This window comes from Lonsdalea quercina, from assembly GCF_900107885.1.
Lineage (GTDB): Bacteria > Pseudomonadota > Gammaproteobacteria > Enterobacterales > Enterobacteriaceae > Lonsdalea > Lonsdalea quercina.
Genome location: NZ_FNQS01000002.1, coordinates 57,672 through 284,797, shown reverse-complemented (window position 1 = coordinate 284,797; position 227,126 = coordinate 57,672). Strand labels below are relative to the sequence as shown.

Here is a 227,126-nt window from a genome sequence, read left to right as displayed (position 1 = left end):
TTCATCTCCTCGGCTGCGACCGGTGAGGCGTCAGGCGAAGACGCCTGCTGCTGCGCGGCCTTGCGGGCTTTAACCCGAGCGATAGCGGCGGCCACGGCGGCTTTGCGGGGATCGTTTTCCGACGGGCGGGTCGGCATAGCATCGGCAGTCGGCGCGGGCTGATGAGTCGTGGCTGCTGCTGGCGGTTGCGTCACCTTAACTTCAGCCTGAAGCGCTTTAGCGCGTTCAATGGCGGCCATGACGGCGGCACCGGGTTTGCCAGAGGTGATGCTGGTCGTCCCCAAAGCAGGCTTGACGTCCACCGATGGCGCAGTTTGCGTCTTCGGTGCAGGCGCGACAGGCGTTGCGGCTCGTTGATGTCGCTGTTCCCGTGCCTGTTTTTCACGCTCCAACCGGGCTTTTTTCGCGACAAAACGCGCTTTGGCGGCGGCGGCGCGCAGGGCTTCCTGTTCCCACGACTGAATCTCAGCTTTCGACTGACGAAAGTATTGCACCAGTGGTATATGGCTGGGGCAAACATAGGCGCACGCGCCGCATTCGATACAGGCGGACAAGCGATGCTGGCGCGCCTGTTCATGGTCTTCGTCGCGGATCAATTTGAACAGCTGTTGCGGCTGGAGGCCCGTAGGACAGGCGTCGGCACATTCGCCGCAGCGGATACAGGACTGCTCCTCCGTCTCGGGCTGAATTTCATCTTGTGACGGCGCCAGTATCGCGCTGCTGCTCGGGAGGATCGGGACATCCAGCTCCGGCAGCGTGAATCCCGTCATCGGACCGCCCACGATCACCGTGGGTTGTCCGCGGGTCACCCGATAGCCGGCTTGACGCAGAAGAAAGCGAACCGGCGTACCGAGTCGCGCCCAGACATTGCCTGGCTGTTGAAGCGCCTGACCCGCTACCGTCACCACTCGCTCTGTCAACGGCTCGCCGTTAATCACCGCGCGTTTCACGGCGTAAAGGGTGCTGATGTTCTGCACCGAGACGCCCACATGGGTGGAAGGCTGGCCGTCGTGGAGGATTTTGCCGGTGAGTATTCGCGTCAGCACGGCGGCATCGCTGGAGGGGTAGCGGGTAGGGATGACCCGGATTTGTACGCGCGACGACGCGTTCAACGCCTGTTTTAACGCAGCAATAGCCTGTGGCTTATTATCTTCGATCCCCAATAAAATACGTTGAGGCGCAAAGAGGCGATCGAGAATGTCGATACCGACGGCCAGATCGGCCGCGCACTCTTGCATCAAGCGGTCATCGGCAGTGAGGTAAGGTTCCGACTCGGCGGCATTGATGATGAGTGTGTCAATGTCGCACGGTGTCTCTGGCCAAGGGGACTCTGTGGCATATCCGATGCTGCCAAGGCCCGTGATCCCCGCTTGATGCAGATGATCCCGCAGCGTCTGCGGCGCGATCTGGCGATAGTTCGGCAAGGGGCGTCGTTCCACCCAACGATCGGCGCCGTCGGGTGTCAGGATCAGGCTCAGCACCGGCAGCCCGGACGGATGCGTGGCGGTATGATAGCGGACAGCCTGTATCGTGCCGGATGTGGGGGCATGTATCGGCACCGTTGTGCCGAGACTTCGCGTCAGCGGCTGGCCGCGCAATACCTGCTCTCCGACCTGTACGCACAGATCGCTGTCCGGTCCCAGATGGGCCTGAAGTGGAATAATTAGTCGGTCAGGCAGCGGCAGTCGACGCAGTGGTATCTGATTCGACGGCGATTTCATTTGCGGCGGGCGAACGCCGCCCTTCATGGGCCAAATGCGATTTTTCCCGAAGGCAGTCAGTAAATTAAACATGATGCCCCCCCTGTAAAACGCGCACCGGGATCGTGTTCAGGTCCCAGTTCCAGCTGTCGGGGGTCGGTTTGACCGGGTCCAGCGCAATGCAGTCGGTCGGGCAGGGGGAAACACACAGATTGCAGCCGGTACAGAGTTCGCTGACGACGGTATGCATAGCACGTGCGGCGCCGACAATGGCATCCACCGGGCAGGCCTGAATACATTTGGTGCAGCCGATGCAACGGCTTTCGTCAATGCGTGCGACCTGGCGTTCTGGCTTGCCCGGCATCGCATCATCCGGCAAGGGCTGCGGTTCTACGTTCATCTGCTCAGCCAGCTTATGCATCAGAGGTTCGCCCCCCGGCACGCATTTATTGATCTGTTCGCCGTCGTGAATCATGGCTTCCGCATAGGGACGGCAGCCCGCGTAACCGCATTGGCGGCACTGGGTCTGCGGGAGCAGATCTTCCAGCTGTTCAACGGAGGGGGGGGGGTGCCGCAGAGTACGTCGGCGTGAGGCGTAGCCGAGCATCAAACTCGCCGTCAGCGTCAGTGCGCCGAGTGCGGCTATCGTCATCCAAAAATTCATCATCACCATTTCACCAGTCGGGTAAAGCCCGTAAGAGCCGACACGTTCGCCAAAAGGCGCCAACCGGTAGTCGCGGGTATTCGCTCATACAGTACTTACAAAATAAAATCGCCATATTATCCGGTATTGTCCCAGGTTCGACAACCTGAACGCCCGTCATCGACGGCTGCCGGAGACTGAACGTCTAACTTGTGCTCGCAGGCCAGTCTGGGGAGACGATCGAACGATGAAGAGTAGAAGAGGCGATGATGTGTGTGACGGGGAGTGCATGCCCCTTCGTGACAGGATAGGCGCGGGTCAGGCGCCCCGTTATGAGACGAAACGCCTGAGGTTGATACGTCTTTACTGACGCATTAGCGAGACTCGCCGTTGCGGCGAATGAGCTGTTGATACCAGAAAAAGCTCTTCTTACGTTTACGGGCCAGTTGATGCTGATGGTCGACATACACGAATCCGTACTGCTTCTGGAAGCCGTTCAACCAGCTCAGCAGGTCGATGAATGACCAAGGGTAGTAGCCCCGAACGTCGGCGCCTTGCGCAATCGCCTCCCCGACGGCATCGATGTGCTGACGCAGATAGTCGATACGGTCGTCGTCCACGATGTCGCCATTCACGATGGGGTCTTTGGCGCCCAAACCGTTCTCGGTGATGTATATCGGGATATCACCGTAGCGCTCCTTGATATTCATGATGCCCTCGGTCAGTCCCTGGGGATAAATTTCCCAGTCCCAGTCGGTGTAGACCCCGTTAGGATTACGCACGAATTTGAACAGATCTTTAAACCCAAACTCGTTTCCGGCCTGATGCGCACTGCCTTTTTGGCCCGTGGTATTGATTTGCAGGCGCGATTCCCCATGATTCGCCGCCACCGTTTCCCGCTTGTAATAATTCAGGCCGATGAAGTCGCAGACGTTGTCGCGCAGCAGCGCTTCGTCGCCCGGTTCGAACACCGGCGCGCCGAGGCTTGACTGCGCCAGATGCAGCAACTCTATCGGATATTCGCCTCGTAATACCGGATCATATAACCAGTGGGTAAAAATCCCGTCCGCCAGCTGACACGCGGCGACGTTCTCCGGGGTGTCGTCGAGGGGGGTATTCGTTTGCAGTACGTTGACGAAACCGATTTTTCCGGTAATGCCGGACTGGCGGAAAGCGGCGACGGCGCGCGCATGGGCGATAAACACATGGTGGCAGGCTTGCAGAGCGCGGGCCGGGTTGCGAACACCGGGGGGATGAGCGCCGGTTATGTACCCGAAGCCGATAAAGCAGATGGTTTCATTGAACGTCGACCACAGCTTGACGCGGTCGCCGTAGCGCTGGTAGCAGAGGCGGGCATACTCCTCGAAAGCATCGATCGTCTGACGGGATTCCCAGCCGCCTTGATCTTGCAGCGCCTGCGGCAAATCCCAGTGATAAAGCGTGATCATGGGCTGGATGCCGTGCTCCAGCAGCGCATCGATCAACGCACTATAAAACGCGACGCCCGCTTCATTGATCCTGCCGCGTCCTTCGGGAAGCAGTCGTGGCCAGGAGAGGGAGAAGCGATAGCTCTTCAAGCCCAGCTCCGCCATCAGAGCGACATCTTCACGGAATCGGTGATAGTGATCGACGGCGATGTCGCCGTTGGTCCCTTCAAAGGTGGTGCCGGGCAGATGAGAGAACGTATCCCAAATCGATGGGCCTTTGCCCTCGGCGTCGTGTGCGCCTTCGACCTGATAGGCTGCGGTGGCGGCGCCCCATAAGAAATCTTTCGGAAATGTGGCCATAAAAACCTCGCTCTTGGATGGCTTTAACTCACTGATGAGGAGTGTAGGCGGGTTGAATTCTATGTTGCAACCGGTTTCTGAAACCGGTTTCTTTTTTCGGGATGAAATTGTGATCGTACTCACATCACTTGATCACGCGACCGCCCAGATGGTCGTGTATAAAGCCTGAACAGAAGGAACAGGCAAGAGAGGGGCGGCGTATTGATGGCGTTATCCGATAATTCTGTAAAGCTCGCGGTGGTATACTGGCCGTTCCATTACAACGGGAAAAGCCTGTCGCTCAGGCTGGGGGAATGATTTATGGCAGATACCATTCGTGTCGGATTGTTGGGATATGGCTATGCGAGCAAGACGTTTCATGCACCGCTCATTGCCGCAACGCCTGGGATGACATTGGTGGCGGTATCAAGTCGGCATCCGGAAAAGGTGCATGAAGATTGGCCGTCTGTGCGGGTAGCCGAGAAACCGGAAGGGTTATTCGACGACCCGGAAATCGATCTCATCGTGATACCCACGCCGAACGATACGCACTTTCCCCTGGCAAAACGCGCACTGGAGGCAGGCAAGCATGTGGTGGTGGATAAACCGTTTACCGTCACGCTGTCTCAGGCTTATGAGCTGCATCAGGTTGCCGTCCACATGGGAAAAGTGTTGTCCGTCTTCCACAACCGCCGCTGGGACAGCGATTTTCTGACCCTCAAACATCTGGTGCAAAGCGGTGTGTTGGGCGACGTGGTGTATATGGAATCCCACATCGATCGCTACCGTCCGGAAATTCGACAGCGCTGGCGTGAAGACGGCAGTGAGGGCAGCGGCATCTGGTACGACCTGGGACCCCATCTTATCGATCAGGCCTTGCAGCTGTTTGGCGCGCCGGTCGCCATTCATGCGGATCTCGCCCAACTGCGTCCTGGGGGGAAATCCGCCGACTACTTCCATGCGACATTGATTTATCCGCAGCGCCGCGTTGTATTGCACAGTACGTTGCTGGCTGTCGCGGAAACCGCACGCTACATCGTCCACGGCTGCCACGGCAGTTACGTGAAATATGGCCTCGACCCTCAAGAGGCGAAATTGAAGGCAGGACACATGCCGGATGACGATACGCTATGGGGACACGATGAACGCGATGGCGTGCTGATGCTGAACCGGGAAGGCTCGGCGGTGGAGGAAGCGGTGACGACAATCCCCGGTAATTACACGGCCTATTATGCCGCTGTTCGCGACGCGTTGAATGGTCAGGGTGAAAACCCGGTTCCGGTGACGCAGGCGATCAAAGTAATGGAATTGATCGAACTTGGGCTGATTTCCAATCAGAAAAAATGCGCGGTGACGCTAAAAAATAGCTAGCGTTGTGGGTATTTATTCCACATATTATCTCTCTATCTCACAGGCGATCTCAGGATCGCCTGTACTGTTTATTGAGAGGATTTCGTTTCGTTATGGGATGGTTGCAACGTTTAAAGATCGATAAATTCCTGTTAGTTCTGGTCCTGGTGGTCATCACCGCTTCGTTCTTTCCCTGTGAGGGAGAAGTGAAGGTGTTCTTTGAATACCTGACGACCGCTGCCATCGCCCTGCTGTTCTTCATGCATGGTGCGAAGTTATCTCGGGAAGCGATTGGCGCCGGCATTAGCCATTGGCGTCTTCATTTGGTGGTCTTCGCCAGCACGTTTGTTCTGTTCCCGTTGCTCGGTCTGGCCATGTCGTTTCTGGTTCCAGAAATACTCACGCCGACCGTCTATCTTGGATTTCTCTATCTCTGCGCGTTGCCAGCAACGGTTCAGTCCGCTATTGCGTTCACTTCTATGGCGCGCGGCAATGTGGCCGCGGCGATTTGCAGCGCGTCGGCATCCAGTATTCTCGGGGTCTTTCTGTCGCCGGTCCTGGTCGGACTGCTCATGCATACGCAAGGCGGACAGACGGATACGCTGCATGCGATTGGGTCGATCATCCTGCAATTGATGGTGCCGTTTGTTCTGGGTCATCTGTCGCGTCCGCTGATCGCCAACTGGGTACAGCGCCATCGCAAGCTGGTCAATATCACTGACCGTTCATCGATACTGCTGGTGGTTTACGTCGCGTTTAGCGAGGCGGTCGTTCAGGGTATTTGGCATCAAATCAACGGCTGGTCTTTGCTGTCTATCGTGGTGTGCTCGTTCGTCTTGCTGGGAATTGTGCTGGTGTGCACCACTATGGCCGCGCGCAAACTGGGCTTCTCGAAGGCGGATGAGGTCACGATCGTGTTCTGCGGTTCGAAGAAAAGTCTTGCTAACGGCATCCCCATGGCCAACGTGTTGTTTCCTGCTGCGGCCGTCGGCGCCATGGTGCTTCCGCTGATGATCTTCCACCAGATACAGTTGATGGTGTGCGCCACGCTGGCCCAGCGTTATGCTCAGCGGCCGGCAGAGGCAGACAGCGCCGAAGAGTGATCCCATTCCGAATCGCGAAGATACCACGCCATGAGCAAGAACTCATGGCGTGGCTGTTTTAGCGCCTCTTCCTTCCCTACAGACTTGTGCTAATGCGGCCGATGTTCATTCCAGATTGTCCCTGGTGTCCTTGTGTCCTATCCACGCGCCTTATCCTCGGAATGCCTCTTGCTTCTCTAACGTCGTCTTCAACTGGCTGGCATGGCGCCAACATGGACATTGAATTCAGCGGCAGGGGTTATCTCGGGGCGCGGATAACGTCAATGAAGCTCGCTGTAGTTGCCATTCATCCATGAAACGACCCAAACCGGGACCCTTGGTAACGAATGTTGCCGGATGAGCGATTAGGCATGCGCGAATTCAAAACGGATGTAGGCGTTCAGCGAGCGAGAGAGGAGACGAAGATTCACGGACAGAAGGGGGCAGAATAAGGCGGGAAGGTGTTGATGTAGCCCCCCATCGCATCAATTCAGCGGTGGGGGGCTGTCAGAGAACAGTATCAGGCCGCGCGCTGTTTCGCTTTCTGACGCAGTTGCTCCTTTTCCTGTTCGCCAATGAAGGCGACAGTCAGGCCGTTTAGCTGAGCCTGATGAATATCTTCCTCCGTCAATCCGGCCTGCGGCGCAGCGACGTTGTATTCATGCTGGATTTCGATCCCCTGTACGGCCGGGTCGTCGGTATTAATCGTGGCGAGCAAGCCGTAACGCAGGAAGTGCACCAGCGGATGGGCGAGCAGAGAGTGAACGGTGCTGGTCTGGATATTGGACGTCAGGCAGGACTCTACGCCAATTTGGTGCTCAGCCATGTACTCCATCAGCTTACGATCGACAATCGCTGCAACGCCGTGGCCGATACGCTCCGCGCCCAGCTGGTTAATTGCCTGCCAGATGCTTTCCGCACCTGCGGCTTCACCTGCGTGCACGCTGATATGCCAGCCGGCATCTCGCGCCTGACGGAAGTGGTCGGTAAACAGCTCTCCGGGATACCCCAACTCATCGCCCGCCAAATCCAACGCGGTGATATTGTCTTTGTGCGCGAGCAGTGAACTCAGCTCCTGCTGACAGGCCTGAGTCCCGAAGGTGCGGCTCATAATCCCCATGAGGCGGATCATGATCTTATCATCATTGTCACGGCAGCCGGCGTGAATGCCGTCGATGACCGCTTCAACAACCCCTTCCAACGGAAGCTGATAGGCCTGCGCCATGTAGTAAGGGGAAAAACGCAGCTCGGCGTAGTCTAGTCCGGCGCGGATCGCATCCTCAACGTTTTCGTAGGCAACGCGACGACACGCGTCCAAAGAACCCAGCACGTTTACCCCCCAGTCAAGTTTCTTCAGGAAGCTAAGCAGGTCTGGTTCATTATCGACGATTTGCACATGAGGACGCAGCGACTCCAGATCCTGTCCCGGCAACGCGATATTGAATTGGCGGCCCAACTCAAGAATGGTCTGAGGACGGATATTACCATCCAGGTGGCGGTGGATATCTGTTAGTGGGATGTGCGGATCAATCATGTTTTACTCTTTATTAAAGAAATCAATGAGTCAGTAAATAGCCGTTAGTATAAGAATAAACTCGGTCAAATTACCATTTATTCGCAGAAAAGTTCATGCTCAACGGTTACGACATGGCGGTAGCGGAAGGCCGTTTTGCGGGGTGTCTGGGCGATAATGGGCGGATTGGGGGGCGACGGTGTAAGGGCAGGCGCCCGGGAAGGCGCCTGCTACGTGCTGGTTTACTGTGCCTGCGGGGCAGGCGCAGGGACGGCTTGCGGCGCGTCCTGAGCGGGGACGGAAATGTACGGCGCGATGAATTCCGCCAGCGTCAATTTGCGGCCGTTGAAGGTCACGGTGCCGTCGGCGTATTGCAGCGAGCTGGTGATCGCATGGTCCTTAGTGACCGTCAGCTGGCTCATCTGGCCGACGCCGGCAATCAGCTGCGCCTGCTGGCGGGCCATCGCTTCAATTTGCTTTTTATCGTTGTCGTTGGCCACTTTCGGACCGGTCTGGACGAACAGCTCCGTCAGCATATTCAGCGGCAAATTGAGTTTCAGGTCCACATTTTTGATCGACTGGCGGATCAGCGCTTCTTCATCAGACACGCCAGTGATGGCGTTGTGGTCTTTCTGTAGCGGATCGGTCAAATCCAGCGCCAGATTGAAGTCGCTCTGTCCTTTGGCATTCTTCCAGGTCAGCGGCGCGATGTGGATCTGCGGATTGCCTTTCAACAGCTGCGGTAGGTTATGCAGCACGACCATTGCCATCTGCTGTTGGTATTCATCGGTGGTGATCGGTTCCGGACTGGACATCAGCGTCTGGAACTTGGCGCGATAGGCGTCGGAGAACTGCTTCAATCCGTGGCCATCGACACCGGCGAAGCTGGCTTTCAGGTTCACTGCGCCCAGATTCTGGTCGCGCACGACGACGGAGGCGACGTCGATACCCAGTTTCCCTGACAGATTCACGTCGTCCGCATTGTTTTCGCTGGAGATGTTCACATCGTTGACGGTCAGCCCATTTTCGTTTTCGACGTTCAGCGTTAGTTTTTTCAGGGTGATGTTGGCATCACCGACATTGATGTCGAACTTGCTTTTACGCGAGGTGGAGTCCAGTGCCAGATCTTGCAGCGTCAGCATTTCATTCTGGCCCAACTGGTTTTTCTTCTCGGTCGCCAGATTAGCGATATTACCCACGATGTGAGCCTGGCTGAGGTCACGCGCCACGAACAGTTTCAGATCGGAGCCGCTGAAGTTCAGTTTCTGGTCCGGGTTCTGGAAATCGATCGCCGCCAGATGAATATCGGAGTGGGTATCGCCGCTATAGGTTACGCGCGTTTCCGCGTTGATGAACGGAGCGTCTTTCGTTAGTTCGAACAGCGGCGCGACGGCGTCGGTTTTCACCAGCTCGCTGTGCACGGACGCCATAGACGGGATCAGATTCAGGTGTTTAACCTGAGACAGCGGGAACGGTCCGTGATAGAGCGTTTCGTTGAAGACGACTTCCTGATTGTTGTCCAGCACCTGATGGTCGCTGGCAGTGCCGTCGGACTGGAGTACATACGTCAGGTGACTGCTGAATAGGCCGCGCTGATAATCACGGTAGCTGACCTTCAGCCCGGCGTTGGGATAGTTGGTTTTCAACTGGCTGTTGATGTTGTCTGTGAATTCACCAATGTGCTTTTCGACCTGTTTGCCAGTAAACCAGGAAGCTCCTGTCCAAACTGCGCCTAGAGCAATAATGACCCCTACGGCCACGACTGTTTTTTTCGTCACGCTATGTATCCTTTTTTATCTTGTGTAGTACCGCCCCTCATCGGGGCGTCAGCATCATGCTGTTTAAAGTCTAGTTATAAACGCGGGCAATGCGACCCGTACCGTGAATCTGCACGGGAGATTCATCAGCGCCGATAAAGCAGGACTCTCCCGGTTGCAGAGTGATCCGCTGTTGCGCTTTTTCCACGGTGGCTTCTCCGCTGACGCAGAAAAGAATAGCAGCACTCTCCTGAGCCAGCACGTGCGGCTGTGCCGTGAGATCGTGAAGGGAGAAAGCAAAATCGTCAACCGGCACGGAGAAGGTCAATGACTGCTCGCTGACAACAGGGGGCGTCAGCAGCGTTTCGGCCGGTTTAGGTTCGAACTGCACGTTGGCCAGCAGTTCGGGAATATCGATGTATTTCGGCGTCAGCCCGGCGCGCAGCACGTTGTCTGAGTTGGCCATGACTTCAAGCGCGACGCCATTCAGGTAGGCGTGGGGCGTTTCCGCCGTCAAAAACATGGCTTCGCCCGGCTGTAACGTGACGACGTTCATTAGAAGCGGAGAGAACAGCCCGTTATCGTCCGGATAGAAGCGCGTGATGTTGCGAATGGTTGCCCAGGGCTCGCCGCTACGGCTGTTAAGCGCGGCTTTGAGGGTCGCGATAGCGGTCTCTTTCTGCTCTCCGCTCATTTCGAGCAGGTTGGCGAACAGCATCGACAGGCTCTTACGGTCAGGCTGCTGTAAAAAGGCGGCGATGGACGGATGCGCGCCCGCCAGCGGCTGCAACAGCTCGGCGATTTCTTCAAGTTTGCGAAACCCGTTGATGGCGCTGAACGGCGTGAGCGCGAAGACCAATTCCGGCTTGTGATTGGCGTCTTTGTAGTTACGTTCCGCAGCGGTGACGGGAATGCCCGCCGCGTTTTCACGGGCGAAACCTTCCTCGGCGGCGCTTTTGCTGGGATGAACCTGAATGGACAACGGCTGATCGGCGCACAACACTTTGAACAGAAACGGCAGCTCACCGAAACGCTGTGCGATGCGCTGGCCCAAATAACGCTCCGGGTCGGCGGTGATGATATCCCGCAGGCTGACCTGCTGCCCCTGATTGTCCACCAACAGAGAGCTGCTGCTGGGGTGAGCCCCCATCCACAGTTCCGCCATTGGACGATTGTCGGGATTTTCCATGCTGTACAGCTCGGTCAACGCGCTTGGGCTGCCCCAGGCATAATGCTGAATACGGTTAAGCATTTTCTGCATAACGGGATCCTAGTGTTATTGATGATTTCACGTAGTGAACTAAGGGTTAAAGACTCAGGGGGACGGGTGATGATCCAGAACCTCGATACCCATCATGGTAATGCTTTATCCGCGACGATACCATAACGACAAGTACCTCAATTATCCGAAAATAAACGCATCTTCAAAGGAGATAGGTCATGCCCGATATCCGTGTTGAGAAAGACTCTATGGGACCGGTTGATGTGCCCGCCGACAGGCTGTGGGGAGCGCAAACCCAGCGTTCTCTGGAACATTTTCGTATCTCAGAAGAGAAAATGCCCCGGGCGCTGATCCATGCGCTGGCGCAGACCAAGCGTGCGGCGGCGAAAGTGAATCTCGATCTGGGATTATTGCCAAAGGATCGCGGCGAGGCGATCATCAAGGCGGCGGATGAGGTACTCGCGGGGCAACATCCGAACGAGTTTCCGCTGGCGATCTGGCAGACCGGTTCCGGAACCCAGAGCAATATGAATATGAATGAAGTGCTCGCGAACCGCGCCAGCGAACTGCTGGGGGGAGGGCGCGGCAATGAACGCCTGGTTCATCCCAATGACGATGTGAATAAGAGCCAAAGTTCCAACGATGTTTTCCCGACGGCGATGCATGTCGCCGCCGTGACCGCAGTGCTCGAGCATCTTCTCCCCGAACTGAAAACGCTTCAGCAAACGCTCTCAACCAAAGCGGTGCAATATCATGACGTCGTCAAGATCGGCCGTACCCATCTGCAGGACGCGACGCCGTTGACGCTGGGGCAGGAGATCTCCGGTTGGTCAGTCATGCTGGAGCATAGTCAGCGACACATCGAACATACTATTCCTCACTTATCCGAGCTGGCATTGGGGGGCACCGCCGTCGGGACCGGGCTGAACACGCATCCGGAATATGCGGTGCGGGTTGCGGCGGAACTGGCGTCTCTGACCGGTCTGCCGTTCGTCACGGCGCCGAGCAAGTTTGAAGCGTTGGGCACCTGCGACGCGCTAGTGCAGGGACACGGCGCGCTGAAGGGATTGGCGGCGTCATTGATGAAAATCGCCAACGACGTTCGCTGGCTCGCGTCGGGACCGCGCTGCGGCATCGGCGAGTTAAGCATTCCTGAGAACGAGCCGGGAAGTTCCATCATGCCGGGCAAGGTGAATCCGACGCAGTGCGAAGCGATGACGATGCTGTGCTGTCAGGTACTGGGCAACGATGTCGCGGTAAACATCGGCGGCGCTTCCGGCAACTTCGAACTGAACGTCTATCGGCCCATGATTATCCATAACTTCTTGCAGTCGGTGCGGTTGCTGGCGGACGGAATCAAGAGCTTCAATGAGCATTGCGCCGTCGGCATCGAACCCAATCGGCCGCGTATCGAACAGTTGCTTAATGACTCGCTGATGCTGGTGACCGCCTTGAATCCGCACATTGGCTACGATAAATCTGCGGAAATCGCGAAGAAAGCGCACAAGGAAGGGCTGACGCTGAAAGCCTCGGCTCTGAAACTGGGCTATCTGACTTCCGAGCAGTTCGATGAGTGGGTTCGCCCGGAAGACATGGTGGGTAGCCTGAAGCGCTAAGCGCTTTCGTCGGTATACAGATGAAGTCGCGGGATCAGCAGCCGTAACGGATGGGCTTTGGGTTTATGCTTGTGCTTGATGCTGTCGGCATCGTAATCATTCAGATCGCCCAGGATGGGCGCTGATGCGCCGTCGCTCTGACGACACAGGACGATGAGCGGCGTAGGACAAGGATACTGCACCTGCTTCTGCTGTTCCTGATACCAGACCCGCGCAATCGGCTGTACTTTCACCGGTCGTTTGATCTTCAGTAATGCCTGCTCCGGCAGGCGTTTGACATCAGATATCTCCTGTTCCAGCAGCGATGCCCATTGCTCTTGGCTATAAGGCGCAACCGTGCGGCCCGACTGTTGGCTTTTCTCCAGCTGTTTCAACACGTCGTCGCGCGTCACCTTCTTGATAATGTTTTTGTTGGCCCAGCCAAAACGGACGGATGCCGGATTAACGATCATCGGAATAGTGCGGTAAGCGCTCAGCGTGATCAGCCCGCGCAGGTGCGTATGTACGAAGTCAAATCGCTGCTCGGGCGCAAGCCCTGACTCGACGGTGATGATGTATTCCAGCGCCTTCTTTAACGTATTGATGTGCTCAATACGCTGCTCAGCCTCAATAAACTCCGTTTCATCAACGGTGAAGCAAAGGGCGCCGGGCAGGCGAATAGCGGCTTTGCTGCTGATGTTTTCCGCATAATGATGGATAAATAGCCGCTGAAAATGTTTCAACGCCAGCTCGCGCGCGGCTTCGCCTTCCGCCGGCGTCACCGCTATCTGTGTGATCGGGTCATGCTCACGGCCTTTCTCTATCTGAGGGAGCGTGAACACGCGGGCGGCGGCGAGCTTAAGCTGTGAAAACTGCTCCTGCATTTCCCGGAGTTCTTTCTCCAGCGCAATAAAGTGCTGATGCATTCGTTCGATTAAATCGTAAGCGGCCATAAAACCCCTCATTAGTTACAACATACTATAAGTTATAAACCAACTTCCCCAATGAGACAACCGTGTTTATACCGTTGGCTTATCAGGGAAGAAGGGCGATGGGATTAACGTTGCAGCGCTTTTAAGCGGAAGCTGATGTAGAACGCCAGCAGCAGTAGTGCAGCCAGGAATCCTACGACGCCTGGCCAACCGAACTGATACCAGAAGAACCCGCCGGTGGTGCCAGCCAAACTGGAGCCGAGATAGTAGAAGAAGAGGTACATTGATGACGCCTGGCCTTTCGCGCGGTGCGCGCGCTGGCCGATCCAACTGCTTGCGACTGAGTGCGAGGCGAAAAAGCCTGCGGCAAACAGCATCATGCCTGCAAATACGAGGACCAGCGGCGAGAACAGCGTCAATATCAATCCGGTCAACATCAGTAAGACGGCGCCAGCCAAGACCCGGCCACGTCCGTATTTTGCCGTCATGGCACCCGCGCGCGGCGAGCTATAGCTGCCCGTCAAATAAACGACGGACAACAGGGCGACGACCGCCTGATTCATATAATAAGGCGCATCCAGCAGACGGTAGCCGATGTAGTTGAACAGGGTGACGAAGGAACCCATGAGTAGAAATCCTTCGAGGAACAAGAGCGGCAAGCCCGCATCACGCCAGTGCAGGCGCGCATTGATCCAGAGCGTTTTCGGCTTCAGAGAACCTGCGCGAAAATGGCGTGATTCAGGCAGCATACGCCAGAATGCCAACGCAGCGAACAAGGCCACGATCCCCAGAACGAAAATCGCGACGCGCCAGGGAAAGAAATCCGTCAGTACCCCGGTAATCAAACGTCCGCTCATGCCGCCTATCGAGTTCCCGCTGATATACAGACCCATTGAAAAAGCGATGACGCTGGGATGAATTTCTTCGCTGAGGTAGCTCATGGCGACGGCGGCGACCCCGCTCAGCGACAGTCCCAGTAGCGCCCGCATAATCAGCACACTTTGCCAGGTGGTCATAAAGCTACAGACCAGCGTACAGAAGGCCGCTAGCAGCAGGGAGACCACCATGACGTTCTTGCGACCGACGCTATCAGAGATGGGGCCGGTAAAAAGCAGCCCGACTGCCAAGGTCACGGTCGAGACGGACAGCGAGAGGCTACTGGTCGCTGGCGAAATGCCGAAATCTTGAGAAAGAATAGGGAGGATGGGCTGAACGCAGTATAACAGGGCAAAGGTGGCGAGGCCGGCGGAGAACAGCGCCAAAGTGACTCGCATAAAGGCTGGGGTACCGCGTTTGATATAAGGTGTTTTGTAAATAGAAGAGGTGCTTTTAGGGAGAGGGTCTGCGTCATCAGTGATGGTCGACGCTATTCCTTGTGAAGACAGCGGGGTACTCACAATCGATCCTTATCTGGATTAGAGGACATTATTGTAAACGGAACCAGGATCATAGAACTGCCAGATTCTTTTGTATAATATATTAATCATCATGAATGATAGTTTTGAAATATGAATATAGAGCTGCGTCACCTGCGTTATTTCATTGCCGTTGCCGAAGAACTGCATTTCGGGCGCGCCGCCGAAAAACTCCGTATCTCTCAACCGCCACTAAGCCAGCAAATTCAGATTCTGGAAGAGCAGATCGGCGCCCGGCTGCTGGATCGCAATAATCGTACGGTTCGGCTGACGCCCGCCGGGGCGCAGTTTCTGAAAGAGGCCTGGGCCATTATCAATCAGTTGAATCAGGCAGCCGATCGCGCCGCTCGCATTCAGCGCGGAGAGGTGGGCGAGTTGAATATTGGTTTCACCTCGTCAGCGCCGTTTGTCAAATCCGTGTCCCGCAGCCTGCTTCAGTTTCGCCAGTCGTTCCCCGAAGTCCATATCCAGATGGTGGAGATCAACACCAAACAGCAGATCGAACCGTTGCTAAGCGGCAAGCTGGATATCGGCGTCATGCGTAACAACCCGCTGCCCGACACACTGCGTCATCAGGTATTGCTGCATGAACCCCTGGTGGCCGTCGTTCATCAGGAACACCCCCTGGCGATGGCCCCGGAGGGTTGCATCAGCGTTCGCCAGCTCGCGCAAGAACCCTTTGTCTTCTTTGCCCGCGAAGTAGGAACGGCGATGTATGACGAAGTGATGACCTTGCTCAAAAACTATGGCGTGAAACCCTATATTACGCAGGAAGTGGGAGAGGCGATGACCATCGTCGGGCTAGTGTCGTCCGGCCTTGGGGTTTCTCTGTTGCCAGCCTCATTCAGGCGTATCAAGGTGGATGGGGTGAAATATCTGTCGTTACAGGAGAAAGACGCCATTAGCGAAATGTGGCTGGTCACGCATCAGCGACGGCCGATCAGCACCGCCGCACAGACGCTGATTTCGCTGATGTTGAATCACTCCGGCTCAAATATGTGCGGTAAATCACAAAACGAATCAAATAGTTGACGGTTTTTATGAAAAGCGACACCATGGCCGCAGTTTTTTATTTTGCAGTGTAAAAAATAACAACATCGCATGATAAATCAGGAGTCGCTTCAGCGTGATTGCCACCGGTCAGCCCGGACACATCGACCAAATTAAGCAGATAAATGCAGGGGCCGTTTATCGCCTGATTGACAAACTCGGTCCCATTTCCCGCATCGAATTATCAAAAAAAGCCCAACTGGCGCCAGCCAGCATCACTAAAATCGTCCGCGAACTGATGGAAGCGCATCTGGTCCATGAAACGGAGTTTCCCGATGTCGGAAGCCGGGGGCGTCCCGCTGTGGGTCTGGTGCTCGAAACGAAGGGGTGGCACTATCTGGCGATGCGTATCAGTCGCAATACCATGACGCTGGCCCTGCGGGACCTCAGCAGCGCGCTGGTCACGGAAGAGACGCTGCCGATGCCCGCCGAGCATCCCACACCGTTGCTGTCTCGCATCCTGCAAGAGGTGGACGCCTTCTTTAGCCGTCATCAACGACAGCTTGAAAGGCTGACGGCGATCGCCATTACCTCGCCGGGGATCGTCGATGCGATCACCGGCATTATTCACCGCATGCCGTTCTTCGATGTTCATGAAATGGCGATCGGCCCCGCATTGTCTGAGCATATCGGCGTCCCTGTTTACCTGCAGCATGATATTTGCGCCTGGACGATGGCGGAAGCGCTGTTTGGCGCATCGCGCGGTTATCAGAATGTGATTCAAATTGTTATCGATCACAATGTGGGCGCAGGCGTCATTACCGGGGGAAAGATCCTGCACGCGGGTAGCCGTAACCTGATTGAAATTGGTCATACGCAGGTCGACCCCTATGGTAAACGCTGCTATTGCGGGAATCACGGTTGCCTGGAGACGGTCGCCAGCACTGAGAGCATTCTGGAGTTGGTGCAGCAGCGGTTGTCTCAATCCATGAGTTCGGCGCTGCATGGTGTACCGCTGACGGCGGAGACCCTGTGTGAAGCTGCGCTGCGAGGCGATCCGCTCGCCAACGATATTATCGTGGACGTTGGCCATAATGTCGGGCGGATCGTGGCGATTATGGTCAACCTGTTCAACCCAGATAAAATTCTGGTGGGCTCGCCGCTGAATCGCGCCGCGGACATTCTTCATCCGGCGATAATGGCATGCATTCGGCAGCAATCGCTCCCCGTGTACAGTCATAATGTGCAGGTGACCGCCACCGAATTTTATAATCAGGGCACCATGCCCGGCGCTGCGTTGATAAAGGATGCGTTGTACAACGGCAGTCTGTTGGTTAAATTGTTGCAAGGCTGATCGTAAATACCCGATTATTCGCTAATTAGTGGCCCCTGCAAAACAAAATATTGAGCTAACGCAAGCTGGCAGCTCCGGCTATCGCCTAGACTTTTGACTTCGACATTGAATTTTACATTTTATCTATTTCCTTGGTGGTTCCTTCCGGAGTGGTATCTTCATGTTAAAACGTATTTTCATTACAGGCACGGATACGGCCATTGGTAAAACGGTGGTATCAAAAGCGTTATTGCAGGCGCTGGCGAAGTCTGGCAAAACGGTTGTGGGCTATAAGCCCATCGGCAAAGGGTGTATCGAAACGCCGGAAGGGCTGCGTAACAAAGATGCGATGATCTTACAGGAGGCTTCCAGCCTTTCTCTTCCTTATCACCAGATCAATCCGATAGCGCTGCCTGAAGATGAGATTAGCGCCAGCGAGCTGACCATCGATTATTGCGCCATGACGGAAGGTCTCCAGCAAATCTCTGCGATGGCGGATGCCGTAGTGGTCGAAGGCAGCGGTGGATGGCGTACGCTGATGAATGACATGCGCACATACTCAGACTGGGTGATACAGGAGCAGTTGCCGGTCGTCATGGTGGTCGGCATTCAACTGGGGTGCATCAACCATGCGCTGCTGACGTCGCAGGCCATTCTCAACGACGGGCTGCCGTTGGTGGGTTGGGTCGCTAACCGTATCAATCCCGGTCTGGCGAATTACGCCGAAGTCATCAACGCGCTGCGCAAAAAAATCCCGGCTCCGCAGCTGGGCGAGCTGCCTTATCTGCCGCGTCCGGAACAGCGTGAACTGTCTTCCTATATCGACTTGTCCGCGTTGGAGCAATAACCTATCGAGCGGCGCTTTCACGCCGGTCAGTCCCCCCGCGTTCATAAACCCGGCGATTCTTGCCGGGTTTTGGGTTCCATCGCTCGAAAGTTGAGCGTTTACATCAGACTTTGCTACTTTTAACACGTAGCCCGCAGTGACTTCGTGAAGTCACGGTTTTTCACCATTCACTGATTCCCATTATCAAGCACGAACACTTTCCTGCAGTGTGATTGGCTGCCTTTTGGCGTCCGTGCTCAGGAGTATCTGCGTGAATAAAAATTTCCTTGCTTGGTTTAAGTCTGAACCACGTCCCACATTTCCCGTAAAAGGGCCGATGCTGAAGCCTGGCGAACACCCCGACACGACCATTAAAGCCGAATTGTTTTCGGCCGACCAAATGGAGCGTTATGGCCGAAAATTGGCTCGTTCCCACAAACTGACACAGGAAAATGCGCCGTATTATTTGCTGAAAAACCTGGCGGAGCATGAGACGGTACTCACCCGCAGTTGTGATGTAATCAACGCCAGTGATAAAACGGCGATTACACCGGCAGGGGAATGGCTGCTTGATAACTTCTATCTGATTGAAGAACACATTCGCGCGGTTTTTCAGCATTTGCCGAAAAACTTCGGCAAGGGGCTGCCGCAGTTGGGTGCACCGTTTAATGGACCGCGCATTTACGACATCGCGACTGAAGCCATCGCCCATGGCGACGGCCGCTTCGATGCCAAGACGTTAATGCGGTATATATCCGCTTATCAGGAAATTACGCCGCTGACGCTCAGCGAACTATGGGCGTTGCCCGCGATGCTGCGGCTCGCCATTATCGACAACCTCAGACGCGTCAGCGTGAAGGTGGCTACCGCGCAGCAGGAGCGCAATCTTGCCGATGCCTGGGTCGATAAGTTTCTGGAAGGCGCTGAAATCGATCCGTCCAACCTGATTATCATCATTGCCGATATGGCGCGGTCCAACCCACCGCGTTCCAACTCGTTTGTGGCGGAAATGGTTCGTCGCCTGCGCGGTCATGGCAACATGTTGGCGCTGCCGCTGACCTGGGTGGAGCAACGGCTGGCCGAGGAGGGGTTGACCACCGACGCCATGATCCACCGCTTCAACCAGCAGCAGGCAATCAATCAGCTCTCGGTCAGCAACAGCATCGCCAGCCTGCGCCAGCTCAGCGAGACCAACTGGCCGGATTTTGCGGAGTCGATGAGTCTGGTTGAACAGAGATTATTGCAGGATCCCGCTGGCATTTACGCCGCCATGCATTTTGATACCCGAGATTACTATCGTCATACCATCGAAATTCTGTCCCGGCAGTGTCCCTACAGCGAAATTGAGGTGGCGGATGCCGTTCTGGCGATGGCGAAAGCGGCGCCGGAAGGCGGGCGCAAGCGCCACGTCGGTTACTACCTGGTGGACAAAGGCCGGGCTGCGCTGGAACAGCAACTTCAGGTGCATTATCCACCGTTTACGCGGCTGCGACATTGGTTCAATCAGGAGCCGCTTCTGTCGTGGCTAGGCAGCCTGAGTCTGTTGACCACCGCGCTGAGCGCCGATCTGCTATTGAGAACCCACGAAGCCGGCATAGGATGGACGCTATGGCTGATGGCGATCCCCGCGGTCATCGTCTTTAGCCAACTGGTGCTGGATCTGCTGGGCGATGCCACCCTGCAAACGCGGACGCCAAGCCCGCTGCCGAGACTCGACTTTTCCACGGGCATACCCTCGGACTCTCGGACGCTGGTCGTTATCCCATGCCTGCTCAGCAGCCGGGCCAGCGTCGATAAGCTGATCAATAGCCTGGAAGTCTGCTATCTCAGCAACGTCTCTCCAAATCTCTATTTTGCGCTGCTGACGGATTTTCCGGACTCCACCACCCAGACGCAGCCGTGGCACGACGAGCTGCTGGCCTATGCCAGCCAGCACATTCACCGCTTGAACCAGCGGTATGCGAACCCGGTCGACGCTTTGTTCTTTCTGTTGCACCGCGATCCTCAGTGGAATGAGAAGCAGGGCGTCTGGATGGGTTATGAGCGTAAACGCGGCAAGCTTCAGGCGGTAAACCGCTGGCTGCGCCAGCAGAGTCATGAATTCGACACCGTCGTCGGCAACCAGCGCCAAGCGCTGGACGACATCAAATATGTCATCACGCTGGATAGCGATACCGTCTTGCCGCGCGACGCCGCGCACAAGATGGTGGGCGCAATGGCGCATCCGCTTAACCAGCCTGTTTTCGATGTGGACAAAGGGCGCGTGGTTGCCGGATACGGTATTTTGCAGCCGCGTCTGGCGGAGGAAATCCCCCGTTATGGCCAGAGCCGGTACGCGGCGTTGTCCAGCGCCATTCCCGGCAACGATCCCTATTCGTTCATGGCGTCGGATATTTATCAGGATTTGTTTAGCGAAGGATCTTTCGTCGGCAAGGGGATCTACGACGTCGATACGTTTAGCCGTGCTAACGAAGGCTCCTGTCCGGAAAACCTGGTACTGAGCCACGACTTACTCGAAGGGTGCTATGCCCGTTCCGGGCTGTTAAGCGATGTATTGCTGTATGAACAGTATCCCACCTGTTATCTGGCCGATATGGCGCGGCGCACCCGTTGGGTCCGCGGGGACTGGCAACTGTTGAACTGGCTGGGTTTTTACGTTAGGCGGGAAGACCGTCGGCGCGTCGCCAATCCGTTGAGCGGGTTGTCCCGCTGGAAGCTGCTGGATAACCTCCGGCGGAGTTTGTATTCCCCGAGTCTGTTGATCGTGCTGTTTTACGCATTAACCTGGGCGCCCAATCCGGCGAATTGGCTGACGGCCGTCGCTATGGTTCTGCTATTGCCTACCGTGCTAACGCTGATTTATCAACTGATCAGAAAAAATCGGCGGCGCACGTTCTCGCAGCACTTACGAACCGTGTTCAATACTGCGTTGCAGCGACTGATGCGTGTTGGAATGAACCTGTCGACGCTGCCGTATGAAAGCGTCAATACCCTGCGAGCGATCGGCGTGACGCTGTGGCGTCTGGCGATCAGCAAGCGACACCTGCAAGACTGGGTGAGTCTGGATGCGGGACTCGGTCATCATCTGCTGCGCCGCGTCAACGCCCCCCAACAATACTATCTGGTGATGTGGGCTAATCCGGTCGCGGCGGTGCTGCTGATGGCGCTGACGGCCTACTTAAATCCGCTGTTACAGGTGGTTTCCGTTCCGCTGGGCGTGCTATGGCTACTGTCGCCGCGCTTGCTGTGTTGGTTAAGCCGGGAGCCGCAGCGGAAGAAAGCGGGGCTGACGGACGATCAACGTCGGCGGCTGCGCGAGCATAGCCGTGAGATTTGGTTGTTTTTTGAAACGTTCGTCACCGCAGAAGAAAACTGGCTGCCGCCGGATAACTTTCAGGAAGAGCCAGGACCGATTATTGCGCGCCGAACCTCGCCGACCAACATCGGCCTGGCGCTGTTGGCGAATCTGACGGCATGGGACTTCGGCTATGTCAGTCAGGCCAGCGTGATCAACCGGACATCGCTGACGCTGGATACGCTCGACAAAATGGCGCATTTTCGCGGTCACCTTTACAACTGGTACAGCACTGACACCCTGACGCCTCTGGCACCACGCTATATCTCCAGCGTCGACAGCGGCAACCTGGCGGGACATTTGTTGACGCTCCGTTCAGGGTTGGTCGCTATGCGTACGCAGCCGGTCATGGATGTGAACCGGATTCTGGCGGGGCTGGATGACACGCTGTCGCTGCTCGAACGCGTTTGGACGCGCGCGCCCGGCGTGCTGAATCAGCTCCGTAAAAAATGGGCCTCGGCGCATGAGGCGCCGCTGTTTCGCTTCGACGCCGAGCTACAGGCGATGCTGGGGTTAAGCCATGCGTTGGCTGAGCTGGCCGCGGCTGAAAGTCATGTTATTCGCCAGTGGGCCGAGAGTCTGGACGCCCAGATCAGCGGGATCAGTCAGGAATGGTCTCAGCTGTTGGGCTGGATGACGGAAGAGGACCGCGCCGTCACCACGCTACCCTCGCTGGTCTGGTTGGCGCAGTACACGCCGTCGGTCACGACGGCGCACGCTATCGCCATGTCCTCCGCCATCGAACTGGCGCGTCAGCGGTTGTCAATTCTGTCCGAGCTGGAACAACGCCTGAGCGACCACGCCAATATGGATTTCCGGTTCCTCTATAACCCGGTGACGCATCTGCTCAGCGTGGGTTACAACTGCGATGCCAACGTCATGGACAGCAGCAGTTATGACCTGCTGCCGTCAGAAGTGAGACTGACGAACTTCGTCGCCGTCTCGGCTAATCAATTGCCGACCAAAAGCTGGTACGCGTTGGGGCGGCTGTTTACGGTGATTGATAACGAACCGGCGCTGATGTCGTGGAGCGGATCGATGTTTGAATATCTGATGCCGCAGTTGGTCATGCCGGACTACCCCGGGACGTTGCTGGAGCTGATGAGCCAGTCCGCGGTGAACCGCCAGATGGCGTGGGGTAAGATTCGCGGCGTGCCGTGGGGCATTTCCGAGTCGAGCTACTATACCTTTGACGCCAACCGCAATTATCAGTATCACGCGTTCGGCGTGCCCGGCCTGGGGCTGCGGCGCGGACTGGGCGACGATACGGTGGTCGCGCCTTATGCCACCTTACTGGCGTTGATGATTAATCCCGCCAAAGCGTGCGAGAACCTGACGACGCTGGAGAATAATGGCGCCCGAGGGAATTACGGTTTCTATGAGGCGCTGGACTATACGACGTCGCGTCTGGCGCAAGGTCAGTTTTACGCCATCATTCGCTCATACATGGCGCATCATCAGGGGATGGGGCTGCTTGCGCTATCCCACGTACTGCTCGATGCGCCCATGGTGGAACGTTTCGCTAGTAACCCGATGTTTCAGTCTGCGCGACTTTTGCTGCAAGAGCGAATGTCCGAGGTGGTTGAGATGTATCGACCGCGCCGACACTTCGAGTCGCATGAAGGGGTACTCAAACCCGCGAAGTATGATATTCGAGAATTTAGCGATGTCGACAGCCCGATCCCGGAAGTCCAGCTGCTGTCCAACGCCGATTACCACCTGATGTTGACGCAGGGCGGTGGCGGTTACAGCCGCTGGCGCGATTTGGCGCTAACGCGTTGGCGTCAGGATAGCACCTGCGATAACCGGGGATCATTTTGCTACCTGAAAGATACGGCGACCGGGGAAGTGTGGAGCAATACCTGGCAGCCCGTGGCCGGTCAGGAAGGACAGCATCGCATCGTGTTCACAGACGCGGGCGCGGAGTTCATCCGCGTCAATGGTTCGCTGACCGTACATACTCATGTGGTGGTGTCGCCGGAAGATGATATTGAGCTACGTCGTCTGACGTTGGTTCATCGCGGCCGTCAGCCCCGTAGCATTGAGATAACCTCCTATGCCGAAGTGGTGCTGGCATCGGCGGCTAACGATCTCGCGCATCCGGCCTTTAGCAATCTGTTCGTACAGACGGAGCTGTTGCCGGAGCAGGACGCGATTCTCTGTCATCGCCGTCCGCGAGAGCCGGAAGAAGCGTGCCCGTGGTTATTCCATACGATGGTCGTTCATGGTCATAACAGCGGGGCGACCTCCTTTGAAACCGACCGCGCCGCCTTTATCGGCCGGGGCCGCAACAGCGCAACGCCGTTGGCGTTGGAACGAGACGGCGCACTTGCCAATAGCGCGGGCGGGGTGCTTGACCCAATCATGGCGGTCCGCCAGCGGATCCAACTAGAGCCGGGCATTCCCGTCGTGGTCGATTTGGTCTACGGCATCACCGAGGCGCGAGACCCAACCATTGCTCTGCTGGAAAAATACCGTGACCGCAATATCGCGGATCGCGTGTTCGAGCTGGCTCGCTCCCACAGTCAAATCGTCCTGCGCCAGCTGAATGCCAATGAAGATGATGCGAGCCTGTTTAACCGGTTGGCGGGCGGCGTGCTATTCCCGACGCAGGAGTTGCGGGCCGATGCGCAGACGATCATGGCGAACCGACGCGGGCAGTCGGGGCTGTGGGGGAACGCAATTTCCGGCGATTTACCGATTGTGCTGTTGTCCGTTAGCAGCAGCGTCAATATCGGGTTGGTCGCGACGTTGGTTCAGGCTCACAGCTACTGGCGTATGAAAGGGCTGCCGGTAGATCTGGTGATTATCAATGCCGACCTCGGCGGCTATCAGCAAGATCTGCAAAACCAGATTTTGGGCCTGATTTCCGCAGGCGATGCGTCCAGCCAACTGGATAAACCCGGCGGCATCTTCGTGCGAGGCGATATACACATGTCCCACGAAGATCGCATACTGCTGATGAGCGCGGCCACTATCGTTCTGGACGACCGCGGCGAGAGCGTGATCGAGCAACTGAATCAGCGGATGCAGAACACGCTATTGCTGCAAAAACCGCTCATTCCTATCAGCCCCGCGCTGCCGGACCGTCATACGCCGTTCACCCCGGACGTCAGTCAGTTGCAGTTCTTTAACGGCATGGGCGGATTTTCTGAGGAGGGGCGCGAGTATCACATCGTCCTGAACGAAGGGGAAAACACGCCGGCGCCGTGGTCCAATGTGATCGCCAACCGGGAGTTCGGCACGGTGGTCTCCGAGAGCGGTCAGGCCTATACCTGGTACGAAAACGCTCATGAATATCGCCTGACCCCGTGGGAAAACGATCCGGTCAGCGACGCCTCCGGCGAAGCTTTCTATCTGCGCGATGAAGAGAGCGGTCACGTATGGTCGCCGATGGCGCTGCCGGTCAGAGGACGGGGAGCCTACCTGACGCGCCATGGGTTCGGGTATAGCGTGTTTGAACATCGCGAGTCAGGGATCGACAGCGAGCTGACGGTGTTTGTCGCTGAAGACGCGCCGGTAAAACTGTTTATCCTGACGTTGACCAATAAATCTGGGCGGCCGCGTAAACTTTCCGCCACCGGATATGCTGAGTGGGTGCTTGGCGATCTGCGATCCAAGTCCGCGATGCACATCGTGACGCAGGGAACGCCGGTCGAGCGCGGATGCTCGATATTGGCCAAGAACTACTATACCGGCAATGGTTCAGAGCGAACCGCATTCTTTGCCGTGACCGGCGCGCATTGTTCCATCTGTGGCGACCGGCGCGAATTTTTGGGTCGCAACGGTTCGCGAATGGTGCCTGCAGCGCTGAAGCTGCGTCGTCTCTCCGACAGAAGCGGTGCGGGATTCGACCCGTGCGGCGCGGTACAGTCGGCGCTTGCGCTGATCGACGGCGACCAGCATACGCTGATTTTCACGCTGGGCGTAGGACAGGATACTGCGCAGGCGGAAGCACTGATGCAGCAATATCTTGGCGAAACTCGCGCGCGCAGCGAGCTGGAACGCGTGCAGCAATATTGGCGCGCCATTGTGGGAAAAATGCAGATCACGACGCCGGACCCGGCCACCAATCTGCTGGCGAACGGCTGGCTGCTTTATCAGACGCTGGCCTGCCGTATCAACGCCCGCAGCGGATACTATCAATCCGGGGGGGCATTTGGTTTCCGCGACCAGTTGCAGGATTCGCTGGCGCTGACACATATCGCGCCGGAGCGGATGCGCGAGCAAATCCTCCTTTGCGCCTCACGTCAGTTTATCGAAGGGGATGTTCAGCACTGGTGGCATCCGCCGCTGGGTAACGGCGTGCGCACGCGCTGCTCGGACGACTATCTCTGGCTCCCTTTGGCTATTTGCCATTACGTGGAGGTCACCGGCGATATCGCCGTGCTGGATCAGCCGGTGCCCTATCTTGAAGGACGTTTGCTCAACCCCGGCGAAGAGTCGAGCTATGAACAGCCGGGTATCAGCTCTACGATAGAAACGCTGTGGCAGCATGGCGAACGCGCGATAGCAAATGGTCTGAGGATGGGGCAGCACGGGCTACCGTTGATGGGCTGTGGCGACTGGAATGACGGTATGAATCTGGTGGGATTGCAAGGCCGGGGGGAGAGTGTCTGGCTTGGCTTCTTCCTATATACCGTATTGCAGCGCTATGCAAGGCTGGCTGAGACGCGTGGCCTGGCGGAGAAGGCTGATTTTTATCGGGATAACGCGGCGACGCTGAAAGAGAACTTGAATACCCACGCCTGGGATGGTGACTGGTATCGTCGTGGCTATTTCGATAATGGCGAGATGCTGGGTTCACACACGTCGGAAGAGTGCAAAATTGACGCTATCGCGCAGAGTTGGTCGGTCTTGTCCGGCGCGGGCGATGAAGCGTATCGGCAGAAAGCCATGAAGGCGCTGGACGAACAGTTAATCGACGATGCGTCCGGTATCATCAAACTTCTGATGCCGCCGTTCGATGGTGATGGTCCTAACCCCGGCTACATTCGCGGTTATCTGCCGGGCGTTCGCGAAAACGGCGGTCAGTATACGCACGGGGCGATTTGGGCGGTGATGGCCTTTGCGGAAATGGGCAATACCGAACGCGCCTGGGAGCTGATGTCGATGATTAACCCGATCAATCACAGTCTGGAACCGGCATCGGCGCAGCGCTATAAGGTCGAGCCTTACGTTATCTGTGCCGACATCTACGCGGTCAATCCTCATAACGGACGCGGCGGCTGGAGCTGGTATACCGGTTCTGCGGGCTGGTCCTATCGGCTCATCACCGAGTCGCTGTTGGGGATCACTCGTCACGGCGATAGCCTGTCCGTCGCGCCGCATCTCCCGGCCCACTGGCCTCAATTGGAGATCCGCTATCAGGAAGGCGGCAGCCAATACGTCATTACCGTAAAACGCGGCGAGCATGAGGATCGCATGACGCTGGATGGTCAGGGCGTCAGTCACGGTTTGATTCCGCTACGGGATGATGGTGGTCTGCATCAGGTTGAGGTCTGGGTCAGCGGAGAGGCGTCTGTGGGGCGATAACCGCAGAGCGAAGAACGCGTCCCGCGAGGTTGATTTCGCGGGACGCGGTAAACTAGGGTCTGATTTATTGCGGGGCGTGCGCTGTAGGCGTGCTTTCCGTAGGGGCGTCACCCTCCGCAAAGCGGGTATAAACAATCTTTTGCGAGTCGTTTTCGCAATGACCGACAACTTGTCCGCCAGCTTGACCTACCTGATCGTTAGGAACGATATCCAGCTTGAAGCCAGATTCCGGTACGCCGTTCTGGATGATTTTGTGTGAGATAGCGTCACGAACGCTTTCACACGATGCCTGTGCTGCCAGGGGGGCAATCACGAAAAGCGCGGCACTCAACATTATCGTTTTTTTCATTTCATCACCTTTGTTCAAAGAAACCTAACGACTGCCCGGTTGGATGCCGGGACAAGGGTCGGAACTCCCTACAAGCGTAGACGAAAAGTTACGGCATGACAGTGCGGCCGGTACGGCGGTCAAGACAGCGGGACGTGTTGGGTTCCCAATAGGCGTTGACGTTGGCGCTAGTCGTGCATCGTTCCCTACCGTCAATCGCGTTTGCCGTCTTATCAAACTCTTTCTCGACCCGCTGATTCACTTTCTTACGAAGTCGCTGGGTTTCGTCCCACTGCTCCTTGCTCTGGCGAGCCGTTTCCTTGGATAACGCGCTGTTGCCGTTATCCACAATAATATGCTCCGTCTGCGCGTGAGCGGGGAGCGAACTCACCGTGGCCAACAACAGTGACAGCGGAATAATAAAACGCAGTGCTGATGGGTATGATTTTGTGTTCATGTTTCACCCTGAATTCGGTATGTGCCAACGCGATTCTCGCCGTGATGCCAAAACAATAACGTTGTCTGTGACAACGAAACTATAACCGACCGGGCATCCACGTCAATCGCGTGTGGTCGGACTGGACTAGTAGCCGCTCAAACTATACTGATACTTGTCGACAGCGACTTGCGCTGCCATTTCTTGGTTTCAGGAGGTCTGATGAGTACTAAAGAAATATTTCCCTACGCAGGTTCGTCTTTCGTGAACACGTTCAGTCCGCAGCTCGTGATGAAAAATACCTATTCTGAGGCGAGCGACAAGGTGACCGCCGAGTTGAGTGCCGGCGATAGGGCGGGAACGGTTATGAATATCCCCTTTCAATGGGAGTCATTGCCGGTTGATGACTCTCTGATTGACGGGCAGGAGGACGATAAGTCGACGGGGATTCATCGCGATAATGTTGTGAAAAAAAAACTCACGTGCGTTTTACACGATGGTGGATGGCAGCTTCTACATAATGAAGGGGGAAATATGTTAAGACACTGGATATATAATCGACGTCTTCTTTTTCCCTTGCTACTGGTCGCGGGCCTGAGTCAGGCGCAGGCGTCGGATATCCGCAATACGATCCCTTATTGGAGCGTCTGGGTCGATAAAGCGGGCATTTCTCATCAGGCGAAGTGTCAGTTGGATACGTTGAAACTTGAACAATTCAGCGCAAAAGGCGATCCCGAATGGGTGTCTCAAGAGGATCTGCTCACGTCGCGTTATGTCTTTAACATTATGCCGGTAGGCTGGGTTGGTCCCTGGCATAAGAACCCATCCCCGCAGTGGATTATCCCGCTATCGGGGCGTTGGTTTGTTCAGACGATGGATGGCAAACGGGTAGAAATGGGGCCGGGAGAAATATCCTTTGGCTATGACAAAAATGCCGGAACGTTCGGCAATAAAGTCGGCCATATGTCGGGGGCGGTGGGTAAAGAACCTGCCAAGGTGATGGTGGTTCAGGTGACTTCGGCCTTGGAAAATCCTAAGGATGAGCGATGTCCTGCGGGCGGCGTCGGCCAGCAAGTCAGCGAGCGGCGCTCAACGCCCTGACGGCGACGACGCATCGCGTCGGTGATGTCAAACTCCGTGAAGTATAAAAGGGAAGCGCTCGTGAGATCGCCTTCCCGTTTTTATTTCACTAGCGGTGCTCATTACAACGTCGGTTACTCGTCGCGATAAACCTTCAGCCCTGCGTAGGTCTGGCTGACCGGCATCATTTCCATCGTATTAATATTGACGTGCTCCGGCAGCGTCGCCACCCAGAATACCGCCTCGGCGACGTCTTCCGGCTGCAGCGGGTTGGTTTTGTCGTAGGTCTGCTGAACCTTGTCTTCGTTGCCTTTGAAGCGGATGCCGGAGAATTCCGTGCCGCCCACCAGCCCCGGTTCCAGATTGGTGACGCGAACCCGGCTACCGTAAAGGTCCGCGCGCAGCCCTAAACTGAACTGGCGTACGAATGCTTTCGTCGCGCCGTAGACGTTGCCGCCGGCATAAGGCCAGTTACCGGCGGTAGAGCCGATGTTGATGATGTGACCGGCGTTTTTGTTCACCATTTCCGGCAACAGGGCGCGAGTCACGAACACCAGGCCTTTGTTGTTGGTATCGATCATGGTTTCCCAGTCGTTGACGTAGGCCTGCTGCGCAGGCTCCAGCCCCAGCGCCAGCCCGGCATTATTCACCAACACGTCGATCTTGCGCCACGCGGCAGGCAAGGATGTGATGGCCTGATCAATGGACCGCTGATGGCGTACGTCCAGACGGAGCGTATGCAGCGAGTCGCCAAACTCCTCTTTCAACACATCCAGACGCTCTTGGCGGCGACCGCAGGCGATAACCCGGTGGCCTTCCTTGATGAAACGTCGGGTGATTGCCTCACCGAATCCAGCGGTGGCTCCAGTAATAAAAATAATCATGTCAGTTCCTCTTTACTGCGCGATGGTCATGGTCATTCCAATCATGGTCGATAGGGGGGATATTGCAACTCAGGGCGACAAACCGAGGGCAAAGACGGGCGATTTAAGGTGTTCTGACAACCCGTTTCTTCTTCAGTCAATATGCATTATCAACAACAAGTTATATTTACTGGCGCTTGCCTGAACCGAGTGTGTGGTTCTCCCGACGTCGCGCCGCCTGAACGGTGCGCGGACGTCCCTCGTGACCAGGTCGCGTTTATTGCATGGCTGCGAGCCGCGACGCAGAAGGCGGCGGCCAAGCGGTAGGACCCACCGCCAACTCCCTTAACCTAACGTGTCATTCGGAGGCTATATCCTGACGGTCGGCTTCCACCGCTTCGTATAGGCGTTCCAATACATCCGGAAACGCGGACTGCACACGGTTCCAGCTGGGGACGAACGGCTTGTCTCCGGGGCTTTCGCTAAAGACCTGACCCGACTGCGTGATGACATCGGCAAACAGCTCCACCGCGGACTCTTCCGTATGACGGTCGAAATGCAAACCGTTCATGCGGGCGTCATGCTCGAACGAATCGATCATGTCCAAAGCCGTACGATAGTAGGTTGCGCGCAGCACACGGAAGGAGTCGGTGGTGATATTCACCCCCTGAATCGCCAATTTACGGTAGAGCGCTTTGGTGATGTCCATTGCCATACGCTGTAGTCCGGCGTTCGGATCGTTTTCCGACATCGGCTGATGTTTGTGGTCGTAGTTGTCCGCGATATCCACCTGACAAATACGGCTGGTCGCCGTGCCGCGATGAATCTCCGACAGAACGCCAATTTCCAGTCCCCAGTCGCTTGGGATCCTCAGGTTGCGCAAGACGTGGCTGCGCATCGCAAACTCGCCGGAGAGCGGATAACGGAAGCTGCGCATATATTCCAGAAAATCCGAGTTGCCATACACATTTTGCAGCGATTTGAGCAGAGGAAACACCAGCAGGCGGCCAACGCGTCCATTCAGTTTGCCTTCGGCGACGCGGGCGTAGTAGCCCTTGCAGAAGTCGTAGTGGAAGTGAGGGTTGGCGATGGGATAGAGCAGGCGGGCCAACATATGGCGGTCATAGGTGACAATGTCACAATCATGCAGCGCGATACAGGACGAGCGGCGAGACGCCAGAATGTAGCCCACGCAGAACCAGACGTTACGGCCTTTGCCCGGTTCCATCGGCGCCAGCCCCTTTTCAGCGAGTTCCTGACTCAATTTAGTCAAGCGCGGACCGTCATTCCATAAAATCCGGTGGCGCTGAGGCAGTCGCGAGAAGAATGAATGAGCAAACTGATACTGATCGCGATCGGCTCGGTCTAGCCCGATAACGATTTCTCCCAGATACGGCACTTGCGCCAACATGTCCACAATGTTGCCGAGGGCCGGGCCCTCAAGCTCTGAAAAAAGCGAAGGCAAAATCAGACCCATGCTGTTTTGGCCTGAAAACACCTGAAGATCGTATTCCAACTCTTCTACGCTACGCTGAGTCAGGTTATGAAAGTTGGTGATGATGCCATCCTGATAAAAATCGCTCATGCCTTCACGCTCCCTTAACGATAAACCGTTTAATTAATCAGCTATGATTTGACCGAGGTAGTGGCTGAGGCCTTCACTCCAGCCCCGTGGCCCTGGGCATTCCGTGTGGTAGACTTCACCTCGATATTTAGGTGACAATGTCACTTTGTCGCTCACGGCACCTTTAATGATGACGGCGTGCTGAGTGGCCTCCAACAGGGAGCCGTCATTCGGTCCGTCTCCCAGTCCCACAGTGGTTATGGTAGTTCCGGTCCGTAATTGATATTGCTTCGTCAGCCATCCCACCGCATGGCCTTTACTGACGGATTTGCCCATTACATGGTAGAAGCGGCCACCCTGAGTTATCGCGAGCTGGTAGGGCTTGAGACAAGCGGCAAAGCGCTCCAGTTCAACGTCATTGCCTAACCATATCAATGGTTCTGAACCTTCCCGGCGCCGTGCAAGTGCCGCATCGCTCATATGCAGCCCTGTTATATCGGCTACCTCGGCGTCCGTCATATCTGAAAACCCTCTAAAATCAAACGCATATTCGGTTCGCAAACGGTTTAATATTCGACAGAGACTCAGGTAGTCAGCGCTAAAGATTTTGCGAGGGAAATCAGGATGATTCTCCCAGGACGCGGGAAGCGTCACCAAAGCGCCGTTTTCGGCGATGAACGGGATGTCGCCAAGCCCCAAAGAATGTTGCAGCGGCGCCACTTCGGCGGCCGTTTTACTGGTGGTAATAATTACCGGCACCTGTGCGACCCGCAGGCGTGCCAGCCACGGCAACGCAGGGTCCCAGCGATAAGTGTCATGGTCCAGCAGCGAACCATCCAGATCGGTAAATATCACCCATTCAGCAGCACATTCAGGCATTTGACCTCCGTTAATGATGATAGGGGGACATAACAGGGTTACTCTGGCAGGTGTAGGGACGCAGCGTTGACAGTAGAAAATAGTCTTAAAATCAGAACGATGAGTTCGGCCGCTGCATTTCACGCTTCACTAAGCGTATGCACGTATTTCCATTTGTGCAACTTGATGAGCCGCAGCCGAGTCTCCCTGCCGGTAGCAGGGAGAGGGGGAGGCAGATTTAAATTCCCAGCGCGGCGCGGGCGACGCGACCCGCCGCCAGATCCCACGCCCCCGTACCCACCGTTTTGTACACGATCGGCCGTCTTGTCGCCGGTTCATCACGTAAGGCGCTAATCAGCGATCGGACGGAGGCCCAATCCACGCCAGCCTGAAGCAAATCGCCGGCTTCTTGTTTTGCGCCCTCGGGGTCGTCAACGTAGATATCGCTCCCTGCCAGCGTGCGGGAACCGATTTCCGCCATGTTCGGTTTGAAGGCGCCGACGCCGATGACCAACACATCCGGACGCGCATCCGCATGGTAAAACGCGGAAGTACTGGTCGTGAGGGTGATGACGACGTTGGCGCTCTCCGGGAGTGCATCGAATTCGCAGGGGGCAAGCGAGGGATGAAGAGACGCGTGCTGTTCGCAGAAGGCTTCAGCGCGTCCGGGACGGGATCCCCGGACCCACACCTTGCAGTTTGGATACAGGTCGGCAATGGCTTGCAGATGATAAACCGCCTGCGTGCCGGTGCCGATGAGCAGAATTTCCTCAGGAGCCGCCTGCATAAAGGTACGAATCCCAAGCATGGATACGGCGGCGGTGCGACGCCCGGTGACTTCCGGCCCGTCGAGCACGAAGAGTGGAGCGCCGGTCTGTGCGTCGAATACCGTGACTAACCCGTGGATGGTAGGGATGTGACGGCTTTTGTTATCCGGGACGACGTTCACCAGTTTGTGGATAGCCACATCATGGCTGACGGCCGGCATGCTCAGCATGACCGCGCTTTCCGACAGGGGAACCACCAGTCGCTCAGGGCTGAGGATCCCGCCTGTCGCATACTCTTCCGCGGCGTGGGCAATCGCATCAACCAGCGCAGAAAAGCTAAGTAATCGGGCGGTATCTTCGCGGTTATAGGTGACATAAGACTGGTTTTTCATTAAGACTCCCTGAATTTAAGTTGAACATTGTGGCCCAGGGCGTCAGGAGAAGACGTCGTCGGCCTGCATAGTTGATGCTAGAAAATCGACCACTCGAGGCGTTCTGACAGCCGTTCAAGCGCGGCGATACCCGCGAGCGAGTTCCCGGATGCATCCAGCTCCGGCGACCATACAGCAATACTCATTTCTCCCGGCACGATGGCGACGATGCCCCCGCCGACGCCTGACTTCGCGGGCATTCCCACCCGCCAGGCAAACTCACCGGCGCCGTCGTACATGCCGCTGGTAATGAGTAATGCATTCACCTGACGCGTCTGACGCGAAGACAGTAATGCGGGCGTATTGCCCTGTGAACGTCCATGACTGGCGAGAAAAAGGAAGCAGCGCGCGAGTTCGGCACAGCTCATCGAGAGTGAACAGTAGTGAAAGTAGGTTTGCAGTACCTTGGGAACGTCGTTATCGAAGTTGCCGAAAGATTTCATTAGCCAGGCGATCGCGGCATTGCGAGCGGAATGTTCGAATTCAGACTGCGCCACCGTGCGGTCGTAGTCGATGTCGGGCTGTTCGGTTAGCGAACGCACCAGTTCCAGCATCCGATGACGCGGAGCGGCGAGTCGGGTTTCCAGCATGTCGCAGACGACCAGTGCGCCGGGATTGATAAAAGGGTTGCGGGGTTTGCCGTGTTCGAGTTCCAGCTGCACTAGCGAGTTGAAAGGCTGTCCCGACGGATCTTTGCCGACGCGGCGCCAGATCTCGTTGTCCTGATAACGCGTGAGCGCCAAGGACAAGGAAAGGACCTTGGATATCGACTGGATAGAGAAACGCGTGTCGGCATCGCCCGCCTGATAGCATGAACCATCAACGCCGCAAACCGCGATCCCCAGATGGTCCGGCGCGACGCTGGCCAGGGCAGGGATGTAATCCGCAACATGGCCTTGCCCAATCAACGGACGGACGTCTTCCAGTATTTCTTCCAGTAAACCCTTGCTGAGTGCGGCCAATGTGAATCTCCGGCGTATAACACGCTTCAAAATGAGTTTGAGAACAAGATGATGCCTATTTTTTCACAGACTTCAGGTCTGACGCAAAACTGGAGATCTTTGAGGCTGAGCGAGCGACCACACGGTGCGAGAGGGGCAATACAAATGGCCGGGCAGGGAGTCTGCCTGGCCATCATCAAAGAATGAGTGTCGTGTACGGTCAAACAACGCTTAAGTTTGCCGACACTTGGCGCGCATTACGGCAATTGAACGTTGCCGATCACCATATAGGCCTGAGACGTGCTTTCCGGCATTTGCGGCAACACATCTTCTAACTGACGCCCTTTGATATCGGTGAATTTGATTTTTGTGACCTTGTTTCCCAAATTCTCAAGAATGAAGTGGTTATAGTTCATTTTTGGCGCCGTGACCCAACTGTTATCCTTCATATACTGCATGGCGATAATAGGGTATTTGGCATTGCGCACCTGCACGGCGGCCCAATAAGGGTTTGAACCATCCTTAATACGGTAGATGACATTACCTGATACCGGAGCTTCAACCAGTTGCCATTCGATATTAATTATGCCGTCCTGCACATCGCCTATTTTCTGAAAGGCGTTATAAGATAAATCTAGCGCACAATCGCCACCTTCGGGATAAATATCGGTCACATACACGGTCGTGCTGCCTTTAGGACCGGTCACTTTCAGATAAGCCCCCGCCATAGCGGCGTTGATGCCGTTATAGTTGAGCTGGTTGCCATTCAATGCCGTAATTTCCATGTCACTGGATATAGGATCTAATAGCAGAGCGCCGCCAGAATATCCGGAGCCGGTAGCTGTCGCATAGCCCTGACAAACATCGTTGATACCCCAGGATGCGTGCGCATTATTGAATGCCGTTGACGAAAGAGATATTAATAAAGGAATTAATAGAGGTGTTTTAATTTTCATGTTCACGTCCAATATGAAGTTATTAAGAAAATAATGGAAACCCGATGTTGAATATCGATAAAGATGAAATGGCGTTATTATTTATATTAACACTAACAAGTCCTACTTATATGTTCTTTAGAACGCTACGTTTATAAAACAGCACAGTGGCTTAATCAAGATTATTTGTCCGAGTATGAGACGGCCTAAGATAATGCGCCCCCTTGAAAAGGAAGAGCATTATTTTTGTGTTATTAAAAACAGTATTATTGAGCGTTGAATAACTCAATAATCATTCAACGGTGACCACGAAGATGGGTGTTTGCAGACCACTGATAAGTTGCGGAGGTATCAGGTTTAAACTTGTTTTTCTTTTTTTCTGCGCGGGCTTGTTTGGCGACAATTTCCTTTTCTCGCATCAGCTTATCGATGAACTCGTCCTTCAGATGGTTGTTTTCTGAGTTAGTCAGCGGTCTGCCGTGCTTCTTCCTTTCCTGGTCGAGTAGGGTTTTGAGCTGACGTTGCTCGCTTTCTGTCATGTCTTTCTGGGTTAATCTGGGCATAACTCTCATTCCGCGTTGGGATTGGATCGTCATTATAGTGGAAAAAAACGCGGTATTCAGAAAAATCGACCCCTCATTCTGCATCTATTTCTAAGGATTATTTTTCATGATATAAAAATATCATATTGTAATTATTGAAATGGCTAACTACCCATCGCTGATAAATTTTTTTCATTGTATTGGAAGAAAAAATCAATTTCTTCATTTAAATGCCGATATTGACTCAGGAAATACTCAACGTCCAGAACCAAACCGAAATATACAATATTATGGGAAAATAATATGAGCCATGATCTTAATGAATGGGTACCCGTCGAGGGAGATGCGGCCGGTAGGGAAAAAGTCGCGTTACGCGGGGGGCAAAATTTACGATTGACTCCACTCTTCATCCTCGTTTTCTCCATCGTTTTAGTTTTGTTCGCGGTGGCCATTGGTACAGCGTCTTACTTTTTGTGGCAGGGACAATTGTCCCTGGACGATTCCAACCGGGAACTGAATGTGCGTATGGAGCTGGTTGACAGTGCTAACCATATGCGTGCGGCGAGAATGAACCTGATGCATGCCGCAAACAGCAGAAATAATGGACAGATGGGGCGTTACAATTCCAGTATGAGTGCGGCTGAGATGCGCCTTTCGCTGTCTCAGCAGATGTTCAATGGCTATATCAAGCGTGGCAATCGTGCTGAATCCGAACTCTCCCGCGATCGCGAACTTGAAAGCAGATACAATGATTATATTAACATCGGCATCACCCCGATGTTCAATCTGGCTAAAACAGGAACGGCTCAGGAGATTAATAATTTTGAGTCTGATGTCGTAGATGAATTAGACGTTAAATATGATGTGCCGTTGAAAGCCTCTTATTTGTACCGCGTCGAGAGAGAAAAGGCGATCAACGAAAACGCTCAAAGCAATTCTAGGCTGAGTTATATTCTGATGGCCGCCTCGTTCATACTGACGCTTGTGCTCGTCTTTATGACCTTTGTCATTATACGCCGCGTCATTATCAATCCTACTCGATATTGGGTGTCCCGTGTTCAGGCCATCGCTCATGGGGACTTAACACAGCCTCATATCCCGACGGGTGAAAATGAAATTGGTGTTCTTGGCAAGAATATACAGCAGATGCAGCAATCGCTTTATGACACCGTTTTTTCCGTGCGTGACAGCGCTGCATCCATTTACAGCAGCTCTAGCAAAATCGCCGTCGGGAATACCGATTTGTCCGCACGCACCGAGCAGCAGGCAGCAGCGCTGGCCGAAACGGCCGCAAGCATGGAACAGCTGACGGCGACAGTGAAGCAAAACACCGACAATGCGCACCATGCCCGAACGGTCGTCGGCAACACCTCGAAAAAGGCGACGGAAGGGGGGGACATTGTGGATCGGGTTGTTGAGTCGATGGCGAATATCACTCGTAGTTCGGACAAGATTTCCGAGATTATCGCACTGATCAACAGCATCGCGTTCCAAACCAACATCCTGGCGCTTAACGCCGCGGTTGAGGCCGCCCGTGCGGGAGAGCAGGGTAAGGGGTTTGCCGTTGTGGCCGCCGAGGTGCGTAATTTGGCTCAGCGCAGCGCCAACGCGGCGACGGATATTACCCGATTAATCAAAGATTCTGAGAACGGCGTGAAAGAAGGAGCGGAGCTGGCGAACAGCGCCGGCAATGCGATGAAGGAAATTGTCGTCGAGATCAATAATGTGACCAGTATTATGAACGAAATCGCGCTGGCTTCCGATGAGCAAAGCAGCGGTATCAATCAGGTCTCTCTGGCGGTTTCCGAGATGGATCATGTCACTCAGCAAAACGCCGCGTTGGTGCAGGATGCGTCCGCGTCGGCCACGTCGCTGGAAGAGCAGGCGGAGCGCTTGAATCAAGGCGTGGCGAAATTCACGTTGAACTAAAGTATCACTGAGCATGGGTGTTTGTTTCAAGCTAGCAATTACGCGTATTGCTAGCTTGATTTTTCATGTTGAAAAGGCCGCTGCGAAGATCTCTCCCGCAGCGGCCTCCTTAGCATAACGTCATTGTGAAAACCAATTTATATAGAAATGAAAAACTCCTCTTCATTCCTTTTTTTATAATTGTCATCCCATATGAGTTTTATTCGGTATTTAGTTTTACTTTCAGAGCTTATCCCCGCTAAAATTTCAATTCCATGTTGCGGGTGTAATACCTCATATGGAAATTTATCATCTACATCATGCATTGAAAGATATTCATTACCATCGTTATTAGGGAAATGAATATCTATATTTTTAGCTTCAACTCTCCCTCTATTAAATATCTTTAGTCTATAATTGTTTCTGGCTATTTTTACGAGACGAGCACCAAGCTCTGCCTTCATCTCATTGATTGCTGACTTTGTTTCTTTTTCCAGAAGCAACTTACGTAACTTGTCTTGCTCATCCTTTATATCCTTTTGTTTTATATCGCTTTTTCTCGATTTTACTTCTGATGATATGATAGTGTAAATCGATACTACAAGCGCAGCTAAAGCGATGGCATCACTTGTTGTCATTATTTAATCCTTATATTTTTACTTCCCTTAAATGCTTTTTTGGGCATATCGTTAAATTGTTTTTTAATATCTTTTGTCAACTCTTTTTTTATTTCATTTACATGGGCGTCAATACTTCCCCCGTTTTCTTGGATTAACTCATCATTAGTGAATTCTTTCCCGCAGCCTACACATCTGACGACTTCACGCTCTTCCTCGTGTTCCATCTCGGTATTTCCGCACACAGGGCATAGCAGGGAGATATTTCTATTCATAGGATGTCTTCATCATCCAGAGTTCGAAGATTGTAGATGATAAAGTGAGCCGCTTGAGCCGCTTGAGCCGCTTGAGCCGCTTGAGCGCTTACTGGAGTTGTAGACATCCGCTACTACTTGAGCCGAAAAGCAACTCGAAAATGTCCGTTTGCGTATGGCGTCATTTTGGCTAGATGTGATAAGTCCATATTCATGATCATGCCTTCTGTAATTCATTGCTTAATAACGAGGATGAACGGGCCTGAGTGGTGAGGTCAGGCCGTTCACTTACTGCGGATAGACACTTGATTCTGATTCGTTCGGAGTAAACGGATGATTTTGAATCATCATCGATACTAGCCAGTTGACGGCCTGTGTCAACGATTCCCACCAGATTCTGCCATCCCCACCCTTGGTTCGTATAATGTATATTATGTTAAATTGAGTTTGTGGCGAGATGTAACCTTTACTGTAAATCATTGAGTTGAGCATCCCTCACCTTTTCGCTGCTGTGCCGTTTTATGTCATCGTTCTTAACGATTCCGCTGGCGACACGGTTTCTCATATTACACTTGATAGATTTTCGGGTGCGGACCGACTAAAAAGGTGTGTCGATTCTCAGTGTTGAATGGGATGGAGGCGTGCCTGAAGATGACAAGGACGTTATTTGTCGTGTTCCCTTGGTTCTTTCTCGTCGTCTGAAGCCCAACCGGACGTCAGTCAACTGTCTCCGGGAAGCGTCCCGGAGGCAACGGTGATGCGAGATTAGTTAAGTTTGTACTGAAGTGTGATCTCGGCGTTCAGAACCTGAGAAACTGGGCAGCCGGATTTGGCTTTTTTGATGATGTTGTCAAAGGTCGCGTCTTCAATGTTAGGCACCTTGACCGCACTTTCCAGCGCGATTTTTGTGATGGCGAAACCGCCGTTAGCTTTGTCCAGCGATACCGTAGCCGTGGTATCAATACTGTCCGGTGTAAAACCTTCTTCGCCCAGCATCAGCGACAGCGCCATTGAAAAACAGGCAGCATGCGCGGCACCGATCAACTCTTCCGGGTTAGTACCTGGTTTACCTTCAAAACGGGTGTTGAAACCATACGGCTGTTGATTCAACGCACCGCTTTCCGTCGATACCGTACCTTTGCCCTGCTTGATATCGCCTTCCCAGTGGGCTTGCCCTTTCTTGTGAATGGTCATGCTTTCTCTCCTGTTCATGAGACTGAACAGTAAGTATAGGAAGTCATACCGATCTTGCCTGATTTCGCGGAACGTCAATGGCCTATTGTTGTGATGGGCTCGCCCGAATCGCCCCTGACGCCTTGATGATTCTGGCTTACACTGATTACTCAACGAACGATTTCGGTTCCATCATTTTATTCTCACCGCTAAGGCAAACGTATGAGCCAACTTTTCACCCCATCAAAATTGGGAGCGCTGACACTCGATAATCGCATCATCATCGCCCCAATGTGCCAATACTCCGCCGAACAAGGGTTCCCCAGCGAGTGGCACACTATGCACTTGGGTAATCTGGCACAATCCGGCGCCGGTTTGTTGATTCTGGAAGCGACCGCGGTTCAGCCCGAAGGCCGCATCAGCCCTAAAGATTTGGGGCTCTGGAACGATGAACAGGCCGCCGAACTGGCGAAACAGGTAGAAAATATTCGACGCTATTCACCTATCAAGCTCGGTATTCAGCTTGCCCATGCGGGGCGCAAGGCCTCTACCGCGGAACCCTGGAAAGGGGGCGCGGATGTCGCCATCTCCGATGGCGGCTGGCAGACGGTGGCCCCTTCCGCGCTGGCCTATGCGGATAGCCGCCAGCCGGAGGCGCTGACGATGGAGCAAATCCACCAGCTGCGGGCAGATTTTGTTGCTGCCGCCGAACGGGCTGAAAAGGCGGGATTCGATCTGATTGAACTGCATGCCGCCCACGGTTACCTGTTGCATCAGTTTCTCTCCCCCCTATCCAACCACCGCAGCGACGCCTATGGCGGTTCGTTGGAAAATCGTATGCGGTTGGTGTTGGAGGTCTTCGCGGACGTCCGGGAAGCGGTCTCTATCGCTGTGGGCGTGAGGATTTCCGCCACCGATTGGGTTGACGGCGGCTGGAACGTTGAAGACTCGGTCAGCTTGTCAAAACAGCTGGAAGCGTTAGGCTGCGATTATATCCATGTCTCCAGCGGGGGCCTGGCTCCCGAACAGGACATCCCCGTAGGCCCTAACTACCAGGTGCCGTTGGCATCCAGGATCCACGAATCGGTCAGCATCGCGACAATTGCCGTGGGCTTGATCACCGAAGCGGAACAGGCCGAAGCCATTATTGCAACCGGGCAGGCGGATTTCATCGCCCTCGCCCGCGCCGTACTGTTCGATCCCCGCTGGCCGTGGCATGCCGCCGCTAAGCTGGGCGATACGATACCGGTTTCGCCGCAATATTTGCGCTGTGAGCCGCATTATCTGCGGGGTTTATTTGGATGATCGGCGGTTGTGACCGGGGCAACGTCTTCGGTCACTGCCTGTACGCCTGTGAGAAAGCGGTTATCACTCAGACTCAACAAATATCACATCATGCATGTTTGCCCCTGGATATCGTCCCGTCCACCCACTGCAATGCGTCAGGCGCCAACTGATTTACGGGACTGGTAACCCATAAGGATGCGGGTGGTCTCAAACATGAAATCAACCGTGGTCAGATCACCAATATGATTAAAAGATAAATATTTTTAATAAAGCCCCACATATATATGTGGGGCTATCTTCAGCAGGAAATTTCAACTATTTCTCAATGCTGGATCTCAATCTGTGTCCAGCCTTTGCGATACATGCAGTCTTTCACCAGGATGTCTCGCTTACTCTCATTTTCATCACTCGTTGAGTAGCTTGTACTAATAGTTTTATGTTTTTCATCTTTAGATGTGTACTTGCCCGAGATTTGATTGTCAGGTGGCAAATCCCTGAGCGCCTGCGCTTTACATTGCGTTTCAGCAATAACCTCCTGCTGCTTGTCGGTGCCGGGCTTAACCCACTGATACTGAACACAACCCGTCAAGCTTATTAGGATTAACGTCATAACAACGGTCTTTTTCATGATACCCAATCAAAAGTAAAATAAAGTTAACTCTAACTATACTGCGATCGAGTTCCTATAAACAGAATATCAACACGCTTAGCGTTGGGGGATAGCACCGCGTATGGCACAAAAGCCACTATTTTGAGAGCATACGGGCAGGCAGCCGTAGGCCCCGCAGGCCTCATTAGCTATGACTGCGGATAAACCTGGAACGCCAAGGTTTTAGTACCCCTATCGCCAGCGCCGCGGTGACAAAATCCAGCGTAATCGCGCAGCCGAAGACGACGTGCCATCCCTGCGTGTATTGATACAGCAAGGCCGCCAGCGGCCCTCCCAGAATGGAGCCGATGCCCTGCGACATATACAACCAGCCATAGTTAGCGGTGGCGTTTTGCGTGCCGAATGTATCGGTCAGCGTTGAAGGAAATAGCGAGAAGATCTCCCCCCAGCCAAAGAACACGACGCCCGACAGCAGCACGAACAGCAATGCGTTGTCCCGTGACATCAGCCAGAGCGTCATGGCGCACCCTTCCAAAGCAAAGGCGATGAACATCGTCTTTTCACGCCCGAAGCGGTCAGAGATAAAGCCGAATAAAGGACGAGTCAATCCGTTGGTGAATCGGTCAATCGTCAGCGCCAGCGGCAGCGCCGCCATCCCAAACACGACCGCGCTGGTAATGCCGAAGTCATGCGCAAAGACCGCCATTTGCGAAGTGACCATCAGGCCGGACGTCGACATCATCGTCATCATCAGAAACATCAGCCAGAACAACGGCTGCCTCAGCATCTCTTTGGACGTAAACTGCCGACGGCTTTGCTCCAGTTTACTGGGCGGCTGTGACGCGGTGTCTTCCTCCTCCGGCACTTTCAATCCCTGGCTGGCGAGCAGGCCCACTACGGCGAAAATGCTTCCGAAGACCAGCAGCGTCCACTCCAGCCCCTGTTGGTCCAGACTCATTGAAATCGGGAACGTGGTAAAAATTGCCCCCATGCCATAGCCTGCGGCCACCATGCCCGCGGCGAATCCGCGATGACGCGGGAACCAGCGCACCATCAAACCTACGACGCCGACGTACACAATCCCTGTTCCCAGCCCCCCCAGACAACCGTAGACCAGATACAGCATCGCCAGATTTTGAACCTGTGCGGAGAGCACCCAACTCAGTCCTGACAACAGCGTTCCCAGTGAGATCAGCAGACGTGGCCCGAAACGGTCAATCAGCTTGCCCTGAAACGGCGAGAAGAAGGTTTGCAGGATAATCAGCAGAGAAAACGTCACTTGCAGTTCAGGCAGGCTGACGCCGATTTTCTCTGTTAACGGTTTGGTCATTAAGGTCCAAACGTATTGCGGACTGGATATCGAGGCCATGCAGATCAATCCCAACACCATTTGAATCCACTTGGTGCGGGCAGAGCCCCGAATCGGCATGCTAAGCGCTGTCATTATTCATTTCCCCTGATTATCAATGTCATCGTACATCCTGAGGATGCGTTAAAAAACGGCGATACTGCGATGGGAAGCCGGCCTTTTTGGTACGACGACGCGTGCTGACCCAGTGGGGAATAAGCACTATCTATGCCATCTGTCGAGAGCGCGGGAAGCGGAGACAGATAGATTAACGGGTAACGTGTTGACTGAATGCGCGATGAAACCTCTGGGGACGTCGGAGATATCGGCTCACCGGGGGAAATGCTTAGAGAACCGTTTGTTTTCCAAACTGGGAATACCGCAGTAAAAAGGTTTCATCGTGCAAATCCGGTGCGGCCGCGCACTCTTTTCGTCCATTCGCTTCCCCTTACGTCGGCGGGGCCGGCCTTTGCCGAGGTTCAGGGGATCGCTGCTCGACATTTCATTACCTTGCGTTACGGACTACCCTTGGTATGGGCAAAATTAACGCTGATAAGGCAAGCATTTACTCCTTTTGCCGTTTCTTTTGGCGTTTGAATTGCTTGCAAAAAGGTAGAATTTACGCTGGCGCAGACATATACCGAGCTTTTTCTGCCGTGAAACATCTACTACACAAGGTCTCTTTGGCGTGGCAAAACTATTTTTACGCAGTGGCAATCTGGACGACTTTCTGGCGTTAGGAGAGAACGGACAGCCCGTTTACGCTTCGGCGCTGCAACTCAGGGAAACACTGCGTCTTCGTAAACAGCAGCCGATCGCTGACTGTCTGGCAATACCCCAGCCCAATGAAAAAGGCGATCGCATCGACTGGTATGCGCCCATCTCAGGAAAAATGACGTCCTGGATGGCGGCGAGCGATGAACAGCGCGAGCATGCGCTTGAATTGTTGGAGCAGTACCAGCGAACCATCGCCGAGATTAGCGAGAAGGCACAGACTTCCGAAAAACCCGCGCTAAAACTGTTTGGCGTCCTTCTGGCGAAAGCCATTCAGTTTCCCGGCCCTAACCATGTCTATTTGGTGGATGACAGGCCGGTTATTACCTTCTGGGGCTTCGTCAATCTCGGTAAGAAATTCCGCGCCGATGCGCTTGAATGCTTGCGCCCCGTGGCGCCGCCCGAACCGCCTGTAATCGAGAAAATCCCTGAACCCGAGCCTGAACCGGTTGAAGCCCCTGAACCCGAGTCTCAAGAGCCTGAACAGGCGACTGAGCCAGAGCCCCTCCCCGTTGAACCTGCTCCGGTGTTCGTCATGCCGGACGAACCGAAATCCGTCGCGCGTTCTGTCTGGATGCGTGCGTGGTGGCTGATCCCCTGCGCCGGTTTGCTGGTCACGTTAGGCATGCAGATCCGTGGTTGTGTTTCGTTGCCGCCTTCAGAGAAAACGCCTGCAACGGTGGTTGTCAAACCCGAGAAACGCGTGCTGGATGCAACGACTTCGCCGGTTGAATCTCCGCTTCTGAGCTTTGCGGGGCTGCCGTTGGGCGATGCTACCTTAATGCCGCCCGTCGCCCCGCCCGCGGTGGCGATTGAAGAAAAAGCGCCGGAAAACGCACCTGCCAGCGACGCTGCGCACGTAACGCCAGCGCCTAAAGGCGTGCTGGTCATGCCGCCGGAGTCCATCCGCGTTGGTTCCGTTCGCTTCCTGAACGGTAACTGGCAGGCGACCGCCATCGTGAAAAACCCGCTGACCGGCAAACCGCCGGTGCTGAAGTATCAGATCCATAACGGTAAAGGCCGCGTGAGATTCACCTATGGCGATAAAGTCACCTGTCGCGCGGACGTCGAAGCCGGGCTGCATCAGTCGGGCAATCTGGTGATCAACAGCCGTTATCGTGCGCGTTGCAGCGACGGCTCGCGTTACAGCATGCCTGAAGTCATCTGTAACCGGGTTGACAGCGCTGAGGCGGCGGACTGTAAAGGTCGTTTTGACGCCGATACGATATTACCGATGACGATTAAGCGTGAGAGTAAATAATAATGCTGGCAACCATTACTGATTATAAACAACGCATTACGCTGATTCAGAATAGCGGTATCCAGTTTCTTGATTTCGCGATTAAACTTGATTCTGAGGCAGACATTGCCAACCGGTTTATCCGCAAGAGCGCCAATGGCCCTCTCCTGCGGTTGATTTACAACGAAAACAACGGCAAGTTCGTGCTGCCGGGCGAAACGAATGTTTTACCGGAGGCGATAAACCCAGAGTCGAACTTCACGGTAAAACAATCATTGAACCTGCTGAGCCAGGCCTGGTTGCCGCTGCCGTTCTTCCGTTTCAACCCGCCCCGTACGTTCCTCGGCGGTCCTTATAACTGGGCGCGCGTTCAGGTTCTGGAGCTTGAGGAGCCGGATGACGACGGCAACACGCATCGCATCTGTCTCGCCTTCGATACCAAGGTCTATCCTGAAAGCCACGAATATGAGTCGCTGGCGCCGACCGAGAACGATATCAATACCGGCAGAAACTATACGCTGGCCTACCACAGTGACGAGCTGTACGAGTTTCTGGATATGACCTGGGTCGACGGCTGGCTGCGCGAGACTTTTTCCCAGCAGGCCGCAAAACAGGAACGCCGCAAGCCGCATGAAATTCGTCAGGGTTTACGCGACTTCGAATATCAGGCGCATTTCCTTAATCTGTTGGACGTTCTTGGCAACCGGCTGGAAATCCCTGAGGTGCAAATCACGGCCAGTACGTTGCAGGAACCGGCCGTCAACGTCGACCTGATCCTGGATGTCGGCAACTCGCACACCGCCGGTATTCTGGTGGAAGATCATGCGGACGAAAGCAATGGTCTGAAGCAGACTTATGAAATGCAGGTCCGCGATCTGAGCGAACCCCACTATCAGTACAATGAGCTGTTCGACAGCCGCGTGGAGTTTGCACAGGCCAAATTCGGCAAACAGAATTTCTCGTATGAAAGCGGTCGCGAAGACGCTTTTGTATGGCCGTCCATCACCCGTGTCGGACGCGAGGCCAGTCGTATGGCGCTACAGCGTCAGGGGACGGAAGGCTCCAGCGGTATCTCTAGCCCGCGTCGCTATCTGTGGGATGAGGAACCTTACATGCCCGGCTGGCGTTTTGGTCAGCCAGTGGGCGCAGCCCAGCAGGAACCGTTGGCGACGGCGATGCCATTGACCATGCTGATCAACGACGAAGGTCAGCCGCTGTTTAATCTCCCTTTGGACGAGAGACTGCCGGTATTCGCGCCCCACTACAGCCGCAGCGCGGTCATGACATTCATGCTGTCCGAACTGCTGGCGCAGGCGCTGATGCAGATGAATAGCGCGGCTCAGCGCCAGAAAATGATCCACGCCAACGCGCCGCGTCAGCTGCGCAACATCATTCTGACCCTGCCCTCGGCAATGCCGAAGCCGGAGCGGGAGATCTTCCGTCGCCGCATGTATGAAGCCATCGGACTGGTATGGAAAGCCATGGGCTGGCACCCGGCGGATGAAGACTTCCACACGTCGCAGGATAAAGCGCTAAGCCGCGTTCCTGTGCCGGAAGTCCAGATGGAGTGGGACGAAGCAACCTGCGGCCAGATGGTGTACCTGTATAACGAAGCGCAGGTGAATTTCGGCGGCCGAGCGGAAGCGTTCTTCGCCAGCATGGCGCGTCCCGACAAAGAGCTTGCGGACGATGAGCAGCCCGGCAAAACGCTGCGCATCGCCTCCATTGATATAGGCGGCGGCACGACCGACCTTGCTATCACGCAGTATTGGCTGGACGACGGCGTCGGCAGCAATGTGAAGATCATTCCGCGTCTGCTCTTCCGTGAAGGATTCAAAGTCGCGGGCGACGATATCCTGCTTGACGTCATTCAGATGTACGTCCTTCCTGCGCTGCAAGCCGCGCTGAAAAAAGCCGGCATGACCAGCCCGGAAGGCGTGATGACCCGCCTGTTTGGTAGCGAAGGCCGGATGGACGGTCAGTTGACGCTGCGTCAGCAGGTGACCTTGCAGCTGTTCATCCCGATCGGCCAGGCGGTGCTGGAGGCGTATGAAAACTTCGATCCGCTGGATCTAAATGCCGAGATTGACGCAACCTTCGGCGAGCTGCTGAGCCAACTGCCGACGCAGAAAGTCCTGGATTACGTCAACAGCGGCGTGCAGCGCGAGCTGCCGGAAGAAGAAGTCGGCTTCGATATTTTGCAGGTGCCGCTGGTTCTGCGCTTAAGCAAGCTGCACGCCGAGTTCCTGTCCAACCGCATGAGCATCACCCAGCACCTGCGTCTGATGTCCGAAGTCGTCTCGCTTTACGCCTGCGACGTGCTGCTGTTAACAGGACGCCCTTCGCGCTTCCCCGGTATTCAAGCCCTGTTCCGCCATCTTCAACCGCTGCCGATCAACCGCATGCTGTCTTTGGATGGTTACCACACCAGCGACTGGTATCCGTTTAACAAGCGCGGCCGGATCGACAATCCGAAATCGACTGCGGCAGTGGGTGCCATGTTGTGCCTGCTGGCGCTCGACCTGCGTCTGCCGGGCTTCTATTTCAAGGCTGGCGATTTCCAGCCTTATTCGACCGTGCGTTATCTGGGAATGCTGGACAGCAGCCAGGCGTTGACCACGGATAATGTTTACTACCACGATATCGATCTGGATGTCCCCGACTTCAGCCTGCGCGAGCAGCCCGGTTTCGACGTACGCGGATCGCTGTGCCTCGGTTTCCGTCAGTTGGATAACGACCGCTGGCCCGCTTCTCCTCTGTACTCCCTCTCGATTGTGGATCCCGAGCTGGCAAGAAAAGTCGCGGGCGACAGCGTGCTGCATGTGCGTCTGGACGTCGTCAAAGGCGAAGGCCACGATACGCCGGAGTGTTTCGAGATTGCCGAGGCGATTCTGGGCGATGGCGAACCGGTGTCGCCACAACATCTGAAACTCCGTCTGAATACCCTGGCCAGCACCGGCTCGGGCATGACTCATTACTGGATCGATAGCGGGAGCGTCTTTAAGAAATGAAACCACTAACGCCCAAACAACTATCGAGCCGACTCAGTCGCCAGCTGCAATCCGTTTCTCAGGGCATCGACGAAGCGATAGCCTGGCTGGACGATACGCGGCGCAACGTACCGCGTCTGGATATGGAAGCCGATCGCCTGAGCATCAAGCTGCGCAGCAGCCGTAATCAGGCGCGCGACCTGATGGACTCCGCGACTAAAGAAATCGCGATGGGTTTCTTCGGCCTGTCACAGGTGGGCAAGTCCTACCTGATTTCCTCTCTGGCCGCGGGTGAAAACGGTCGGCTGGAAACCAGCGTCGGCGGATTGACGCTGGACTATCAAAAGCATCTCAATCCAACCGGCCAGTCTTCGGCGTTTGTGACCCGCTTTACCCGTCAGGCTGAAGGTAAAAACACGCCGAATCCGGTTCAGCTGAAATTGCTGAATGAAGCGGATATCGCGCGGATTATGGCGAATGCTTTTTTGTATCACCGGCGTACTCCGGCGAATGAAGAGCTGGATGAGCAGCACATCGCCGAGCACCTGAAAATGCTGGCGATGCACCGGCAAACTACGCCGGTGCCTGGTATGGACAGTGACGACGTGGTCGCGCTGTGGGACTATCTGGTGCGTCACGACGCCAAGCGTCAGACGATCCTGGCTGGCCAGTTCTGGCCGACGGCGGTGGAGTTAGCGCCTTTCCTAAGCGCAGACGATCGCGCCAGCCTATTCTCTCTGTTGTGGGCCGAACAGGCTGATATCACGGCCGCCTACCGCTACTTTGCCTATACGTTGCAACACCTCTCCAGTGCGCGGAAAGTGTTGGCGCCGCTGTCCGTATTGGTTGATGAAAGCCTCCACGCCGATGGCGGTATCCTGAATGCCGGACTGTTCGATCGACTGAATAGCCCGGCCGACATGAGCGTACAGGTGCGTCCTATCGTGGGCGGCCGTGCAGCGAAAACCGTCGAGCTGTCTTTGGCGGAGCTGATGATGCTGACGGCTGAGCTGCAAATTCCGCTGCTCAACGCACCGCGTGAAACGCTGTTCGAACAGGTCGATTTGCTGGACTTCCCCGGTTTCAGTCTGGTGAACGATGAGCCGGATGAGGTAGAAGAAGACTTCAGCCGTCCGTTACGGAGCGCCCCTCACCCGCTGGCGCAGACCCTGCTCTATGCTAAACGCGCCTACCTGTTGGAACGCTATACCGACAGTCAGGAGATGAATGTGCTGCTGGTCTGTACGGCCGCAGCGGGTAAGCAGGACGTGAAGACTGTCGGTAAAGCGCTGGACTATTGGGTGCGTCATACCCAGGGTGAAAACCCACAGGTCCGCAGCCGACGTAAACCCGGATTAATATGGGCGGTCACCAAATTCGACCGTCGTTTCACCCATGGGCATAACAACGATGAAGCGGTTCAACGCTACGTCGGCAATCCCGGCGATGCTTGGGGAACAATGCTGGCGCTGGACAAACGCGGTGTAAATCGCATGGCGGCCTGGTTGGATGCGGAAGTTCGCCGCGAGGTGAAACTTAACCGCGTCAACGAACAGTTGAGCGAGTTGCAGCGTGAGCTGACAGAGAATCTGTTGGGTAGCTGGTATCAGCCTACCGGTGCGGACGCGCCAGCGAAAAAACAGCAAATCGCCGAGTCGATGCTGAAAGCGTTGCAGACGCGTACCGGCGTTCACGGCGAGATGTTGGAGCGTCTGTTACCGTCGCGTGATGAGCTGCGCAGGCTATATATGCAACAGCAGGAGTCATCTCCGCGCAATTTCAACGCGCATCAGGACGATTCGGACGCCGTTGCGCCGTTGGCGAGCTATGAACCCTTTGGTGTGGGGCTGGAAATCGACCTGTTCAGCGATGAACCGGTTGGTGAAGACCCCAAAGACGCCTTAGAGCCTGAGGCCCCGGAGACAGATATTGCGGACAGTCAGGGATACGAAGCCGAGTTCGCTCGCAGCGTCTATCGTTATTGGATCATGCATCTGCGTAATTTGCCGGAAAACGACGCCATTATCGAATTGCTCGGTGTGGCTCGGCCTACCATTGAAATGTTGGTGGAAGAACTGATCACCGCCGGAATTCGCCTGAAAATTGAAGAAGAGTTGCTGACGGTCTTGGTGAACGCAGAGCAGTTGGATTTGAATCGGGAAAATAAAACCGACCGTCAGGTCTCTCGTGCGTTGACCGTGCTGGGCGACTTTGTCGCCTGGCTGGGCTTCCAGCGAGTCAAAGAAGCGGAACGTCCAGAGAGCCGGGTGAATAAAGGGCAGAAAATCTTTGCTCGTCCCGAAAAGCAGGCTGGCAGTTTTGGCGCGACACAGCGTCTGACGCGTCTGTCCGTGACGCCGACCAACAGCACGGCCTACTACATTTACGACTGGCTAATTGGTTTGAATGAAACCATTATTCGCAATGCGGGCTACGCCGCAGGACGAGATATCAAGCCGAAACAGCGTGAACGTCTGGGGCATGTCCTGAAGCTGATCAAGTCCGACGCGTAAACGTGTCGGCACCGCATCTGATGACATCAGGTGCGGTAGTTTCTTCGTCTATTTGCCTCACGGGACGAATGACAATGGTAATCCACAGAATGGCATTGGCTTTTTAATCGAGAAAGGCCCAAAACAGCACGTGTTACGCGCTGCATAACTCTACTTTCGCGCTCCATCAGAAAGGGTTGAGATCACCGTAGTTAGACAATGTTTAATCAATCTACGTTAAAAAAGGATGCCTTTGGGGGGAACAATCCGGGAGATGTGGACAGATGAGAATTAACGCTTAGCGGTACAACAGCAGCCTCACCGCTGCTGTTGTATGATTGACCCATGCGATTAAGCAACCGCGATGGCTTCTATTTCTATTTTTGCATCCTTAGGTAGTCGGGCGACTTCAACACAGGAACGTGCTGGGAAAGAAGCGTCGTACTGAGTAAAGAAAGCCTCATAGACACTATTTACTGCTGAAAAATCATTCAGGTCTTTAACAAATATTGTCGTCTTGATGATGTTACTTACGTCCAGGCCCGCAGCTTCTATTACGGCTCTCACGTTTTCCAGTGATTGATGTGTTTGCGCCTCAATCCCATCCGGCATAACTCCGGATAGCGGTTCTACAGGTAATTGACCTGATGTAATGACCACGTTGCCGGTATTGATCCCTTGAACATAAGGACCAATAGCCGCAGGGGCGTTTTTCGTATTAATAATTTTCATGAATGTTTACCTCTTTCCGTTACATAAAATGGCTTAACAAAAGCAGTGATCCCACGCCACTGATAACAACCCAGATTAGGCCAAACCTGAAACTTATCAGTGTGCAAATAATCGCTGCGATAACTTTGGGATTTTGAAGATCAAACTGCATGTGTGAATTTATCTCTAAAATCTGAACAGTAATGATTGCCGGTAACACCGTGGCGGGAACAAAGCGAAGTGTTTTTTTTACTCGCTCACTCATATTCAGTTTCCCTGCTATTCCTATAAAGGAGAATCTAATGAGGAATGTCACTGCGGCCATTCCTAACGTCAGGGCAATAAAATAACTATTATTCATTTTCGGCTACCTTATTATTCTGAAGCGGTTCGTGAAGGGTGTTTTCTGAATTAATCTTTCTTTCTTCCATAAGGTCAATACTTAAGCCTGCTGATATACCTAATAAGGAAGCCACTACGATGCCCAGAGAACAAGGAATAATGACGAGCAGTACACCAGATACTGAAGCAACCAATGCGGCTACCGTACAGGCCTGACATTTAATCTGAGGCACCACAATGGCAATAAAAGCGGCAACCATCGCAAAGTCCAGACCGTATTTCTCAATATCTGGGAAAGATGAACCAATGACGGCGCCCAGAAAATCGGCCAATACCCAGAAAATCCAGAAAGTCGACATAACCGTGAAATAGAAAAGATATTTATCGCTTTTGTTTTCATCCATGTTTTTTATTGTTGTGGCGTAGACTTCATCGGTCAGGGCGTAAGAAATAAAGCATTTTTTAAATAAAGATGCTTCCCTGACCTTTTCTGCCATGGATGCGCTATAAAGCACATGACGAAGGTTTATAACAAAAGTAGTGAATATAATGACGCCCAGGCTGGCACCGGCTTTTAGCATATTCAATGCCAGCATTTGTGCTGAACCTGCGATCACAATGCATGACCACGCGGTACTCTGCCAGACACTCATCCCCATGCTGACGCTAAGGGCTCCAACGATAAATGAAAACGGGAAATCTCCAATACAGAGAGGCATTACAGCGCTAATACCCCTTAAAACTGTCGCCTTTTTATTCATCACGTTTCTCCTGGGCCAACTTGCGCACATGCGCTCAATTGGCCGGGTGATATATTCATCCGCGCTCAGCTATCCGCCAGAGCATCTTTTTCAGTCATGATGTGGATAATTTTTTTATCTGTTGCAGGCATAGCTTCATTCACCAGACGGCTAAGGTTGTTGATCGTCTGTTCTGCATCCTGGCTAACGATACCGTCGTGACTGCTCACTTGTGTGCCTTGCTTGGCCATGAGCACGGACTTGAATGCACTCATCGTGACGGAGGAGACCTTCATGGCACAGCTGTTAGATGCACCATCGCAGATGATCCCGCTGATATCGCTAACCATATTGATGATGGTCGCCTGAATGACATTCAGGTCGCGGGTAAACAGCCATGCCATCCCCGCCGCGGCCCCCATCGCGGCGGTGGACGCGGCGCACAGTGCGGACAAACGGGTGTAACGGGCGTGGACAGAAATTGCCACTAAGTGGGATAAGGCGAGTGCCCTGATGAGTTCTTCCTGACTGCTTTTAAGTTCCGCAGCAAGGACCACGACAGGCATGGTTGCAGTAATGCCCTGATTACCTGAGCCGAAGTTGGACATGGCTGTCACCGGCGCTCCGCCCATTCTGGCGTCTGAAGCGGCCACCGTTTGGATAAGCATTTTCGATAATAGATCATTGCTCATCAGGCCTTGTCTGACGGTGGCTGTCAGTGTCCCTGAAATATTAAGGCCATAAGGTTTTCTCTGCCCTTCCTGCGATAAGGCGCTGTTAAGCTTGGCGGCCTCCATAATGAATTCAATTTTTTCCAGCGGTACCGTTGTGATGAAATGAAAGGCATTCTCAATGGAAAATTCTTGTGGGGAGGTTTCTGATATTTCTTCATTAACTTGTTGTTTCAGAGACACTGGCAGGTCATTGATATAAAGCTCTTCAATACGTGTATGGCTTTTTTTAATCACGATGCGGCAGCAGTTAACTGCTCCTGTAGCGGTTAGGTCTATATGGATAAAGTCGGGAGTGTCCTGAGCTGTGATATTGACCCTGCCCTGGCTGACCATTTCTTTCGCCTGCTCCGTTTGTGCATCTGTCAGTCCCTTAAGTGTTTCCAGTCCCTGGTCAGGATTACCGCCAAAAACACCCACCGCAGCGGCCATAGCAATGCCAGCATAATGGGTGCCGGGAATGGTGACGCCCATTGCATTCTTGTAAAGATTTTCAGATATGAAACCACGAATACTGACACAGGGTTCGTTTAAATATCTACAGGCCATAGCGGCCGCGAAGGCTATGGCAACGGGTTCTGTACATCCCAGCGCGGGTTTGACTTCCTGTTTGAGCCACCGCAGAAAAACATCTTCATTTAGTTTCGGCATGACATAATCTCCAGAAATGAAATTCACCTTCCGGAAATATTATGATGAAAAGCTAAGAGAATTATTTTTTATAATAACATTACTAATCAAGGTGTTTTAGAAGAAAATTCTCTTTTGCTCTATGTGTTTTTAAGTAAAAAAATGCTTCTGTAGAATAAGTTTTCGTTGGAATACAATTGATTATCTGTTTTCGATATGGCTTTTTCAGAAAAAGATTGATTCTGCTCTCACTTCTCATTAGAGAAATATTTTCTCTTCATGGCGAGGGTTATTATTAACGAGCTATTATTTTGCGGTTCTAAACAATTATATGAGCAGGAGAGCGCGGATAGCGGATAGTCATAATGGAAGGTTTCGCAGTATGAAAATCATGTTAACAGCCGTGATGGTTTCCCCCCTCTACATCTACGCACTTACGCCACATCGGCTAAAAGCGAGGGCTAGGTTATCCCAATGGGCCGTCGTAACGCCTGGATTAAACAAAACGTTGAATGGGAAACGCGCTATCAGGCAAAAAAAGCCATAGCCTGTGCATCAGACTACGGCCGGTCGCGATTATTTTGCCGGTAGCGCATGCATTTTATCGCTGATTTCGAGGACGAGTTTATCCTGAGCTGCTACGGCGTCAGGCAACACTGCGGTATCAGTGAACGTCACCGGCTGCACTTCCATAATTCGCCCCTGGATGTAAGTTGCACACAGAGAGTGCAGTACCTGTTTGTTCAGCATCGTTTGCAGACAGCGTATGGTTGAACCATTGCTGCTGGTCAATGTTCGTTTCTCCGGCTGGATTCGCTGGCGCAGCATCTCTTTTTCCGCGCTGGCGATAACGGCATCCACATCGTCTTCTTTATCGGCAAGCGGTGTTTCACCGCTAACATTGACCGGTAGCGTATAAAGAGAAATCAGCGCCTTGCGGTTCGTCGTCGCCTCGATGTACTCCGCATCGATAATATGGTTAGTCGCGTCCGTATTCAGGCTGCGTCGTATCAAGTCGTTGACCTTATCCGGCAGCGCAGACGCCAGTTCCTGTGACGTATAGCCCTCAATCATATCTGCGTTGGCGTCTTGCGTCTGACCCATAACCGGCATCGTCAGCAACATTGCGGCGGCAATATAACGGGCCAGGAATTTCATCGGCATAGCTTCATTCCTATTTCTTCATTAAAAGTGAATTTTTTGACTCAATAGGTTCTTATCGGCTGTGTTTCCGAATTCTTTTCTGTCGCGCTTTCGTTCGTGCTAAAAACCAGCAATTCGAGGGAGGCCAAGAAACGGTGATGTAACGGCCCCCTTTATCGATGATCTAACCATAGTCAAAAAGTGACGCCGCGAGTATGCTCGTTCAGCCATTCATCTTTCTGAGGAGTCGTGATGCAAACATTTTTACTCGATAAAATTGCCACGCCGATTGGGGAGCTGATGGTGGTTGCCGATGAAGACCATCACCTGCGTGCGCTCGAATGGCGTGAATTCGAGGGAAAGTTGCACCGCATGTTTGAACGCCGCTATCGCGACTCGCCCGTGCGGCTGGTCCCCAGCGTGAATCCCGGCGGCCTCAGCGATATGCTGCAGCGCTATTTCGCCGGCGAATTGACGGCGATTGATTCGTTGCCTGTCGCCGCGGCGGGAACCGAATTTCAGCAGCAGGTGTGGAAGGCATTGAGAGATATTCCCTGCGGTGACGTGATGAGTTATGGTCAGCTCGCTGCCCGTCTCGGACGCCCTACGGCATCGCGCGCCGTCGGTATGGCAAACGGTGCGAACCCCATTTGCATCGTCGTACCGTGCCATCGGGTCATCGGCGCAGGCGGGGCGTTGACTGGCTATGCCGGTGGCATTCAGCGTAAGCAATGGCTGCTAATACATGAAGGTTACTTATCATAGCCATGTGTGATTGGCCGGGTAACATTTTCACATTGGCTTATACCTTCGCCTTGAGGGTTTAACACGTGGTTACCAGCCATTCACATTTCTGAACTCTCAGAGCGTGTTATTCGTTCATCTTGAGTGTCTGTGGTCTTATCAGTGACCTGAAAAGCTGTTAAAATTGACCAATGTCAATTATCGCCAGAGCAAAACTTATGATTCCTGAAAAGCGCATAATCCGACGCATCCAGTCTGGTGGTTGCGCAATCCATTGTCAGGATTGCAGCATCAGCCAACTCTGCATCCCCTTCACCTTAAATGAGCACGAGCTGGACCAGCTCGACAACATCATTGAAAGGAAGAAACCGATCCAGAAAGGACAAGCGTTATTCAAGGCCGGTGATGAGCTGAAATCCCTCTACGCCATTCGCTCTGGAACGATTAAAAGTTACACGATTACCGAACAGGGCGACGAGCAGATTACCGGTTTTCATTTGGCCGGCGACCTGGTCGGATTCGATGCCATTGGTAACTCGTTGCACCCGAGCTTCGCGCAGGCGTTGGAAACATCGATGGTCTGCGAAATTCCCTTCGAAACGCTGGACGACCTGTCTGGAAAAATGCCCAATCTGCGTCAGCAAATGATGCGTCTGATGAGCGGCGAAATCCGTAGCGATCAGGATATGATCTTGCTGCTGTCGAAAAAGAATGCGGAAGAACGTCTGGCGGCGTTTATCTACAATCTATCACGCCGTTTTGCGCAACGTGGGTTCTCCCCCCGCGAGTTCCGTCTGACGATGACACGCGGCGACATCGGCAACTATCTTGGACTGACGGTCGAAACCATCAGCCGTTTGCTGGGCCGCTTCCAAAAAAGCGGGACGCTGGCGGTGAAAGGCAAATACATTACAATCGAAAAAACCGAAGCCTTAGCCGAACTGGCCGGAACCGCCCGCCAGAAAATCTAATCGCCCCTGCCGAATCAACGGTTGTCATCAATTATTGATTCGGCTCCCATCATCAGTTGTTCAAAATAATTTTCTTGGGGTACTCTTATTTATACAGGCTGCGAATCGTCAGCCGAAAGGAGGACCTATGGCGAAGTATCAGAATTTACTGGTCGCTATTGACCCTAATCAGGATGACCAACCGGCATTGCGTCGCGCCGTGTATTTGGTGCAGCGGCTTGGCGGCCGTATCAAGGCGTTTCTGCCGATCTACGATTTTTCTTATGAAATGACGACGCTGCTGTCTCCCGATGAGCGGACGGAGATGCGGCAAGGCGTTATCGCTCAGCGAACAGAATGGATTGCTCAGCAAAGTCAGTACTACCGCGATATGGGCATTCCCATCGAAATTAAGGTGGTCTGGCACAGTAAGCCCTTTGAAGCCATCATTCAGGAAGTTATCACGTGCAAGCACGACCTGTTGCTAAAAATGGCGCACCAGCACGATCGATTGGAAGCGGTCATTTTTACACCGACCGATTGGCAGCTGTTGCGCAAATGCCCTTGTCCGGTCTGGATGGTGAAAGACCAGCCCTGGCCTGACGGCGGACAGGCTTTGGTGGCGGTTAATCTGGCGAGTGAAGATCCTTTGCACGATCCCCTGAATATCAAATTGGTGTCCGAAACGTTGGATCTCGCCAGACAGGTCAATCAGACCGATGTGCATCTTGTGGGGGCCTATCCGGCGACACCCATTAATGTAGCCATCGAGTTGCCCGACTTTGACCCCAGCGTGTATAACGACGCCATTCGCGGCCAGCACCTGTTAGCAATGAAGGCGCTGCGGCAAAAATTCAGCCTCGATGAGCGTCTGACGCACGTCGAAAAAGGGTTGCCCGAAGAAGTGATCCCCGATTTGGCGGAACATCTGCAAGCGGGCGTCGTTGTTCTTGGGTCTCTGGGGCGAACCGGTTTGTCCGCGGCCTTTATCGGTAATACTGTCGAGCATGTGATCGATCGTCTGAAATGCGATTTGCTGGCTATCAAGCCGGATGATTTTGTTTCTCCCCTGGCTTCAGGCGAGAGTGACGACGATGTCGATTCATAATTGAATCGTGTGCAGTAGATAAACTATCGCTTCAGGCGGGGCGCAGAACGTTAAGGTGCTCCGCTCCTCTCTCGAACTCTCCCTTGCCTGACAGATTGACCTATTTACCGTCGCGCATAATGCCACACGTAAATGCCCTGATGGGGGCCTGACTATTGGAAATTCGTATCGTGGCTATCGAGGGGGTTACAAGGGAACTTTGTGAGAAAAAAACAACGCCGCGCGAGGCGGCGTTGGGAGAGCCAAAAAGAAAAGCTTAGAGCGCTTTCAGAATGGCTTCGACGCTGGCTTTGGCATCGCCAAACAGCATCTGTGTATTTTCTTTGAAGAACAGCGGGTTTTGCACGCCGGCATAACCGGTGTTCATCGAGCGTTTGAACACAATGACGTTGTGCGCTTTCCACACTTCCAGAACCGGCATTCCCGCGATGGGGCTGTTCGGATCTTCCTGCGCGGCCGGGTTGACCGTATCGTTGGCGCCGATAACCAGCACGGTGTCGGTGTCGGCGAAATCATCATTGATCTCATCCATTTCCAATACGATGTCGTAAGGTACCTTGGCTTCGGCGAGCAGCACGTTCATGTGTCCCGGCAGACGTCCGGCGACCGGATGGATACCGAAACGAACGTTGATGCCGCGTTCACGCAGCTTGGCGGTAATATCGTGAACCGGATACTGAGCCTGTGCGACGGCCATACCATATCCCGGGGTGATGATGACCGAACTGGAGCCTTTCAGCAGATCAGCAACCTCCTCCGCCGTGGTTTCGCGGTATTCGCCGACTTCCTCACTCTCTGAAGAGACAGCCCCGTCCGTACCAAACCCGCCTGCGATGACGCTGATGAAGGAGCGGTTCATCGCTTTACACATTATGTATGACAGGATTGCACCAGAAGAACCGACCAGCGCACCGGTGACGATCAAGAGGTCGTTGCTCAGCATAAAGCCAGCGGCGGCGGCGGCCCAACCAGAATAGGAGTTCAGCATGGAGACTACGACCGGCATGTCCGCGCCGCCAATGGACGCGACCAAATGCCAGCCAAACACCAGCGCGATAGCCGTCATCAACAGCAGAGACAGCACCTGCAGAAAACCACTGCCTGTATTCACGAAGACCAACAGCAGCAGGAAAGACACGACCAGGGCCGCCAGATTCAGCTTGTGGCGGTTAGGCAGCATCAGGGGTTTGGAAGAGATGGTTCCACGCAGCTTTCCGAAAGCAATGACAGACCCTGTGAAGGTGACTGCACCAATGAAGATGCCCAGGAAAACCTCGGTCATATGAATGTTGATCAGGACAGGATCGGTGATTTCACCATGATCGATATAGCTGTTGAAGCCGACCAATACCGCGGCGAAACCGACGAAGCTGTGCAGAATCGCGACTAGCTCCGGCATTTCCGTCATTTCAACTTTGCGCGCCAGATGCACACCGATAGCGCCACCGATGGCCATCGCTACGATGATCCATCCAACGTTATCGGCATTCGGGCCTAAAATGGTCGCCAGCAACGCAATTGCCATACCGGTGATACCAAAGATGTTCCCCTGTTGAGAGGTTTCATGTTTGGATAACCCAGCAAGACTGAAAATAAACAATATGGCAGCGACGATGTAGGCTGCCGTGACTAATCCACCAGACATCCTTGACTCCTTAATTCTTGCGGAACATTTTCAGCATGCGCTGAGTGACGGTGAAACCACCGAAGATATTGATGCTGGCAACCAGTACAGCGATAAAGGAAAAGAACGACACCCAGCCGCCATGCCCTATCTGCAACAGCGCCCCGACGACGATGATGCCGGAGATGGCATTCGTCACGGACATCAACGGCGTATGCAGCGCGTGACTGACGTTCCATACCACGTAGTATCCGACCACGCAGGCCAGCGCGAACACGGTGAAATGCGACAGGAACTCCGGCGGCGCCACATTGGCTAGCCAGCCAAACAGAACGATAGCCACCGCGAGGATGATGTACTTATTCCACGGAGAGGCTGGCTTTGCTTCCGGTTTCTTCGATGCGGCGGCAGCAGGTTGAGCCTGCTGAGGCTGAGCGGAAACCTGAATGGGGGGAGCTGGCCAGGTGATTTCACCGCTTTTCACGACGGTAACGCCGCGAATCACGTTATCTTCAAAGTTGACGTCAATGTCGCCATTCTTCTCTTTGCACAGCAGCTTCAGTAAGTTCACCAGGTTGGTGCCGTAAAGCTGGGAAGACTGGGTCGGTAAACGGCTTGGCAGATCGGTGTAACCGATGATTTTGACGCCGTTGTCGGTGACCGTGACCTGATCGGCCACCGTCAGTTCGCAGTTCCCGCCGGTTTGAGCGGCCAGATCGACGATGACGCTGCCGGGTTTCATGCTCTCCACTATCTCTTTGGTGATGAGTCGTGGTGCGGGTTTGCCGGGGATCAGTGCGGTGGTGACAATGATATCCACCTCTTTCGCCTGGGCGGCGAACAGCGCCATTTCTGCTTTGATAAAGGCCTCGGACATCACTTTGGCGTAACCATCGCCGCTGCCTGCTTCTTCTTCGAAGTCTAATTCCAGAAATTCTGCGCCCATGCTGCGCACTTGTTCTTTCACTTCCGGACGCGTGTCGAAGGCTCGTACGATAGCGCCCAGGCTTCCTGCTGCGCCGATAGCGGCCAGCCCGGCAACGCCCGCGCCGATAACCATCACTTTTGCCGGGGGAACTTTACCCGCTGCGGTGATTTGTCCGGTAAAGAAACGGCCGAATTCATGGGCGGCTTCAACAATTGCACGATAACCGGCAATGTTGGCCATAGAACTCAGGGCATCCAGCGATTGTGCGCGTGAAATACGTGGCACGGAGTCCATCGCCATGACGGTCACCTGACGGTCGGCCAGTTTATTGAGTAATTCAGGGTTTTGCGCGGGCCAGATAAAGCTGACTAGGGTGCTGCCCGCGCGAGTCAGTGCGACCTCGTCATCTTCAGGCGCATTCACTTTAAGGATGATGTCACTCTGCCAGATATCTGCGGTATCCAGGAGTGTCGCGCCTGCTTGTTCGTAAGCGGAATCTTCGAAGCTGGCAAGTTTTCCTGCCCCACGTTCTATTGCTACCTCAAAGCCCAATTTCAGCAGCTGCTCCACCGTTTTCGGCGTTGCGGCCACACGGGCTTCATTGGCTAGCCGTTCTTTTGGTACACCAATACGCATACGGAATCCCTTTTCGCTCATATTTAACGAAGGTTGTTATAATGATTTACCTGAAGAATTATTTACCGCATAAGTTCATACCCTCGAACTTTTCGATAAATGCCGTTATAACCTACTGAAAATGGAAGTAATGATCCACTCGTAAAATAATTTTGGTCTAAAACCCCAGGAAGGGCGAGTCAAACCACGATTTTTCGCGGCCGATACTCCCAAAGCCCTATGTTCCTTAACATAATTGTCAGATAAGTATTTTCGATTGGTTCACAAAATCAGCCAATAGTCGCGGTTTTGGCGGGAATTGCTGATAAAAACCTGTGATGATTGACTTGGGTTTATGAGTTGTCTTTATTTTCTCGTTTGCCCTCCTCTTTCCGGCCGATGATTCGGTGACGACCTCGGCTTTAAAATGCTGAAGCACTGGGGATTATTACGTGACATAATCGGCGGCTAACACACAGTGTGCCTATTTGAATCAACCGTACTGCGTCAGGCGAAAGGATTTTTTATGAAGCTGAGAACTCGCGTTATTGCATCTACCCTGCTCTCTATATTAGCGTTTTCCGCGCAGTCTGCGCAGGAACTGACTCCGGAAAAAGCCGCAGCCGTCAAACCCTTCGACCGTATAACCTTTATGGGACGTTACAACGCCATCTATGAAGCGGCTGCTGATGCGTCTAAACGCGCCGACGAAAAAGGCGCGGATGCGTTTTACGTCCAGAGCACGGCTGAAGTTAATGGCGGTCGCTGGGCGGTGACGGTTGACCTATACCATAATGATGCGCCTAAAGTTTCCGACGTCACAACCTATCGTGAATTCAGCGGTGTGAAAGAGCTGCCAAAAAATGAGGCATCGCAGTTGGAGCCTTTTGACACGGTTACCGTCAGCGGCTATTTCCCGACGCAGCTAGACGTTGCGGCGGCGATTGGCGAAGCGGCACATCGTAAAGGCGCTTATTCATTCTTCATCGTTCGTCAGGTTGATATCAACTCCCGCGGCAATAGCCAAAACATCACCGCATACGTCTATAAAGAAGATGCGGCTAAACGCCGTGTTCAGAGTCCGGATGTTATCCCTGCCGACTCTCAGGCCGGTAAAGCGGCGCTGGCCGCCGGCGGCGAAGCGGCTAAACGCGTGGAAATCCCTGGCGTGGCGACCTCTTCCAGCCTGAGCAGCAATGTTGGGAACTTCTTCCAGACGCAGTCCTCCACCGTGGGTCCGCGATATACAGTCACGACAAAAGACGGTAGTCGTATCCAGGAACTGAACAACGCGACGGCGGCACAGATGGTGCCATTCGACTCCGTGAGCATTCGCGGCCGGTTCAGCACGCCGACGGAGATTACCGAAGCCATCGCCAAACGTGCCGCGGATAAAGGCGCGAAGTACTATCACATCACCAAAGAGTGGCAGGACAACGCCGATCGCTACACGATTAGCGCCGACATATATAAATAACGCGCTCCTGACGGGATATCGGCTTATAGTCGGTATCCCGTTGCTTTGTCCCTCTCAATACCCATCGGGTTATCGGCATCGCTTTCAGATAAAAAAAACCGTGACGCTACGCCAAACCTGGCGACATTGATTAGCTGTTGTGCTCTATAAAGTGCGAGTACGTAGCTTATAGTGACTTTCCTCATGCATTCCTCGCCCGAATGGTGAATGAGGAACATCGCCCCTTCTCACTCTGCCCGAATAAGCCAATACACCGATGTCTAAGTGAGTTCTTTTAATCTCAACTTATAGTATGTTGTAACTAAAGTATGGTTGTTTTTAGACAGTAAAAAGCCCGCGGCTAATCGGCGGGCTTCATTGAAGGAGTATGATGATAACTTAATGATTCGTATCAAGTTCCGGGAAACTTTTCACCAAATCGTCGATAGCTTTGATTTGTTTCAAGAATGGCTCCAGCTTGCTCAGCGGTAGCGCTGAAGGACCGTCACAACGAGCGTTATCCGGATCCGGATGAGCCTCAATGAACAGGCCTGCCAAACCGACGGCCATCCCTGCCCTTGCCAGTTCGGTTACCTGTCCGCGGCGACCGCCGGACGCGGCGCCAAACGGGTCGCGACACTGCAAGGCATGAGTGACATCGAAAATGACCGGCGAACCGTCAGAGACCTGTTTCATCACGTTGAAGCCCAACATGTCGACCACCAGATTGTCGTAGCCGAAGTTACTGCCACGATCGCACAGAATAACCTGCTCGTTACCGCCCTCGCGGAATTTATCAACGATATTCCCAACCTGACTGGGGCTAATAAACTGAGGCTTTTTCACGTTGATAACGGCGCCGGTCTTGGCCATCGCTTCAACCAGGTCCGTCTGACGCGCCAGAAACGCTGGCAACTGAATAACGTCAACGACTTCTGATACCGGCTGAGCCTGCTGTGCATCGTGAACGTCAGTGATCACTTTCACGCCGAAAGTCTGCTTCAGCTCCTGAAAAATCTTCATCCCCTCTTCCAGGCCGGGACCACGGTAAGAGTTGATGGAAGAGCGGTTAGCCTTATCAAACGACGCTTTGAAAATGTAGGGAATGCCCAGCTTCTGCGTGACGGTGACGTAATGCTCGCAAACCCGCATAGCCAGATCGCGTGATTCGAGTACGTTCATACCACCAAACAGTACAAAGGGAAGATTGTTGGCAACCGGGATATCCCCGACGTTTACCACTTTGTTGTTCATACAGTTACCTTCATGTCGGATAAATCAAAAAACCAAACTCGCAGTTAATGCAACACAATATCTTTCTGTTCGATGGCGTGTATCTGCACTTTGATCATCTCACTGACGGGGTCTTCCGGACAGTGTTCTACAAAGTAGCTGAGATCAGAGAGCGCAATATGGTCACAATCGAGCTGAGCGTAGATCAAACCCCGGTCGCGTATTTCGTAAGGGTCTTCCGGGTCGAATATCAGCACGGCTTCGCAGGTGCGCAGCGCCAGCTCCATTTGCTTTTCTTCCATCAGCGCGATTTTCATCGTATCCAGCAGTTTGCGGATAATCATAACGTTCTCCGCTTCGTCCAGATCTTCATCCAACAGGCGTGTTGAAGGGCCAATATTCCCTTTCAGCCAGACATCAAGCACGTGCTCACTTAATGTGTCTCCGTTAAGCGGATTGATGAGCCACATTTCGTCATCCAGCCAGTCGGCACGAATAATGAACTGGGTGGGGAAAATGACAGGCATTAACGGCAGATCAATTTGCTGAGCGATATGCATGAAAATGATGCCCAGTGAAACCGGCATCCCCTGACGTGTAGAGAGGACTTTATCGAGCCATAGCACGTCTGACAGCCGGTACACTCCGCTGGCGCCGCCGAAACCCCACTCACCGAAAAATAGCGCAATCAGTTTTTCCAGCTTTTGTTCCGGGGAAAGGTGAGTCGGGATGGCCAAACGAGCCTCATCGACAAGGTGTTGCAGATTTCGTCGAACTTCCGTCGCAGAGAAGTCACAGCGTATTTCCTGGGAAACTAAGATCACCCCTTCACTCAACGGTGAGCGGTTGAATTCGAAATCGGCAATAGCACTCATAGGTATTCCATCAGCATAGGTAACTTGGTGAAAATCCAGCATTTTCATCGATAGCAGGCCCACCAAGGTCAAACAGTAACGCTATCCAGCTAATTTACTGTCGTCGTCACGGGGGTCACAACCCCCGGACACGAGGCAGAATGTAAGTAATTATGCCAAACGGGGTCTCTCTCAGCCAGCATTCCACGGCCAGGGACAGGCAAAATGAGCGATGAGTATCACTTTGTCGGCGTTTGGCAATAAAGAAGAGGCATTACGGCCGAAAACCCAGCGACACACGCTCATTGCCGCCGTAGTCTTTACAGGTTTCAACCCGAATAAAACCTTGCTGTAGCAGCAGATCACGGACGGCGCAGCCCTGCTGCCAGCCATGTTCTAACAGCAACCAACCTCCCGGCAGCAGATAATGGGCAGATTCAGTGATAATCATGCGCAGATCGGCCAAGCCCTCATCGCCAGAGGTCAGCGCGCGACGCGGTTCGAAACGCACGTCGCCTTGCGACAAGTGAATATCTTCAGCATCTATATAGGGAGGGTTACTGACGATGGCGGAGAAGCGCTGACCTGTCACTCCGGAAAACCAGCTTCCCTGTGTGAAAGAAACGTTGTTGATACCAAGGCGTTGCGCATTTGCCTTCGCCAACGTCACCGCATCAGGCTGAACATCAACCCCCTGCACGCGGCAATCAGGGCGCTCGCTGGCGATAGCCAACGCGATGGCTCCCGTGCCTGTCCCCAAATCCAGTATGTCGGCAGGTTCAGAGGGAAGACACTTCAACGCCTGTTCGACCAGGCACTCCGTATCCGGACGCGGTATGAGCGTGGCGGGAGAAACCGTGAGCGGCAATGACCAGAACTCTTTTTGGCCGATAAGGTAGGCGATCGGCTCACCGGCAATACGCCGTTCCAGCAGTTGAGACAGTTGTAGCCGCTCTGTCTCTGACAATAGGGTTTCACCGAACGCCAGGATAAAAGTACGTGCTTTTCCCGTTACAAACTCAAGCAGTATTTCCGCATCGCGCCGGGGGCTGTCACTGTCCTGCAACCGTTGAATAGCCTGCTGCAACCAGCGTTGATAATCCATTACTCTTGCTCGGACAATGCGGCCAGCTGGTCAGCCTGATATTCCTGCACAATCGGCTGGATCAGCATATCCAGTTTACCTTCCATCGCTTCATCCAGACGGTACAAGGTCAGGTTGATGCGATGGTCGGTCACGCGCCCCTGCGGGAAATTATAGGTACGGTTACGGTCAGAACGGTCGCCGCTGCCCAACAGGTTACGGCGCGTCGAAGCCTCTTCCTGCTGACGTTTTTGCACTTCTGCGGCGCGGATGCGCGCACCTAACACGGAAAGCGCTTTGGCTTTGTTTTTATGCTGCGAGCGCTCATCCTGACACTCAACGACGATGCCGGTTGGAATATGCGTGATGCGGATAGCGGAATCTGTAGTGTTGACGTGCTGACCGCCCGCGCCGGACGAGCGGAAGGTGTCGATGCGCAAGTCTGACGGATTGATTTCCGGCAATTCGGCTTCGGGCACTTCCGGCATGACGGCCACAGTGCAGGCGGAGGTATGGATACGCCCCTGAGATTCAGTCGCGGGAACACGCTGCACGCGATGGCCGCCGGACTCAAACTTCAGCTGCCCGTATGCGCCGTCACCGACCACTTTAGCGATAACTTCTTTATAACCGCCATGCTCGCCGTCGCTCGCGCTGACCACTTCCACCTTCCAACGTCGAGACTCGGCATAGCGGCTATACATACGGAACAGATCGCCGGCGAAAATCGCGGCTTCATCACCGCCAGTGCCGGCGCGGATTTCCAGATAACAGCTGCGATCATCGTCAGGATCTTTCGGCAACAGCAAAACTTGCAATTGCTGTTCCAGCTCTTCGCCTGCGGTTTTTGCGTCACTCAGCTCCTCCTGCGCCATTTCTTTCATTTCCGGATCGTCCAGCATCGCTTCCGCAGTGGCGATATCTTCCTGCGTTTGCTGCCAGCGCTGGAAACAACCGGTAATGTCGGTCAGTTGAGCATACTCCCGGGACAACGCACGAAAACGGTCCATATCGGCGATAACGCCGGGATCGCCCAACAAAGCCTGGACCTCTTCATGGCGTTCTTGCAGTGCTTCCAGTTTGGCAACAATAGAAGGCTTCATGCGTGGTGTTATATCCTGTCGTTAATCGAAAAGGGTGAGAAGAATGCTAGTTCAAGCCGAGGCTGTCACGCAAAATTTGCAAACGGTCTTGATCGCCGTCGCGGGCAGCCTGCTGAAGAGAGATGGTTGGGGCATGAATCAGGCGATTGGTCAGACGATGCGTCAGCTCTTGCACTATCGCTTCCACGTCCCCGCCCTGCTGAATCGCCGCCAGCGCTTTGGTCGTCATTTCCTCGCGCAACGCATCCGCTTGGGAACGGTAGTCGCGAATGGTTTCCACCGCCGTCTGAGCACGCATCCAGCCCATAAACTCCGAGCTTTCCTGCTGCACGATAGATTCGGCCTGCACGGCGGCGGCTTTGCGCTGAGCCAGATTCTGCTGCACGATCGCGTGGAGATCGTCCACGCTGTAAAGGTAAACGTTGGGCAACTTGCCAACTTCCGGCTCTATATCGCGGGGTACCGCAATATCCACCATCAGCATCGGGCGATTACGCCTCACTTTGAGCGTACGCTCCATCATCCCTTTCCCCACAATGGGCAACGTGCTAGCCGTGGAACTGATAATTATATCGGCCTGCGCGAGTTGGCCGTCCAGTTCACTCAACGCAATCACTTCCGCCCCTACCTCATGGGCCAATACCTGAGCACGCTCACGCGTTCGGTTGGCGATCCACATGCGCTTGACCTGATGTTCGCGTAAATGACGCGCCACCAGCTCGATTGTTTCACCAGCGCCAATGAGCAGAACATTGACGTCCGCCAGCGATTCGAAAATCTGACGCGCCAGCGTACAAGCGGCAAAGGCGACGGAGACGGCACTGGCGCCGATATCCGTTTCGGTACGGACACGTTTCGCAACGGTGAAGGATTTCTGGAACAACCGTTCCAAATCGCCTGACAGCGATTGTTCACGTTGTGATTCGGCAAACGCCTTTTTGACCTGTCCAAGGATTTGAGGCTCGCCAAGGACGAGTGAGTCCAACCCGCTGGCGACGCGCATGAGGTGGCTGACGGCCGCATTGCCCTCATGCCAATAAAGACTTTTACGCACGTCGTCCGCGCTAAGGTGATGATACTCACACAGCCAGTGGATGAGCTGTTCACGCTGATTCTCTTCGGCGTCCACGCTCAGGTAGAGTTCAGTACGATTACAGGTGGATAGCAGCACCCCACCCTGTATCAGCGGTTGCTGTAGCAGGCTGTGCAGCGCTGCCCCAAGAGAGTCCTGCGTGAACACAATGCGTTCACGCAAAGAAACCGGAGCCGTTTTATGATTGATGCCAAGCGCGAGCAGGGTCATGAGTCTTCGAGTAATACCGATATTAGTATGGACTTCATCTGTGGGGGCATTCTACTTGAAGCCACCATTCAAGAAAAGTGAAGGAATACGCCCCAAATACGGCGGTTGGTCATTTTTCGACGACAATAACAATGATTGACGATGAACATGAAGACCGCTAGCGTGACACCTTATCCCGCATTACCCCTGTTTCTGAGGACGCAAAATCCATGTCGAAAAAACTTGTCCGTGGCCTGCAATTACTGCCTCTCGCGGGTCTTTTACTCACAGCCTGTAGTACGCGACAGCCTGATTTGCCTGGGCAAAGCCCGACCTCTCCGCAGTGGCGACAACACGAGCAAAAAGTACAACATTTAAGCCAATACGAAACCCGGGGATCCTTTGCCTATATTTCGGATAGGCAAAAACTTTATGCCCGCTTTTTCTGGCAACAAACCTCTGCGCAGAACTATCGCCTGCTCCTGACTAACCCTCTCGGCAGCACCGAACTGGAATTGAAAGCACAACCCGATAGCGTTCAGATTACCGACGGTCAGGGCAAACGTTATGCAGGTAAAGATGCCGAAGACATGGTCCGCCAGTTGACCGGTATGGATATCCCGATGAATAACCTGCGCCAATGGATTGTCGGCCTGCCCGGCGACGCCCAGCATTTTACGCTCGACCAACACTATTTGTTACACACCGTGACCTATCAACAAAGCGGCCAGAGCTGGAACGTCAAATATCAGCAGTACACCGATAGCATCATGCCGATGCCGAAAAGCCTGGAGCTGAGTCAGGGCGAACAGCGCATCAAGCTGAGAATGGATAACTGGAAGGTTCAGTAAGCCATGTCCACGAACAAAATGAGCTGGCCGTCTCCAGCCAAACTGAATTTGTTTCTCTATATCACCGGGCGCCGGGCTGACGGTTATCACGATCTACAGACGTTGTTTCAGTTCCTGGATTACGGCGACACATTGACTATCACGCCGCGTGCGGGTGAAGCGATCACGCTATTGACGAAGATGGAGGGCGTTCCCGTTGAGCAGAATCTCATCGTTCGAGCGGCCAAATTGCTGCAAGCGCATTGCCGCCAGCAGGACCTTCCCTTTTCCGGCGCGGAAATTGCCATTGATAAACAGTTGCCGATGGGCGGCGGTCTGGGTGGCGGTTCGTCAAACGCCGCCACCGTGCTGGTCGCGCTGAATTATTTGTGGCAATGCGGGTTGTCATCCGAAGCGCTGGCTGAGCTGGGGTTAGGTCTGGGTGCCGATGTGCCGGTGTTTATTCGTGGCCATGCCGCGTTCGCGGAAGGCGTCGGCGAAGCGTTGACGTTCGTCGAACCGGAAGAAAAATGGTATCTGGTCGCCCACCCCGGCATCAGCATTTCGACGCCCGAGATCTTCAACGATCCCGATCTGAAACGTGATTCCCCGGTGCGCACATTGCAATCGTTATTGGCTTATCCCTTCGCCAATGATTGTGAACCTGTAGCAAGAAAACGTTTTCGTGAGGTTGAACAGCTACTTTCATGGCTGTTAGAATACGCCCCGGCGCGTTTGACCGGCACAGGCGCTTGTGTGTTTGCAGAGTTCGACACCGAGTCTGCTGCTCGTCAGGTGCTCGACCAAGCCCCGGAAAATTTAAACGGTTTTATTGCTCGAGGTGCTAATGTATCCCCCTTGCAACAAACGCTTTCCGGACTACCCGAGGGTCGCTAAAAAACCACCGGCATCAGTGGTGTTTTAACGCTCTTTACCCATACCCGTATGCATATTCTTCCTACCCCTGTGGGTCGAGTATTTCTCTGGACGCAAGCTTGAGGTTCTTCTCGTGCCTGATATGAAGCTTTTTGCTGGTAACGCCATCCCGGAACTAGCACAACGTATTGCCAACCGTTTGTACACCAGCCTTGGTGACGCCGCCGTCGGTCGCTTTAGCGATGGCGAAGTCAGCGTGCAAATCAACGAAAATGTCCGTGGTGGTGATATTTTCATCATCCAGTCCACCTGCGCACCGACCAACGATAACCTGATGGAGCTGGTTGTCATGGTTGATGCTCTGCGCCGTGCTTCTGCTGGACGAATCACCGCGGTAATCCCCTATTTCGGCTATGCTCGCCAGGACCGTCGCGTCCGTTCCGCTCGTGTGCCGATTACGGCAAAAGTTGTCGCTGACTTCCTTTCCAGCGTTGGCGTTGACCGCGTTCTGACGGTTGACCTGCATGCTGAGCAGATCCAGGGATTCTTTGATGTGCCGGTAGACAACGTGTTTGGTAGCCCGATCCTGCTGGAAGACATGCTTCAGCAAGATCTGGATAACCCGATCGTTGTTTCTCCGGATATTGGCGGTGTCGTTCGCGCACGTGCCATTGCGAAACTGCTGAACGATACGGATATGGCCATCATCGATAAACGTCGTCCTCGCGCCAACGTTTCTCAGGTGATGCATATCATTGGTGATGTCGCGGGTCGTGACTGCATCCTGGTGGATGACATGATTGATACCGGCGGTACGCTGTGTAAAGCGGCGGAAGCGTTGAAAGAGCGCGGAGCGAAACGTGTGTTCGCCTACGCCACTCACCCGATTTTCTCCGGCAATGCCCACGACAACATCAAAAACTCTCAGATCGATGAAGTGATTGTCTGCGATACCATCCCGCTGGCTGAGAATATCAAGGCGCTGCCGAATGTGCGGTCGCTGACATTGTCAGGCATGCTGGCTGAAGCCATTCGCCGCATCAGCAACGAAGAATCCATCTCTGCCATGTTCGAGCATTAATCGTTCACGTCAGCGATGTCAGCAAAAGCCATCGGTTTTCCGATGGCTTTTTTCTTTTTTGTTGGTTCGTCGCCCCAGGTCGAACCGTTAGGGAAGACGTTCTGTGCGGCGGCAACGTTTATCGAAATGTTTAACCCACCAATAGCGGTCCGATACCGTATCTCTACCGCCAAGCCGCGCGCCGATAAGCCAGACGATCGCGCCGGAAAATATCCCCATCAGATCCAGATAGCGGCCCGATCCTGGCAGATGCCATCCCGGCAACTGGCTGATGATGGCATAGCCGACGCTGGCGACCATCAGCACCAGGCCAACACTCATCAGCAGATTTCCTGTCATCACTGCATGTTTGCGTTTCATACCCACCTCCTGAAAGGTTTAACAGATAACGGGGATGTCGTAGCACGCCCTCTTATTAGTTAAAATTATAGGTGCTGCGCCAATCACCGTTGCGTAAGCGATCACAGAAAGTGAATAAAAAATAGTCACCTCGCCTGCAATTTCTTTTCATAGCCCGGTGAAATAGCGGCTTTAGTCCTTTCCAGGCCGGAGTGATATTGGTGATCCCTCCTCCCTGCGTGTAAACTAGCGAGCCTGTTATTTGTCTCTGACATCAGCGTTACTGGCGTAACGCCCTATCTGGAAAAGTATCGTGAGCAGTATCAAACTGATTGTGGGGCTGGCGAATCCGGGTGCTGAATATGCGTCTACCCGCCATAACGCGGGCGCCTGGTATATCGACCGTCTGGCTGAATCCCACCGCCAGCCGCTCAAAGAAGAAAGCAAATTTTTCGGTTACACATCGCGCCTGACACTTGCGGGGCAGGATGTGCGATTGCTGGTGCCGACCACCTTTATGAACCTCAGCGGCAAGGCTGTGGCGGCAATGGCGACCTTTTACCGCATCCAACCTGATGAAATTCTGGTCGCACACGATGAACTGGACCTGTTGCCCGGCGTCGCCAAATTGAAATTGGGCGGCGGCCACGGGGGTCACAATGGGTTGAAAGATATCATCAGCAAGCTGGGGAATAACCCGAACTTCCACCGACTGCGTATCGGCATCGGCCATCCGGGCGACAAAAACAAAGTGGTCGGTTTCGTTCTGGGCAAACCGCCTGTCAGTGAACAAACCCTGATCGATCAGTCCATTGATGAAGCGCTGCGTTGCACCGAAATAATGCTGGGCGAAGGCATGGTCAAGGCCATGAATCGGCTGCATGCCTTCAAGGCGTCATAAGGTTTGACGGGGTCAATCGCATAACGCTCCCGCATGTGTGTATAATTGGGCGTCATTTTCATATTCAAACGGGCTGTTGCATTAACAGTCTGATTAACAAGTTATTTAAGGTGATAGAAACATGGGATTCAAATGCGGTATTGTTGGGCTGCCTAACGTGGGTAAATCCACCCTCTTCAACGCGTTGACTAAAGCAGGTATTGATGCGGCCAACTTCCCGTTTTGTACCATCGAACCGAACACCGGCGTAGTACCGATGCCGGATCCGCGTCTGGACAAACTGGCGGAGATCGTCAAACCACAGCGTACGCTGCCTACCACGATGGAATTTGTGGATATCGCCGGTCTGGTTAAAGGCGCTTCCAAAGGTGAAGGTCTCGGCAATCAGTTCCTGACCAACATTCGTGAAACCGAAGCGATTGGCCATGTCGTTCGTTGTTTCGAAAACGACAACATCATTCACGTTAACAACAAGGTCGATCCGGCTGATGACATTGATGTCATCAATACCGAACTGGCACTGTCGGATCTGGATACCTGCGAACGCGCTATTCATCGTATCCAGAAAAAAGCCAAAGGCGGAGATAAAGACGCTAAAGCTGAGCTGGCTGCACTGGAAAAATGCCTGCCGCAGCTGGAAAACGCCGGTATGTTGCGCGCTATTGACCTAAGCGCCGAAGAAAAAGCCGCGATTCGTTATCTTAGCTTCCTGACGTTGAAACCGACGATGTACATCGCCAACGTCAACGAAGACGGATTCGAAAATAACCCCTACCTGGATCAAGTGCGTGAAATCGCAGCGAAAGAAGGCTCCGTCGTGGTTGCTGTTTGTGCCGCCGTTGAAGCGGATATCGCCGAGCTGGATGATGAGGAACGCGACGAGTTTATGGCGGAGCTGGGACTGGAAGAACCGGGCCTGAACCGCGTGATTCGCGCAGGTTACGAGCTGCTGAACCTGCAGACTTACTTCACCGCTGGAGTAAAAGAAGTACGCGCATGGACCATCCCTGTCGGCGCCACCGCCCCACAGGCCGCCGGTAAGATCCACACCGACTTCGAAAAAGGCTTCATTCGTGCCCAAACCATCGCTTATGAAGACTTCATCACCTACAAAGGTGAGCAAGGCGCCAAAGAAGCCGGCAAAATGCGTTCAGAAGGTAAAGAGTACATCGTGAAAGACGGCGACATCATGAACTTCTTGTTTAACGTCTGATTTGGTTCTGTTGTTTCATGAGGTTTCACGGAATCTCATGAAAAGCAGAAGACATTATAAAATCCACGCTATTGCGTGGATTTTTTATTACAACCTTATAGAAAGGCGGTGATTGTTCCAAAATAATACCGGTGACTTGCCTACGGGTAAGTCACCGGTACTCTACGATTAATCAATGTCTGAATATTTGGCTTTTAGCGAGGAAAGGCGATCCGCGTCTTTATCAGAGAACTCTTCATCGGAAAATATAGGTTTTCCCTGTGCGTCATCAATGCTAACAATAGTGACTGTAAACACGGCATCCGAAGGTGCATCGACGTCTCCCCACTTCATGTAAGGGTTTTGTGGCAGGGTTAAATCAGCCTTTTCACCTGGCTCTAAACCACCGGGAATAGTACTTCTGAAAGTATCAGTGAACCAAGGAACTTGCCTGTCAGGACTAGAGATAACACCTTTAAATTCAGCCCGAGAAACTGCTTTACCTGTATTATTTTCTATAGTTAATTCAATAACCGGCTGATCCTTGCCATATTCTGTTTTCTTGAAATAAAAGCGGGAACGAGAAATAACGAAGTCTTTCTTTTTATCGAGACTTAATTCAGCTTTTCTTTGTTTTTCCTCTAGCTCCTGAATTTCTTGAATCGCCTGCTTTTTCTCTTTTTCAGCTTTCTCTTTTCTGATCTTATCCGCATAAACGAGTATTTCTTCGCCAGTCTTACCTGACAGGTTACTCATCATCTTGTCTTTTACCGTAGACATATTATTAGCCATTTCGGCATGCATCAAATCCTTCATGCTCACATTGCTGAAAGCAATGACTTTCAATGCATTATCGTAAGCTGCGCGTTTGTCTTCGGGTAAAGATTCTCGCACTTCTTTAATCGATTCTTTTACCGTCGCTTCATTAGAGGTATCGATTTTCGGCTTATCACACCCTGAAAGAACTAGTGCAATTACAAACGCTATTCCTATTTTTTTCATAAAAATCCTTACTGAGAATATATGTGACCCAGATAAATCCTAAACGTCAAATCAATTATTGTGAAGCATTATCAGTGCATTGGAGTAAATATTTTTAAGTGACAACGGAGATCGTAAGTACGTTCAAATTGAAAATTTTAGCTCGTCCTAATAAGGGGACTGGACGCTAAGTGTCACAATTTCAGAAGACGGACATCCAGCATCCGATTACTCCGGATGTCCGTTTCAATTCATCGGTAACGGGGCAGGAAAAACGGCTATCGATGAGTGAACATCGACGTATTCACGTCAGATCCGCCCTTCCCCGCAAATCACTCGAATCAATGCTGTTGACTAGGTATTGCAGAGGCCATCCATTGGTTCAAGCCGTTCGGCGGCAGCGGTTTTGAGAACAGATAGCCTTGAACCACCGGGCAATCCAGCGCGATTAATACGTTGCGCTGATCGTCCGTTTCCACCCCTTCCGCCACCACCATTAAATCCAGGCTGCGTCCAATACCTATGACGGCATGCACCACCGAACGCAGCCGGTTTTGCTTTCCGCACTGGTCGATGAAACTGCGATCGATTTTAACTTCCGTGACCGGAAGATTCGCGAGGCTGGACAGGCTGGAGAAGCCGGTGCCGAAGTCATCCACTGACAGTCCGACGCCCAATGCGCGTATGCGGTTAAGAATATCCAACGTTTCATCCGTTAGCGCCATCATCAAGCTTTCAGTAATCTCAATGGTCAGATTCGACCCCGCAAGCCCGTACGTCTGCAACTGGCGAGCCACATACGCCGGAAGATCCGGATGATTGAAGTTATACGACGAGAGGTTCACCGACACCACCGGCACACGAATGCCTTCGGCACGCCACGCGGCCATCTGCCGGCAGGCCTCTTCCAACGCCCAGCGGCCGATGCCGTCTATTTCACCAATATCTTCCGCCAGGCGGATAAACCGATCGGGCGGTACATCGCCGAATTCGGGATGATGCCAACGGGCCAACGCCTCAACCCCGAACAACTGCCCGCTTCGCGTACATACCTGGGGCTGATAATGAAGGTGCAGTTGCCGGTGCGCCACGGCGGACTTGAGCGCTGCGCCGAGCAGCAACCGCTCGCTCGCCAGCACGTTCATTTCAGCGCTAAAAAATCTGAACACATTGCCGCCAGACTTTTTGGCCTTGTACATCGCGTTCATGGCATTCGTCAGCAGTACTTCTCTCGTTGCGCCGCCTTCGGGATATTGGCTGATACCCAGACTGGCCGACAAACTCAGCCGATGGCCGCTGATATTGATCGGCTCTCGGACGATACTAAGGACCTGGCTCGCCAGGGCCGATGCCCGCGAAACATCAAAATTCGGAATGACAATGACGAACTGATCGGTCTCGGTGCGGCTAATGAACTCATCAGAACGTATCCACGACTGTAATCGATTCGCCATCGCCACCAGCACCTGGTCACCCGCCGCATGACCAAACATGTCGTTAATATCTTTGAAATGGTCCAGATCGAGATTAAAAAAACCGATCTTCTGGCTGGATGAAGCGAGCAGATCATCCACATGGCAATGCATGTAGCTGCGATTCGGTAATCCGGTGAGCGCGTCGAATCTAACGACCCTCGCCATCTGCCGACGATTGTCTTCTCGTTCAATCGCCAGCGTACACAGGTGGATACTCGCGTCGGCGATATGTTCAAGAAAAGTGTTCGGTTTCAACCCCTGCCGAAAATAAAAGGCGAAGGTGCCCAAAACCCGACCGTCGCGCTGTTTGATAGGATAGGTCCAGCAGGCCCGCAGACCGTGCGGTAATATCTGATGCTTATAAGGCTCCCAAAGTGGATTGGTTTCGATGTCATCCACCATCACCTGTTCGCCTCTAAACGCGGCTGTCCCGCAGCCCGCGACGCCCTCGCCTATCTCTACGCCTTCCCAGTCCGAGCCGTAGGAATCGTGAAAGCTGGGAGCAGCCCAAGGACGCAGTTTGTTGTCTTCAACCCGACAGACGGAGACTAAAACATCGGGAACAATCGCCTCGATGCGACGACACAGAAAATTGCCTAGCTCGTTAAACGACAGGCTGCTGGTCAGCGCCTCAAGCGCATCTCGCTCCAAATCCTGGATCAGCCGTTCCTCAGTGACATCCGACAACACGACCACATAGTTTTTGATGTGTTCGTTGTTTCTCTCATCGAAAATGGGGTTAACGGAAAAGCGCACCCAGACATCTCGCCCCTCTTTGGTCAGTGTCAGAATGTCGCCATGGACGCCTAACCAGTCCTGGGTCTTTGTCCGTAGTTTGTCCAATAACGATTTGTCCGTGCGCGGGCTGGCCAGCAGCTCGCTGGGACCTTTGCCGATGGACTCTTCGGCCGTATAGCCAAACAGGGAAGTAAAGGCCCGGTTGATTTGAACGATTCGTCGAGCCGCATCCAATACGCAGACAACACGGTCGGTATTGTTAATCGCCAGCAGCAGCAGTCGAGTCTCTTCCCGACGGGCGACCTCATCGGTGACGTCACGCGCGATAGCCATAAAATGAATGCGCCCGTCGACATCAACTTTAGACAAGAAAAACTTCGCCCATAGCTGTTGTCCATCCCGTTTTTCCATGAGGATGTCGCGACTCATTGCTTCTGGTCGGGGTAAGTTTGCCTGCCGGTTCCTGCGGATATAGCGGCTATGCACTTCCCGCATAGTTTTAGGTAATAGCGGGCGCATGTGTTGTCCCAGCACTTCGTCGCGAGCGTAACCCCACAGTCTTTCTGCAGCCGCATTAAAAAACAGGACGCGGTCGCATTCATCAATTAGGACGACGGCTAGCATCGTCTGCTCCAAAGCGGGGAGCAATATGTGGTAATAGTCAGCGCCCGGACCTTCCTTATTCATTGATATTTCCTCCATACAGATGGGTTATCATTCCTTTTTCAATAAGTCCATCTGCAGCAATCTCGATTTAAGCAGCCCCAGGCGCCAGGTTGACTGCATGGGTACACAATTGGATATTACGCCGCCGTCCTGGCCGGTCACCGACAGTGCACATGCCAGGGTCTTCAACAGGAAAACCAGAAATGACGGGAAACATAAATTCTGGCCTGGGGTTTTTGTCTTATCGGCACAACGGAGTAAACATTGAGCATCTGCTGCGGCCCGCGACAGGCATAGATAAGAAAACGTTTACACAGTTTGCCGGACAGTTTCACTCCCTTCACACTCTTTCCACACGCTCAATTGCAGTCGTCCAGTATGCCATCGAAGCGCGTCTTTTTTGTGGTGATAATTAGATGAATTTAACTTACCCATTAACATGTTATTCACGTTGGGGAGCGATTAAAAACCGAGCCGACTCCTCTATGCGGGCGGGCGTTACAATAGCTTACCGGGCATTTCGGAGATACACGCAAAATTCTGAATAAGCACTATCCTTTTAAAGAAATCATAAGATTAATTAACAGGACGGACTCTCATGCAGGATCATGCAACTTCTACCCCGTTTAGCGTAAACGCCCAGGAGCTTATACACACCCTTACCCATATCGTCGGCAAATCTTATATCCTCACGGACACTCACAAAACTGAACGCTATCGAAAAGGATTCCGCTCCGGTCAGGGAGAGGCGCTCGCCGTCGTCTTTCCGGGATCGCTACTGGAACAATGGAAAGTATTCAAAGCCAGCGTGGAAGCCGATCGCATCGTTATTATGCAGGCCGCCAATACCGGTCTGACCGAAGGTTCCACCCCTAGCGGCGACGGCTACGATCGTGAAATCGTTATCATCAACACCCTCAGGCTGGATAAGGTGCAACTGCTGGATCAGGGGCGACAAATCGTCGCACTGCCCGGCAGCACGCTATGGCATTTGGAGCGCGTGCTGAAGCCCTTAGGTCGTGAACCGCACTCGGTGATTGGCTCATCTTGTATTGGCGCTTCGGTAATTGGGGGGATCTGCAATAACTCCGGCGGTTCGCTGGTGCATCGCGGTCCCGCTTATACGGAGATGGCGCTGTATGGCCAAGTGAACGATCAGGGCAAGGTAGAGCTGGTCAATCATCTGGGGATTAATTTGGGCGAAACGCCGGAACAGATTCTGGTCCGCCTGGAACAACGTCAATATACCGAGGCCGACGTGGTCAATGATGAGCGACAGGCGTCCGATCATGAGTACGCCGACCGTGTCCGGGACGTGGATGCCGACACCCCTTCCCGCTTCAATGCCGATGAACGTCGCCTGTTTGAAGCCGCAGGCTGCGCCGGTAAGCTGGCCGTCTTTGCCGTCCGACTGGATACCTTTCCGGCACAAAAATCTCAGCAGGTCTTCTACATCGGCACGAATCAGCCTGAGGTGCTGACCGAACTTCGTCGCCATATTCTGGCGAATTTCACGCATTTGCCGGTCGCGGGGGAATATCTTCACCGGGACATGTTCAACATGGCCGAGGTCTACGGCAAAGACACCTTCGTCATGATCGACAAGCTGGGCACCGATAAAATGCCCATGTTCTTCAACCTCAAAGGTCGAATGGACGCCATTTTCGATAAAATCCCCTTTCTCCCGTCGCACCTTGTGGATCGCACCATGCAGCAACTTAGTCGTTTGCTGCCCTCTCAGTTACCTGAGCGGATGCGGGCCTATCGCGACCGCTACGAGCATCACCTGATGCTGAAAATGTCGGGAGAGGGGATCGAAGAGGCGCATCGCTGGTTGGAAAGCTATTTCCGCGAGGCGGACGGCGAATTTTTCGCTTGTACGCCAGAAGAAGGCGATAAAGCGTTCTTACATCGGTTCGCAGCAGCCGGAGCCGCGATTCGGTATCACGCGGTGCATAGCCGCGAGGTCGAGAACATCCTGCCGCTAGATATCGCGCTGCGTCGTAACGATCGAGAGTGGTTTGAGCACCTGCCGCCGGAAATCAGCGATCAACTGGTGCATCGCCTCTACTATGGACACTTTATGTGCCACGTTTTCCATCAGGATTACATCGTGAAAAAAGGCGTCGATACCCATAAGCTCAAGGAGCAAATGCTGGAGCTGCTCGATAAACGAGGCGCGGAATACCCCGCGGAGCACAACGTCGGCCATCTTTACCAGGCCAAACCACAGCTTAAGGCGTTTTATCAGCAGAACGACCCGACCAACACCCTCAATCCCGGTATCGGGAAAACCAGCAAGTTGAAAAACTGGGGCTGCGGCTGCAACGACGGTTCACGCCGCTAAGGCCCGGTCGACTCACCGTTGGGGCTTCGCGCACGTTCGCGAAGCCCTGTTTTCCGAACGTCGCTTGACTCACTCCACGGACAGAAAGCCCGCCGTTAACTGCCTTCTATCACGTCACGTTTTTCATCGTCCTGATCCTCCAGCTCCAGCACGCTGTAGGCCACCGAACAGAATAGCGAATTCAAACGCTTCATATCGCCCAACAGCCCTAAATGCAGCGAACTGGTTTCCAGGCTCTGCACATTCTTCTGTCGCAAGCGCTCGACGTGCGCATGAGCGAAACGGCGATCCATGATCCGGAAGCGATGCTTGGAACGACGCAGACGTTTCGCGCTGGCGAGATCGTTGTTGAAAAACACGGTCTGGCTCATCCGCAGGTTGTCGAGTAGTCGGGAATAGAGCGCATCCAGCTCCTCCAACCCTTCGGCGGAAAACGCCCGGCGTGAGGCCTGCGCCTTTGCGCGAATATCTCCGGCCATTTTTTCCAGAATATCGCCCGCCTGCTCCAGATTCATGGTGACTTCGATGACCTCCGCCCAGCGGCGCGAATCGCTCTCACCTAAATCCTCTTTGGCCATCCGCGCCAGGTACAGTTTGATCGCGGTGTAGAGCACGTCCACATCGTCATCCAGACGACGAATGGTTTTCTCCTGCAGATAATTGCCGTGCATCATTTCGTGGGTGAGAATCAACATATTTTCCACGATGTCCCCCATCCGCAAGGTCTCCCGAGCGGCATTGGCCAGCGCCAGCGCCGGGGTATCCAACACGCTGAGATCAAGATGTCGCGGACGCAGACGCGGGTCCTCTTCCTGATTATCGCGGAGTAGCAGCTGGCACCACTCCGCCATGCGCCCTGTCAGCGGCAGCATCAGCAAGCAACGCAGCAGGTTGTAAACCACATGGAAGTAGATGACCAGATTCTCGGTGCTCACGGGGAGTTTTTCCATTTCCACCGCCAACATCTCGACAAAGGGCAGCACCACCACGCAGCCGGCCAGTTTGAACAGCAGGCTACCCAACGCGACCCGGCGACCATCGATGCTTTGCTTGCTCGCGTTGATCATCGCTAGCATGCCACTGCCCAAATTGGCTCCAACCACCAGACAGAGCGCGACCTTCAGCGAGATCACGTTGGTTGCCGTCAGCGTCGCGGTCAGCAATACGGCCGCCAAGCTTGAGTAGCTGACGATGGCGAACAAGGCGCCAATCATGGCATCCAGCAGGATGTCGCCCGTCAGCGAAGAAAAGAGAACCTTCACCCCGGCCGCCTGCGTGATCGGCGTAGCCGCATTCACAATCAGCTCCAGCGCCAGCAGGATCAGTCCGAGACCGATCAACACACGCCCCATCTGTCCGATGCGCGCTTGTTTACGACTCAGGAACAGTGAGACGCCGCTGAATATCAGCAGCGGAGAGAGCCACGAGAGATCGAAGGTCAAAATACGCACCATGAGCGCGGTGCCGACATCTGCGCCCAGCATAATCACCAACCCGGGGGCCAAGGCAATCAAGCCCTGCGAGACGAATGATGTGACCAGCAACATAGTGGCGTTGCTGCTCTGCACCAACGCGGTAACCACAATCCCTGCCATAAAGGCCAGCGGCTTGTGGCTGACGTTATTACTGAGCATTCGACGCAATCCTGCGCCATACACTCTCATGATGCCGGTGCGGACAATGTGCGTCCCCCACACCAGCAACGAAACGGCGGACAACAAATGCAGCAATATCAACAAAACAGATAGCTCCTTAACAGTCAGCAATCAACGTTTCCTATCGCAAGTGAGGTAGCCAAAAAACGTCGCGTGGCAGAAAAACGGCCAATCGGTTTCCCCTCTTCGATACCGCCGTTTCACCGTGGAAGAAGATCGGCGGCGGCATGACTTCCATCGTCCCGACTCAGGAGTGAACCTCACTCTGATGCGGTGAGTGCGATTCAGTTTAGGCTGTTGAGAGACTCTTTGTCCGCTCAAAGAGAGTTAACGTCAGGCCACCTCCTGAACAGTCGCCAGATTGAGGAGTAATCCCACGCAAGCTCCCTCATCATAAGCCTGCTCCATCGAACGGTTGAGCGTATCCACCTGAAGTTCGATGCCCTGCGCCATCACCCGATAGCGAATCACATTGCCGAGTAGGCTATGGCTGACGATTGTCGCAGGCACGCCCTGCTGCGGATGGGTCAGCGTGATCGACTCAGGGCGAATAGCCACCTGGTGCGTAAACGTCTGCCCAATCAGCCGGGAAGCCTGTTCCGCGTTCAACAGATTGTAGTTGCCAATGAAGCCGGCCGCGAATGCATTGACCGGCTGCGTATACAGTCGCGCCGCGTTACCATTCTGCACGATTTCGCCTTTATTCATCAGTACGATGCGGTCGGATAGCGTCAATGCTTCTTCCTGATCGTGCGTAACAAACAGCGCGGTCAGCTTCATCTCGCGCTGGATATTGCGGATCTGCTCTCGCAGGTGGCGGCGAATTCGAGCGTCCAGCGCGGAAAGCGGCTCATCCAGCAACAACAGCTGTGGACGCGTCACCAACGATCGCGCCAGCGCCACGCGTTGACACTGGCCACCGGAAAGCTGATGCGGATATCGCCGGGCGAGCGTCTCGAGTTCCACTAGCGCCAGTACTTCCGCGACGCGGCGGCGCACTTCATCACCCGACTTTTTTTGCATTTTCAATCCGAAAGCGACGTTGCCTTCCACCGTCATATTGGGGAACAGCGCGTAACTCTGAAAGACCATACCAATCCCCCGCTTCTGGGGGGATTGCGGCACGATGTTCTGCCCTTGTAGCAGGATCTGTCCGCTGTCGACCGGGGTAAGGCCAGCAATACAGCGTAACAACGTGGATTTCCCACAGCCGCTCGGGCCCAGCAGCGTCACGAATTCTCCCTCTTCAGCCATGAAGTCGATCTGGTTGAAAACCGGGGTCGCCCCGAAACTTTTAGTCAATTGCATCACTTGCAGATAGGCCATTTTTACCCCTTGTCTTTATTTAACAAATTCGCCAGCCACGTCACAACCAGCACGACGAAGAAATAGGAGATCACCAGCGCGCTGGTGAAATGCCCGCTGCCATTACGCATGTTGAACAGGTACACCTGCAGGGTTTCGTAGCGGCTTCCCACCAGGAGATTGGCGAAGACGAACTCGCCGATCAAAAAAGAAAAAGAGAGCAGGACGGCGATAAAAGCGCCCTTACGCAGATTAGGCAGCACCACCCGCCATGCCGCCTGCCAGGTACTGGCGCCCAACAGGTGGGCGGCGTCGATCAGCTCGCGCAGATTGATCGCCTGCAGATTGTTGGTGATAGCCCGATAGATAAACGGCAGCGCGATGGTGAAATAACAACCGATAAGAATCCACGGCGTACCGGTCAGCATCAGCGGCTCCGAAGAGTAGAGCTGTAACAGTCCCACAGAAGAAACGATCGGCGGCACGGCAAAGGGGAGCAAAATCAGGATGTTCATTACCGCATCCAGCCGAGGAAATTGATAGGCGATAACGAACATCGCCGGCAGAATCAATAACAGCGACAGCAGCAGAGAAGCACCGCAGATCAACAAGGAGTGCCACAACGCCGTCAGAAAACGCGGATCCGACCAGAGACTTTTCATCCACTTCGTCGTAAAGCCATCCGGTAATACGGTGGCGCCCCACTGGGTCGCGAAGGCATAGACCAAGGTTGCCGCCAGCGGCAGTACCAGAACGAACAGCAGCGCTCCCACCACGAAACGGTGGTAAACGCGTTCAGAGACAGACATAGCGATCCTCCGCGATGAGTTAACGTTTCACATTCAGGTAGCTGCGACCAACCAACCACTGATGAAGCACCGTAATCAGCGTCATCAACACCACCAGCAGCATGGACAGCGCACTGCCGAGATGGGGGTCCAGCGAGATATCCCCCGCGACCAGCGCCGCGATCCGGACAGGCACAACGTTAAAGTTGCCGTTGGTCAGCGCATACACGGTGGCATACGCGCCCAGCGCATTCGCCATCAGGATCACGAAGGTGCCCAACAGCGCCGGCATCAAGATAGGCAGCCCGATATATCGCCAGTAACGATAACGCCCGGCGCCGAGCAGCGCCGCCGACTCCCGCCACTCCGCTTTTAGACCGTCGAACGCGGGATACAGCAGCAGGACCCCCAGCGGGATCTGAAAATAGGTGTAGAGGATAATCAGCCCGGAACGGGAGTAGAGATTAAACGTCTCCATGAAACCCAGTTGCCTCAGCAATAACGTCAGGCAGCCGTTCAACCCGAGCAGGATGACGAACGCGAACGCCAGCGGCACGCCGGCGAAATTGCTGGTCATATTGGTGAACGCCATCACGCAGCGATGCAGTCGACCGCCTCGAAGCTGACTCAGCGAGTAACTACCGAGTAGCGCGATCAACAAACCGTAGAGGCTGGAGTGAAGCGAAATATCCAGAGAAAACCGTATCGCCTGAAGATAGAACGGCGATGTCAAAATGTCCCGGTAGTTATCCCAACCCCAGCGAGCGTTAATTTCACTGTAGAAGCTGTTGACTGCGATCCACCCCAGCGGCACCAGCTGAAAAGCAATAAAGCACACGGCGAAAGGCAACAGACAAACCATCGCCAACACTTTTTTCTTCATCGGCTCGCTCCAATACCGTCAGCAAGCAGCGCCGAACAGCGTGATTTATCGTGCGGAGCACCCAGGATATCGCAGATCGTACCGCACAGATCCGTCTGACGCGGCGAGGCATCGCCAAGAGAAAATGCATCACCGAAAACAAACAGCGGCACCGCTCTTTCCTCCGGCAGCACGCCACCGTGACTGCGGTCGTCGTTCATACCATGATCCGCCGTCACTACTACCTGATACCCCGCCGACAACCAGTCCGCCAACCGCAGCGAGAGGTAGCCGTCCGCCCTTCTGGCCTTGTTCCGATACTGCGGCGACGACAGGCCGAAATGATGACCCGCATCATCAATGTTCATCGAATGCACCAATAGAAAGTCCGGCTGATATGTCCGACGCAGACTCTCGGCGTCAATAAACAGGTGCGAATCCGGGTAGTCGTCCTCATAGTAAAAATGACCGTGCTGAATGGGCAGATGGGTATCTGCGGTATGCCGATCGCGCGGCGGGTCAAAGGGCGTCCGGTTATACAGCTCGCTCACCCAGTGGTAAGCCGCCGCCGCGGTGGTCAGCCCCGCGCTACGGGCATAATGGAAAATGCTCATCTGATTTGACAGCCGTTGAATCTCATTGTGGACGATACCGCTTTCCACGGGCGTGACGCCGGTCAGGATGCACTCATACAGCGGCCGGGAGAGCGAGGGCAATTCGCAGGTCAGCGCATAGCGCCGACCTCGTCCCGCATCGCACTGCGCTTGCAGATATCCCATGGCATCGCGAGCAACCCGATCATTCAGACCGTCCAACACGACCAGAATACATTTCATGCTTGATTCGCTCCCAGACGAGTTACTGCTGCATGTTGATCATGACGGATTCCTGCCACTGCCGCGGCAGCAGACGCGCGCTTTTCTCCCAGGCAGCCGGGTCTGCAATGGGACGGGCTGACTGATACTGTGCCGCTGGCAGCAGCTTGTCTTTCACATCATCCGGCAGCGACAAGTGCTCCGCGCGGATCGGGCGGGCATATCCGCGCGCCAGATTGATTTGACCGGCGTCAGAGAAAATGTATTCGCGCGCCAGCTTGGCGGCGTTAGGATGCCGGGCATACTTGTTGATTATCGTGGTATAGCCAGACGTCACCGAGCCATCCGACGGGATCAGCACAACAAAACGGTCTTTATCAATTTGGTCGCGGTAGTTGAGGCCGTTGAAGTCCCAGACCACTCCTACCTGCACTTCGCCTTTCTCGATATTGGCGATGACCGGATTAGTCAGCCCGAGCCGACCGGCCTTGGCCAGGTCGGCGAACAGATCCAGCGCCGGTTTGAGATTGTGCTCATCGCCACCCATCGCATAGGCCGCCGCCAGGATACCGTTGGTGGCCTGAGCCGCCGAACTGACGTCTCCAATAGTGACGGTGTAACTTCCTTTTCTCAGGTCGGCCCAGCTGTGAGGCACGTCTTTGACCAACTGCTTATTGACGATGAAGGCGATGGTGCCGGTATACGCCAGCGCCCAGTGTCCGTCTTTGTCTTTGGCCCAGTCGGGGATCTGCGACCAGGTGGTCGGTTTGTAGGGCTGGGTGACGTCTCTTTGCACCGCAATGGGGCCAAACGACGCGCCCACATCACCGATATCCGCGCTGGCATTCTGTTTCTCGGCGGCGAACTTGGCGATCTCCTGAGCCGAACTCATGTCGGTGTCCGTATGGCGCAGGCCATATTTTTCATTCAGGTCCTTCCAGGTGTCTTTCCAGTTAGCCCAGTTGTCCGGCATACCCACGCTATTAACCTGTCCTTCCGCTCGCGCCGCTTGCTCTAGCTCGGCGACGGAACCTTCGGCCGCGTGAGCGGATGAAAGCGACAGCACAACGGCTGTCGTGAATAGGGATGCAACCTTAATTTTCATCGTAAGTGCTCCTGGTGATAGGAATAAGCGCTGGTCTAGTCCAGCAAAATCCACGCCAATCTACGCTCTAAAGATGAAATTTGTATGTCAGTCGCTCCTTATCGCCTGCTGGGTGTACGGTGTGGAAATTAACGCTCGATACTCCCGTCTCTCTATCGCGGCTCGAGCAAGACGTTTTGACGGCTGCGTGGCAATATGGCGCTCTGATCAAGAATGGTGGTGTACCCACGGTGGTGCACGGCGTGCTCCAGAATAGGCTGATGAACTCATGCAACAACCCTCGACAACCGTGGCGCTGATCTGCCGGACGCTGCGGACGCAAATTGATGAAGGAACATGGCGAAACGAGGCGCGTCTCCCCTCGGAAAGAACGTTGAGCGAACGGTTCTCCACCACCCGAATTACCCTACGGGAAGCGCTGCTACAGTTGGAATCCCAGGGAGTGATTTACCGGGAGCCTCGCCGCGGGTGGTTTATTTCGCCGCCGCGGATCGTCTATAACCCCTTGCAGCGGAGCCATTTTCACGCGATGGTCGAACAACAGGGGCGCCATGCCGCCACAGAGGTTCTGGAAGCTCGCGAGATCGCCGCCAGCGACGAAATCGGTCAGCAACTGACGCTGCCGGTCGGCGCAAAGGTTTACCAGATCCGCCGCTTGCGACGCATTGACGCACGCGCAGTACTGTATGTGGAGCACTACCTTAATCCCGCATTTTTCCCGAATATTCTGGCGTCCGATCTGACGCAATCCCTGACCGATATCTATGAGACGCGCTATGGCGTTTGCTATGGCCGGGTGCGTTTCACGATGTTGCCGACGCCGGTTCCCCCTCTGGCCGCTTCTGCGCTTAACGTCGCCTCAGGCAGCCCTGCGCTATTTATCACCCGCATCAACCGGGACCAGTCGGATCGGATCATCGATTGCGACCACGAATACTGGCGCTACGACGCCATTCACATCGACGTCGAAGCGGTCTGACGGCGCTGAAAGCGTTGGCTACGGCGCAATACGCGGCGGCGCCTACCGTCGCGTTCCCGCATGAAGCCATGACGGTCGCGTGCGGTTACGCCGCCTGCATCTGCCCCAGCAGTGAAATAATAAAGTCCCGGGTCTCTGTCACCTGTTGGATGAATCCCGAAAGCATGGCGTTGAAACGGTTTTCATCCAGCCTATCAAGCGAGTGTTGAAAGCACAGTCGTAGCTGATTAAATTCATCCAACGCCAGCCAGCAACCGCGCATCGCCGCCATCTCGAAATTGAGCTGCAGCATCAGGCGGTAAATCGCCGCTTCGTCCAACCTCTCCAGCCCGTCCAGCGCGACTATCCGGCAGTGCAGTAAAAGTTGTTCGCTGTGCGCGGGAACGTCAATGACCGCCGCTTCTTCGCCGTTTTCGTCATTCAGCACGCAAATTCCATTATCCAGCCTGAGCGGGGTTTGCGTGGCCCGACCAAACGCTTGCAGTAAACGAGAGACGTGTTGTTGTTGGGAATGCATTGTGAAGCTCCTTCTGCCCTGTGCCATCGTGAATTAGTGTTTCGCCAGCGTAATGCCTTCCTGATGCAGGCTGTCCAGCGCCTGCGCCAGGGTAGGATTAGCCCGCGCGATCTCGCCTTCCAGACTGAAATGTCTCGGCGTGTCCTGATTTTGTCCGTAGGAGAAGTGAATTTCTCCCAGCGACTTGCTCATACTGACGTCCACACTGCTGGACGCCCCAACGATAGGCGTCGGGAACGTGAAGCCCTCCTTCTTCTTCACCGTCTCGGTAAAACTGATCGAGCCGATGCGCAGATTGTTGCTGTCCTTGAACAGATCGACGATGGCTTGTTTGCTCAGGCTGTTGTTCTGAATGCCTTTTTCCACCTGCTCTTTCACCGCGTCCTTCGGTTCCAGGTTCACGCTGGCGGAGGCGTTGGGCAACGACTGTAAATGGGTCATGACCGCTTTCAACGCCGGGTCGGCATTCATGAAGGCGTGGATACGTTCGGCATTGGTGGGCGGCACGTTATCGTTCACCAGCTTGCGCAACGCATGCAGCACGCCATTGCTGTCCAACTTCGACAGGTTGGCGTAGCTGGCGCTATGGCTGACGCTCGATAGCGTCACCGCCTGATGCTTCGCCGCCGACTGCTGGCGAACCGCTTTGCCGAGCGACTGCATTGCGCTGTATTGCCCATCGTTCTGCGGCGTTTTGGCATCGAAGTGCCGATGCATAATGGCCAACTGTTCGTCGATATCATCCAGTTTGTTTACGCCGCCTAGTAGCTGCTGGGTTTCCACATCGGCAAAGTGTTTCTCAAGCGAAGCCGTCAGTTCTTCGATGTCGCTTTTCTGTAGCGGCTCCGCCACTTTGACATTGAGAGAGATGCTGTGACTGGTTTTGGTATCGACAGACAGCGTGGCTGAAGCCCCGGTGCCGAATCCTGCCGGCAGCGTCCCCTTGCCGGGTTGCGTTGTCGCCATCCCGGCCCAGAGCGCGGCATTCGCGCCGACGGAAGCCTGGTTAAAAAATCGCACTCGGTTGTTGCTGGTCGTGTTTTTCTCGTTCAGTTGGCCCCGGACCGTGCTGCGATCGTGACTGGCGGACAACACGTTGACGCCGCCGCTGACGCCCAGCGAAGCTCGGGTCGTGGTGGAGAAGGTTGTATTGTCGTTGTCCGTCATGTTGACCGCGGCGCGACCGTCGAGCGTGAAAGCGCCGTCCACATCGAAATTCACAGAAAGCCCCTGCTTGACCTGGTGTTCGGTACCCTTTTTCATGAGATCCAGCGGATTGATCTTCCCCTGCGTCAGCTCATCGATAAACGACGGCAGCTCTTTTTCGCTTAGCGTGAAGCTGAGGCCGTTTTGGCGGGTCGCGCCAATGGTGGCGGAGCCGCTGACGCCCATCCTCAGATCGAACGTCAGCGTATGGTCATCATCCAGAATGAGATTTTCTTTCGTCGCCTTGGGTTCATGACCGACGATCACACCGGCTTTGGCGCTGAGGCCGCCGGTGCGGCCAAAACTGACATTGATGCCGTTGTCTCCCCGGCTGAAACTTAAACTGTAGCCCCGTTCGCCCGTCACGCCGCCGCTGGCGATCAGCGGCGACGGGAGGTGGTTAATGGTCACCTTGGCCAGTTGCGTCGGCATCACATAAACCGAGCTCAGGCCCGCGTTATAGCTTCGGTTGAAGCTGAGACTTTCGCCGGCATTCAGCGACAGCACGGTGTCTTTCATTTTTTGGGTTAACTGCCCCTGATCCTCCGCCTGCAGCGACGTGCGAGAGGTCACGCTGACGGCATGCCGTTCATCTTTGAAGGCGCGGGTGAAGGTTTTCACCGCGTCATAATCCGCCTCCAGCGCTGAAAAACAGGTGAATCCCATGTCCGTGGCGCGCTTCACGTGGTGATCGCCATACTGATGATCCCGCAGCAGCGTCAACGCCTCCTGCATCGGTTTGAGATCCGCTTTCGTCGGCGAGGCGCCGGAGAATCCCGCCAGCTTATCCACGATGCCGTGCAGATCGCCGATAGTCAGCGTGTCCAGCGCCAGCCGCGACTTCGTCAGCGCCATCTCATCATGGACGTCGCGGTGCGCGCCCTGAACCACCTTGTCGCTCTGGTAGCTCATATCCACCTTTTTCATGACGAACTGCTTCAACAGCGCGCTCGCCTTGCTGTCCGCCGAAGAAGGATGCGCCAGCGTGGCCGTCATTAACGCGTCGCTGAGGCTCTTCCCGGAACGATGCGAGTTCATGCCTTGAATGGCGGACTTCAGCGCCGACGGGGTGAACTGGTGATTGATCTCGCCTTTGGCGTTAATCAGCCCCTGATGTTTACCCAGCAACAGCGCCGCGTTGCCCGAGCTGCGTTCCAGGTCCTGATGAAACTGATGCAGCGCCGCCATCAGCGGCTTGCCGGCGTCTCCCAGATTCAGCTGGCTCAGCTTGGTTTTCAGATCGGTGGTGTTTGCCTGCGGACTCTGCTGACGTTGCATATTCAGCACCTCCAGCCGCTTAAAGACCGAAGCCTGGGCCGAATAGAGCGGATGCAGCCCGGCACGCCCTTTGAAGTGATGCTGAATGCCATCTCCCACGCTTTTGCCTAGCTCAGCCGGCAGCTTAATGACATTCGCGCGCATACGATCGACAAAACCGCTGCTGGTCTTTTTGTTTTCCTGCGCCATTTGCCCCAGCACTTGCGTATCCAGCTTCGCCGTTAATCTCGTTCCAGGGATAGATACGGCTTTGGTCGCGCCGCCTAAGCGCTGGTAAACCGTCTCGGCCTCTCGCGGTTGAGGCGCGGTGATTTCCGTGTTCGGTCGATGCTCCGTCCAACGGCCTTGGGTCAGACGCTGATGACGATCGTCCTGATGCGCCAGCAGGCCATGCTCCGGCGTTGTATCCAGCCGATCAACCTTGCCGCCCTGCGGCGTTTCCACCGGTTGCCAACGCGTTACACCGGATTCCGCGCGGTCGTTTTGCCAGGCCTCACGCGGCAAGATAAATAAGGCGCCCTCATGGTTAAGCGCGAACAGGTTGCTTTCGCGATCCAGCGCCAGATCGCGGATCTCCCCCGTCAGCCCGTCCTTCGGTAGCGCCGTGGCGGGGGCTGAGGCCCGATTCGTGCCGGGACGGACCTGATGCAGTTGGATGTCCCCCTCTTTATTGGCAGAGATGAATCGATTGGCGGTCAGCACGGCAACCGCGACGGCGCCACTGTCTTTCCCCAATCCCGGCAATGCATCGCCGGATTTCGGCGCGTGGCGCGCGTGGCTAAGGGCAAAGACGTTGCTGTCGCCATGAACGACGCTGTCCGCTTTCTGATTGATCGTCAACGCTTTGAGCTGGCCGTCATGCAGGACATAGGGCTGGTTATCCAAACCGCGTTTGAGCTGATTGGCGGAAATCGTCGTCGGCGTCCAACTGCGGGTCACGCTGTCCACGTAATGCACTTTGCCTTCGTGCAGCGCCATCATGCCGAAGCGTCCCATATTCATGACAGATGACGACGGCAGAGCGACGTGCAGCAGCCCCATTTTGTGGTCCACCACCAGCGAATCGCTTAGGTTCCAGCCCGGCTTGAAGCCGCCGCCTTCCGCCGCAGGGGCGGCCAGATGTTTATGCCCCTGCGCGTCTTTGACCAACGCATGCAGACTGCCTGCGCCGTTGCTGACAAAGCCCTCCGTGTGATGACCTACCCCCAGCGCCCCTTCCAGATCCGGGCTGTGCAAGGGGGTCAGTTCGACGCGATGACTGTCTCCCTGTGGCAACGTCCCGACAAAAACCTGCCCTTCACGATCGGCCACCAGCAGCTTTTGCCGATCGAGTCCTACGGCTTTGGCATCCACCTGTTCGCTGCCGCGTTCCAGCGCGATCGTGCCGTTTAGAGCCAGTTGCAGCGCCCGGTGCTCGCTCTTGGGAGCATTCAGCGTCGGCAACAGATGCAGCTTGCCCGCACCGTGGTCAGACGTCGTCAACACCACCGTCTGCCCGTCAAGGTTGGCGGAGAACGAGATAATTTTGTCTTTAAAGGCGGTCGACTCCATGCCGGTCGACAGGTTGCTTAACAAGTGGCTCTCCTTCACCGCATACAGGTTCCCGTCGGCCTGTCGGGACAATTGCGCGTGCTTGCGGTCGTCTTTTGGCTGCCAGACGCCCTCGGGACTCAGGCTGAACAGCTTGCCGTCGTGGAGGCGCAGCGCCTCGTCATGAACGTCCAGAAAAATCCCGGACAGTTGAGACTGGAGTCCGCCGGTGGGGTTAGGCAGCGACTGCGATCCGGCGTCTTTACCGTTGAGCTTCGCTTCTGTGCGCACCTGTGTGTCAGACGCATGCAATGCATAGCCTGCCGACGCCTTGCTGTGCAGTAATTCGCTGTCTTTCCGTGAGGGCGCGCTGCTGTGCAAACCGACCAGCCCGTGTTTGCCGTGATGAAGGCTGAACAGGCGCCCTATTTTATCCATCAACAGATGATGGGTGCCGTTCGAGTTCTTGTGATGCGCCACAAACGGTAGATCGTGTTTACCCAGCGTTTGCGACAGCACCGTTTTTATCGGGGCTGGGACATCGTCGCCCAAGATGACCTTGCCTTTTTTATCCAGCGAAAGCCCCAGACCCACTGCCGCAGGGGCGTGACTGGCAATCGTGCCTGCCGCCCCGTCAAAATGGGAAACCGCGCTATGCAGACTCGCGCTTCGGGACGAACCCGTCTCACTCGACGCAGAGCGTTGCAGCAGCTCCCGTAACGTGGTGACGGTTTTCACCGGCGTCTCAGCCGTCGACGAGGGGCCGGCAGTGTCCTGCATCGCACGGTCGATGGCGTCTCTCATGTCGCGAAGATTGGGGGAGCGACCTACCTGCGATCCTAGCGAGTCAGGCGGCACCTCGCGCTGGCTGACGCGCGGGGTTGCCGCCAGACGCAGACCTTCCTGAGTCAACGATCCCGTCGCCTTCTGTCCAGCGACGGAAGCGTGCCCCTGAGAGACCGCGCGCCCCTCTCCGGACACGGTCGGCGTATCGACTTCCGCCACCGTCTTCTGATGAATGTGTCTGATATTGCCCAACATAGCCGTCTCCCAGAGATGTTGTTGATGAAGCTAATTGCCGAGTGAGTGGCTGGGAAAAGGCATTAGGTTCCGCCCGGAAATAAGGGGGGCATGGACGCTTGCGTCTTGTCATTCGCGCACCGGAGAGACAGGAACCCGGCGAATATTTGAACCACCCATATAACGACGAACCGTCGATTCAATATTCTCCGCAGCCTATTTTTTACTCAACAACAGCTTACGAGGCACTCGCTATGTCAGACCTGAACACCACGCCTACCCTGCCCGGCTCCGGCATGAATAATGCCAATCTGGGCAGCATCTCTTCCCAAAACCTGCCAGCGGAACGGCAGAACACCGGCGCCAGCACGACAGAACATCAAACGGCGCTAGACAGCGTGGCCAAACTGTTGGCGGCACTATTGCTGACCCTGCAAGCCGCTAGTCAGGAGGCATCTGAGGGCATGCGCCCCACGGATGGCAGTGTCGCCGCAGGCGGGATTGGCGGCCGGGACGGACAGAATCAGCGAAACCAGCTTGAAATGCTCGGTAAGCTGTTGGATACGCTGATGCCGCAGAACGGGCAAAGCACGCAACAAAGTGCTACGTCCTCAGCAACGCATCCACAGGATCTAAGCCGCGATACATTGCAGAATGCCGGAAGCCAAGCGCTGCAAGGCAGCCTTTCGCCGACACAGGACGGTGGTGGGCAGTTTAGCAGCGACCAACTGTCTCAAACGCTGATGCAACTGATCGCTATGCTGATGGATAACCAAAAGAGCCAGTTTGGCCAACCACAAGAGGGTGGCGCCAGCAACGGCGGCGCATCAGCCGTGCCCGGCTCGCAGCCGAACAATCGCACGTCAGGGGCTGCGGTGGAGTCGCCCCAACCCACGGAGACAGCGCCTTCCGCGCCGGGAGGAGCAACGCTGCCGGGAACCGATGGCAGCAGCCCGTCATCGTCGAAGTCCCCGGTTCCTTCGAACGAAGCGCCGTCCGCGACTGGTCAAAGCGGCGCCGTCAGTTTCCCCACGGCCGATAACGCCAATGCGGTCGTCGTCAACGAGCCGATCAAAGTCGGCGCCGGGGAAACCTTCGACGGCCAGGGAAAAACCTATGTCGCGGGGGCTGGGTTAGGCAATGGCAGCCAAACGGAAGGACAGAAACCGCTGTTTGAAGTCGCAGACGGCGGCTCAGTTAAAAACGTCATTTTTGGCGATAACGCTGCGGATGGCATTCACCTGCACGGCGACGCCACGATCGATAATGTTCACTGGACCAACGTCGGCGAGGATGCGTTAACGGTGAAGGAGAACACCGGCAATCCAGCCAACGTCACGATCACCAACAGTAGCGCTCAGGGAGCTTCCGACAAGGTCTTCCAACTGAATGCGGACGCCAACTTCACGGTGGATAATTTTAAGGTTAAAGACTTCGGCACCTTCGTGAGAACCAACGGCGGCCAGCAAGGAAACTGGAATCTCAACCTCAGCCATGTTGATGCGGAGAACGGTAAGTTCGCCTTTGTTAAAAGCGACAGCAACGGGCTTACTATCACCGCCCAAAATAACAGCCTGAGTGACGTCAACAATTCATTCAAAGTGCCGACCTCGGCCGCATTACAGGTAAGCTGAGATGAATAGCAAAACGCCCTCTTTACCCCACGCCGCCTCCCCCCGTTGGCGTGACCGCGTCACGCCGGGCGGATCTCTGTCGCCCACCGAACGGTGTGCGTTCGATAAGGCGAACCATCTGGTGTCATTGCGAATAAATCAGGTATTAGGTCAAAAAGATAAACCCCGGACGGGCCAGTTTGATTTCGACGCATTCGTGGATTCACTGGAGGCGGACTTTCTGCAACGTTCGGGGGACCCTTTAGCACAGGACTTGCATAGTGATGTCGGGCAGACGGCGTTCTGGGTCATCCGAGCGATCGCCGACCATCTGATTGCCCTTCAGGCACAGCGTCGCACGGATTGACCGCACTCTCTTAGGTCGGTGCCCGTACGCAATGACGGCGACAGATCCCCCCTTCAGGAGCGCGGTAAATAGTGCGATCGTTCAATAAAAAACGGGGCCGTCAAAGACGGCCCCGATATCATTCTCTTACCTGTCGTGCTCGGCGTAAGTCTTTTCGCCGGGTGCGAATTATTTCTTGGTCTCAACCCATTTGCCATCCACATAGAAAGCGGACCAGCCGGTGGCCTTACCGTCTTTTTCAGACGAGACGTACTGCTGTTTGGTTTTACGGCTGAATCGCACCATCGTTTTGTTGCCCGCACCGTCATCGACCGGCGCATCGGCCAGATAGCGCAGTTTTTCCGGCAGTCGATCCTTGAATCGCACCAGTTCTTCCACCCGTGGCGCTCGCGTTTCGCGAGATTTCGGGAACGTATTAGCGGCAAGGAACACCCCGGCGGCGCCGTCTCTCAGCACAAAATAGGCGTCGGACTTCTCGCAAGGCAGTTCAGGCAGCGGCACCGGATCTTCTTTCGGCGGAGCGACTTCGCCGCTGCGTAGGATCTTACGCGTGTTGGTGCAGTCTTCGTTGGTGCACGCCATGTATTTACCGAAACGCCCCATTTTCAGATGCATTTCCGCGCCGCATTTGTCGCATTCCACTACCGGGCCGTCGTAGCCTTTCAGACGGAACTCGCCCGTTTCGATTTCATACCCGTCACAGGAAGGGTTGTTACCGCAGACGTGCAGCTTACGCTGATTGTCGATTAGATAACTGTCCATTGCCGTACCGCATTTCGGGCAGCGGCGGCGCGCGCGCAACGCGTGGGCTTCGGCCTCATCCCCTTCCAGGATGTTCAGCACTTCCTCTTCCGGGATCAGATTGATCGTCGTTTTGCAACGCTCTTTCGGGGTCAGCGCATAGCCGGAGCAGCCCAAGAATACGCCGGTACTGGCGGTACGAATCCCCATTTTGCGGCTACAGGTCGGGCAGTCGATGCTGGTCAGCACCATCTGGTTCGGCTTCATACCACCCGCTTCCGGATCCAGCTCGGCCGTTTCCAGACGCTTGGTGAACTCGTCGAAGAACTCATCCAACACGGCTTTCCACTTCGCCTGATTGTTGGCGACCTGGTCGAGGCTGCTTTCCATGCGCGCGGTGAAATCGTAGCTCATCAGCTCACGAAAGTTTTCTTCCAGGCGATCGGTGACGATTTCGCCCATTTTCTCCGCGTAGAAACGACGGTTCTCGACGCGGACGTAGCCACGATCCTGAATTGTCGAAATGATGGAAGCGTAGGTTGAAGGACGCCCGATCCCGCGTTTTTCCAGCTCTTTCACCAGAGAGGCTTCGCTGTAACGCGCAGGCGGCTTGGTGAAGTGCTGACTCGGCAACAGTTTGTCGAGCGTCAGGGTTTCGCCCACCTCGACCGCTGGCAGAGAACGATCTTCATCATTCTTGCGTAGCGCAGGCATCACTTTGGTCCAGCCGTCGAAACGCAGCGTGCGGCCCTTGGCGCGCAGCTGGTAGTCGCCAGCACTGACCGTCAGCGTAGTGGAGTCGTACTGCGCCGGCGTCATCTGACAGGCGACGAACTGACGCCAGATCAGCTGATAGAGCCTCTGCGCATCCGGCTCCATATCTTTTAACTGTTCGGCCTGCACGTTGACATCGGAAGGACGAATCGCTTCATGCGCTTCCTGGGAGTTCTCTTTGCTGCTGTAGTGATTAGGCGAGTCCGGCAGGTAACGTTGGCCGAATTCGTCGCCGATAAAGCCGCGAACCATCTCCAGCGCATCCTGACTCAGGTTGGTGGAGTCGGTACGCATATAGGTGATGTGACCCGCTTCATACAACCGCTGCGCCATCATCATGGTCTTTTTCACGCCGAAGCTGAGACGTGTGCTGGCCGCCTGTTGCAGCGTGGAGGTAATAAAAGGTGCACCGGGTTTGCTACTGGTCGGTTTATCTTCGCGATCGGAGACGACATAGCGGGCTTTCTCCAGCAGAGAAACCGCCGCGTGGGTCTGCGTTTTGTTGACCGGTTTGAAAGGCTTGCCGTTGTGATGCGTGACCTGCATTTTGAGTGCGACGTCGCTTGACGCCAGCAGGTCCGCGTGAAGTTCCCAGTACTCTTCAGGAACAAACACTTTGATTTCACGTTCGCGATCCACCACCAGCCGCACCGCGACGGACTGAACGCGTCCGGCTGACAGGCCGCGGGCAATCTTTTTCCACAGCAACGGCGAGACCATGTAACCCACGACCCGGTCCATGAATCGACGGGCCTGCTGAGCGTTAACGCGGTCGATATTCAGTTCGCCTGGATTTTCGAACGCTTGCTGGATCGCGTTTTTGGTGATTTCGTTAAACACGACGCGACTGAAGCGCGTTTCATCTCCACCAATGATTTCCCGCAGGTGCCATGCAATGGCCTCCCCTTCGCGGTCAAGGTCGGTTGCGAGATAGACGTGTTCTGCGTTTTCCGCCAACGTTTTCAGCTCGGCAACCACTTTCTCCTTGCCCGGCAGGATCTCGTAATTCGCCGCCCAGTCGTGATAAGGATCGACGCCCATACGATTGACCAATGCGGTCTTCTCGTCTTTTTTTGGCGCTTTTTTGGTTTTTCCCTGTGCAGAATCCGCGCTCTTTTTACTCGCAGAGCCGCTGGTCGGCAGGTCACGCACATGACCGACGCTGGATTTAACCACATAGTTATTGCCAAGATACTTATTGATCGTTTTGGCTTTTGCCGGGGACTCAACTATGACGAGAGCTTTACCCATAATTTATTGTTACCTACTGAATTCTTTGAGAAAAGAAAAAATCTTCACCATCACGGGATGATAACCGTCATCACCCCAGCTCAATTCGCTTTCGGCTGCGAGGAACATCGTTCTGTTCTTGTCTTCACGGGCTTGCAGGCACCGCTGATCCGCCGCAACTCTATGATCCCGTGGGAATAGTCATATACCGCATTGTAACCATAGTTAACGGTTATCATCCACGGCGTAAATAAATTATTCTGCTTGACTATGGAAAATCCCACACTCTACCTGATAAATGCGACCACGCAACTTAATTAGCATGTAAAGGCGGTTTTCGCCACCGATCGCCCCGCGAGAACTTAAACGGGTAAGATAAAAATCTGGTAATTTGCCGTGTAAAGGCGTCAGGCAGTACAATGCGGCAAGATTTTATCCGCAGGAGCACAGGCGTTATGCACACCCATAAAGAAAAGACCCCAATCGATCGCGCCACCTTGCTGGCTGAAGCCAACACCCTCATCAAAAATCACGACGACTATCTGCAAGGTATTGAAGCCACCGACGTCGAACAAAAAAACGGCGTGCTGGTTTTCCGCGGCGACTACTTTCTTGACGACGAAGGCCTTCCTTCGCGCAAAACTACCGCCGTTTTCAATATGTTCAAATACCTGGCGCATGAGCTGTCTGATAAATACAGCCTGCAGGATTAGTCAGCCAGCGGAGAAACGTCGAGAGGCGTAAAGCAGGAAGTTTGATTCAGTCATAGCCCGCCGTAGCAGCGGGCTATGACTGGCAGGTCACAGGAGAGGCTGATGCCCTCTTTGCCACCAGCGCAGCATCAAGCGTTCCAGCGTCGCGCCCGCGCTGCCGGTGAAACGATCCATCAGACGTTTACGGCGCAAATAGTGCACTGACAAGACGTTATGCGTTTTCATCTCCGCAATCAGCAAATCGTCGCTGGTGCCAATCGCGTCCACCAGCCCCAACGCTTTCGCCTGAGTACCGAACCAGTGCTCACCCGTCGCCACCGCATTGATATCCAGACCAGGACGCATTTCACTGACGAAATTTTTAAACAGCTGATGCGTGATATCCAACTCTTCGCGGAATTTCTCCCGTCCGGCATCGGTGTTTTCTCCAAACAGCGTCAAGGTGCGTTTGTATTCACCTGCCGTATGAAGCTCGACATCAATATCGTTGTTTTTCAGTAACCGGTTAAAGTTCGGCAGTTGCGCAACCACGCCGATGGAACCGACGATGGCGAACGGCGCCGCCACAATGCGATCCGCTACGCAGGCCATCATGTACCCCCCGCTGGCCGCGACTTTATCCACCGCCACCGTCAGACGGATCCCCTTATCGCGCAAACGCTGGAGCTGGGAGGCCGCCAGACCGTAGCCATGCACCACGCCGCCTGGGCTTTCGAGTCTTAGCAGCACTTCATCGTTCTTGCGTGCTACGGCCAACACGGCGGAGATCTCCTCGCGCAGCGAACTGACTTCTGAGGCGTCCATACTGCCGTTGAAGTCAAGCACATACAGGCTGGGTTTGCCGTGCGCCTCCTCGCCGCGCCGCGTGCGCTGCTTCTCAAGCCGGGTTTTCGCCTTTTCCTCTTTCTTATGTTTTTTTTCCAGCGCCTTGCATTCCGCGTCGCTTAGCACTGCGCTTTCCATTTCCTGCTGTACGCCACGGTACTGTTCGCCGAGGTCGATCACCTGCAGCTCGCCGCTTCGCTGGCGTTTTCGCTGAGACAGGCCGACGGTCAGCACCACCAGCGCGCCGATGGCGACCACCACGGTCAAGGTCTTTGCCAGAAATAATCCATATAAAGCCACTAATTCCACGAATACCGCCTCTTATTCTTTGACGAGCAGGAAACTGACTTTGCCAGCGTTCCTGCTTGGGTTACATAACATCAGTGTCATAACGTAGCGTATGCCATACGTAATGGCGATGCCTCAGCAATGAAATTCACACTTTCGCTGTTTTTTCCAACGCCCCGCCCGGATATCACCTCAGTCTGATTGAAAATGCCTATCGTTTCAGGCATAAATTCTCTATTTATGCCTTCCTAAATCGATTTCGGATTCAGTCCGCCTTACGTGGCCGATAGCAATCCCCCTTCGTTCAGCGTCTGATTTGACGACGGAAAGAGGACATTGACGTGTACTATCAACCTAAAAACGACCTGCTGAAACAACGCATTATTCTGGTGACCGGCGCGGGCGACGGCATCGGACGCGAAGCCGCGCTGACCTATGCCCGCTACGGCGCCCGCCTGGTGCTGCTGGGCCGTACAGAAAGCAAACTACGCGCCGTGGAGCGGCAGATCCAAGAGGAGTGCGGCGCCCACAACTATCTGATTCCATGCGACATGCTAACGGCTACGTCGGAGCAATTTCATCAGATCGCGGATGCGCTGAGCCAGGCGATGCCGCGCCTGGACGGCGTCTTGCACAACGCCGGATTGCTGGGGCAGATCGCCCCCATGACGGAACAGTCGAGCGACGTTTGGCGACAGGTGATGCAAGTCAACGTGAATGCCACCTTTATGCTGACGCAGGCGCTACTTCCCCTGCTCCTTAAATCGTCCAGCCCTTCACTTGTTTTCACCAGTTCCAGCGTGGGGCGCCAAGGCCGCGCTGGCTGGGGCGCCTATGCCGTCTCCAAATTCGCCACCGAGGGCATGATGCAAGTGCTGGCCGAAGAGTATCGCCATCGTAATTTGCGGGTGAACTGCATCAATCCCGGCGGAACGAGAACCTCAATGCGGGCTGCTGCCTTCCCTGACGAAGATCCGGAAAAACTGAAAACGCCAGCGGATATCATGCCGCTCTATTTGTATCTGATGGGCGATGACAGTCGACGTAAGACGGGAATGAGTTTTGATGCCCAACCGAGAAGGAAACCCGGAGCGGCGAAATAACGCAGGCAGGAGGAGACGGTATTGATAAGAAAGACGTTCCAGAAAAATCAAACGGGATACCGTATTGCATTGGGTATCCCGTGGTAAATCATCCGTTACGCTTGGAAGGCGGATTACGGCGGCTTGGCGCAGCGCTTACCTGGCTGTGACGTTTCACCGCACGGCGGATCTGATGAGCTTTCATCCGACGACGTTCACGTTCAACCGGCAGTTTGCTCACCGTTTCGGGCGGCAACTGGACCAGTTCACGCAGATAGTTGACGTCTTCCAACTTCATTTCAGACCAGCCGCCACGCGGCAGGCTCTTCGGCAGTTGGATGTCGCCGTAACGTACGCGGATCAAGCGGCTAACCTGAACCCCGACGGCTTCCCACAGGCGACGCACTTCGCGGTTACGCCCCTCTGTCAGCGTCACGTTATACCACTGGTTCATGCCTTCACCGCCCTGATAGCGGATAGTGCGGAACGACGCGGGGCCGTCATCCAGCTGTACGCCTTTGCTCAGCTGTTTAATTTTGTCGTCGTCAACCGAGCCGAAGACACGAACGGCATATTCACGTTCGACTTCACGGCTAGGGTGCATCAAACGGTTTGCTAACTCGCCGTCGGTGGTGAACAGCAGCAGACCGGAGGTGTTAACATCCAGTCGACCGACCGCGACCCAGCGGGCTCCCTGCATTTTAGGCAGGCGGTCAAACACCGTCGGACGACCGTCAGGATCGCTGCGCGTACACAGTTCGCCTTCCGGTTTGTAGTACATCAAGACCCGGCATACCGTGTCTTCGGTATCGCGCACCGTCACCACGTGACCGTCGATGCGCACTTTGGTCGCTTGGGTCACTTCGACGCGATCGCCGAGCGTGGCGATTTTACCATCGACGCTAATGCGCCCTGCCTGAATCATTGTTTCGATTTCCCGGCGTGAACCATGTCCTGCACGCGCCAGTACTTTTTGTAGCTTTTCGCTCATTGAGCAACCTCTGAGTGTCGCCTTCACAGGCGTCTAGTATACTTTCAAAAACAATGAATTAACCCACAAAAAGGCCAACTCACTGATATGTAACTGTTCCACCATATGCATCGCGTAAACAACGTGCCATACACAATGATTTGTGGGCCGACATACTACACGAACTTCAGGATAAATGATTCTCCTAGTTTTATTCGTGTCGAACTGCGTACGATAAGCTATAAACAAGCGTATATAGTTATAAACTGAGTTTTTAGATTAATAGCTGTGCTACAAAACGGATCTTTGAATACTCACAAATTTGTATGCTGCTGGTCGTGCACAGAGCTTCAAAATTCCATAAAAGAAGATTTTTATCAGCATCACCTTAACTGACTACTTAGTCGCCTGTTATGAAGCTCTGCAGCCATTTAAATTAAGTAAATGCTGTGAGTTTTAGTTTGAGCCAGCGATTTCACTTATTTTAGTCTAAAGAGTCAAATTTTACACGAGTGAAGCTTTAAACTGGCTCGGTTCTTTTTCCCTTGAGTACGTTCATAAGTATCCTAAGGTTTGGAAAAGATACCTGACACTACTGGTATCAGATAACTAATCAATCGTACACTTATCCCCTGAAGGAGAACCCGCAAAAAACATTACTTTGTCGCATGTGATAATTGTTTTCTGTCCTTTATTTAATTTTGATGATTTTCTTCTTTCGCCAACATCCATGCTAAGACGTACAGGCATAAATTCATTTCCGCTTCGCAGCTCAATAACAACATTACCTTTAGAATTTTTTCGAATATTTTGAATTACACCTGTTATCTCAACTTTTCGTTTTCTGATCTTATCATCTAACAAAATCTCATTTTTATTATACATTTCTGCTAACGATTTTGCCGTGGTTTGATAAACAGAAACATTCTTTAATGCTATCGCTGTTTGTGAAGGAAAGGAAATAAAACTTTCAATACTCGATTCATAATTAGCAGCATCATTCTTATCCTTGTTATTTATGAGGTTGCTTGCTAATCCTTCACAGTTTGATACTTTAACCCCACTCGTTGTTTCCCAATTATTTTCGTTTAGCCAACCGCCTATTCTCCATCCCAAAGTAATATAATCATGAACCTCAGCGTAAGCGTCGTTTTTAACATCTCTTTTCATCCCCTCCGTCGCATTATCAATCAAGTCCTCAGCTGGATAGCCTGATAATGCTTGTTCGCACCCAGAAAATATTAACCATTTGATATAACCTATAATATCCTCTTTTCTAAGCTGTACATCTTTTCCTGGAATTGAGCTGCTTTGTCCAAATGCTGGGTGATAAAACAGGCCACTATAAATACAAAGCCCTAAAATTGTTACTAGAGTTTTTTTCAAACTTGCCCTCACTTATGAAAAATAAAAATATTAAACTGGCAGTGCTTTATCCACTCAAGGCCTAATACCAATTCCAATAGCATACCATCTTAGAGTAACTTCTAAAAAAGATCATCATTGTAAATTAAGATGTAACTTAACCAGAATTACTTTGATCTAGTTATTGTAACCCTAAGGAAGACGCAAATAATTGACATTCTTACAATCCGATCCAATTCTATATTATTTGGTGAAAGACCAATCAAGTATTGCACGGTCACATAAGCTGGCAAGCACAACAAATCCAAAATATTCGATTTATTGATGTTATTAGTGAAAATGATAATTATTATTTGATTCACAGACACCGGCGTCATACGCCCGCGCAAGAAAATTTGCGGCGCGCTTATAACCGCATTCGCGCCGAATGTATGCTGAATGTTGCCGATGTGGAACGCGTTAAAGAAACGGGGTAATGTCGCCGGTGCCTTCACGAATCACCTCCGGCGCATCGCCGGTGAGATCGATAACCGTCGTGGGCTGTTGCCCGATGAAGCCGCCGTGAATAATCAGGTCGACCTGCTTGCCGAGATGCTCTTGGATCTCTTCCGGATCGGACTCGGCGAAGTCGTTGCCCGGCAACATCAACGTGGTGGACATCAGCGGCTCGTTCATCGCCGCCAGCAGATCCAGCGCAATCGGGTTTGCCGGTACGCGCAGGCCAAGGGTCTTACGTTTCTCATTCATCAGGCGGCGCGGAACTTCTTTCGTACCCTTCAAAATAAACGTGTAGTTACCCGGCGTGTTGTTCTTGATGAGCCGAAACGCCGCATTGTCCACGTGTGCGTAAGTGGACAGCTCCGACAAATCGCGGCACATCAACGTAAAGTGGTGACTGCTGTCCAGATGACGAATGCGGCAAATGCGCTCCATCGCCGATTTGTCCTCCAACTGACAGCCCAACGCATAGCCGGAGTCAGTCGGATAAACGATGACACCGCCCTTGCGCAAGACGTCGACCGTCTGTGCGATCAACCGCGTCTGCGGATTTTGGGGATGAATATAAAAAAATTGACTCATGTACCACCTCATCTCTTCAAAACGTGAAGTCCGCCACTAGGGCGCTCCGCGCCCGGCGTTTCACGTGCGGCTCACAATCACGCCGTCAGCCCGTCTTTCAGTGCCGGATGTTCCCACACCGGTTCCACTCCGCCAGGCAACCACAATTTGCGTCCAAGTTCTATCCAGGCGCAGGGAGAGTGAAAGTCCGATCCCTGTGAGCCCAGCAAATGATAGTCCTGCGCATAACGCGCCAGCTGCGTACGCTCATCGGGCGCCTGCTGACACTGCGCGACTTCCATCGCGTCGCCCTGACATTCGGCAAAGTGCGCCAGCAGTCGTTTTAGCCACTTGGCGCTAAGCTGATAACGGCCGGGATGCGCCATAACCGCCACACCGCCGGACTGGTGAATGACGTTGACGGCCTGTTTTATTGTACACCACTGCGGCGGCACATAGCCGGTTTTGCCCTTCGCCAGATAGCGCTTGAACACCTGATTGATCGCCGTGGCCTTCCCCTGCTCGACCAGATAACGGGCAAAATGCCCGCGCGTGATCACGCCGCCAGCCGCGAGACGGGTCGCGCCTTCCAACGCACCGGGGACCTGTGCTTTTTCCAGCCGGACCGCAATTTGCTCGGCACGTTGCTGACGGTAGTCCGCCTGCTCGGCAAGCAGCGCCACCATCGAGGGATGGTGAGGATCGATACCCAATCCGACGATATGAATTTCATGATTTTCCCATAGCGTGGACACCTCGACGCCCGCCACCAGTCTCAGCGGCAGCGCCTCGTTCCGGATGGTCTCTCGCGCTTCCGGCAGGCCAGCGGTCGTATCATGATCGGTAATGGCCAACACGCCAACCCGCATAGCTACGGCGCGACGCACGAGTTCGGCAGGCGTTAATCCACCGTCGGAGGCTTGGGTATGACTGTGCAGGTCGTACAGTGGGAATGAAGCAAGGAGGGAGGTTTCTTCTGACACTCGTGGTATCCATCTCGTCGGGCAAAGATAAGTTCAGACGGCATGATGCCATCAATAGCGATAAAAAGGTAAGAAAGATAATCATGGCGATGGCCGTCATATCCGCACACTTTACTACAATTAATTTTGTTTTTGGGTTGACTTACCTACAGCGCTCCAGTTAACTAGTACGCAAGTTCAGTAACGGTATAGAGGCAGACAAATGGTGATGCAATCGAAAAAATACAGTGCAGGTTGGTGGCGCTTATCCCTCTGAGGGCGAATCGATCGCGCATACCCATTATCTGATATGCAGCATCCTTAAGCCCGCTCAAAGCGGGTTTTTTTATGGATAAAAAGAGTGACCATCATGCCAAAGACAAAACCAGAAATTGAATTACTTCGCGCCAAGGCAGAATACCGAGACGATCCGAGCGCGATTTTTCATCAGCTGTGCGGCGCCAGACCCGCCACGCTGTTACTGGAGTCCGCCGAGGTCGACAGTAAGCTGAATTTGCAGAGTCTGCTGATCGTAGACAGCGCCCTGCGCATCACCGCCATGGGAACGCAGGTTTCGGTTCAGGCGCTGACCGCCAATGGCGCATCACTCCTGCCGTTACTGGATTACGCACTGCCGCAGGACGTTATCGTCAAAGCGCGTCCGAACAGCCGCGAGCTGACCTTTCCGGACATTGACGCGATGCAGGATGAAGATGCGCGTCTGCGTTCATTATCCGCTTTCGATGCATTACGGCAGTTGCTGACGCTGGTAAGTTGCCCGGACAATGAACGGGATGCCATGTTCTTCGGCGGCTTGTTCGCTTACGACCTGGTGGCTGGATTCGAGACGCTGCCCCCGCTGAATCAGCAGCAACGTTGTCCGGATTACTGTTTCTATCTTGCCGAGACCCTGCTGATTGTCGACCACCAGCACCAGACGACGCATCTTCAGGCAAGTCTGTTTACGCCGAACACCGTCGAGCGTTACCGCTTAGAACAGCGTCTCGAACAGTTACAGCACCAGATCAACCAGCCCGCGCCTGCACTGCCTCGCCAGCACGTTGAAAGCATGACGCTCGATTGTAATCAAAGCGACGAAGATTTCGGCGACGTCGTCAGACAGATGCAGCAGGCCATCCGACTGGGCGAGATTTTTCAGGTGGTGCCATCGCGCCGTTTTTCACTGCCATGCCCTTCCCCGCTGGCGGCGTATCAGACGCTGAAGGAACACAACCCAAGTCCCTATATGTTCTATATGCAGGATCAAGACTTCACGCTGTTCGGCGCCTCGCCGGAAAGCGCGCTTAAATATGATGCCGCCAGCCGCCAGATTGAAATCTACCCCATCGCAGGAACCCGCCCGCGCGGCCGCCGCGCCGACGGATCGCTGGATCGGGATCTGGACAGCCGCATCGAGCTGGAAATGCGTACCGATCATAAAGAGTTGGCGGAACACTTGATGCTGGTCGATCTGGCGCGTAATGATTTGGCGCGCATCTGCGAACCCGGTAGCCGCTATGTCGCCGACCTCACCAAAGTCGACCGCTACTCCTTCGTCATGCATCTTGTCTCCCGCGTGGTGGGTCAGCTGCGCGCCGACCTTGACGTCTTACACGCCTATCGAGCCTGCATGAATATGGGCACGCTGAGCGGCGCCCCTAAAGTCCGCGCCATGCAGTTAATTGCCGAGAGCGAAAAAACGCGACGCGGCAGCTACGGCGGCGCCGTCGGCTATTTCACCGCTCGCGGAGATCTGGATACCTGCATCGTTATCCGCTCTGCCTATGTGGAAGACGGCATCGCCACCATACAGGCGGGAGCCGGTGTCGTACTGGATTCCGACCCTCAGGCCGAAGCCGATGAAACCCGCAATAAGGCTCGCGCCGTTTTGCGCGCCATCGCCAGCGCCCATCACGCCAAGGAGGTGTTCTGATGGCTGATATTCTGTTACTCGATAATATCGACTCGTTCACCTACAACCTGGTCGATCAACTGCGCGCCAGCGGCCATCATGTGGTGGTGTATCGCAACATCATGTCGGCGGATACGATTATCGAACGCTTAAAGCTAATGGAACAGCCGGTGCTGATGCTATCACCGGGACCGGGCACCCCTACCGATGCCGGTTGCATGCCGGAACTACTACAGCGGCTACGGGGTCATTTACCGATTATCGGCATCTGCCTGGGGCACCAGGCGATCGTCGAAGCCTACGGCGGCCACGTAGGTCAGGCCGGAGAAATCTTGCACGGCAAAGCGTCCAGCATCGAACACGATGGACAGGCCATGTTCTGCGGAGTGAGTAACCCGCTGCCAGTCGCCCGCTATCATTCTCTGGTGGGCAGCGATATTCCCGCAACGTTGACCGTTAACGCACATTTCAACGAGATGGTGATGGCCGTTCGCCACGATCAGGATCGCGTCTGCGGCTTCCAGTTTCATCCGGAATCTATTCTTACCGCCCAGGGTGCCCGCTTACTGAATCTAACGCTGGAATGGGCTCTGGCATAAATTAGCAAGGACAGGACAATGCAAACCTTACTTCAAAAGCTTTACTCCGCAAAAACGTTGAGCCGTGAGGAGAGCCAGCAGCTGTTCGCGGCAATCATCCGCAATGAGCTGGAACCTTCTCAGTTGGCGGCCGCGCTGATCAGCATAAAAATTCGCGGTGAAACGCCCGATGAAATCGCCGGCGCGGCCAGCGCGCTGTTGCAAGACGCGCAGCCATTTCCGCGCCCGGATTATCCATTTGCCGATATCGTCGGGACGGGCGGCGATGGCACTAACAGCATCAATATTTCCACTACAAGCGCCTTCGTTGCCGCCAGCTGCGGCGCAAAGGTGGCCAAACACGGCAGCCGCAGCGTCACCAGCCGTTCCGGCTCTTCTGATTTGCTGGCCGCCTTCGGCATTCAGCTGGATATGTCGCCGGAAGCGTCTCGGAAAGCGTTGGACGAACTGGGCGTTTGCTTCCTGTTTGCGCCGCAGTACCACTCGGGCTTTCGTCATGCGGCGCCCGTGCGCCAGCAGTTGAAGACGCATACGCTGTTCAATGTGTTGGGTCCCTTGAGCAACCCGGCGCGCCCGCCGCTGGCGCTGATCGGCGTGTACAGCCCGGACCTGGTGAAACCTATCGCGGAAACGCTGAAGCTGCTCGGCTACCAGCGCGCCGCCGTCGTCCACGGCTGCGGAATGGATGAAGTCGCCATCCACGGACCGACCCAGGTTGCGGAGCTGCGCGACGGTGATATTGACACCTACGCGCTGACTCATCGGGATTTCGGGCTGGAAACCTACCCGATGTCGGCGTTGACCGGCGGTTCTCCGGAAGAAAACCGGGACATGATGGCCCGCCTGCTCCAAGGGAAAGGGGCACCGGCGCACAACGCCGCCGTTGCAGCCAACGTCGCGCTGCTGTTAAAACTGTTTGGGCAGGAGAACCTGGTGCAAAATGCGCAGCAGGCATTGGAAGTGATTCACAGCGGTCAGGTTTATCAGCGTGTGAAAGATCTGGCGGCCAGAGGACAGTAAAAATGCAGGATACCGTATTAACCAAAATCGTTCGCGACAAAGCTGAATGGCTTGCACGCCGCCGTCAGCAGCAGCCGCTGGCGGACTTTCAGTCACAGATAGTACCCAGTCAGCGCAGCTTTTATCAGGCGCTAAAGCAAACACGACCGGCCTTCATTCTGGAATGCAAAAAGGCCTCGCCCTCGAAAGGACTGATTCGCGAAGATTTCGATCCGGCGGCGATAGCGCAGGTTTATAAAGAGTACGCGTCCGCGATTTCCGTTTTAACGGATGAAAAATACTTTCAGGGTAACGTCGCGTTTTTGTCCCGTGTCAGCGCCGCCGTTCACCAGCCCGTGCTGTGCAAAGATTTCATTATCGATCCTTATCAGATCTATCTAGCTCGCTATTATCAGGCCGATGCGATCCTGCTGATGCTTTCCGTGCTAGACGATAACCAATACCAGCAGTTGGCCGAGGTGGCGCACAGCCTGAAAATGGGCGTTCTGACCGAAGTGAGCAATCCGGAAGAACTGGAGCGGGCGATTGCCTTGAAGGCTCAGGTCGTCGGCATCAATAATCGCGATCTGCGCGATCTGTCCATCGATCTTAACCGCACCCGCACGCTGGCGCCGCAGCTTCCGCCGGACGTCACCGTTATCAGCGAATCCGGCATCACTCGCTATGCGCAGATCCAGGCGCTGAGCCGCTATGCCGACGGTTTCCTCATCGGCAGTTCACTGATGTCGGAGTCCGATCTCGCCATGGCCGTTCGCCGGGTGATTCTGGGCGATAACAAGATCTGTGGTTTGACCCAGGCGGAAGACGCCCAGACCGCCTTCCAGGCCGGAGCCGTCTACGGCGGTTTAATCTTCGTCGAGTCGTCGCCGCGCAGCCTCACTTTGCAGCAAGCTTCTAACGTGATGGCCGGTGCGCCGTTGCGCTATGTCGGCGTATTCCGCAACGCGCCGTTAAGCGACATCGCCACCGCAGCCCACGCACTCAGACTGACGGCGGTTCAGCTGCATGGCGACGAAGACACGGCTTACATCGCGGCGCTGCGTCAACAACTGCCGGCCGACTGTCAAATCTGGCAGGCCGTCAGCGTCGGTGAATCCCTGCCTACTCTCGACCGTCCCCATGTTGATCGCATTGTGTTGGATAACGCGCAAGGCGGCAGCGGTAAGGCGTTTAACTGGCAAGTGTTGGAAGGCGCCAAGCTGGATAACGTGCTACTGGCTGGCGGGATCTCCCCAGATAACGCCGACCGGGCCGCCACGTTCGGCTGTGCAGGGCTGGACATGAACTCCGGCGTGGAGTCACAGCCGGGTATCAAAGATGCGCGGAAAATCCAGGCAATATTCAGAACGCTAGGCACAGCGCAACAGAATCGTACTTCATTGCATCAATAAGACAGGCTGATTATGACATTACTCAATCCTTACTTCGGTGAGTTCGGCGGGCAATACGTCCCTCAGATTTTAGTCCCAGCCCTGCGTCAGCTCGAAGAGGCTTTCGTCAGCGCACAGCGCGATCCCGAGTTCCAGGCGGAATTCGTCGACTTACTGAAAAACTACGCGGGACGGCCGACCGCGCTGACCCTTTGTAAAAACCTGACGGCAGGCACCCGCACCAAACTGTATTTGAAGCGCGAAGATCTGCTGCACGGCGGCGCGCACAAAACCAATCAGGTGCTGGGTCAGGCGCTGCTGGCCAAGCGCATGGGCAAAACAGAGATCATCGCGGAAACCGGCGCCGGGCAGCATGGTGTGGCGACAGCACTGGCCTGCGCGCTGCTGGGCCTGAAATGTCGCGTGTATATGGGCGGAAAAGACGTCGAGCGTCAATCCCCCAACGTGTTCCGCATGCGGCTAATGGGGGCGGAAGTGATCCCGGTGCACAGCGGCTCATCCACGCTGAAAGATGCCTGTAATGAAGCGATGCGCGACTGGTCCGGCAATTATGACAAGGCACACTATCTACTGGGCACGGCGGCCGGTCCGCACCCCTTCCCGACCATCGTGCGTGAATTCCAGCGCATGATCGGCGAGGAAACCAAAGCGCAGCTGCTGGAGCGTGAAGGCCGGCTGCCGGATAGGGTGCTGGCCTGCGTGGGCGGCGGGTCCAACGCCATCGGTATGTTCGCCGACTTTATCGACGAACCGTCCGTCAAACTCATCGGCATCGAGCCCGCCGGGCATGGCATTGAGAGCGGAGAACACGGCGCGCCGCTGAAACATGGGCGCACCGGCATTTACTTTGGGATGAAATCGCCGATGATGCAGACGGCGGACGGCCAAATTGAGGAGTCCTACTCTATCTCCGCCGGGCTGGACTTCCCGTCTGTCGGACCTCAGCACGCCTACCTCAATAGCATCGGCCGCGCCGACTACGTGTCCATTACCGATGATGAAGCGCTAGATGCTTTTAAAGCGCTGTCTCGTCATGAGGGCATCATTCCTGCGCTGGAATCTTCCCACGCGCTGGCTCAAGCGCTGAAAATTATCCAGGCCGATCCCGACAAAGAGCAAATTCTGGTCGTCAACGTATCAGGCCGCGGCGACAAAGACATTTTTACAGTACACGACATTTTGAAAGCTCGGGGAGAGGTGTAATGGAACGCTATAACGCACTGTTTCGACGTCTGGCAGAGAAAAACGAAGGCGCTTTTGTCCCCTTCATCACGCTGGGCGATCCCTCCCCTGAGATGTCTCTGCGCATCATCGATACGCTGGTGGAATCCGGCGCTGATGCGCTGGAGTTGGGGATCCCTTTTTCCGACCCGCTGGCGGATGGCCCGACCATTCAGGGCGCGAATCTGCGCGCATTAAAAGCGGGCGTCACGCCGGATCACTGTTTTGATATTCTGGCGGCGGTGAGACAGAAGTATCCGCACCTGCCCATCGGGCTGCTCATGTACGCCAATCTGGTGTTCAATAACGGCATCGAAGCCTTCTACGCGCGCTGCGCGCAGGCCGGCGTGGACTCCGTACTGGTGGCGGATGTCCCGCTGGAAGAGTCGGCGCCGTTCCGCACTGCGGCGATGCGCCATGAAGTAGCGCCGATTTTCATCTGTCCGCCTAATGCGGATGACGATCTGTTGCGCGCGATTGCCTCGTTTGGTCGCGGCTATACTTACCTGCTTTCGCGTGCCGGCGTGACCGGTTCGGAAAATCGGGCCGAGCTACCGCTGAATCATCTCATCGACAAATTAACCGAGTATCACGCCGCGCCGCCTCTGCAGGGATTTGGCATCTCTGAGCCTTCTCAGGTGGATCAATCGCTCAAAGCCGGCGCCGCCGGGGCGATTTCCGGTTCCGCCATCGTGAAAATCATTGAGCAGCACCAGCAGCAGCCGGAAGCGATGCTGAAACACCTGGGCGAGTTCGTCAGCCGAATGAAAGCCGCGACACGCCAGCCGGGTTAAACGTTATCACCTCCATCACCTCAGGTAAGGCTGACGCACGGGCGGCGTTTATACGTCGCCCTGATTCTATCCCCCAAGCGCCTTTATCTCACAACCTTCACTGGTCGCGGCTGCCAAAATCATGCCAACGCCTCGCGCCTGATTGACTGACTGAGCTCGCGCGGCTTAACGGCGGTCGCCTGTACGGCAGAGATAAACAGTTGTACGGTTCCCTCAGCTTCTTTTCGCCTTTTATAACGTTGCCCCACAATCAAATTAAGGCTGCTCTGATGGGTTATGGTGCCCTGTCTATGGCAGCGATGCATTCACTGACCACAGGCCGGACTTCCACTATGCTGCTGATATCGTGAAGAGACAGAACGTGCTTTTGCACAAAAATCCCCCTGCCCAATGACCCGATTCTGCAGTAGATTTTTATTCTTAACCCAAATTTCAGCGGTCAAATACCGTGGGGTCCTTCGATGGCAGATTCGATGGTAGAAAGCGTGAATCCATGCATGCAGTGCGGCGCCTGCTGCGGTTATTTCCGGGTGTCGTTTTATTGGGCCGAAGGCAATGATGCCGCGGGGCCGGTTCCGATTGAGCTGACTGAGCCTTTGACGCCGTTCTTACGTTGCATGCAGGGCACCAACAGCAAAACCCCTCGCTGTTCGGCGTTGGACGGCGCTATCGGCGAGTCCGTCAGCTGTCGCATCTATGCCAATCGCCCTTCGCCCTGTCATGAATTCGCGGCTTCCGGCGAAAATCAGCGGCCGAATGACGCCTGCGATCGGGCGCGAGCACATTACGGCATGCCGCCGCTGACACTCAGCGATGTGATCTCGCAGGCGGAAGAAAGTTTGGAATAAAAAGAATTAGATAGTTGAGGTCGCAGTCGGGGTGCCACTGTCTTGCCGAACCGGTTACAATTAGCGATTAATGACTGAATTTTATCGCTAACCTTTTTGCCAAGGAGTTGTCATGCCTATCACGGCCAGTACATTGTACCGTGACACAATGAATTTCACGCGTAACCAATTCGTCAGCATCCTCCTGCTGTCGCTGTTGGCCTCGCTTATTACCGTGGTTTTGGGGCATCTGTTTACTCCGGGAAGTGAACAACTGCAAATACTCAACGATTCGAATATCGATCTCTCCGCAGGCGAACAGCTGGGGCTTAGCGATCTGATTCAGCAAATGTCCCCCGAACAGCAGATCGTATTGTTGAAAGCGTCCGCGGCGGGCACGTTTGCCTCACTGATCGGCAATACGCTGCTCGTGGGTGGGTTGCTGCTGCTGGTTCAGATGGTGTCCGCTGGCACGCCCACCAGCGCGTTAAGGGCAATTGGCGCATCCCTGCCGGTTTTGCCTCGGCTCCTGTTATTGATCCTCATCTGCACGCTGCTGATTCAATTAGGCATGCTGTTTTTGATTGTACCGGGAGTCCTGTTGGCCATCGCCCTCAGTTTATCGCCGGTGATCAGCGTCACGGAAAAGCGCGGTGTATTCACCTCCATGCGCCAGAGCAGCAAACTGGTCTTCGCCAACTTCCGCGTCACCGCCCCCGCCGTCATGCTGTGGCTGGTGGCGAAAGTGGTGTTGTTGCTGCTGGTGGCGCGCTTGCCGTTGGCAGCCCCTACCGTGATGGCTATTGTCATTAACGGCCTGAGCAACTTTATCTCCGCATTGCTGCTCATTTATCTGTTCCGTCTCTATATGCTGCTGCGTAACTGACACCGGCCCGTCCTCTCGGCGACCAGACGCTGCATATGATTGTAATTTTCTGCAAATTATTACGATCTGACAGACGTATTCACATCGGGAGCGGCGATAATACGCATTGAGCGCCAGCCGCTGGCTGGCTTTCATCAATGCACCTTAAGTATGGAATCCCTTGATGAAGCAACTTCTTGATTTTCTTCCCCTGGTCGTTTTTTTCGTTTTTTACAAACTTTACGACATTTATGTCGCCTCCGGCGCGCTGATTGCGTCAACGGCCCTGGCTCTGGTGGTCAGTTGGTTTATCTACCGCAAAATTGAAAAAATGATGCTGGTCACGTTCGCGATGGTGACCCTCTTCGGGACGCTCACGCTGGTCTTCCATAATGACGAGTTCATTAAATGGAAGGTGACGGTGATTTACACTTTATTTGCATTGATCCTGCTAGCCAGCCAGTTCGTCATGAAGAAAAACGTGATTCAGCAAATGCTGGGGAAAGAGATCTCCCTACCGCAACAGGTCTGGGCGCGATTAAATGTCGCTTGGTCCGTATTTTTCTTACTCTGCGGACTCGCGAATGTGTATGTTGCCTTCAGGCTGCCGCAAAGCACCTGGGTAAACTTCAAAGTTTTTGGATTGACCGGCGCCACATTGCTATTTACCTTACTCTGCGGGGTCTACCTCTACCGCCATTTACCCGCAGACAAGAAAGCGGCGGAAGATAATCGCGAGAACGACCACCATCCTTGAATTTCAACAACACCTTACCGGGATGATGTATTGAACCATTTATGAGCAACCAAGACTTTTTGCCCCATGGGGAACTGGTGCTACGCACCCTGGCGATGCCCGCCGACACCAACGCCAACGGCGATATTTTCGGTGGTTGGATTATGTCGCAGATGGATATCGGCGGCGCCATTCTGGCTAAAGAAATCGCTCACGGCCGAGTGGTAACCGTACGTGTCGACGGCATGACCTTTTTGAAACCGTTAGCGGTGGGTGATGTGGTTTGCTGCTATGCACGCTGCCTGAAAACCGGGCGTAGCTCCATTAATATCAACGTTGAAGTCTGGGTGAAGAAAGTGTCTTCCGAACCTATCGGACAACGTTATCGCGCGACGGAAGCGTCATTTACCTATGTAGCGGTGGATGAGGCGGGAAAATCACGGGAATTGCCCGAAGGGAAAAGCCACTTCACAGCAGAAAACCTTTAGTTAAACGACGGGCGCCTTCAGGCGCCCGTTTTGCATAACCTTTCGCGACGTGCAGACATAAGTCCTTGCACTACTCCATCGCCGCCCCGCCGTTGATTTTAAAGACGATCGTCACCACAAGATTGTTAGCTGGCTTGTTCTCTTCGTATCGCCATTTCCGCATCGCCTGCCGGATGTCACGCTCAAACATATTCTTCGGTTCAGCAGACAGAATACGGATGTCACTGACGCGACCTGAGCCATCTATGTCAAATTGAACTTTCACCCGACCCTCCACGCGCAGCGCAAAGGCCCGAGCCGGATATTCCGGCTGAGAACGGCTCAGAGGCCGCGGACCGCTAGCGGGCGCGCTGGCGACAGGCGCCTGACGAACCGGTGCATTATTGGGCGCCTTCGTGGGTTCGTTACTGGTGAATAGCGACTCCTTCGGCTCTTCGATCGGCTTCGGGTTTTCTTTTTTCGTCACTGGCTTGGGTTTCGGCTGCGGCTTGGGCTTCGGTTTTGGCTGTGGCTTGGGTTCAGGCACCGCGACGGGGACCGGCACAGGCTCCGGCGGCTGTACTTCTGGCTCAGGCTCGGGTTCAGGCTGCGGCTCCGGCGCGCTTTCCGGCTGAGGCGCAGGAGCGGCATCGACCGGCGCCGGTGCGACCAGAGTCATAGTGATAGGCTGCTGCGCCTGCTCCACTGTCGCCGAGCGATTAAGCGAAGCATAAAGTATGGCTGCGACTAGAGACCCGTGAAATGCCACGGAAACGATCACTGGCCATGAATAACGGCGGGTAAGGAAATTCTTTTTTTGCGGCATAGTATTACGGTGTCCTCTCAGGCCGCATCAAGTTTAAATGCAAATAGCAATCATATTCAACATGAAGCCTTCTAATTGTAAAAATAAACTCAAAAACAGAAATATTTATTGGCAAACTCAAGGGGTTGCCCTTCTCCTGACATATCGTAAGATGAACAAACAAACCGCTTCCCGACAATGATAGAGGTCAATATGTTCTATGTTATCTTTGCAACAGACGCAGCAAACACCTTAGAGAAACGTCAGGCGTCGCGTCCGGACCATCTTGCTCGCCTGCAAACGTTGCGCGATCAGGGCCGTCTGCTCACCGCCGGGCCGCTACCGGCCATAGACAGCAACGATCCGGGCAGCGCCGGTTTTACCGGCTCGGTCGTCATTGCCGAGTTCCCTTCTCTGGAAGAAGCCAAAAGTTGGGCGGACGCCGATCCTTATGTCGCCGCCGGCGTGTATCAGCAGGTTATCGTGAAACCGTTTAAACAAGTGTTCTAATCGCTTAACGCATTTCTATTAAAAGATAAGATCCCACGACGCTGATAAACAATGGCCACATGCCGACGTTATCCAGCCTGTGGGATACTTTCTTTCTCATCTTTCTTCGCCACCCTTCTATATTCCTGTTGCGCGCCATCGCACGAAGTTGGGCACGTCGATAAGTGACGGTGTCACGCACTGTGTCATACGGTCGATTCCCCGTGTGCGGATTGACGACAGAAGCTGTCCTATCCCCTCCTCAAAAGCCGGCGTATCATGCTTCCGTCAAGGCTAACTTCCTGAGTAATCTGGTTAATGATCAATGGTACGTTGGCGGGACTTATCGTTTTTGATTGAAGAGATCGTCCACCCGTTGAGACAAAGCATTACCGTAATGCAATCCGGGTGTTAACGTTGGTCGATCAAGCGTGCAAGGGCATGGAACCCTGTTGGCTCCCATTGTTCAGGACAATGACGATAACCAAAAACTATCGATACAGGCCGTATACCAGTTCGAAGCACTGAGCGCGGCAACTGAGCATGTCGAAGAACTCGACCGACACCTGGAAAACCACGAGCGACAGACACGGCTAGCCAGCAGACCCGCCATATCGCAGGGAAAGGCGAAAAAATGATGGGCGACGTCAAGGACGCCAGGGGCGCAATATCCGAACGCAATCAGCGAATAACCGATGTCATCAACCTGATCGACAATGTCGCCTCCAACTGCCTGAGTCCTCGCAGAATGAAAACGGAGTTTAGGCCGCCATCGCCCCCTTGTCGTCAAGCACCGTTGAGATTCCGTACCGCGCCAGCGTGGAGAAAGACAACGATGCGCCAAATCTGCGGCTTAAGGATGGCGCGGCGTTAAAAAACCAATCACGCCAGTGAGTTACCATTCATAAGCGACAGCATAAAGCAGCGCTCGACGCTGTTTCTTCTGCTGTAAGTACCGGGCGGAATGGATATGACGATAGCTGCGGGATTGAGCTTCGAGCCAGCGGCGGCGGCGGCGCTGAACCTGGCGTTGCATACGCCAGCGGCTGACTTCATTAGGGCTGCGTTTCATGGAGAGACTCTTTTTGTCAGGAAGCAGAACGCCGCACATTATACCTCCCCGTCTACAGCATCCAAGTCGCCTTTGCGTTTTAAGGCCCAGATTGCCGTCAGACGTCGCCTATTCTATTCAGACGCAAGACATTTCCTCTTTAGGTAAACTATGCGTACACTTTGCTGATAAGCATTCGCTGAAGGGAACGGTGCGCTTTGCCATGACAACTTTTTATGCGGTATTAAGCTGGATGTTGGTATTCAGCTATTGGCTATTAATCGCCAGCGTCACGCTGCGCATCTTGATGAAACGACGTACTGTTCCCTCCGCCATGGCATGGCTACTGGTGATTTTTATCCTTCCGCTTTTCGGTATCGTCGCCTATTTGTCTTTCGGCGAACTGCACTTGGGTAAGCAACGTGCCGAGCGCGCCCGCAAAATGTGGCCCTCCACAGCCAAATGGCTGCAGGAGCTTAAGAGCTACAGCCGGATTTTCGCTACAGAGAATAGCGAAGTGGCAAGCGCCTTATTCCAACTCTGCGAGCGTCGCCAGGGTATCGCCGGCGTCAAAGGCAACCAACTTCAGCTCATCACCTCATTTCCTGACACCATAAAAGCGTTGGTGCGCGACATCGAACTTGCGCGCAATAACGTCGAAATGGTGTTTTACATCTGGCAACAGGGCGGACTCGTCGATGAAGTCATGGCCGCGTTGCAGGCGGCAGCTAAACGTGGCGTCCACTGCCGCATTCTGCTGGACTCCGCCGGCAGCAGAACCTTTCTGCGCAGCGCCTACCCGGACATCCTGCGCGCTTCAGGCATTCAGGTGGTGGAAGCGCTGAGGGTGAATATTTTTCGTGCGTTCCTGCGCAGGATGGACTTGCGTCAGCACCGCAAGATCATATTGGTCGATAACCGCATTGCGTACACTGGTAGTATGAATATGGTTGACCCTCGCTATTTCAAGCAGGATGCCGGCGTTGGTCAATGGATCGACCTAATGGTGCGCGCCGAAGGTCCCGCCGCAACCACTATGGGCGTGATTTACAGCTGTGACTGGGAGATGGAGACCGGAAAACGCTTACTTCCGCCGCCGCCGGACGTCAACATCATGCCGTTTGAGCAAGAAAGCGGCCATACTATTCAGGTGATCGCCTCCGGGCCGGGTTACCCAGAAGATATGATTCATCAGGCGCTGCTGACCTCGGTATACGCCGCGCGCCGCCGCCTGATCATGACAACGCCCTACTTCGTGCCAAGCGATGATTTGCTGCATGCCATCTGCACAGCGGCGCAGCGAGGGGTAGACGTCAATATCATCGTGCCGCACAAAAACGACTCGGTGCTGGTGGGATGGGCCTGTAAAGCCTTTTTCAGCGAGCTGCTCAGCGCCGGGGTAAAAATCTTTCAGTTCCAAGGTGGATTGCTGCATACCAAGAGCGTGCTGGTCGACGACCAGCTGTGTTTGGTCGGCACCGTCAATCTCGACATGCGCAGCCTGTGGCTCAATTTTGAGATCACGATGGTCATCGACGATGCGGACTTCGGCAATGATTTGGCCTGTGTTCAGGACGACTATATCGCCCGTTCACGCCTGTTGGATGCAGGGAAATGGCAGAGAAGGCCCTATTGGCAACGCATCGTGGAGCGTCTGTTCTACTTTTTCAGCCCGCTGCTGTAAACCCCGTGTCCTTCATGGTCTAATAACACGCCTTGTGGATGAATAGGACTGTCTCATGGATTTAAATAACCGCCTGACCGAAGATGAAGCGCTGGAACAGGCATACGACATCTTTCTAGAGTTAGCGCCGGATAATCTCGACCCCGCCGACGTCTTGCTGTTTAACCTGCAGTTTGAAGAGCGCGGCGGCGCCGAACTGTTCGACCCGGCGGAAGACTGGCAGGATCACGTCGATTTCGATCTGAATCCAGACTTCTTCTGCGAAGTCGTCATTGGTCTGGCCGAGAGCGAAGATGCGGAAATCAATGATGTGTTCGCCCGAGTGCTGATTTGCCGCGAAAAAGACCATAAGCTCTGCCACATTCTGTGGAAAGCGTAATTGACCCTTCAGTTGTTACTCCGGCCTGAATCGGGCCGCCAACATCGCCGCGCGGCTGACTCCCCCTATCCTGTTCTGTGTCATAGCAGATTGCCGTAAGATTCCAGACTCTCCCCGTATGCAGGGAGAGTCTGGAGCAAACGGCGGATGGGTGCCGTGTTACGGTAATGTTTCCACTTTCAGACAAGACACCGCATGCTCGATCCCGCCCTCTAATTGCGGACGCGTTTGACTGCACTCGGGGCCGACCATAGGACAACGTGTACGGAATACGCAGCCTGATGGCGGATTGATGGGCGATGGCAGATCCCCCTCCAACAATTGTATCTGCTTGTTGCGCTCTTTGTCCGGATCCGGGATTGGCACAGCAGACATCAGCGCCCGGGTGTAGGGATGCAGCGGATTACGATATAACGCGCCGTCCGTCCCCAATTCCACCGCATGTCCCAGATACATGACCAGAACGCGATCGGAGATATGCTTCACCACGGAAAGGTCATGAGCGATGAAAATCAGCGCTAGCCCCATTTCCCGCTGCAATTGCTGCAACAGGTTCACGACCTGCGCCTGAATAGACACATCCAGCGCGGAAACCGGTTCATCGCAGATAATCAGCTTCGGCTGCAAAATAAGCGCCCGGGCAATGCCGATGCGTTGGCATTGCCCGCCGGAAAACTCATGAGGATAGCGGTTGATATGACTCGGCAGGAGTCCGACCTTGTTCATCATTTCCTTGACCCGCTCTTTGACCTCCGATCGAGAAAGCCCAGGACGATAGGTTTTCAGCGGTTCGGCGATAATTTCACCCACCGTCATACGAGGATTCAGCGACGCCAGCGGGTCCTGAAATATCATTTGGATATCGCTGCGCACGTCATGCCATTGTTTGTCGTTGAATCCTTGCAGATCCTGACCCAGCCAGCTGATTCTGCCCCCTCTGGCCTTGACCAGACCGATGATGGCCCGCGCCAACGTCGACTTGCCGCAACCGGACTCTCCCACGATGCCCAGCGTTTCTCCTTCATAGAGGCGAAAAGAGACGCCGTCCACCGCTTTTAATTTTTTGGGCGGCTGCCAGAACCACTGTTGTTCGCTACGCACGTCGAAATAGACTTTTAGGTCATCGACCTCAAGTAGCGTTTTACATTGTTCCATCGAATTCATAGCGCCACCTCCTCAATACGACGGAAGCAGGCGCGCATCCGCCCTTTCTCAAACTCAGTCAACATCGGCGTTTGCTCACAATCCGCCTGGGAGTATGGACAACGGGGTTGAAAAGGACACCCTTGCGGCAAACGGAGCAAGTTAGGCGGATTGCCGGGGATTGTCGCCAGCACCTCATTCTCCACATCCAGCCGGGGTATTGCATTTAGCAGCCCGATTGAATAAGGATGCGTCGGTGTATAAAAAATGTCGCGCGCGGAACCGTATTCCATCGTTCGCCCGGCATACATGACCAACACTTTGTCGCAGATACCGGCAACCACACCCAGATCGTGCGTGATCATAATAATAGCCGTGTTGAACTCTCGCTGTAGCTCACCCAGCAGCGTCATGATCTGCGCCTGCACGGTGACATCCAGCGCCGTCGTCGGCTCATCGGCGATCAGCAGTTTAGGCCGACACAGTAAGGCCATGGCGATCATGACGCGCTGGCGCATCCCACCGGAAAACTCGTGCGGAAACATACGCATTCGCTTTTTCGCTTCCGGCATTTTTACCGCGTCCAGCATGGCTACAGACTGAGCGAACGCATCGCCTTTACTCAGTTTTTTGTGCAGCATCAGGACTTCCATCAGCTGTTCACCCACGCGCATATAAGGGTTCAGGGATGTCATCGGGTCCTGAAATATCATGGCGATCTCCTGGGCGCGCAGGCGATTGAGCTGGCGTTCCGGCAAGTTCAGTATCTCGCGGCCATCAAACCGCGCGGAACCGCTCACCTTTCCGTTGGCCGCCAGCAGCCCCATCAGGGCAAAGGCAGTCTGCGACTTTCCGGAACCAGATTCGCCCACAATACCGAGCGTTTCGCCCGCAGACAGTGAGAAGTTGAGGTCATTCACGGCCGTGGCCGCGCCGTCCTGCGTGTTAAAAACCACCCGCAGGTCGTTTACGCTTAGCAGCGGTTCGCGGGGTTGTGTTGTTTTCGTCATCGCGCCTCTCCTCAGCGGTCTTTCGGGTCGAGGGCGTCACGTAAGCCATCGCCGATAAAGTTGAAACAGAACAACGTGACCACCAGGAAGCCTGCCGGGAAGAACAGCAGCCAGGGCGCCACCTCCATCGAGTTGGCGCCGTCGTTCAAGAGCGATCCCCAGCTGCTCATGGGCTCTTGCGTCCCCAGCCCCAGGAAACTCAGAAAGGATTCAAACAGGATCATGCTAGGCACCAGCAGCGAGGCATACACCACGACCACGCCCAACACGTTTGGCACGATATGCCTGAGGACAATACCGCGCGTCGACACTCCGCCGACCAGCGCCGCTTCGATAAACTCTTTACCTTTGAGGCTCAACGTCTGCCCCCGGACGATACGCGCCATGTCCAGCCAGGACACCATACCAATGGCTACGAAAATCAAGAGCATGTTCTGCCCAAAAAACGTCACTAATAAGATCACGAAAAACATAAAAGGAAATGAATTAAGAATTTCCAATATACGCATCATGACCGAGTCAACAACGCCGCCCATGTAGCCGGACAGCGCGCCATACAGCGTGCCCACGACTACCGCGACCAGCGCTGCGGCCACACCCACCATCAGCGATACCCGACCGCCGACGGCCACACGGACCAGCAAATCTCGCCCTGAGGAGTCCGTACCGAAATAGTGGCCGCTCGCCATGTCTGGCGCGGCCGACATCATATTCCAATCCGTATCGGCATAGTTAAACGAGGAAAACTGCGGTGCGATGACCACAAACAGCGTGATCAGCAGCAGTAACAACAGGCTGGTCAGCGCTGCGCGGTTGTGGATGAAGCGACGACGCGCGTCCTGCCATAAACTGCGGCCTTCAACGTCCAGCTGTTCGCTAAAGCGGCCCAACGCGTCCCGATTTTTTTTATTCCAAAACATCTGCGCCTCGACTTAATAGCGAATCTTGGGATCGATTACCGCGTACAGTACGTCGATAATCGCGTTAAACAGGATGGTCAGCGCCCCAACCAGAATAGTCAGGCTGAGCACCAGCGAATAGTCTCGGTTCTGCGCGCCATTCACGAACAGCTGGCCGATGCCGGGCAGACCGAAGATCGTCTCGATGACCATCGACCCCGTAATGATGCCGACGAATGCCGGCCCCAGGTATGACAACACCGGCAGCAGCGCCGGTTTCAGGGCGTGGCGCAGGATGATCTTGCGCAGGGGCAATCCTTTGGCGCGCGCGGTGCGAATGAAGTTCGAATGCAAAACTTCGATCATCGAGCCGCGTGTAATGCGGGCGATACTGGCAATATAGGAGAGTGAAAGCGCCACCATCGGCAAAATGATGTACCTGGGCGCCCCGCCGTTCCAGCCGCCGCCCGGCAACCATTGAAGCGTGATGGCGAAAACCAGCACCAGCAGCGGAGCAACAACGAAGCTTGGGATCACCACGCCCGTCATCGCAAATCCCATCACCGTAAAGTCCCATTTTCCGTTCTGGTTTAACGCGGCCACCACGCCGGCGGTGACGCCCAGAATGACCGCCAGCAAAAACGCCGCGGCGCCCAGCTTGGCCGACACAGGAAAGGCGCGTACCACTAAGTCATTTACTGAATAGTCTTTGTATTTGAACGAAGGGCCGAAATCCCCGTGCGCCAGCTGAACCAAATAGTGGCCATACTGCGTCAGGATGGGATCGTTCAGATGGTATTTAGCCTCAATATTGGCCATCACTTCCGGCGGAAGGTTGCGTTCGCCGGTGAAAGGACTACCGGGCGCGAGCCTCATCATGAAGAAAGAGAGGGTAATCAGCACGAAGAGTGTCGGTATCGCTTCCAGACACCGGCGCAGAATAAATTTAAGCATGGACCTTACCTATCAAACCGGTCAAAAAGCGGTTCTTATTATTGCAAGACTGCCGCCCGGCGTGGCGCGGCAGCAATGAACTTAATGTTTGATGATGTACAGATCTTTGACTTTGACATAGTCCAGCGGATCTTTCCCTGTCAATCCTCCGACGTACGGTTTGACCAACCGCAGATTAGCGTAGTGGTAGATCGGCGCAATTACCGCATCCTTATCCAGCTGTTGTTCCGCCTGCTGATAAAATGCAGCTCGCTCGGCATCGGTTTTCGCCGCCAGCGCTTTATCCATCAACTGGTCGAACTGCGGACTGTTGTAGTGCGAGGTATTACTGCTGCTATTGGATACCATGCTGTTCAGGAACCCAGAGGGTTCGTTGTAATCCGCACACCAGCCGCCCCGCGCCAGGTCATAATTGCCCTGATGGCGGTTATCAAGGAAGGTTTTCCACTCTTCATTCTCTAGTTTTACGTTAACGCCGATGTTGCTTTTCCATATGGACGCCGCCGCGATCGACATTTTCTTATGCAGATCGGAGGTGTTATACAGGAGTGTGAACGTCAACGGTTTTTGCGCGCTGTAGCCGGCCTCGGCCAGTAATTTCTTCGCTTCTTCGTTACGTTTCTGCTGAGACCAGCTCGCCCACTCCGGTTTAGCGGTCGTTATTCCGTCAATGTAAGGCGGGGTATAACCGTAGGCGGGAATATCGCCCTGATTTTTCACCTTGTTGGTCAGAATGACCTGGTCAAGACCCAGACGGAGCGCATTACGCACTCTGACATCGTTGAACGGCGCCTTCTGATTATTGATTTCAAAATAATAGGTGCACAAATAAGGATCGGCGTGGACTTCGTTCGGGATCTCTTTTTTCAGTTTTTGGAACAGTTCAATCGGAAGGTAGTTGTAGGTCATGTCAATTTCACCGCTGCGATAGCGATTGACGTCGGTCACTTCGGAGGTGATAGGCAGATAGACGACCTTGTTAATAACAGTGTGCGCGTTGTCCCAATAATGGGTATTTCGCTCCAGAACCAGCTTCTCATTCACCACCCACTCTTTCAGCTTATAGGCGCCGTTACCCACCCAATTTGCGGGTTGCGTCCATTTTTCGCCGAATTTTTCGACGGTTTTTTTATACACCGGGAAAGTCGCAGGATAGACCAGCAATTTATAAAAATACGGTACTGGCTGACTCAATGTGACCTGCAGCGTGTGATCGTCTATCGCCTTAACGCCCAACGCCTCTGTCGGTTTTTTACCAGCAACCACATCGTCGATATTCACAATGTGACCAAATTGCAAGTAGGAGGCATAAGGCGATGCCGTTTTAGGATCGGTCACTCGCCGCCAGCTATACACAAAATCCTCTGCGGTCACCGGGTCGCCGTTTGACCAACGGGCATCCTTTCGCAGATGAAAGGTCCAGACCGTGAAGTTCTGGTTATCCCAACTTTCCGCCACGCCCGGGATGATCTTTCCATCCGGGTCGGTGTTAACCAAACCTTCGAGCAGGTCGCGAGACACGTTAGTTTCCGGCACGCCCTCAATTTTATGCGGATCGAGCGACGCAACTTCCGCGCCGTTATTTCGCACCAGCTCCTGTTTCTCCGCCAACTGGACACCGGGAGGAATCACGGCAGCCCAACTTGACATGGATATCGATACGCTAAAAATGCCCAGTGCCGTCATCACCCACCGCGGTTTTAATTTGTGTTTTGCCATTGTTGATTATGCTCCTGTTTTATTTTTTCATTGCACCACATCGACTCAAGCTCACGGTCTCCCCAGGGAACGAGTCTGGTTATCACCACAAGCCAGGCCAAGAACCTCGTCGTAAAAGCACCCTCAGTGCCCCTAAACGAAATCCTGCCGCCAAGCGAGTTTCTGTCGTGCGTCGCCCCTCACCTCGCCACTCACAGGGAAACGCAACGGTTTTCCATACCGCCGGGCCGTGCCTTCCCCCCGAGAAATCACGGCTAAAGAGCAACTGCATCGTAAGTTAAAATTAACTTACCTTTTGTAATGATTAAACGCCTAACCAAGCCGAACGTAGCAAATGATTTACGCTTCGCCAATAGAATTCACGGGATGTTACTCAATTTTCTCTCACTAGATATTCGGCGTAAAACCCGCGCGATAGCTTCAGAGCTTTCCATTAAAACAACAGCGTGATATAGGTTTTTTGTTATCATTAACAGCGCATTATTCTGAAATAAGAAAATCTTATACCAGTCTGGCGTATTTCCTTTTCCTGGCTCGGCTTGTGGATTTTGACGGCCCGTCATCGCTGATGATGGGGATGGGGACGAGCACAAAAACAGGCAACAGCGCCCCCTCACTATGCGAGGGATAAATGAATGGCAGAGTCATCAATCCTTCCGCAGTAAAAAAACATCAGCAACCTTTATGTTCTTGACATAAAAAACGGCTGACGCCGTGGCGGCAGCCGGTAAGATGATGACCCGTCCTAAATAACGCTGACACAGATGAACCAATATGTTTGCCGCACGCAACGTGTTTACTCTCCGTGCTTCGAACTGGCCGTTGCTGGACAGGTCGAAAGACGATATCGCGTAGGCAAGGAGGATGGTCAGAGAGTCGGTGGAAATCTACAACATCCGGCGTCCCCACCTGTCGTTAAAAATACAAAACGCCCGATAAAGTTCATCGGGCGTTTTGTAAGGCTGAAAAGTATCAACCTATATCGGGACTCGTCACGAATGAAGCAATAAATAGAAAAAAGAGCGGTGCTTATAATAAGCCGGGGAATGTCGATCGCAGGCCGGTCACAATAAACTCGATACCAAGCGACATCAATAATAAGCCCATGATACGGGTGACCACGTTAATACCCGTCTGGCCCAGTAGTCGGACAATCATCGGCGCTGCGCGAAATGATAGCCAGCAACAGAATGAAAACAGCGCGATAGTTAACGACAACCCCACCAGATTCGGCCAGCCGTGATAGCGAGAGCTCCAGACAATGGTGGAGCTGATAGCGCCCGGCCCCGCCATTAGCGGCAGCGCCAGAGGAACGACCCCGACGCTTTCACGGTTGGCGTTTTCCGTTTTTTCTTGTTTGTTCTGCTTATGCTCACCCAACTTACCGCTAATCATCGACATCGCGATGGTCATCACCAGGATGCCGCCGGCGATACGAAATGAATCAATGGAAATACCGAACAATCGCAGAATGCCGTCGCCGAAAAATAAAGAGCCCCAGAGAATAAGAACCACGGAAACATTCGCCGTTAAATTCGTTTTGTCTCGTTCCTTATTATCCTGGTAACTGGTCATCCCTATAAATACGGGTAACACTCCGATAGGGTTAACGAGGGCAAATAAGCCGACGAAAAATTTTATAAAGCTGGAAAAATCCAGCACAGAATGCATCACTCGGCACCTCAGACCATCATCAGGAAGATAAAAAATTTACGGGCGCATTGTAATGAAAATAAGACGATACGTCCCTCTCGATAATCGAATATTCCTCTGTTTTTTTCTTTGTAAAGTAAATAAACAGATAAATACACTTTTCTACAAAAAACCTGTATTTTATGAAATCTTCATATTGATTGATAAAAGCTATCAATACAAAAAAGCTGAATGGAGTCAGCCGGTAAAATATCGGACAAGGATCACAAAAATGCAATTGATAACCCTGTAACCTGAATCCGATCGCTAAAACGAGACTCACAGAATAAATAGCCAAAAAAGTATTTCACTTTAGACCCTCTTGAAGGGTAGCAAAGACGCAGCCAAACACGACTGATGTTGACCTCAGTAATCAGTATAGCGCGAGCTCTTTGAGTCAATGGGGCACGGACAGATGCCTCAACACTGGCCTCCGTAATACCAGCGTGTCTCACAACGGGACAGCTCATCAAACGGCAACTATTGACTGAAAGAGTTTGAATAATTACAGGAGATCATTATGGCCGTAACCAACGTGGCAGAACTTAACGCTTTGGTCGAACGTGTGAAAAACGCTCAGCGCGAGTTTGCCAGCTTCTCTCAGGAGCAGGTGGACACCATCTTTCGCGCCGCCGCCCTGGCCGCCGCAGATGCACGAATCCCTCTGGCGAAAATGGCCGTTGCCGAATCTGGCATGGGGATTGTCGAGGACAAAGTGATTAAAAACCATTTCGCCTCCGAATATATCTACAATGCCTACAAGGATGAGAAGACCTGCGGCGTGTTATCCGTCGACGATACCTTCGGCACCATGACGATTGCAGAACCTATCGGCCTGATCTGCGGTATCGTCCCTACGACCAACCCGACCTCCACCGCGATTTTCAAAGCATTAATCAGTCTTAAAACCCGTAACGGCATTATCTTCTCCCCTCACCCACGCGCCAAAGACGCCACGAATAAAGCGGCAGATATCGTGCTGCAAGCAGCCATTGCGGCGGGAGCGCCGAAAGACATCATCGGCTGGATCGATGCGCCCTCCGTCGAGCTATCTAACCAATTGATGCACCACCCGGATATCAACTTGATCCTGGCGACAGGCGGCCCCGGTATGGTGAAAGCCGCTTACAGTTCGGGAAAACCGGCTATTGGCGTAGGCGCAGGAAATACCCCCGTAGTGATTGATGAAACCGCGGATATCAAGCGTGCAGTCGCTTCAATCCTCATGTCCAAAACCTTCGATAACGGTGTCATTTGTGCATCAGAACAGTCCGTCGTCGTTGTGGATGAAGTTTATGACGCCGTACGTGAGCGTTTCGCCACCCACGGCGGTTACTTGCTGCACGGTCAGGAGCTGACTGCCGTTCAGGGCGTCCTATTGAAAAACGGTGCGCTTAACGCCGCGATCGTCGGCCAGACGGCGGCGGATATCGCCAAACTGGCTGGCATCAGCGTACCGACAAACACCAAGGTGTTGATCGGCGAAGTCAGCAAAATTGACGAATCTGAACCGTTTGCACATGAAAAATTGTCTCCCACGCTTGCCATGTACCGCGCGAAGGACTTTGACGACGCAGTGGTGAAGGCAGAACAGCTCGTGGCGATGGGCGGTATCGGTCATACCTCCTGCCTGTACACCGATCAGGACAACCAAAAAGCGCGCGTTAATACCTTCGGCGACAAGATGAAAACCGCGCGCATTTTGATTAACACCCCTGCATCTCAGGGCGGGATTGGTGATTTGTACAACTTCAAACTTGCGCCGTCACTGACGCTGGGATGCGGCTCCTGGGGCGGTAACTCGATTTCAGAAAACGTCGGGCCGAAACATCTGATCAACCGTAAAATGGTAGCGAAGCGAGCTGAAAATATGTTGTGGCACAAAATTCCCAAATCTATCTATTTCCGTCGCGGCTCTCTGCCGCTGGCGCTCGAAGAAGTCGCCACGGAAGGCGCTAAACGCGCCTTCATCGTTACGGACCCGTTCTTGTTCAATAATGGCTATGTTGATCAGGTCACCAGCGTGCTCAAACGCCACGGCATGGAAGTGGATGTGTTCTTCGAAGTGGAAGCCGATCCGACTCTGAGCGTCGTGCGACGCGGCGTTGACAAGATGAACATGTTCAACCCTGATGTGATTATCGCGCTGGGTGGGGGATCCCCGATGGATGCCGCGAAGATCATGTGGGTCCTGTACGAACACCCGGACACGCATTTCGCGGACCTGGCTCTGCGCTTTATGGATATTCGCAAGCGTATCTATAAATTCCCGAAAATGGGGATCAAAGCGAAGATGGTGGCGATTACGACCACTTCCGGTACGGGTTCAGAAGTCACCCCATTCGCCGTGGTCATCGATGATGCCACCGGCCAAAAATATCCGCTGGCAGACTATGCGTTGACGCCGGACATGGCCATTATCGACGCCAACCTCGTGATGGATATGCCGAAGTCCTTATGCGCGTTCGGCGGCCTGGATGCGGTCACACACGCGTTGGAAGCCTATGTTTCCGTGTTGGCGAACGAGTATTCGGACGGTCAGGCGCTACAGGCGTTGAAACTGCTGAAAGAATACCTGCCGTCGAGCTATCGCGAAGGCGCCAAAAATCCGGTGGCCCGCGAGCGCGTGCACAACGCCGCTACCATCGCGGGTATCGCATTTGCTAACGCCTTCCTTGGCGTGTGCCACTCCATGGCCCATAAGTTAGGGTCTGAGTTCCATATTCCACATGGCCTGGCTAACGCGATGCTGATCTGCAACGTTATCCGCTACAATGCCAACGACGTACCGACCAAGCAGACGGCATTCAGTCAGTACGACCGCCCTCAGGCCCGTCGTCGCTATGCGGAGATTGCCGATCACCTGGGATTGAGTGCGGCTGGCGACCGTACGGCGCAGAAAATTGAGAAGCTGCTGGCTTGGCTGGAGTCGCTGAAGAAAGAGTTAGGCATTCCCGCCTCCATCCGCGAAGCTGGCGTTCAGGAAGCAGATTTCCTGGCGGCCGTGGACAAACTGTCCGAAGATGCGCTGGATGACCAGTGCACCGGTTCCAATCCGCGCTTCCCGTTGATTGTCGAGGTGAAGCAAATTCTGCTGGATTGTTACTATGGCCGCACCTTCTCAGAGCAAGAAGAGGTTGCATCTATCGCTGAACCCACGAAGGCGCCGGCTAAAAAGCGAAAAGCCGGAAAGTCGTGAGTTGAGTAAACTAACCTCGTTGTGATAATCGAACCCCGCGTCCATAATGTGGGGTTTTTTTATTGTCTTTCATAAAAGTCCGACATCACCCGATGTCGCATCAGGGTTAGGGGTTACATCGACTTCTCAAGGGAAATAGCGCCAGCGTCGTCTGAAGCTGTTGTGGTAAAGGATGCTGCATGGTAAGTGCTCGACCCGTTATTTATTTAATCAAACCGCGGCGCGCGCCCCTTTCGCCAATAAAGATTCCTGTATACTTCATGGGTCGCGTTTTATGTTCAGACTTATTCGCACGCGCATTGAGGTTAATACCTTAAGCAACACATGCAAAACGCGTTCTGGTACGTTATATCCGGCTCATAGCGAAGAGAAAAAACGACTCGCTGTCAGGTTAACGCTGACAACGGCAAAGATTCATAGGGCTTATTAATATGACTTAGATGCGAAGCGTAAGCGGGATAAAATTTTCTTTATATCAATAGTTACAAAAGTAAGCATGTCGTAAGATTAATCAATTATCTCATCGTTTTCTCTATAAAACCGTTAACCTGCGGACCCATATGCATCGCAATTAATATGAATAAATTACCGGTGATGACGGGTTGCCGTCTTCTTAATGAGGGATGGCGGGATGCCGACATATAATTTATGCGTGAATAGTTCCTGTCAGATGTTCTTTCCCTATTGGATTTAAAATAGACCATCATCAGCTTTGCTGATGCGTCTCTCACCAGGCGAGGATACACGACCATACTGCTTTTTTTCTAAGTCTAGGAAATAGGCTTACCCTCATGATACCTGCGTTTATTTCTGCCAAAAACAAGATCTTTGGGCTCTGGTTAGCCTTAAAATAAATTCGACTGATATCAAATACAGAGCCGTTCCTACTTCCCCTTTGGTACTTTGGAAATGATGGTAACAATCTCGCCAGCCTACAATCGCGAGCATCATTTATGCTATTCCCTACAAGGATGTGGCGGTAACAGGTAATTGAGCCGGTAGGGACGGACAATTGGCGATTAATTGTTGGATAAACAAACCGTGGCAGCAGGTCAGACCATAATTCGGCGCCGTATACGTAACCAAATGTATTAGCAACTCTGAAAGATTTATATCTGTCTGTAGATACGTGATGGCTGTATTAGATTTGTTATTTTTGCCCATAATACAAATCTACCTATTGCAGAAAATAAAATAGCGCTCTATTATCTCTCATACAGCCACTAATTAAATATATTTTGAGACTAATACAATGAGCGAAGCACTAAAGATTCTAAACAACATCCGTACCCTGCGCGCCCAGGCAAGAGAATGTAGTCTGGAAACCCTGGAAGAAATGCTGGAAAAACTGGAAGTCGTGGTTAATGAACGCCGCGAAGAAGAAAGCCAAGCTCAGGCAGAAATTGAAGAGCGTACTCGCAAATTGCAGCAGTATCGCGATATGTTAATTGCTGACGGCATCGATCCCAATGAACTGCTTCAGTCTTTAGGCTCTACTAAAGTTGCTGGTAAAAGCAAACGTGCTGCTCGCCCTGCTAAATACCAGTACACCGATGAAAATGGCGAAGTCAAAACCTGGACAGGCCAGGGTCGTACCCCGGCAGTGATCAAAAAGGCAATCGAAGAACAGGGTAAATCTCTGGATGACTTCCTGCTTTAATACCACCAAATAATTAATTCTTATAAAACACCCCCTGTTCGCAGGGGGTGTTTTTTTATTTAATTTAATGGGAAAAACACGTGAGACAGGCTGGGAGGAGGCCCTCTGCAATAGAACAGAGGGATGATATTGATTAGTTGTTTTCTTCCTGAACGGCTGTTTTCAACCACTGGTTGAACTCAGAACCCAACGTTTTGTGGCGCAACCCGTATTCTACGAAAGCTGACATATAACCCAGCTTATTTCCGCAGTCGTGACTGATACCTTTAAGGTGATAAGCCTCGACGGTCTCTTCCTCCATTAACATTGCGATAGCATCGGTGAGCTGAATTTCATTCCCTGCTCCCGGAGGCGTTTTCTTCAGGAAGTCCCAAATTTGAGCCGACAGAACATAACGGCCGACAACAGCCAGGTTTGATGGCGCTTCATCTGCTTTCGGCTTTTCAACAACGCCAACCATAGGCGCGCTATCACCTGGCTTCAGTTCCCTTCCCTGGCAGTCCACGACCCCATAGCTGCTGACGTCTTCAACAGGCTCAACCATTATCTGGCTATGTCCAGTTTCATCGAAACGTTGAAGCATTTCACTGAGATTGTCTTTCTTCAGGTTACTCTCGTATTCGTCAATGATGACGTCCGGCAAAATAACCGCCACGGGTTCGTCGCCCACCAGAGGATAGGCGCACAATACCGCGTGCCCCAGGCCTTTAGCCACGCCCTGACGTACTTGCATAATAGTCACATGCTCAGGACAAATCGATTTAACTTCATCCAACAGTTGTCGCTTAACACGTTTTTCTAACATAGCTTCAAGTTCAAAGCTGGTATCGAAGTGGTTTTCAATCGAATTTTTGGAGGAATGCGTTACCAGAATAATTTCGTTAATGCCTGCCGCAATACATTCATTGACTACGTATTGAATTAAAGGTTTATCAACCAGCGGTAACATTTCTTTTGGAATAGCCTTGGTGGCTGGCAGCATCCGCGTTCCCAGCCCGGCCACAGGAATGACCGCTTTTTTTACTTTTTTATTGACAGCTGACATAAACAACCTCGTATATTTCGTTCAAATAATGAGCTTTATTTATCTTCTACCCATGAGCACTGAGTATATCAGTTACGATACGCATTGCTCGGTACTGACCCATACTCGGAAAAAGAAAGCGCATTACCCCTCAAATTGTAGAAAGCCAAATAATTACAATGCGTCGCTACAGGTTGAAGTATGCTTATCCCGGTGACCATCAGATTAATCCGTAGAAACCATTAAACGTAGTTGCCCACCACTTCCCCATATCTGACATTGCCACGATTCGCACTGATATCCGAGTTGATTCAGATAAGCGCTATCCTTTGCGCCAAGCGGAATTCCGCTATGAAGCATCAACTGATTTTCTTTTACGCTAAGCGTCGCATGTAATCCTGCGGAAATAAGAATCAGTTTTTTCACACTGTGATGGTAATAACCGACCAATAATGGAAACTCGCCCTTAAGACCGGCATGACGTAACAGTTGATTCACTTGTCTTAACAACATGGATAATTCAGGCTGTTTACGCTGCTGATTGGCGAGATGATCGCGTAATAGCCCGTTGAATAATGCGCGTAATAACAATGCAGCAACGACACCATTATTATGATCGGCCTGTGTAACGTCCAAGCAGTAAAACGCCAGTTCATCTTCAGATAACGCAACGATATCCAATACTAATCCAGGATGATCCGCTACGGTGAGTTGCCGATAATTAATACGGCACTGCGCAATCGTCTGATTGACAGGCGGCTGTAATTGCTCCAATAGTTTGTTTACATCGGCCGGGCATTGATTCAGCGATTCCATATCCTGCATTAACTTATCGACTTCACTCACCTGTGAAGTAAACATATCAGGGTAAAGACATGACATTACCGTTTCGCGTAATCGGCTATAATCATTGACCGGTTTCAGTAGGACATCCTGAACACCGAGCCGTAATATTTTCGCGACATCAGCCATGTGACTGGTTGCCGATATGACGAGGATAGGTGTGTCGGTATTCTGCTGACGAAATCGATCGACAAACTCAAATCCGCCCATGGTAGGCATATTCAAATCGCAGATGATGAGATCCGGCTGCTGGTGAGTAATCATTTCGAAGGCATTGTGGCCATTGTCCGCTTCTATGACGTTGGCGCCCAATGAGGTCAGATAACCAGCCAGCACAGACCGGAAAACAGCTTCGTCTTCAACGATTAAAATCTCTTTCCCCGTTAATGGTCGTGCCATCAGTTGCCCCTTAAAACTCAGTCTGTTCATATTCATCGTGCTGATGTTGTCATTCAGACTACCCGAATGTGGCTCAGGTAGCCCGGTGAACCAATGGCAATAACATCTCTCGTTGTTTTTCTACCGCCCGTCTGCCCGCCTCTATGGCTTCCTGCGCGCGATGAAAATCCAGCGTCGCTATCTGCGGGCAGTAGGGTTGAATCAATACATCCGGCGGGTCCCCGGCCATACGGCTCATTTTCAGGCGGTTTTCAAGCACCTGAATCGAGGTGCTCATAATCTCCATCGCCGTAGGTCTGACTTCCGCCGGACGCCGTCCTCTCAGGTGAAGTCGCTCGCGTATCCGCTGCGACCACCCTCCTACCGATACGGCTTCCATCGCCGGTTGAGGCGGTTTCACGGAGAGCAAATCATGACTTTTCAGACTTGCATCATGCTGTAAATCAACGGCTATCACGACATCCGCGCCCAAGGCCCTCGTTAATGACACGGGGACAGGATTGACGACAGCGCCATCCACCAGCCAATAGCCGTTGAACGAGACCGGGGACAGCAACCCCGGCATACTGCATGAAGCGCGTATAGACAGGTGCAGATCTCCCTCTGTCAGCCAGAGTTCACGACCTGTACTCAAATTGGTGGCAACCGCGCCAAACTTGATGGCGCAATCCTCAATACGCTGGGTACGCAACAACTGACGAACATGTTCGAAAACACGATCGCCCCTCAGTAATCCTCCTCGCCGCCACGACAGATCCATTAGTCGGATCACATCCCAATAGCCGAAACCACTGACCCAACGCGCCATGCTGTCCAACTGATTCGTCGCATAAGCTGCGCCAACCAACGATCCAACCGAACATCCGGCGACGATTTCAGGCTCAATGCCGAGATCTTTCAACGCATTGATGACGCCAATATGTGCCCATCCTTTTGCAGCACCGGATCCCAAAGCCAATCCGACCTTGACCTTACGCATGGTTTCCCCCCTGCCTGCTTTATTCTAGACTACATTGCCATGCGTCAAACTCGCTGGGTACTATATGAAGTGTTTTTAAGATACGTCTCAACTAGTTAATTCATTAAAAAATTATTAAGGTAGATATTGTGTCCGAATGTTGCTTTTGCGGCAATCAACAACCCTTTTCACGCTGCTGTAAGCCTTATATTCAGGGTGTCAAGGCCGCTCCCTCCCCAGAATCGCTGATGCGATCGCGCTATAGCGCTTACGTTCAACAAGACATTGACTATCTGATAGCCACATGGCACCCAACCTGTCAGGCCGAAAACTTTCGAGCCGATATCGCAGCCACCTGCAGCAACACAGAATGGCGGGGTCTTAACGTACTGGCGACGAGTGCGGGGAAAGCGGCCGATGAAGGATTCGTCGAGTTTGCGGCGCGATATGCAGACAAGGACACGCCTCACCGTAACGTATTGATGAGAGAGCGCTCACGCTTCCTTCGCCATCACGATCGCTGGTACTATGTCGACGGCGTTCATCTGCCTACTGGCAGAAATGAAGCCTGTCCCTGCGGCTCAGGTAAAAAATACAAAAAGTGCTGCGGACAATAGAGTGACAGCTCGCCCTTCCCGCGCGCTGAAAAAATAATTGATATTTGCTTTGGACAGGATCGACACCCCCATGCAATCCCAGAATATACAAAGAAAAGTTCTTCGTACCATCTGCCCTGATTCGAAAGGGCTAATCGCAAAAATAACCAACATTTGCTATAAGCACGAGTTGAACATCGTGCAGAACTCCGAGTATGTCGACCATCGCACCGGGCGATTCTTCATGCGCACCGAATTAGAAGGCATTTTCAACGATAATACATTGCTGGAAGATCTGGACAGCGCTTTACCTGCAGGCTCCGTTCGAGAACTCAGCAACGCAGGTCGTCGTCGCATTGTGATTCTGGTGACCAAAGAAGCTCACTGCCTCGGCGACCTGTTGATGAAAAACGCCTACGGTGGCTTAGATGTCGAAATCGCCGCGGTGATTGGTAACCACGAAACGCTGCGCACGCTGGTTGAACGTTTCGATATTCCGTTCCATCTGATTAGTCACGAAGGATTATCCCGCGACGAACACGATCAAAAAATGATCGCGCAGATCGACCAGTATCAGCCGGACTATGTGGTCCTGGCGAAATACATGCGGGTCCTGACCCCGGCCTTCGTACAGCACTACCCGAATCAGGTTATCAATATTCACCATTCATTCCTGCCTGCATTTATCGGCGCCCGCCCTTACCACCAGGCGTATGAGCGTGGCGTCAAAATCATCGGCGCCACGGCTCACTATGTGAATGACAGTCTGGATGAAGGCCCCATCATCATGCAGGACGTGATTCATGTTGATCACACCTATACCGCGGACGACATGATGCGTGCGGGTCGCGACGTCGAGAAAAACGTCCTCAGCCGAGCGCTCTATCAAGTGCTGGCACAGCGAGTTTTCGTCTATGGGAATCGCACGATCATCCTGTAACGTTTAACCTCATGTCATCGAGCCGCTCAAGACAGCGTCAGATGGCATAAAAAACCGGCAAACGAATCTGAATTTGCCGGTTCAGACTTTACAGGGGCGCGGCATTTGTTATGATGCGCCCCGCTTAACGCAAAACACGTTTCAGGCCAGTGGTGGGGTTCCCGAGCGGCCAAAGGGAGCAGACTGTAAATCTGCCGTCACAGACTTCGAAGGTTCGAATCCTTCCCCCACCACCATCTTCTCAGAGTCTCTCCCCAAGCAAACCCAACATGCTGAAGTTGCCTGTTCCCGTAGGGGGAAGGTGAGAACCTTCGACAAGGTTCGAGTCGAGCATAGCGAGACAACGTGCGCAGCACGGCCCGAAGGGCGAGGAACGAAGTGACGAGTCATCCTTCCCCCACCACCATCTTTTCAAAGTCCCTCCCCTATCAAACCCAACATGCTGAAGTCGCCTGTTCCCGTAGGGGGAAGGTGAGAACCTTCGACAAGGTTCGAGTCGAGCATAGCGAGACAACGTGCGCAGCACGGCCCGAAGGGCGAGGAACGAAGTGACGAGTCATCCTTCCCCCACCACCATCTTTTCAAAGTCCCTCCCCAAGCAAACCCAACACGCTGAAGTCGCCTGTTCCCGTAGGGGGGAAGGTGAGAACCTTCGACAAGGTTCGAGTCGAGCATAGCGAGACAACGTGCGCAGCACGGCCCGAAGGGCGAGGAACGAAGTGACGAGTCATCCTTCCCCCACCACCATCTTCTCAGAGTCTCTCCCCAAGCAAACCCAACACGCTGAAGTTGCCTGTTCCTCTCCACATCTCGCAGTCGGCCTCAAGATCCCTCTATGAGCCAATGCCGCTCGCTTACCCTTTCCAACTTCCGGGCATATAGGTAAATACCGGCAGTTGCCATGACCAGCGAATTGCCGCCAAGCGCACAGAGAGTCCGATCAAAAAGGAAAGAAGTTGGTTGATATCGTGGTTAAGGCCGACGTGCCGAAAACCGAGATACAGCAACGCGACCAGCAGCGAGACGCAGGCATACAGCTCTTTACGCAGCACCATCGGCGTGCGGTTGCAGAAAATATCCCGCAAGATCCCGCCGAAAATGCCTGTCGTCACCCCCGTGATGACCACGATCGTCAACGAGTAATTCAGGTGCAGCGCCACGTTGCAGCCAATAATCGTGAACGCAATGAGCCCCATGGCATCGAGTACCAGAAACAGCCGATGCAGATGCTGCATGAAGCGCGCAATAATGACGGTAAACAGACCGGCGCCGACCGTGAGATAGATGTAAGCCGGATGTTGAGTCCAGCCGATGGGGAAATTGCCGAGGAGAATGTCACGGACAGTGCCGCCGCCGAGCGCGGTAATAAAGGCGATCAAGGAAACGCCGAAGATGTCCATATTGCGGCGGCCTGCCGCCAGCGCGCCGGACATCCCCTCTGCGGTGATGGCAATAAGATAGATATAGGTCAGCACACGAGCCTCTCGTGGTTGTGCCCCTCCCTCTGTCCTTTTACCTGAGAGTTTGTGCAGCAGCTGCTGCTTGCCCCTTCGGTGGGTTGTCTGGCAACCGCTCTCCAGTTGGCGTGGATAGAATCTGCAGTAAGGTGGCCTGAGCGATTATGGGAGTTTGCGCCTTCGGCGGGATGGCCTGTGATGGCCTCCTCTCTCCTGCGAGACGCGGAGTATACGGGCTCTCAGGACCGCCATCAACCCTGCCACAACGATGGTTACTATCGGCCTTTATGCCGGGTCTCGACCGTGACTCGCCGCCCTCATTTCTGCTACCATCACGGCACATTTTCATTACAACGGCAGCGAACATGAAGTTTGTTTCTTTTAACATCAACGGCCTGCGAGCGCGGCCTCATCAATTAGCCGCAGTGGTCGAACAACACCAGCCGGACGTCATTGGTTTACAGGAAACCAAGGTACACGACGACATGTTTCCGTTGGAAGACGTGGCACAGCATGGCTATCACGTGTTCTACCACGGCCAGAAAGGTCATTACGGCGTAGCGTTGCTGACGAAGAAAGAACCACTGGCGGTCCGCCGCGGATTTCCGACCGATGAGGAAGACGCGCAGCGACGCATTATCATGGCGGATATCAATACCCCTCAAGGTCCGTTGACCGTCATCAACGGCTATTTTCCTCAGGGAGAAAGCCGAGACCATCCGACTAAATTTCCTGCAAAAACGCGTTTCTATCAGGATCTGCAGAACTATATCGAACACCATCACCCGGAAGGGCAACCGCTGGTCATCATGGGCGATCTGAATATCAGCCCGACCGATCTGGATATAGGGATTGGAGAAGAGAACCGTAAGCGCTGGCTGCGCACCGGTAAGTGCTCTTTCTTGCCGGAAGAGCGTGAGTGGTTGGCCCGACTGCAAAACTGGGGGCTGGTGGACACGTTCCGCGCCGCCAATCCCTCCTGCAACGACCAATTTTCATGGTTCGACTATCGCTCCAAAGGCTTTGATACTAATCGCGGCCTGCGTATCGATCTGATTTTGGCAAGCCAGTCTCTGGCGGAAAGCTGCACCTCGACCGGTATCGACTACACCATCCGTGCGATGGAAAAACCATCGGATCATGCGCCTATCTGGGCAGAATTTTCACTTTAAACGCTCGTCGGCGGGGCCGCATCTCAGCCCCGCCACGGTTTATTTGACCATTTTCCACACCAGATTATTGGTGCTGAGCCGCTGCTTATCCTCAGAGCATTGCAACAATACGCCTTCCATCTTGATGACCGCCCCTTCGGAATACTGCTTGTTCTGATAGGTGCAGCAACGGATGCATTGCTGAGCGTTTTCCTGTTGGCCTGAATGGTTGCCGTTGCCCCAAATCACCTGCGGCGGAACCGGCACGACAATATCGGTATTCGTATGACTCCCTGGATTAGCCTGCCCCCAGAGAGGGAAAATCACCAGCGTTGCCGCCAGAATCTGTCCCCATTTTACCGTCATGAATTTTGCTCCTTCACCTTAGGCTGCGACTTACGCCGCTTTTTTGGTTTCGATTTGCCGGGCGCGGGCGGCAGGCCACGTAATAACGGCATACTGCCACGATGCCTGACCTGCTGGATGATGTCGCACAGAGATTCCGTCAATGGCTGCATAAAATCCTGATAGCGACACTGTTTTTCGCTGATTTTTGTCAGCGTGGACTCCCAATGCGCGGTCATATCCGGATGCGCGGCGCTGGGCGGCAACGAATGGATTAGCGCTCGCCCGGTTTCGCTGGCATGGATGTAACGCCCTTTTTTGACCAGGAAAGCACGTTTGAACAAGAGTTCGATAATGCCGGCTCTCGTCGCTTCCGTTCCTAGACCATCGGTCGCACGTAGAATTTTCTTCAGTTCTTTATCCTGCACAAACCGGGCAATTCCCGTCATGGCCGAGAGTAGCGTCGCATCGGTAAAATGGCGCGGCGGCTGAGTCTGGCGCTCGACCACCTCTCCCCGTTCACACAATAGTTCATCGCCTTTGCTGACAACCGGCAGCGGCGTCCCTTCGTTCTCTTCGTCCCGTTCTTTGCCGCCGAGGAGCGTGCGCCAGCCCGCTTCCGCCAGAAAACGGGCCTTGGCCACAAATTTACCGCCCGCGATATCGAGTTCTATCACGCATTTGCGGAAAACGGCTTCAGCGCAGAACTGCATCAGATACTGCCGGGCAACCAGCATATAAACCTGACTTTCATGCTGAGTCAGCGTCGTCTTAGTTGTTCGCGCCGTAGGGATGATCGCGTGGTGAGCATCCACCTTGCCGTCATCCCAGCATCGGTTGCGGCGTTCGCTGTTAAAAATCGGCTCCGGCGGTTGTAAATCAGGCTGATGCACCCCAATCGCCTGCAATACCGCCTGTCGTCCCGCAAAGTGCTCTTCGGGCAGATAGCGGCAGTCCGAACGGGGATAGGTAATCAGTTTGTGGGTTTCATACAACCGCTGACAGGTATCCAGGACCTGCTGGGCGCTTAAACCAAACCGTCTGGCGGCTTCGATCTGCAACGTAGACAGCGAATAAGGCAACGGGGCAATTTCTGATTCCCGTTTATCATTATAGCCGGTGACGTGCGCTGGCTGTCCGGCAATGCGGTTCACCACATGTTCCGCCAGCGGCCGGTGTAGCAAACGCCCCTCCTCGTCCTGATAAGGTTCACAGGATTCACTGGGCTGCCACAGCGCCGTGAAGCGCTCATCCGCCGGCGTCACGATATGCGCTTTGACGTCGAAAAAGTCTTTAGGCACGAAGTTTTCGATCTCTTCGTCGCGCCGAACCACCAATCCCAGCACAGGCGTCTGCACTCTTCCCACCGACAGCACGCCATCATAGCCGGCATGTCGGCCCAGCAGTGTATAGGCGCGGGTCATATTGATGCCATACAGCCAGTCTGCGCGCGAACGCGCCAGCGCAGAAACACACAGCGGGATAAATTCACGGTTTTCCCGCAGACGGGCCACGGCTCTCTCGACCGCCTGCGGGTTGAGATCGTTAATCAAGCAGCGTTGAACGCGTTGACGTTTTTCATTAGGAAGTTCGAGATATTCCAACACCTCATCGACCAACAGCTGACCTTCGCGGTCGGGGTCGCCGGCATGAATAACGTCGTCCGCCTGCGCTAAAAGTTTTTTGATGGCATTGAGCTGCTTACTCACGGAAGGCCGCGGCTGCAGCCGCCACTTCTGCGGCACAATCGGCAGATCGTCCAGCGCCCAACGCGCATAGCGGGGATCGTAGGCATCCGGCTGAGCCTGCTCCAGCAAATGGCCCACGCACCACGTCACGACATCGTGCTGTCCGCAGGCGATATAACCCTCACCCCGCCGATGGGGTTTAGGCAAAACATCGGCGATAGCCCGCGCCAGGCTGGGCTTTTCGGCAATAAAAAGTCGCATGATTCACCGCACTACCGGCAGTTGTTATTAAGGCTGCTTCTCTATTGGTATAGAGGCAGCGAGATAGCGATTCGACATGGCCAATCACTTCAGAAATAGCGGACGATCCGATCCGGGTCGATCGGCGTCAGCGTCGAGGAGGCTTTCAGCTGAGGTGTACCCAAGTAAAGAAATCCGACAATTTCATCCTGCGGACGACAGTCGAAGGCTTCGCGTACGCGCTCGCTGTGCGTCCAGGCGCCGCTGCGCCAGATGCCGTTGAACCCCTGCGCCTGAGCCGCCATCTGCATGGCATGAACAGCGCAGCCCGCCGACACCACCTGCTCCCATACAGGAACTTTGTGATTTTCTTCGCAATGCGCGATGACCGTGATAATCAGCGGTGCCCGAAACGGCGACTTACGCGCCTTTTCGATAGCCGACTCATCCAGATGATTTTGCTGCGCCGCTTCGACCAGCACATCGCTGAAGCGACTGAGGCCCTCGTCCTGAATGACGAAGAAGCGCCACGGTTGCAGTGCGCCGTGATCGGGTGCCCGCATACCGGCCTGAATGATATTTTCCAGCGCAGCGCCAGCGGGGGCCGGTGCAGCCAGCCGGGAAGCCGAACGACGATTAAGTAATAGTTCCAAGGCATCCATCACACATCTCCTGTAATTCATCAGGTAGCAAGGGTTAAGACGAGATCGCGCGCAACGGTAGCACAGCCAGAAGTTTTGTTACAAGTTAACAACCTGTGTGGCCGCGCAGGGCAAGATAAAAAGCTGACTTTTACCTGTCCGCTCATTAGGATACTAAACTGTTTTTCCCATTTTCGGAGTTATCATGCGCACGATGTGGCGGATTTTCAGCGGATTCTTTAAGTGGGGGTGGCGCCTGCTTAATTTCATCCGGGAATTCATCCTCAATATTTTTCTTATCATGCTGATCTTGGTTGGCGTGGGTATTTACAGTCAATTCAAGGCGACCCCGCCTGAAGCTGCGAAAGGCGCGCTGATGTTGAACATCACCGGCGTCGTCGTCGATAAACCCTCAGTGAATAATAAGCTGCGGCAGTTCGGCCGCGAGTTTTTAGGCGTGTCCGCCAATCGCAATCAAGAGAATTCGCTATTCGACGTCATTGATGTGATTAGGCAAGCCAAAAACGACCGCAATATTACCGGCATGGTGATGGATCTGTCCGACTTCGTCGGCGCCGATCAGCCGTCATTGCAGTATATCGGCAAAGCACTGCGCGAATTCCGCGACACGGGCAAACCGATTTACGCCGTAGGCGATAACTACGACCAGTCTCAGTACTATCTGGCCAGTTACGCCAACAAGATTTTCCTGACGCCGCAGGGCGGCATCGACCTGCACGGCTTCGCCACCAACAATCTCTACTATAAAACGCTGCTGGATAAGCTAAAGGTCACGACCCACATCTTCCGCGTCGGCACCTACAAATCCGCCGTCGAGCCTTATATACGAGATGACATGTCCCCTGCGGCACGGGATGCCGACGGACGCTGGATTAACAGCCTGTGGCAAAACTACCTAACGACGATAGCCGCGAATCGTGAAATCACGCCTCAGCAGCTCTTCCCTGGCGCCGACGGCCTGCTCACCGCCCTGCGCGCGGCGGACGGCGACACCGCACGCTATGCGCTGGATAACAAACTGGTGGATGAAGTGGCTTCCCGCACGGTCATTGAACAGCAGCTGATCAAGACCTTCGGTTGGGATGCAAAAAGCAAAGACTTTAACTACACCTCTTTCTATGACTACGCGCTGACCGATCCTCAGCCGGATAACAACCAGATTGCCGTGATCTTCGCCAATGGCATGATCGTCGATGGGAATGAGGCGCCCGGTTATGTCGGCGGTAATACGACGGCTGGACAAATTCGCGATGCCCGGCTCGATCCGAAGGTGAAAGCCATCATCCTGCGCGTGAACAGCCCAGGCGGCAGCGTCACCGCGTCCGAGCAAATCCGCGCCGAGCTGGCCGCCGCACGTCAGGCTGGCAAACCGGTGGTGGTCTCGATGGGAGGCATGGCCGCCTCAGGCGGTTACTGGATCTCCACGCCAGCTAACGCTATTGTCGCCAGCCCCAGTACGCTTACCGGTTCCATCGGCATCTTCGGCGTGATCAATACGGTCGAGAATACCTTAGACAGCGTTGGCGTACATACCGACGGTGTCGCCACCTCGCCGCTGGCCGATCTGTCTATGACCAAGGCGCTGCCGCCCGAATTCGGCCAACTGATGCAGGTCAACATTGAGCGCGGCTACAAAAACTTCCTCTCTCTGGTGGCGAAGTCTCGCAACAAGACTCCTGAACAAGTGGACGAAATTGCGCAGGGCCACGTCTGGATCGGCAGTGACGCAAAAGCCAACGGCCTGGTCGATACGCTCGGCGACTTCGACGACGCGGTGAAGAAGGCGGCGGAGTTAGCTAAGTTGGATCATCATCAGCTGGTCTGGTTCGAAGAGGACGAAGGAGTGTTGGATGTGCTCTTCAATCAGGTGCGAAGCTCGGTCTACGCCACGCTTCCCGACGCTTTGCAGACGCTGTTTCCTGCGCCCGTCGCGGAGTTGAGCGAGATGCTTCGCGCACAACCCTCTCTATCGACTAAACTAACCGACCCGCAACATCGCTACGTCATTTGCCTAAGTTGCGGCAACGTTCGCTAATCGCTTCACCCGCCCGGCGACAATCGCCGGGCTGCTTTTCCCCTTGCTTCGCTCTATAATCCATTTTTTGATTTTGACGTAATCACATCCATGCAAAAGAAATCCATTTATGTCGCCTATACGGGCGGCACAATCGGCATGCAACACTCCGCTCAAGGCTATATCCCGGTTTCAGGCCATCTCCAGCAGCAGCTGGCACAGATGCCCGAGTTTCATCGGCCGGAAATGCCGTCCTTTACCATTCATGAATATACGCCGCTGATCGATTCCTCGGACATGACGCCGGAAGACTGGCAGATCATCGCCAACGACATACGGCAGCATTACGACGATTATGACGGTTTCGTGATTTTGCATGGGACAGACACGATGGCCTTCACGGCGTCGGCGCTTTCATTCATGCTGGAGAATCTGGCCAAACCCGTTATCGTGACAGGGTCACAGATCCCGCTGGCAGAACTGCGTTCCGATGGACAAACCAACCTGCTGAACGCGCTGTATGTGGCGGCCAATCATCCTATCAACGAGGTCAGTCTGTTCTTCAACAATAAGCTGCTGCGCGGCAACCGCACCACCAAAGCGCATGCCGACGGCTTTGATGCGTTCTCGTCACCCAACTACCCCGTGCTGCTGGAAACCGGTATCCATATTCGTCGCCTCTCCTCGGCGCCGTTGGTTGAGTCGGCAGATTCGCTGGTCGTTCATGACATCACCCCTCAGCCAATCGGCGTTATCACCATTTACCCCGGTATTTCCGCCGACGTCGTGCGCAACTTCCTGCTTCAACCTGTTCGAGCGTTAATTCTGCGCTCTTACGGCGTCGGCAACGCTCCGCAGAACAAAGCGTTTCTGCAGGAGCTGCGGGAAGCATCCGATCGGGGCATTATTGTGGTCAACTTGACGCAGTGCATGTCCGGCTGCGTCAACATGGAAGGCTATGCGACGGGTAATGCGCTGTCTCAAGCCGGCGTGATCAGCGGTTTCGATATGACCGTTGAAGCGACGCTCACCAAGCTGCATTATCTGCTAAGCCGGGAAGACCTGTCCCCCGATGATATCCGCCGTCTAATGCAGCAGGATCTGCGGGGTGAACTCAGCAATAGCTAAAATTCGGAGGCGGCATGAGCAAAGCGTTGTTACTGATCGATTTGCAGAATGATTTTTGTCCCGGCGGCGCATTGGCCATCAGCGAGGGCGATAGTGTCATCCCGGTGGCTAACCGTGCGATCTCCGCCTGTCATGACGCGCAGATCACCGTAGTGGCAAGCCTTGACTGGCATCCGGCGGATCATCGCAGCTTTGCCGCCAATTCCGGCACGACCATCGGCGAACTCGGCATGCTGGACGGACTGCCTCAGGTATGGTGGCCGGTGCACTGCGTCGCAGGCGAACCGGGCGCCGAGTTCCACCCGGCGCTCAATCGGCAGGCTATCGACTGGGTCGTCCATAAAGGAACCGCCAGCGATATAGATAGCTACAGCGCCTTCTTTGATAACGGCCATCGGGTAAAAACCGAACTGGACGACTGGCTTCGCGCCCAGCAGATCGACTCGCTCGCCATCATGGGATTGGCGACGGACTATTGTGTGAAGTACTCGGTGCTGGATGCCTTGGCGCTGGGGTATCGTACTGAGGTCTTGGTGGACGGCTGTCGCGGAGTCAATCTACAGCCCGCAGACAGCCAGAAGGCGCTCGAGGAGATGCAGGCGCAGGGCGCGATCTTGACAGAGTCGCAGGCGTTTATCACCGCGCTTGCCTCCTCGTAAGGCTAGATAATCGGTGGCGAGGGCAACAAGGTCAACGCCATCAGTCCTGCGGTTTAAACATCCTAATTGGCTCTGCAGCCGCAATAAATCGCTGCTTAAGCGCCTGCTTGCTTTTGATTTCTATTTCGCCCTGCTGATTGATGCTCATGTGGTCGGCCTCTACGTTATGACGTGACTGCCAGAGTAAGACCATCTGCATGGCGTTGTCTTTCTGTTCCGCAGTCAACGCCACGCCGTCGGGCCATTTTCCCAACTCCACCGCTGTCGCCAAACGCTGGTAGATCTCCGGCGTCATCGCATTTAACACATCCTCAATCTGCATTGCCCATATTCCTTGATTTATGCGTGTTAGAGGGTGTTGAGGTCCACGGCACGCAAGATTAATGACCGTATTAGCGTGCCTTGAGGTAGCGACGCCCCCATTGGAATCATTGGTAGCTGAAACGTTTCAATTAAATAGACATCTAGCCGTCTATTTTTTGATTATTTTCCGCATCGATGAAACTTAGCGAGGCCGAGTTGACGCAATAACGCTCACCGGTCGTCTCTTTGGGGCCATCAGGAAATACATGCCCGAGATGAGCATCACAATTGCCGCAACGAATTTCCACCCGATGCATATTATGCGAATTATCATCCAGGTAACGAATCGCCTCCGCAGACACAGGTTGATCAAAACTGGGCCAGCCGCAGCCAGAGTCAAACTTGTTATCCGAGTAAAACAGGGGCTGCTTACAACATAAGCAGTGGTAAATGCCGGTCTGCTTGTTATGCAGCAACTTGCCGGAAAACGGCGGTTCAGTTCCCCGCTGTTGGGTGACATATCGTTGTATTTCCGTCAGGTTATCGCGCTGAGGAGAGTCATTAAGGTCTTTGTCCATCGCTTTGCTCACAAAAAAAATTATTATGCGTGTTAAAGAGTATAGACCGTAAGCACTACAAAAAATTAACACTCGAAACGTTATTTGGCCTGTTATTGCGATAGGCTAGAGCCTGACGGGGTGCTAATTGTGATCCATGTCACAATAATACCCCCATCGGGTGTTCTCATACCCGGCCAATGCTCCTATCATGTTGTCCAACAACTGAAATGACCGAATAGATGATTTATCGTGCAAGGGTTGCCCATAGTTTTGACATACAGCAACTATTGACACGATTCCGCTTGACCCTCGGGAAGGTTTTTGTAATTTTACAGCCAACCTTTTATTCACAAACCAAATAGCTGGTGGAATATATGACTATCAAAGTAGGTATCAATGGATTTGGCCGTATCGGCCGTATTGTTTTCCGCGCTGCCCAGGAGCGTTCAGACGTTGAAATCGTTGCAATCAACGATTTGTTAGATGCGGACTACATGGCTTACATGCTGAAGTATGACTCCACTCATGGCCGCTTCAACGGTACTGTTGAAGTTAAAGACGGTCATCTGGTCGTTAACGGCAAAACCATCCGTGTTACCGCAGAACGCGATCCGGCTAACCTGAAATGGAACGAAGCGGGTGTTGACGTTGTTGCAGAAGCGACAGGTATCTTCCTGACTGACGAAACTGCACGTAAACACATCCAGGCTGGCGCTAAGAAAGTCGTACTGACTGGTCCTTCTAAAGACAGCACGCCGATGTTCGTTATGGGCGTTAACCATAAAGACTATGCGGGTCAGGATATCGTTTCCAACGCATCTTGCACCACTAACTGCCTGGCGCCGTTGGCTAAAGTTATCAACGACAAATTTGGTATCGTTGAAGCGCTGATGACCACTGTTCACGCCACTACCGCTACTCAGAAAACCGTTGACGGCCCGTCTCACAAAGACTGGCGCGGCGGCCGCGGCGCATCTCAGAACATCATCCCGTCTTCTACCGGTGCCGCTAAAGCTGTCGGTAAAGTTATCCCGGCTCTGAACGGTAAACTGACTGGTATGGCGTTCCGCGTTCCGACTCCGAACGTATCCGTTGTTGACCTGACTGCACGTCTGGAAAAAGGCGCTTCTTACGACGCTATCTGTGCTGCAATCAAAGAAGCTTCTGAAGGCGAACTGAAAGGCGTGCTGGGCTACACCGAAGACGCAGTGGTTTCTACCGATTTCAACGGTGAAAAACTGACTTCCGTATTCGATGCTAAAGCCGGTATCGCTCTGAGCGACAACTTCGTGAAACTGGTTGCTTGGTACGATAACGAAACAGGCTACTCCAACAAGGTTCTGGATCTGGTTGCTCACATCTCCAAATAATGAGCTGAAGATCGGTAACTGAATCAAGGGCGACGCAAGTCGCCCTTTTTAATACACGACGATCTTGGTCCACGGCGGTTTTTACTGCGCGATGGCTTCTCACGCGCCATCGAGTGCCATGCCCCACCCCGCACGACGTTTTATACCCCCCTTTCCGACTCTCTGACCGATTCGTCGTTCTCACTCGCATCATGACGTCTATTCTCGTCTTTTCTTGGTGAGTTGCGATGGCCTCCGCCTGCCGGCGACATTCCCTGTCCAAACAGAGCTGCGCACGCTAACGTCTCCAGGTAAAGTAACGTGGAAACCGATAACGCTATTTTTTGACGCGGGTCGACGAGACGGCGAATTCCTATTGGGGAATGGCGTCATGAGTGCCACAATATTCATGATTGATTTCTACTTATAGATGAATAGGCCCGCTTATGACTGATGCCCTGTTTTCCCTTCCTGTCAGTAAAACGATTTCCCCCCATATTACGTTGCGTCAGCAGGATCAACTGCCGATCGTCGTCATCGACCATCCGCAGTTGAAAGCCGCCGTCGCACTGCAAGGGGCCCATTTAATCGCCTGGCAACCCACCGGCGCCGCACCGGTTATTTGGCTCAGCGACAACACGTTATTTAAGGAAGGGAAAGCCATTCGCGGCGGCATTCCTGTCTGCTTCCCCTGGTTTGGTCCCGTGGCCGAACCCAGTCACGGCTTTGCGCGCATCATGCCCTGGGCCTTCTCATCCCATATCGATGATGCGGACGGCGTTACGCTGACTCTCACGCTTCGCGACAATGAGGAAACGCGCGCCATTTGGCCGCAGGCGTTTAAGGTGGATGCGCGTTTCGTGCTCACTAAGACGTCTTGCGATGTGGAGTTGGAGTTCGAAGGGGAATACAGCATGACCAGCGCCCTGCACAGCTATTTCAATATCGGGGACATCAGCCGCGTGCACGTCAGCGGGCTGGGTGAGCGCTTTATCGATAAGGTCGATCCGGAAAACCCCGGCTTCCAGCAAGGTGACCTCTCATTCCCCAACCGCACCGACCGGGTCTATACCAAACCTAAAGCGACCAGCGTTATCCACGATCCGGTTCTGGAGCGCACAATAGAAGTGCACCACCATGACCATAGCGATGTGGTAGCCTGGAACCCAGGGGAACAGCTGTCAAAAACGATGTCGGATCTCACCGATGAGGGTTACAAAACGTTCGTGTGTGTGGAAACTGCCCGTATCAGTCAACCATTTAACCTCACCCGGCATGCGCCGGCTAAATTGGCGACCTCTATACGCGTTCATTCCACCAGCGCAAAATAATCCTATTTTGGATGAAAGGCCGGTACGGTTATTGTCTCACCATGCCTGCCCTTCTGAACTGAAGTGCTTCATCATAAAGCAAACGCACCGTTAACTGACGTTCACGGTGCGTTCAAAGCACAAAAAGAGTGCATTCCTGCTTAGAAGGCGTAGCTGATTCCGCCGCCCAGCATCAGACTATCGCTTTTCTCAACCATCGGGCTGCTTTTCACTTCATCACTAAGACGGGTGTAGCGACCAATAATCCAGGTGTTCCAGCGAGGCGTAATGGTGTACCCCACGCTCAGCTCCAGATACGGATCCCAGCTGTCTCCCGGTCGATAGCTTTGAATGCCCGAACGCGCTGACTCGCTATTGCTCACGCCATAGTAGTAGCGGTTCTGTCGAGCGCTCGACCAGTTCACGCCAATCCCCGGCGTGAAATGCCACTGATCGGCATCGATGCGGTAAAGGTAGGCCGTATCCCATACGACGCCATCGCTGTTGCCCAGCGTGTCGGCGGCCAGGACGCTGCGGATGGTTCCCCATTGCGCATCATGACGGTAAGCCACCCCACCCATCAGCGTGCCTCGACGCTTATCCAGCTGTTTCATGCTGCCGTCGTCACTGTCTCCCGGCTTAAATCCGAACGGGTTGTAATAGGCGGTCAACGAAAGTTTGTTCTGCTCGTCATTCCACAGATAGTAACCGCCGCCCAACCCTCGGAAATAGAAGTTATCGCTTTCATACACCACCTGCGGGAAAGGATAGACGTGGTTGTCGTCACCGCGATAAACCGATGTTTCGCCGATGACACCCACCCCAAGAGAAAAGGTCTCCGCCTGTGCGGATAACGTCGCCGTCACGCTCAGCGCCAACGCGACACCTACTGATTGAAGTTTTTTCACTGCTCACTTTCTCCTATTCCGATCGGGCCTCCCGTGGGAGTAGGTTGCCATTATGGTCATGGTGGAAAAATAACGCCACTACAGACTGAAACGGATAACTTATAACCATTTTTTCTAGTGGCGGACGGGAGCGCTGGCATACTCGTTCAGACCCGCTGTAAAGGGGGATTCCCTATGACGCAAAGGACTGAGTCATTGTAATATCTTGAAAAGCCCAAGGAAGAATGAAGGAAATTTCACCGAGGCAAACTACGCTTTAAAGTGAAGACAACATTCCCTTGCCGCACAGATTGATGTTGAACCTGCGCAGCGCGTCACAAGTTGGCATAAGGGTTGCTCTACTCTGAAGGGGAATTCTTCTTTAGGAGAGCTAACCATTATATAGGCGGTATTCATACTCTCGCTCTCTTATTCTGTGTTGTTAATCGACGAAGGACGGGCATCGCTATGAACATATTTGATCATTACCGTCAGCGCTACGACGCTGCCAAAGACGAAGAGTTCACTCTGCAAGAGTTCCTTAACATCTGCCAGCAGGATCGCAGTGCTTATGCGAATGCTGCCGAAAGATTGTTGATGGCTATCGGTGATCCGGTCATGGTGGACACCGCGCAAGAACCACGTCTTTCCCGTTTGTTTTCCAACCGGGTCATAGCCCGCTACCCTGCTTTCGAAGAGTTTTACGGTATGGAAGAAGCGATCGAGCAAATCGTCGCTTATCTCCGTCATGCTGCTCAAGGTCTGGAAGAGAAAAAACAGATTCTGTATCTGCTCGGTCCGGTGGGCGGGGGGAAATCCTCTCTTGCCGAACGCCTGAAAGCCCTGATGCAGCTCGTGCCCATCTACGTACTCAGCGCCGACGGCGAACGCAGCCCGGTGAACGACCACCCGCTGAGCCTGTTCAATCCACATGAAGACGCCGCCATATTGGAAAAAGAGTATGGCGTGCCGCGTCGTTATCTCGGCACCATCATGTCGCCGTGGGCGGCCAAGCGGCTTCAGGAGTTCGGCGGAGACATCACCAAGTTCCGCGTCGTTAAAGTCTGGCCCTCCATACTGGCGCAGTTGGCCATCGCCAAGACTGAACCCGGCGATGAGAATAACCAGGATATTTCCGCGCTGGTCGGGAAAGTGGACATCCGCAAACTGGAACATTTCGCCCAGAACGATCCCGATGCCTATGGCTACTCCGGCGCACTTTGCCGCGCCAATCAGGGCATCATGGAATTCGTGGAAATGTTCAAAGCCCCAATCAAAGTGCTTCATCCACTGCTGACCGCGACGCAGGAAGGCAACTACAACGGGACGGAAGGCATTGCCGCCCTGCCGTTCAACGGCATCATTCTGGCTCACTCCAACGAATCGGAATGGGTGCAGTTCCGCAACAACAAGAATAACGAGGCCTTCCTCGACCGTGTGTATATCGTCAAAGTGCCGTACTGCCTGCGCGTATCGGAAGAGGTCAAAATCTACGACAAGCTGTTGCAAAATAGTGAGCTGAGCCAGTCGCCTTGCGCCCCAGGCACACTGGAAACGCTGGCGCGCTTCTCTATCTTGTCGCGTCTGAAAGACCCCGAAAACTCCAGCACGTATTCGAAAATGCGGGTGTATGACGGGGAAAGCCTGAAAGATACGGACCCGAAAGCCAAGTCCTACCAGGAATATCGGGACTATGCCGGCGTCGACGAAGGCATGCAGGGATTGTCCACGCGTTTCGCCTTTAAGATTCTGTCTCGCGTGTTCAACTTCGACCACAGCGAAGTCGCTGCCAACCCGGTACACCTGTTCTATGTGCTGGAGCAGCAGATTGAACGCGAACAGTTCCCGCAGGACGTGGCGGAAAAATATCTGGAGCACCTGAAAGGCTATTTGATTCCTAAATACGCGGAATTCATCGGCAAGGAGATCCAGACCGCCTATCTCGAATCCTATTCGGAATACGGCCAGAACATCTTTGATCGCTATGTCACCTACGCGGACTTCTGGATTCAGGATCAGGAATATCGCGATCCCGATACCGGCCAGCTGTTCGACCGCGAAGCGCTTAACAGCGAGCTGGAAAAAATCGAGAAGCCGGCTGGCATCAGCAACCCTAAAGACTTCCGTAATGAAATCGTCAACTTCGTGTTGCGTGCTCGCGCGGGCAACAACGGTCGCAATCCAAACTGGACCAGCTATGAAAAACTGCGCACAGTGATTGAGAAGAAGATGTTCTCCAACACCGAAGAGCTGTTGCCGGTGATTTCATTCAATACCAAGACCTCAACCGAGGAGCAAAAAAAACACGACGACTTCGTCGACCGTATGATGGAAAAAGGCTATACCCGCAAGCAGGTTCGATTGTTATGCGAATGGTACCTGCGCGTGAGAAAGTCGTCTTAATGCGACAGACCGACAGGCAACGTCGTTTGGGGGAAACATGGCTTATTTCATCGATCGCCGGCTAAACGGTAAAAATAAAAGCGCGGTTAACCGTCAGCGTTTTTTGCGCCGCTATAAGTCGCAGATAAAACATTCGATTGCCGATGCCATTAATAAACGTTCGGTAACCGATGTGGACAACGGGGAGTCAATTACGATCCCTAATTCGGATATCAGTGAGCCGATGTTTCATCAGGGCCGCGGTGGCGTACGCCACCGTGTTCACCCTGGCAACGACCACTTCGTGCAGAATGATAAAATCGAGCGACCGCAGGGCGGCGGCGGCGGCGGTTCCGGTCAGGGCGAAGCGAGCCAAGATGGCGAAGGTCAGGACGATTTCGTTTTTCAGATATCTAAAGACGAATATCTCGACCTGCTGTTCGAGGACCTGGCGCTGCCTAACCTGAAAAAAACCGAACATCGGCAGATGACGGAGTATAAAAACCATCGAGCGGGCTATACCTCGAACGGCGTGCCCGCCAATATCAGCGTCGTACGATCGCTGCAAAATTCCCTCGCTCGCCGCATGGCGATGACGGCGGGGAAACGCCGCGAATTGCACGCGTTGGAAGAACATCTCGCGTTACTGGAGAACTCCGAGCCAGCCCAGCTGTTGGAAGAGGAACGGCTGCGCGCGGAGATCGCCGAACTGCGGCAGCGCATTGCGCGCGTGCCGTTCATAGACACATTCGACCTGCGTTACAAGAACTTTGAACGCAGGCCGGAGCCTTCCAGTCAGGCGGTAATGTTTTGCCTGATGGATGTTTCCGGCTCGATGGATCAGGCGACCAAGGATATCGCCAAACGTTTCTACATCCTGCTGTATCTGTTCCTCAGCCGATCATACAGAAACGTGGAAGTCGTCTATATTCGGCACCATACGCAAGCCAAAGAAGTAGACGAGGAGGAGTTTTTCTACTCACAGGAAACCGGCGGTACGATTGTATCGAGCGCATTGAAGCTGATGGAAGAAGTGGTTAAGGAGCGCTACGATCCCGCGCTGTGGAATATTTATGCCGCGCAAGCGTCGGACGGGGATAACTGGGCGGATGACTCGCCGCTGTGTCACGACCTGCTGGCCAGTCATTTGTTACCCTTCGTGCGCTATTACAGCTATATCGAGATCACACGCCGCTCTCATCAGACACTATGGCGCGAATACGAGCGCCTACAGGAAAAGTACGAGAACTTCGCCATGCAGCACATTCGCGATCAGGACGATATCTATCCCGTATTCCGCGAGCTGTTTCACAAGCAAACCGTCAACAACTGACCCTTCATCAGCCAGCCGCGCCCGCGCTGGCTGATTTTATCAACGCCGATTCCGTCACAAGCCTCATCGAGCCTATCCCCGCCAACGCACTCAAGCAGCTTTATCTTTGATAATTTTATTGTTATGTTATCACATATCAAAATGAGCCTCATGAGGTCGACTTGTGCTTGAAGTTAGCCGCCTGCAATTAGCGATTCAGGGCCGGATAAAAGTTCGCGGCGTCAGTTTTTCCGTCTCGGCGGGCGAAAGCGTCGGCTTACTGGGCGCCTCCGGTTCCGGAAAGTCGCTCACCGCCCGTGCGCTGCTGGGCGCGCTCCCCATCCACACCCAGGTGTGCGGCAGTATTCGATTTTTCGGTGAGGAAGTCGCCCATCGCCCGATACAGCGTCGTTCTGCCTGGAGCCGCCCCGCCGCTATATTTCAAGACTCTTCGACGGCGCTCAATCCGCTGGTGACCGTTGAAAAACAGCTACGAATGGCCATGCAGTCAGCCGGCCTCTCGCCTCAGCCGCTTCGCGCCTTGCTGCTCTCCGTTGGCTTTGACAATCCCGACGTCATTCTTCCACGCCACCCAGGAGAACTATCTGGCGGCCAACGTCAACGCGTATGCCTCGCGCTGGCATTGCTCTGCCAGCGCCCTCTGTTGATTGCCGATGAACCCACCACCGCGCTCGATGTCATTTCGCAGGCACAGGTACTGAACACGCTACGGGCCTATAGCCTCGACAAACCAGATTCCGCGCTGCTGTTTATCACGCATGACATTGCCGTCGCCGCCGCGCTATGTCGTCGCCTGCTGATTATGAAGGACGGTCATATCGTTGAACAAGGTGATACCCGCACGCTACTCGCCCACCCCCAACATCCCTACACGCGAACACTGATTAGCGCCGCACAGCAACAGCACCAAACGCTGGCGATGCTATCGCAACCTTCGCTGCAATGGGCAAGCTAATCCGATGAACACGCCGTTTCTCCATGTGTCGCAGGCGACTCGCCGATACCCGCAGCCCGGTCGATGGTTCCAGCGTCCGCGCTTTTATCAGGCGTTAAGCGATATTACTCTGCGTTTCGAGGAGGGAGAACGAGTGGGTTTGGTGGGAGCTTCCGGCTCAGGTAAATCCACATTGCTGAAAGCGATGTTGGCGCTCGAGACGCTGACCGAAGGCGAGATTTACTGCGAAGGACGCCTCATCCGTCCCGGTCGCGCATCGGCCTTGCTCTGGTATCGCCAGCGAGTACAGTACATTCCGCAAGATCCGGCAGGATCGCTGGCGCCGCACCATAACGTATTCCAACTGATAGCCGAGCCGCTACGACGGCTGGGCTATCGCGGAAAGATAGCGGATGCCGTGCAGGAGGCGTGCGAACAAGTGGAGTTAGCGCCGGACTTACTGACGAGAAATGCGCAGGAACTATCCGGCGGGCAGGCTCAGCGTGTCGCCATTGCCCGCGCTATCGCGCTGAAACCCCGTTTTCTGCTGGCCGACGAACCGGTCAGCGGACTCGACCTCCCGCTCCGCCAGCAGATCATTACATTAATGGCGCACGTTGCCCGCCGTCGACAGATGGGCCTTCTGGTTGTCTCGCACGATATCTCCGCAGTCGCGGCACTCTGCGAGCGTGTATTGGTCATGCATCAAAGCCGTATCGTAGAAGACCGCCCCCTCGCTCAGCTCTTGACGTACCCCGCTCACGCCCAGAGCGCCGCGCTGCTGGCAGCCGTACCCGTATTTTCGACCGACCTGTCGCCCACGTGCGATTAAAACCAAAAGGATTGTGTATGAACCTCCTTTCACCTCTCCAGCATCGTACCTCCGCCTTGCTGATCGGCAGTCTGCTGCTTAGCGGTTGCTTCGACCAGGAAACGCCGAGCGCAGACGGCGCCGCCTCGCCCCGCATTCGGGTGGCCATGCTGCTGCCGCCTCGTTCCGGGTTGTCGCCCTTTAGCGATGACGCCTTCAAACTGTCCCGTTGGAGCACCGCTGAAACGCTGGTAAAACTGGATGCCAACGGAGACACGCAGCCGGTGCTGGCGACACACTGGCGCCCGTTGGATGAAACGACCTGGCATCTGACGTTGCGCCCCGGCGTCAAATTTCATGATGACAGCAGCATGGATGCGTCGTCGGTGGTCAACGCGCTGACGGCAGCGACACGCGCCGTTCCTAAACCACGTATTTTGGACGGCGTCGAACTGACTATTCACGCCGACGGCGATCGCGCCGTCATTATTAAAACAGCTCGCCGCGATCCCCTGCTGCCTCAGCGCTTATCAAGTCCGCAGTTAGCTATTCTGTCCCCCGCCGCCTACCAGGAAAATGGTGTCGTCAATCCAATCAGAGCAGGGACCGGTCCGTTTGTGCTGACTCGCGTCAACGGTACCTCCACCGCACATCTCGATCGCTTTGAACGCTACTGGGGAAAGCTCGCCGCCGCGCCCGGAATTGACGTTGATTTTGTACCGGACGGCGCGGCTCGCGCCGCCGCCCTACGGACTCAGTCAGCGGATGTCGTCGAGGCGATCCCTGTCTCTCAGGTACCATTACTGGACCCGGCCCGCGTGCATGAAGTCCCGATGCCGCGCACCAACACGCTATATCTGAATACCCGCCGAGGCGCATTTAGCGATCCGGCGCTGCGAGCCGCCGTACGCGACGCCATCGACCGTACGGCGCTAGTTAACGGCGTATACGAACAGCGGGCGGATGTGGCGGTCGGACTACTGGGGCCTGCGTTGCAGTGGGCGGCCCCGCTGCGTCAGCCCGTCACCTCGCCGACGCCCGCCGGGGCGCCGCATGGCGCGTCCATTACGCTGGCGACCTTTAGCGACCGCACCGAGCTGCCGGAAGTGGCCGTGTACCTGTCGCAACAACTCAGCGCGGCCGGTTTCACCGTCAAACAGGAGGTGCGCGAGTACGCCCAGATAGAGTCCGATGCGCTCGCCGGAAAATTCGATGCTTTCATTCTGTCCCGTGCGACGGTATTAGACTCCGGCGACCCCGTCGCCTACCTATACAGCGACTTCGCCTGCAAAGGCTCGTTCAACCTCTCTCAGCTCTGCCATCCCGACGTCGATCAGGCGTTGCAGGAAGCCGCAAGCATACCCGCGGGCGAAGCCCGCCGTCAGGCCATCATGCGCGCTGAAAAACGCATCCTCGGCACCAATGCCGCCATACCGCTCTTGCATGAGCGGGTCATTCAGGGAGAGTCCGAGCGGGCGCGTCAGGTTATGCGCGACCCGCGAGAGCGAGAGCTGATTACCAGCGAGACCACGGTCAATGAGGTGCTGCCGACGCCATGACCGAACCGAATATGCGTCGGGCCTGCTCCCGCACTTTCGCTCGCGCCTTTCTTGCGAGACCCGCGCTCGCACTGATGTCGCGTTTGTCGATGACTGCGGGTATTGTGACGCTGATCGGGCTTCTGCCCTGGCTATCCGGCGGCGATCCGGCGCTAACCCTGCTGCGCGCTCGCTCTGGCGAGCAGGAAGCGACGCAAGAAGCGCTGACGGCAATCCGCCAGCATTACGGACTTGACCAAGGCCCGCTACAGCTATTGTGGCACTGGCTCGTCGGCCTGATGCATGGCGACGCTGGCGTCTCTTGGGTCTCCGGCAACCCGGTACTGCCGGGCATGCTGGCCGCAACCGGCGTCTCGTTGCAGCTGATGAGCTGCGCGCTATTAGTCGCCCTCGTCGTCACGATGCTTCTGTGCGCCCCCACCGTGTTCCGGGGACTACGCGGCGACAATCGACGCGGCAGCGGGCTTATTGCCATCGCTCTCACCGCCATGCCGGAGTTTTTATTGGCGGCCTTTTTGCTGCTCGCCGGGGCCGTGTGGATGCAGTTGTTTCCTCCCTACGGCTGGCGAGGCTGGGAGTACGCCGTGCTGCCCGCGCTGGCATTGGGATTGCCCGCGGGAGGCCTGCTTGGAAAGCTATTCAGCGATACGCTGAGCTCCACCTTTGCCGAGCCTTGGTTGATCACCTGGCACGTCGCCGGATTCTCGCGCACCGCGTGTCTGCTTGCGGTGATGCGCCGCGCGCTTCCTGCGGTTCTGCCTCAGGTAGGGTTGGTGCTGGTAGGATTGACCGGCGGTGCGGTTGCCGTCGAAAAGGTCTTTGCGATCCCCGGATTGGGACGCGCTACGCTTGGCGCGTCGGCCGCACAGGATCTGCCTGCGTTACAGTGCGGCATGCTACTCCTGCTGCTGTTCGCCACAGCGGCGGGCAGCGGCATTGGTCTGCTGCGCCATAGGCTACTGGGCCGCGCGATCTCTACAGCATCACTGCCGGTGCCGATACAGTCAGCCCCTATTCGTCCGGGCGCTTACGGGGTCCCCGCGCTGGCGGGAGGCCTGCTCGCGCTGCTGCTGGTCACCGGGCTGCCGCGCGAACCGCTCTCTTCGGACTTCATGCGCCTGCAAGAACCTTCGCTCATGCTGCCTTTCGGCGTAGACGCCACCGGGCGCGACCTGTTGGCTCGCGTCGCCCACGGCGCGATCGTTACTTTGGCGACCGCACTGATCGTCACGTTGGGGAGTCTGGCGATCGGGTTATGCATCGGCCTGTTTCCCCGGCTGTTCACCGGACCGATTGAAATGACGAACGCCCTGCCGCCCGTCATTTCGGGAATGATAGTGGCCGCGCTGTACGGCCCCTCCATTACCGGCGCGGCGGTCGCCGTCATGCTGGTCAGTTGGGCGCCGCTGGCGGCGCATACCGCCGCGCTGGTGACCGAAATTCATGCGCGACCCTATGTGCTCATCGCTCCCGTTCTGGGGATGGGTCGCCGTCAATGCCTGTTGCATTATACCTTGCCAGGCCTGCTGGGGCCGCTGATGCGCCACGCCATGCTTCGCCTACCCGGCATCGCGCTGGCATTGGCTTCACTGGGTTTTCTGGGGCTGGGGCAACAGCCGCCAGCGCCGGAATGGGGCCGAATTCTGGCGGAAGGCATGCCGTATGTCGAACGCGCGCCCTGGTGCGTCCTTGCGCCGGTCGGCGCATTGATCCTGCTCTCCGTGCTTATGGTCTCGCTCAGCCATCTATCGCGTCGATGACGGTCCGTGAGCGCAACTTCATTCTGCGTTTGGCCAGGTGCATACCCTGGCCGGGTCGTGAAACTCGCTCAATCAGCATCGCCGTTTTTTACGTATAGGCACTCAGATGACCGGCGCTGCCCCTCCTCCCTATGGGGTTCCTCAATGACAGGATCCTCTTTGATATAGCTTTTAGTTATTACGCGGTTGAAGCGGCGTCGGCGTAAGATGACTCACTCGCCAACCGAATAATAAACATCCATGCCACTGATTTTTCAGATTGAACTACGATTAAACAGTGTCACGCGATAATGTGGTGACAAGTAATTGTGAGGGCGCGCAGATGGCTGTATCAATTGATGATCGGGTAAAAAACCCACAATGTCTGAGCGATGGGCCGGACTGGACGTTCGAGTTGCTTCAGGTCTATCTGGATGAAATCGACAGGATCGCCAAATCATATCGGTTAGACACCTACCCCCACCAGATTGAAATTATCACTTCCGAACAGATGATGGATGCTTACTCCAGCATCGGCATGCCCATTAACTATACCCACTGGTCGTTTGGCAAGAAGTTTATCGAGACCGAACAGCTGTATAAGCACGGGCAGCAAGGATTGGCGTACGAAATCGTCATCAATTCCAACCCGTGTATCGCTTACCTGATGGAAGAGAACACCATGACCATGCAGGCGCTGGTTATCGCCCACGCCTGCTACGGCCACAACTCCTTTTTCAAAGGCAACTATCTGTTCCGCAGCTGGACCGACGCCAGTTCCATTGTGGATTATTTGATTTTCGCCCGCCAGTATATTGCGCGCTGTGAGGAGCGTTATGGCGTGGTGGAAGTGGAACGCCTGCTGGACTCATGCCACGCCTTGATGAATTACGGCGTAGACCGTTATAAACGCCCTCAGAAAATCTCATTGGAAGAGGAGCAGCAACGGCAGAAAAGTCGTGAAGCCTATCTGCAAAGTCAGGTAAACGACCTCTGGAAAACTCTGCCACGGCGCGAGCTGGAATCCGCGCCGGAAAAAACGCCGCGCTACCCGGCAGAACCGCAAGAAAACCTGCTTTACTTCATGGAGAAAAACGCACCGCTGCTGGAATCCTGGCAGCGTGAAGTGCTACGCATCGTGCGTAAGGTCAGTCAGTATTTCTATCCGCAGAAGCAGACGCAGGTCATGAACGAAGGCTGGGCTACCTTCTGGCACTACACGATCCTCAATCATCTTTACGATGAGGGCAAAGTCTCCGATCGCTTTATGATGGAATTCTTGCATAGCCACACCAACGTGGTTTATCAACCGCCTTACAACAGCCCTTATTACAGCGGCATCAACCCGTATGCACTAGGGTTCGCCATGTTTCAGGACATCAAGCGTATCTGTCAGGCCCCCACGGAGGAAGATCGCCACTGGTTCCCGGACATCGCCGGTACGGATTGGCTGGATACGCTGCATTTCGCAATGCAAAACTTCAAAGACGAAAGCTTCATCAGCCAATTCCTGTCGCCGAAAGTGATGCGTGATTTCCGGTTGTTCACCGTGCTGGATGATGACAGCAATAACTACCTGGAGATCGCCGCGATCCATAATGAGGAAGGCTACAAGAAAATCCGACAGGAACTCTCCGCGCAATACAATTTAAGCAATATCGAACCCAACATACAGATTTGGAATGTCGACCTGCGCGGCAACCGCTCGATGACGCTGCGCTATATCCCGCAAAATCGAGCTCCGCTCGACAAGAGCAGTCATGAGGTCATGAAACATGTGTATCGCCTGTGGGGATTTGAAGTGTTTATGGAGCAGTTGAATGAAGATGGCAGCGTGGAGCTGATCGACCGCTGCCCGCCTCGCAATCAGTCTTAGCCGTCCGACACTTGAAGCAACGGGTAACCGCTTTGACAGGTTACCCGTTTTTTATTCGCTCAGGTCAGCGACCGCCTCCTGCAAGATCGTGCGGGATGGCGTTCTGCATATCATGCCAGATGGCGCCGCTTTCTTTACCATACTCGCGCACAGTCTCCGGCACCTGTTCGTAGCGCCCTTCGCGGCACAGGGTACCGAGCTGACGATAAAATTTCAGCGCCAGCTCGCGAGCGTCAAGATTGGAAAAGTAATAGCGAGCGACGCGGATATACAACCCTCTTAGCCCGTTCAGGATTAGACTATAAATCGGGTTGGACGAAACAAACGCCAGTCCCCGAAATATCGTGTAATCCAGTTCGGCGAAAGCTTCCGCGGTATCGCTAACGGTATCGGCCTGCTGCAGGATTTCCAGCGCCTGTTCGGGATGCTGGCGCACTGCGGTCCGAATGAAAATGCCCGCGATATTCGTTCGTGCGGACAGGAGGTTATCGATGAGCTGCGGTACGCGATCGTGGTCGAGCCGCGCCAATGTTTCCAGGATGTTCAGACCGGAGGTTTCCCAGAAGTTATTTACCTTCGTCGGTTTTCCGTGCTGTATGGTCAGCCAACCGTCACGCGCAAGACGCTGCAATACTTCCCGCAGCGTGGTACGCGTGACGCCAATAAGTTCGGATAATTCCCTTTCTGCTGGCAGGAGGGTTCCAGGGGGGAAACGATTATTCCATATACTTTCAACAATATACTCTTCCGCGAATCCCGCCGGACTTTGCGCCTTTATAACCATAAGTTTATATTCCGTAGCGATGCTTACTTAAGAAAGTCAACATCATCATAACAAACCCCTTTACCATCACATAGTTTCCGGGGGTGACAAAACAATTCAGTAGCGCCCCCCCGCACACCGGCTCAGACAGCGATACTGAGGCTCACACCATCGAGAAATTCTTATTAAGGACTCATTTTATAGTGTAAGAAGTTTTAAGGGAGAGAAAAATGCCGAGTTATGACATGGAACACATCCTGGGCAGCTTTTTTTACTTGGAGGGCCGTCAGGGTTGATTTATCCGGGTTATTCGGCATGCCCGCCTGGTAATGGGAAATGATAACGCCCCCCTCGCCTGACAATTTACAGCCTGACACATATTTGTTGTGATCGCTGCCTATATAACCGGCCGCGCCAGTCCATCCACCCGCCTATATCGTGTATAGTAACTCTTAGGTGAAAACTTACGTTTTTTGCTGATATCACCTTAAAAAACAAAAGAGTATGCACTACACTGCGAAAAAATCCCGCCCTGGAGGAAAGATGATTTCTCCTCTCAGACTGTTGTTATTACTGAGGGCATCACTCTTTGTGAGGACAGCGAAATCGATAGCGCTGTTATAATTCGAACGTTTTCCATGGAATACTTTTATGCTGCTGATGTTGCGATATTTACACCGTTGCTCTCATGGTCGGGGGGCATGGCTGCTTCTGGCGCTGACCAGCCTAATCTTCGAACTGATCGCGCTCTATTTTCAGCATGTGATGCTGTTGAAGCCCTGCGTTCTCTGCATTTATCAACGTAACGCGATGTTTGGCGTCATGGCCGCAGGACTCCTAGGCGCTATCGCGCCGGGCAGCGTCGTTATCCGTTTACCAGCCATCGCACTGTGGCTTTACAGCGCTTTCGAAGGACTGCTGCTGGCGCTGAAACATACCGACATTCAGCTTCACCCATCGCCTTTCGCCACCTGCGACTTTTTCGTCAACTTTCCTTCCTGGCTGCCTTTAGACAAATGGGTTCCGGCCGTGTTTAGCGCTTCGGGTGACTGTGCCGAACGTCAGTGGCATTTTATGGGATTGGAAATGCCGCAATGGATGATCGTGATCTTCGGCGCCTATTTGCTGGTTTGCGCGCTGGTGCTAATTGCTCAGCTGTTCAGACCCAAACGTCGCGATCTATTCCACTAAACCCCTCTCGCTCTGCCGCCCGGTTGCCTGTCAAAGCCCAGCCGGGCCGTCTTCGTCCCGAACCACGTTCCCCTTTTCCACACCCGATTCGTCTTCAACCGCCCTTCTCAGGTCTAAGACCTGACCGCCGTTTCATCGGTTTTACCATTGGCAGCGATTGATGGCGTTTTTATCGCTTTCCTCTAACATCCCCCGCCAGCCTGACTATATTCAGGCTAATAAAACCATTATCTTTTTAGGCTCGAGTAGATGAAAAAAGCAAAAGCGTTCCTGTTTATGGCTGCAGCTTTGGCCGTGTCCCTGAAAGGCTACTGTGAATCTGGCAAGGTCACAGTCGCAGAACAAGCAAGAATCCCCGCAATCAAACTTATCAACGTCGAAGGCGACAATTCCAGCTTTGTTAAAGGCAGTATTCCTGCGCTGGAAAAAATCCCGACCCAAAAATTCTGGATCAGCAACTCGACCGAGGACTGGGAAAAAAATACCCATGCCGCCCCGAGAAAGCAGTATGTGATCACGCTGAAAGGCACGTTGAAATTTAAAGTCAGCAATGGCTCTACTTTCATCATCGCGCCGGGTACCGTCCTGTTGGCGGAAGATCTGAAAGGTCCGGGTCATAGCTGGGAAATCATTGACGGCAATGAGTGGGTCCGCGCCTACATTCCGATGGAAGGCGACAAAGACTACTTTACGTCGGACAAATAAATCCTCACAGTGATAAAAGCCCTGTTTCCCAGGGCTTTTTATTGCGACCTCGCTAGTGCTAAAACGATAGGCGCTGCGCGTTTTCCACCTCCCCCGTCCCAGCCTCTTCGCCCCCGTCGCGGCTCCTTCTCGCGGTCCACCGCACGCTTTTCTCACCGCTGACAGCAGTTCCTCTGCGCATCAATCCCCCTTGAATTTATGAGCTATATTGAGGGTTACACTCCATCGCCATTCAATGGGACATACCGACCATGATTACTGCCGATCTCTATCTTTTGAAAGAAGTCACCGCGCTGCGAACCGTCATTGGATTCATGATTTCCATCATGAACGACGAGCAAAGAGAGAGCCTAACCAAGCTTGCGGAAACGCGGGTGGTGAAATCCGACTATGAACATTTGTCCAAGCTGGACGATGAGGATGCCGCTGCGGTGGCGGAGGATATCAACGATATGATTGTTGAAACCATCAAACTGGGGACGGTCAAGAAAACCGGCCAGGAATAACAGCGCTCGGCCAATATCGTAGTCACCGGGGTGAACGCCTAAACCCTCCTGATGTCGATCCAACGTAAGACATGACCCACAAACTCAAAAGACGAACCAGCAGACTGGATATGGATATGCCCTGTTGGATGAGTCCCTCCACAGGAGGTATACCTACAGCGAGTCCGAGCAATAAACCAACAGCGCCGACGGCGACCCATAATCCGCAAGGTTGATTCAGAGATATTCCTGATCTGTGTACTGTTATACTCTGCGCGTGGTCCTTACGTCCTCTATCCGGCGCATCGGATCTGACCACCTGCAGGTAAGCCCGCATATTTCACAACACGGAACATCCCCCGCCACAAAATCTTCATTGGGAAATCAACATGGACTTAATTGATACGTACTTACCTACCTATCATTTCAGCGAAAAACACGCATTGGACGTCCCTTCAACACCTGAACATGTGATGGCAGCGGTGCTTAACTATCGACCTGATAACGATTTTTTGTTCCGGAATGCCATTACCCTGCGCGAAATGCCAATACGGCTATTCGACCGGCTACAGGGCAGGAATTTTAGGTCACGAAAGCCTTTTAATATGGAAAATTTCACGCTTTTAGAACAACGAAACAATCAGGATATTGTGTTTGGATTGGCCGGGAAATTTTGGAGATCGGATTATGGTCAAACCCCACTCGTTGATGCAGAAGATTTTTTCGCCTTCAGTGAACCCGCGTCAGCCAAACTCACCTTAAGCTTTTCCATTGATCGATTGGACAATGCGTCTATTCGATTGAGAACAGAGACACGGGTGCTCTGCCTGGATAAAGACGCACGGAAAAAATTTGCTCCATACTGGTACCTTATCAGACCCGTAAGCGGATTGATCAGATTGAGGATGCTGACATCAATTAGTCAAAACGCTCAGCACCGCGCAATAATTTAATCTACCAGTTCTCGCGCCCAGCGGTGCCTTTGACATGGCACACGCATGAGTAAGTCATTTGCTAATAAAAGAATCCGCGCGGGTTTAAATTTACCCGCACAGATAATTTCACACGGGTATCTGTCAAGACTTACGACGCAGAAGGGATTGGGTAGCGACTGTTTGTTGTTGCGGGACTTTGGAGCAGCACGAATGACGAACGACAAAATGTGGGAATACGCCCCCGAAGACCTGTGTTCTAAAACATACCGTCGCGGTAGCGCAAACCAATATCAAAGTCGATGACGATGGATTTTAGCTAAACGGGCAGCTTTGGATGCTCACGAGTGTCAGACGCAACGCTGTACACATGTTCATGGTGATTCAGGGAAACAGACGACCAACAGTAGCGCGGATCAGCTCAGCTTTCTGCACAGAAATTTGAGGGGGATAGCTCGTTAGCTGCCGCATGCATTAACCTGGCAGCAGCTGACTCTATCGTGATCTTAATTACCTGGCCCAATCCGGTTTATTCAAAATATGGTCCTGCCAGTCAACAACGTCACGCTCGCGGACGGCGATATTGCGCACAGAGATACGTTCTTGGTGCATCGCTTGTTTTGAACCGGCAATTAGCGGGTGCCAGCTCGCGAGACCTTTGCCTTCATGTATCCGGCGGTAAGCACAGGTTTCTGGCAGCCATTCAAAAGACAACAGATTTTCCCTTGTCAGCTTGATGCAGTCCGGTTCGTACTCGAATCGACGGGCGTAGTTACGGCATTGGCAACTTTTGATGTTCAGCTGATTACAGGCGACATTGGTGAAGTAAAGCTCTTCTGTATCCGCATCAATGAGCTTATTCAGGCAACAGCGGCCACAACCGTCGCAGAGTGCTTCCCACTCTTCGTCAGACATTTCCGCCAGCGTTTTGTGTTGCCAAAAAGGTGATTGATTCATTGCAATAGTATCCAAGGTGACGGGAAGCGGCCCGTCTAACAAGTTTAACGAGGTAATAAGGAGAAGCCACCTGCCGCACAGGACAGATGGCCTGATGTGGATTAAATCACGCGGGTTTCCAGCGCTTTATCATTCAAGGTGATTTTTAGCGCATCGCCCGACTGCAGCGGCCCGACGCCCTGCGGTGTGCCGGTCAGAATAATATCCCCTGCCCGCAAGGTGAAGAAGCGGCTCATGTAGGCAATCAACGGTAGAATCGGCGTTATCATGTCGCGCGTATTTCCCTGCTGCCGTACTTCGCCGTTGATGCTCAGTGCCAAATCGGTATTCTGTGGGTCGCCGAATTCTGCAACAGGTATGAAACCGGATATCGGACAAGACCCATCAAAGCCCTTCGCCTTTTCCCACGGCTGACCGGCCTTCTTAAAGGAGGCCTGGAGTTCACGCAGCGTCAGGTCCAGCGCCACGCCATAGCCAGTGATGGCCCGAGCGACGCGGTCTTCGTTTGCATTCTTTAGCGATGTGCCGATCAAAACGGCCAGTTCGATTTCATGGTGTACCGGCCCCAAATCGCCGGGGATCGCTAAGGGCTGACGTAGATCGCAGATCGCCGTTTCCGGTTTGATAAACAACACCGGCTCTGGAAAAGTGGCGCTGCCCATTTCCCGGACGTGCTCGGAATAGTTGCTGCCGACACACACTACTTTATTCGCAGGGAAGTCCAGTAACGCCCCCTGCCAGTCTCTGTGCTGATACATGCATCATCTCCTGACCTGTCTGTTGAGATATTGACCCCGGCACGCCCGCGGCGCCAGGCTCCCCATCATACCGATACTGATGACAAAAAGATAAGCACACAAACGTGAGCGAAAATGTCGTCGGGATCCGTCTTTATCCATAAGGGAAAAGGTCCCTCAGATAAGTCCAATAAGGACGGATAAACAATTAAACCGGCAAACACTGTATATAAAATCAGGAAATGAAATGCAGTCCGAATAAAAGTCAGTACGTAGATTAATTTGCGACCTGACTATTTTTCGTTACTAGCTCATTAATATCTGCTGGCGATAAGGTATTGTCCGAAAATAATAACCCTATTATTTTTCAATCGACCCATGATGTATATTTAGCAGGTTTTCCGGCGGCGGGGGTACCTGAAGATAAAATCCTTGTTCTTTAAGCGATTGTCGCACCTTGTCGATATCTGCCGAAGCCAGTTTTTTCCGTCCATCCAACGGTAAAAGCATCACGAAAGTCGGCGCGCCGAAACTTTTCATCAGCGATTCAGGAATGCGCGAAAAATCGTCTTTTTTTTCGACATAGAGATATGTCTGATCCCGTTTGTTACTTCTATAGATCGCACAAAACATATTTTTACTCTAAATTAAATGGGTGTCGTGTATTGCCTGTATATACAGGTGACTATAACATGCTTATAGCGCTCTGGAATATCATAGTTAAATGTTACTCTGGGGTTTAAAGATGCCGAAACTGAGTCAGGATAGATGTCACAATCGCCAATTGAGTTAAAAGGCAGCAGCTTTACCTTATCGGTGGTTCATTTGCATGAATCTCAACCCGAGGTAATTTATCAAGCCCTGCAGGAAAAAATCGAACAGGCTCCCGCGTTTCTTAAAAACGCGCCCGTTGTCATCAATGTCTCAACACTGACCGCCGACACCGATTGGGTGACGCTTCAGCAAGCTGTTGCCGCTTCTGGTCTGCGTGTGGTCGGCGTGAGCGGCTGCCAGGACGAGCAGCTCAAACAAGCTATCGTCCGCGCAGGTCTCCCACTGTTGAACGAAGGTAAAGAGCGGCGGGCCGCCGAACCCGCCGCCCCGCCGCCGGAGCCGGTGAAAACCAAAGTGATTAGCGCGCCCGTTCGTTCCGGGCAACAGATTTATGCGCGTAACTGCGATCTCATCGTCACCAGCAGCGTGAGTGCGGGCGCCGAAATTATCGCAGACGGCAATATACACATTTACGGCATGATGCGGGGCCGTGCCCTGGCAGGTGTTTCTGGCGACGTTGACAGTCAGATCTTCTGCACCCATCTGGCCGCAGAGTTGGTATCCATCGCGGGCCGGTATTGGCTCAGCGACCAGATACCGCAAGATTTTTTTGGGCAGGCTGCACGGGTAAATCTCAACCTGCTGGACAATGTTCTCAACATACAAACTCTAGACTAAGCCCTTATCAAGGAATCATTTATGGCACGCATCATCGTTGTTACATCGGGTAAAGGGGGCGTTGGCAAGACTACTTCAAGCGCGGCCATTGCTACCGGTTTAGCCCAAAAAGGCAAAAAGACAGTTGTCATCGACTTTGATATTGGCCTGCGCAACCTTGACCTGATCATGGGATGCGAGCGCCGCGTTGTTTACGATTTCGTCAACGTCATCCAAGGTGATGCGACGTTGAATCAAGCGCTGATTAAAGATAAGCGCACTGAAAATCTGTACATCCTCCCTGCCTCTCAGACCCGTGACAAAGACGCGCTGACACGTGAAGGCGTCGAAAAAGTGCTGGACGGTCTGAATGAAATGAATTTCGACTTCGTGGTCTGCGATTCGCCGGCGGGGATCGAAACCGGCGCGCTGATGGCACTCTACTTCGCCGACGAAGCGGTGATTACCACCAATCCGGAAGTCTCATCCGTACGTGACTCCGACCGAATTCTTGGCATTTTGTCGTCCAAATCACGGCGCGCCGAACGCGGCGAAGAACCGATCAAAGAGCATCTGCTGTTGACCCGTTACAACCCGGGCCGCGTCAGTCGTGGCGATATGCTGAGCATGGAAGACGTACTGGAAATTCTGCGTATTCCGCTGCTGGGCGTCATTCCCGAAGATCAGTCGGTGCTGCGCGCATCTAACCAGGGCGAGCCGGTGATCCTGGATGATTCGGCCGATGCCGGTAAAGCCTATGCCGACACAGTAGATCGCTTACTGGGTGAAGATCGCCCTTACCGCTTTATCGAGGAAGAGAAGAAGAGCTTCCTCAAACGACTTTTTGGGGGGTAAACCATGGCCTTACTCGATTTCTTTCTGTCCCGCAAAAAAGCGACAGCCAATATCGCCAAGGAACGGCTGCAAATTATTGTCGCGGAGCGGCGCCGTGGGGACAGCGAGCCCCATTATCTGCCACAGTTGAAACGAGACATTCTGGAAGTGATCTGCAAATACGTGCAGATTGACCCGCAAATGGTGTCCGTCCAGCTTGAACAAAAAGGCGACGACATTTCCGTTCTGGAGCTAAACGTCACCTTGCCGGAAGCGGAAGAAACACCGAAGTAACCACCACGTCGCGGCCGTGCCCGATACGCGCTAAGCGCATTCGGGCCGGTTCGCGGCGATTATCATCTGCCGTCGTTGTTCCCTCTCACTCTCAGCACGCCACCTCAAGCGACCGATGCCCTTTCCTGCGGTGTCAGGACGTTGCCAACGCCAGCCAACGCCAACACCTGCAACGTCCCCGACCTTAATCGCGGTTCAAAATAGCCCGCAGCGCATCGCCGAACAGTGTATTGCGCCAACCGCTGACCAGTTCGGGCGTATTCCCCCCGATGGACAATTTCCAGTACCAGTTAAGCAGACGATTGATCTGGCGGCGAGAAGCCAGCAGTTCTGCGGATAATCCGCTGCTGACGCTGGTCGCCTGTATCAACGCTTTGATCTCTTTGAATACCGCCTTGTAACCGGGGTAATCCAGCAGATTCGCTACCGGCGGCGGGAAGTCGGCCTCATTCAATTCCCCCGTCTCCGCGACGAGTGCGAGCAACGTTTTGCCGTGATAGCGGATCTCCGGTCCACTCAGGCCCAGCGAATCCAACTCGCCCAGCGACGTCGGCAGATGGCGTGCAACCTGCCATAAATGCTCCTCGCGCACGACAAAGTTGACCGCGCTGTCGCGTTCGCGCGCTTTGCGCAGACGCCAGTCAGCCAGACGCTGCAGACAGGCCAGCTGTCGGCCTCGCAGCTGCCAGGCGTTGCTGATCTCGCGGTAAGCCAGTTCCGGCGCCAGAATGTCCTGACGTCGGCGGCACAGCAACAGGCACTCATCCAGCGCCGCATCCATCCAGCCGCTGGCCTCCGTCTGCTCCACCAGCGTTTTGGCCATTGGCAACAGGTAGAACACGTCGGCCGCCGCGTAGTCGCACTGTTTCTGGCTCAACGGACGCGCCATCCAGTCCGTGCGGGATTCGCTTTTATCAAGCGTCACCTGCTGATAATCCGCCACCAGCGCAGCAAACCCGTAGGACAACGGCTTACCTAAAAACGCAGCCAGAATCTGCGTGTCGATAAACGGCGTCGGCACACGGCCGAACGCGTTCAGGAACACTTCCAGATCTTCGCTGCCCGCGTGCAGAAATTTGGTCACATCAGCGTCGCCGAGCAGTGCTTTAAACGGCGTCCAATCCTCGATTGGAAGCGGGTCGATCAGCGACAGCGTTTCGCCGTCATACAGTTGAATCAGTCCCAACTGCGGATAATAAGTGCGTGTCCGGACAAATTCGGTGTCCAGCGCCACCTGCGTTGTAGCGCGCGCCTGCGCGCAAACCTGTGATAGCCCGGCATCGGTAGTGATCAACTGATAATTCAAAACATCATTCTCTTGGTTATGTCCAACAAGGGTCATGGCGATAAAAGGCGCGTCGGAAAAGGCCAACGCGCCAGGCATGAGAGCGCAAAATCGAAAATCGTACGAAGACAAAACACCGGCAACCCAATGACTCAAGGTTGACGCGCGGTGTATCCATATTCAGGTTAATTCGGGTCGTCCATCGCGGATGACGGAATGCACACGTGACGAGGTAAACCATAACCTGCTAACGACCCGTAAACAATCTGATATAACAATAGCCTAGGACGGTTTGGTTTGATCCCGAAGTTCACGTCGCAAAATTTTGCCGACGTTAGATTTCGGCAATTCATCGCGAAATTCGAACTGGCGAGGCACCTTATACCCCGTCAGATAGCGACGGCAGTGGGCAATTAGCGCCTCCGTTTCCAGCGCGCTACCGGGACGACGTACGACGAACACCTTCACCGCTTCGCCCGATATCTCGCTCGGCACGCCGACCGCGGCCGCTTCCATTACGTCAGGATGACGAACGATGACATCTTCGATCTCATTCGGGTAGACGTTAAACCCCGAAACCAGAATCATGTCTTTTTTACGGTCGACGATGCGTAAAAACCCCTGCTCGTCAGAAGTGACAATGTCACCTGTGGCGAGCCACCCATCTTTCAGCACCGCCGCCGTTTCTTCCGGCTGATTCCAATAGCCCTTCATGACCTGAGGTCCCCGGACCCACAGCTCTCCCGCTTCGCCCAGCGCCACGTCATTCGCTTTTTCATCAACGATGCGGACCTCCGTCGATGGAATCGGTAATCCGACGCTGCCGGTGTACTGCTGCATATCGTAGGGATTGCCGGTGACCAGCGGCGAGCTTTCCGTCAATCCATACCCTTCCAGCAAATGATTGCCGGTCAGCGCCTCCCAGCGTTCTGCCACCGCCTTCTGCACCGACGCGCCGCCGCCGACGGACAGGCGTAACGTCGAAAAGTTCAGCCGATGAAAATCGTCGTTATTCAAGAGTGCGTTGAACAACGTGTTGACGCCGCTGATAACGGTAAACGGATGACGGGCTAGCTCTTTGACCATCCCTGGAATATCTCTTGGGTTGGTGATGAGCAAGTTCTGACCGCCCATTTCGATGAACAACAGGCAGTTCACAAGGAGCGCAAAGATGTGATAGAGCGGCAATGCCGTTACTACCAAATCGTTGCCTTCGTGCAGCAACGACCCATATGCCGCGCGAATTTGAGTCAAATTAGCCAGTAGGTTGCGATGCGTCAGCATGGCGCCCTTGGACACGCCGCTGGTTCCGCCGGTGTATTGCAGGAAAGCCAAATCGCCGCGATCCAGTTCAGGACGGACATAGGGCATCTGTTTGCCCTGTTGCAGCACGCTGCGAAAGGAGATGGCGTCGGGAAGATGATATTTCGGCACCAGCCGCTTGATGTATTTGACGACGAAATTGACCAGCGTGCCTTTGGCGGCCGAAAGCTGATCCCCCATACGGGTCAAGATCACGTGCTTCACCGGGGTGTTGAACACCACTTTTTCCAGCGTATGGGCAAAGTTGGACACAATCACCATCGCGCTGGCGCCGCTGTCGTTCAACTGGTGCTCAAGCTCACGCGGGGTGTAAAGCGGATTGATGTTCACCACGACCATACCGGCTCTGAGGATACCGAACAGCGCAATCGGATATTGCAGCAGGTTAGGCATCATCAGCGCGACGCGGTCGCCTTTCTTCAATTTGAGCTGGTGCTGTAAATAGGCGGCAAATGCCCGGCTGCGCTGTTCCAACTGGCGAAAGGTCATTGTCTCGCCCATGTTGATGAACGCAGGCCGATCGGCATTTCGCGCCATCGAATTTTCGAACAGTTCCATCAATGACGAATAGCGATCCGGCTCGATCTCTGCGGGAACATCAGTCGGATAGCGCGCTAACCAAATTTTTTCCAAGACTTCACTCCATAGGTCTTCTCTGGCGGTGTACGGGACAGTCTTCGAGATGTCACATCACTCCCGCAAAGCGACGTACTCGTTTTTTGTCAAACGTGTAATCACCTATGCCATCATTCACAAAAAATAAGGCGACCGCAGTCACCCTAGTTAATTCAGTGCGCCGGAAATCGCCACCCGGTCAGCCCCCCGCGAAACGCACCTTACGTCGTCATGCGGGAGGACAACCGGTTGTAGCACGACTATTCCGTCACTATCGTTTCCAGTCTGGCCGGTCCAAACCCGCCGTCCCATCCCCAGCGCGGCCCCCAACCGGGACGGCCGCGATATCCCCACCAGGGATCGTACATTCCTGCGGACGGCGCCAGTTGCTGCACGACACGCCAGCGTTTATAGCGGTCGGCCTGCACCACGACGAAATGGTAAGGACGATTGCCTATCTTGCCCTGTTCGGAGCCGGTGATAGGCCCCACGACGGTGACCAGCTGCTGGTTAAAATCCGTCGGCTCAAGGAAGCCGTTAACATAAGCCACAAAACGACCTTCCGACGGCGCGCCTAAAATAGGTCTTGCCCCTGCATCCAAAGGCATGCTGCTAATTTCAAGGCGGGTACGACTCGCCTCGTTGCTGACCGCCACCACCCGTCCGCCCAGGCGTGACTCCTGACCGACGTAAACTGCGGGCGCGCTCATCACCCGGACCAAATCCATCTGCGGCGTTTCCGATGTCCCACGCAGAGACTCGGGTACGGTCACGCACGCGGTTAACGCGCCCAGCGAAACTAGCAGCAGCCCATAGCGGCCCGACCTGCAGACAACGCGCTTCACTCGACGACTCCACTGCCGTTCACTTGACATAGCATGTACCTTATTTGATAGCCTGATAATTTGACTATAAGCCATGCAATAAGTTGCGGTTATTGGTTATTCACGTCCCGGCAATTTTTTCCAGGCGACCTCATTGCGCAGATAGCGCGGCTGAGCCTGCTCAACGCGCAATGTCGCGCCCGACTGCCAATGCTGTAAGGCCAGCGGCAGCATATCTTCCGCCTGCGGCAACAAATACTGGCTATCTTGCAGCACCGCATCGGCGGGATGGATTAAATCGGGGTAAGTCTGCCAGCCGGTACCGGCGGTCGCCCATTCACCGTCGAGCGCAGACGTCTGCGCTTGCACCTGCGAGGGCGAGAGCACGGCTTCCGACGCCTCACCGCACCAGACACCCTGTTCATCGCGGCGGTACTGCGCCCAATAGACTTCGCTCATGCGCGCATCTATCGCCGTCAGCACCTGGTTGGCGCCGGTCAGTCGAAAGGCGCCTTGCGCCAGCGTGGCCAGCGTGGACACACCGATCATCGGCAGGTCAGCACCCAGCGCCAGCCCTTGTGCGATGCCGATGCCGATCCGCACGCCGGTAAAACTGCCGGGGCCAAGACCGAACGCCAGAGCATCCATATCGCTCAGCGCCAGGCCCTGTTCGCTTAGGATCTGCTGAACCATCGGCAAAATACGCTGGGTATGTTCGCGGGGACAAACTTCAAACAATGCGTGGACTTCGCCTTCATTCCACAAGGCAACGGAACAGGCTTCCGTTGCGGTATCAAGCGCTAAAATTCGCGTAGACATGCCAACCTCAGGCGGGAAATAAACGTATAACGGCGCGCATGATAGCACAGAGTCGGAACGCCGCTACGCTTTGCGCGTCAGGAAATCCACCGCCTCCGGCAGGCTTCGCGTGCGCGGCGCGGGCGGCAAACTATTGAGAAAGACTTCGCCATAAGGTCGCATCACCAAACGGTTATCGCAGATGACCAGTACGCCGCGATCGTCGACGTCGCGGATTAGCCGCCCCACGCCCTGCTTGAGGGTGATAACCGCGTCTGGCAACTGCACGTCATTGAACGGATCGCCTCCGCGCAGGCGGCAGTCCTCCATTCGCGCTTTCAGCAGCGGATCGTCCGGCGAGGTGAACGGCAGTTTATCGATGATGACGCAGGACAGCGCATCGCCCCGTACGTCCACCCCCTCCCAAAAACTGCTGGTCGCCACCAGCAGCGCGTTGCCCGCCGCCAGAAACTGCGACAGCAATTGGGTTTTACTCGTCTCGCCCTGCAGTAATACCGGCAGGGTCAGGCTGGCGCGAAACTCCGCCGCCAGCTCACGCATCATCAAATGCGAGGTGCACAGCATAAAGCAGCGCCCCTGATTCGCCTGAATCAGCGGCGTTAACATCTGCGCCAACTGCTTTCCGCCGCCCCGACGCGCGGTTTCCGGCAGAAAACGCGGGACACACAGCAGCGCCTGGCGGGCATAGTCAAAGGGGCTAGGCAGCAGCAACGTTTCCGCCTCTTCCAGTCCCAGTCGAGCGGTAAAATGATCCATCTTTTCGTTCACGGATAACGTGGCGGAAGTAAAGATCCAGCTCGCGGCTTTCTCTTTCATCACTTCATGAAAACGGTCGGACACCGACAACGGCGTTAAGGCCAGCACGAAATGGCGGCTGGTGCATTCATACCAATAGCTGTAACCGGGCTGTTGCACGTCCAGCAACCGTTTTAGCCGATGGCGGTAAAGGGTGGCGCGTTCGAACGCGGCATCCAGCAGCGCGGAGCGCCCGAGAGAGAGCTTGGCGACGTCATAACACAGCTCCAACGCATCATCGAGCAGCAGCAGTGCTCGCTGCAGCCCGGCATCAGTGACAACGTCACGAAGATTGCCCCGATAGCCGGGGTCGCCCAGCGCCAGGCGAAAATCCTGCGTGCTTTGCGACAGCCGATCGGCGCTTTTCTGCAACTGGGCCGCGTCGCGTACTTCGGTACGATAGGCAATGACCATATCCCGCGCCAGATCGAACAGCTGTCGGCTGCTTAGCTGCTGACCGAAATACTGACTGGCAATATCGGGAATCTGATGGGCTTCGTCGAAAATCACGACGTCACCGTCGGGGATCAGCTCCGCAAAACCACTCTCTTTCACGACCCGGTCCGCCAGATACAGATGGTGGTTGACCACCACGACATCCGCATCCATCGCTCGGCGGCGAGCCTTGACCACGAAGCACTCTTTATAGTGCGGGCAGTCATTGCCGAGGCAGTTGTCATTCGTGCTGGTGACTAACGGCCAGATGTGACTGTCTTCCGGCACATCGCGGCAGGCGCTGGTATCGCCGTCATCGGTCAGCGAGGACCAGCCCCGCAGCTTAACCAACTCTCGCAGGTTATCCTTGGAAAGATCGCCCCCCGTCATCGACTGCTGTTCCAGCCGTTCAATGCACAGATAGTTGGAGCGCCCTTTCAACAGAGCCAGTTTACCGGGATAGTTAAGCGCACGCGCCACGGTCGGCAGATCGCGGCTGTAGAGCTGGTCTTGCAAAGCTTTGGAGCCGGTGGAGATAATCACCTTTTTTTCGGCCCGGAGCGCGGGAGCAAGATAGGCGTAGGTTTTGCCCGTTCCGGTTCCCGCCTCGACCACCAGCGGCTTTTTGCGGGCAATGGCATCGGCGACGGCGGCCGCCATCTGCCGCTGCGGCTCTCGAGGTTTGAATCCCTTGATGGCCTTTGCCAATGCGCCCTCAGGGGCAAAATCATCAATCTCGTTTGCTGCTGAAGCCACGCTTTCTCTCTTTGCTGGGGGATAGATCGGCACCGGCGGCGCCGATGCGAGTGGGAGGATTATGCCAAGCTCGCCCCCCGGCCTCCACCTTAATATGCCCAATAGCCGTTTTTGGAGACGCGTAAAGAGGATGAGTTGGACGGCGTGATAGGCGTGCCGCTGGGCGACGCAGAGTGATCAGGCCAGAAGGTAAGTGCCAGACCGAGATTTTATCTTTGGGCGCGAACAGATAAAATTGCGACGCAAACTATTTATAGATCAGGGATGTTCATTTTGAACCAGCTTTATACTTTTACGATCCCCAGTACCTCATTCACCCCCAACGGGGATCGGTTCGGCGATTATCTGCGCGTCATTTACCAAGGCAACGTCTTTTACACCCACAAAGTAAACTATAAACACCCCGAACAATTTGAACGCTTATCCACGACGGGCAACTGGTATTTTTGCGCCCATCAACTCGCTGACGGGAGTTACTGGATACACTGGATAGCCGATGACAATGGTTTGATACTCGAACCTGAAAACGCGTCTCAGAAAGCGGGGCCGATACTGATTCAAAGCATCGTGTCGTCATTGTTAACGTTGCTTGCCGCCATCGCGTTTTGCATTTTTATTCATACTTACCCCGTCCTTGCCACCACCGTAGCGATGGTCGGCATATTTGCGGCGATAGGGGCGTCAGTCAGTCTTTCCAACCTGTTCGCTTTTTATCATCCGTTTAACATCCTGTCGTTGAAATATCTCGCCCGAGTGAAAAGCCAGGACAGGCGTTTTTTTACTTCCCCCCCGACTAACGAGACTCATTTCATCGTCAAAGCACTCGATGAGCAGTGGCGTAGTCAGGCAAAAGACAGCGATCTTCTGCTGGAAGGCAATGTGAATCACGTACAAGACATGTCATGGAGTGCAAGGAAAGGAGAGGATGAAGTCCACTACAAAGCCTTCTTCTTTACCTGTAGCAATCGCTCTCTGATCATGTGCTGGAATCGGAGTGATTCTTCCGTACACACCCCCGTGCATTTGACTTGCGCGCCGCCGTTTATGGCCATCAACGACCATGTTCGTTGTCTTTATGAAAACAAAGAAAAGCAATCCATTTTGGCTCAGCGGCTACCGAGCCAAACGCATAAGGTCATCAGCTTGATTAACTTGACGGAGGGAAGTGCCTATCGCCTCCGTGGCGCAGGCGTTCTCGGTATCAGACCGAATATCATTGAGCGCTGTACGCTCTACTCTCTAGGGCAATACACATCCTGACGTGCCGACCACAACATCAAAGGGGTCAATTACCGAGCAGGAAAGCACAAGGATCACTCCCCGTCAGCGCCATAAGCCAACGGGGAGCCAACGAGCAAAATATCCAGCATCACAGGACACATCTCGACGCTGCCAGCGGCTATTCCTGCCGCGTTTCGTCGTCCTCGTCATCCTCAAAGCGCGCGACAACACGCTCTCCCTGATGTCCCTGACGAAGCGCCTCCGCGACACGGGCGATAGCTTCGCCGCTGCTGAGCCCTTCCGAGATCAATCGATGGATTTCTTCTACGGCCTGCTGCTGCTGTTCATGCGTGAGCGACGGAATACCTGCAAACATTTCTCTCTCCTGAATCTGGCGGGGTCATCCCGGCATCATAGGCGTCGCACGGCTCACGAGTGTGGTACGCTTGCATGTTGAGGTGCCTTCATGTCCACGCGACCGGTATACTTCCGGTCAATACCCGTATGAGATCGCTCGAAACCTATATGCCAATGTCGTTAGTCTACCATGCTCTGCCCTATCAACCGGACGCTTTGTTAACCCAGTTCGCCCCGCTCGCTGAACAGCCCTGGGCGATGCTGCTGCACTCCGGCACCGCTGAACACACGCATAATCGGTTCGATATTCTGGTCGCCGATCCCAAAGTCACGCTACAAACCCGCGGCGACACCACGGAAATAGCCGAGGGCGACAAGGTTCAGGTTTCGCCCGCTGATCCCTTTCAGCTGTTACAGCACCAGCTTGAACAATTAGGCCTGACCGCTACGCCCACGCCGGATTTGCCGTTCCAGGGCGGCGCGCTGGGGCTGTTCGGCTACGATCTGGGCCGACGCGTGGAACGGCTGCCGACGCGGGCTGCGCAGGATATTGATATCCCCGACATGGCCGTAGGTCTGTATGACTGGGCGCTGATTGCCGACCATCATCAGCGCCGGCTGACGTTGATCACGCAGGGCGACCCGGCGCCGCGGCTGGCATGGCTGAAAGCGCAGAGCGCTTCGACGTCCATCGCCCCCTTCACGTTGACCTCCCACTGGCAGGCGAGCATGTCGCGTGAAGAGTACGGCGCCAAATTTCGTCAGGTTCAGGATTATCTTCGCGCCGGCGACTGCTATCAGGTCAATCTGGCGCAACGCTTTCAAGCTCGTTATGAAGGCAGCGAATGGCAGGCATTCCTGCGTCTTTCCGCCAGCAATCGCGCGCCTTTTTCGGCCTTTATCCAGCTGCCGCATAATACGGTCATCAGCGTGTCGCCCGAGCGCTTCTTATGGCTGAACGACCATCATATTCAGACCCGCCCGATTAAAGGCACGCTGCCCCGTCTTCCCGATGCCGCAGATGATGTCAGGCAAGCGGAACGTCTGGCCGCCTCGGCCAAAGATCGGGCTGAGAATCTGATGATCGTCGACCTGCTGCGCAACGATATCGGCCGCGTGGCTTCGCCCGGCAGCGTCCGCGTACCGGAGCTGTTTGTGGTTGAAGCATTTCCGGCGGTACACCATCTGGTGAGCACCATAGAGGCGCAGCTGCCCGCTGAATTGCACGCGGCCGATCTGCTGCGCGCCTGTTTCCCCGGCGGCTCCATCACCGGCGCGCCAAAAGTCCGGGCGATGGAGATTATCGAAGAGCTGGAGCCACAGCGCAGGACCGCTTATTGCGGCAGCATCGGCTACCTGAGCATCTGCGGCACTATGGATACCAATATCACCATCCGTACACTCGTCACCGACCGAGGTTCGATCTACTGCTGGGCCGGCGGCGGGATCGTCGCCGACAGCGAGGAGCCGGCGGAATATCAGGAAACGTTCGATAAGGTCGGACGTATTCTGCCGGTGCTGATGTCTCACTCTTGATAGCGATTCGACGAGGAGCTGGCGTGACTCATTTCATCACACAAAATCGTGCCACGGAGGCGGAAAGCGTAGTCCCTTTCGACTTGGCCCAGTTCGTCACCCGTTTCCAACTGCAAGCGCCGGAAGCGACGCCGTCCAGCCGCTTTCTACGGCAGGCCGCCGTGCTGGTGCCGATTATTCGTCGTCGCGAACCCACGTTGCTGTTAACCCGACGCGCCGCGAATCTCCGCACACACGCGGGTCAGGTGGCCTTTCCCGGCGGCGCGGCCGACCCGGAAGACCGCTCACTGATCGCCACTGCGCTGAGGGAAGCGTATGAAGAGGTGGCGATCCCCTCGTCCCGTGTGCAGGTGTTAGGCACGCTGCCCTCACAGGACAGCGTGAGCGGCTTTCAGGTCACCCCGGTCATCGGCCTGCTGCCCCCGGACCTGACACTGAAGGCGCAGGCGGACGAGGTGGCCGCCGTGTTCGAAATGCCGCTACGAGAAGCTTTTGCCCTGCACCGCTATCATTCGCTGGAATTCGAACGCGAGAATCGTCAGCATCGCGTTTATCTGCGCAGCTATCAGCATCAGTGGGTCTGGGGGCTGACCGCGACGATTATTCGTCAGTTGGCATTGCAGGTCGCAGACTCTTAATCATGCAATCACGGCCGTTATTTCGCACAGCCCCCAATCACCAACACGCCGAGCGTTGACCTTCGTGGCAGCGACAACCACACTCATTCAACGGCGAGCCGTATCGTTTTAGCCCCGCTTGACGTTATCGCTGCATCTCATCGTGTCTGCTTGTTTCCCCTATGCTGATTGCCGACATCCCCTGTCCGACATTAGATTTTTATGGTCTTCATAGCCTGGTGCAATAAGTTTATTTCATGCGAAAAGACGCCTCCGCCCCCCGTAATCCCACTACAATAGCGCCAATATTTAGCCGCCTAACAAAGGCGTTCGACGGACGTTCAAAGGAGTGCTGCGTGATCAGCGTTTTCGATATGTACAAGATCGGTATCGGGCCTTCCAGTTCTCATACCATCGGCCCAATGAAGGCCGGTAAACAGTTCGTCGATGAATTGGAGCAGGCCGGCCTTCTCGCCAAGACCGATAGTGTGAAAGTCGATGTTTACGGCTCGCTGGCGCTCACCGGCAAAGGTCACCACACGGATATCGCAATCATCTTGGGTCTCGCCGGCAATCAGCCGGATACCGTGGACATCGATGCTATTCCCACGTTTATTCAGGATGTCGCTCTCCACCAGCGCTTGCCTTTGAACGGGCATCATGACGTGACGTTTTCCCAGGCCGACGGACTGACTTTTCATTCGGAAAACCTGCCGCTGCACGAAAACGGTATGACGCTGAGCGCATACGCGGGCGCGGCGCTGATTTACCGCCAGACCTATTATTCTATCGGCGGCGGCTTTATCGTCGACGAGGCCCACTTCGGCCAGCCCGTATTATCCCCCGTGGACGTGCCCTATCCTTATCACTCGGCGCAGCAGTTGCTCGCTCAGTGTAAAGCGAACGGTCTGTCCATCTCTGCCTTGATGTTGCGCAATGAGCGGGCCATCCGGCCGCAGGACGAGATCGAGGACTATTTTACGCATGTCTGGCGCGCGATGAGCCAGTGCATCGACCGCGGTCTTAATACCGAAGGCGTACTTCCCGGACCATTGCGCGTTCCTCGCCGCGCTGCCGCACTGCGACGCATGTTGATGTCGTCCGATGCCTTGACTCATGATCCCATGACCGTGGTCGACTGGGTCAATATGTTCGCTCTGGCCGTCAATGAAGAAAATGCGGCAGGCGGTCGCGTCGTCACGGCGCCGACCAACGGGGCCTGCGGTATCGTTCCCGCCGTGCTGGCCTACTACGATCGCTTCATCGAACCCGTCGGCCCGCCGGTTTTCCTGCCCTATTTCATGACGACAGGCGCTATCGGCATTTTGTACAAAATGAACGCCTCCATTTCGGGAGCCGAAGTTGGCTGTCAGGGCGAAGTCGGCGTCGCGTGTTCGATGGCCGCCGCCGGTCTGACCGAACTGCTGGGCGGCAGCCCCGAACAGGTCTGCGTCGCAGCGGAAATTGGGATGGAACACAATCTGGGGCTGACCTGCGATCCCGTCGCCGGTCAGGTTCAAGTGCCGTGTATCGAACGCAATGCGATTGCGGCCGTCAAGGCGATTAACGCATCGCGCATGGCATTACGGCGCACCTCCGAACCTCGGGTGTCATTAGATAAAGTGATCGAAACGATGTATGAAACCGGTAAAGATATGAATGCGAAATACCGGGAAACGTCGCGCGGCGGGTTGGCCATCAAAGTGCAGTGTGATTAGGCGGCGCTGAATTGAAAAGGCTGTGCGCGAATGCGCACAGCCGAGGGTAAAACCAATTACGCTTCTTCGTCGTGATCCGGCTGGTCGACAATGCGTTCGATACGCACCAGTTCGATGCGGTATTCGCTGGCCGCCATAATGGTAAATCTCAGGCGGCTAAACTCCAGCACTTCTCCTACATGCGGGAACTCATTGCTGTGAGCCAGCAGCAGTCCGGCGAGCGAGGTGTAATCCTCTTTCGGGTCTACCAGATCTTGCATGTCCAACGCCTGCTGTAGCGAGTGCAGGTCGGTCCCGCCTTTCACCAGCCAGCCTGTGGCGTCGGCAACAATCTCCGGCGTTTCATCCTCGTCGGGGAATTCACCGGCAATCGCTTCCAGCACGTCCAGCGGCGTCACCAGCCCCTGTACGACGCCAAACTCGTTGGTCACCATAACCAGACTGCCTTTCGCACGGCGCAGAACCGGTAGCAGGTTGATGACGTCCAACGTTTCCGGCACCACGATAGGCGATGTCACAGCGGCAAATTTTTCCACATCCTGCCCTTCTTCCAGCGCCACCAGCAGATCTTTCGCGCGCACGACGCCCACCAGCTCATCCAATTCCCCGCGGCAGACCGGGAAAAGGCTATGCGGGGTATCCAGCAGCTGAAGGCGGATCTCCTCAGTGGAACGCTCGCTGTCCACCCAGGAAATTTCCGTCCGCGGCGTCATGACGCTACGTAATGAACGCGAGGCCAGGGTCAGGACGCCGCTGATCATATAGCGTTCTTCCTCGGCGAATGTCTCTTCGATCCGCTGCTGAGGCTCTTCCTGATCATTTTGTTCGTGGGTTGTGGCACGCGCGCCCATCAGGCGCAAAATCGCTTCGGCGGTACGCTCGCGCATGGGACGATGCGACTGATGCTTCGCGAAGTTATGACGCGCAATCTGGTTGAACAGTTCGATGACGATGGAGAAACCAATCGCGGCATAGAGGTATCCCTTGGGAATATGGAAACCAAAACCTTCGGCAACCAGGCTAAGCCCAATCATCAACAGAAAGCTAAGGCACAGCACCACCACCGTAGGGTGTTCGTTCACGAATCGCGTCAGCGGTTTCGAGGCCAGCAGCATCACGCCCATCGCGATGACCACCGCGGTCATCATGATCCCCAGGTGGTTGACCATCCCGACGGCGGTAATCACCGCATCCAGAGAGAAAACCGCATCCAGAATGACGATCTGAATCACGACCGCCCAGAAATTAGCATGTTCGCGACTGGCGTTGGGATCATGCGGACGGTTTTCCAACCGCTCATGCAGTTCCATGGTCGCCTTGAAGAGAAGGAATATCCCCCCGGCGAGCAGAATCAGGTCTCGACCAGCGAAGCTGAAGTCGCCGACGTGAAACAGCGGACGCGTCAGCGTCACCATCCAGGAAATCAAGGAGAGCAGTCCCAGACGCATCAACAGTGCGAGCGACAGGCCGATGACTCGAGCCTTGTCACGCTGTTTTGGCGGAAGTTTGTCCGCCAGAATGGCGATGAACACCAGGTTGTCGATGCCCAGAACAATTTCGAGTACCACCAACGTCAGTAAGCCTGCCCAGATTGAAGGATCTAGCAAAAATTCCATGTCAGACTCCGAAAAATGAACGAACTAATGACATTAATGCCACAGCGTTTTTGAATAAGGTTGAAGTGTGTGCACGATCGGCTTGGGGCTGATGTGGGTCGGAATGGCCATTTAAGAAGTAGCAATCACCCGCCGCAGCCGGTGTAATAGAAATGAATCGTCGATGACAGTCCATAGGAAAGGCGTCCGCCTGTAACTCCTCTTTAATTGAAAGAATGTTAACTCTAGCAGGTTGTTTCTGGTTTTAACAAAGATTTTCTATAGGCGTACTTTCTTCGCCAATATTGATAACAAAAGCACACTTTTCAGGATTCGTATGACAGATCACATTTTGCCCCCAAAGATTGGGGAGCGGCGTCACACTATTTATTTTTTCGCAACATAAAATAAGTCACGGCTTGGTAAGACATTTCTGAACGGCTTGAATCGATTCACAGTTCATCCCAAGCAGCTCCGCTTATTCACGACGCGGATTCGTAAAAACATTGAGCAAACTATTGTCAACAAGACGGGAAACCTTTTCAAAAGATGCGTCCCCGTCCTCCCTGTACACAACGCACCTTAAGAAGGTGTCAAATGAGGAGGTAGCAAGTGAGTATCGCAATGATCTTATGCACTCACGGTGCCACTGCCGGGCCACTACTCAATACGGCTGAAATGATCTTGGGAAAACAAGACAACGTCAGTTGGGTTGATTTTGTTCCCGGCGAAAATGCTGAAACATTGTTGGAAAAATACGAGGCTAAACTCAGCGAGTTGGACACGACTCAAGGCGTCCTCATCCTAGTGGATACCTGGGGGGGCAGTCCTTTCAATGCAGCCAGTCGCCTGGTGACAGGCAAAGAAAACCATGAAGTGATCACCGGGGCCAACATCCCCATGCTGGTTGAGACTTTTATGGCGCGTGACGACGATCCGGACTTTGCCGATTTGGTGGCTATCGCTCTTGAGGCAGGCAGCGCTGGTGTCAAAGCGCTCAAAACAGCTAATGCAACCCCAGCGGTCTCCGTGGCACAGCCTGCCGCCAAGCCCGCTGCCGCCGACCTGCCTGGCTCCGGCGGTCACATGGAAATCGGTCTGGCACGTATTGATGACCGGTTAATCCATGGACAAGTAGCAACCCGTTGGACCAAAGAAACCGGCGTCAACCGCATTATTGTCGTGAGCAATGAAGTCGCAGCGGACAACGTGCGCAAGACATTGTTGACTCAGGTCGCGCCTCCCGGGGTCAGCGCGCATGTGGTAGACGTTGCGAAGGCCATTCGTGTTTACAACAACCCCAAATATGCTGGCGACCGCGTCATGCTGCTGTTCACCAATCCTACCGATGTCGAAACGCTGGTTGAAGCCGGTGTGGATTTGCCATCAGTCAATATAGGCGGCATGGCCTACCGACAAGGGAAAATACAGGTCAATAACGCCGTGTCCATAGATGAAAAAGATATTGAGGCATTTCGTAAACTGGCCGATCGCGGTATCGAGTTAGAGGTCCGTAAAGTTTCAAGCGATAGCAAAATCAACATGATGGATTTAATTAACAAGGCGGCTCGCTAATACACCAAAAATAGTGATGCGTAACCCTTTAAAGACTCAGAATGCTATTCATACAGGAGAAGTACAATGGAGATCACCACGCTTCAGATTGTGCTGATATTTATCGTAGCTTGTATATCGGGGATGGGGTCCATTCTTGATGAGTTCCAGTTCCACCGCCCTCTGGTGGCCTGTACCTTGATTGGTTTTGTTCTCGGCGATATTAAAACCGGTATTATTATCGGCGGGACATTGGAAATGATCGCCTTGGGGTGGATGAATATCGGGGCCGCCGTGGCGCCCGATGCCGCGTTGGCGTCCATTATTTCCACGATCCTGGTCATCGCGGGCGGACAGAGCGTCGGCGCGGGGATCGCACTGGCTATCCCACTGGCGGCGGCGGGTCAGGTGCTGACCATCATCGTTCGCACCATCACGGTGGCTTTCCAGCATGCGGCGGACAGTGCGGCTGAGCGCGGCAATCTGTCGGCGATCAGCTGGCTCCATATCTCCGCGCTGCTGTTGCAAGCCATGCGTATCGCTATCCCGGCCGTTCTCGTCGCTATTTCCGTCGGGACCGAAGTGGTGCACACCCTGCTTTCCTCTATACCGGACGTTGTCACCAACGGTCTGAATATCGCGGGCGGTATGATTGTCGTTGTTGGGTATGCAATGGTCATCAATATGATGCGCGCCGGCTATCTGATGCCGTTCTTCTATCTCGGCTTCGTCACCGCGGCCTTCACCAACTTCAACCTGGTCGCACTGGGTGTGATTGGCGTTGTCATGGCCGTGCTGTATATCCAGGTCAGCCCGAAATACAACAAGGCTCAAGGTGCGGCGGCTCCCGCTCAGGGCAACAACGATCTCGACAACGAACTGGATTAACAGGAGTGAAATCATGACCGATTCAACCCAAGTAAAAAAACTCACTGCCAGCGACGTACGAGGCGTGTTTATTCGCTCTAACCTGTTCCAGGGATCGTGGAACTTCGAACGTATGCAGGCGCTCGGCTTTTGTTTCTCGATGGTACCTGTCATCCGCCGTCTGTATCCGGAAAATTCGGAAGAACGCAAACAGGCGATCAAGCGCCATCTGGAATTTTTCAATACCCATCCCTTTGTCGCCGCTCCAATTCTGGGCGTGACAATGGCGATGGAAGAACAGCGGGCTAATGGCGCGCCCATCGACGACGGCGCCATCAACGGCCTTAAAGTCGGATTGATGGGACCACTGGCTGGCGTCGGAGACCCGATCTTTTGGGGAACCGCCCGCCCGGTATTCGCCGCGCTCGGCGCCGGGATAGCCATGACGGGAAGCCTGCTCGGCCCGATCCTGTTCTTCGTGCTCTTTAATCTGGTACGTCTGCTCGTGCGCTATTACGGCGTCGCCTATGGCTACCGTAAAGGCGCGGACATCGTCAGCGATATGGGTGGCGGTTTCCTGCAAAAAATGACGGAGGGGGCGTCAATCCTTGGTCTGTTCGTCATGGGGGCGCTGGTTAACAAATGGACCCACGTCAATATCCCCATGGTAGTGTCACGCGTTACCGGTCAGGATGGTCACACCACGGTCACTACCGTGCAATCCATCCTCGATCAGCTCATGCCAGGGCTGGTGCCGCTGCTGCTGACCTTCGGCTGTATGTGGCTGCTTCGCCGCAAGGTGAATGCGCTTTGGCTTATCATGGGCTTCTTCGCCATCGGCATCTTCGGTTACTGGATTGGCCTACTGGGGCTGTAACGCTCTCCTGCCGGGGATAGTTGCTGTCCCCGGTCCATTCATGGAGTTGCCATGACTTTCACCGATATCGTTATCATCCTCTGTATCGCCCTCACCCTCATCTATGCCGTTTATGATGAATTTCTAATGGACCGTCGCAAGGGGCCAACACGCCTGCGGATATTATTACGTCGTCACAGTCATTTGGATGCGGTAATTTATATCGGGTTGATTGGTATTTTAATTTATAAAAACATTACAGGTTTGGGCACAATAATTACCACGATATTACTGTTCTCCCTGTTACTGATGGTTATTTATCTTTTCTTTATCAGACACCCCAAACTACTATTTAAACAACAGGGTTTCTTTTATGAAAACATTTATATTCCTTATGCGAGAATAAAAAATATCAATTTATCCGAAGACGGCGTTCTAATTATTTCCTTGGAAAAAAAAGCATTAAAAATCAGCGTCCGTGAATTAGATGATCTGGAAAGAATCTACAATTTTATGATTGAAAATCAATAAATTGAAACTTAGTCATCCCCATATGATGGCAAAGGATAATCAGCGTTATCTTCTCCGTTTTTTATCCATGCGAATTATACTGTCATTTCGGGTATGTTTCACAGATGTCAAAGGTGAAAATAATTATCAGTTGCATTTGTTTTCCTCAATATATTTATTGTTGTTTAGCCCAGAAATAATATGTTAAGGTTGCGCGGTCATTTGGGGAGTAGCTAATTCCTGAGTTTCTTATCAGGAATGTTCGTGTCAACATGCTCGTTTTTCTTAAAAACGTGGTGCGAACGGCCAGACAGGCAGGCGAGACCATATGCACGCGATCTATTATCTGGTTGGGGGGATAGATCGTGTGATATGGAGAAACGCCCCGCCGAGGCTATTTACAATGAATCTATCTGCAACTCTAATTCTTGCCTTTGGCATGTCCATGGATGCTTTCGCCGCTTCAATTGGTAAAGGCGCCGCCTTACACAAGCCTCGCTTTAGCGATGCCATCCGCACAGGACTCATTTTCGGTCTCATCGAAGCCATCACGCCATTAATCGGTTGGGGCCTCGGCTTCTACGCCAGTCGCTTCATTATTGAATGGGACCACTGGGTCGCTTTCAGCCTGCTGTTAATCCTCGGCACACGTATGATCGTCGAAGGATTCAAGGGTGAAGAAACCTCCGCCCATAACGGTAAACTCCGCAAACACGGTCTATTTACGTTAGTTTGCACCGCTATCGCCACCAGTCTTGACGCGATGGCGATAGGGGTGGGACTCGCTTTCCTGCAGGTCAATATTGTTCACACAGCGATGGTAATTGGATGCGCCACCATGATTATGGTCACCTTCGGTATGATGATTGGACGTTACGTCGGTCCGCTGCTCGGTAAGAAAGCGGAGATCATGGGCGGCGTAGTGCTCATTGGTATCGGGTGTAATATTCTGCACAGCCATCTATCCAGCCTGGCCGGATGATCAGGTCGACGAAGCGAGCCTTTCTTTCGCCGCCCTATTTATCACGATTACAGCTTGCGGTGCGTTCGAATCAGAAAATCCGTTTCACATTCAAACAGTGATTCAGCCGTCAATGACGCCATCACCTCCGGTGACGCCTTCCATGCAAAAGGCGTCATTTGCAATAGCGCCGCCGCTTCCTCGCCTGTTAGAGACAGGATGTAGCTAAGCGTCTTCGTGTCTTCCAGCTTAAATCCCACCAGCGTTTCTTCCTTTATTGGATGCAGTTTTACCTCTCGATAAATGCGCTCTTTCAACTGATATAAATGTCGCGGACCGGGAGAAACCGTCATCACCAGACCGTCCGGCTTCACAACGCGCTCCAGCTCTTGATCGTTACAAGGAGCGTAAATCTTCAATACCGCATCCAATGAGTGCGCGTTGAACGGTAGACGCTGGCTAGATGCAACGCAAAAATCCACACGATGATACCGGCGTGCGGCGCGTTGGATCGCCACTTTAGAGACATCTAAACCACAAACCTGTACGCCGTCATCCGCCAGGCATGATGACAATGCATCCGTGTAATACCCTTCGCCACAGCCAATATCCAATACCGCCTCAGCCTGCTCCGTCAATTGGCTTTTTAGCGCCGCGCACAGATGATCGCGTAGAGGCAAATAATGGCCCGCATCCAGAAATGCGCGACGGGCCTGCATCATTTCCGCATTGTCTCCGGGCTGTTTTGAGCGCTTGAACTGCACTGGGAGCAGATTGACGTACCCTTCTTTCGCGCGATCGAAATGGTGTTGTCCGCAGGTCCAGCGGGAGGGTTCGGGTTGAAGGGGCTGATGGCACAGGGGGCATTGGTAAAGCGCAGACGACATCTTGTTACCTTTTTGTTGCATAGTTCGGCTGACGACAAAAACAAAAAACCCGCATCAAGGCGGGTTTTATTACGCAGAATGTGTAAATTACAGTGCAGTGACGTTTACTGCTGAAGGACCTTTCTGGCCATCCTGAATTTCAAACTCAACGTTCTGGCCTTCAGCCAGAGTTTTGAAGCCATTACCCTGAATTGCAGAGAAATGTACGAATACATCTTTGCTGCCGTCAGCCGGAGTAATGAAGCCAAAACCTTTAGACTCGTTGAACCACTTAACCTGACCTTTAATCTTTGCCATTTCAATATTTCCTTTAAACGTTCTAGACCGCCCGAAGGCGTTGTACAGATAAATTTGAGTCGTTGCTGCTAGAGGCACCAAAGTAAGGATCGACAGAGAAGTGGTATTCAACGTGAACGTTAGTACTCAAGACTTCTTTACGGAAAATGCCATTCATATACAGAACTGAACCTCGTTTCATCCAAATGCGTTATCACATACTCTGTGATCCTTGGCAAGCCATTTTTTACCAATGGTTGGCACGACGCACATATTTGTATATTTCATGCTTTATTCGTATATCTAATTCTAATAGCTGGCATTATTAGTGCGCAGTTTGATGATAAAAATGAACACACAACGTAACCTTACTCTAGACATGATTATTATGGCACCCTCACGTCAGCTCGCCAGTAACCTGATTAATTAATTTGTCATTATGGATAGATAGCATTACATCTCATTGGACGAGAAAACATCAGTACCTTGAACTGCTAACACTAAACACTGGTTTTAATATAGAACGAACATTCTCTTCTTCTTTTTCTGCGTTACTCAGCCACCCTTTTCGATAATATCAAAGCCTATAAAACAAACACTTTCGCACTATCGGTTTGATAGAAAACCAGCGGCGACGATGACGCCACATTCCAGTGTTGACACCTTTGAGATAAGGCCCTTTTGATGCGTTAGAGGCAGCTCACGCGTGGGAAAATGGTCTCCATAAGAATTATAGCCTCAAGACAACCACACAAACTTTGTAACATTTAACGACATTCATTAATCTTGCGCTAATCTGTTAACTAAGGCAGAACTTAGCGAGCCCAACGCCCTACAGCCTTACACTCTCTTGTTTACAGCGATTGTACAGAAATCGGAAAGATTGACACTGATTCGAGAGCGTCATACCATAAATTGAATGATAAGTATTATCATTTAAACCATACAATTAGCCTCGAGGACTTTGAATGAATTCGTCTCGACACTCTCTTTCCGTTTTTTTCTATACCTTCGTCTGGTTGTTTTGCAGTGCATTGACCTTATCGCCCGTACACGCTGCTGATAAATTCCGTGTTGTAACAACCTCGACGATTATTCAGGATATGGCACAAAACGTTGCTGGCGATGCCGCGACGGTAGTCTCCATCGCCAAAGCCGGCGCGGATATCCATGATTATCAACCCACACCGCGAGATATTGTCAAAACTCAGTCGGCCCAACTGATCTTGTGGAATGGGATGAATCTGGAGCGCTGGTTCACACGCTTTTTTGAGAACATAAAAAACGTACCTGCCGTCGTAGTAACCGAAGGCATCACGCCTCTTCCCATCCGAGAAGGCCCTTACAATGGCAATCCGAATCCTCACGCATGGATGTCCCCCACTAACGCACTGATCTACGTCGAGAATATTCGTCAGGGGCTAGTAAAGTACGACCCTGCCCATGCAGATACTTATAACGAGAACGCCCGCATGTATTCCGAAAAAATTAGAGCCATGGATGCCCCACTGCGCGAGCGACTCGCGCGCATTCCAGCGGAGCAGCGCTGGTTAGCGACCAGCGAAGGCGCATTTAGCTATCTCGCCAAGGATTACCATCTGAACGAGATCTATCTCTGGCCGATCAATGCTGATGAGCAAGGCTCGCCGCAGCAGGTTCGCCGGGTGATCGATCAGGTCCGTCAAAAACACATTCCCGTTATTTTCAGCGAAAGCACCGTTTCCGATAAACCAGCACGCCAGGTAAGTAAAGAAACCGGCGCCAAATACGGCGGAGTGTTATATGTCGACTCTCTGTCCACTCAAGACGGACCGGTTCCCAGTTATCTGGACCTGCTTCGGGTCACGGTCGATACCATCGCTAAAGGATTCGAACGATGAATCAATCGGCAGAGGCAACAACTGATCAGCTGTCGTTGGAGGTACAGTCCGTTTCTGTCACTTACAATAACGGTCACCAGGCTATCCGAGATGCCTCCTTTTCATTGACCGACGGCACGATTTGCGCGTTGGTCGGTGTCAATGGAAGCGGTAAATCCACTCTGTTTAAAAGCATTATGGGACTAGTGAAGCCCACCAGCGGAGAGGTAAAACTTAATCGGCAACCTATCGCTTCCGCACTGAAACAAAACCTGATTGCCTATGTACCGCAAACAGAGGAAGTTGACTGGAATTTTCCAGTACGCGTTTACGACGTCGTCATGATGGGCCGCTATGGGAAGATGAACTTCCTGCGAATACCGGGAGCGAAAGATAAAGCTATCGTTGCGGAGGCGCTTGAACGTGTCGGGCTTTCTAGCCTACGCGAACGTCAAATCGGCGAGCTGTCCGGCGGCCAGAAAAAACGAGTTTTTCTCGCGAGGGCGCTGGCTCAACAGGGGAGCGTTTTATTGCTCGACGAACCGTTTACCGGCGTAGATGTTCAAACGGAAAATGCCATCGTCGACCTGCTACGCGCTTTACGGACAGAAGGTCATCTCATCCTTGTCGCCACCCACAATCTCGGCAGCGTGCCGGAGTTCTGCGACCAGGTCATTTTGGTCAATCAAACCGTTCTCGCCTCAGGTCCCACTCATAGCACGTTTACGCAGTCCAATCTGGAGAAAACCTTTGGCGGTGTACTTCGTCATATCAACTTGGGGGGGGCCAATCTGCACGCTGACGACGATAGTCGCTGCGTAACGGTATTAACGGATGACGAACGTCCCGCCGTGTTTTACGGTTCGACCAAAAGCGATCCACCGACGTTTAGCCAGCAGCCGGGGGAGAAAAAAACGCCATGAGCGAATTACTCCTTCCCTTTAGCTACGACTACATGGTGAAAGCCATCTGGGTCAGCGCGATGGTCGGCGCCGTCTGCGCGTTCCTCTCCGCCTACCTGATGCTCAAGGGCTGGTCTTTAATGGGCGACGCCCTGTCCCATTCGGTCGTGCCGGGCGTCGCCGGCGCCTACGCGCTGGGGCTGCCTTATGCGGCTGGCGCGTTTTTTAGCGGAATGCTGGCCGCATTGGCCATGACGTTCGTCAGACAAATAACGCGCCTGAAAGAAGATGCTATTATTGGCTTTATTTTTTCGACTTTTTTCGCCATAGGGCTACTGATCATCTCGCTCAACCCAACGTCCATCAATGTCCAGTCAATTATCTTTGGCAATATTCTGGGCATTGCTGATGAAGACGCTTTGCAGGTATTGGTGATCATTGTCGTCACCTTCCTCATATTATGTCTGCGGTGGAAAGATTTACTGGCGGTGTTTTTCGATGAAAACCATGCCAGTTCGCTTGGCTTGTCGCCGATGAGACTGAAAATACTGTTTTTTACCTTGTTGAGCGCCTGCACCGTCGCCGCACTACAGACCGTAGGCGCGATTCTCGTCATTGCTATGGTAATTACGCCGGGCGCGACGGCGTATCTGCTGACCGACAGATTTGGTTACCTGATTTTAATCTCCATCGCCGTAGGAACCCTGACGAGCGCGATGGGCGCCTATATCAGTTTCTTCCTTGACGGCGCCACCGGCGGCGTTATCGTCACGCTACAAACGCTGGTGTTCCTGATAGCTTTTGTGTTTGCGCCAAAACATGGCGTGCTGGCTGCGCGTCGCCAACGCAGACGGGCCAGCCGGGGAGAGAACCTATGAGTCTGATACATTGGATTACCGACCCGCTGAGCTACCCTTTTATGCAACGCGCCCTGCTGGCGGCGGTCATCACTGGCGTTGTTTGCGCCGTCCTGTCCTGCTACCTGGTGCTGAAGGGCTGGTCTTTAATGGGAGATGCGATTTCCCACGCCGTGCTGCCGGGGATTGTGCTGGCCTTTTTACTCGGCATGCCACTGGCGATAGGGGCTTTCGCCTCCGGCCTCTTCTGCGCAGTCGCCACCGGCTATGTAAAGACCCATTGTCGGGTGAAGGAAGATACCGTTATGGGGATTATTTTCTCCGGTATGTTCGCGCTGGGACTTGTGATGTTTGCGCGTGTCGACAGCGACCAGCATCTTACCCATATCCTGTTTGGCAACGTGCTGGGGATTTCAGCGAGTGACTTATGGCAAATCGTCATTATCGCTGCCGGCACATTGACGATCGTGCTGCTGCGCCGCCGGGACTTCATGTTGTACTGTTTCGATCCTAACCACGCCCGCGTGATCGGACTGCCGGTTAAATGGCTGCACTATGGGCTGCTGTGCCTACTGTCGCTGACTATCGTCGCGTCTTTACAGGCCGTCGGCGTGATTCTGGTGATCGCCATGCTGATCGCCCCCGGTATCATCGCCTATATGCTCTGCAAGACGTTTGACCGCATGCTGATTATCGCGACCACAATATCCGTTTTATCGTGCGTATCCGGCACGCTGGTGAGCTTTTATATCGATGGCGCAACCGGTCCGTGCATCGTCATTATTCAGGCATGTCTGTTTGCCGTCGCGCTGAGCTATCACCAAGTGAAGTCTCGCCGCCCACGCAGCCGCGTTTAATCGCAAAAATTCAGAATGCCGACAGTGACAAAAGATGACGGTTGGCGGTATGGTGAATCCAGCGCCGTATATTTAACCCAAACTTTCATTGCCCTGCCCGTCGTCAGTCCAAACGCATCATAGCGATGGACGGCGACGGTGACGAGCTCCAGAGGACATAAACCGCTAACGTAACGATATATCGCGTCATTCCAACAGGAGGTTTCTCTATGTGGCACTCGATCGGTCAATTATTGGCAGAGCATTTGGGGCCGGGAGAATTACGGGATCGCAGGGAACTGCCAGGCGGAGAAATTCATTCCGCATGGTATCTCCGTTATGGCAAGCACGACGTCTTTATCAAAAGTGACTCACGGGAAATGCTGCCGAAATTCCGGGCGGAAGCGGAACAGCTCGAACTACTGGCCCGCAGCGAAACGGTGCACGTTCCTAAGGTATATGGCGTCGGCAGCCACCGAGACACCAGCTTCCTTCTCCTGCAATATATCGAATTCAGGCCGCTGGATGCGCACGGCGCTTGGCGTCTCGGCGAACAGCTGGCGCGCCTGCACCAGTGGAGCGAACAACTCCTGTTTGGCTTTGACTTCGATAACGACCTCTCCACCACCCCGCAGCCGAATGCCTGGCGCCGCCGCTGGTCCAGTTTTTTTGCCGAACAACGAATCGGCTGGCAACTGCAACTGGCGGCAGAAAAAGGGATGTCTTTCGGAGATATCGATGCGTTGGTGACCGTTGCAGAACAGAAACTGTCTGGCCACCAGCCGCCGCCGTCGCTGCTGCATGGCGATTTGTGGTCTAACAACTGGGGGAACAGCGCGGGTGGCGTGTATTTGTTCGACCCAGCCTGTTATTGGGGCGATCGGGAGTGCGATCTGGCGATGCTGCCGCTCTATCCGGAACTGCCGCCGCAAATCTATGACGGTTACCAGAATGTTTGGCCGCTGGAGAAAGGGTTTGTGGAACGGCAACCGATTTACCAGATTTACACTTTGCTCAATCGCGCGAATTTGTTCGGTGGTAAGTGCATCGCTGCGGCGCAGCAGGCGATCGAAGCACAGCTACAGGCAGCGGATATGGCGTGAGTCGGGCTGCTCCCCGACTCGCGTCATCAGGCGATCAAACCGATAACTTTGAGCACGACATAGCCAATGACGCCGACGATAATCGGCAATATGTACAGCGGGAAGAACTGCAACAGAATGGTATGACGCGGAAGTTTGACCCGGTTTTCCAGCTCGTCACGGGTTTTGCCGTCGTTGCCTTTTGCGTTTTCCAGGATCATCTGATCCTCCAGCCCCTCACGAATATGTTTCACCCGACGAGAAAGGCGCGCACCGGAGACCTGCATCGCTAACCCGACAAAGATTAAAATATAAATAAGCCAGAACATCAGAGTCGGCGAGGAGAATAATCGGCTAAAGTCCGGCACCGGCGAGTTATACCAAAAGAGATTGAGAAACGGCGTATTGAAGCGAAGCACTTCCACGACCAGGTGCAAAAAGTCTTGCATGACCCCATTAATCCCCTGCTTTCTCTCCGTGAAGTCATAAATGACATTCGCCAGCGAAATGATCGTAGAAAGCACGGCCGGAATAAAAATGAGCCATCCCGCAATACGTTTGACCACGGCGATGAGGCCTGCCTGTTGATACGTCATGAGTTCCCCTTGATGAGTGACGCAGCCTAAATATCTCGATGAGATAACACATAGTGTAGACACATAAAAACCGTTAGCAGGGTACTTCAGGTTTCCAGCGAGTCAACGTTTTCTTGCGGGATGGCCTTTTGAAGCAATGATTTAGCGTATAACTGGTTTATAATTGCAATTCTTTTCGATTTTGTTTCCATCACAGGAGCCCAGCCCTATGCCTGCCATTTACCCTATTAACGCGGCCATTTTCGATATGGACGGATTGCTGATCGACTCCGAGCCGTTCTGGGAGCGTTCGATACACGAGGTCATCAGCGGATTGGGCGTGGATATGTCATCAACCGATGGCATGCCGGACCTGCTGGGCCTGCGCATCGATATGGTAGTTGCACTCTGGTATCAGCACTCCCCTTGGAAAGGCCCGAGCAAAGAAGAGGTCACCACCCGCATTATCAAACGTACCATTCAGTGCGTGGAAGAAGCCCGTCCTTTGTTACCCGGTGTGGAGCAGGCGTTGCAACTGTGCCGCAGTCAAAATCTGAAGATTGGTCTGGCTTCCGCCTCCCCGCTGTTTATGTTGGAGCAGGTGCTGGAGATGTTTAATCTGCGGGATTATTTCGATACGCTGATGTCCGCCGATCAACTCCCCTATAGCAAGCCACATCCCGAAGTTTATCTGCGCGCGGCGCAGGCGCTGGACGTATCCCCACTCGCCTGCGTCACACTGGAAGATTCGGTCAATGGCATGATCGCGACCAAGGCCGCCCGCATGCGTTCTATCGTCGTTCCGGCAGCAGAGATGCGCCACGACCCGCGTTGGGCATTAGCTGACGTTAAACTGGCGTCGCTGCAAGAGCTCACCGCGGCCCACATTTACTGAACAACTCTGCGGTGCTCCGTCAACCCGAAGCACCCGTCAATCCTGTTCCTCTTTATCCTTCCCATCCCTGTTTTCCTTACAGAAAATAGGGATGTCATCCGCATCGTCAAAAAAGATTTTAACAAGTATATCAAACTGTTAATGAGAACGAATTTGCTTCTCTTTTCACATTTTTTATCCCGCCGATATGCTACGCTTACTATCGATATATCACCAATACAACGGAGATGGTTTCATGATGATGAAAGCAGCAGTTGCAAAAGCCTTCGGACAGCCTCTGGTTATCGAGCAGGTGCCGGTACCGGAAGTGGGTCCAGGTCAGATATTGGTTAAAATTGCCGCCACCGGCGTATGCCACACCGATCTCCACGCCGTAGAAGGTGACTGGCCGGTCAAACCCAATCCGCCATTTATTCCGGGCCACGAAGGTGTGGGACACGTGGTGAAAGTCGGCGCGGGCGTCACTCACCTGAAAGAAGGCGATCGCGTGGGCGTTCCCTGGCTGTATTCCGCCTGTGGACACTGTGACTACTGTTTGGACGGTTGGGAAACGCTGTGTGAAAAACAGCAGAACTCCGGATACTCCGTCAACGGAAGCTTCGCAGAATACTGCCTCGCCGATGCCAACTATGTCGGTATCCTGCCGGACGACGTCGAGTTTAATGAAATCGCCCCGATCCTATGCGCAGGCGTAACCGTTTATAAAGGTCTTAAAATGACCGACACAAAACCGGGCGACTGGGTCGTTATCTCCGGTATCGGCGGTCTGGGTCATCTGGCTGTTCAGTACGCGAAGGCGATGGGCCTAAACGTCGCAGCCGTCGATATCGACGATAGCAAGCTGGAGTTCGCCAAACGTCTGGGCGCGACCGTCACCGTCAACGCGAAAAACACCGATCCGGTGGCCTATCTGAAAAAAGAAATCGGCGGCGCGCACGGCGTTCTGGTCACCGCAGTTTCTCCGAAAGCATTCGAGCAGGCCATCGGCATGGCCCGCCGCGGCGGTACCATCGCTCTGAACGGCCTACCGCCGGGTAAATTCGACCTGTCGATCTTCGACATGGTGCTGGACGGCATTACCGTTCGCGGTTCCATCGTTGGGACGCGTAAAGACCTGCAAGAGTCACTAGACTTCGCCAGCAAAGGCAAAGTGAAAGCGAATATCGCCGTTGAACCGCTGGAAAATATCAACGACATTTTCGCTCGCATGCATGCCGGTAAGATTGAAGGCCGTATCGTCGTCGATCTGTCGCTGTAATCGTCTCTTCCCCGTGGATTCACCACGGGGATACCTCTTTTCCTGCCGCCCAGGCCCCTACGTTCCCGCTTACCAACCTCACAATAACGGCTTCAAATCGCCTGTTTACGAAGCCTGATATCATAAAGAGTTACGCCGTCACGCCTTTAACCTCTCGTCGCAATATTTTATACTGTATAAAATGACAGCCTCCAGAGATATCGCATGACCGCCGAAGGCCACCTTCTATTCGCTGTTGCCAGCGCCATTTTCGCCAAAAAAGCAGAGCTTTCTCCCGCCCTTGCAGCCGGAGACTGGTGGCATATTATCCCTGCGGCCATGTTGACCTCGTTGTTGCCGGATATCGACCACCCTAAATCAGTATTGGGACAACGTTTGAAGTGGATCTCTGTCCCGGTAGCGCGCCTGTGTGGACATCGCGGCTTTACTCACAGCCTGTTAGCCATCATCGCCGGGCTGTACTTTATCCACACTCAGCTCCCCGCGAGTTGGCCTGTGCCCGGCGACGTCTACCACGCCATGATAGTGGGCTATCTCAGCCATATCGTTGCGGATATGCTGACGTCTGCAGGCGTACCGCTACTATGGCCGTGCCGCTGGCGATTCCGCTTCCCTATATTACAAAGCCAAAAAGGCAATCAGCTGGAACGGATGCTATGTTCAGGGCTGATTGTGCTGTCGTTATGGCAGCCCCAGAAGTCGCTGGAAAGCTGGAACTATCCTCAACCACCGAAATGGCTCCAGGGCCTTAGCATACAACTCCACCAGCTACTCACCCCACAACGCAGCACCTCACTGCGTTTTTAGGTGCAACCTGCCCAGTTTGCCGGTAACACCCGTTGAAAAGACCTGTTATTCTAGCGCGCTTGCCTCCTCGGCCGGGGAGCAAGATAAAAGATAACCAACGAGGGAGAAGTGGAGATGAATCTTCCGCTCATACTGAATGTCATTGTTTTCGCCCTGCTACTGATTGCGCTGAATTACTGCGGCAACGCGCGCTGGAGTCTGGCGAAGAAAGTGCTGCTGGGTCTGGTGCTAGGCGTGTTGTTAGGCCTGGGATTGCACCTGGTCTACGGCAATAATGCACCCGTGATTGCACAGTCGATTGCCTGGTTCAATATCGTCGGCAATGGCTATGTCCAACTACTGCAAATGGTCGTCATGCCGCTGGTCTTTGTGTCTATTCTAAGCTCGGTGGCGAAGCTGCATAACGCCTCGTCGCTGGGAAAAATCAGCCTGCTGACCATCGGCACGCTGCTTTTCACTACGCTGATTGCCGCGCTGGTCGGGGTTTTCGTCACCAACCTGTTCGGACTTAACGCCTCAGGGCTGGTGCAAGGCGCTCAGGAAACGGCTCGACTGTCTGCAATTGAGAACAACTACGCCGGTAAGGTCGCCGATCTCTCCGTACCGAATTTAATCCTGTCGCTTCTCCCCAAGAATCCGTTCGCGGATCTGACCGGCGCCAGTCCGACAGCCATTATCAGCGTGGTCATCTTCGCCGCGTTTCTGGGGGTCGCCGCGCTCCAACTGCTGAAAGATGACGCTGAAAAAGGCCAACAGGTCTTGATCGCCATCGATACTCTTCAGTCATGGGTGATGAAGCTGGTGCGACTGGTCATGCGTCTGACGCCTTACGGCGTGCTGGCGTTGATGACCAAGATGGTGGCCAGCTCCAACCTACAGGAGATCATCAAGCTCGGCAGCTTTGTGGTTGCTTCTTATCTGGGACTGGCCATGATGTTCGTCGTTCACGCCCTGCTGCTCTCGCTGACCGGCATCAACCCGGCTCGCTTCTTCCGTAAAGTTGGCCCGGTACTGTCCTTTGCCTTTACCAGCCGCTCCAGCGCGGCCACTATCCCACTGAGTATTGAAGCGCAAACCCGACGTCTGGGCATCCCGGAGTCTATCGCTAGTTTCGCCGCCTCGTTCGGCACCACCATCGGTCAAAACGGTTGTGCGGGGTTGTATCCGGCCATGCTGGCGGTGATGGTCGCACCAACGGTGGGCATCAACCCGCTGGACCCGGTTTGGATCGCCACGCTGGTGGGCATCGTGACCATCAGTTCCGCCGGCGTGGCTGGCGTGGGCGGCGGCGCGACCTTCGCGGCATTGATCGTCCTGCCCGCGATGGGGCTTCCGGTCACGCTGGTGGCTCTGCTTATTTCAATCGAACCCCTGATTGATATGGGGCGTACCGCGTTGAACGTCAGCGGCTCGATGACGGCGGGAACGGTGACTAGTCAGTTACTGAAGCAAACCGACAAACAGGTGTTTAATTCGCGGGAAGACGTGGAATTAAAGCAGCAGTAAGTTTGATCTTTCGCGTTTAAAAACCAAAAAGCCGAACAAGATGTTCGGCTTTTTTTGTTGCTCGACCCAGGTTAGCTTTGAGGATGAGTATCGTATTCCTGACAGCTTTGGAAGCCTTTATTCAGGACATGACCCGTTTCATCGAAGCTGACGAAGTAGTACTGTATTTTCTTGTCTTTTGTCCCCAGGATATAGGTATTACAGGTACCACGAGCATTAATCATTGTGGCCTGGGTAGAAGCTGGGCCTGCGATTTGATTGACCTGTTGTTTGGTCATCCCTTTTTTGACGTCTTTTACCACCGGCTTGGTGAAATAATTCTCTGCACGGTCATATGCCGTACAACCAGAAAGGAGCACCAGCCCTGCAGCAATACACATTAATAATCGATTCTTGTTCATTGCATTACCTCTTTTGGTATTAGTTAGTTTAAGGCTAGATGGCAAAAGGCGGTTTTTCAACCCGACGTCAATGCTTTAATGACCTGATAATGGGTAAGAAAATAGGTCTCCCTGGGCAATCCTAGCCCGTTCGCTTATTCTTTTACTCCGTGGGAAGTCACGTTAAACTGAGACAATCCTATTAATTATGCTGCCGTATCAATAAGTTCAGGAGAGGCGAAATGTCACTACAGCAGAGCATCATTCAGGCACTAGGCGTCAAAAACACGATTGACCCCGCACAGGAAGTCCGAGTCAGCGTTGATTTTTTAAAGAATTATCTCAAGGCCCATCCTTTCGTCAAAAGCTTGGTGCTCGGCATCAGCGGCGGCCAGGATTCCACGTTGACGGGCAAAGTCTGCCAAATGGCCATCACAGAGCTTCGCGCAGAGACCGGCAACTCGGCGTATCAGTTTATCGCTGTTCGCCTTCCCTATGGCGTACAGGCTGACGAGCAGGACTGTCAGGACGCAATTCAGTTTATCCAGCCGGACCGCGTCTTGACCATCAATATTAAACCTGCCGTAGATGCCAGCGAAGCGACGCTCCGAGAACTCGGCATTGAGCTGTCTGATTTTGTGAAGGGCAACGAAAAGGCGCGTGAGCGCATGAAAGCGCAATACAGCATCGCCGGAATGAATGCCGGGCTGGTCGTCGGAACGGATCATGCAGCAGAAGCCGTTACCGGCTTTTTTACCAAATACGGTGATGGCGGAACGGATATTAACCCGATCTTCCGGTTGAACAAACGTCAAGGTAAGTCCCTATTGAAACTTCTCGGGTGCCCTTCCCATCTTTATACCAAAGCCCCGACTGCCGACCTGGAAGAAGATCGTCCTGCATTACCTGATGAAGTTGCTTTGGGCGTCACCTACGAGAGTATTGACGACTATCTCGAAGGTAAGAAAATCGATCGGCGCGACGCAGCGATCATTGAGGACTGGTACCGCAAAACGGAGCATAAACGCCGTCCGCCGATTACCGTTTTCGACGATTTCTGGAAATAACAGAACTTCAACTGCATCAAAATCAGTGTCCTCTCTGAAACTTTTACGGCAGCCAGGCTGCCGTTTTCTTTTCTGTGCGTCCCGTAGGCTTCAAGTCATACAATTGCGACTACACTGTGAGTCAAAGTTCTAACGTGAGATAACTATGATGCGCCGCCCTCCACCGGGTAAACGAATTCAGCGCGAGATTCGCACTGTCGGACAAATGATCAAACTGTATGCCAAATCTCATCCCGTTCTCGATGGCAATGACCACTACACGGTGCTGTTTCGCTATGCGATCAACCGTCTCAATAAATGTTATTTCGGGGAAGAAAAACCGGCCTGCAAGCAGTGTCCAATCCACTGTTATCAACCGACCAAACGTGAAATGATGAAACTCATCATGCTTTGGTCAGGACCGAGAATGCTGCTGCACCATCCCGTGCTTGCTCTCAAGCATCTTTGGGACGATCGCCGTCCGGTACCGGAAATTCCGCGAGCCAGGACGAAAACGCCACGTTTACAGGACGGCTTTCCAGAGGATTCCGTAAAAGAAAAAGGCCGCTAAAGCGGCCTTTTCGTTTACTTACAACTTACTCAGTCTTTAGGTGAAGCATTCTCAACCCGACTTTTTAACTTCTGCCCCGGACGGAATGTGACCACACGGCGCGCCGTAATCGGAATATCCTCGCCTGTTTTTGGGTTACGTCCCGGCCGTTGGTTTTTGTCTCGCAGGTCGAAATTGCCAAAACCTGACAACTTGACTTGCTCGCCATTTTCCAAGGCACGACGAACTTCTTCAAAAAACAACTCGACTAGCTCTTTGGCATCCCGTTTACTCAGCCCAAGCTTTTCAAACAGGTATTCTGACATTTCAGCTTTTGTAAGCGCCATAGGTTTAATCCCTCAAGGATGCTTGGAATCGCTGTTTCAATGCTGCCACGCATTTCGTGACTGTGGCGGCAATTTCCTCTTCTGCCAGTGTACGAGCGGTATCCTGCAATACCAGACTAATAGCCAGACTCTTATATCCGTCTTCTACGCCCTTGCCCCGGTACACATCAAACAAGTTTACGCCAACTAACTGATTTGCGCCAACTTTCTTGCACTCAGCCAGAATATCTCCTGCAGGCACGTTTTCAGCGACCACAACGGCGATATCGCGACGGTTAGCCGGGAAGCGAGAAACATCAGCCGCTTCGGGCACAACACGGTCTGAAATTTTGTCCCAAAGCACTTCAAATACGACGGTGCGACCGTTCAAATCCAACTTCCGTTCCAGTTCTGGATGAATAACACCAATGAAACCAATGTGTTGCCCATCCAGGTAGATCGCGGCGCTTTGACCTGGGTGTAGCGCAGGATTCGCTTCAGCTCTGAACTCGACGGCGGAAAGTTTACCCGTCAAAGCCAGCACAGCTTCAAAATCACCTTTTAAATCATAGAAGTCAACTGGCTGTCGTGCCAGGTCCCAATGCTCTTCATATCGGGAACCTGTGATCACACCTGCTAACATCATTTCCTGACGGATACCCTGCTCCGCGTCTCTATCGGGCACAAAACGCAATCCGCTCTCAAAAATACGGATACGACTCTGTTGACGATTCTGGTTATAAACGACTGCGCCCAGCAAACCAGTCCACAGCGATAAGCGCATAGCGGACATATCAACCGAGATAGGGCTAGGCAGAATCAGCGCTTCTTCGCCAGGATGTACCAGTGCCTGAATTTTTGGATCAACAAAGCTATAGGTAATCGCTTCCTGATAGCCGTGGTCCACCAGCATGGTCTTAACGCGTTTCAGAGAAAGATGAGCTTCACGGTGGCTCGTCATTTTCAACGGTGCCAGCGCAGCTTCGTTAGGAATATTGTCGTAGCCGTAGATACGAGCGACTTCCTCAACCAGATCTTCTTCAATCTCCATATCGAAACGCCAGCTCGGCGCGGTCGCCTGCCAGCCGTCGGCGGTACGCGTTACCTGGCAGCCCAGACGTTCGAGAATATCGCTCACCTTGTCGTCAGCAATATGATGGCCGATCAGGCGATCTAATTTTTCACGACGCAGCGCAATCGTAGCGCGAGCAGGCAGGTTTTTATCGTGCGTCACATCAATTACCGGGCCGGCTTCGCCGCCGCAAATATCCAGCAGCAAACGCGTGGCGCGTTCCATGGCTTGAGATTGCAGCTCTGGATCAACGCCACGCTCATAACGATGAGAAGCGTCCGTGTGTAAGCCGTAGCGGCGCGCGCGACCGGTGATCGCCAACGGATTGAAGAAGGCGCATTCCAGCAAAACGTCCTGCGTTTCTTCATTCACCCCCGAGTGCTCGCCACCGAAAATACCGGCCATTGCCAGTGCTTTGCTGCTATCGGCAATAACCAGCGTTTCTGCGTTCAGCTTCGCATCGTTACCGTCCAACAGACGCAACATTTCGCCTTCCTGCGCGGTGCGAACCGTGATGTTCCCGTCCAGACGGGCAAGATCAAACGCGTGCATCGGCTGGCCAAGTTCCAACAGAACGTAGTTGGTGACATCGACAACCGGATCGATGGAGCGGATACCGCAGCGACGCAGTTTTTCACGCATCCACAGCGGTGTGGACGCTTTCACATTGATCCCTTTCACCACGCGGCCGAGGTAACGAGGACAAGCTTCCGGGGCTTCGACACTGATAGGGAAAGTGTCAGTGATTGTCGGTTCGACGGGCGTGATTTCCGGCGCGTTGAAGGCAACACCATTTAACACGGCGACGTCACGCGCGACGCCTTGCAGGCTAAGACAGTCCGCTCGGTTAGGCGTTACGCTAATCTCGATAATGTTGTCATCCAGATTCAGATACTCGCGCAGGTCAGTCCCAATCGGCGCATCAGCGGGCAGTTCCAGAATTCCGTTATGGTCGTCGGCAATGCCCAATTCAGAGAAGGAGCACAGCATCCCTTCAGACGGTTCACCACGAAGCTTGGCGGCTTTAATCTTGAAATCGCCCGGCAATACCGCGCCGATGGTCGCCACCGCCACTTTCAAACCTTTACGGCAGTTAGGCGCGCCACAGACGATATCCAGCAGTCGTTCGCCGCCTACATTCACTTTGGTGACGCGCAGTTTGTCGGCATTAGGATGCTGTTCACACTCGACCACTTCACCCACAAACACACCGTTAAACGCACCGGCGGCAGGCTCTACGCCGTCAACTTCCAGACCGGCCATAGTGATTTGTTCAGATAAGGCTTCGCTGCTGATAGCTGGGTTAACCCATTCCCGTAACCAGAGTTCACTGAATTTCATAATGCTATTCCTGCCTTATTTAAACTGTTTGAGGAAGCGTAAATCGTTTTCAAAAAAAGCGCGCAGATCGGTCACGCCGTAGCGCAGCATGGTCAGTCGTTCCATCCCCATGCCGAATGCGAAACCGGAATACACGTCCGGATCGATGCCAACATTGCGCAGAACATTCGGATGCACCATCCCACAGCCCAGAACTTCGAGCCATTTACCGTTTTTTCCCATGACGTCCACTTCGGCGGACGGTTCGGTGAACGGGAAATACGAAGGACGGAAGCGAACCTGTAAATCTTCCTCAAAGAAGTTACGCAGAAAATCGTGCAGTGTGCCCTTCAGGTGGGTAAAGCTGATGTTTTTATCCAGAATCAGTCCTTCCATCTGATGGAACATCGGGGTATGTGTCTGGTCGTAATCGTTACGGTAAACGCGGCCCGGCGCGATGATGCGAATAGGCGGTTGCTGCTTTTCCATCGTTCGGATCTGCACGCCGGAGGTTTGTGTCCGCAACAGGCGTTTGGCATCAAACCAAAACGTATCGTGGTCGGCGCGAGCGGGATGGTGGCCGGGGATGTTCAGCGCGTCGAAGTTATGATAATCATCTTCTATCTCGGGTCCCGATACGACGGAGAAACCCAGCTCGCCAAAGAAGGTTTCAATGCGGTCGATGGTGCGCGTAATCGGGTGCAGACCGCCATTTTCGATAGTTCGTCCCGGCATTGATACATCAATGGTTTCCGCAGCAAGGCGAGCATTCAGTTCAGCGCTTTCCATTGCCTGTTTACGGGCATTCAGCGCCTCCTGAACTTCCTGCTTGGCCTGGTTGATTACAGCACCCGCTGCAGGACGCTCTTCAGCAGGCAGCTCGCGCAGCGAGGTCATCTGAAGGGTTAAGTGACCTTTTTTGCCCAGGTATTCCACGCGCACAGTTTCCAATGCGGCGATATCCTGCGCCTCTTCTATGGCTGTTCTGGCTTTAGCAACCAGTTCTGCGAGATGTTGCATTACATTCCTCTTCTTCTGCCTCTACGGCCACGGTGATGATTGGAAAAGTATGATTCTCAGTGCATCTGATAGTACGACTTGTATGGTCCTGGGCCTTTCCCTGACCAATAAAAAAGCCTCCACAAGGGAGGCTTAAGCGCTACTTTTCGTTTCTTTTCTTACGCGCAAAGCCTCCTGAGTTCAGGCGCTAAAGTAAAAAAAGAAACGGAAAATAGCAGTTTTCATACTTGCGTTACCTTGTCGTTATTTATCTCTGAGGGGGCTAAGCGCTGCGTTCAATTATTTCAAAGCTGATGAAAAATAATCGACGAGGCTCATGAGCTAAAAATCAAAAGAGGGAGCAAGCCCCCTCTTCTAACCGGCTTACGCCAGAGCTGCTTTCGCTTTTTCAACCAGTGCGCTGAAGGCCACTTTATCGAAAACGGCGATATCAGAAAGAATCTTACGGTCAATTTCAACAGAGGCTTTTTTCAGGCCATTGATGAATTTGCTGTAGGACAAACCGTTCTGACGGGCTGCTGCGTTGATACGTGCAATCCACAGCTGGCGGAACTGACGTTTCCGCTGACGACGGTCGCGGTACGCGTACTGACCAGCTTTGATTACTGCCTGGAAGGCAACACGATAAACGCGCGAACGGGCACCGTAGTAACCTTTCGCTTGTTTTAATACTTTCTTGTGACGTGCACGAGCAACCACACCACGTTTTACGCGAGCCATATGCTCTCTCCTAAAATCTTATTCTGAATGAAAAGGTAACTTATGCGTAAGGCAGACAACGTATGACCAGACCCAGATCGCCTTTGGCAACTTGAGCTTTAGGACGCAGATGACGTTTACGTTTAGTCGCTTTTTTGGTCAGAATATGACGCAGGTTAGCATGCTTACGCTTAAAACCACCGCCGGCGGTTTTCTTAAAGCGTTTAGCGGCGCCACGTACTGTTTTGATCTTTGGCATTGTTATTTCCACTTCGCATTGTTAATAAAACGAATCAGATAAGGCGAACGAAACCGCGCTACGCAAGCATAGCGCGGACTCGATTACTTGAATGCCTTACTGTTTCTTCTTCGGTGCAAGCACCATGATCATCTGACGGCCTTCAATCCTCGATGGGAAAGATTCCACGACTGCCAGTTCACTCAGATCGTCTCGAACGCGGTTAAGCACTTCGATACCAATCTGTTGGTGCGCCATTTCACGTCCACGAAAACGCAGAGTAATTTTGGCTTTGTCACCGTCTTCCAGAAAGCGAATCAGGTTGCGTAGTTTGACCTGATAGTCGCCATCATCGGTACCAGGCCGGAATTTGATTTCCTTGACCTGAATAACTTTTTGTTTCTTCTTCTGCTCTTTAGTGGCCTTACTCTTCTCATAGAGGAACTTGCCGTAATCCATGATTCGGCAAACCGGCGGTTCGGCGTTCGGGCTGATTTCTACTAAATCAACGCCTGCTTCTTCGGCTTTTTCTAGCGCTTCATTCAGGCTGACAATACCGATCTGTTCGCCATCGACGCCAGTTAGGCGTACCTCTTGTGCGCGAATTTCTTTGTTGATGCGATTAGGACGCGCCGGTTGAACTCGTTTTCCGCCTTTAATACCTTATTCCTCCAATTGATGAAGACTACGGCTGCGAATCTCTTGTTGCAGCTTACTGATAACTTCGCTGACATCCAGACTCCCCAAATCTTTGCCGCGGCGTGTGCGGACAGCAACTTTACCTGCTTCCACTTCTTTATCGCCACAGACCAGCATATAGGGAACACGCCGCAATGTGTGCTCGCGGATTTTAAAGCCAATCTTCTCATTTCTCAAGTCTGCTTTGACGCGAATGCCCGCTTCTTGCAATTTTTGGGTCAATTCGCTGACATAATCAGACTGACTGTCGGTGATATTCATAATCACCACCTGTACCGGAGCTAACCAGGTCGGGAAGAATCCCGCAAACTCTTCGGTAAGAATACCGATAAAGCGCTCCATTGAGCCCAGTATAGCCCGGTGAATCATTACCGGGACCTGACGTTCGTTGTTTTCGCCAACATAAGACGCACTTAGACGGTTCGGCAATGAAAAGTCGAGCTGTACAGTACCACACTGCCACGCACGATCCAGGCAGTCATGTAACGTAAACTCGATTTTAGGACCATAAAAAGCCCCTTCTCCCGGCTGATATTCAAATGGAATATCATTTTCAGCCAGCGCCGCCGCCAGATCCTCTTCCGCACGGGTCCACGTTTCATCGGAACCAATACGTTTTTCCGGACGGGTTGACAGCTTCACCTCGATTTTTTCAAAACCGAAGGTGCTATACATGTCATAAACCATTTTAATACAGTTATTGACCTCAGAACGAACCTGATCTTCCGTACAGAAGATATGAGCATCATCCTGAGTAAACCCGCGGACACGCATCAGGCCATGCAGAGACCCCGAAGGCTCGTTACGATGGCAGCTACCAAACTCAGCCATGCGCAGCGGCAGATCGCGGTAAGATTTCAATCCCTGATTGAATATCTGTACATGACCCGGGCAGTTCATCGGCTTGATGCAGTATTCCCGGTTTTCAGACGAAGTGGTAAACATTGCGTCTTTGTAGTTGTCCCAGTGTCCGGTTTTTTCCCACAACACCCGGTCCATCATGAACGGACCTTTCACTTCCTGATACTGGTACTCTTTCAGCTTGAGACGAACAAATGCTTCCAACTCACGGAAAACCGTCCACCCGTCGTTGTGCCAGAACACCATACCCGGCGCTTCTTCCTGCATGTGATACAGGTCAAGCTGCTTACCGATCTTACGGTGGTCGCGCTTAGCCGCTTCCTCTAACCGCTGAAGATAAGCATTGAGCTGTTTCTTGTCTGCCCATGCCGTACCGTATATACGCTGCAGCATTTTATTGCTGCTGTCGCCACGCCAATAAGCCCCCGAGGTTTTCTGCAGTTTGAAGTGATGGCAGAAACGCATATTGGGAACGTGCGGCCCACGACACATGTCAACGTATTCTTCATGATGATACAGGCCAGGAAGGTCGTCGTGGCTGATGTTTTCATCCAGAATGGCGACTTTATAGACTTCGCCGCGTGATACGAAAGTATCTCGCGCTTCCTGCCAGCTCGCAGTCTTCTTGATAACGTCGTAGTCTTTATTGGACAGCTCGTGCATCCGCTTTTCGAGCAGTTCCACGTCTTCCTGCGTCAGCGTATGGTCCAGATCGACATCATAGTAGAAACCGTTGTCAATCACCGGGCCGATAGCCATTTTAGTGTCCGGCCATAGCTGTTTGATCGCATGACCCAGCAAATGCGCGCAGGAGTGTCGAATAATTTCCAGACCCGCTTCATCCTTAGCCGTGATGATCGCCAGTTGCGCATCAGACTCAATCAAATCCGTTGCGTCGGTCAGCTCGCCATTAACTCGGCCGGCGATACAGGCTTTGGCCAAACCCGGACCGATATCGAGGGCGACATCAAGAGGAGAGACGGCGTGGTCATAATGACGCTGGCTGCCGTCGGGAAGCGTAATAACAGGCATGATAATTCCCTTATTTGCAGTGGTGACCCACACGCAAGATCACATACAAAAGATAATTGTGTTGATTTCAGTTGTCGGCAGCGTGTTTAACCCACAATTGTTAAAACGCTGCCACGACAGTGATTCATAGCGGGATAACAAAGACGGCAACATCGTTAACGATGTTCGCAGCAAACCCTATTAACCTGACGGCGTAGAGTACCATCATGACCCCGTACATGCCACCCGCGGCGGGAAATGGGCTGATAAAACAGTGGCGTATTCGGCAAGCTGACGGGGATAAGAGGGATAAGTAGACAGCACGGCGAAGCTAACAAGATTCTCGGTATTTTTTGCAAGCGATAAAAAGACAAAATCAGCGGCTATCCCCCTTACTTTGATGTCGGACAGCCGATGAGACACTAAACTCAACGCTCGGGAATAACATTTCTGAAGTAAACGTCAGTATCGTCCTCTTCCTGTTTAGCCTCTTGCACAGGCTCAGTGCTGGGAGGTACAGGGATGAGTGTTTGCATCAAAGCAAGCTGTTTTTTTTGCTGTTTGACGATTTCCTGCAGAAGTCTAATCTGCTCATTTGCTCGCACACTCGCGCGGTTCACGAAGAACCACACCAACAGCGCCAGCAAAATAATCATTATCACCAAAACCATTTCTAACATGTTTGATACCGCCCCACTCATGCTTAAATCCTAGGATGTTTCGACTCAAGGAGCATTTTACCACTTAGCACCTCAGTCATTCGATAACAGCACGATAATTTATCTCTCAAACGGTTAGCGTCACATGTTTATCCTTGGAGCTATACAATCTGCACTCCGGCAAGAAAGACGTATCTGCCATGGCAGATACAAATAACAAAGGCCCCACAGGGCCTTTGTTGAAGATTCAAATCAAGCAGGGATTATTTCAGGTAAGCCCCGCTGCGCAGCGCCTCAATACGTTTGTCCAGCGGAGGGTGCGACAGGAATAGGTCGCTGAATGACTTCGATTTGCCGTTAATGCAAAACGCCATCATGCTGCTCTCTTCCTGAGGTTCATAGCTGGTTTTCAAACGCTGCAACGCCGCAATCATCTTCTCTCGACCCACCAGCTTGGCGGACCCAGCATCCGCATGAAATTCGCGGTAACGGGAGAACCACATCGTGATGATGCTGGCCAGAATACCAAAGACCAATTCCAGCACGGTCGCCACGGCGAAATAGATCAGCGGATTACCGTTGCTGCTCTCACTGTCATCGCGATTACCGGAAAGAAAGCCCGACGCGACTTGAGCCAGCAGACGCGATATAAAGATCACGAAGGTGTTAACAACGCCCTGGATAAGGGTCATAGTCACCATGTCGCCATTAGCCACATGGCTGATTTCGTGTGCGATAACCGCTTCCGCCTCATCGCGACTCATATTCTGGAGCAACCCAGAGCTTACAGCCACCAGGGACGAATTCCGACGAGCTCCGGTGGCGAAGGCGTTGATATCCGGCGCTTGATAGATGGCCACTTGCGGCATGGCAATCCCCACCTGCTGAGACTGTACTCGCACCGTTTCGACTAACCAGCGCTCGGTTTCGTTACGCGGCTGGTCAATCACTTCACCGCCGACGGAGCGCAACGCCATCCATTTCGACATCAGCAATGAAACAATAGCACCGCCAAAGCCAAACAGACCGGCCATAATCATCAAGCCGTAAGCACTACTGGGCCGAATACCCGTTAAGCTAAGTACTAGCCCAAAAACCAACATCACCGCCAGGTTGGTAATTAGGAAAAGCGCAATACGCATCATATAAGTCTGATTTCCTCTCTCAGGCAAAAGCTACAATTGGGATGCAACGCTTATATCGTATGGGCTGCAATGGCTTTTTCAAGCATTCTTGATATCTAAGTTACCTAAACAACATAACTTTACGTTTTCAATTATTGGTGTCGCGCAAAAGGTTATCATCCGTGGAAAATCGAGACGCTACGCAAAAAAAAACATAAAAATTAAGGGTGAGCGACGATTCAACAACAGCGCACACGGAGTTCACACGGCTAAATGACATTAGGCGTTACCCAGCACATCACGCTTTCTTTGTCGACCGCCTGATATAATCACCCAATAACTGTGATTGACTATTAATAGGCAAATCAGGCCTTCTCTACGCCTAACTGGCGAGCAAAGTCGGCGGCTGGCATCGGACGTCCAAACAGATAGCCCTGTGCCTGTTCACATCCTTTATTTCTCAGTCGTTCACACTGCTCCTGCGTTTCCACACCTTCTGCAATGACATCCAGCCTGAAGCTTTTTCCCAGATACAAAATGGCCCTAACGATAGCCGCGTCTGGCGGTGACTCGCACATGGCACGTACGAACGTCTGATCGATCTTGAGACGGGTAACCGGATAGTTCTTCAGCATACTTAGCGACGCGTATCCTGTGCCGTAGTCGTCAAAGGCAATGCTGATACCTTCATTACGCAACTCATTTAGGGGGCTGAGCATATTCTCATCGTATCGGATGATGATGTTTTCGGTGATCTCCAGCTCCAATGCGCTCGGAGGAAGCCCGGTTTTTTCCAGCACAGACCTGATTTTCTGAGATAACATGCCGGAGCGGAACTGCGCTGCGAACAAGTTGATACTGATGCGGAAATTTTCGGCTCCCGCTTTTCGCCATTCCGCCGCCTGTTGACAGGCCTCCTGCACGACCCAATCACCGATGCGCTCCGCCCAAGGACCTTTCTCCAGCGCGGTCAAGAAGGCGCTGGGCGCCAGCACTCCTTTATAGGGATGCTGCCAGCGCAGCAATGCTTCGGCGCCGACAATCTCGTTGTTGATCAAATTCACCTGAGGCTGATAAAACACCTCAAATTCATTTTTTTCATAAGCACGAATGAATTCCAGCTGGAATGCATGTTTGGCTTGAAAGATTTCACGCAGTTCACGCGTGAAAAAACGATAACAGTTACGCCCATCGGCTTTAGCCTGATACAGAGCTAAATCAGCACTGGTTAACAGCTCCTGAGTTGTCGCGCCTTGTGAACGAAACATTACAAGTCCGATACTGGCACTGGTATATACCTGCTTGTCCCCGACGATGACCGTTTGGAAAATATCATGGTTGATTTGCCGGGCCATTTCTCCCGCGACCTGGAGGTCTTCCAACTGCGGAAGCAATATTGCGAATTCGTCGCCGCCCATGCGTGCCACCACATCGCCTTGTCTGACATCAGCCAACAGTTTTTGCGCCACGCTGACCAAAATTTCGTCGCCACTCGCGTGACCCAGGCTGTCGTTAATATCTTTGAAACCGTCCAGATCGACGATCATGAGGCAACCAGACGGATGCTGCTTTAATAGCTGATTCAGCGAGGTAGCCAACAGCGTGCGGTTGATTAGCCCCGTTAGAGGATCCCGATGCGCCTGCAAGAACAGCCTTTCCTGGTAACGCTTGCGTTCAGAGGTATCGCGCAGAATCAGGCTGTAGCTATCGCCCTCACCTTGTTGCCACATTCCAACGGACAGCTCGACGGGCAGCAGCGCGCCACTTTGGGTCACTGCATCCAGCTCAATCCGGCTGCCCTTGGAGCGTGCCGTTTCATCAGTAGACAAATGGTGCAACTGCACAATAAACATATCCGGCACGACGCTGCTAATATGTTGTCCTACTATCTGCTCTCTGGAATATTCCAACAGATTTTCGGCAGCTTCATTCCAGAAAGTAATAATGCCCTGATGATTCACACACAGGATAGCGTCGGGGGACAGCCGGGCCACTCGCTCAAAGCTTGCCTGACCCGTTTTTCTGGCCACATCGAGACGCCGCATTTCCAGCTTATCCATAACCAACGTAGACAAATCCTGCAAATTGTGAGCATCGCGCGCGCTCAAACCGATACGCGGCTTGAAGTCGACAATATTCAGCGTGCCGATAGTTTGACCGAGAGGCGATCGCAACGGTATACCGGCATAAAACCGAATTTGTGGAGCACCGGTCACCATTGGATTATTTTTGAATCGGGGATCTCGACGCGCATCCGGCACGACCAAGATGCCTTTCTTTTGGATGGCATAGTTGCAAAAGGAATCTTCCTGGGCCATTTGGCAAACGGAAAACCCCACGCTTGCTACGAAGAGTTGACGCTCTTTGTCCAGAATGGAGATAGCAACGACGGGGACATTGAATACGTTCGCGGCCAATTTGATCAGATTCTCCAGATCGGAGTCATCAGACAACGGGCCGTCGATGCCATACTCACGCACCGCATCAAGTCGGCTGTTCACATTTTTTTTGTTCACTGGGGCTCGACTCATGGGGGTTCCCCTTACTGTTCCATTGTTGTTATTGTCGTCAATACTGATCATCGCGGTGAACGATAATAGGATGAACTAGCGCTCCTGAACGCGGTTTGATAAAGCGACATACGCCGCTCAAATCAAAACAGTGTTCCTAAGACACGGTTTCTTACCAGCCCGGTTCTATTTCCTTTCTGGCAAAAAACGTTCTGCTTCATATATAGAATTCTTATTCTCACAATAAAGAATAGCAAATCACCGCCACTCAGTGAGTGGCGCCTGAAGAATTTGTATCTATGCCCTAAATCCCGACAAAATATGATCAATATTGACCAGGGTACGTTCTAATTCCACCCGCAATGCTTCAAAGTAATTTGATACTAGGCCATTCGTCATATTCATTCGAGGAGCGCACCGTGGCTTTGCGAGCAGGCTCGGAAATCAAAGGCGATGATAATGGAAGTCGTCATTGGCCGACGAGTTTAGGACGCCAACCCGTACGGTAGCGTGCGAGCAAATGCCGAGTCGTTGCAACTGTCGAGGCGAGATGATGAGGAGGTTTGCCGTAGAGCGGCATAGAAAAAGGGAGGCGCATAAGCCTCCCTCATAAATTATTTTGCCGCTGTGATTATCACATGTGCTCAATGATAGCGTCGCCGAACTCAGAACATTTCAGCAGTTTCGCCCCATCCATCAGACGTTCGAAATCATAGGTCACGGTTTTATTTTTGATCGCGCCTTCTACGCCTTTGATGATCAAATCCGCCGCTTCGAACCAGCCTAAATGACGCAACATCATTTCAGCCGAGAGAATAACGGAGCCAGGATTAACTTTATCTTGACCCGCGTATTTCGGCGCGGTGCCATGCGTGGCTTCAAATAGCGCACATTCATCGCCGATATTCGCGCCGGGAGCAATGCCGATACCACCAACCTGGGCGGCTAATGCGTCAGAGATATAATCACCGTTCAGATTCATACAGGCGATAACGTCATATTCCGCTGGGCGCAGCAGAATCTGTTGCAGGAACGCATCCGCAATCACATCCTTGACGACGATGTCTTTGCCGGTATTCGGATTCTTGATTTTTACCCACGGACCGCCGTCAATCAGTTCACCGCCGAACTCTTCCCGCGCCAGCTGATAGCCCCAGTCTTTAAATGCGCCTTCGGTGAATTTCATGATGTTGCCTTTGTGCACCAGCGTTACTGAATCGCGCTCGTTGGTGATGGCATACTCAATAGCCGCGCGCACCAGGCGCTTGGTGCCCTCTTCGGAACACGGTTTAATCCCGATGCCGCACTGCTGAGGGAAACGAATTTTGGAAACGCCCATCTCATCGCGCAGGAACTTGATGACCTTGTCCGCTTCCGCAGAACCGGCTTTCCACTCGATGCCAGCATAGATATCTTCGGCATTTTCACGAAAGATAACCATGTCCGTCAGTTCAGGATGTTTTACCGGGCTTGGCGTGCCGTCAAAGTAGCGCACCGGACGGAGGCAGATATAAAGATCAAGCTGCTGACGGAGGGCGACGTTGAGAGAGCGGATACCGCCGCCGACGGGCGTGGTCAGGGGGCCTTTGATGGCGACGCGGTATTCGCGAATGATATCCAGCGTTTCTTTCGGTAGCCACACATCTTTGCCATAGACCTGGGTCGATTTTTCGCCGGTGTAAATCTCCATCCAGGATATGGCCCGTTTGCCCGAATAGGCCTTTTTGACTGCGGCATCAACCACATTAATCATTGCTGGCGTGACATCAACGCCGATCCCGTCCCCTTCAATAAAAGGGATAATCGGGTTATCTGGCACGATTAATTTGCCTGCTACATCTGCCGTAATTTTCTGACCTTTAGCCGGTACAACTACTTTGCTTTCCATTAACCTCTCCTTAGAGCACATTTTGTTAATGAGATGTAATATGCGTGTCAATACTACTGGAATATCAAACCCGCGCCAACCGCAACCCTTTCGAGTATAATGACTTTGTCACTCTCAGCTATGAATAAAATGAATAAAATCCCTGTTAGAAATCACAAACTTAAACGATTCAGTTCTCGTTCAACCGCAAAAAAAACCACAGCGCCGAAACCGCGTCGAATCATTCTGTTTAACAAGCCTTTCGATGTGCTTTCCCAATTTACGGATGACTCGGGCCGCGCCACGCTGAAAGACTATATTCCTGTCGGCGACGTCTATGCCGCCGGACGCCTGGATCGCGATAGTGAAGGGCTCATGGTGCTCACCAATGATGGCGCATTGCAAGCGCGACTGACTCAGCCGGGAAAGAAAACGGCCAAAATTTATTACGCGCAAGTAGAGGGTATCCCCGACCCAGACTCACTGGCGCGATTTCGTGCGGGCTTGACGCTCAACGACGGCATCACGCTGCCCGCGGGGGTCGAATTGGTGGACGAGCCCGACTGGTTATGGCCGCGCAATCCGCCCATTCGTGAGCGAAAAAGCATCCCGGTGAGCTGGTTGAAAATTACGTTGCAGGAAGGCCGCAACCGGCAAATTCGCCGCATGACGGCTCACATTGGTTTCCCAACGCTGCGCTTAATCCGCTACAGTATGGCTAATCAGACTCTGGCCGGGTTATCGCCCGGGGAATGGAAGGAAATCACGCATGTTTAAACCTCATGTCACCGTCGCCAACATCGTTCAGGCGGAAGGTCGTTTTTTAGTGGTGGAAGAAACCATTAACGGCAAAAGTCTCTGGAACCAGCCGGCCGGTCATCTCGAAGCCGAAGAAACGCTGATTCAAGCCGCCAGCCGCGAGCTGTATGAAGAGACCGGCGTCAAAACGCAGCCTCAGCACTTCCTGCAGCTTCATCAGTGGGTGGCGCAGGACGGCACGCCATTCCTGCGTTTCAGCTTCACAATTGATTTGCCGCAGCAGGTCGCCACGGCGCCTCAGGACAGCGATATCGACTGCTGCCACTGGCTGACCGCAGAGGAAATTCTACGCTCCGACAGATTACGCTCGCCGCTGGTCGCGGAAAGCATTCGCTGCTATCAAAGCGGTATCCGCTATCCCTTAAGCGTGCTCGGCGCATTCAACTGGCCCTATCAGGCCTGACCCCGATGCCCGTGATGCGGCACTGCGGCCAATGTGCTACCCTATGCGGCCTGTCAATTTTCCCTTAATTTGTTGCATTAAATCTTTTCTATTCGCGAGACTGTCATGTCAGATAACAGCCAGAAAAAAGTCATTGTCGGCATGTCCGGCGGCGTTGATTCTTCCGTTTCCGCATACCTCCTACAACAACAGGGTTATCAGGTCGAAGGCCTGTTCATGAAAAACTGGGAGGAGGACGACGACACGGAATACTGTTCTGCGGCTGCCGATTTGGCCGATGCGCAGGCCGTCTGCGACAAACTCGGCATGGTCCTGCATACCGTCAACTTCGCGGCGGAATATTGGGACAACGTGTTTGAACACTTTCTGGAAGAGTACAAGGCTGGTCGTACGCCGAACCCCGATATCCTGTGTAACAAGGAAATCAAATTCAAAGCGTTTCTGGAATTCGCCGCTGAGGATCTGGGCGCGGATTACATCGCGACCGGCCACTATGTGCGCCGTCAGGATATCGATGGTAAAAGCCGTCTGTTACGCGGACTCGATGGCAACAAGGATCAGAGCTACTTCCTGTACACCCTCAGTCACCAACAGTTGGCGCAAAGCCTGTTCCCGGTCGGCGAGTTGGAAAAACCGGAAGTTCGTAAAATCGCTGAACAGTTAGATCTGGCCACGGCCAAGAAGAAAGACTCTACGGGGATCTGCTTCATCGGCGAGCGAAAGTTTCGCGACTTTCTGGCCCGTTACCTCCCAGCGCAACCCGGCACGATCATCGCCGTAGATGATGGCAGCAACATGGGCCAGCATCAGGGCCTGATGTATCATACGCTTGGGCAGCGTAAAGGCCTCGGCATCGGCGGCGTAAAAGAAGGCGGCGATGATCCCTGGTATGTCGTGGACAAAGACGTGGCGAACAACGTGCTGTACGTGGCTCAGGGCCATGATCACCCTCGCCTGATGTCTGACGGTTTGATTGCGCAACAGTTGCACTGGGTCGATCGTGACACCGTCACCGAACCCTTTCGCTGCGTGGTGAAAACTCGCTACCGTCAGACTGATATTCCCTGCACCGTCACGCCGCTGGACGCAGACCGTATCGAAGTTCGCTTCGATGAGCCGGTTGCCGCCGTCACGCCGGGCCAGTCCGCGGTATTTTATCAGGGCGACATCTGTCTTGGCGGGGGGATTATCGAGGAGCGCCTGCGCGATAAATAACGGTGTCCGCGCAAGCGTCCTCCGCTCTTGCCACAGCGGTACGGCGCGAATACCCGCTCCCGCCGTTTAACGCTCTCCGCGCGGATTGCATACTCCTGACGGTCGACGTCAGAAAGCAATGAGGATACAGGAGCCATCGTGGCCAAAAACTATTACGACATTACGCTGGCGCTGGCAGGAATTTGTCAGTCCGCCTGTTTGGTTCAGCAGCTCGCGACAACAGGAACCTGCCCGCAGGCGGCGCTGCAGACGTCGCTCAACAGCGTTCTTGTGACAGACGCCGCCAGCACGCTGGAGATTTTTGGTAACGACGAGAACAATCTGAAGCTGGGCGTTGAAACTCTGCTTCGCATCCTCGGTTCGTCGTCGCGCGAAAAAATCGGCGCCGATCAGTCCCGCTATACCTTTAGTCTCATGGCGCTGGAACGTCGCTTGAACAAAAACGGCAATGCTCTCAGCGAGCTTGGCAACCGTGTCGACCAGTTGGGGCGTCAGTTGGAGCACTATGAGTTATTATCCGACCCGATGATTAACGTGCTGGCGGGCATCTACGTGGACGTCATCAGTCCTCTGGGGCCGCGCATCCAGGTGACCGGCTCGCAGGAAGTCCTCAAAAACGCGCAGGTTCAAGCTAAGGTACGCGCCATTTTATTGGCGGGCATTCGTGCCGCTGTGCTATGGCAGCAAATTGGCGGAGGACGCCTGCAGCTTATGTTTTCACGCGCTACGCTGGTCAAACAGGCACAGCAGATTTTGTCGCGCTGCCGCGACCAATAGACAGACCGGCGGACGACGATTCCGGTTCGTCCGCCATCATGAGATACTTGTAGTCACGCTTTTGTCTTTCATTAAAAACGATCCCAGGAGTTGCTCGCGATGGAATTAACCTCACTGACCGCCGTTTCCCCTATTGATGGACGCTACGGCGATAAAGTCAGCGCCCTGCGCACTATTTTCAGCGAATATGGCCTGCTGAAATTCCGCGTGCAGGTGGAAGTACGGTGGCTGCAAAAGCTGGCCTCGTGTGCGGCGATTAAAGAAGTTCCTTCATTTGATACCGACGCAAACGCTTACCTTGATAAAATCGTCGCTGAATTCAGCGTTGACGATGCCGCCCGCATTAAAACCATCGAACGCACGACTAACCATGACGTTAAAGCCGTCGAGTATTTTCTGAAGGAAAAAGTGGCCGCCGTTCCGGCTCTTCAGGCAGTTAACGAATTCATCCATTTCGCCTGCACCTCCGAAGATATCAATAATCTGTCTCACGCCCTGATGTTGGAAACGGCGCGGCGTGAAGTGATAATGCCGATCTGGCGCAAGACCATTGATGCGATTGGCGCGCTGGCGCAGGAATACCGCGACATCCCGCTACTTTCACGGACGCACGGTCAGCCCGCTACGCCGTCGACGATCGGGAAAGAGTTTGCAAACGTGGTTTACCGCCTGGAGCGGCAATTCCGCCAGTTACAACAGGTGGAGGTGATGGGCAAAATCAACGGCGCGGTCGGCAACTATAACGCACACATGGTCGCTTACCCGGACGTCGACTGGCACACCTTTAGCGAAGAGTTCGTCACGTCGCTCGGCATCACCTGGAACCCTTACACCACGCAGATTGAGCCGCATGATTACATCGCCGAGCTGTTCGACTGCCTCTCTCGCTTCAACACCATCCTGATCGACTTCGACCGCGACGTGTGGGGTTATGTGGCGCTCAATCACTTCAAACAGAAGACCATCGCCGGCGAAATCGGCTCTTCGACCATGCCGCATAAAGTCAACCCCATCGACTTCGAAAACTCCGAGGGAAATCTCGGATTGGCGAATGCCGTGCTGGGGCACCTGTCCGCCAAACTGCCGGTCTCACGCTGGCAGCGAGACCTGACTGACTCTACGGTGCTGAGAAACCTGGGCGTTGGATTGGGCTATGCGTTGATCGCTTATCAATCTACACTGAAAGGCATCAGTAAATTAGAAGTCAACCGGGAGCATCTGCTGGATGAGCTGGATCACAATTGGGAAGTTCTTGCCGAGCCTATTCAGACAGTAATGCGTCGCTACGGCATCGAAAAACCGTACGAGAAACTGAAAGAGCTGACGCGCGGTAAACGCGTCGATGCGGAAGGCATGAAAGCCTTTATCGAGGGTCTGGAACTTCCCGAAGAAGAGAAAGTCCGTCTGAAGGGACTGACCCCTGCCAACTATATCGGCCGCGCCGTCAAAATGGTCGATGAGCTGAAGTAGCCGGCAATCGGGCAGGCGGACCTTGTTCCGCCTGCCCTCTCCCCCTTTATTCCCACAGTTTGTTGACTCTAAGTTTATTGCCGTAGTAAATAATATATTTTTCAACCAAGCTAGCGAAACCGACCACTCCCAGCGCGTCGACCTTCGGATAAGCTTGGTTAATCAACGTTCTTTCATAGGAAGACATATGCGAATTCTGGTTGTTGAGGATAATGTTCTTTTACGTCATCACTTGACTGTTCAGATGAACGAAATGGGCCATCAGGTTGATGCAGCGGCAGACGCTAAAGAAGCCGACTACTTTTTGCATGAACATGCGCCGGATATCGCTATCGTCGATCTTGGTCTACCTGACGAGGACGGCGTCAGTCTGATCCGCCGTTGGCGTTCTCAGCAGGTCAAAATTCCCATTCTGGTATTAACGGCGCGCGAAAGCTGGCAGGAGAAGGTCGTCGTGCTGGAAGCCGGTGCCGACGACTACGTCACCAAACCTTTCCATCTGGAAGAAGTCATGGCGCGAATGCAGGCCTTGATGCGCCGTAACAGTGGCCTGGCTTCTCAGGTGATTAGCATGCCGCCGTTTGAAGTTGACCTGTCACGACGTGAACTGCTGGTGCATAATTCGCCGATAAAACTCACCGCCTTCGAATATACGATAATTGAAACGCTCATCCGCAATCACGGCAAAGTCGTCAGTAAAGATTCGCTGATGTTGCAGCTCTATCCCGACGCCGAACTACGCGAAAGTCACACCATTGATGTCCTGATGGGGCGCCTGCGTAAAAAACTTCAGGCTGCGGATTCACATGACGTCATCACGACCGTGCGTGGTCAGGGTTATCGCTTCGATATCCAGGGCCGCCAGGGCTGATACATGATCAAAAAATCGCCCCTGTCATTACGCTTTCGCTTTCTAATCGCCACCGCCGCCGTCGTGCTGGCGCTCACACTCTCCTACGGTGGGGTGGCTATCGTGGGCTATAGCGTTAGCTTCGATAAAACGTCTTTCCGTCTTCTTCGGGGCGAAAGCAACCTATTTTATAGCCTAGCCCAGTGGCGGGATAATCAATTGACCATCGCCCAGCCGGACGAGATTGATATTAATTACCCCACGCTGGTGTTCATCTACGATCAGCACGGCAAACTATTGTGGCGCGAGCGCGCGGTGCCCGAGCTAGAATCGCGGTTAAAACCAGAATGGCTGTCCAAAACAGATTATCATGAGCTGGATACCGACCCCAACACCAGCAACGCCGTGCTGCAAGGTAGCCCTGCCATCCAGAATCGCCTCAAAGGTTACAGCTTTGAAGAAAAAAAACCGTTTACCCACTCCGTAGCCGTTAATGTCTATCGCGCCTCCGATCATCTGCCACAGCTAACCATCGTCGTCGTCGACCGTGTTCCTCAGGAGCTACAGCAGGCGGATGTTGTCTGGGAATGGTTCCGCTACGTCTTCATAGCCCATCTTGTACTCGTCCTTCCCCTGCTGTGGCTGGCGGCCCACTGGAGCTTAAGACCAATCAAGAATCTGGCTAACCAAATACAGGAACTCGAAAACGGCAGTCGTGAAAATCTGGATGAGCGGCCGCCTCGGGAGCTGAACAGCCTGGTCCGCAACCTGAACACGCTGCTCAAGAACGAACGCAAGCGCTACCATAAGTACCGTACCGCGTTGACCGATCTGACCCACAGTCTCAAAACGCCTCTGGCCGTGCTGCAAACCACGCTGCGCGCCCTGCGTACCGGCAAAGAGCTCACCATCGAGCAGGCGGAACCCGAGATGCTGACGCAGATTAGTCGGATATCTCAGCAGATCGGCTACTACCTGCATCGCGCCAGCGTTCATACGGATCACCTCAGCATTACCCGGGAAGTTCAGTCGGTTCCTGCCATGCTGGACGGCCTTTGCTCCGCCCTCAATAAGGTGTATCAGCGTAAAGGCGTCTCTCTGTCACTCGATATCGCGCCAGAGACGACATTCATTGGCGAAAAAAATGACTTTATGGAAGTGATGGGCAATATCCTCGATAACGCCTGCAAATACAGTTTGGAATTCGTCGAAATCAGCGCCCAATATTCAGGCCATATGCTGCACCTGATCGTTGAAGATGACGGCCCCGGCATCCTGACAAGCAAGCGGGAAGTCATTTTTCAGCGTGGCCAGCGGGCGGATACGATGCGTCCCGGTCAGGGCATCGGTCTCGCCGTCGCGGTAGAGATTATCGAGCAATATCAGGGGGAGATTATCATCGGTGAGAGTCCGCTGGGCGGCGCCAAAGTCGAAGCGATTTTCGGCCGCCAGCACCTCCATCAAAACGACCGTTGAAAGGTCCGCACAGTACTGGCGGTTCCGTTATAATCGCCTTCAGCCCTCTGATAATGGAAATGTACGATGGACTACCAACTTAATCTCGATTGGCCGGATTTTCTGGCTCGCTACTGGCAAAAACGTCCTGTGGTGATCAAGGGCGGCTTCACGTCGTTTGCCGATCCCCTTAGTCCTGACGAGCTGGCCGGTCTGGCGTTGGAAAACGAGGTGGACAGCCGCCTGGTCAGTCATCAGGACGGACGCTGGGCCGTCAGCCACGGTCCCTTCGACAGCTACGATCACTTAGGTGAAACCAACTGGTCACTGCTGGTACAGGCGGTAGACCATTGGCATGAACCGTCGGCCGCGCTGATGCGCCCTTTCCGCCATCTTCCGGACTGGCGTATCGACGATCTGATGATCTCATTCTCGGTCCCCGGCGGCGGCGTAGGCCCGCACCTCGACCAGTACGATGTTTTCATCATCCAGGGAACCGGTCGACGCCGCTGGCGTGTCGGCGAGAAAGTGCCGATGAAACAACATTGTCCGCATCCCGACCTGCTACAGGTCGCTCCGTTCGAAGCCATCATCGACGAAGAGCTGCTGCCGGGCGATATCCTGTATATTCCGCCCGCCTTCCCGCACGAAGGCTATGCGCTGGAAAATTCGATGAACTACTCCGTGGGATTCCGCGCGCCCAGCGCGCGTGAGTTGGTCAGCGGCTTTGCCGATTACGTTCTGGCACGCGAATTGGGCAGCCATCGTTATAGCGATCCGGATATCACGCCGCGCGAGCATCCCGCTACCGTGCAACCGGCAGAACTGGATCGCCTTCAGCAGATGATGCTGGATCTGGTGCAACAGCCGGAATCGTTCCGGCTGTGGTTTGGCGAGTTTATCTCTCAGTCGCGCCACGAGTTGGATCTGTCGCCGGCGGAACCGCCCTATCAGTCGGGAGAAATCTACGAGTTGATGCAACAGGGCGAAACGCTGCGTAGACTGGGTGGCCTACGGGTGATCTGGCTGGAGGGACGCTGTTTCGTCAATGGCGAACCGCTAAACAGCCTGCATCAGGAAGCGCTGTCGGCACTGGCGGAACACCCTATTATCGACAGCGAAATGCTGGGGGGCGCATTGGACGATCCGTCCTTCCTCGCAGAGCTGACCGCGCTGATTAATATCGGCTACTGGTACTTCGCAGACTAACCACCGAGACCTCCCTTTGTTCACGCATCCGAATAACGGGATGCGTGACGCCAGCCCCCTGTCGCTTTCGCTCATCATCATGACGCCGAACGAAACGCGCTCAGACTTTGATCGAATACCCGTGCTGCGTTTGCAATGATTCACGCGTATTTTGGGCTGTCAGTTCGGCGATATTCATGATAACGGCCACGGCGCTTTCCATTCCTTCTACAGTGACAAACTCATGTTTGCCGTGATAGTTGTAGCCACCGGTGAATAAATTGGGACAAGGTAATCCGCGAAAAGAGAGCTGCGCCCCATCTGTACCACCGCGGATCGGCTTCATCACCGGTTCAATCCCACATTTGCGCATGGCCTGCTGCGCCAGAGCGATGACATGCGGATGCTGTTCCACCTGCTCGCGCATGTTGTAATAGCTGTCGGCCATGCTCACTTCGATATAGCACTCAGGATGAAGCCCCTTCCCGACCTGTGCGGCAATATCCATCATGGTCTTTTTGCGCTGTTCGAATCCGCTGCGTTCGAAGTCGCGAATGATGTATTTCATTTCCGCCCGTTCGACCGTGCCTTTAATGCCGTGAAGATGATAAAACCCCTGGTAGCCGTCGGTGTGCTCGGGAGACTCGTCGGCTGGCACCCGTTGGTGGAAACGCGTCGCGAGCGTCAGCGCATTGACCATCACGCCTTTCGCGCTGCCCGGATGAACGTTGTTGCCGACGATTTTGACCGTAGCGGAAGCCGCATTGAAATTTTCATACTCCAGTTCGCCGATACCGCCGCCATCCACGGTGTATGCCCACTCGGCCCCAAAGCGCGCCACATCGAAATATTGAGCGCCTTTACCCACTTCCTCATCCGGCGTAAAGGCGATACGGATATCGCCATGCGGGATCTGTCGCTTTTTGAGGCGAGCGATGGCGGTGATGATCTCGGCAATACCGGCTTTGTCGTCAGCGCCCAGCAACGTTTTACCATCTGTGGTGATCAGCGTATGCCCCAGCAGTTGATGCAGCACGGGGAACATGACCGGCGACAACACTTCCTCTCCCACGCCAAGCGCAATGTCGCCGCCGCGGTAGTTTTCAACAATCTGCGGATTGACATGTTTCCCGGTGTAGTCCGGGGACGTGTCCATATGGGCGATAAAGCCGATGGTCGGCACAGACCAGGCGACATTGCTCGGCAGCGTCGCGGTAACACAGCCATGATTTCCGACCGTCACCTGCGCCAATCCCAAGCCTATCAATTCTTGCTGTAGAACCTGTGCCAGCTTCCATTGCCCATCGGTGCTCGGCACCTGCCGCACGCCCGGTTTGGATTGGGTATCAAAAGACACGTAGTTTAAAAAACGATCGAGTAATTTTTCCATCTTTAACTCCCTTGGATGGACCGCAGGTTGCATTATGAAGAGGGCTTTCCAGGTTGATATTGCGTCATATCAGTTTTTATTAGTTTCGCTACATAACGATAGTCTATAAATCGCCGCCAAAGCCGCTTCAGAGCTGGAAAAGGAGAAGCATGTGAAAATGCATGTAGCGAAACCGCCTAACCCGCAACGTTAGCGATATGTTTTCATAACATAAAAAGAACAGGAAATTCCCGCTAAACTTTAAGCAAATTCAGCGGGAAATCAGAGAGGAACGATCAGCGCGTTGCGATCTCAGAGGGCGTCTCCAGCCACTCGTAATACTGGCTGAGACTTTTGTCACAGGAGCAGCAACTGCCGCATTGACTGCTCACGGGCGCCGCGTGAAAGCGAACCTGCCCTTTCTGAACCCAAATGCTCATCATGCCGTCAATCACGCCGGGTTCGACATGAAATGCGACGCTGATGTCATGTACCGAGACTTGACGCTTTGCGCGAACAAAATCGCGTAACTCTATCAAGGTCATGCATTACCCCCTTGCGACCCTTTTGCAGGCGCCGTGTCATTGCACATGGTGGGCCAGCCGCTGCTGCGATACCCCACGATGACGTAGCAATAGCGCAGTCATCCCCCCCATCAAGGCAACACCGGCGATAGCTACCGTCGAGTACAGCGGGTGTCGGGCAAAGCGACCAATCTGATACACCAACACGGCGGCGCCATAGCCTAGCTCGATCGTCCAGGCGACGCAGAACAGTGTCCAGCCTGTCCCCACCTCACGCCAAATTGCGGACACCGCCGCCACACAAGGTACATACAGCAACACCATCAGCAGATAGCTAAATGCGCCTAAGCGGCCATCAAACTGTTGGCTTATCACCGTCAGAGAGGTCACCGAAAACTCATTATCTTTCGCGACTGTCGCCGTATCACTGAGATCTCCAATTTCAATTCCCAGGGGATTTAGCAACGCGTCGCCAAGCTTGCCGAAGTTTTCCGGCAGCGTCGCTAACGCTTCTTGAACACCGCCCCACAAGCTAAATGGCGCGTCTGCTTCGTTATCGGCGCCGCTTTGTTGACTCGCCATCGTGCCGTAGAGCGAATCCAGCGTCCCCACAACCGCCTCCTTGGCGAAAATACCGGTAAACACACCGACAGCCGCCGGCCAGTTGTCCTGCGAGATCCCCATCGGTTTAAAGACTGGCACCATCTCCTGACCGATAACGGAAAGTACGGACTTCTGGGTGTTCTGATTGCCGAACGTACCGTCTGTCCCCAGCGAGTTGAAGAAGCTTAGCACCGTCACGACCACCACTATCAGCTTGCCAGCCCGCAGCACGAAGCCTTTTAGTCGCTCCCAGGTTCTAACCAGCACGCTGTTCAGTCCGGGCAGGTGGTACGGCGGTATTTCCATGACGAAAGACGAAGCATCGCCCTGCAGCGCGGTTTTTTTCAACAGAAAGCCGGTGCCGATAGCTGCGGCGATACCAATCAGGTAAAGTCCAAATATTAGATTCTGGCCTCCCTGAGTGAATAACGCGGTTGCGAACAACACATACACGGGCAACCGCGCACCACAGGACATGAAGGGCGCCATCATCACCGTGACGATTCTGTCGCTTTGCTTTTCCATTGTTCGTGTCGCCATCACGGCTGGCACATTACAGCCAAAGCCGACGATCAGCGGCACGAAGGCTTTCCCAGGTAGCCCGAAACTCCGCATGAAGCGATCCATGACGAATGCCGCTCGCGCCATATAACCGGAGTCTTCCAGATAGGACAAGAAAAGGTACAGGCAAGCAATCACGGGGATAAAGGTCGAGACGGTCTGTATACCGGATCCGACCCCATCAGCCAGCAGCGTCTTCAGCCATTCAGGGCTGTGGAGCGCCAATAAGAGTTCGCCGAAACCTTTAACAAAGAGGGTTTCGGACAGTTTGTCGAAGAAATCGATCAAGGCGCTGCCGATGTTGATGGTGAAGATAAACATCAGGTACATCACCAACAGGAAAATCGGGATCCCCAATAGACGGTGAAGCACAATCCGGTCGATTTTGTCAGTCAATGTGGCCGAGATTTCGCCACGGCGGACTACCGCGTGGTTGGCAACCGACGCCGCGAACCGATAGCGGGCGTCAGCCAAAAAGATATCCAGCTCGTCGCCGTAGTGTTCTTCCAACGCAGCCACCTTTCCGTCGGCAATGATCAGCACATCTTCCGGGATGTGGCTGCGCATCGTGATATCGCGCTCTAGCAGCTGGAGCGCCGACCAGTAGGCATTCACGCTGGCCGATTGGCGCTCCAGCAAGTTGGCGATCGACTGTGCGGCCTCATACAAAGGCGGATCGTAAGGCACCTCAACCGGAGGAATCGCAGGATGCTCCAACGCCTCCTGGCACATCGCCTTCAGCAAGCTTATCCCCCGCTTCTTCGTCGCGGTAATCGCGATGACCGGACAGCCCAATTCTCGTCGCAGCGCATCTATATCAATATCCAACTTACGAGAAGCGGCGATGTCCATCATGTTGACCGCCACCACTATCGGCACCTTCATGTCCAGCAGCTGTGAGGTGAGGTACAGGTTACGCTCCAGATTGGCGGCATCGACGATATTCAACACCAGCTGGGCTTCGCCAGCCAGAATGTAATCGCGCGCGACACGCTCGTCTTCGGCACTCTCGGAAGACGGATTGAGAGAGTAGACGCCTGGCAGATCCACCAGAGTGATCCGACGGTCCTCAAGACGGCATTCCCCGACTTTTTTTTCTACCGTCACGCCAGGCCAGTTGCCGACCGTCTGTTGACTCCCGGTCAATGCGTTGAAAAGCGTGGTTTTACCGCAGTTGGGATTTCCTACGACACAAATAACGGATTGCGTATCCATAACATCCTTACTCGCTGAGCAGCATTAACACTGTTCCAAGATCATGATTTTGGCTTCATTTTTACGTACGCTGATGGCGGAGCCTCGCACACGCAGTTCGATGGGATCTCCCAGCGGCGCCACCCGCGACACGGTGAATTCGACGCCCGGAGTCACGCCAAGCGCCAGTAGCCGCTTGCGGTAATCTGCGGCGCCTTTCTGATATCCCACGACTTTCCAGTGGGTTCCGGCGGTCAGAGTTTCTAATGTCATGTTATCCATTCCTTCCTAACTGCTGTGGCGATACCCACACCTGCTTACCCATATCCCAGTTGATGGCGATTCGGCTGTCGCCTGCGGCCAGCATTAACGGCTGATTGACCTCGCGCTGAATAACCCGGACGTCTCGTCCGATACGGATACCCAGATCCATCAGCCGTTGCTGCTGTTCGCCCGCGAGACGTATACGCGCGACCACGCTATGTGTGTTAAGGGGAACATCGAGCAGTGTTTGAATACATAAGGTCATCCGCGGACCTCCTATCTATCCCTGTCATGCGGGAGTGTGCTTAAACGGCTGTCTTTTTGTGAGATAAAAAGACAAGTAAGAATAATTCTTAATATATTTCAGTCGACAGTTTGCCGTTTGACTCATATCAAAGCAGGCATAGGTAGGCGTTATAAAACAGAAAATGTGACGATTCGTTGAGAATCAGACGCATTGGAATCGCGAAA

The 227,126-nt window shown here is 53.8% G+C and carries 195 protein-coding genes, 1 tRNA gene, 3 other RNA genes, 1 pseudogene, 1 riboswitch and 2 other annotated features; of the genes and pseudogenes, 98 read left to right on the top strand and 102 right to left on the bottom strand.

Going from position 1 to position 227,126, the window contains the following annotated elements; all coding sequences use genetic code 11:
- From rsxC to BLU64_RS04145, 3 genes are all read right to left on the bottom strand, one after another.
- Window positions 1–1,793, bottom strand: a 1,793-nt coding sequence (gene rsxC / locus BLU64_RS04155) for an electron transport complex subunit RsxC (protein ID WP_074727966.1), incomplete at its 3' end; no start/stop codon positions are given.
- Window positions 1,786–2,367, bottom strand: coding sequence for an electron transport complex subunit RsxB (gene rsxB / locus BLU64_RS04150; RefSeq protein ID WP_026742546.1), 582 nt, complete (start codon window positions 2,365–2,367; stop codon window positions 1,786–1,788). The genes rsxC and rsxB, both read right to left, overlap by 8 nt.
- Window positions 2,368–2,717: 350 nt before the next feature.
- Window positions 2,718–4,130, bottom strand: coding sequence for a GH1 family beta-glucosidase (locus tag BLU64_RS04145; RefSeq protein WP_026742545.1), 1,413 nt, complete (start codon window positions 4,128–4,130; stop codon window positions 2,718–2,720).
- Window positions 4,131–4,430: 300 nt separating this feature from the next.
- Here BLU64_RS04145 and BLU64_RS04140 point away from each other — a divergent pair, with 300 nt between their 5' ends.
- Together BLU64_RS04140 and BLU64_RS04135 are read left to right on the top strand one after the other, a co-directional pair.
- Window positions 4,431–5,480, top strand: a complete 1,050-nt coding sequence (locus tag BLU64_RS04140; RefSeq protein ID WP_026742544.1) for an oxidoreductase — start codon at window positions 4,431–4,433, stop codon at window positions 5,478–5,480.
- Between the two features lie 92 nt (window positions 5,481–5,572).
- A complete protein-coding gene (locus tag BLU64_RS04135) occupies window positions 5,573–6,562 on the top strand; it encodes a bile acid:sodium symporter family protein (RefSeq protein WP_026742543.1) in 990 nt (329 codons plus the stop codon).
- Window positions 6,563–7,061: 499 nt separating this feature from the next.
- Here the strand turns inward: BLU64_RS04135 and add are convergent, their stop codons facing one another.
- From add to manA, 3 genes are all read right to left on the bottom strand, one after another.
- The gene (gene add, locus BLU64_RS04130) at window positions 7,062–8,075 is read right to left on the bottom strand and encodes an adenosine deaminase (RefSeq protein WP_026742542.1); all 1,014 of its coding nucleotides are present in this window, start codon (window positions 8,073–8,075) and stop codon (window positions 7,062–7,064) included.
- A 221-nt stretch (window positions 8,076–8,296) separates the two neighbouring features.
- Window positions 8,297–9,832 carry a YdgA family protein gene (locus BLU64_RS04125; RefSeq protein ID WP_074727964.1) on the bottom strand — a complete coding sequence of 512 codons (1,536 nt, stop codon included), beginning with the start codon at window positions 9,830–9,832 and terminating at the stop codon, window positions 8,297–8,299.
- Between the two features lie 70 nt (window positions 9,833–9,902).
- On the bottom strand, window positions 9,903–11,072 hold the full coding sequence (gene manA, locus BLU64_RS04120; RefSeq protein ID WP_026742540.1) for a mannose-6-phosphate isomerase: 1,170 nt from the start codon (window positions 11,070–11,072) through the stop codon (window positions 9,903–9,905).
- A gap of 179 nt (window positions 11,073–11,251) precedes the next feature.
- Here manA and fumC point away from each other — a divergent pair, with 179 nt between their 5' ends.
- A complete protein-coding gene (fumC, locus tag BLU64_RS04115) occupies window positions 11,252–12,649 on the top strand; it encodes a class II fumarate hydratase (protein WP_026742539.1) in 1,398 nt (465 codons plus the stop codon).
- Here fumC and tus read toward each other — a convergent pair.
- Both tus and BLU64_RS04105 read right to left on the bottom strand, forming a co-directional pair.
- On the bottom strand, window positions 12,646–13,581 hold the full coding sequence (gene tus, locus BLU64_RS04110; protein WP_026742538.1) for a DNA replication terminus site-binding protein: 936 nt from the start codon (window positions 13,579–13,581) through the stop codon (window positions 12,646–12,648). The genes fumC and tus overlap by 4 nt on opposite strands.
- A 104-nt stretch (window positions 13,582–13,685) precedes the next feature.
- Complete coding sequence (locus BLU64_RS04105) at window positions 13,686–14,957, bottom strand: MFS transporter (protein ID WP_410409820.1); 1,272 nt, start codon at window positions 14,955–14,957, stop codon at window positions 13,686–13,688.
- Between the two features lie 111 nt (window positions 14,958–15,068).
- Between BLU64_RS04105 and BLU64_RS04100 the strand changes: the two genes are divergently transcribed.
- From BLU64_RS04100 to BLU64_RS04085, 4 genes are all read left to right on the top strand, one after another.
- Window positions 15,069–16,007 carry a LysR family transcriptional regulator gene (locus tag BLU64_RS04100; protein ID WP_026742536.1) on the top strand — a complete coding sequence of 313 codons (939 nt, stop codon included), beginning with the start codon at window positions 15,069–15,071 and terminating at the stop codon, window positions 16,005–16,007.
- A gap of 94 nt (window positions 16,008–16,101) precedes the next feature.
- The gene (mlc, locus tag BLU64_RS04095; protein WP_074727962.1) at window positions 16,102–17,319 is read left to right on the top strand and encodes a sugar metabolism global transcriptional regulator Mlc; all 1,218 of its coding nucleotides are present in this window, start codon (window positions 16,102–16,104) and stop codon (window positions 17,317–17,319) included.
- Between the two features lie 160 nt (window positions 17,320–17,479).
- Window positions 17,480–18,145 carry a dethiobiotin synthase gene (gene bioD, locus BLU64_RS04090; protein ID WP_026742534.1) on the top strand — a complete coding sequence of 222 codons (666 nt, stop codon included), beginning with the start codon at window positions 17,480–17,482 and terminating at the stop codon, window positions 18,143–18,145.
- A 250-nt stretch (window positions 18,146–18,395) separates the two neighbouring features.
- Entirely contained in the window at window positions 18,396–27,014 is an 8,619-nt protein-coding gene (locus BLU64_RS04085; protein ID WP_071999763.1) for a glycoside hydrolase family 94 protein, read from the top strand.
- A 64-nt stretch (window positions 27,015–27,078) separates the two neighbouring features.
- Here BLU64_RS04085 and BLU64_RS04080 read toward each other — a convergent pair whose 3' ends face one another.
- Both BLU64_RS04080 and BLU64_RS04075 read right to left on the bottom strand, forming a co-directional pair.
- Window positions 27,079–27,363 (bottom strand): DUF1161 domain-containing protein, encoded by a 285-nt coding sequence (locus tag BLU64_RS04080; RefSeq protein ID WP_026742533.1) that lies wholly within the window; start codon window positions 27,361–27,363, stop codon window positions 27,079–27,081.
- A gap of 88 nt (window positions 27,364–27,451) precedes the next feature.
- The gene (locus tag BLU64_RS04075; protein ID WP_026742532.1) at window positions 27,452–27,799 is read right to left on the bottom strand and encodes a DUF1283 family protein; all 348 of its coding nucleotides are present in this window, start codon (window positions 27,797–27,799) and stop codon (window positions 27,452–27,454) included.
- A 201-nt stretch (window positions 27,800–28,000) separates the two neighbouring features.
- Between BLU64_RS04075 and BLU64_RS17480 the strand changes: the two genes are divergently transcribed.
- Window positions 28,001–28,879: a cupin domain-containing protein gene (locus BLU64_RS17480; protein WP_200873750.1), complete on the top strand. Its 879-nt coding sequence runs from the start codon at window positions 28,001–28,003 to the stop codon at window positions 28,877–28,879.
- Between the two features lie 113 nt (window positions 28,880–28,992).
- Here the strand turns inward: BLU64_RS17480 and ydfG are convergent, their stop codons facing one another.
- The 7 genes from ydfG to BLU64_RS04030 all read right to left on the bottom strand — a co-directional run bounded on the left by ydfG (window position 28,993) and on the right by BLU64_RS04030 (window position 35,780).
- On the bottom strand, window positions 28,993–29,742 hold the full coding sequence (ydfG, locus tag BLU64_RS04065; RefSeq protein ID WP_026740123.1) for a bifunctional NADP-dependent 3-hydroxy acid dehydrogenase/3-hydroxypropionate dehydrogenase YdfG: 750 nt from the start codon (window positions 29,740–29,742) through the stop codon (window positions 28,993–28,995).
- A gap of 337 nt (window positions 29,743–30,079) precedes the next feature.
- The gene (locus BLU64_RS04055) at window positions 30,080–31,306 is read right to left on the bottom strand and encodes a glycosyltransferase family protein (protein WP_026742530.1); all 1,227 of its coding nucleotides are present in this window, start codon (window positions 31,304–31,306) and stop codon (window positions 30,080–30,082) included.
- A 33-nt stretch (window positions 31,307–31,339) separates the two neighbouring features.
- Entirely contained in the window at window positions 31,340–32,164 is an 825-nt protein-coding gene (locus tag BLU64_RS04050) for a mannosyl-3-phosphoglycerate phosphatase-related protein (protein WP_026742529.1), read from the bottom strand.
- A gap of 217 nt (window positions 32,165–32,381) precedes the next feature.
- On the bottom strand, window positions 32,382–33,302 hold the full coding sequence (lhpI, locus tag BLU64_RS04045) for a bifunctional Delta(1)-pyrroline-2-carboxylate/Delta(1)-piperideine-2-carboxylate reductase (RefSeq protein ID WP_026742528.1): 921 nt from the start codon (window positions 33,300–33,302) through the stop codon (window positions 32,382–32,384).
- A gap of 77 nt (window positions 33,303–33,379) precedes the next feature.
- The gene (glsB, locus tag BLU64_RS04040) at window positions 33,380–34,303 is read right to left on the bottom strand and encodes a glutaminase B (RefSeq protein ID WP_074727960.1); all 924 of its coding nucleotides are present in this window, start codon (window positions 34,301–34,303) and stop codon (window positions 33,380–33,382) included.
- Window positions 34,304–34,539: 236 nt separating this feature from the next.
- Window positions 34,540–35,238 (bottom strand): expansin EXLX1 family cellulose-binding protein, encoded by a 699-nt coding sequence (locus BLU64_RS04035; RefSeq protein WP_026742526.1) that lies wholly within the window; start codon window positions 35,236–35,238, stop codon window positions 34,540–34,542.
- Window positions 35,239–35,513: 275 nt separating this feature from the next.
- A complete protein-coding gene (locus BLU64_RS04030; RefSeq protein ID WP_026742525.1) occupies window positions 35,514–35,780 on the bottom strand; it encodes a YjbD family protein in 267 nt (88 codons plus the stop codon).
- Between the two features lie 282 nt (window positions 35,781–36,062).
- On the opposite strand from BLU64_RS04030, the gene BLU64_RS04025 reads away from it, so the two are divergent.
- Window positions 36,063–37,688 carry a methyl-accepting chemotaxis protein gene (locus tag BLU64_RS04025; protein WP_081825700.1) on the top strand — a complete coding sequence of 542 codons (1,626 nt, stop codon included), beginning with the start codon at window positions 36,063–36,065 and terminating at the stop codon, window positions 37,686–37,688.
- 137 nt (window positions 37,689–37,825) lie between these two features.
- Here BLU64_RS04025 and BLU64_RS04020 read toward each other — a convergent pair whose 3' ends face one another.
- From BLU64_RS04020 to BLU64_RS04010, 3 genes are all read right to left on the bottom strand, one after another.
- Window positions 37,826–38,305 (bottom strand): hypothetical protein, encoded by a 480-nt coding sequence (locus tag BLU64_RS04020; RefSeq protein ID WP_026742524.1) that lies wholly within the window; start codon window positions 38,303–38,305, stop codon window positions 37,826–37,828.
- On the bottom strand, window positions 38,305–38,559 hold the full coding sequence (locus BLU64_RS04015) for an ECs_2282 family putative zinc-binding protein (RefSeq protein WP_026742523.1): 255 nt from the start codon (window positions 38,557–38,559) through the stop codon (window positions 38,305–38,307). The genes BLU64_RS04020 and BLU64_RS04015 overlap by 1 nt, the downstream gene beginning before the upstream one ends.
- 744 nt (window positions 38,560–39,303) lie before the next feature.
- Window positions 39,304–39,732 carry an OsmC family protein gene (locus BLU64_RS04010; RefSeq protein ID WP_026742522.1) on the bottom strand — a complete coding sequence of 143 codons (429 nt, stop codon included), beginning with the start codon at window positions 39,730–39,732 and terminating at the stop codon, window positions 39,304–39,306.
- 201 nt (window positions 39,733–39,933) lie between these two features.
- On the opposite strand from BLU64_RS04010, the gene BLU64_RS04005 reads away from it, so the two are divergent.
- The gene (locus BLU64_RS04005; RefSeq protein ID WP_026742521.1) at window positions 39,934–41,016 is read left to right on the top strand and encodes an NADH:flavin oxidoreductase/NADH oxidase; all 1,083 of its coding nucleotides are present in this window, start codon (window positions 39,934–39,936) and stop codon (window positions 41,014–41,016) included.
- Between the two features lie 304 nt (window positions 41,017–41,320).
- Here the strand turns inward: BLU64_RS04005 and BLU64_RS04000 are convergent, their stop codons facing one another.
- Together BLU64_RS04000 and oxlT are read right to left on the bottom strand one after the other, a co-directional pair.
- Window positions 41,321–41,626, bottom strand: a complete 306-nt coding sequence (locus BLU64_RS04000) for a hypothetical protein (RefSeq protein ID WP_026740107.1) — start codon at window positions 41,624–41,626, stop codon at window positions 41,321–41,323.
- Window positions 41,627–41,792: 166 nt separating this feature from the next.
- Window positions 41,793–43,052, bottom strand: a complete 1,260-nt coding sequence (oxlT, locus tag BLU64_RS03995; protein WP_026742520.1) for an oxalate/formate MFS antiporter — start codon at window positions 43,050–43,052, stop codon at window positions 41,793–41,795.
- Between the two features lie 195 nt (window positions 43,053–43,247).
- On the opposite strand from oxlT, the gene BLU64_RS17375 reads away from it, so the two are divergent.
- The 4 genes from BLU64_RS17375 to BLU64_RS03980 all read left to right on the top strand — a co-directional run bounded on the left by BLU64_RS17375 (window position 43,248) and on the right by BLU64_RS03980 (window position 50,473).
- Window positions 43,248–43,553 (top strand): hypothetical protein, encoded by a 306-nt coding sequence (locus BLU64_RS17375; protein ID WP_157755370.1) that lies wholly within the window; start codon window positions 43,248–43,250, stop codon window positions 43,551–43,553.
- A gap of 91 nt (window positions 43,554–43,644) precedes the next feature.
- Window positions 43,645–44,991, top strand: coding sequence for an SrfA family protein (locus BLU64_RS03990; RefSeq protein WP_026742519.1), 1,347 nt, complete (start codon window positions 43,645–43,647; stop codon window positions 44,989–44,991).
- Window positions 44,992–44,993: 2 nt separating this feature from the next.
- Window positions 44,994–47,981, top strand: a complete 2,988-nt coding sequence (locus BLU64_RS03985; protein WP_074727958.1) for a virulence factor SrfB — start codon at window positions 44,994–44,996, stop codon at window positions 47,979–47,981.
- Window positions 47,978–50,473 carry a putative virulence factor gene (locus BLU64_RS03980; protein ID WP_074727957.1) on the top strand — a complete coding sequence of 832 codons (2,496 nt, stop codon included), beginning with the start codon at window positions 47,978–47,980 and terminating at the stop codon, window positions 50,471–50,473. Before BLU64_RS03985 ends, BLU64_RS03980 begins: the two co-directional genes overlap by 4 nt.
- A 330-nt stretch (window positions 50,474–50,803) precedes the next feature.
- On the opposite strand, the gene BLU64_RS03975 is transcribed toward BLU64_RS03980, so the two are convergent.
- The 5 genes from BLU64_RS03975 to BLU64_RS03955 form a co-directional block, all read right to left on the bottom strand.
- Window positions 50,804–51,184 carry a RidA family protein gene (locus BLU64_RS03975; RefSeq protein ID WP_026742516.1) on the bottom strand — a complete coding sequence of 127 codons (381 nt, stop codon included), beginning with the start codon at window positions 51,182–51,184 and terminating at the stop codon, window positions 50,804–50,806.
- A gap of 19 nt (window positions 51,185–51,203) precedes the next feature.
- Window positions 51,204–51,524, bottom strand: a complete 321-nt coding sequence (locus BLU64_RS03970; RefSeq protein WP_026742515.1) for an AzlD domain-containing protein — start codon at window positions 51,522–51,524, stop codon at window positions 51,204–51,206.
- Window positions 51,517–52,266 carry an AzlC family ABC transporter permease gene (locus BLU64_RS03965; protein WP_026742514.1) on the bottom strand — a complete coding sequence of 250 codons (750 nt, stop codon included), beginning with the start codon at window positions 52,264–52,266 and terminating at the stop codon, window positions 51,517–51,519. Before BLU64_RS03965 ends, BLU64_RS03970 begins: the two co-directional genes overlap by 8 nt.
- 65 nt (window positions 52,267–52,331) lie before the next feature.
- Window positions 52,332–53,627: an L-cysteine desulfidase family protein gene (locus BLU64_RS03960; RefSeq protein WP_074727955.1), complete on the bottom strand. Its 1,296-nt coding sequence runs from the start codon at window positions 53,625–53,627 to the stop codon at window positions 52,332–52,334.
- Window positions 53,628–54,182: 555 nt separating this feature from the next.
- Entirely contained in the window at window positions 54,183–54,770 is a 588-nt protein-coding gene (locus BLU64_RS03955) for a hypothetical protein (protein WP_026742512.1), read from the bottom strand.
- A 231-nt stretch (window positions 54,771–55,001) separates the two neighbouring features.
- Between BLU64_RS03955 and ogt the strand changes: the two genes are divergently transcribed.
- From ogt to uspE, 3 genes are all read left to right on the top strand, one after another.
- A complete protein-coding gene (gene ogt, locus BLU64_RS03950; RefSeq protein ID WP_074727953.1) occupies window positions 55,002–55,514 on the top strand; it encodes a methylated-DNA--[protein]-cysteine S-methyltransferase in 513 nt (170 codons plus the stop codon).
- A gap of 197 nt (window positions 55,515–55,711) precedes the next feature.
- Window positions 55,712–56,464, top strand: coding sequence for a fumarate/nitrate reduction transcriptional regulator Fnr (gene fnr, locus BLU64_RS03945; RefSeq protein WP_026742510.1), 753 nt, complete (start codon window positions 55,712–55,714; stop codon window positions 56,462–56,464).
- A gap of 127 nt (window positions 56,465–56,591) precedes the next feature.
- Window positions 56,592–57,551: a universal stress protein UspE gene (uspE, locus tag BLU64_RS03940; RefSeq protein ID WP_026742509.1), complete on the top strand. Its 960-nt coding sequence runs from the start codon at window positions 56,592–56,594 to the stop codon at window positions 57,549–57,551.
- A 256-nt stretch (window positions 57,552–57,807) separates the two neighbouring features.
- Here uspE and pntB read toward each other — a convergent pair whose 3' ends face one another.
- Entirely contained in the window at window positions 57,808–59,196 is a 1,389-nt protein-coding gene (gene pntB, locus BLU64_RS03935) for a Re/Si-specific NAD(P)(+) transhydrogenase subunit beta (protein ID WP_026742508.1), read from the bottom strand.
- Window positions 59,197–59,206: 10 nt separating this feature from the next.
- Window positions 59,207–60,739 carry a Re/Si-specific NAD(P)(+) transhydrogenase subunit alpha gene (pntA, locus tag BLU64_RS03930; protein ID WP_074727951.1) on the bottom strand — a complete coding sequence of 511 codons (1,533 nt, stop codon included), beginning with the start codon at window positions 60,737–60,739 and terminating at the stop codon, window positions 59,207–59,209.
- Window positions 60,740–61,244: 505 nt separating this feature from the next.
- Here pntA and ydgH point away from each other — a divergent pair.
- A complete protein-coding gene (ydgH, locus tag BLU64_RS03925; RefSeq protein WP_026742506.1) occupies window positions 61,245–62,195 on the top strand; it encodes a DUF1471 family protein YdgH in 951 nt (316 codons plus the stop codon).
- 378 nt (window positions 62,196–62,573) lie between these two features.
- Here the strand turns inward: ydgH and kdsA are convergent, their stop codons facing one another.
- From kdsA to hemA, 5 genes are all read right to left on the bottom strand, one after another.
- Window positions 62,574–63,428: a 3-deoxy-8-phosphooctulonate synthase gene (kdsA, locus tag BLU64_RS03915; RefSeq protein WP_026739471.1), complete on the bottom strand. Its 855-nt coding sequence runs from the start codon at window positions 63,426–63,428 to the stop codon at window positions 62,574–62,576.
- Window positions 63,429–63,472: 44 nt separating this feature from the next.
- Entirely contained in the window at window positions 63,473–64,282 is an 810-nt protein-coding gene (gene sirB1, locus BLU64_RS03910; RefSeq protein WP_026742504.1) for an invasion regulator SirB1, read from the bottom strand.
- A 253-nt stretch (window positions 64,283–64,535) separates the two neighbouring features.
- On the bottom strand, window positions 64,536–65,366 hold the full coding sequence (prmC, locus tag BLU64_RS03905; RefSeq protein WP_074727950.1) for a peptide chain release factor N(5)-glutamine methyltransferase: 831 nt from the start codon (window positions 65,364–65,366) through the stop codon (window positions 64,536–64,538).
- The gene (gene prfA / locus BLU64_RS03900; RefSeq protein ID WP_074727949.1) at window positions 65,366–66,448 is read right to left on the bottom strand and encodes a peptide chain release factor 1; all 1,083 of its coding nucleotides are present in this window, start codon (window positions 66,446–66,448) and stop codon (window positions 65,366–65,368) included. The genes prmC and prfA overlap by 1 nt, the downstream gene beginning before the upstream one ends.
- Before the next feature lie 46 nt (window positions 66,449–66,494).
- A complete protein-coding gene (gene hemA, locus BLU64_RS03895; RefSeq protein ID WP_026742501.1) occupies window positions 66,495–67,751 on the bottom strand; it encodes a glutamyl-tRNA reductase in 1,257 nt (418 codons plus the stop codon).
- A 209-nt stretch (window positions 67,752–67,960) separates the two neighbouring features.
- On the opposite strand from hemA, the gene lolB reads away from it, so the two are divergent.
- From lolB to prs, 3 genes are all read left to right on the top strand, one after another.
- Window positions 67,961–68,581, top strand: coding sequence for a lipoprotein insertase outer membrane protein LolB (lolB, locus tag BLU64_RS03890; protein WP_026742500.1), 621 nt, complete (start codon window positions 67,961–67,963; stop codon window positions 68,579–68,581).
- Window positions 68,582–68,584: 3 nt separating this feature from the next.
- Window positions 68,585–69,457, top strand: coding sequence for a 4-(cytidine 5'-diphospho)-2-C-methyl-D-erythritol kinase (ispE, locus tag BLU64_RS03885; RefSeq protein ID WP_026742499.1), 873 nt, complete (start codon window positions 68,585–68,587; stop codon window positions 69,455–69,457).
- 112 nt (window positions 69,458–69,569) lie between these two features.
- Window positions 69,570–70,517, top strand: coding sequence for a ribose-phosphate diphosphokinase (prs, locus tag BLU64_RS03880; RefSeq protein WP_139171474.1), 948 nt, complete (start codon window positions 69,570–69,572; stop codon window positions 70,515–70,517).
- An 87-nt stretch (window positions 70,518–70,604) separates the two neighbouring features.
- Here prs and ychH read toward each other — a convergent pair whose 3' ends face one another.
- Window positions 70,605–70,877, bottom strand: a complete 273-nt coding sequence (gene ychH / locus BLU64_RS03875; RefSeq protein ID WP_026739463.1) for a stress-induced protein YchH — start codon at window positions 70,875–70,877, stop codon at window positions 70,605–70,607.
- A gap of 292 nt (window positions 70,878–71,169) precedes the next feature.
- Here ychH and pth point away from each other — a divergent pair, with 292 nt between their 5' ends.
- Complete coding sequence (pth, locus tag BLU64_RS03870) at window positions 71,170–71,757, top strand: aminoacyl-tRNA hydrolase (RefSeq protein WP_026742497.1); 588 nt, start codon at window positions 71,170–71,172, stop codon at window positions 71,755–71,757.
- Window positions 71,758–71,878: 121 nt separating this feature from the next.
- Window positions 71,879–72,970, top strand: a complete 1,092-nt coding sequence (ychF, locus tag BLU64_RS03865) for a redox-regulated ATPase YchF (RefSeq protein WP_026739461.1) — start codon at window positions 71,879–71,881, stop codon at window positions 72,968–72,970.
- A gap of 168 nt (window positions 72,971–73,138) precedes the next feature.
- Here the strand turns inward: ychF and BLU64_RS03860 are convergent, their stop codons facing one another.
- Both BLU64_RS03860 and dosP read right to left on the bottom strand, forming a co-directional pair.
- Window positions 73,139–73,951, bottom strand: coding sequence for a DUF6694 family lipoprotein (locus tag BLU64_RS03860; RefSeq protein ID WP_074727947.1), 813 nt, complete (start codon window positions 73,949–73,951; stop codon window positions 73,139–73,141).
- Between the two features lie 320 nt (window positions 73,952–74,271).
- Entirely contained in the window at window positions 74,272–76,830 is a 2,559-nt protein-coding gene (gene dosP / locus BLU64_RS03855) for an oxygen-sensing cyclic-di-GMP phosphodiesterase DosP (protein WP_074727945.1), read from the bottom strand.
- A gap of 577 nt (window positions 76,831–77,407) precedes the next feature.
- On the opposite strand from dosP, the gene dld reads away from it, so the two are divergent.
- Entirely contained in the window at window positions 77,408–79,156 is a 1,749-nt protein-coding gene (dld, locus tag BLU64_RS03845) for a D-lactate dehydrogenase (RefSeq protein ID WP_026742493.1), read from the top strand.
- 95 nt (window positions 79,157–79,251) lie between these two features.
- Here the strand turns inward: dld and BLU64_RS03840 are convergent, their stop codons facing one another.
- From BLU64_RS03840 to BLU64_RS03815, 6 genes are all read right to left on the bottom strand, one after another.
- Window positions 79,252–80,895, bottom strand: coding sequence for a Na/Pi cotransporter family protein (locus BLU64_RS03840; protein ID WP_026742492.1), 1,644 nt, complete (start codon window positions 80,893–80,895; stop codon window positions 79,252–79,254).
- A gap of 249 nt (window positions 80,896–81,144) precedes the next feature.
- A complete protein-coding gene (locus BLU64_RS03835) occupies window positions 81,145–82,137 on the bottom strand; it encodes an ABC transporter ATP-binding protein (protein ID WP_074727943.1) in 993 nt (330 codons plus the stop codon).
- Between the two features lie 2 nt (window positions 82,138–82,139).
- The gene (locus BLU64_RS03830) at window positions 82,140–82,925 is read right to left on the bottom strand and encodes an ABC transporter permease (RefSeq protein ID WP_026742490.1); all 786 of its coding nucleotides are present in this window, start codon (window positions 82,923–82,925) and stop codon (window positions 82,140–82,142) included.
- A gap of 19 nt (window positions 82,926–82,944) precedes the next feature.
- On the bottom strand, window positions 82,945–83,787 hold the full coding sequence (locus BLU64_RS03825) for an ABC transporter permease (protein ID WP_026742489.1): 843 nt from the start codon (window positions 83,785–83,787) through the stop codon (window positions 82,945–82,947).
- A complete protein-coding gene (locus BLU64_RS03820) occupies window positions 83,784–84,602 on the bottom strand; it encodes an alkaline phosphatase family protein (protein ID WP_026742488.1) in 819 nt (272 codons plus the stop codon). Before BLU64_RS03820 ends, BLU64_RS03825 begins: the two co-directional genes overlap by 4 nt.
- A gap of 22 nt (window positions 84,603–84,624) precedes the next feature.
- A complete protein-coding gene (locus BLU64_RS03815) occupies window positions 84,625–85,686 on the bottom strand; it encodes an ABC transporter substrate-binding protein (RefSeq protein WP_026742487.1) in 1,062 nt (353 codons plus the stop codon).
- A 268-nt stretch (window positions 85,687–85,954) separates the two neighbouring features.
- Between BLU64_RS03815 and BLU64_RS03810 the strand changes: the two genes are divergently transcribed.
- Entirely contained in the window at window positions 85,955–86,665 is a 711-nt protein-coding gene (locus BLU64_RS03810; RefSeq protein WP_074727942.1) for a UTRA domain-containing protein, read from the top strand.
- Between the two features lie 85 nt (window positions 86,666–86,750).
- Here BLU64_RS03810 and BLU64_RS03805 read toward each other — a convergent pair whose 3' ends face one another.
- Together BLU64_RS03805 and BLU64_RS03800 are read right to left on the bottom strand one after the other, a co-directional pair.
- A complete protein-coding gene (locus BLU64_RS03805; RefSeq protein WP_026742485.1) occupies window positions 86,751–87,182 on the bottom strand; it encodes a type III secretion system chaperone in 432 nt (143 codons plus the stop codon).
- Window positions 87,183–87,215: 33 nt separating this feature from the next.
- Window positions 87,216–92,237, bottom strand: coding sequence for an AvrE-family type 3 secretion system effector (locus BLU64_RS03800; protein WP_026742484.1), 5,022 nt, complete (start codon window positions 92,235–92,237; stop codon window positions 87,216–87,218).
- A 233-nt stretch (window positions 92,238–92,470) separates the two neighbouring features.
- Between BLU64_RS03800 and BLU64_RS03795 the strand changes: the two genes are divergently transcribed.
- Window positions 92,471–93,850, top strand: coding sequence for a pectate lyase (locus BLU64_RS03795; RefSeq protein WP_074727940.1), 1,380 nt, complete (start codon window positions 92,471–92,473; stop codon window positions 93,848–93,850).
- 1 nt (window position 93,851) lies between these two features.
- Window positions 93,852–94,196 (top strand): DNA-binding protein, encoded by a 345-nt coding sequence (locus BLU64_RS03790; RefSeq protein WP_074727938.1) that lies wholly within the window; start codon window positions 93,852–93,854, stop codon window positions 94,194–94,196.
- A 168-nt stretch (window positions 94,197–94,364) separates the two neighbouring features.
- Here the strand turns inward: BLU64_RS03790 and topA are convergent, their stop codons facing one another.
- Window positions 94,365–96,962, bottom strand: a complete 2,598-nt coding sequence (gene topA, locus BLU64_RS03785; protein WP_074727936.1) for a type I DNA topoisomerase — start codon at window positions 96,960–96,962, stop codon at window positions 94,365–94,367.
- On the opposite strand from topA, the gene BLU64_RS17370 reads away from it, so the two are divergent.
- Together BLU64_RS17370 and BLU64_RS03780 are read left to right on the top strand one after the other, a co-directional pair.
- Window positions 96,864–97,142, top strand: coding sequence for a hypothetical protein (locus BLU64_RS17370; RefSeq protein WP_162174222.1), 279 nt, complete (start codon window positions 96,864–96,866; stop codon window positions 97,140–97,142). The two genes, topA and BLU64_RS17370, sit on opposite strands and share 99 nt — an antisense overlap.
- A gap of 254 nt (window positions 97,143–97,396) precedes the next feature.
- Window positions 97,397–97,654, top strand: coding sequence for a YciN family protein (locus tag BLU64_RS03780; RefSeq protein WP_026742480.1), 258 nt, complete (start codon window positions 97,397–97,399; stop codon window positions 97,652–97,654).
- Window positions 97,655–97,741: 87 nt separating this feature from the next.
- Here BLU64_RS03780 and sohB read toward each other — a convergent pair whose 3' ends face one another.
- Window positions 97,742–98,788, bottom strand: coding sequence for a protease SohB (gene sohB, locus BLU64_RS03775; protein ID WP_026742479.1), 1,047 nt, complete (start codon window positions 98,786–98,788; stop codon window positions 97,742–97,744).
- Window positions 98,789–99,108: 320 nt separating this feature from the next.
- Between sohB and BLU64_RS03770 the strand changes: the two genes are divergently transcribed.
- Window positions 99,109–99,870, top strand: a complete 762-nt coding sequence (locus BLU64_RS03770) for a YciK family oxidoreductase (protein WP_026742478.1) — start codon at window positions 99,109–99,111, stop codon at window positions 99,868–99,870.
- Between the two features lie 88 nt (window positions 99,871–99,958).
- Here BLU64_RS03770 and rluB read toward each other — a convergent pair whose 3' ends face one another.
- From rluB to rnm, 4 genes are all read right to left on the bottom strand, one after another.
- Window positions 99,959–100,840, bottom strand: coding sequence for a 23S rRNA pseudouridine(2605) synthase RluB (rluB, locus tag BLU64_RS03765; protein WP_026742477.1), 882 nt, complete (start codon window positions 100,838–100,840; stop codon window positions 99,959–99,961).
- A 588-nt stretch (window positions 100,841–101,428) separates the two neighbouring features.
- A complete protein-coding gene (locus BLU64_RS03760; protein ID WP_139171472.1) occupies window positions 101,429–102,205 on the bottom strand; it encodes an OB-fold protein in 777 nt (258 codons plus the stop codon).
- A 438-nt stretch (window positions 102,206–102,643) separates the two neighbouring features.
- Window positions 102,644–103,264, bottom strand: a complete 621-nt coding sequence (locus BLU64_RS03755; protein ID WP_026739441.1) for an L-threonylcarbamoyladenylate synthase — start codon at window positions 103,262–103,264, stop codon at window positions 102,644–102,646.
- A gap of 77 nt (window positions 103,265–103,341) precedes the next feature.
- Complete coding sequence (rnm, locus tag BLU64_RS03750; protein ID WP_026742475.1) at window positions 103,342–104,226, bottom strand: RNase RNM; 885 nt, start codon at window positions 104,224–104,226, stop codon at window positions 103,342–103,344.
- Window positions 104,227–104,455: 229 nt separating this feature from the next.
- Window positions 104,456–104,555, top strand: a sequence feature (Trp leader region).
- A gap of 20 nt (window positions 104,556–104,575) precedes the next feature.
- Here rnm and BLU64_RS03745 point away from each other — a divergent pair.
- The 9 genes and pseudogenes from BLU64_RS03745 (at window position 104,576) to yciA (ending at window position 114,058) form a co-directional block, all read left to right on the top strand.
- Window positions 104,576–106,138 (top strand): anthranilate synthase component 1, encoded by a 1,563-nt coding sequence (locus tag BLU64_RS03745; protein WP_074727934.1) that lies wholly within the window; start codon window positions 104,576–104,578, stop codon window positions 106,136–106,138.
- Window positions 106,138–107,736 (top strand): annotated as a pseudogene (gene trpD, locus BLU64_RS17575) (bifunctional anthranilate synthase glutamate amidotransferase component TrpG/anthranilate phosphoribosyltransferase TrpD). The gene BLU64_RS03745 and the pseudogene trpD overlap by 1 nt, the downstream one beginning before the upstream one ends.
- 2 nt (window positions 107,737–107,738) lie before the next feature.
- On the top strand, window positions 107,739–109,127 hold the full coding sequence (gene trpCF, locus BLU64_RS03730) for a bifunctional indole-3-glycerol-phosphate synthase TrpC/phosphoribosylanthranilate isomerase TrpF (protein WP_026742471.1): 1,389 nt from the start codon (window positions 107,739–107,741) through the stop codon (window positions 109,125–109,127).
- A gap of 9 nt (window positions 109,128–109,136) precedes the next feature.
- Entirely contained in the window at window positions 109,137–110,330 is a 1,194-nt protein-coding gene (gene trpB / locus BLU64_RS03725; RefSeq protein ID WP_175527797.1) for a tryptophan synthase subunit beta, read from the top strand.
- Entirely contained in the window at window positions 110,330–111,142 is an 813-nt protein-coding gene (trpA, locus tag BLU64_RS03720; RefSeq protein WP_026742469.1) for a tryptophan synthase subunit alpha, read from the top strand. Before trpB ends, trpA begins: the two co-directional genes overlap by 1 nt.
- A gap of 473 nt (window positions 111,143–111,615) precedes the next feature.
- The gene (locus tag BLU64_RS03715; protein WP_026742468.1) at window positions 111,616–111,990 is read left to right on the top strand and encodes a YkgJ family cysteine cluster protein; all 375 of its coding nucleotides are present in this window, start codon (window positions 111,616–111,618) and stop codon (window positions 111,988–111,990) included.
- A gap of 112 nt (window positions 111,991–112,102) precedes the next feature.
- Window positions 112,103–112,855: a YciC family protein gene (locus BLU64_RS03710; protein WP_026742467.1), complete on the top strand. Its 753-nt coding sequence runs from the start codon at window positions 112,103–112,105 to the stop codon at window positions 112,853–112,855.
- Between the two features lie 163 nt (window positions 112,856–113,018).
- Window positions 113,019–113,591: a septation protein A gene (locus BLU64_RS03705; protein WP_026742466.1), complete on the top strand. Its 573-nt coding sequence runs from the start codon at window positions 113,019–113,021 to the stop codon at window positions 113,589–113,591.
- 41 nt (window positions 113,592–113,632) lie between these two features.
- Window positions 113,633–114,058, top strand: coding sequence for an acyl-CoA thioester hydrolase YciA (yciA, locus tag BLU64_RS03700; RefSeq protein ID WP_026742465.1), 426 nt, complete (start codon window positions 113,633–113,635; stop codon window positions 114,056–114,058).
- A 70-nt stretch (window positions 114,059–114,128) separates the two neighbouring features.
- Here the strand turns inward: yciA and tonB are convergent, their stop codons facing one another.
- Window positions 114,129–114,863 carry a TonB system transport protein TonB gene (gene tonB / locus BLU64_RS03695; protein WP_026742464.1) on the bottom strand — a complete coding sequence of 245 codons (735 nt, stop codon included), beginning with the start codon at window positions 114,861–114,863 and terminating at the stop codon, window positions 114,129–114,131.
- A gap of 192 nt (window positions 114,864–115,055) precedes the next feature.
- Here tonB and BLU64_RS03690 point away from each other — a divergent pair, with 192 nt between their 5' ends.
- Window positions 115,056–115,352: a YciI family protein gene (locus BLU64_RS03690; protein ID WP_026742463.1), complete on the top strand. Its 297-nt coding sequence runs from the start codon at window positions 115,056–115,058 to the stop codon at window positions 115,350–115,352.
- Between the two features lie 874 nt (window positions 115,353–116,226).
- On the opposite strand, the gene BLU64_RS17130 is transcribed toward BLU64_RS03690, so the two are convergent.
- On the bottom strand, window positions 116,227–116,403 hold the full coding sequence (locus BLU64_RS17130) for a YciY family protein (protein ID WP_099049247.1): 177 nt from the start codon (window positions 116,401–116,403) through the stop codon (window positions 116,227–116,229).
- A gap of 202 nt (window positions 116,404–116,605) precedes the next feature.
- On the opposite strand from BLU64_RS17130, the gene cls reads away from it, so the two are divergent.
- Complete coding sequence (gene cls / locus BLU64_RS03680) at window positions 116,606–118,066, top strand: cardiolipin synthase (RefSeq protein ID WP_026742461.1); 1,461 nt, start codon at window positions 116,606–116,608, stop codon at window positions 118,064–118,066.
- A gap of 55 nt (window positions 118,067–118,121) precedes the next feature.
- Window positions 118,122–118,445, top strand: coding sequence for an HI1450 family dsDNA-mimic protein (locus BLU64_RS03675; protein WP_026739426.1), 324 nt, complete (start codon window positions 118,122–118,124; stop codon window positions 118,443–118,445).
- Window positions 118,446–118,604: 159 nt separating this feature from the next.
- On the opposite strand, the gene oppF is transcribed toward BLU64_RS03675, so the two are convergent.
- The 6 genes from oppF to BLU64_RS03640 form a co-directional block, all read right to left on the bottom strand.
- Window positions 118,605–119,609, bottom strand: a complete 1,005-nt coding sequence (gene oppF, locus BLU64_RS03670) for a murein tripeptide/oligopeptide ABC transporter ATP binding protein OppF (RefSeq protein WP_026742460.1) — start codon at window positions 119,607–119,609, stop codon at window positions 118,605–118,607.
- A complete protein-coding gene (gene oppD, locus BLU64_RS03665) occupies window positions 119,606–120,598 on the bottom strand; it encodes an ABC transporter ATP-binding protein (protein ID WP_026742459.1) in 993 nt (330 codons plus the stop codon). The genes oppF and oppD overlap by 4 nt, the downstream gene beginning before the upstream one ends.
- Window positions 120,599–120,609: 11 nt before the next feature.
- Window positions 120,610–121,518, bottom strand: a complete 909-nt coding sequence (gene oppC, locus BLU64_RS03660; RefSeq protein ID WP_026742458.1) for an oligopeptide ABC transporter permease OppC — start codon at window positions 121,516–121,518, stop codon at window positions 120,610–120,612.
- Between the two features lie 12 nt (window positions 121,519–121,530).
- Window positions 121,531–122,451, bottom strand: coding sequence for an oligopeptide ABC transporter permease OppB (oppB, locus tag BLU64_RS03655; protein ID WP_074727931.1), 921 nt, complete (start codon window positions 122,449–122,451; stop codon window positions 121,531–121,533).
- An 81-nt stretch (window positions 122,452–122,532) separates the two neighbouring features.
- Window positions 122,533–124,137, bottom strand: coding sequence for an oligopeptide ABC transporter substrate-binding protein OppA (gene oppA, locus BLU64_RS03650; protein WP_051625504.1), 1,605 nt, complete (start codon window positions 124,135–124,137; stop codon window positions 122,533–122,535).
- Between the two features lie 1,062 nt (window positions 124,138–125,199).
- Window positions 125,200–125,844 (bottom strand): YchE family NAAT transporter, encoded by a 645-nt coding sequence (locus BLU64_RS03640; RefSeq protein WP_139171470.1) that lies wholly within the window; start codon window positions 125,842–125,844, stop codon window positions 125,200–125,202.
- 538 nt (window positions 125,845–126,382) lie between these two features.
- Between BLU64_RS03640 and adhE the strand changes: the two genes are divergently transcribed.
- Window positions 126,383–129,061, top strand: a complete 2,679-nt coding sequence (gene adhE / locus BLU64_RS03630; RefSeq protein WP_074727927.1) for a bifunctional acetaldehyde-CoA/alcohol dehydrogenase — start codon at window positions 126,383–126,385, stop codon at window positions 129,059–129,061.
- Window positions 129,062–130,313: 1,252 nt separating this feature from the next.
- Complete coding sequence (gene hns, locus BLU64_RS03625) at window positions 130,314–130,721, top strand: histone-like nucleoid-structuring protein H-NS (RefSeq protein WP_026739418.1); 408 nt, start codon at window positions 130,314–130,316, stop codon at window positions 130,719–130,721.
- Window positions 130,722–130,854: 133 nt separating this feature from the next.
- Here the strand turns inward: hns and galU are convergent, their stop codons facing one another.
- The 3 genes from galU to rssA form a co-directional block, all read right to left on the bottom strand.
- Window positions 130,855–131,766: a UTP--glucose-1-phosphate uridylyltransferase GalU gene (gene galU / locus BLU64_RS03620; RefSeq protein ID WP_026742452.1), complete on the bottom strand. Its 912-nt coding sequence runs from the start codon at window positions 131,764–131,766 to the stop codon at window positions 130,855–130,857.
- Window positions 131,767–131,970: 204 nt separating this feature from the next.
- The gene (gene rssB, locus BLU64_RS03615) at window positions 131,971–132,987 is read right to left on the bottom strand and encodes a two-component system response regulator RssB (RefSeq protein ID WP_026742451.1); all 1,017 of its coding nucleotides are present in this window, start codon (window positions 132,985–132,987) and stop codon (window positions 131,971–131,973) included.
- 73 nt (window positions 132,988–133,060) lie between these two features.
- Window positions 133,061–133,966, bottom strand: coding sequence for a patatin-like phospholipase RssA (gene rssA / locus BLU64_RS03610; protein WP_026742450.1), 906 nt, complete (start codon window positions 133,964–133,966; stop codon window positions 133,061–133,063).
- Between the two features lie 128 nt (window positions 133,967–134,094).
- Here rssA and BLU64_RS03605 point away from each other — a divergent pair, with 128 nt between their 5' ends.
- From BLU64_RS03605 to BLU64_RS03580, 6 genes are all read left to right on the top strand, one after another.
- Complete coding sequence (locus BLU64_RS03605) at window positions 134,095–134,562, top strand: YchJ family protein (RefSeq protein ID WP_026742449.1); 468 nt, start codon at window positions 134,095–134,097, stop codon at window positions 134,560–134,562.
- Between the two features lie 70 nt (window positions 134,563–134,632).
- Complete coding sequence (purU, locus tag BLU64_RS03600; protein WP_026742448.1) at window positions 134,633–135,481, top strand: formyltetrahydrofolate deformylase; 849 nt, start codon at window positions 134,633–134,635, stop codon at window positions 135,479–135,481.
- Window positions 135,482–135,632: 151 nt separating this feature from the next.
- Window positions 135,633–135,717: transfer RNA gene (locus tag BLU64_RS03595), tRNA-Tyr, on the top strand.
- A gap of 45 nt (window positions 135,718–135,762) precedes the next feature.
- Window positions 135,763–135,887: non-coding RNA, RtT sRNA (locus BLU64_RS03590), on the top strand.
- A gap of 45 nt (window positions 135,888–135,932) precedes the next feature.
- Window positions 135,933–136,057: non-coding RNA, RtT sRNA (locus BLU64_RS03585), on the top strand.
- A 46-nt stretch (window positions 136,058–136,103) separates the two neighbouring features.
- A non-coding RNA gene (locus BLU64_RS03580) (RtT sRNA) lies at window positions 136,104–136,228 on the top strand.
- 107 nt (window positions 136,229–136,335) lie between these two features.
- Here BLU64_RS03580 and BLU64_RS03575 read toward each other — a convergent pair.
- Window positions 136,336–136,956: a trimeric intracellular cation channel family protein gene (locus BLU64_RS03575; protein ID WP_074727925.1), complete on the bottom strand. Its 621-nt coding sequence runs from the start codon at window positions 136,954–136,956 to the stop codon at window positions 136,336–136,338.
- A gap of 19 nt (window positions 136,957–136,975) precedes the next feature.
- A riboswitch (glycine riboswitch) is annotated at window positions 136,976–137,071 on the bottom strand.
- A gap of 232 nt (window positions 137,072–137,303) precedes the next feature.
- Here BLU64_RS03575 and xthA point away from each other — a divergent pair.
- Window positions 137,304–138,110, top strand: a complete 807-nt coding sequence (xthA, locus tag BLU64_RS03570) for an exodeoxyribonuclease III (protein WP_026742445.1) — start codon at window positions 137,304–137,306, stop codon at window positions 138,108–138,110.
- 39 nt (window positions 138,111–138,149) lie between these two features.
- On the opposite strand, the gene BLU64_RS03565 is transcribed toward xthA, so the two are convergent.
- The 3 genes from BLU64_RS03565 to BLU64_RS03555 all read right to left on the bottom strand — a co-directional run bounded on the left by BLU64_RS03565 (window position 138,150) and on the right by BLU64_RS03555 (window position 141,024).
- Window positions 138,150–138,455: a DUF1496 domain-containing protein gene (locus BLU64_RS03565; protein WP_026742444.1), complete on the bottom strand. Its 306-nt coding sequence runs from the start codon at window positions 138,453–138,455 to the stop codon at window positions 138,150–138,152.
- Window positions 138,452–140,383: a DNA topoisomerase III gene (locus BLU64_RS03560; RefSeq protein ID WP_074727924.1), complete on the bottom strand. Its 1,932-nt coding sequence runs from the start codon at window positions 140,381–140,383 to the stop codon at window positions 138,452–138,454. The genes BLU64_RS03565 and BLU64_RS03560 overlap by 4 nt, the downstream gene beginning before the upstream one ends.
- A gap of 89 nt (window positions 140,384–140,472) precedes the next feature.
- Window positions 140,473–141,024, bottom strand: a complete 552-nt coding sequence (locus BLU64_RS03555; RefSeq protein ID WP_026742442.1) for an NAD(P)H nitroreductase — start codon at window positions 141,022–141,024, stop codon at window positions 140,473–140,475.
- A 184-nt stretch (window positions 141,025–141,208) separates the two neighbouring features.
- Here BLU64_RS03555 and sppA point away from each other — a divergent pair, with 184 nt between their 5' ends.
- The 3 genes from sppA to pncA all read left to right on the top strand — a co-directional run bounded on the left by sppA (window position 141,209) and on the right by pncA (window position 144,825).
- Window positions 141,209–143,059 carry a signal peptide peptidase SppA gene (sppA, locus tag BLU64_RS03550; RefSeq protein WP_026742441.1) on the top strand — a complete coding sequence of 617 codons (1,851 nt, stop codon included), beginning with the start codon at window positions 141,209–141,211 and terminating at the stop codon, window positions 143,057–143,059.
- Window positions 143,060–143,149: 90 nt separating this feature from the next.
- A complete protein-coding gene (gene ansA, locus BLU64_RS03545) occupies window positions 143,150–144,166 on the top strand; it encodes an asparaginase (RefSeq protein ID WP_026742440.1) in 1,017 nt (338 codons plus the stop codon).
- A 14-nt stretch (window positions 144,167–144,180) separates the two neighbouring features.
- Window positions 144,181–144,825: a bifunctional nicotinamidase/pyrazinamidase gene (pncA, locus tag BLU64_RS03540; RefSeq protein ID WP_026742439.1), complete on the top strand. Its 645-nt coding sequence runs from the start codon at window positions 144,181–144,183 to the stop codon at window positions 144,823–144,825.
- A gap of 40 nt (window positions 144,826–144,865) precedes the next feature.
- Here the strand turns inward: pncA and BLU64_RS03535 are convergent, their stop codons facing one another.
- Together BLU64_RS03535 and msrB are read right to left on the bottom strand one after the other, a co-directional pair.
- Window positions 144,866–145,147 (bottom strand): YeaC family protein, encoded by a 282-nt coding sequence (locus tag BLU64_RS03535; RefSeq protein WP_026742438.1) that lies wholly within the window; start codon window positions 145,145–145,147, stop codon window positions 144,866–144,868.
- A gap of 142 nt (window positions 145,148–145,289) precedes the next feature.
- On the bottom strand, window positions 145,290–145,706 hold the full coding sequence (gene msrB, locus BLU64_RS03530; protein ID WP_026742437.1) for a peptide-methionine (R)-S-oxide reductase MsrB: 417 nt from the start codon (window positions 145,704–145,706) through the stop codon (window positions 145,290–145,292).
- A 356-nt stretch (window positions 145,707–146,062) separates the two neighbouring features.
- On the opposite strand from msrB, the gene gapA reads away from it, so the two are divergent.
- Window positions 146,063–147,058, top strand: coding sequence for a glyceraldehyde-3-phosphate dehydrogenase (gene gapA / locus BLU64_RS03525; RefSeq protein ID WP_026742436.1), 996 nt, complete (start codon window positions 146,063–146,065; stop codon window positions 147,056–147,058).
- Between the two features lie 425 nt (window positions 147,059–147,483).
- A complete protein-coding gene (locus BLU64_RS03520; RefSeq protein WP_026742435.1) occupies window positions 147,484–148,368 on the top strand; it encodes a D-hexose-6-phosphate mutarotase in 885 nt (294 codons plus the stop codon).
- 140 nt (window positions 148,369–148,508) lie between these two features.
- Here the strand turns inward: BLU64_RS03520 and BLU64_RS03515 are convergent, their stop codons facing one another.
- Entirely contained in the window at window positions 148,509–149,255 is a 747-nt protein-coding gene (locus BLU64_RS03515) for a MipA/OmpV family protein (protein ID WP_026742434.1), read from the bottom strand.
- A gap of 447 nt (window positions 149,256–149,702) precedes the next feature.
- Here BLU64_RS03515 and BLU64_RS03510 point away from each other — a divergent pair, with 447 nt between their 5' ends.
- The 7 genes from BLU64_RS03510 to BLU64_RS03480 all read left to right on the top strand — a co-directional run bounded on the left by BLU64_RS03510 (window position 149,703) and on the right by BLU64_RS03480 (window position 159,868).
- The gene (locus tag BLU64_RS03510) at window positions 149,703–151,637 is read left to right on the top strand and encodes a PrkA family serine protein kinase (protein WP_026739399.1); all 1,935 of its coding nucleotides are present in this window, start codon (window positions 149,703–149,705) and stop codon (window positions 151,635–151,637) included.
- A 37-nt stretch (window positions 151,638–151,674) separates the two neighbouring features.
- Window positions 151,675–152,949 (top strand): YeaH/YhbH family protein, encoded by a 1,275-nt coding sequence (locus tag BLU64_RS03505; RefSeq protein WP_026742432.1) that lies wholly within the window; start codon window positions 151,675–151,677, stop codon window positions 152,947–152,949.
- Between the two features lie 163 nt (window positions 152,950–153,112).
- On the top strand, window positions 153,113–153,904 hold the full coding sequence (locus tag BLU64_RS03500; RefSeq protein ID WP_026742431.1) for an ATP-binding cassette domain-containing protein: 792 nt from the start codon (window positions 153,113–153,115) through the stop codon (window positions 153,902–153,904).
- A 4-nt stretch (window positions 153,905–153,908) separates the two neighbouring features.
- Window positions 153,909–154,715 carry an ABC transporter ATP-binding protein gene (locus BLU64_RS03495; protein ID WP_036152774.1) on the top strand — a complete coding sequence of 269 codons (807 nt, stop codon included), beginning with the start codon at window positions 153,909–153,911 and terminating at the stop codon, window positions 154,713–154,715.
- 17 nt (window positions 154,716–154,732) lie between these two features.
- The gene (locus BLU64_RS03490; RefSeq protein WP_074727922.1) at window positions 154,733–156,253 is read left to right on the top strand and encodes an ABC transporter substrate-binding protein; all 1,521 of its coding nucleotides are present in this window, start codon (window positions 154,733–154,735) and stop codon (window positions 156,251–156,253) included.
- 11 nt (window positions 156,254–156,264) lie between these two features.
- Window positions 156,265–158,013, top strand: a complete 1,749-nt coding sequence (locus tag BLU64_RS03485; RefSeq protein ID WP_051625503.1) for an ABC transporter permease subunit — start codon at window positions 156,265–156,267, stop codon at window positions 158,011–158,013.
- Between the two features lie 322 nt (window positions 158,014–158,335).
- On the top strand, window positions 158,336–159,868 hold the full coding sequence (locus BLU64_RS03480) for a SpoVR family protein (protein ID WP_026742428.1): 1,533 nt from the start codon (window positions 158,336–158,338) through the stop codon (window positions 159,866–159,868).
- Window positions 159,869–159,932: 64 nt separating this feature from the next.
- Here BLU64_RS03480 and fadR read toward each other — a convergent pair whose 3' ends face one another.
- Complete coding sequence (gene fadR, locus BLU64_RS03475; protein ID WP_026742427.1) at window positions 159,933–160,652, bottom strand: fatty acid metabolism transcriptional regulator FadR; 720 nt, start codon at window positions 160,650–160,652, stop codon at window positions 159,933–159,935.
- A gap of 639 nt (window positions 160,653–161,291) precedes the next feature.
- Between fadR and dsbB the strand changes: the two genes are divergently transcribed.
- The 4 genes from dsbB (at window position 161,292) to BLU64_RS03455 (ending at window position 163,965) form a co-directional block, all read left to right on the top strand.
- Window positions 161,292–161,822 (top strand): disulfide bond formation protein DsbB, encoded by a 531-nt coding sequence (dsbB, locus tag BLU64_RS03470; protein WP_026742426.1) that lies wholly within the window; start codon window positions 161,292–161,294, stop codon window positions 161,820–161,822.
- Window positions 161,823–162,071: 249 nt separating this feature from the next.
- Entirely contained in the window at window positions 162,072–162,527 is a 456-nt protein-coding gene (locus BLU64_RS03465; RefSeq protein WP_026742425.1) for a cupin domain-containing protein, read from the top strand.
- A gap of 251 nt (window positions 162,528–162,778) precedes the next feature.
- A complete protein-coding gene (locus tag BLU64_RS03460) occupies window positions 162,779–163,033 on the top strand; it encodes a hypothetical protein (protein WP_026742424.1) in 255 nt (84 codons plus the stop codon).
- A gap of 368 nt (window positions 163,034–163,401) precedes the next feature.
- The gene (locus BLU64_RS03455; RefSeq protein WP_026742423.1) at window positions 163,402–163,965 is read left to right on the top strand and encodes a hypothetical protein; all 564 of its coding nucleotides are present in this window, start codon (window positions 163,402–163,404) and stop codon (window positions 163,963–163,965) included.
- A 489-nt stretch (window positions 163,966–164,454) separates the two neighbouring features.
- On the opposite strand, the gene BLU64_RS03450 is transcribed toward BLU64_RS03455, so the two are convergent.
- From BLU64_RS03450 to BLU64_RS03440, 3 genes are all read right to left on the bottom strand, one after another.
- Entirely contained in the window at window positions 164,455–164,901 is a 447-nt protein-coding gene (locus BLU64_RS03450) for a YcgN family cysteine cluster protein (protein WP_026739388.1), read from the bottom strand.
- Between the two features lie 101 nt (window positions 164,902–165,002).
- Window positions 165,003–165,659 carry a fumarylacetoacetate hydrolase family protein gene (locus tag BLU64_RS03445; protein ID WP_026742421.1) on the bottom strand — a complete coding sequence of 219 codons (657 nt, stop codon included), beginning with the start codon at window positions 165,657–165,659 and terminating at the stop codon, window positions 165,003–165,005.
- 339 nt (window positions 165,660–165,998) lie between these two features.
- Entirely contained in the window at window positions 165,999–166,271 is a 273-nt protein-coding gene (locus BLU64_RS03440) for a YcgL domain-containing protein (protein ID WP_026742420.1), read from the bottom strand.
- A 135-nt stretch (window positions 166,272–166,406) separates the two neighbouring features.
- Between BLU64_RS03440 and minC the strand changes: the two genes are divergently transcribed.
- Genes minC through minE form a run of 3 tightly spaced genes read left to right on the top strand, consistent with a single transcriptional unit; the run spans window position 166,407 to window position 168,197 of the window.
- Entirely contained in the window at window positions 166,407–167,090 is a 684-nt protein-coding gene (gene minC / locus BLU64_RS03435; protein WP_026742419.1) for a septum site-determining protein MinC, read from the top strand.
- A 21-nt stretch (window positions 167,091–167,111) separates the two neighbouring features.
- A complete protein-coding gene (minD, locus tag BLU64_RS03430) occupies window positions 167,112–167,924 on the top strand; it encodes a septum site-determining protein MinD (protein ID WP_026742418.1) in 813 nt (270 codons plus the stop codon).
- A gap of 3 nt (window positions 167,925–167,927) precedes the next feature.
- On the top strand, window positions 167,928–168,197 hold the full coding sequence (minE, locus tag BLU64_RS03425; RefSeq protein WP_026739383.1) for a cell division topological specificity factor MinE: 270 nt from the start codon (window positions 167,928–167,930) through the stop codon (window positions 168,195–168,197).
- Window positions 168,198–168,381: 184 nt separating this feature from the next.
- Here minE and rnd read toward each other — a convergent pair whose 3' ends face one another.
- From rnd to yoaA, 5 genes are all read right to left on the bottom strand, one after another.
- Window positions 168,382–169,503 (bottom strand): ribonuclease D, encoded by a 1,122-nt coding sequence (gene rnd / locus BLU64_RS03420; protein WP_026742417.1) that lies wholly within the window; start codon window positions 169,501–169,503, stop codon window positions 168,382–168,384.
- A gap of 261 nt (window positions 169,504–169,764) precedes the next feature.
- Window positions 169,765–171,438 (bottom strand): long-chain-fatty-acid--CoA ligase FadD, encoded by a 1,674-nt coding sequence (gene fadD, locus BLU64_RS03415; RefSeq protein ID WP_074727920.1) that lies wholly within the window; start codon window positions 171,436–171,438, stop codon window positions 169,765–169,767.
- Between the two features lie 242 nt (window positions 171,439–171,680).
- Window positions 171,681–172,295 carry a Slp family lipoprotein gene (locus tag BLU64_RS03410; RefSeq protein WP_051625486.1) on the bottom strand — a complete coding sequence of 205 codons (615 nt, stop codon included), beginning with the start codon at window positions 172,293–172,295 and terminating at the stop codon, window positions 171,681–171,683.
- Window positions 172,296–172,361: 66 nt separating this feature from the next.
- On the bottom strand, window positions 172,362–173,063 hold the full coding sequence (gene tsaB / locus BLU64_RS03405) for a tRNA (adenosine(37)-N6)-threonylcarbamoyltransferase complex dimerization subunit type 1 TsaB (protein ID WP_026742414.1): 702 nt from the start codon (window positions 173,061–173,063) through the stop codon (window positions 172,362–172,364).
- A gap of 63 nt (window positions 173,064–173,126) precedes the next feature.
- The gene (yoaA, locus tag BLU64_RS03400; protein ID WP_026742413.1) at window positions 173,127–175,049 is read right to left on the bottom strand and encodes a DNA repair helicase YoaA; all 1,923 of its coding nucleotides are present in this window, start codon (window positions 175,047–175,049) and stop codon (window positions 173,127–173,129) included.
- A 273-nt stretch (window positions 175,050–175,322) separates the two neighbouring features.
- On the opposite strand from yoaA, the gene BLU64_RS03395 reads away from it, so the two are divergent.
- Window positions 175,323–176,309 carry a hypothetical protein gene (locus BLU64_RS03395; protein ID WP_139171468.1) on the top strand — a complete coding sequence of 329 codons (987 nt, stop codon included), beginning with the start codon at window positions 175,323–175,325 and terminating at the stop codon, window positions 176,307–176,309.
- A 139-nt stretch (window positions 176,310–176,448) separates the two neighbouring features.
- Here BLU64_RS03395 and BLU64_RS03390 read toward each other — a convergent pair whose 3' ends face one another.
- On the bottom strand, window positions 176,449–176,646 hold the full coding sequence (locus BLU64_RS03390) for a YoaH family protein (RefSeq protein ID WP_026739376.1): 198 nt from the start codon (window positions 176,644–176,646) through the stop codon (window positions 176,449–176,451).
- A gap of 149 nt (window positions 176,647–176,795) precedes the next feature.
- Between BLU64_RS03390 and pabB the strand changes: the two genes are divergently transcribed.
- The 3 genes from pabB (at window position 176,796) to BLU64_RS03375 (ending at window position 180,498) form a co-directional block, all read left to right on the top strand.
- Window positions 176,796–178,163 (top strand): aminodeoxychorismate synthase component 1, encoded by a 1,368-nt coding sequence (gene pabB, locus BLU64_RS03385; RefSeq protein ID WP_026742411.1) that lies wholly within the window; start codon window positions 176,796–176,798, stop codon window positions 178,161–178,163.
- Window positions 178,164–178,186: 23 nt separating this feature from the next.
- On the top strand, window positions 178,187–178,801 hold the full coding sequence (locus BLU64_RS03380) for a CoA pyrophosphatase (RefSeq protein ID WP_235195090.1): 615 nt from the start codon (window positions 178,187–178,189) through the stop codon (window positions 178,799–178,801).
- A 335-nt stretch (window positions 178,802–179,136) separates the two neighbouring features.
- Entirely contained in the window at window positions 179,137–180,498 is a 1,362-nt protein-coding gene (locus BLU64_RS03375; protein ID WP_026742409.1) for an L-serine ammonia-lyase, read from the top strand.
- Between the two features lie 56 nt (window positions 180,499–180,554).
- Here the strand turns inward: BLU64_RS03375 and BLU64_RS03370 are convergent, their stop codons facing one another.
- Window positions 180,555–182,114: a TerC family protein gene (locus BLU64_RS03370; RefSeq protein WP_026742408.1), complete on the bottom strand. Its 1,560-nt coding sequence runs from the start codon at window positions 182,112–182,114 to the stop codon at window positions 180,555–180,557.
- Between the two features lie 591 nt (window positions 182,115–182,705).
- Here BLU64_RS03370 and manX point away from each other — a divergent pair.
- The 5 genes from manX (at window position 182,706) to mntP (ending at window position 186,862) form a co-directional block, all read left to right on the top strand.
- The gene (gene manX, locus BLU64_RS03365; protein ID WP_026742407.1) at window positions 182,706–183,668 is read left to right on the top strand and encodes a PTS mannose transporter subunit IIAB; all 963 of its coding nucleotides are present in this window, start codon (window positions 182,706–182,708) and stop codon (window positions 183,666–183,668) included.
- A 66-nt stretch (window positions 183,669–183,734) separates the two neighbouring features.
- Complete coding sequence (locus BLU64_RS03360; RefSeq protein WP_026739370.1) at window positions 183,735–184,535, top strand: PTS mannose/fructose/sorbose transporter subunit IIC; 801 nt, start codon at window positions 183,735–183,737, stop codon at window positions 184,533–184,535.
- 13 nt (window positions 184,536–184,548) lie between these two features.
- Complete coding sequence (locus BLU64_RS03355; protein WP_026739369.1) at window positions 184,549–185,391, top strand: PTS mannose transporter subunit IID; 843 nt, start codon at window positions 184,549–184,551, stop codon at window positions 185,389–185,391.
- A gap of 51 nt (window positions 185,392–185,442) precedes the next feature.
- Window positions 185,443–185,901: a DUF986 family protein gene (locus BLU64_RS03350; RefSeq protein WP_026742405.1), complete on the top strand. Its 459-nt coding sequence runs from the start codon at window positions 185,443–185,445 to the stop codon at window positions 185,899–185,901.
- Between the two features lie 382 nt (window positions 185,902–186,283).
- Window positions 186,284–186,862: a manganese efflux pump MntP gene (gene mntP, locus BLU64_RS03345; RefSeq protein WP_026742404.1), complete on the top strand. Its 579-nt coding sequence runs from the start codon at window positions 186,284–186,286 to the stop codon at window positions 186,860–186,862.
- A gap of 47 nt (window positions 186,863–186,909) precedes the next feature.
- Here mntP and rlmA read toward each other — a convergent pair whose 3' ends face one another.
- The 3 genes from rlmA to BLU64_RS03330 all read right to left on the bottom strand — a co-directional run bounded on the left by rlmA (window position 186,910) and on the right by BLU64_RS03330 (window position 188,182).
- Window positions 186,910–187,728, bottom strand: coding sequence for a 23S rRNA (guanine(745)-N(1))-methyltransferase (gene rlmA / locus BLU64_RS03340; protein ID WP_026742403.1), 819 nt, complete (start codon window positions 187,726–187,728; stop codon window positions 186,910–186,912).
- Between the two features lie 87 nt (window positions 187,729–187,815).
- Window positions 187,816–188,025, bottom strand: coding sequence for a transcription antiterminator/RNA stability regulator CspE (cspE, locus tag BLU64_RS03335; protein ID WP_005968829.1), 210 nt, complete (start codon window positions 188,023–188,025; stop codon window positions 187,816–187,818).
- A 22-nt stretch (window positions 188,026–188,047) separates the two neighbouring features.
- Complete coding sequence (locus tag BLU64_RS03330; RefSeq protein WP_071999772.1) at window positions 188,048–188,182, bottom strand: DUF2627 domain-containing protein; 135 nt, start codon at window positions 188,180–188,182, stop codon at window positions 188,048–188,050.
- 790 nt (window positions 188,183–188,972) lie between these two features.
- Here BLU64_RS03330 and BLU64_RS03325 point away from each other — a divergent pair.
- From BLU64_RS03325 to BLU64_RS03305, 5 genes are all read left to right on the top strand, one after another.
- Window positions 188,973–189,884, top strand: coding sequence for a metal ABC transporter substrate-binding protein (locus BLU64_RS03325; RefSeq protein ID WP_026742402.1), 912 nt, complete (start codon window positions 188,973–188,975; stop codon window positions 189,882–189,884).
- Window positions 189,881–190,786, top strand: a complete 906-nt coding sequence (locus BLU64_RS03320) for a manganese/iron ABC transporter ATP-binding protein (protein ID WP_036152766.1) — start codon at window positions 189,881–189,883, stop codon at window positions 190,784–190,786. The genes BLU64_RS03325 and BLU64_RS03320 overlap by 4 nt, the downstream gene beginning before the upstream one ends.
- Complete coding sequence (locus BLU64_RS03315; RefSeq protein WP_026742400.1) at window positions 190,783–191,643, top strand: metal ABC transporter permease; 861 nt, start codon at window positions 190,783–190,785, stop codon at window positions 191,641–191,643. Before BLU64_RS03320 ends, BLU64_RS03315 begins: the two co-directional genes overlap by 4 nt.
- Entirely contained in the window at window positions 191,640–192,479 is an 840-nt protein-coding gene (locus BLU64_RS03310; protein ID WP_026742399.1) for a metal ABC transporter permease, read from the top strand. Before BLU64_RS03315 ends, BLU64_RS03310 begins: the two co-directional genes overlap by 4 nt.
- Before the next feature lie 209 nt (window positions 192,480–192,688).
- On the top strand, window positions 192,689–193,561 hold the full coding sequence (locus tag BLU64_RS03305) for a fructosamine kinase family protein (RefSeq protein WP_074727918.1): 873 nt from the start codon (window positions 192,689–192,691) through the stop codon (window positions 193,559–193,561).
- A 26-nt stretch (window positions 193,562–193,587) separates the two neighbouring features.
- Here the strand turns inward: BLU64_RS03305 and BLU64_RS03300 are convergent, their stop codons facing one another.
- Window positions 193,588–194,136 (bottom strand): YniB family protein, encoded by a 549-nt coding sequence (locus BLU64_RS03300; protein WP_026742397.1) that lies wholly within the window; start codon window positions 194,134–194,136, stop codon window positions 193,588–193,590.
- A gap of 208 nt (window positions 194,137–194,344) precedes the next feature.
- On the opposite strand from BLU64_RS03300, the gene hxpB reads away from it, so the two are divergent.
- From hxpB to BLU64_RS03280, 4 genes are all read left to right on the top strand, one after another.
- Window positions 194,345–195,010, top strand: coding sequence for a hexitol phosphatase HxpB (hxpB, locus tag BLU64_RS03295; RefSeq protein WP_074727916.1), 666 nt, complete (start codon window positions 194,345–194,347; stop codon window positions 195,008–195,010).
- A 241-nt stretch (window positions 195,011–195,251) separates the two neighbouring features.
- Complete coding sequence (adhP, locus tag BLU64_RS03290) at window positions 195,252–196,268, top strand: alcohol dehydrogenase AdhP (RefSeq protein ID WP_026742395.1); 1,017 nt, start codon at window positions 195,252–195,254, stop codon at window positions 196,266–196,268.
- A 204-nt stretch (window positions 196,269–196,472) separates the two neighbouring features.
- On the top strand, window positions 196,473–197,075 hold the full coding sequence (locus BLU64_RS03285) for a metal-dependent hydrolase (protein ID WP_026742394.1): 603 nt from the start codon (window positions 196,473–196,475) through the stop codon (window positions 197,073–197,075).
- A 114-nt stretch (window positions 197,076–197,189) separates the two neighbouring features.
- Window positions 197,190–198,581, top strand: a complete 1,392-nt coding sequence (locus tag BLU64_RS03280; protein ID WP_026742393.1) for an L-cystine transporter — start codon at window positions 197,190–197,192, stop codon at window positions 198,579–198,581.
- A 71-nt stretch (window positions 198,582–198,652) separates the two neighbouring features.
- Here BLU64_RS03280 and osmE read toward each other — a convergent pair whose 3' ends face one another.
- Window positions 198,653–198,982 (bottom strand): osmotically-inducible lipoprotein OsmE, encoded by a 330-nt coding sequence (osmE, locus tag BLU64_RS03275; protein ID WP_026739355.1) that lies wholly within the window; start codon window positions 198,980–198,982, stop codon window positions 198,653–198,655.
- 221 nt (window positions 198,983–199,203) lie between these two features.
- On the opposite strand from osmE, the gene nadE reads away from it, so the two are divergent.
- Window positions 199,204–200,028: an ammonia-dependent NAD(+) synthetase gene (gene nadE / locus BLU64_RS03270; protein ID WP_026742392.1), complete on the top strand. Its 825-nt coding sequence runs from the start codon at window positions 199,204–199,206 to the stop codon at window positions 200,026–200,028.
- 148 nt (window positions 200,029–200,176) lie between these two features.
- Complete coding sequence (locus BLU64_RS03265; RefSeq protein WP_026742391.1) at window positions 200,177–200,578, top strand: nitrous oxide-stimulated promoter family protein; 402 nt, start codon at window positions 200,177–200,179, stop codon at window positions 200,576–200,578.
- A gap of 29 nt (window positions 200,579–200,607) precedes the next feature.
- Here BLU64_RS03265 and ihfA read toward each other — a convergent pair whose 3' ends face one another.
- The 12 genes from ihfA to icd all read right to left on the bottom strand — a co-directional run bounded on the left by ihfA (window position 200,608) and on the right by icd (window position 213,984).
- Complete coding sequence (gene ihfA / locus BLU64_RS03260; protein ID WP_026739352.1) at window positions 200,608–200,904, bottom strand: integration host factor subunit alpha; 297 nt, start codon at window positions 200,902–200,904, stop codon at window positions 200,608–200,610.
- 4 nt (window positions 200,905–200,908) lie between these two features.
- The gene (gene pheT, locus BLU64_RS03255) at window positions 200,909–203,296 is read right to left on the bottom strand and encodes a phenylalanine--tRNA ligase subunit beta (protein WP_074727915.1); all 2,388 of its coding nucleotides are present in this window, start codon (window positions 203,294–203,296) and stop codon (window positions 200,909–200,911) included.
- A 15-nt stretch (window positions 203,297–203,311) separates the two neighbouring features.
- On the bottom strand, window positions 203,312–204,295 hold the full coding sequence (gene pheS / locus BLU64_RS03250) for a phenylalanine--tRNA ligase subunit alpha (RefSeq protein ID WP_074727913.1): 984 nt from the start codon (window positions 204,293–204,295) through the stop codon (window positions 203,312–203,314).
- A gap of 106 nt (window positions 204,296–204,401) precedes the next feature.
- Window positions 204,402–204,525 (bottom strand) — a sequence feature (Phe leader region).
- Complete coding sequence (gene pheM, locus BLU64_RS17125) at window positions 204,476–204,520, bottom strand: pheST operon leader peptide PheM (protein WP_123225455.1); 45 nt, start codon at window positions 204,518–204,520, stop codon at window positions 204,476–204,478. (Overlaps the previous feature by 45 nt.)
- A 133-nt stretch (window positions 204,526–204,658) precedes the next feature.
- A complete protein-coding gene (gene rplT / locus BLU64_RS03245) occupies window positions 204,659–205,015 on the bottom strand; it encodes a 50S ribosomal protein L20 (RefSeq protein ID WP_026739349.1) in 357 nt (118 codons plus the stop codon).
- A 40-nt stretch (window positions 205,016–205,055) separates the two neighbouring features.
- Window positions 205,056–205,253 (bottom strand): 50S ribosomal protein L35, encoded by a 198-nt coding sequence (gene rpmI / locus BLU64_RS03240; RefSeq protein ID WP_026739348.1) that lies wholly within the window; start codon window positions 205,251–205,253, stop codon window positions 205,056–205,058.
- Window positions 205,254–205,349: 96 nt separating this feature from the next.
- On the bottom strand, window positions 205,350–205,892 hold the full coding sequence (gene infC / locus BLU64_RS03235) for a translation initiation factor IF-3 (RefSeq protein ID WP_071999762.1): 543 nt from the start codon (window positions 205,890–205,892) through the stop codon (window positions 205,350–205,352).
- A 3-nt stretch (window positions 205,893–205,895) separates the two neighbouring features.
- Window positions 205,896–207,824 (bottom strand): threonine--tRNA ligase, encoded by a 1,929-nt coding sequence (gene thrS / locus BLU64_RS03230; protein WP_074727911.1) that lies wholly within the window; start codon window positions 207,822–207,824, stop codon window positions 205,896–205,898.
- Window positions 207,825–208,231: 407 nt separating this feature from the next.
- Window positions 208,232–208,504, bottom strand: coding sequence for a YebO family protein (locus BLU64_RS03225; protein WP_026742386.1), 273 nt, complete (start codon window positions 208,502–208,504; stop codon window positions 208,232–208,234).
- A gap of 221 nt (window positions 208,505–208,725) precedes the next feature.
- On the bottom strand, window positions 208,726–209,607 hold the full coding sequence (gene htpX, locus BLU64_RS03220) for a protease HtpX (protein ID WP_026742385.1): 882 nt from the start codon (window positions 209,605–209,607) through the stop codon (window positions 208,726–208,728).
- A 344-nt stretch (window positions 209,608–209,951) separates the two neighbouring features.
- On the bottom strand, window positions 209,952–212,117 hold the full coding sequence (locus BLU64_RS03215) for a sensor domain-containing phosphodiesterase (protein ID WP_026742384.1): 2,166 nt from the start codon (window positions 212,115–212,117) through the stop codon (window positions 209,952–209,954).
- 613 nt (window positions 212,118–212,730) lie between these two features.
- Window positions 212,731–213,984 (bottom strand): NADP-dependent isocitrate dehydrogenase, encoded by a 1,254-nt coding sequence (gene icd, locus BLU64_RS03210; protein WP_026742383.1) that lies wholly within the window; start codon window positions 213,982–213,984, stop codon window positions 212,731–212,733.
- A 129-nt stretch (window positions 213,985–214,113) separates the two neighbouring features.
- On the opposite strand from icd, the gene rluE reads away from it, so the two are divergent.
- The 8 genes from rluE (at window position 214,114) to BLU64_RS03170 (ending at window position 222,161) form a co-directional block, all read left to right on the top strand.
- Window positions 214,114–214,740: a 23S rRNA pseudouridine(2457) synthase RluE gene (gene rluE / locus BLU64_RS03205; RefSeq protein WP_026742382.1), complete on the top strand. Its 627-nt coding sequence runs from the start codon at window positions 214,114–214,116 to the stop codon at window positions 214,738–214,740.
- Window positions 214,733–215,185 (top strand): NUDIX hydrolase, encoded by a 453-nt coding sequence (locus tag BLU64_RS03200; protein WP_026742381.1) that lies wholly within the window; start codon window positions 214,733–214,735, stop codon window positions 215,183–215,185. The genes rluE and BLU64_RS03200 overlap by 8 nt, the downstream gene beginning before the upstream one ends.
- A gap of 90 nt (window positions 215,186–215,275) precedes the next feature.
- Window positions 215,276–216,400: a tRNA 2-thiouridine(34) synthase MnmA gene (mnmA, locus tag BLU64_RS03195; protein WP_268748620.1), complete on the top strand. Its 1,125-nt coding sequence runs from the start codon at window positions 215,276–215,278 to the stop codon at window positions 216,398–216,400.
- Window positions 216,401–216,538: 138 nt separating this feature from the next.
- Window positions 216,539–217,177 carry a high frequency lysogenization protein HflD gene (gene hflD / locus BLU64_RS03190; protein WP_026742379.1) on the top strand — a complete coding sequence of 213 codons (639 nt, stop codon included), beginning with the start codon at window positions 216,539–216,541 and terminating at the stop codon, window positions 217,175–217,177.
- Window positions 217,178–217,276: 99 nt separating this feature from the next.
- A complete protein-coding gene (gene purB / locus BLU64_RS03185; RefSeq protein WP_026742378.1) occupies window positions 217,277–218,647 on the top strand; it encodes an adenylosuccinate lyase in 1,371 nt (456 codons plus the stop codon).
- Between the two features lie 187 nt (window positions 218,648–218,834).
- Window positions 218,835–219,518, top strand: a complete 684-nt coding sequence (phoP, locus tag BLU64_RS03180; protein ID WP_026742377.1) for a two-component system response regulator PhoP — start codon at window positions 218,835–218,837, stop codon at window positions 219,516–219,518.
- Between the two features lie 3 nt (window positions 219,519–219,521).
- Window positions 219,522–220,973: a two-component system sensor histidine kinase PhoQ gene (gene phoQ, locus BLU64_RS03175; RefSeq protein ID WP_036152758.1), complete on the top strand. Its 1,452-nt coding sequence runs from the start codon at window positions 219,522–219,524 to the stop codon at window positions 220,971–220,973.
- Window positions 220,974–221,039: 66 nt separating this feature from the next.
- Window positions 221,040–222,161: a ribosomal protein uL16 3-hydroxylase gene (locus BLU64_RS03170; RefSeq protein WP_026742375.1), complete on the top strand. Its 1,122-nt coding sequence runs from the start codon at window positions 221,040–221,042 to the stop codon at window positions 222,159–222,161.
- Window positions 222,162–222,261: 100 nt separating this feature from the next.
- On the opposite strand, the gene pepT is transcribed toward BLU64_RS03170, so the two are convergent.
- The 5 genes from pepT to BLU64_RS03145 form a co-directional block, all read right to left on the bottom strand.
- Window positions 222,262–223,530: a peptidase T gene (gene pepT / locus BLU64_RS03165; RefSeq protein WP_074727909.1), complete on the bottom strand. Its 1,269-nt coding sequence runs from the start codon at window positions 223,528–223,530 to the stop codon at window positions 222,262–222,264.
- Between the two features lie 275 nt (window positions 223,531–223,805).
- Window positions 223,806–224,054, bottom strand: a complete 249-nt coding sequence (locus BLU64_RS03160; protein WP_026742374.1) for a FeoC-like transcriptional regulator — start codon at window positions 224,052–224,054, stop codon at window positions 223,806–223,808.
- Window positions 224,055–224,090: 36 nt separating this feature from the next.
- Window positions 224,091–226,412, bottom strand: coding sequence for a Fe(2+) transporter permease subunit FeoB (gene feoB, locus BLU64_RS03155; protein ID WP_074727908.1), 2,322 nt, complete (start codon window positions 226,410–226,412; stop codon window positions 224,091–224,093).
- Window positions 226,413–226,436: 24 nt separating this feature from the next.
- Entirely contained in the window at window positions 226,437–226,664 is a 228-nt protein-coding gene (locus BLU64_RS03150; protein WP_026742372.1) for a FeoA family protein, read from the bottom strand.
- A 1-nt stretch (window position 226,665) separates the two neighbouring features.
- A complete protein-coding gene (locus BLU64_RS03145) occupies window positions 226,666–226,920 on the bottom strand; it encodes a FeoA family protein (RefSeq protein WP_026742371.1) in 255 nt (84 codons plus the stop codon).
- Window positions 226,921–227,126 lie beyond the last annotated feature (206 nt).

Coding starts and splice junctions, on each gene's coding strand:
- BLU64_RS03795 (WP_074727940.1), top strand. CDS start 92,471: ATGTCAGACCTGAACACCACGCCTACCCTGCCCGGCTCCGGCATGAAT.
- BLU64_RS03815 (WP_026742487.1), bottom strand. CDS start 85,686: ATGAAAATTAAGGTTGCATCCCTATTCACGACAGCCGTTGTGCTGTCG.
- feoB (WP_074727908.1), bottom strand. CDS start 226,412: ATGGATACGCAATCCGTTATTTGTGTCGTAGGAAATCCCAACTGCGGT.
- BLU64_RS03285 (WP_026742394.1), top strand. CDS start 196,473: ATGACCGCCGAAGGCCACCTTCTATTCGCTGTTGCCAGCGCCATTTTC.
- BLU64_RS04035 (WP_026742526.1), bottom strand. CDS start 35,238: ATGAAAATTAAAACACCTCTATTAATTCCTTTATTAATATCTCTTTCG.
- pntA (WP_074727951.1), bottom strand. CDS start 60,739: ATGCGTATTGGTGTACCAAAAGAACGGCTAGCCAATGAAGCCCGTGTG.
- rlmA (WP_026742403.1), bottom strand. CDS start 187,728: ATGTCGTCTGCGCTTTACCAATGCCCCCTGTGCCATCAGCCCCTTCAA.
- trpA (WP_026742469.1), top strand. CDS start 110,330: ATGGAACGCTATAACGCACTGTTTCGACGTCTGGCAGAGAAAAACGAA.
- BLU64_RS04020 (WP_026742524.1), bottom strand. CDS start 38,305: ATGACAACAAGTGATGCCATCGCTTTAGCTGCGCTTGTAGTATCGATT.
- msrB (WP_026742437.1), bottom strand. CDS start 145,706: ATGGACAAAGACCTTAATGACTCTCCTCAGCGCGATAACCTGACGGAA.
- minC (WP_026742419.1), top strand. CDS start 166,407: ATGTCACAATCGCCAATTGAGTTAAAAGGCAGCAGCTTTACCTTATCG.
- prmC (WP_074727950.1), bottom strand. CDS start 65,366: ATGGATTATCAACGCTGGTTGCAGCAGGCTATTCAACGGTTGCAGGAC.
- BLU64_RS03825 (WP_026742489.1), bottom strand. CDS start 83,787: ATGAAGAAAAAAGTGTTGGCGATGGTTTGTCTGTTGCCTTTCGCCGTG.
- BLU64_RS03810 (WP_074727942.1), top strand. CDS start 85,955: ATGCAACAACCCTCGACAACCGTGGCGCTGATCTGCCGGACGCTGCGG.
- phoP (WP_026742377.1), top strand. CDS start 218,835: ATGCGAATTCTGGTTGTTGAGGATAATGTTCTTTTACGTCATCACTTG.
- BLU64_RS03490 (WP_074727922.1), top strand. CDS start 154,733: ATGAACCTCCTTTCACCTCTCCAGCATCGTACCTCCGCCTTGCTGATC.
- BLU64_RS03710 (WP_026742467.1), top strand. CDS start 112,103: ATGCCTATCACGGCCAGTACATTGTACCGTGACACAATGAATTTCACG.
- BLU64_RS03440 (WP_026742420.1), bottom strand. CDS start 166,271: ATGTTTTGTGCGATCTATAGAAGTAACAAACGGGATCAGACATATCTC.
- xthA (WP_026742445.1), top strand. CDS start 137,304: ATGAAGTTTGTTTCTTTTAACATCAACGGCCTGCGAGCGCGGCCTCAT.
- ansA (WP_026742440.1), top strand. CDS start 143,150: ATGCAAAAGAAATCCATTTATGTCGCCTATACGGGCGGCACAATCGGC.
- BLU64_RS04005 (WP_026742521.1), top strand. CDS start 39,934: ATGAGCCAACTTTTCACCCCATCAAAATTGGGAGCGCTGACACTCGAT.
- BLU64_RS03350 (WP_026742405.1), top strand. CDS start 185,443: ATGACTTTCACCGATATCGTTATCATCCTCTGTATCGCCCTCACCCTC.
- pabB (WP_026742411.1), top strand. CDS start 176,796: ATGCCAATGTCGTTAGTCTACCATGCTCTGCCCTATCAACCGGACGCT.
- BLU64_RS03355 (WP_026739369.1), top strand. CDS start 184,549: ATGACCGATTCAACCCAAGTAAAAAAACTCACTGCCAGCGACGTACGA.
- rssB (WP_026742451.1), bottom strand. CDS start 132,987: ATGGCACGACCATTAACGGGGAAAGAGATTTTAATCGTTGAAGACGAA.
- phoQ (WP_036152758.1), top strand. CDS start 219,522: ATGATCAAAAAATCGCCCCTGTCATTACGCTTTCGCTTTCTAATCGCC.
- BLU64_RS03320 (WP_036152766.1), top strand. CDS start 189,881: ATGAATCAATCGGCAGAGGCAACAACTGATCAGCTGTCGTTGGAGGTA.
- osmE (WP_026739355.1), bottom strand. CDS start 198,982: ATGAACAAGAATCGATTATTAATGTGTATTGCTGCAGGGCTGGTGCTC.
- BLU64_RS17370 (WP_162174222.1), top strand. CDS start 96,864: ATGACCGACGCTGGATTTAACCACATAGTTATTGCCAAGATACTTATT.
- BLU64_RS03805 (WP_026742485.1), bottom strand. CDS start 87,182: ATGCATTCCCAACAACAACACGTCTCTCGTTTACTGCAAGCGTTTGGT.
- pheT (WP_074727915.1), bottom strand. CDS start 203,296: ATGAAATTCAGTGAACTCTGGTTACGGGAATGGGTTAACCCAGCTATC.
- BLU64_RS03305 (WP_074727918.1), top strand. CDS start 192,689: ATGTGGCACTCGATCGGTCAATTATTGGCAGAGCATTTGGGGCCGGGA.
- BLU64_RS03145 (WP_026742371.1), bottom strand. CDS start 226,920: ATGACCTTATGTATTCAAACACTGCTCGATGTTCCCCTTAACACACAT.
- BLU64_RS17130 (WP_099049247.1), bottom strand. CDS start 116,403: ATGAAACGCAGCCCTAATGAAGTCAGCCGCTGGCGTATGCAACGCCAG.
- BLU64_RS03370 (WP_026742408.1), bottom strand. CDS start 182,114: ATGGAATTTTTGCTAGATCCTTCAATCTGGGCAGGCTTACTGACGTTG.
- dld (WP_026742493.1), top strand. CDS start 77,408: ATGCAGGATCATGCAACTTCTACCCCGTTTAGCGTAAACGCCCAGGAG.
- BLU64_RS03790 (WP_074727938.1), top strand. CDS start 93,852: ATGAATAGCAAAACGCCCTCTTTACCCCACGCCGCCTCCCCCCGTTGG.
- BLU64_RS04055 (WP_026742530.1), bottom strand. CDS start 31,306: ATGAGCGATTTTTATCAGGATGGCATCATCACCAACTTTCATAACCTG.
- BLU64_RS04145 (WP_026742545.1), bottom strand. CDS start 4,130: ATGGCCACATTTCCGAAAGATTTCTTATGGGGCGCCGCCACCGCAGCC.
- BLU64_RS04135 (WP_026742543.1), top strand. CDS start 5,573: ATGGGATGGTTGCAACGTTTAAAGATCGATAAATTCCTGTTAGTTCTG.
- BLU64_RS03565 (WP_026742444.1), bottom strand. CDS start 138,455: ATGACGGTAAAATGGGGACAGATTCTGGCGGCAACGCTGGTGATTTTC.
- BLU64_RS03360 (WP_026739370.1), top strand. CDS start 183,735: ATGGAGATCACCACGCTTCAGATTGTGCTGATATTTATCGTAGCTTGT.
- BLU64_RS03955 (WP_026742512.1), bottom strand. CDS start 54,770: ATGCCGATGAAATTCCTGGCCCGTTATATTGCCGCCGCAATGTTGCTG.
- oxlT (WP_026742520.1), bottom strand. CDS start 43,052: ATGACAGCGCTTAGCATGCCGATTCGGGGCTCTGCCCGCACCAAGTGG.
- BLU64_RS04075 (WP_026742532.1), bottom strand. CDS start 27,799: ATGAACACAAAATCATACCCATCAGCACTGCGTTTTATTATTCCGCTG.
- BLU64_RS03455 (WP_026742423.1), top strand. CDS start 163,402: ATGGACTTAATTGATACGTACTTACCTACCTATCATTTCAGCGAAAAA.
- pepT (WP_074727909.1), bottom strand. CDS start 223,530: ATGGAAAAATTACTCGATCGTTTTTTAAACTACGTGTCTTTTGATACC.
- BLU64_RS03325 (WP_026742402.1), top strand. CDS start 188,973: ATGAATTCGTCTCGACACTCTCTTTCCGTTTTTTTCTATACCTTCGTC.
- dsbB (WP_026742426.1), top strand. CDS start 161,292: ATGTTGCGATATTTACACCGTTGCTCTCATGGTCGGGGGGCATGGCTG.
- sppA (WP_026742441.1), top strand. CDS start 141,209: ATGCGCACGATGTGGCGGATTTTCAGCGGATTCTTTAAGTGGGGGTGG.
- BLU64_RS03520 (WP_026742435.1), top strand. CDS start 147,484: ATGACTGATGCCCTGTTTTCCCTTCCTGTCAGTAAAACGATTTCCCCC.
- hemA (WP_026742501.1), bottom strand. CDS start 67,751: ATGACCCTGCTCGCGCTTGGCATCAATCATAAAACGGCTCCGGTTTCT.
- BLU64_RS04050 (WP_026742529.1), bottom strand. CDS start 32,164: ATGCCTGAATGTGCTGCTGAATGGGTGATATTTACCGATCTGGATGGT.
- BLU64_RS03800 (WP_026742484.1), bottom strand. CDS start 92,237: ATGTTGGGCAATATCAGACACATTCATCAGAAGACGGTGGCGGAAGTC.
- BLU64_RS03820 (WP_026742488.1), bottom strand. CDS start 84,602: ATGAAATGTATTCTGGTCGTGTTGGACGGTCTGAATGATCGGGTTGCT.
- cspE (WP_005968829.1), bottom strand. CDS start 188,025: ATGGCAAAGATTAAAGGTCAGGTTAAGTGGTTCAACGAGTCTAAAGGT.
- BLU64_RS03560 (WP_074727924.1), bottom strand. CDS start 140,383: ATGCGACTTTTTATTGCCGAAAAGCCCAGCCTGGCGCGGGCTATCGCC.
- pntB (WP_026742508.1), bottom strand. CDS start 59,196: ATGTCTGGTGGATTAGTCACGGCAGCCTACATCGTCGCTGCCATATTG.
- ychF (WP_026739461.1), top strand. CDS start 71,879: ATGGGATTCAAATGCGGTATTGTTGGGCTGCCTAACGTGGGTAAATCC.
- lolB (WP_026742500.1), top strand. CDS start 67,961: ATGTCGAAAAAACTTGTCCGTGGCCTGCAATTACTGCCTCTCGCGGGT.
- BLU64_RS03830 (WP_026742490.1), bottom strand. CDS start 82,925: ATGTCTGTCTCTGAACGCGTTTACCACCGTTTCGTGGTGGGAGCGCTG.
- BLU64_RS03450 (WP_026739388.1), bottom strand. CDS start 164,901: ATGAATCAATCACCTTTTTGGCAACACAAAACGCTGGCGGAAATGTCT.
- BLU64_RS03460 (WP_026742424.1), top strand. CDS start 162,779: ATGATTACTGCCGATCTCTATCTTTTGAAAGAAGTCACCGCGCTGCGA.
- BLU64_RS03980 (WP_074727957.1), top strand. CDS start 47,978: ATGAAACCACTAACGCCCAAACAACTATCGAGCCGACTCAGTCGCCAG.
- icd (WP_026742383.1), bottom strand. CDS start 213,984: ATGGAAAGCAAAGTAGTTGTACCGGCTAAAGGTCAGAAAATTACGGCA.
- BLU64_RS03510 (WP_026739399.1), top strand. CDS start 149,703: ATGAACATATTTGATCATTACCGTCAGCGCTACGACGCTGCCAAAGAC.
- lhpI (WP_026742528.1), bottom strand. CDS start 33,302: ATGAAAAACCAGTCTTATGTCACCTATAACCGCGAAGATACCGCCCGA.
- BLU64_RS03705 (WP_026742466.1), top strand. CDS start 113,019: ATGAAGCAACTTCTTGATTTTCTTCCCCTGGTCGTTTTTTTCGTTTTT.
- rluE (WP_026742382.1), top strand. CDS start 214,114: ATGAATAAAATCCCTGTTAGAAATCACAAACTTAAACGATTCAGTTCT.
- oppD (WP_026742459.1), bottom strand. CDS start 120,598: ATGACGAAAACAACACAACCCCGCGAACCGCTGCTAAGCGTAAACGAC.
- tsaB (WP_026742414.1), bottom strand. CDS start 173,063: ATGTCTACGCGAATTTTAGCGCTTGATACCGCAACGGAAGCCTGTTCC.
- hxpB (WP_074727916.1), top strand. CDS start 194,345: ATGCCTGCCATTTACCCTATTAACGCGGCCATTTTCGATATGGACGGA.
- BLU64_RS03160 (WP_026742374.1), bottom strand. CDS start 224,054: ATGACCTTGATAGAGTTACGCGATTTTGTTCGCGCAAAGCGTCAAGTC.
- bioD (WP_026742534.1), top strand. CDS start 17,480: ATGTTAAAACGTATTTTCATTACAGGCACGGATACGGCCATTGGTAAA.
- BLU64_RS03330 (WP_071999772.1), bottom strand. CDS start 188,182: ATGAATGGCATTTTCCGTAAAGAAGTCTTGAGTACTAACGTTCACGTT.
- BLU64_RS03390 (WP_026739376.1), bottom strand. CDS start 176,646: ATGTTTGCAGGTATTCCGTCGCTCACGCATGAACAGCAGCAGCAGGCC.
- minD (WP_026742418.1), top strand. CDS start 167,112: ATGGCACGCATCATCGTTGTTACATCGGGTAAAGGGGGCGTTGGCAAG.
- BLU64_RS17480 (WP_200873750.1), top strand. CDS start 28,001: ATGAGTACTAAAGAAATATTTCCCTACGCAGGTTCGTCTTTCGTGAAC.
- BLU64_RS03315 (WP_026742400.1), top strand. CDS start 190,783: ATGAGCGAATTACTCCTTCCCTTTAGCTACGACTACATGGTGAAAGCC.
- BLU64_RS03690 (WP_026742463.1), top strand. CDS start 115,056: ATGTTCTATGTTATCTTTGCAACAGACGCAGCAAACACCTTAGAGAAA.
- hns (WP_026739418.1), top strand. CDS start 130,314: ATGAGCGAAGCACTAAAGATTCTAAACAACATCCGTACCCTGCGCGCC.
- oppB (WP_074727931.1), bottom strand. CDS start 122,451: ATGCTTAAATTTATTCTGCGCCGGTGTCTGGAAGCGATACCGACACTC.
- BLU64_RS03410 (WP_051625486.1), bottom strand. CDS start 172,295: ATGTCAAGTGAACGGCAGTGGAGTCGTCGAGTGAAGCGCGTTGTCTGC.
- BLU64_RS03480 (WP_026742428.1), top strand. CDS start 158,336: ATGGCTGTATCAATTGATGATCGGGTAAAAAACCCACAATGTCTGAGC.
- pncA (WP_026742439.1), top strand. CDS start 144,181: ATGAGCAAAGCGTTGTTACTGATCGATTTGCAGAATGATTTTTGTCCC.
- tonB (WP_026742464.1), bottom strand. CDS start 114,863: ATGCCGCAAAAAAAGAATTTCCTTACCCGCCGTTATTCATGGCCAGTG.
- fumC (WP_026742539.1), top strand. CDS start 11,252: ATGCCCGATATCCGTGTTGAGAAAGACTCTATGGGACCGGTTGATGTG.
- prfA (WP_074727949.1), bottom strand. CDS start 66,448: ATGAAGCCTTCTATTGTTGCCAAACTGGAAGCACTGCAAGAACGCCAT.
- ogt (WP_074727953.1), top strand. CDS start 55,002: ATGCAAACATTTTTACTCGATAAAATTGCCACGCCGATTGGGGAGCTG.
- BLU64_RS03300 (WP_026742397.1), bottom strand. CDS start 194,136: ATGACGTATCAACAGGCAGGCCTCATCGCCGTGGTCAAACGTATTGCG.
- BLU64_RS03505 (WP_026742432.1), top strand. CDS start 151,675: ATGGCTTATTTCATCGATCGCCGGCTAAACGGTAAAAATAAAAGCGCG.
- ydfG (WP_026740123.1), bottom strand. CDS start 29,742: ATGATTATTTTTATTACTGGAGCCACCGCTGGATTCGGTGAGGCAATC.
- BLU64_RS03745 (WP_074727934.1), top strand. CDS start 104,576: ATGCCAAAGACAAAACCAGAAATTGAATTACTTCGCGCCAAGGCAGAA.
- fnr (WP_026742510.1), top strand. CDS start 55,712: ATGATTCCTGAAAAGCGCATAATCCGACGCATCCAGTCTGGTGGTTGC.
- BLU64_RS03310 (WP_026742399.1), top strand. CDS start 191,640: ATGAGTCTGATACATTGGATTACCGACCCGCTGAGCTACCCTTTTATG.
- BLU64_RS04000 (WP_026740107.1), bottom strand. CDS start 41,626: ATGAAAAAGACCGTTGTTATGACGTTAATCCTAATAAGCTTGACGGGT.
- adhP (WP_026742395.1), top strand. CDS start 195,252: ATGAAAGCAGCAGTTGCAAAAGCCTTCGGACAGCCTCTGGTTATCGAG.
- mntP (WP_026742404.1), top strand. CDS start 186,284: ATGAATCTATCTGCAACTCTAATTCTTGCCTTTGGCATGTCCATGGAT.
- dosP (WP_074727945.1), bottom strand. CDS start 76,830: ATGAATAAGGAAGGTCCGGGCGCTGACTATTACCACATATTGCTCCCC.
- trpCF (WP_026742471.1), top strand. CDS start 107,739: ATGCAGGATACCGTATTAACCAAAATCGTTCGCGACAAAGCTGAATGG.
- rplT (WP_026739349.1), bottom strand. CDS start 205,015: ATGGCTCGCGTAAAACGTGGTGTGGTTGCTCGTGCACGTCACAAGAAA.
- ydgH (WP_026742506.1), top strand. CDS start 61,245: ATGAAGCTGAGAACTCGCGTTATTGCATCTACCCTGCTCTCTATATTA.
- rsxB (WP_026742546.1), bottom strand. CDS start 2,367: ATGATGAATTTTTGGATGACGATAGCCGCACTCGGCGCACTGACGCTG.
- tus (WP_026742538.1), bottom strand. CDS start 13,581: ATGGCCGCTTACGATTTAATCGAACGAATGCATCAGCACTTTATTGCG.
- uspE (WP_026742509.1), top strand. CDS start 56,592: ATGGCGAAGTATCAGAATTTACTGGTCGCTATTGACCCTAATCAGGAT.
- kdsA (WP_026739471.1), bottom strand. CDS start 63,428: ATGAACAACAAAGTGGTAAACGTCGGGGATATCCCGGTTGCCAACAAT.
- BLU64_RS03555 (WP_026742442.1), bottom strand. CDS start 141,024: ATGGATGCCTTGGAACTATTACTTAATCGTCGTTCGGCTTCCCGGCTG.
- purB (WP_026742378.1), top strand. CDS start 217,277: ATGGAATTAACCTCACTGACCGCCGTTTCCCCTATTGATGGACGCTAC.
- BLU64_RS04030 (WP_026742525.1), bottom strand. CDS start 35,780: ATGCCCAGATTAACCCAGAAAGACATGACAGAAAGCGAGCAACGTCAG.
- BLU64_RS03535 (WP_026742438.1), bottom strand. CDS start 145,147: ATGCAGATTGAGGATGTGTTAAATGCGATGACGCCGGAGATCTACCAG.
- sirB1 (WP_026742504.1), bottom strand. CDS start 64,282: ATGAGTGCTATTGCCGATTTCGAATTCAACCGCTCACCGTTGAGTGAA.
- add (WP_026742542.1), bottom strand. CDS start 8,075: ATGATTGATCCGCACATCCCACTAACAGATATCCACCGCCACCTGGAT.
- BLU64_RS04015 (WP_026742523.1), bottom strand. CDS start 38,559: ATGAATAGAAATATCTCCCTGCTATGCCCTGTGTGCGGAAATACCGAG.
- BLU64_RS03960 (WP_074727955.1), bottom strand. CDS start 53,627: ATGCCGAAACTAAATGAAGATGTTTTTCTGCGGTGGCTCAAACAGGAA.
- BLU64_RS03780 (WP_026742480.1), top strand. CDS start 97,397: ATGCACACCCATAAAGAAAAGACCCCAATCGATCGCGCCACCTTGCTG.
- BLU64_RS03225 (WP_026742386.1), bottom strand. CDS start 208,504: ATGAGTGGGGCGGTATCAAACATGTTAGAAATGGTTTTGGTGATAATG.
- BLU64_RS03715 (WP_026742468.1), top strand. CDS start 111,616: ATGGTAGAAAGCGTGAATCCATGCATGCAGTGCGGCGCCTGCTGCGGT.
- BLU64_RS03465 (WP_026742425.1), top strand. CDS start 162,072: ATGAAAAAAGCAAAAGCGTTCCTGTTTATGGCTGCAGCTTTGGCCGTG.
- nadE (WP_026742392.1), top strand. CDS start 199,204: ATGTCACTACAGCAGAGCATCATTCAGGCACTAGGCGTCAAAAACACG.
- BLU64_RS03200 (WP_026742381.1), top strand. CDS start 214,733: ATGTTTAAACCTCATGTCACCGTCGCCAACATCGTTCAGGCGGAAGGT.
- BLU64_RS04025 (WP_081825700.1), top strand. CDS start 36,063: ATGAGCCATGATCTTAATGAATGGGTACCCGTCGAGGGAGATGCGGCC.
- BLU64_RS03755 (WP_026739441.1), bottom strand. CDS start 103,264: ATGAGTCAATTTTTTTATATTCATCCCCAAAATCCGCAGACGCGGTTG.
- BLU64_RS03445 (WP_026742421.1), bottom strand. CDS start 165,659: ATGTATCAGCACAGAGACTGGCAGGGGGCGTTACTGGACTTCCCTGCG.
- topA (WP_074727936.1), bottom strand. CDS start 96,962: ATGGGTAAAGCTCTCGTCATAGTTGAGTCCCCGGCAAAAGCCAAAACG.
- thrS (WP_074727911.1), bottom strand. CDS start 207,824: ATGCCTGTTATTACGCTTCCCGACGGCAGCCAGCGTCATTATGACCAC.
- rluB (WP_026742477.1), bottom strand. CDS start 100,840: ATGAGCGAAAAGCTACAAAAAGTACTGGCGCGTGCAGGACATGGTTCA.
- fadR (WP_026742427.1), bottom strand. CDS start 160,652: ATGGTTATAAAGGCGCAAAGTCCGGCGGGATTCGCGGAAGAGTATATT.
- BLU64_RS03675 (WP_026739426.1), top strand. CDS start 118,122: ATGGATTTAAATAACCGCCTGACCGAAGATGAAGCGCTGGAACAGGCA.
- ychH (WP_026739463.1), bottom strand. CDS start 70,877: ATGAAACGCAAACATGCAGTGATGACAGGAAATCTGCTGATGAGTGTT.
- yciA (WP_026742465.1), top strand. CDS start 113,633: ATGAGCAACCAAGACTTTTTGCCCCATGGGGAACTGGTGCTACGCACC.
- rssA (WP_026742450.1), bottom strand. CDS start 133,966: ATGCGTAAGGTCAAGGTCGGATTGGCTTTGGGATCCGGTGCTGCAAAA.
- BLU64_RS17375 (WP_157755370.1), top strand. CDS start 43,248: ATGCGCGATGAAACCTCTGGGGACGTCGGAGATATCGGCTCACCGGGG.
- pheS (WP_074727913.1), bottom strand. CDS start 204,295: ATGCAACATCTCGCAGAACTGGTTGCTAAAGCCAGAACAGCCATAGAA.
- BLU64_RS04010 (WP_026742522.1), bottom strand. CDS start 39,732: ATGACCATTCACAAGAAAGGGCAAGCCCACTGGGAAGGCGATATCAAG.
- adhE (WP_074727927.1), top strand. CDS start 126,383: ATGGCCGTAACCAACGTGGCAGAACTTAACGCTTTGGTCGAACGTGTG.
- BLU64_RS03150 (WP_026742372.1), bottom strand. CDS start 226,664: ATGACATTAGAAACTCTGACCGCCGGAACCCACTGGAAAGTCGTGGGA.
- manA (WP_026742540.1), bottom strand. CDS start 11,072: ATGCAGAAAATGCTTAACCGTATTCAGCATTATGCCTGGGGCAGCCCA.
- BLU64_RS04100 (WP_026742536.1), top strand. CDS start 15,069: ATGAATATAGAGCTGCGTCACCTGCGTTATTTCATTGCCGTTGCCGAA.
- htpX (WP_026742385.1), bottom strand. CDS start 209,607: ATGATGCGTATTGCGCTTTTCCTAATTACCAACCTGGCGGTGATGTTG.
- BLU64_RS03485 (WP_051625503.1), top strand. CDS start 156,265: ATGCGTCGGGCCTGCTCCCGCACTTTCGCTCGCGCCTTTCTTGCGAGA.
- BLU64_RS03495 (WP_036152774.1), top strand. CDS start 153,909: ATGAACACGCCGTTTCTCCATGTGTCGCAGGCGACTCGCCGATACCCG.
- BLU64_RS03965 (WP_026742514.1), bottom strand. CDS start 52,266: ATGAATAAAAAGGCGACAGTTTTAAGGGGTATTAGCGCTGTAATGCCT.
- BLU64_RS03860 (WP_074727947.1), bottom strand. CDS start 73,951: ATGAAAAAAATAGGAATAGCGTTTGTAATTGCACTAGTTCTTTCAGGG.
- BLU64_RS03835 (WP_074727943.1), bottom strand. CDS start 82,137: ATGGCCTATCTGCAAGTGATGCAATTGACTAAAAGTTTCGGGGCGACC.
- BLU64_RS03215 (WP_026742384.1), bottom strand. CDS start 212,117: ATGAGTCGAGCCCCAGTGAACAAAAAAAATGTGAACAGCCGACTTGAT.
- BLU64_RS03280 (WP_026742393.1), top strand. CDS start 197,190: ATGAATCTTCCGCTCATACTGAATGTCATTGTTTTCGCCCTGCTACTG.
- galU (WP_026742452.1), bottom strand. CDS start 131,766: ATGTCAGCTGTCAATAAAAAAGTAAAAAAAGCGGTCATTCCTGTGGCC.
- BLU64_RS04080 (WP_026742533.1), bottom strand. CDS start 27,363: ATGAAAAAAACGATAATGTTGAGTGCCGCGCTTTTCGTGATTGCCCCC.
- gapA (WP_026742436.1), top strand. CDS start 146,063: ATGACTATCAAAGTAGGTATCAATGGATTTGGCCGTATCGGCCGTATT.
- BLU64_RS03265 (WP_026742391.1), top strand. CDS start 200,177: ATGCGCCGCCCTCCACCGGGTAAACGAATTCAGCGCGAGATTCGCACT.
- rpmI (WP_026739348.1), bottom strand. CDS start 205,253: ATGCCAAAGATCAAAACAGTACGTGGCGCCGCTAAACGCTTTAAGAAA.
- ihfA (WP_026739352.1), bottom strand. CDS start 200,904: ATGGCGCTTACAAAAGCTGAAATGTCAGAATACCTGTTTGAAAAGCTT.
- oppF (WP_026742460.1), bottom strand. CDS start 119,609: ATGAATTCGATGGAACAATGTAAAACGCTACTTGAGGTCGATGACCTA.
- oppA (WP_051625504.1), bottom strand. CDS start 124,137: ATGACGGCACTGGGCATTTTTAGCGTATCGATATCCATGTCAAGTTGG.
- cls (WP_026742461.1), top strand. CDS start 116,606: ATGACAACTTTTTATGCGGTATTAAGCTGGATGTTGGTATTCAGCTAT.
- minE (WP_026739383.1), top strand. CDS start 167,928: ATGGCCTTACTCGATTTCTTTCTGTCCCGCAAAAAAGCGACAGCCAAT.
- BLU64_RS03985 (WP_074727958.1), top strand. CDS start 44,994: ATGCTGGCAACCATTACTGATTATAAACAACGCATTACGCTGATTCAG.
- ispE (WP_026742499.1), top strand. CDS start 68,585: ATGTCCACGAACAAAATGAGCTGGCCGTCTCCAGCCAAACTGAATTTG.
- BLU64_RS04140 (WP_026742544.1), top strand. CDS start 4,431: ATGGCAGATACCATTCGTGTCGGATTGTTGGGATATGGCTATGCGAGC.
- BLU64_RS03170 (WP_026742375.1), top strand. CDS start 221,040: ATGGACTACCAACTTAATCTCGATTGGCCGGATTTTCTGGCTCGCTAC.
- purU (WP_026742448.1), top strand. CDS start 134,633: ATGCAATCCCAGAATATACAAAGAAAAGTTCTTCGTACCATCTGCCCT.
- oppC (WP_026742458.1), bottom strand. CDS start 121,518: ATGTTTTGGAATAAAAAAAATCGGGACGCGTTGGGCCGCTTTAGCGAA.
- BLU64_RS03970 (WP_026742515.1), bottom strand. CDS start 51,524: ATGAATAATAGTTATTTTATTGCCCTGACGTTAGGAATGGCCGCAGTG.
- BLU64_RS03975 (WP_026742516.1), bottom strand. CDS start 51,184: ATGAAAATTATTAATACGAAAAACGCCCCTGCGGCTATTGGTCCTTAT.